The following is a 230,686-nucleotide window of genomic DNA, read 5'->3' as shown; positions in this document are numbered from 1 at the left end:
GCCAGACGTCGTCGATCTCGTAGTCCGAACGCGGAATGAGGAAGCTGCCGAAGTCGACCGGCTTGCCGTCCTTGATCACCGGACCGCCGACGAACGTCCACGTGGCATGGTCGCAGCCCGAGGACCAGTGCCACGCGCCGTTGACGATGTAGCCGCCGTCGACCACCGTGCCCGCCCCCATCGGCGCGTACGACGAGGAGATCCGCACGGCCGGATCGTCGCCCCAGACCTCCTCCTGCGCCTGTTGGTCGAACAGGGCGAGGTGCCAGTTGTGGACGCCGATGATCGAGCTGACCCATCCGGTCGATCCGCAGGCGCTCGCGATGCGGCGGACGGCCTCGTAAAAGACCGTCGGATCGCACTGCAGGCCGCCCCACTGCTCGGGCTGCAGAAGCTTGAAGAACCCGGCCTCGTTGAGCTCAGCGACGGTCTCGTCGGGCAACCGCCGTAGTTCCTCGGCCGCCTGCGCCCGCTTTGCGATGAGCGGCAGCAGATCGTCGATGCCGGCTAGGACCGACTGCACGTCACGCTGTTCAATATTGTCGATGGATGTCACAGACCGTCGCCTTCCGGAGTATGGGCCTAGATGAAGATTAGAACACGTTACGATTTGTGTCGAGAAGGGCCTTGCTGCGGCGGCTGGACCTGGGGACATGCATTTCTGTAACCTGTTCTAGTTATTGGCCCGTAATATTTCGCGAGGAAGGGTGAACGGTGACGGACGAGCCGCTCGGAAGCCACGTGCTCGAGCTGGAGCTGACCGACGTCGTCGAGGAGACCACCGACGCGCGTTCGCTGGTTTTCAGGGTCCCGGACGGCCCCGACTCAGCAGATGTCCCGGCCGACCGGTTGCGCTACTCGCCGGGTCAATTCCTGACGCTGCGGGTGCCCAGCGAGCGCACCGGCTCGGTGGCGCGCTGCTACTCGCTGTGCAGTTCCCCGTTCACCGACGACCCGCTGACCGTGACCGTCAAGCGCACCGCGGGCGGATACGCGTCGAACTGGCTGTGTGACAACGCGCACGCCGGCATGAAGATGCACGTGCTGGCACCGTCGGGCACCTTCGTACCCAAGACCCTCGACACCGATTTCCTGCTGATGGGTGCCGGCAGCGGCATCACACCGATGATGTCGATCTGCAAGTCGGCCCTCGCCGAGGGCAGCGGCAAGGTCGTGCTCATCTATGCCAACGAGAACGAGAACTCGGTGATCTTCCACGCCGCGCTGCGCGACCTGTCGGCCAAGTACCCCGATCGGCTCACTGTCGTGCACTGGCTCGTCAGCGTGCAGGGATTGCCGAGCGCGGCGGCGTTGGCCGGCCTGGCCGAGCCGTATGCCGGACACGACGCGTACATCTGCGGCCCGGGTCCCTTCATGGTCGCGGCCGAAGAAGCGCTCAAGTCCCTCGGCGCGCAACGCATCCACATCGAGGTGTTCAAGTCACTGGATTCCGACCCGTTCTCCGCGGTGGTCATCGAGGAAGACGACAGCGATGAGGGGCCGGCCACCGCGGTCGTCACGCTCGACGGTGAGAAGCATGAGATCACGTGGCCGCGCAAGGCGAAGCTGCTCGACGTACTGCTTGACAAGGGCCTCGATGCGCCGTTCTCGTGTCGAGAGGGCCACTGCGGCGCGTGCGCGGTACTGAAGAAGAGCGGCGACGTCGAAATGGAAATCAATGACGTGCTCGAGCAGTCCGACCTCGACGAGGGTCTGATCCTGGGCTGCCAAGCGCTGCCGCGATCCGATTCGGTCGAAGTCACTTACGACGAGTAACCCGCAGGCTACGATGCGCGCACCGAAGGGAGCATCTCTGTGATGAAGCGGTTGGCCGGCGCGTTCGTGGCGATCTCGGCGACAGTGCTGACACTGGCGACCATCACACCGACAGCCGTGTCTTCGGCTGCGCTGGACACGGCGGACTCGTCGATTCCCGTCAACCCGGTGGACACGCTGCAGATGCGTGTGACGGCCAATTGCATTGCTGCCGAGGCGAGATGCTTGTTCGACACCGTCGCAAACCTGCGCACACCGAACGGTGTGGTCGGGTTTCCCGGTGATCTGTACGCCCGGCAGAACGTGACGCTGCGCACGATGGACCGCTCCGTCTACATCAATTCGAACGTCGCGACCCCGAACACCCGGATCTTCAAATCGTTGACCGACAACGAGATCTCGACGGTCTACTTCGGCGGCGGACCGCCGGACAGGGTGGCCCTGCACGGCGTCGCATGGCCCATCGACTCCTACACCGGCCGTCCGCGTACCGACGTTCCGCTGATCGTGTGCTCCTACATCCAGGTGGTGTACGCCGGTGTCAACCTGACGTCACCCAACGCCTGTGCGCAGGCCGCGTTCTCTTAGCAACCTAGCGGGGTAGGCCGAGCAGTCTTTCGCCCGCCATGGTGAGCAGAATCTGCTCGGTTCCGCCTGCGATCGTCAGGCAGCGGGTGTTCAAGAAGTCGAAGACGGTCTTGTTGTCGACGACGCCCGCGCCCTCGGACAGTTCCATCCTCAGCTCGGACAGCGCCTGCCGGTAGCGCACGCCGATGAGCTTGCGCGCGCTGGCCTGCGGACCCGGATCTTGGCCCCCCACAGCGAGTTCCGCGATCTTCTGATCCAGCAGCGAGCCGACCTGGGCCGCCAGGATCAGCGAGCCGAGCTGGTGCTGTCCGGTCGAATCGAGATCGAGATCGGCGACCTGACGCAACAACTCCTCCATCGGGTTGCCCAGCGCGGTGCCATGTGCCATCGCCACCCGCTCGTTGGCCAGCGTCGTGCGCGCCAGCCGCCAGCCGTCGTTGACCGGGCCGACCACCATCTCGTCGGGCACGAAGACCTCGTCGAAGAACACTTCGTTGAACAGATTGTCGCCGGTGATCTCTCGCAGCGGACGGATGTCGATGCCCGCCGACTTCATGTCGACGAGGAAATAGGTAATGCCCTTGTGCTTGGGGGCGTCCGGATCGGTACGGGCCAGGCACACACCCCATGCCGCCTTGTGGGCCGCCGACGTCCACACCTTCTGTCCGGTGAGCTTCCAGCCCCCGTCGGCTCGTACTGCCTTGGTCCGCAGCGCTGCCAGATCCGACCCCGCGCCGGGCTCACTGAACAGCTGGCACCACAGGAACTCGCCGCGCAGCGTGGCGGGGACGAACTGCTCGATCTGCTCGGGAGAGCCGTGCTCGAGAATCGTGGGCACCGCCCACCATCCGATCACCAGATCCGGGCGAACCACCTCGGCCTTGGCCAGCTCCTGATCGATCAGCAACTGTTCGGCCGGGCCGGCCTCGCGGCCGTGCGGACGCGGCCAGTGCGGCGCCAGCAGTCCGGAATCGGCCAACGCAACCTGCCGCTTCTCCGCGGGCTGCGCGGCGACTTCGGCTACTGCAGAAGCGATTTCGGGGCGCAGATGCTCCACCGATTCGAGGTCGATCTTCAGATCGCGGCGCACACCCTGCTGAGTGAGTGTCGCGACACGGCGCAGCCACTTGTCTGCGCCACCGAGGAAATGCGCGATGCCGTACGCGCGCCGCAGATACAGATGCGCGTCGTGCTCCCACGTGATCCCGATGCCGCCGAGCACCTGAATGCAGTCCTTGGCGTTGGCTTTCGCGGCGTCGATTCCGGCGGCCGCAGCCACCGCGACGGCGATGGAGAGCTGCTGCTCGTCATCCTCGGCCACCGCCCTGGCCGCGTCCGCCGCGGCCACCGAAGCCTGCTCGGAGCGCAGCAGCATCTCGGCACACATGTGCTTGATGGCCTGGAAACTGCCGATCGGCTTGCCGAACTGCTCGCGCACCTTCGCGTACTCCGTCGCGGTCTGCAGTGCCCAGCGCGCCAGCCCCGCGGCCTCGGCGGCCAGCACCGTGGCAGCCAGATCGGCGAAACGTTGCGGCGACGTCGACAGCTTTACCGCAGGTGCGGCGTCCAGCACGACACGCGCCAGCGGCCGCGAGAAGTCGGTCGGGGTCAGCGGTTCGACGGTGACCCCGTCGGCAGATGCGTCGATCAGCACAACGGAGTCCGCAGCGGGCAGCACCAAAATCCCGGCCGGATCGGCTCCGAGCACGTAATCGGCGGTACCGGATGCGTGCGCGCCGTCGAATTCGATGTTGGCCGTCAGCGTGGCACCCGCAACGCGCTCACCGGCTATCAGCAACTCCAGGATGTCGGCCTGCTCGACCAGCAAAGTGGCCAGTGCCGTAGTCGCGACCGGACCGGGGACCAGGGCTGCGGCGGCCTCGTCGACCATCGCACACAGATCCTCGACGGTGCCGTCGGCGCCGCCTTTCTCCTCGGACAGCGCGACACCGAAGAGGCCGAGTTGGGCCAGTCCGTCGTAGGCTGAACGCCACGCGTCCGGCTGGCCCGCCTCGACCTTCCTGGCCGCCTCGGAGGGGCCTGAAGCAGCTGCCCAGCTACGGACCAGTTCGCGCGCGGCAAACTGCTCGTCGGTCATTGTGGCTGACACCGTCTGCTCCTAGCGTTTGGGTGAGAAGTCCATGCTTCCCACTAGAACGTGTTCTAATAGTGCCAGCGATCGACCGTCAAGTCGACCGCCATAGCAGCAGGACACGTCGGTGCCGCGGCGTTTCTGAAGTGAGAAAATGTAGTTCGGCATGCGTATCGTTTTCGGCGATACCCGTGCGGAGAAGGAGTAGTCGAACAGATGTCCGGCCTGTCACAGCCAAACCAGGGATCGGGGTCGGATTCGCGACCGCCCCAGGTGATGACCGTGGCGGTGTTGGCCGAGTCCGAACTGGGATCCGAAGCCCAGCGGGAGCGCCGCAAGCGAATCCTGGACGCTACCCTGGCCATCGCCTCCAAGGGTGGTTACGAGGCGGTCCAGATGCGCGCGGTCGCGGAACGGGCGGATGTGGCGGTAGGCACGCTGTATCGCTACTTCCCTTCGAAGGTGCACCTGCTCGTCTCGGCGCTGGGCCGGGAATTCGAGCGCATCGACGCCAAGACCGACCGTGCCACCATCGTCGGAGGCACCCCCTACCAGCGACTGAACGTCATGGTCGGCAAGCTCAACCGCTCGATGCAGCGCAATCCGCTGTTGACCGAGGCGATGACACGGGCATTCGTATTCGCCGACGCCTCGGCGGCGGGTGAGGTCGACCACGTCGGCAAGCTGATGGACTCGATGTTCGCCCGCGCCATGAGCGACGGCGAGCCGACCGAGGACCAGTACCACATCGCGCGCGTCATCTCTGACGTCTGGCTTTCGAACCTGCTGGCCTGGCTGACGCGGCGGGCGTCGGCGACCGATGTCGCCAAGCGTCTGGATCTCGCCGTGCGGCTTCTGATCGGCGACGGCGAGCACCCTAAGATCTAGGCGTGCTCCCGGTCGAACTGCAGCGCGCGCTCGATACGGTTTGCCGGGTTCCCCGGTTACTGGTCACCTGTGATTTCGACGGCACCCTCGCACCCATCGTCAGCAACCCGGCCGACGCTCGGATGCTGCCCGATGCGGCCACCGCGTTGACCGCGCTCGCCGAACTGCCCGACACCGACGTGGCCCTGATATCCGGACGGGCGCTCGGCGTGCTGCGATCGTTGTCGAGGATGCCGGCATCCGTTCATCTGGTCGGCAGCCACGGGGCCGAGTTCGACACCGGGTTCGCCCACGACATCGACGAGGCTCTGCTGACGCGAATCATTGCCGAGCTGAACGAGATTGCAGCGGACAAGCCAGGCGTGACTGTGGAGACCAAGCCGGCATCGGTCGCCCTGCACGTCCGCAATGCCAGTCCGGCCGACGGAGAGGCGGCGTTGGAGCAGGCCCGCCTGGCCTCGGAGAGCTGGGACGCGCACGCCACCGCGGGCAAGGCGGTGCTGGAGTTCGCCGTGATCCAGACCGACAAGGGCGAGGCGGTCGACATACTGCGCGACCAGAACTCCTCCACAGCGGTGGTCTTTCTCGGGGACGATGTCACCGACGAGAAGGCGTTCGCGCGGATGCGAGACGGCGACATCGGCGTCAAGGTCGGACCCGGTGACACAGCAGCGGGCTTTCGCATCGGATCGCCTGACGATGTCGCAGAAGCATTGGCGTACCTGCTGAATGCACGTGCTCACCGCTGACGAGCTGAAAGCCCGCACGGCACGAGCGGTTTCGGCCGCGACCGCGGCGGGTCGCGGCCTCGGACTGGAGGTCTCCCAGCCGCGTGTCCTCTATGACGCTTTTTCCGTGATCGTTCATCTTGCTCCGGTACCCGTCGTCGTCCGAGTGCCCACGGTGCTGCCACCGTCCTATTCGGCGACCCCGGAAACCCAGACCGCGCAGCAGCGTCGCGAACTCGCCGTGACGGGTTGGCTGGCCGACCGCGGCCATCCGGTGGTGCCCCCGAGTCCTTTGGTGCCGCGTGAACCCGTTCGGCGCGACGGCTTCTCGATGACCTTCTGGCAGTTGATCGACGAAGTCCCCGACGCGAGCACGAACATCATGCGCCGCATCGAGCAGACCGCACACCTGCACGCCGCATTGCGCTGCTACGACGGCGATCTCGACTTCTGGGCACCGTTCGCAACCTATATCCCCGACGGGCTGGCCGCATTGGAGCGCATGCCCGAGCTGCTGTCCGCCGCCGATCTTGAACGGGCGCAACGGGAATGGGCCGTGATCGCGCCGGTGCTGACGTCACCACACGCATTCGAACAGACTTTTCCCGGGGTCGGCATTCAGCCCATTCACGGTGACGCGCCCCACTACAACATGATCAGCACACAAGACGGGGACCTGTGGTCGGACTTCGAACTCGTCACCCTTGGTGCGATCGAATCAGACCTCGCGATGGTGGGACCCGAAGGAATTTCGGCCTACAACGCGGCCGCCACGGCCGCGGGCCTTCGTCCTGTCGACGAACGGGTGTTGCGGGTCACCGAGGCGGCGGGCCGCCTGGCGGCAGCTGCGGCGCTGGCGATGGTGCCGCAATTGCCGATGCTGGCCGATGGTTTGACGCCGACACTCGACGAGTGGCGCGTCAGCCCGCCGATCACCGAGGTCTAGGCGGGCGGACCCGACGTGCGGCCGCGCACCACCTGGGTCTCGAGCACCTCGATCACCGGCAAGCCGGAGCGCGGCGGGTTGTGCAGCAGCCGGCCCGCGCGTCTGCCCTTTTCCATGCTCGGCTGAACCACCGTCGTCAGGCCGCGCCGCAACGCCTCGGGTACGCCGTCGAAGCCGGTCACCGTCATCTGACCGGGAACGTAGACACCCTTCGCCCGCAAGTGATCCATCGCCGACAGCGCCAGCACGTCGGCCGTGCACATCAGAGCGGTGATGCGTGGGTTCTCGTGGAGTGCCACCTCGGCGGCCGCCCCACCGGACGTCGGCAGGTGTTCATAGCTCTCGACCACGGTCAGCGACGCCGGGTCGAGGCCCGCGGCGGTCATCGCGTCGTATACGCCGTGAATGCGCTCGCGCTGGACGTGGAAATGCGGAGTCTGGACTCGGTCGGGGTCCGCCAATGCCGCCTCCGGTCCCCCATGCGGCCAGTCGCGTCCCAGTCGCATCGTCAGCAGGCCGATCTCCCGGTGGCCAAGGCCCACAACATGTTCGGCGAGTTGGCGCATGCCTTCGCGGTCGTCGATACACACCCGCGAGGTGCCAGGCGCATCCTTAGGCTGGTCGACGACGACGATCGGGAGGTGCCGCTGCTGCACCACCGATAGATAGGGATCGTCGTCGGAAGCCGAGTACACCACGAACCCGTCCACCCCAGCCGCCAGGACGGCGGCCGAACCGTCGTCGAGGCTGCGCTTCGGACCGATCGCCACGAGCAGCAGTCCCTGCCCGGCCTCTTCGCACGACTCCGCGAGGCCGGCGACGAAGTCGAGCGCGGCGGGATCGCTGAACGAGTAGTTGAGGGGTTCGGTGATCATCAACCCGACCGCCCCTGCCTTGCGAGTGCGCAACGACCGGGCCACCGGGTCCGGTCCCGGGTAGCCCAGCTGCTTAGCGGTGGCCAGTACGCGGTCACGCAGATCGGCCGACAGCTGATCCGGCCGGTTGTAGGCGTTGGAGATGGTGGTCCGCGAGACCTTCAGCTCGGCGGCCAACGAGGCCAGAGTCGCCCGGCGCCGGGGCGCTGGACTCCTGGACATGATGTGACGTTAGCCGATGAATTTGCGTTACCCGGGATGCCGTGGGCTAGAGTTATTGGAAACGGTTTTCATTTCTGTTCAGAGGCTTACGGGAGATGCCATGCGTGCCAGCTTTGCGGCGATGACGGCGGTGGTGGTTGCGATCGGCGCCGCCGGATGCAGTCAGCGGGAATCGGTGCAATCCGATGCCGGCACCGCGTCCGTCGTGGCGTCCACCGATGTCTGGGGCAGCGTGGCCAGCGCTGTCACCGGCGACCATGCTTCCGTGACGTCGATCGTGAACGGGACCGTCGCCGATCCGCACTCGTTCGAGGCCAGCCCCGCCGACACCGCGACGCTCACCGACGCCTCGCTGGTCGTCTTCAACGGCGGCGACTACGACCACTGGGTCGAGCACGTGCTCGAAGAACATCCGGACGTGCCGAGCGTCGACGCCTACGCACTGCTACCACCCTCGTCGCAGCCTCCGAACGAGCACGTCTTCTACGACCCGGCCACCGCCAAGGCCGTCGCCGCGCAGATCGCCGAACGACTGTCGACGATCGACTCCGCCAACGCCGACGCCTACCGCGCCAACGCCGCGACGTTCGGCGCCAAGGCCGACGAGATCCTGACGCTCGAGCGCGCAATCGGCCAGGAGCATCCGGGGGCCTCCGTCGTCGCGACCGAGCCCGTCGCACACTACCTGCTGGTCAATGCCGGTATCACCGACAAGACTCCAGAGGGCTTCGCCAACGCGATCGAGGAGGACACCGACCCGTCCCCCGCGGACCTGGCCGCGATGCTCGACATGATCAACGCTCGGCAGGTGTCCGCGTTGCTGTACAACCCGCAGACCGAGACCGCGGTCACCAAGCAGCTTGCCGACGCTGCCAACCGCGCCTCGATACCCGTCGTGAACGTGACGGAGACCCTGCCCGATGGCACCGACTACCTGACCTGGCAGCGCCAAACCGCCGAACAGCTGGCGAGCCAGTTGGATAAGGCGCCACAGGCGAACAGATAATCAATCTGTGCCTGCTGACGTCGTCGCCGAACTGACCGGCGCCCGGCTGGCGTTCGCCGAACGCGTGCTGTGGGACCAACTCGATCTCGCCGTGCGCGCTGGTGAATTCATCGCGGTGCTCGGCCCGAACGGTACCGGCAAGACTTCCCTGCTCAAGGTGCTGCTCGGCCAACTGCAACTCACCGCGGGCAAGGTCACGATCTGCGGGAAGCCGGTCGAAAAGGGCAGCAGGCGAATCGGTTACGTGCCCCAGCACCGTGCGATCGACAGCGGGCTGTCGCTGCGGGCGTGTGATCTCGTCGGTTTGGGGTTCGACGGTCACCGCTGGGGTCTGGCGACCGACCGTTCGGCCAAGCGCACAGCCGTGCAGCGGGCGCTGAACCAGGTCAACGGCAAGACACTCGCGAATATGCCGGTCGGTGTGATGTCGGGCGGCGAGCTCCAGCGGGTGCGGATCGCCCAGGCGCTGACCACGGATCCGGTGCTGCTGCTGTGCGACGAGCCACTGCTCAACCTGGATCCGGCCAACGCACGGCTGGTGTCGACGCTGATCGATGCGCGCCGGCGCGACGCGAACACCGCCGTACTTTTCGTCACCCATGAGGTCAATCCCGTTCTGCCATACATAGACCGGGTGTTGTATTTGGTCGACGGCCGATTCCGGATCGGCACCGTCGAAGAGGTGATGACCTCGGCGACCCTTTCCGAGTTGTATCGCGCCGACATCCAGGTGGTGAAGGTCGGCAGCCGCTACGTCGTGGTCGGCGAGCACGACCACTCGGCACACGCGAGCGGCCACGACCATGAGTGAACGGCTCACCGACCTGCTGGCGCACCTGTTCTCGTTCGACATCACCCTCGACCTCTTGCGCCGCGACTTCGTCCAGCAGGCCCTGCTCGCGGCCGCACTGCTCGCCCTGGTGTCCGGGTTGATCGGACCGTTCATCGTGATGCGGCAGATGTCGTTCGCGGTGCACGGATCCAGCGAATTGTCCCTCACCGGAGCGGCTTTCGCACTGCTCGCCGGTTTCAACGTCGGTATCGGCGCACTGGTCGGATGCGCACTGGCCGCAGTTTTGTTCGGGGTGCTGGGCCAGCGTGCACGTGAACGGGATTCGGCGATCGGTGTGGTGCTGGCGTTCGGGCTCGGCCTTGCAGTGCTGTTCATCCATCTCTATCCCGGTCGCAGCGGGACGAGCTTCGCGCTGCTGACCGGGCAGATCGTCGGCGTCGGCTACTCCGGGCTGGCGTTATTGACCGTCGTGTCGGTGGTCGTCATCGTCGTGCTTGCGGTGTCCTACCGTCCCCTGTTGTTCGCCACCGTCGACCCTGAGGTGGCGGCGGGACGCGGAGTTCCGGTGCGCGCGTTGGGCATTGTCTTCGCCGCGCTGGTCGGGGTCACGGCCGCACAGGGCGTGCAGATCGTCGGGGCGTTGCTGGTGATGTCACTGCTGATCACCCCCGCTGCGGCCGCAGTTCGGGTGTTCTCGTCACCCGGGGCGGCAGTCGCGGCATCGGTGATCTTCGCCGAGGTGTCCGCCGTCGGGGGCATCCTGCTGTCCCTGGCGCCTGGGGTACCGGTTTCGGTGTTCGTCACGACGATCTCGTTCGCGATCTTTTTGGTGTGCTGGCTGATCGGTCGTCGCGGCCGTGCCCGCAGTTAGTCCCGTTCCACCGGACGTGTTGATTCCGAAGACCATTCAGACCATGAGCCCGGATACAGCGCGGCGCCGACTCCGGCCGCGGCGAGCGCAGCGACCACGACCGACGCCGTGACACCCGATCCGCAGTACACGCCCACGGCGCCGCTGGACTCCGGGACATCGGCGACGAAACGCCCGTCGCGGTCCAGCAGGCTCGTGCTCGGGACATTGCGGGCGCCGGGAATGTGGCCCGCGACCGGATCGACGGGTTCGACCTCGCCGCGGAAGCGTTCCGGCGCGCGAGCGTCCAGCAGGGTCAGGTCGGCGGCGGTCACCTGCTCGGCGGTGAGTGTCGGCAACGCACCCGCGTACAGGTCGTGGTGTGACACCGTCACATCACCGGGTTGCGTGCTCGCCGGACCAGTTTCGAGCGGACCGGACCAGGCGGCCAGTCCGCCGTCGAGTATGCGCACATCGGCGATGCCCGCCGCGGTCAGCACCCACCAGGCGCGCGCCGACCCGGCCCGGTTCCAGTCGTCGTACACGACGACCGGCGAACCGTCGCGTACACCCCACCGCCTGGCGGCCGCCTCCAGGTCTCGCCCCGACGGCAGCGGGTGGCGGCCACGCCCGGTGACGGTGTGGTCGGACAACTCGTCCTCCAGCGAGACGTACACCGCGCCCGGGATGTGCCCTCGCTCGAATGCCGCGCGTCCGTCGGGCTCGCTGAGCTGCCAGCGCACGTCCAGGATCGTCGGCCGCTCGCCGGCATCCAGCCGCCGCTTCAGTTCCGCCGCGCTGATCAGTACGAGCTCACGGGTCACCCCGTCGATGGTGCCACCTAAGCTCACGAGCGTGACCGAGCACGCATTCAGTCCCGCTGAGCGAAGCGCGATCTACCGGGTGATCGCCGCACGCCGCGATATGCGCCGCTTCGTCCCCGGATCCGAGATCCCCGAGGACGTCCTGGTTCGATTGCTGCAGGCCGCGCATGCCGCGCCCAGCGTCGGGCTGATGCAGCCGTGGCGATTCATCCGGATCACCGACCTCGCGTTGCGCCGCGACATCCACGCCGTCGTCGACGACGAACGTCAGCGCACGGCCGAGGCGCTCGGGCCGCGCAACGCCGAGTTCCTGGCCCTGAAGGTCGAAGGCATTCTGGACTGTGCCGAGCTCTTGGTCGTCGCGCTCGGCGACGGGAGGCAGGACCACGTGTTCGGCAGGCGCACGCTGCCACAGATGGATCTTGCGTCGGTGTCGTGCGCCATCGAGAACCTGTGGCTGGCCGCACGTGCCGAAGGTCTCGGCATGGGGTGGGTGTCGATATTCGACCCGCGCCGGCTCGGGGAGTTGCTCGGTGTGCCGGAGGACGCCGAGGCTGTCGCGGTGCTGTGTCTTGGTCCGGTGCCGGAGTTTCCCGACCGCCCGCAACTCGAGATCGACGATTGGGCGGTCGGACGACCGCTGAGCGAGTTCGTCGCCGAGAACCGATGGGCCGCGCCCGCGCCGATCGTAGGCTGGTCGACGTGACCGTCGATCTCAACGCCGACCTCGGTGAGAGCTTCGGAGTGTGGAAACTCGGCGACGACGACGCGATGCTCGATGTCGTCACGAGCGCCAACGTCGCATGCGGCTTCCACGCCGGCGACTCTGCACTGTTGCTGCGGACGTGCCGGGCGGCAGCCGAACGCGATGTGCGCATCGGCGCGCAGGTCAGCTATCTCGATCTCGCCGGATTCGGCAGACGCTTCATCGACGCCGATCCAGAAGACCTGAAGGCGGACGTGATCTACCAGATCGGCGCGCTACAGGCGATCGCTCAAGTCGCCGGGTCGACGGTAAGTTACGTCAAACCCCATGGCGCGCTGTACAACACGATCGTCACCAATCATGATCAGGCACGTGCGGTCGCCGAAGCGGTGCATGCGGTCGACCCCGCACTGCCCGTCCTCGGCCTATCGGGATCGGTGTTCTTCGCCGAGGCGCAGGAGCTCGGCCTGCGGACCGTGCCCGAGGCGTTTGCCGACCGTGCGTACCGATCCGACGGGCAGCTGGTGTCGCGGCGGCTGCACAACGCGGTACTTCATGACGTCGAGGAGATCGCAGACCGGGTGTCGTCGATGGTGACGGCGGGTCGAGTTGCCGCAGCAGACGGCTCCACGATTCCGATCACGGTCGAATCTGTTTGTGTGCACGGAGATTCACCGGGGGCGGTGCAGATCGCCCATGCAGTCAGGGCACGGCTGCATTCCGACGGAGTCGAGATCAAGGCCTTCACCTGAACACCGCCCTGACCGAACCGCGCCGGCGGATCGGGTCCATGCACGTGCTGGTCGTCGGCATGGTCGCATTGGCCGTTTTCGGCACTGCGCTGAGGGGATTCGTCGTTGGCTCGGCGGAACTTTCGACCGCCGCAACGGTTTTCAGCGGGATCTTCGTGCAGGCCATTCCGTTCCTGGCCCTCGGAATCGTGATCAGTGGACTTGTCGCGGCGTTCGTGACGCCCGAACGGCTGTCTCGCTGGTTGCCACGCAGACCCGCTGCGGCGATCCTCGCTGCGGGTGTCGGCGGTGCCGCGCTGCCCGGTTGCGAGTGCGGTTCGGTTCCGGTTGCGCGACGCCTGTTCGGTGACGGGGCAGTGGGCGCCGCCGCCTTGACCTTCATGCTCGCCGCCCCAGCCATCAACCCCGTCGTGCTGGTCGCCACGGCTGTCGCATTCCCCGGCCAGCCGCAAATGGTGGCGGCGCGGTGTATCGCGTCGTTGGTGACTGCGCTGATCATGGGAGCCGTGTGGGCGCGGTTCGGCCGAACCGAGTGGATAACCCGGCGCCTGCCGCAACCGCGCGACGGCGAGGGGTCGCGCTGGACGGTGTTCACCGAGGCCGCCCGGCACGACTTCCTGCAAGCGGCCTCGTATCTGGTGATCGGCGCTGCCGCTGCAGCGGCGCTTCGGGTGGTCGTGCCGCCGTGGATGTACGAGAAGCTCGCAGGGCAGATCGTGCTCGGCATCTTGACCATGGCGCTGCTCGCCGTGGTCTTGTCGCTGTGCTCAGAGGCGGACGCGTTCGTCGCCGCCAGCTTGACGATGCTCCCACTGCTGCCGCGCCTGGTGTTTCTCGTCGTCGGTCCGGCCGTCGATCTCAAGCTGTTCGCGATGCAGGCCGGGATGTTCGGTCGCGCTTTCGCTTTGCGGTTCGCGCCGACGACGTTCGTGGTGGCCACACTGGTCGCCTCGGGTGTCGGACTGCTGTTGGTGGGTACGCAATGAGTCGCGAGACCGAGAACGTTCTTCTGTTGCTCGTCGGCATGGCCACGGGAATCATCACCATCACCGGGACCTACACCAGGTACGTCAAGCCTTCGCTGCTGCCGTGGCTGGCGGTGTCGGCGATCCTGCTGATAGTGCTCGCATTGATCTCGATCGTGCGCGACATCCGCCGTGGAGCGGCCGACGCGCCTCACGACGACGGCCATGCGCACCGCGCGTCGGCAGCCTGGCTGCTGGTCGTTCCCATCGCGGTGATCGGTTTCATCGTTCCGCCTGCCATCGCCCCCGAAGCCGCCACCCCGTCGGTGACCGAGGTGTCCTCTGAAGTGCAGCGACGGCCGTTCCCCGCGTTGCCCGCCGAACGTGCACCGGCCATCTCGCTGCCGGAGCTTCTGGTGCGGATAGCGCGGGATTCGGCGAACACCCTTGACGGCAGGCTGATCACGGTAACTGGATTCACGTTCAAGGAGGACGGTCGCACGGATCTGGCGCGCGTGGTGATCATCTGCTGCGCCGCCGATGCCTCGCTGGCGCGGATCCGCGTCAGCGGTCCGGCCGCGCAACAGATCGCCGCCTATCCAGAGAACACCTGGTTGCGGGTCGAGGCTGAAGTCCCATCCGGACAGACCTTTTCACGCAATGGCCCGATCGCCGTCATGGAGGTCTTCTCCGCCACCCGTATCGAACCGCCCGCGAATCTGTACGAGTATTGATTCACAGGCTGAGTCGGCGATAACGCTGCAGGCGGCGAATCGCGCCTGCCGATGCGTTTCCCTCGCATGGGGCGAGGACGGCATCCAGAAGGGCACGCACGTCTTCGGTGTCGAGATCCATTCCGATGGCAACGAGGCTGTTCGGCGTCGCCGACGCGGGAGCGGTGGAGACATGTATGGACGGACCAACCAGATGGACGACATAGGGCCGCACTGCGGAGCGATATCGCACGGCGATCGCGCCCTTGACCCGATAGACCCCAGGCGGCGGATCCTCCAGCAGGTCGAGTAACTTGCCCGGGTCGATACACCCCGAGCTGGTCACCGTGACCGCGTCGGCGTGGGCGTGGTCATCGTCGGCATGGGCATGCGTCTCTTCCGCGGATTCGAAGAGGAGTTCCCTGAACGAGAGCTGGCCCAGCTCGTCATCCGTTCGGGGTAGGTCATACAGCAGCGCGGGATCGATTCGCGCGCCGACCGTCCCGACCACGGGGGCGAGTGGGTTGCGCTCGCGAACACGCTGCTCGATTCGTTCGAGCAGCGGTTGCCGGTCGTCCTCGGGCAGTTGGTCCATCTTGTTGACGACGATCAAGGACGCGGCGCCGTAGCGAGCCGGCGGAGTTCTGTCGCGATCGACGACGTCGAAGTGGGTGGTGGCGTCGATGACGTCGACTATGCCGCCTGGCCGCACGCCGTCAACGCCGCTGAAGCGGATCAGCTGCGCCACGGCGACCGGGTCGGCCAGGCCGCTGGTCTCGACGATGATGGCGTCGAGGTCGAGCCGCGGGTCGGTGAGCTTGGTCAGCGCGTCGTCGAGCCCACCGTTGTCCGGCAGGCAACACACACAACCACCGGTGATCGAACTGGGTTCGTCGATCTGGCCGACGACCAGCCCGGCGTCGACGTTGAGCGCGCCAAAGTCGTTGACGATCACGCCAAGTCGCGCTCTCGGGGTTCGCAGGACATGGTTCAGCAGACTCGTCTTACCTGCGCCCAGATAACCAGTCAACGCGATGACTGGAACGGTTCTCACGCGCGGAGATTACCGCAGGGTGGCGTACGGCAGCAGCGCCATCTCTCGAGCGTTCTTGATCGCGATGGCGACCTGCCGCTGCTGCTGCACCGACAACCCCGTCACACGGCGCGACCGGATCTTGCCGCGTTCGGAGATGAATGTGCGGAGCAGCTGCACGTCCTTGTAGTCGACGTGGGTGATGCCGGCAGCCTTCAGCGGATTTGTCTTATGCCGCTTGGGTTCAGGTGCAGGAGATCGGCGGACCTGCCTCTTCTTGGCCATCAACGCTCCTCACGGAAGTCGACGTGGCGCCGTACCACCGGGTCGTACTTGCGCAGCACGATCCGGTCGGGGTCGTTTCGACGGTTCTTGCGTGTGACGTAGGTATAGCCCGTGCCCGCGGTGGACTTCAGTTTGACGATGGGCCGGATATCGTTGCGCGCCATCAGATGTTCGTCCCTTCACGACGCAGCCGGGCGACGACGGCCTCGATGCCGTCACGGTCGATGACCTTGATTCCCTTGGCGCTCACCCGCAGCGTGACGCGACGGCGCTCCGAGGCCAGGTAGTAGGTCTTGGACTGGATGTTCGGGTTCCACCGCCGACGGGTGCGACGGTGCGAATGCGATACGGAATTGCCGAAGCTCGGCGATCGGCCGGTGACCTGACAGTGCGCGGACACGGCCCTCCCTTCGTTGCGCTAATGTAAATGATAATCGTTTTCAATAGTACAGGAGGTACGCATGCGAACGCCGCTGGTCCTGATCTGCGGTCAGGGCGATACCGATGGCGTCGTCGACGTCGTGGCCAGACAACCTGGCACCGTCGTCGTCGAGCACAGGTTCGACGGTCAGGTGGTGCTACGGCGCGTCGGCGTGGCCGGCGATACGACGGAGTGGCCGCTCGAGCTGAGGAAGGGCTGCGTCACCTGCACCGTGCGCAACGACCTGCTGATCCTGCTCAGACGGCTGCACCGTCGCAGCGACATCGACCGCATCGTCGTGCGCTTGATGCCGTGGCTGGAACCCGAACCCGTCTGCTGGGCGATCAACAACGTCCGGGTGCGCGTGGGGCCCGGCTACCTCGACGGGCCTGCCGCCTGCGACGTCCGTATCGACGCGGTGGTGACGTGCATCGACTCCGCGAACTGGCTCAGCCAATCGCTCGGTGACGACGATCTCGCCGACGGGCGCACCGTCGCGCAGGTGGTGGTGGCCCAGGCCGAGTTCGCGGATGCACTCGTACTCACCGAACCCGACACCCGCACGCTGGCGGTGCTGCGCAGGCTGGCGCCACTCGCACGACTCACCGTCGGAGCCGACCGCGCCGAGACCGCGCTGGCCAATCTCGAGCCCGACAGCCGCCGTGGCCGCAGCGACAATCCACACGATCCCTTGCTCGCCGGCGAACCGTCGCTGTCCGGCGACGGCGACGTCGGGCTCATCCTGTTCTCCGCGCGACGGCCGTTCCATCCCGAACGCCTGCACGATGCGTTGGATCTGCTGTTGGACGGTGTGGTGCGGACCCGGGGCAGGCTGTGGCTGGCGAACCGGTTCGACGACGCGATGTGGATCGAATCCGCCGGCTGTGGGCTGCGGACCGAGTACGCCGGAAAGTGGCTGGCCGCAATGACTTCCAACCAGTTGGCGTACGCGGACCCGCAACGGTGCGCGCTAGCGTCGGCCGACTGGCACGACACCGTCGGTGATCGTCACGTGGCGTTGACGGTGCTCGTCTGCGGCGCCCAACCCGAGGCCATCGCCGACGGACTTCAGGCGGCGCTGCTGACCGACGAGGAAATGGCGCGGCCGCACGAATGGCGCGCGTACGCCGACCCGTTCGGCGATTGGCACCACGACCCATGCGAGGACATGGCCGAGCACGCCAGTGACGTCATCGCGAAGCACGAAGGAGACGAACGGTGAAACCCGACATCCATCCCGACTACCACCCCGTGGTGTTCCAGGATGCGACCACCGGTGACGCATTCCTGACACGATCGACGTTGACGAGCGAGCGCACCGTCGAATGGGAGGACGGCCGCACCTATCCGCTTGTCGTCGTCGACATCAGCGCCTCGTCGCATCCGTTCTGGACAGGCTCGCGCCGCCACATCGACACCGCCGGGCAGGTCGAGAAGTTCCGCAGGCGCTACGGGGACCGCACATAAGGTTGGCGCTATGCGCCTCAAGCTCGGCAGGCCGGACCTGGCCGACTACGCCGGTTACTTCGACGAGCCCGCTGCGACCGAGGGTGCGCCGCTGACCGTCACCTGGGCCGGCGTCACCACGCTGCTCGTCGACGACGGTGAGTCCGCGGTGATGACCGACGGCTTCTTCTCCCGGCCGAGCCTGGCTGAGGTCGGGCTGCGGTCGTTGTCGCCGTCGACGCCGCGGATCGACGGCTCGTTGGCGCGAATGGGGGTGCAGCGCCTTGAGGCAGTGTTGCCGGTGCACACCCATTTCGACCACGCGATGGACAGCGCCGTGGTCGCCCAGCGCACCGGCGCGAAGGTGGTCGGCGGAACGTCGGCGCGACAGGTCGGCCTCGGTCACGGGTTGCCCGACGATCGCCTCGTCGTGGCGACACCGGGCAAAGCCATAACCCTTGGGGCGTATGACGTCACGCTGATCGAGTCCGAACACTGCCCACCCGACCGCTTTCCCGGCGTCATCACCGAACCCGTCGCGCCACCGGTGCGCGCGTCGGCATACAAGTGCGGGGAAGCATGGTCGACGGTCGTGCATCACCGGCCGTCGGACCGGCGGTTGCTGATCGTCGGCAGCGCCGGTTTCCTGCCCGGCGCGCTGGCCACACAGCGGGCCGACGTCGTGTACCTCGGCGTCGGGCAGCTCGGTGTGCAGCCCGAGCAGTACCTGCTCGACTACTGGACAGAAGCTGTGCGCGCGGTGGGTGCGCGCCGCGTCGTCCTGATCCATTGGGACGACTTCTTCCGCCCGCTGCACAAGCCGCTGCGCGCGCTGCCCTACGCGGGTGACGATCTGGACGTCACGATGCAGGTGCTATCCCGGCTGGCGCGCGAGGACGGTGTCGCGCTGCATCTGCCTACGCTCTGGCAGCGCGCAGACCCGTGGGGTTGAGCCTGGCGCTCGTCGCGCTGGTCGTCGTGCTGCTGTTCGCCATAGTGCGCCCGCACGGCTGGCCCGAGGCCATCGTCGCGGTACCGGCGGCCGCCACGCTGATCGTCGCCGGCGTCATCTCGGTGCCGGAGGCGTTGGCCGAAGTGAACCGGCTGCTGCCCGTCGTCGGTTTCCTTGCCGCGATCCTGGTGCTCGCGAAGCTGTGCGACGACGAAGGCCTGTTCCGCGCCGCGGGCGTCGCGATGGCGCGGTTCAGCGCGGGCAACCCCAAACACCTGCTGTCCATGGTGTTCGTCGTCGCGTCGGCAACCACCGCGATCCTGAGCCTTGATGCGACGGTCGTGCTGCTGACACCGGTCGTCCTCGCGACCGCACGTACGCTGGCGGTACCGGCCCGACCACATGCGTACGCCACCGCCCACCTGTCCAACAGCGCTTCGCTGCTGCTGCCGGTGTCCAACCTGACCAACCTGTTGGCGTTCACGGCGGCGGGCCTGACGTTCCTGCATTTCGCCGCGATCATGGCCCTGCCGTGGCTGGCGGCGATCGCCGTCGAGTTCGTCCTTCTACGTTGGCTTTTCAAGCGCGATCTGTCGATCGAGTCGCAGCGGGTGAATACCTCAGAGCCCGTCGACGTGCCGGTGTTCGTGCTGGTGGTACTCGCGCTCACCCTCGTCGGGTTTGCGGTGACTTCGCTCCTTGGACACTCCCCCGCCTGGGCGGCCCTGGCCGGCGCAACCGTCCTGGGCGTGCGCGCACTCGCGCGCCGCGACACCACCGTCACGCGGATCGCGTCCGCTGTCGACGCACCGTTTCTCGCGTTCGTGTTGTGCCTCGGTGTCGTCGTCGACGCGGTGATGCTGCACGGCCTCGACTCCGCGATGCGGCATGTGCTGCCCACCGGGAGCACGATGCTCGCACTGCTCGGAATCGCCGCTATCGCCGCCGTGCTGTCCAATCTCGTGAACAACCTGCCCGCGGTCCTGGTCATGCTTCCGTTGGTCGCGGCGTCGGGCCCGGCCGCCGTGCTCGCCGTACTGATCGGCGTGAACATCGGTCCGAATCTGACGTACGTCGGCTCACTGGCCAACCTGCTGTGGCGTGGTGTCGTACGCCGGGAGATGCCGACCGGGTTCGTCGAGTTCACCCGGATTGGGTTGTGCACCGTGCCGCTCACCCTGCTGGCATCGGTCGCAGCCCTGTGGCTGAGCATCCAATTGATCGGTGTGTAGGCCCGGTTACCTGCGCTCAAACGACAGTGGGACAACGCATGTCGATTGAGCCACCGGCGGCGCTGCGGGGTGCGCGTCGCCGTAGCATCGGCCACATTGGTGCTATGGCTGTGTCCCGATCGTCGGCTCCGCCGACGGTGTTCAGCAGATACGTGGCACTCGGTGACTCGTTCACCGAAGGTATCGGCGACCCCCACCCAGCCCGCCCGAACGGTCTACGTGGCTGGGCGGATCGCGTCGCAGAAGTGCTCGGACAACACAACCCGCACATGCGGTACGCCAATCTGGCGGTGCGCGGGCGCACCATGGACGAGATCCTCACCGAGCAGATCCAGACCGCCGTCATGCTCGAGCCCGATATCGTGACGGTCTACGCCGGGATGAACGATCTGATGTTGGTGCGCAACAACATCGACGCCATGATGGCGCGCTATGCCGATGCGCTGAAGACGCTGCAGCAGACGGGTGCTGTAGTGCTCACGTTCACCGCAGCCGATCTCGGCACCGTGCCGCTGTTCCGCCGGCTGCGCGGCCGCGCCGCGATCTACAACGAGCTGCTGCGCACCGTCGTCGACGATCTCGGTGTACAGCTCGTGGACTTCTGGCGGTTCAACGAATTTCGGGATCCGCGACTGTGGGCGGGCGACCGCGTTCACCTGTCCCCACTCGGGCATGAACGCATGGCCGCCAAAGTCCTCGACACACTCACGGTGCCGCACAGCCTCACGTCGCGCTCAGCCGCCGTGCTGACATCGTCACCTCCGGTACACACCTGGTGGCAGAACCTGCGATGGGCGACGGCATTCGCTGCGCCGTGGGTGGCGCGTCGGCTACGGCGCGTGACGCCAGGTGCCGGTATAGAACCGAAATTGCCTGGGCTGGTCGAGATTCTGCAGCCCGCGTACTAACTGCGACGTTGGCGGGCGATTTCGGCGAGTACCACCCCGGCGGCCACCGATGCGTTCAGCGATTCCGTCGGCCCGGCCATCGGAATCGACACGATCACATCGCAGTTCTCCCTGACCAGCCGCGACAGACCCTTGCCCTCGGATCCGACGACGACCAGGATCGGGCCGGCGCCGTCCAGCTCGTCCACCGTGATGTCACCGTCGGCATCGAGACCCACCACCTGCAGGCCCGCGTTGGCCCAATCCTTCAGCGTGCGATTGAGATTCGTCGCCCGAGCCACCGGAAGCCGGGCGGCCGCACCGGCACTGGTGCGCCATGCGACCGCCGTAACCGACGCCGATCGGCGCTGCGGGATGAGCACACCGTGACCGCCGAATGCGGACACCGACCGCACGATCGCGCCGAGGTTGCGCGGATCGGAAATGTTGTCCAGGGCGACGAGCAGGGCGGGCGACACGTCCGTCGTCGCAGACTTCAGCAGGTCGTCGGGATGTGCGTACTGATACGGCGGCACCTGCAAAGCGATGCCCTGATGCAGCCCGTTGGTGCTCATCCGGTCCAGATCGGTCCGGGGCACCTCGAGGATTGCGATACCGGAATCGGCTGCCCGCGTGACTGATTCGGTCAGACGTTCGTCGGATTCCGCGCCGAGGGCGACGTAGAGCGCGGAGGCAGGCACTCCCGCGCGCAGGCATTCCACAACGGGATTGCGCCCGAGCACCAATTCGACGTCGTCGGTCTTGCGTTGCCGGCCCTGTTGCTTCCTGGCCGCCTTGGCGGCGCGTTTGGCCGCGGGATGATTGACCCGGTCCTTGGCGGCCGGAGTCGCTCCCCTGCCCTCGAGGCCACGGCGGCGCACACCGCCAGAACCGACGGTCGGCCCCTTCTTGGTGCCCGGCTTGCGAATTGCGCCGCGGCGTTTGGAGTTTCCAGCCATTTACTTTGTGTAACCGTCCAGCAGTGTCCATTGCGGTCCGTCACCGGTGTCGGTGACCTCGATTCCGGCCGCTTTGAGACGGTCGCGGATGGCGTCGGCCTCGGCCCAGTCGCGTCTGTCCCGGGCGTCAGCGCGGCGCTGCACCTCGGCCTGCACAAGCACATCGACCGCGGCCAGCGCGGCCGAAGTCTCGTCTTTGGACTCCCAGCGCTCGTCGAGCGGATCGGCGCCCAGGATGCCCATCATCGTTCGGATCGACATCGCCTGTGCCAGCGCTGTCTCGTGGTCGCCGGCGTCCAATGCCCGGTTTCCGTCGGCGCGCGCGGCGTGGATTTCAGCCAGCGCAATCGGCACCGCCAGGTCGTCGTCCAGGGCCGCCGCGAACTTCGGTGTCCACTCGCCCGGCACCACCGCGCCGACCCGGGTGCGCACGCGGTGCAGGAAATCCTCGATCCCGGTGTAGGCCTTCGCCGCGTCCTGCAGCGCCGTCTCGGAGAACTCCAGCATCGACCGGTAGTGCGCGCTGCCCAGGTAGTACCGCAGTTCGGCAGCCCGAACCCGTTGCAGCACAGCCGGTATCGCCAGCACATTGCCCAGCGACTTGCTCATCTTCTCGCCGCCCATGGTCACCCAGCCGTTGTGCAACCAGAACCTGGCGAACGGATCACCGGCGGCTTCGGCCTGCGCGATCTCGTTTTCGTGATGCGGGAACACCAGGTCCATACCGCCGGCATGAATGTCGAATTCGGCGCCAAGGTAGGCCTCGCACATCGCTACGCACTCGGTGTGCCAGCCGGGACGGCCGCGTCCCCACGGCGTCGGCCACGACGGTTCACCCGGTTTCGCGCCCTTCCACAGCGTGAAGTCGCGCTCGTCGCGTTTGCCGGTGGCAACGCCTTCGCCCTGATGCACGTCGTCGATTCGATGGCCCGACAGCTTTCCGTAGTCGGCCAGGCTCAGCACGTTGAAGTAGACGTCTCCACCACCGACGTAGGCGTGGCCACGTTCGATCAGCCGCTCGATCAGCTCGACGATCTGCGTGATGTGCCCGGTGGCCCGCGGCTCAGCCGACGGCGGAAGGACGCCCAGCGCGTCGTAGGCGGCCGAAAACGCGCGCTCGTAGGTGGCGGCCCACTCCCACCACGGCCTGCCCGCATCGGCGGCCTTGTTCAGGATTTTGTCGTCGATGTCGGTGACGTTGCGGATGAACGCGACGTCGTAACCCTTCGCCATCAGCCAGCGCCGCAGGACGTCGAACGCCACACCACTGCGAACGTGCCCGATATGAGGCAGACCCTGCACCGTCGCGCCGCAGAGATAGATCGACACGTGGCCTTCGCGCACCGGCACGAAGTCGCGGACGGCGCCCGTCATCGTGTCGTATAGCCGCAGGTCGGTCACGACGGGCCAGCTTACCGGGCTTATTCGGGCGGAATGACCAGTGCGGTCGCGATCGCGGCCAAACCTTCGCCACGGCCCGTCAGTCCCAGACCGTCTGTCGTGGTCGCCGATACCGACACCGGGGCGTCGAGGAGTTCGGACAGCAACTTCTGCGCCTCGGCCCGGCGCGGACCCACCTTGGGCCGGTTGCCGATGACCTGAACGGCGGCGTTGCCGACGCGGTAGCCCTCGGCCACCAGCAGACCATGTACATGGCGCAACATGTCGGCACCGCTGACGTCGCGCCATTCGGGGCGGCCGGTGCCAAACACCTCTCCGAGATCGCCGAGACCGGCCGCGGAAAGCAGCGCGTCACACAACGCATGAGCGGCCACGTCGCCGTCGGAATGTCCGGCGCAGCCGTCGGCGTCAGCGAACGACAGGCACAGCAGCCAGCACGGCCTACCGCTCTCGATCGGGTGTACGTCGGTACCGAGCCCGACTCTGGGCAGGCTCGTCATGGCCGTCAGGAGGCGGCAGCAAGTGCCTCGTCGAGAATGGTCGCGGCCTTCTCGTCGTCGGTGTTCTCCGCAAGCGCGAGTTCACCGACGAGAATCTGACGCGCCTTGGCCAGCATCCGCTTCTCGCCGGCGGACAGGCCACGCTCCTGATCGCGACGCCACAGGTCGCGAACCACCTCGGCGACCTTGTTCACGTCGCCGGAGGCCAGCTTCTCGAGATTGGCCTTATAGCGGCGCGACCAGTTGGTCGGCTCCTCGGTATGCGGCGCGCGGAGCACCTGGAAAACCTTGTCGAGACCTTCTTGCCCGACGACGTCTCGCACGCCCACGTATTCGGCATTCTCCGCTGGGACTCGAACGGTGAGATCGCCCTGGGCGACCTTCAAGACGAGGTATTCCTTCTGTTCGCCTTTGATGGTCCGGGTTTCGATCGCTTCGATCAGCGCGGCGCCGTGGTGTGGATAGACGACGGTGTCTCCGACCTTGAAAATCATCAGATTAGAGCCCCTTTCACAACCCAATGTTAGCACGGGGTCCAGACAGGCGTGGATCAACGGTGCAGGTCAGGGGCACTCCCGGTCGAGACTAGGGGTTGACAGGCGGATGAATACGTGCAACACGCTGCTGCCATCGAGAAATCTGCGGACCGTCCGTCGGCCCTCAGCTACCGCCCGCCACGCGCACCTACTACAGTCCATAGTCGAATCCAAAGTCCGTCGAGCAGGAGGCACGTGTGGACCGCTTCAAACTGGCCGCCTGTGGACTGGCAGCCACCGTCGTCCTGAGTGCCTGCGGGGCCGGGCAGGTTTCCCAGACGGCCACCCAGGAACCCGCGGTGAACGGCACCAGCGCGAACATCGGCCAGATCGCGGTGCGCAACGCCCACCTGCGGGTCGACCAGACGTCGGATTACGTGCAGCCGGGCAGTGAGGTGGACCTGATTTTCGTCGCTTCCAACAACTCGCCGGACGTCAACGACAAGCTGGTGTCGATCACGTCCGACGTCGGAACGGTCACGCTGAGCGGCGACACCGCCCTGCCCGCGACGGGCAACCTCGTAGTGGGCGCCCCCGACGGGCAAATCACTCCGCTCGAAAGCGTCGAGACGGTCGACGCGGCCGAAGCGAAGGTGGAGCTGACGAAGCCGATCACCAACGGCCTGACGTACAACTTCACGTTCACGTTCGAGAAGGGCGGCGAGGGCACGTTCGCAGTGCCGATTTCCGCCGGTGAGAGCCCGCGGCGCGAAGAGGGCGGCAGCGCAGGCCACTCGGGCGGCGGCTCCGGCGGTCACTGACCGCACAACTCCGCGACACGGCCGCTCACCACGGGATTTCTGTCGGTCCGTGCGGCTACGGTCGCCCCATGCCTAAAAGTGGCGCCAAGCCACGGTCGCAGTACCGCTGCTCCGAATGCCACCACGTCACAGCGAAGTGGGTTGGCCGGTGCGCGGATTGCGGCACCTGGGGCACGGTCGACGAGGTGGCGGTGCTCTCCGCCGTCAACGGGTCATCGATGCGGCGCGCGGTCGCCCCGACCTCGCCCGCGGTACCGATCAGCTCGATCGATCCCGGCCACACCCGGCACATCGGCACCGGAATCACCGAACTCGACCGGGTACTCGGGGGCGGAGTGGTCCCCGGGTCGGTGACGCTGCTGGCCGGTGAACCTGGAGTCGGGAAGTCGACCCTGCTGCTGGAGGCCGCGCACCGGTGGGCCGAGAGCGGAAAGCGCGCGCTCTACCTCTCCGGGGAGGAATCGGCCGGCCAGATCCGGATGCGGGCCGGGCGCACCGGCTGCACGCACGACGAGGTCTTCCTGGCCGCCGAGTCGGATCTGCAGATGGTGCTCGGCCACATCGACGAAGTGAAGCCCAGCCTGGTCATCGTCGACTCGGTGCAGACCATGTCGACGACCGAAGCCGACGGCGTCACCGGTGGCGTCACCCAGGTGCGCGCGGTGACCACGACGCTGACGATGGCCGCCAAAACCTCCGGCGTGGCGCTGATCCTGGTCGGCCACGTCACCAAGGACGGTGCGATCGCGGGGCCCCGCTCACTGGAGCATCTCGTCGACGTCGTCCTGCACTTCGAGGGTGACCGACAGTCGTCGCTGCGCATGGTTCGCGGTGTGAAGAACCGCTTCGGCGCGGCCGACGAGGTCGGCTGTTTTCTGTTGCACGACAAGGGAATCGAATGTGTCTCGGATCCGTCGGCACTGTTCCGCGATCAGCGGCCCCAGCCGGTGTCTGGGACGGCCGTCACGGTCACGCTCGACGGTAAGCGCCCGCTCATCGGCGAGGTACAGGCGCTTATCGGAGCACCGGCGAGCGGGTCGCCGCGGCGAGCGGTCAGCGGTATCGACTCGTCGCGCGCGGCGATGATCACGGCGGTGCTGGAGAAGCGGGCGAAGCTGCCGGTCGGCGCCAACGACATCTACCTGTCGACGGTTGGGGGCATGCGGTTGACTGATCCCTCCGCCGATCTTGCGGTGGCACTGGCGATCGCGTCGTCGTGCATGGACCTGCCGATGCCCGCCTCGGCCGTGGCGATCGGTGAGGTCGGACTCGCCGGTGATCTGCGCCGCGTCAGCGGTATGGATCGCCGGCTGGCCGAGGCCGCACGGCTGGGCTTCACTGTGGCCGTGGTGCCTCCCGGCGTGACGGCGGTGCCCGCCCGACTGCGCGCGATATCGGCCGACAACATCGGCTCGGCATTGCGGGTGCTGCGAGAAATCGCGCAGAATAGCGGCCAGTCGTAGGAGGGGTTCAATGGCTGTCAAGCCTGGTGGGAGGTCCGGCCGCACCGTTGTGCCGCTGGCGAGGCCAACCATGCGCGAGACCATTTCCCGACTGGCCCCGGGGACCGCGCTGCGCGACGGGCTCGAGCGCATCCTGCGCGGCCGCACCGGCGCGCTGATCCTCATCGGCTATGACGACAGCGTCGAGGCGATTTGCGACGGCGGTTTCTCGCTCGACGTCCGCTACGCGCCGACGCGACTGCGCGAGCTGTCCAAGATGGACGGCGCCGTGGTGCTGTCCTCCGACGGCAGCCGGATCCTGCGGGCCAACGTCCAGCTGGTGCCCGATCCGTCGATCCCCACCGAAGAGTCCGGCACTCGGCACCGGTCCGCGGAGCGCACCGCCATCCAGACGGGCTACCCGGTGATCTCGGTGAGCCATTCGATGAGCATCGTGACCGTGTACGTGGCCGGCGAACGCCACGTGATCCCCGACTCGGCGACCATCCTGTCGCGCGCCAACCAGACCATCGACACACTGGAGCGCTACAAGGCCCGCCTCGACGAGGTCAACAGGCAACTGTCGACGGCCGAAATCGAGGACTTCGTCACGCTGCGCGATGTGATGACGCTCGTGCAGCGGCTGGAGATGGTGCGGCGGATCAGCCTGGAAATCGATTCGGACGTGGTCGAACTCGGCACCGACGGACGTCAGCTCAAGCTGCAGCTGGAAGAGCTGGTCGGCGACAACGAGACCGCGCGCGAGCTGATCGTGCGCGACTACCACGCCAACCCGGACCCGCCGACCGCCGCTCAGGTCAGCGCAACGCTGGAGGAGCTGGACCACCTCTCCGACAACGAGCTGCTCGATTTCACCGCGCTGGCACGGGTTTTCGGTTACCCATCGACCGCCGAGGCACAGGATTCGGCGATGAGCTCGCGCGGTTACCGGGCGATGGCGGGCATCCCGCGACTGCAGTTCGCCCACGTCGACCTGCTGGTGCGCTCGTTCGGCTCACTGCAGGGACTGCTAGCCGCGAGCGCGACCGATCTACAGAACGTCGAGGGCATCGGATCGATGTGGGCGCGCCACATCCGAGAAGGGTTGTCGCAGTTGGCCGAATCGACGATCGCCGACCGGCTGGCCTAACCCACCGCGGGCGGTGGCGGCGGCGCCTCACCGGGCGGCGGCGCAGGCGCGGGGGCGGCGAGGCCGAACGGGACCGCCGCCGAGCGCAGGTTGCCCAGCTGGACCACGAGGTTGTACATGCCCGGCCCGATGGGTTGCCGCGGTAGCGGGCAGTTCGGTGCCGAGCCCATCCCGGTCCAGGTCACTTCGGTCGTCACCTGCTCGCCGGGCTGGAATGTCTTGACCAGCGTCTCGTTCGAAGGCGCGCAGTCCAGGTTCGACCACAGCCTGCCGTTCTCCAGCGTGTAGACGTAGGCCGCCAGCACCGCGGCGCCCACGTCGCGCTTGCACGCCACCAGGCCGATGTTCGTGACAACCATCGTGAACTTCGGCTGATCGCCGACGACGTACTGCGGCTGGTTCGTGATGCCCTTGACGGCCAGCGTCGAATCGGGGCAGTCATCGCCCTCGTTGAGCACCGGCGGCGGGGCGACAGCCGCGGTGGGGGTGGGGGTGGGCGGTGGGGCATTCTGCGCCGGCGGTATCACCGGGGTCTTGACCTCGGGGTTCTCCCCCGGCAGTGGCGTCGGCGTGGCGGCGGGGGCGGGCTGTTCGGCGGCGGTGTTCTCGGTGCCGCCCACGGACTTGATGATCACGACAGAGAGGGCTGCGATCACGCCGATGACGATCACCGCAACGCCCAGCGCCAGTGCCCTGCGGCGCCAGTAAATCTGTTGGGGTAGTGGGCCCTGCGGTTCTAGATCCAGCACAATTCACACGGTAAGGCCGGATTATGCCTGTTCGTCCGAGGTCGCCCGGCGTGTCGCGAGTGAGCCTCGACTCAGCTTTCGCCGATGTCGCCGATATGGTCCCGCAAAACCACGCGGCCGTCGGCCAGCTGATAGGTCAGGCCGACGATCGCCAAGCTGCCCGCGTCGATGCGTTCGGCGATGGCGGTCGATCGCGCCATCAGTTGCGCGCCGGTCTCCGTGACGTGCCGGGCCTCGAACTCGTCGACCCGGCTCAGTCCCTCACGACGGCCCGCCAGGATCGACGGCATCACCCGTTCGACGATGTCACGCACGTAACCGCCGGGCACCACACCGTCGTCGAGCGCCGACAGTGTCGCCTTCACCGCACCGCAGCTGTCGTGACCGAGGACGACGATCAGCGGCACATTGAGCACGGTGACCGCGAATTCGATGGAGCCGAGCACCGCCGAATCGATGACATGACCGGCGGTGCGTACGACGAACATGTCCCCGAGGCCCTGGTCGAAGATGATCTCGGCGGCCACCCGGCTGTCGCCGCAGCCGAACAAGGCGGCGATCGGCTTCTGCGCGGCGGTCAGGCTCGCTCGGTATTCGATTCCCTGGCTCGGGTGCTCAGGCTTACCCGCGACGAACCGCTCGTTACCCTCTTTGAGTGCTTTCCACGCGGTCACTGGGCTGGTGTTGGGCATGACCGACATTGTGCCCCAGCTGCTCGATTGGTACCGCACCGAGCAGCGCGATCTGCCGTGGCGGCGATCTGGCGTGTCGCCATGGCAGATTCTGGTCAGCGAATTCATGCTTCAGCAGACGCCGGTCGCGCGGGTCGAGCCGATCTGGCTGGCGTGGATCGAGCGCTGGCCGACCCCGTCTGCGACCGCGGCCGCGAGCGCGGCCGATGTGCTGCGCGCGTGGGGAAAGCTCGGCTATCCGCGCCGCGCCAAGCGGCTGCACGAGTGCGCGACGGTGATCGCCACCGAGCTCGACGACGTCGTGCCGTCGGACATCGAGACGTTGTTGACCCTTCCCGGCGTCGGCACGTACACCGCAAGGGCGATTGCCTGCTTCGCCTACCGCAAGCGGGTGCCCGTCGTGGACACCAACGTGCGCCGGGTGGTGGCCAGGGTGGTGCACGGACGCGCAGACTCCCCGTCTTCGGTTCGCGATCTCGACGACGTCGCGGCGCTGCTGCCCGACAGTGCCGACGCGCCAACGTTTTCGGTGGCCTTGATGGAACTCGGAGCGACGGTGTGCACGGCGCGCGCACCCCGGTGCGGGCTGTGCCCGTTGACTGTCTGCGCGTGGCGCTCGAGAGGTTATCCGGAGGCGGCGGCGCCGGTGCGCCGCGTACAGCGTTACGCCGGAACCGACCGCCAAGTGCGCGGTCGGTTGCTGGATGTGTTGCGCGGCAACGACTCTCCGGTCCCCAGGGCCCAGCTCGACATGGCGTGGCTGACTGACACCGCGCAACGGGATCGCGCACTGGATTCGCTGCTGGTCGACGGGCTGGTCGAGCAGACCGCAGACGGGCGTTTCGCACTTGCCGGGGAAGGCGACTAGTTAGCCTGGTGCTGTGGCTGTGACCGGTTCGGGGGCGCCGCGGACTCGCTACGCATCGCGCGGCGACTTGGACATCGCATACCAGGTACTCGGCGATGGTCCCATCGACGTCGTCGCCATGCCCGGCCCCTTCGTCCCGATCGACTCCATTGACGCCGAACCCTCGATGTACCGCTTTCACCGGCGACTGTCGTCGTTTTGCAGGCTGATCAGGTTCGACCACCGCGGCATGGGCATGTCGTCGCGCATCGGCGCCGACAAGATCACCCCGGCCTGCTGGGCCGAAGACGTCGTCGCCGTCATGGATGCCGTCGGCTCGGAGCAGGCCACGGTGTTCGCGACCGGGTTCTCCGCGATGAGTGCACTTTTTCTGGCCGGTGATCGCCCGGCGCGGGTATCGAAGTTGGTCATCGTCAACGGTTCGGCGAGAGCGCTGTGGGCGCCCGATTACGAGCCGGGATCGCGCGCGACAGCGGCGAGCCCGTTCACCACCGTTGCCGTCGAACCCGATGCCGTCGAGCGGGGATTCGACGTCCTGGCCCTGCTGGCGCCGTCGGTGGCCGACGACATCGCATTCCGGACCTGGTGGGACGCCGCGGGCAACCGGGCGGCGTCACCCAGCATGGCCCGCAGGTCCAGCCAGGCGCTGGCGGAAGGCGACGTGCGGGACAGGCTGCCGCACATCACGGCGCCGACGCTGGTGCTGCATCGCAGGGATACCGCCTTTGTTCCGGTCGGCCACGGCCGATATCTGGCCGAGCACATCGCGGACGCCCGCTATGTCGAGTTGCCGGGCGCGGACTCGCTGTACTGGGTCGGCGACAGCTCGCCGATCCTCGACGAGATCGAAGAGTTCGTCACGGGTTCGCGCCGCGGTGCCGAATTCGAACGCGTCCTGACCACCATCGTGTTCACCGACATCGTCGGGTCGACTCAGCGTGCGGCCGCGCTCGGCGACGACCGGTGGCACGCCCTGCTCGACAACCACGACACCGTCGTCCGTCGTGAGCTCGAGCGGTTCCGGGGCATCGAGGTCAACACCGTCGGCGACGGCTTCGTCGCCATGTTCCCCAGCCCCAGTGCGGCCATCCAGTGCGCGTCCGCGGTTGTCGACGCGGTGCGTCAACTCGGCATCGAGGTGCGGGTGGGCGTCCATGCGGGGGAGGTCGAGGTGCGCGGTGACGACATCGCCGGGATGGCGGTGCACATCGGGGCCCGGGTGTCGGGTCTGGCGGGCGCCAGCGAGGTGCTGGTGTCCTCTACGGTGCGCGAGATCGTGACGGGATCACGGCTGAGTTTCGACGACCGAGGCGAGCATGATCTCAAGGGCGTGCCCGGCCGATGGCGGGTCTACGCGCTGGTGCGCGAATAGCGTCAGGCGGTGGCCGCTTCCTCGTCGTCGGAATCGCTGTCGGTGCAGCAGAACCTGCGCCGGTAGTCCGACGGTGTGACGCCGATGATCCGGCGGAAGTGGTGCCGAAGGAGCGTCGCGGTGCCGAAGCCGGATCGCTCGGCGATCCGGTCGATGTCGAGATCGGACTCTTCGAGCAGTGTGCGGGCGTAGAGCACGCGCTGATCGGTGACCCACTGCATCGGCGTGCGGCCGGTTTCCTCGACGAACCTGCGCGCGAATGTGCGCGCCGACATGTGCGCACGGGCGGCAAGGCTGGCGACCGTGTGCGGCTGGTCGAGGTTGCCCAGGATCCAGTCGAGTTGCGGCGCAAAGCGTTCCGAGCATCGCACCGGGATCGGTTGATCGATGTACTGCCGTTGGCCGCCGTCGCGCTGCGGTGGCACCACCATCCGGCGCGCGATCTTGTTCGTGACCTCGCTGCCGAGTTCGCGGCGAACCAGATGCAGACACGCGTCGATACCCGCCGCTGTCCCCGCGCTGGTGATCAGGTTGCCGTCATCGACGAACAGCACATTGCGATCGACTTTCGCGGTCGGATACTGGCGGGCCAGGTCGTCGGCGTGCATCCAGTGCGTGGTGCAAGGCCGGCCATCGAGCAGCCCCGCGGCGCCCGCGACGAACGCGCCCGAGCACACCGTGAGGATGATCGACCCGGAGTCGGCGGCAGCTTTCACCGCCTCCAGCGCCGCGGGTAGGTAGTCCGATCCGCCGATCGCGGGAATGGCCACCAGGTCCGGTCCGACGAGTTCGTCAAGGCCGTGGTCGGGGGTGATCGTCGCGCCGACCGAGGTCCGCAGCGGCTTGCCGGGTTCCGGCCCGCAGACCTTGAAATCGAAGTTGGGCACGCCGTCCGCCGAGCGGTCGATGCCGAAAACCTCGCAGATGACACCGAACTCAAAAATCGCTAGACGGTCCAGCACCAGCGCCGATACGCTCTTTATTGCCATGGCAGCATTTTATCCTAAGGTGTCCTTCCTGCCACTGTTGGCGGAATATTTGTGAGCGGAGTATTACTGCCATGACCACTGCACTCACCTTCCTCATCCTGATCGCCCCCCTGGCGGTGGCAGTGTCCCTCAGCTGGGCCGCTCATCGCTCCGGATCGCTGCGGCTGCGACTCGACCAGTTCCGGATGGCCGGTCCCATGACGGGTCGGTACTTCAGTCCCGATCTGGCTGACGACCGCGACGCCTTCCGCATCGGCCACGACGCCGATGCCGTGCGCACGCGCTTCGAGCAGCAGCCGTTCTGGCCCTCGTCAGGGTCGCTGAGCCAGGGTCGCTAGAAACGACTCGACCGCGTCTCGATAGATCTGCGGCGCATCGTCGTGGATCAGGTGGCCGGCGCCGGGCACGTGCAGATACGTCGTCCGGTAGCCGGTTTCCGCCATTGTGCGCATCTGGCCCGGCGGCGTGACGGAGTTGCCGGCCTCCAACAGCAGCGAGGGCGCCCGCACCATCGACCACTGCTGCCAGTAGTCGCGGGTGCCCCACTCGGCGGCGATCTCGACCCAGGTCTTCGTGTGCCCGTGCAGCCGCCAACCGGTATCGGTCTTGTCGAACGCCTCGAGGAAGTACTGCCCAGCGACGGTTCCGAACTCGTCGTAAACCCTTTGCGCCGTGTTGAATTCGACCGGCAGCGCATGCAGCCACGGTTCCCACGGGCCAGTCGTGCGGCCCCGGAAGTCCGGAGCCATGTCCTCCACGACGAGCGCACGTACCAATTCGGGCCGGCTCGCCGCCAGACACCACGAGTGCAGCGCGCCCATCGAATGTCCGACCATGACGGCCGGGGCGCCCAGCGTGGCGACGGCGTCACCGAGGTCGGCGACGAACCGCTCGGTGCTGATCGGATACGGATCGTCGACATCACGACCGCGGTGCCACGGCGCGTCGTAGGTGTACACCCGACCCAGCCCGGTCAGCCACGGCAGCTGTCGCGACCACGTGCTGCCCCGGCCCATCAGGCCGTGTACGAGGACCAGCGGCTCGCCGGCTCCTCCTCGGGGCGTCAGCAGGTCGGGGGCCATGGGAGCGCACGGTAACCTGATCGACATGTCCGCCCCAAACACCGTGGTGAAGATCAACGCAATCGAGGTACCACCCGACGCCGGCCCTGAGCTGGAGAAGCGATTCGCGCACCGCGCGCACGCCGTCGACAACCAGCCCGGTTTCCTCGGGTTTCAGCTGCTGCGCCCGATCAAGGGCGAGGACCGCTACTTCGTGGTGACGCAGTGGGAGTCCGAAGAGGCATTTCAGGCGTGGGCGTCGGGCCCGGCCATCGAGGCACACAAGGGACAGGCCGCCAACCCCGTGGCCACCGGCGCTTCGCTGCTGGAGTTCGAGGTTGTCCTGGACGTTGCTGGCAGCAAGTAGAGCGCGCCGCGCGACGGGTCGGCTGTCGGCCGTCGCGCTGGTCGTCACGCTGGCATGCGGCTGTACCAACAGCTCGGCGCCGGTCCCCGCGGCCGACGCGACCTATGGCGTGCCCATCGAGGTCAACACCCCCCAGGGTCTGCGCGCCAAACAGACCATCGACATGCTCAACTCCGAGTGGCCCATCGGCACGGTCGGGGTGCGCACACTGGCTGCCCCTGAACAGGTCAACGGGGTGACATCGGCCATGGGCAACCTGTGGTTGGACCGCCCGATCACCGTCGCGGGGATCGACATCGGCGCTGGGCAGGCAACCCTGCACGTGCTGACGTCATACGGTGTCGCACAAGACATTTCGCTACGCACCAATGATGCAGGACTCGTCGACCGGTTCGAGGTGTCACTCGAAGAACCCCAGATCAACACGTGGCAGGACATCGACACCGAACTGTCGAAGACGGGCGCGCGGTATTCCTACCAGGTCTCGAAGGTCGTCCCGGACGGGACGGTCGGGAGATGCACGACGGTCGCAGGCACGAACGTCGATCTCTCGCTACCGCTGGCGTCGATCTTCAAACTGTATGTCCTGCTTGCGGTTGCGGAAGCCGTCACGGCGGGCACGGTCGAATGGACCGACCCGCTCACCATCACCAAAGAGGCCAAGGCCGTCGGATCCGCAGGGCTTCAGGAGCTCGCACCCGGTGCGCAGGTGTCGGTGCGCAAGGCCGCGCAGGAGATGATCTCGGCGAGTGACAACATGGCGACCGACCTGCTGATCGCGCGCCTCGGCCCCGGTGCTGTCGAGCGCGCGCTCGTCACCGCGGGTCATCACGACCCGGCGAGCATGACACCGTTTCCGACCATGCACGAGCTGTTCTCGATCGGCTGGGGTCAGCCCGACCTTCGCGAGCAATGGAAGCAGGCCTCTCCGCAGGTCCGCGCGCAGCTGCTCGAGCAGACGAATTCCCGCCCGTTCCAACCAGACCCAGTCCGTACCGGCACTCCGGCATCCGAATACGGCGCCGAATGGTACGGCAGCGCGGCCGACATCTGCCGCGTACATGCCGCTCTGCAGACCGCCGCGGTCGGTGAAGCCGCCCCGGTACGGGAGATCCTCTCCGCTGTTCCCGGGATTTCGCTGGACGAGTCGAAGTGGCCCTATATCGGCGCCAAAGGCGGAAACCTGCCCGGCGATCTGACATTCAGCTGGTACGCCGTCGACCGCACCGGCCAGCCCTGGGTGGTCAGCTTCCAGATGAACTGGCCCCGCTTTCGCAGTCAGACCGCCGCGGGCTGGCTGTTGTCGGTCGCGCACAAGACTTTCGACCTGGTCCCGATGAACTAGTTGTTCGACCGCAGGTTCCACGCGTGTCCGCGGAAGTGCAGGACCGTCCGGCTCGCCGGTGCAATGTCGATGCGCCAGAACGACTTCGGCGGCGCGTCCAGAGCGATCACGATGGCTGCGCGGATCACGGATGGATGCGTGACCGCGACCAGCCGGGCCCGATCGGCCGTCAGTGAGTCCATCCAGCCCTTGACGCGGTCGATCAGGTCGACGACGGACTCGCCACCGTGCGGCGCGCGTGTCGGGTCCGTCAGCCAAATCGCGAGATCCGCCGCATCGACCCGGCCGAGGACGTCACCACGCCAGCGCCCGCAGTCCAGATCCGCCAGCCGGGTGTCGATACCCGCCTGCAGGCCAAGCAATTCCGCGGTCTGCCGCGTCCGCTTCTCGGGTCCGCAGTAGGCCCGCTCTGAGACGCCGAGTTCGATCGAGGAGTCGACCTGGCGATGACCGACAGCGTTCAATGGCTCGTCGGTGGCGAACCGCCCGGCTGCCATCGCATCGGTCATGGCGTGCGATACGAGGGTCAGCCGGACGACCTCACTCATGCCTCGGCGCTCACACCGAAACGGTGTCCCGACGCTTGTCGCCGAGCAGCTTCGCCGCCATCGCACCGAAGACCAAACCGATCGTCAAGTAGATGACCAGCTGGTTCCCCAGCGAGAACAACCGGAAGTCGTAGAGCAGGTCGGCGGGGAAGCCTTCATAGACGATGTTGCCCGCGTCGTCGAGCAGCGGTCCGGGGGTCTCGTCGATGGTCGGCAGCACGAGCATCACGATCGCGGACGCCGCGATGTACGAACCGGCGGCCGCCAACGTCGCGTTCCAGGCACCGAGCTTCTCGTTGAGCCGTCGGCCCAGGTATACCGCCGCGACCAGGAGCGCCGCGGACAGCACCACCATCAGCAGGTACAGCAGCGTGCGCTGACGAAGCGTCTCGTCGAGGCTGAGCGCGGGCGGGCTCGGCGGGTATTTCAGCGCGGGCACGATGAAGACGCTCAGCAACATGCCACCCGCGACGTACAGCGACAACAGCCGCGCCGAGATGTTGCCGACCCGGCCGTAGGCGACCGCGAACACGACGGCGAACAAGGCACCGATGGCGACGCTGTAGAGCAGCACTCCCAGTCCCATCCCGATGTTCATCTGCACGGCGCGGGTAAAGCCTTCGAATCCGCCGTCGCCGCCGCCATGGTCATGTCCGCCCGCGGCGCCGCTGAGCGCCTCGTGGGCGGCACCGATGCCGTCCTCGTACCCGATGGCCCGGTCGATCACCGGCTCGATGAAGATCCGGGCGAAGATGAACGACAGCACTCCCGCGGCGGCGCCGGCCAGCAAGCCACGCCAAATGATCTGCTTTTCCATTGCGTGTGGGCTCCTCTGCGCGTCAGTGGCAGGGGAAGCCGAGCAGATGTCGCGCGTCGTGCACGAATTCGTGAACCATGGTGTTGTTTCCGAACACCGATGTGGCGCCCTGGTCCATCCCGATGAAGTAGATGGCCAGCAGCGCGAAAAATGCCGTGAGGGTCAGCCAGACTGCCGCCTTGGTGGCGGAGAAGTCGAGGGGCGTCGCAATACTCTTGCGGGCCTCAGGAGATGTCATGTCAGGTCCTTCCCGGGATTTCGCGTCCCAGCTTCCGCACGGCGAGCCGTGCATGTACAAAAGGTGTTGACGACGGACGTCGGGTCTGACTTCACAGTGGCGCGACCGTTCTGGATTCTCACCAGATTCCTTCGCCCATCGATTACATCAGCATCCTAAGCAAACGGTCCAGCGTTCGGACGTCCGGTCATCCATTCGCAACACAAAGGCCCCGAAACCGCATGGTTTCGGGGCCTTCGTGTCGTTGGCGTTTACTCGACGCTCGTCGCGCCCGCGGCGCCGGCCTGAGCCAGGTCCGGGGTCTCCTCGACCTTCGCCGGCTTCTTGATGCCCTTGAAGGTGAAGACCGCGTCCTCGCCCGCGCCTTCGCCGTCCCAGTTGTCGACGTCGACCATGACGAGCTGGCCGGGACCAACCTCCTCGAAGAGGATCTTCTCGGACAGCTGGTCCTCGATCTCGCGCTGAATGGTTCGGCGCAGCGGCCGCGCGCCGAGCACGGGATCGAACCCGCGCTTGGCCAGCAGCGACTTCGCCTTGTCCGACAGCTCCATGGCCATGTCCTTGCCCTTGAGCTGCTTTTCCACCCGGCCGATCATCAGGTCGACCATCTGGATGATCTCGTCGCGAGTCAACTGGTGGAAGACGATGATGTCGTCGATGCGGTTGAGGAACTCCGGGCGGAAGTGCTTCTTCAGCTCGTCGTTGACCTTCTGCTTCATCCGCTCGTAGTTGTTCTCGCCGCCACCCTGGGTGAAGCCGAGCCCGACGGCCTTGCTGATGTCGGACGTGCCGAGGTTCGAGGTGAAGATCAGCACGGTGTTCTTGAAGTCCACCGTGCGACCCTGACCGTCGGTGAGACGGCCGTCCTCGAGGACCTGCAGGAGGCTGTTGTAGATCTCCTGGTGGGCCTTCTCGATCTCGTCGAACAGCACGACGCTGAACGGCTTGCGGCGCACCTTCTCGGTGAGCTGGCCGCCCTCCTCGTAGCCGACATACCCCGGGGGCGCACCGAACAGCCGCGACGCGGTGAACCGGTCGTGGAACTCACCCATGTCGATCTGGATGAGCGCGTCGTCGTCGCCGAACAGGAAGTTGGCCAGCGCCTTGGACAGCTCGGTCTTACCCACACCGGACGGGCCGGCGAAGATGAACGAGCCCGACGGCCGCTTGGGATCCTTCAGACCCGCGCGGGTACGCCGGATCGCCTTGGAGACAGCCTTGACGGCGTCCTCCTGGCCGATGATCCGCTTGTGCAGCTCCTCTTCCATGCGCAGCAGCCGAGTGGTCTCCTCCTCGGTCAGCTTGAACACGGGGATGCCGGTCCAGTTGCCGAGCACCTCGGCGATCTGCTCGTCGTCGACCTCGGCGACGACATCGAGATCACCTGAGCGCCACTGCTTTTCACGCTCAGCACGCTGTGCGACGAGCTGCTTCTCCTTGTCGCGCAGGCTGGCGGCCTTCTCGAAGTCCTGCGCGTCGATCGCGGACTCCTTCTCGCGACGCGCGTCGGCGATCTTCTCGTCGAACTCGCGAAGGTCCGGCGGAGCGGTCATCCGGCGGATGCGCATGCGCGCGCCTGCCTCGTCGATCAGGTCGATCGCCTTGTCCGGCAGGAACCGGTCGTTGATGTAGCGGTCGGCCAGGGTGGCCGCGGCCACGATCGCGGGGTCGGTGATCGAAACCCGGTGGTGCGCCTCATAGCGATCGCGCAGTCCCTTGAGGATCTCGATGGTGTGCTCGACCGTCGGCTCGCCCACCTGGACCGGCTGGAAGCGGCGCTCCAGGGCGGCGTCCTTCTCGATGTACTTGCGGTACTCGTCGAGGGTGGTGGCGCCGATGGTCTGCAGCTCGCCGCGAGCCAGTTTCGGCTTCAGGATCGATGCGGCGTCGATGGCGCCCTCGGCGGCACCCGCACCCACGAGCGTGTGCAGCTCGTCGATGAACAGGATGATGTCGCCGCGGGTGTTGATCTCCTTGAGCACCTTCTTGAGGCGTTCCTCGAAATCACCGCGGTAGCGGCTGCCTGCGACCAGCGAGCCCAGGTCAAGCGTGTAGAGCTGCTTGTCCTTCAGCGTCTCGGGAACCTCGCCGTGCACGATGGCCTGCGCCAGCCCCTCGACGACGGCGGTCTTGCCGACGCCGGGCTCGCCGATCAACACCGGGTTGTTCTTGGTGCGGCGGCTCAGCACCTGCATGACCCGCTCGATTTCCTTCTCACGGCCGATGACCGGATCGAGCTTGCCTTCCATTGCGGCGGCGGTGAGGTTGCGGCCGAACTGGTCGAGCACCAGCGACGTCGACGGGTTGCCCGCCTCGCCGCCGCGGCCGCCGGTACCGGCTTCCGCGGTCTCCTTGCCCTGGTATCCGCTCAGCAGCTGGATCACCTGCTGGCGTACCCGGGTCAGCTCGGCGCCGAGTTTCACCAGCACCTGGGCGGCGACGCCTTCGCCCTCGCGAATCAGCCCGAGCAGGATGTGCTCGGTGCCGATGTAGTTGTGACCGAGCTGCAACGCCTCGCGCAGCGACAGTTCCAGCACCTTCTTGGCGCGGGGAGTGAACGGAATGTGGCCGGACGGCGCCTGCTGGCCCTGGCCGATGATCTCCTCGACCTGGCTGCGCACGCCCTCGAGCGAAATCCCCAGCGACTCCAGCGACTTGGCGGCTACGCCTTCCCCCTCATGAATGAGCCCAAGGAGGATGTGCTCGGTTCCGATGTAGTTGTGGTTGAGCATCCGGGCCTCTTCTTGAGCCAGGACGACGACCCTGCGGGCGCGGTCGGTGAATCTCTCGAACATCGGTGGTTACCTGCTCTCCATCAATAGACTCGGCGCTCTGCACTTGACGAAGTGCACCGCACCTGCCGTCCACTCTAATGGGCGGCGGACCAGCCCGCCCCGCCTCCCGGTCTGCTCTTAGCGGAACAGGGGCGCCGTCAGTGGGCGAGGCGGCTGATCCGTGGTGCCATTGGTGTCAACGTCCGGGCGGCGTGATTGTTTCCGCAGAACTCTCCTGCGGGGTTCGCGGCCAGCGAACGCGCGAGTATTCGGAGGCGCGAGTTATTTACGTTGCCGCATGGAATGCGTCGATGACGTCGGCTGGAATTCGCCCGCGAGTGGACACATTGTGTCCGTTGCGGCGGGCCCAGTCCCGAATCGCGGCGCTCTGCTCCCGGTCGATCGCCGCCCGGCCGCGGCCCGACCCTGCCGAACGTCCGCGGCGACGGCCGCCGACCCGGCGTCCGGCCTCGACCCATTGCTTGAGGTCATTGCGCAGCTTGGTGGCATTCTTCGAAGAAAGGTCGATCTCGTAGCTGACGCCGTCGAGCCCGAATTCAACTGTCTCATCAGCTCCGCCTTCGCCGTCGAAATCATCGACCAGCGTGACGGTCACTTTTTTCGCCATTTGCCCACTCTGCCCTTCTCGGGAGCAACCTTCATGAATTGATAAGTCTTGATCCCCCGACCCAATGTGCCATATTAAGACACCCCATTCAACAATGTCGGGGAAGATCGGAAATCCGGCAAGTTCGGCTTAGATCACGTGCCTTGACGTCGAACTATCGGGAACAGAACTGTCTCCCGAATCGACAGTCCCGTCAAAGCCATCAACAATCGATCGATGCCCATTCCAGTGCCAGTCGAGGGTGGCATCGCGTACTCCAGGGCCGCCAGGAAATCCTCGTCGAGCGCCATTGCCTCGTCGTCACCGGCGGCGGCTGCACGCGCCTGAGCTTCGAACCTTTCGCGTTGGATGACCGGGTCGATGAGTTCGGAGTAGCCGGTCGCCAGCTCGATGCGCCGCACGTACAGGTCCCATTTCTCGGTGACTCCGTCGATGCTGCGATGCGCGCGCGTCAGCGGCGTCGTCTCGACGGGGAAGTCCCTCACGAAAGTGGGCGCCCACAGGGTGTTTCCTACGGTGTGTTCCCACAACTCCTCGACCAATTTTCCGTGGCCGTAACCACGGTCCCGTGGAATCTCGACATCGAGTCTGTCGGCGATGGCCCATAAGTGTTCGGCAGGTGTATCCGGAGTGATCTCTTCACCAAGTGCTTCCGAGAGCGACGGATACATTTGTATTGACGGCCATTCCCCGTCGAGATCGTAGACACTGCCATCAGGCAATGGGACCTTTCTGGTGCCGATCGCCTCGTCGGCGACCTCTTGAATTATCTCCCTGGTGACGACCGCGGAATCGTCGTACGTGCCGTACGCCTGATATGTCTCGAGCATTGCGAATTCCGGTGAATGCGTCCAATCCGCGCCTTCGTTTCGGAACACGCGATTCAACTCGAAGACCCGCTCGAATCCGCCCACGAGGCAACGCTTCAGGAAAAGCTCCGGTGCGATACGAAGGTAGAGATCCGCATCGAGCGCATTGGAGTGGGTCACGAACGGCCGGGCCGCCGCGCCGCCTGCCAGCGTCTGCAGCATCGGGGTCTCGACCTCGAGAAAACCGCGTCGTTCCAGCGCCGACCGCACCGCTCGGACTACGGCGACTCGCTGGCGTGCGATGGTGCGGGCCTCAGGGCGCACGATCAAATCCACATAGCGCTGCCGCACGCGCGACTCTTCGCTCATCTCTTTGTGCGCAACTGGAAGTGGACGCAATGCCTTGGAGACAATTTGCCAAGAATCGGCGAGCACGGATAGTTCTCCGCGCCGCGAGCTGATCACCTCGCCGTGCGCGAAGACAATGTCGCCCAGGTCGACGTCGGATTTCCACGCGTCCAGCAACTCCTGCCCGACCTTGTCGAGGCTGATCATGACCTGCAGTTGCGTGCCGTCGCCCTCTTGCAACGAGGCGAAACACAGCTTTCCGGAATTGCGGGCGAACATGACCCGGCCCGCGACGCCGACGACGAGGCCGGTCTCGGCGTTGGCCTCCAGGTCGGGATAGGTCTCGCGGATCTCGGCGAGCGTGTGGGTGCGGTGGACCTCGACCGGGTACGGCTCGCGCCCCTCGGCCAGCAGACGCTCCCGCTTGCCCTGGCGGATCCGGTACTGCTCAGGGATGTCGGCTTCGGGCGGATCAGGTGCGGTCACGACTGGCCAGCTTAAATCAACTCATGAGCGCGCCCATCAACGCAGCGGCCGTCGCGGCTCTGGCCCTGGAGCCACTGGACTGGCGGTTCAAGGGCCTGCCTGCGTCGTGGTGGGGTCGCACGCCCGCTGACGTGTGCGCAGCGTCACCTCGTCTGTTCGATGACAGTGGTGGGATCGCCGGCTCGGCCGGCAGTGCCGTCGGCCCGGTCTGTGTGCTGCTCGCGGACGCCCTTTCGGAGAACCTCGTCACGATGGCGCAGTGGTGCAGAAAGCGCGGGGTCGAGCTGGCGCCGCACGGGAAGACGCATATGTCCCCTCAGCTGCTGGCACGCCAGTTCGAGGCGGGTGCGTGCGCGGTCACGGCCGCCACCGTCAGCCAGGTCCGGATCTTCCGTGCGTTCGGCGTGCGCGATGTCGTGCTCGCCAATGAGTTGGTCGACGCGGCTGCGCTGCGATGGCTGGCCGCCGAACTCGACGCCGATGCCGACTTCGGTCTGGTGTGCTGGGTCGACTCGGTCCGCGGCGTGGAGCTGATGACCGCGGCGCTGACGGCGGCGGGCGCGGTACGGCCGGTGGATGTCTGCGTCGAGGTGGGCATGCCGGGCGGACGCACCGGGTGCCGAGTCGCGGACGGCGTCGACGCGGTGGCCCGTGCCGTCGCCGCATCCCCTCGGCTGCGGCTGATCGGCGTGGCCGGCTACGAGGCGGCGCTCGGACATGACGTGACGCCCGCGGCGGTGGCGGCGGTCCGTTCGTATCTGGCCGACGTCCGTGCGGCGGTGCTGCGGCTGGCGCCGATCTTCGAAACCGATCGAATTCTCGCGACGGCGGGCGGCAGCACGTACTTCGACGCGGTCGCCGACGCGCTCACCGAATGGCCCGCCGATGTGAGCGTGCGCACGGTCCTGCGTAGCGGGTGCTATCTGACCCACGACGACGGCCTGTACCGACGCACGTCTCCGCTGCGGGAGGGACTGCGACCGGCGCTGCGGGTGTGGTCGCAGGTGATGTCGCGGCCAGAACCGGACCTGGCGGTGCTGACGATGGGCCGCCGCGACGTGTCCTTCGACCAGGAGCTACCCGTGCCCTACGGTTTGACGACGGCACACGTGACCAAGCTTAACGACCAGCACGCGTACCTGCGACTCGGCGACGACGAGGTGGAGGTCGGCGACTGGGTGGAGTTCGGAATCAGCCATCCCTGCACGGTTTTCGACAAATGGCCGATGATCCCCGTGCTCGACGAGGGCGGTCGCGTCGTCGACCTGATCCGTACGTTCTTCTAAGCGGCTGGCTAGCGCGCCTGCTTGAGCCGGCCCCGCTGACTGTCGCGGTTACGCTCGAACACCAGGCGCAGTCCGTCGAGGGTCAGGTACTGGTCGTAATGCTCGACGGTGTGCAGATCAGGCAGCACCAGGGGTGCTCCGTGCCCGGTGGCCACCACGGTGACGTCGTCGCCGCCGAACCCGTCGACATCGGCGCGGATGCGATTGACCAATCCGTCCACCAGGCCCGCGAATCCGAACACCGCGCCGGCCTGCATGCACTCAACGGTGTTCTTCCCGACGACCGACCGCGGCCGGGTCAGCTCGACGCGCCGAAGCGCCGCCGAGCGTTCCGCCGCCGCATCGGATGACACCTGCACGCCGGGCGCGATGGCGCCGCCGAGGAACTCCCCCTTGGCCGAGACGACGTCCACGCAGATCGAGGAGCCGAAGTCGACGACGATCGACGCGGTGCCGTACTTGTGGAAGGCGGACAGGCAGTTGACGATACGGTCGGCACCGACCTCCTTGGGGTTGTCCACCAACAGCGGGACGCCGGTGCGCACACCCGGCTCGATGAGCACGTGCGGCACCGAGGGCCAGTACTGTTCGAGCATCAGGCGCACCTCGTGCAATACCGATGGCACCGTGGACAATCCGGCGGCGCCGGTGAGCTGCTCGGCGTCGTCGCCGATCAGTCCGTCGATCGTCAGCGCCAGCTCGTCGGCGGTCACCTCGGATTCGGTGCGTATCCGCCAGTGGTGCACCACTTTTGCATGATCGCCAGAACCCGACACCAGTCCGACGACGGTGTGGGTGTTGCGAACGTCGATAGCGAGCAGCACGATTTACTCCACCGATTCTCGGGTCACTTCGTTCCTGCTCACCGTGGCGACATCAGCTCGGCCGCATCGGCCGGCACATAAGCGGCGTCATGACCGAGATCGATCTGCTTGTTGTCGGCGTCGACGAAGACCACCCGCGGCTGATAACGGCGCGCTTCGGCGTCCTCCATCGTGCCGTATGCGATCAGGATCACCAGATCGCCCGGATGCACCAGATGTGCTGCTGCGCCGTTGATCCCGATCACTCCGGTGCCGCGCTCACCCGTGATCGCATAGGTCACCAGACGTGCTCCGTTGTCGATGTCCACGATCGTCACCTGCTCGCCTTCGAGCAGGTCGGCGGCATCCATCAGGTCGGCGTCGATGGTAACCGAGCCGACGTAGTGCAGATCGGCTTGTGTCACGGTCGCCCGGTGGATCTTGGATTTCAGCATTGTTCGTAACATCAATTCCTCCAAGGTAATTCGTGTTCGTCGTACTCGACGCTCGGACCGGGGCCCGATGGCAGTCCGATGTCGATGGCAATGTTGTCCAGAAGTCGGGTTCGTCCGAGCCGGCCCGCGACCAGCATGCGTGCCATACCCACCGACGGTGCCGGCCCCATCATCGGGTCGCGCACCTCCAGGTAGTCCAGGTCGATGGCGGGCACCTCTTCGAGCACGGCGCGGGCCGCGTCCAGTGCGGCGGTCGCCCCCTCACCGGCCGCGTACATGCCGGCGAGCAGCGCCGACGAAAGTGCCCCTGCCTGTTCTCGTTCGACGTCGTCGAGGTAGCGGTTGCGTGACGACATCGCCAGACCGTCGGGTTCGCGAACGATCGGTACACCGACGATTTGTGTGCCGACGTCTAGGTCCATGGCCATCTGGCGGATCAGCGTCAGCTGCTGGTAGTCCTTCTCACCGAAGAAGGCACGGTCCGGGTGGACGATGTTGAGAAGTTTGAGTACGACGGTGAGCACACCGGCGAAATGTGTTGGGCGCGCTGCCCCTTCGAGTTCGGCGCCGAGCGGGCCCGGGTGAACGGTGGTGCGCATACCGTCGGGGTACATGTCTGCCGCCGTGGGCGTGAAGACGATGTCCACGCGTTCGTCGCGCAGCGCGGCGAGGTCGGTTTCGACGGTGCGCGGGTACGCGTCGAGGTCCTCATTCGCGCCGAACTGCAACGGATTCACGAAGATCGACACCACCACGACCGCACCCTGGACTCGTTTGGCAGAGCGGATCAGCGTGAGGTGGCCCTCGTGCAGCGCGCCCATCGTCGGAACCAGCATGATCCTACGGCCGGTCGCTCGAAGTGCCCTGGTGACGTCTGAGACGTCCCGCGGCGATGAGTAGATGTTCAGTTCGCCCGCGTTGAATTGCGGCTTGGGGGTGGTGATCATCGGACATCTCCAAGCACGGCGAACACCTCGTCGGGGGCATGAGCACGCTGCGCGGTACGCAGCGAGTTCGCCCGATATGCCTGTGCGAGTTGAGGATCCACTTCTGTCAGCGCCTCCAGATGACCGGCGACCGCTTCGGCGTCACCACGCGCCACCGGGCCGGTCAGGGCGCCCTGGCCGCGCACCAGCGCGTTCTCCAGCGACGCACGCGCCAGCGGACCGACGACCCGCTCGGCGATACCGCCGGGTGCCTCGCCGACGATCTCCTGCCCGAGCAGTTCCTGGCCCCACAATGCGGAGCGCAGCGCCTCGACCGCGTCGAGCACCACGGTGACAAGGTGATTGCTCGCATGCGCCAGCGCTGCGTGGTACAGCGTCCGGGCGTCTTCACGGATGCGGAACGGTTCGCCGCCGATCTCCAGCACCAGCGACTGGGCGATCGCGTAGCCGATCTCGTCGGCCGCGGTGACCCCGAAGCACGCCTCGGACAGGCGCGCGATGTCCTCGTCACCTCCGGTGAACGTCATGGCCGGGTGAATGGCCAGCGGAATGCAATCCTGTGCGGTCAGCGGCGCCAGCACGCCGATCCCGTTGGCCCCCGACGTGTGCGCGACGATCGTGCCCGGACGTACCGCTCCCGTGGCCGCGAGCCCGGAGATCAGTCCCGGCAGTGCCGCGTCGGGCACCGCCAGCAGAAGGAGTTCGGCCCGGCCGGCGACCTCATCGACCGGCAGCACTGCGGTGTCAGGGAGCCGACGCTGCGCCCGCTCGCGTGACGCGTGCGATATGGCGCTGCACGCGACGACGACATGCTCGGCCCGCTCCAAGGCAACGCCGAGCGCAGTACCCACTCGACCAGCGGAAATGACGCCGATCGTGAGCCGCGCAGGGCGGAATCCGTCAGAGGGGGTCCCCATGAAGTCCATGAAGTCGACCTCGCTGAATGTAGAGAGTTCGTCGTTCCGGTCCTGCCATGCGGGTACCGGACGGTCAAGAAAGCCTAACTCACTCGTCGCGGCGCCGGCGACGGCCGCCCCCGGACGGGGTCGCTTGCAACCGCGCGAGCAGGTCGGCCACCGACTGTCCGCCGGTCGCTTCGTCGTCGGAGCTGCGGTGACGTCGCGACGTCGGCGGCTCGGGCTCGGCCTGGGGCGGCGGCTCAGAGGATTCGGCGGCCAGGGCCGGTGACGGCGCAGGCCTGCCGGGGTCGCCTGCCTCCGGCGGAGCCGAATGCTTGCCGCGCCGCGGCAACTCCGGCGGCGGAGTCGACATTGCGGGCTGCGAATGCGCAGCGTCGGGTGCGGGTGAACGCCGTCGGCCGACGTACTCGCCGGGGGCGCCGTCATCGGGGGGCTGTTGTTCCGCTGGAGGCGGCGTCGCGGTCGGCGGCGGGGGCGTCGGCGGCGGTGGAGGTGTCGGCGACACCCAGTTGCTGCCCGGTGTCCCTGGCGGACTCCACCGTCCCTCGGCGGGCGCGGGCCGCCATCCGGATACGGGCGTGGGTTCGGGGGCCGGCGGCGGTGGTGGCGGCGCCTGGACAGGCTCTGGCGGCTTCGGATGCTCCTGTGCTGTCGGCCAAGTGAATTGGGTGGTGCGTTCGTTGTCCGTGGGCGGCGGCACCGGTGGCATCGGCGCGTACCGGCGGCTCTCCCGGTCAGCTTCCACACCCCGGCGATGCGCTCCACCCGGACTCGCGGGCGGCACCCATTCGTCCTCGGGGGGATGCGGTTCCTCCGGTACGTCGATGATCGGGCTCTCATCGGTGTGGAACTCGGCGTCGTCGCGATCCTCGGTGTCGATGCGGCTGGCGGTGACCCGGCCCGCGGTCTCGGGGGTGGGCGACCAGTCGAAGGACCGGGCGGTGGATCGGTCGTGTTCGAGCGCGGGCCGATGCGACAGGTCGGCGTCGAACAGGATCTCGAGGTTGGCGCGCAACGCGGCCAGTTCAGCCCGAAGACCCGCGACCTCGTCGGCGGCCTGCGCGCGAATTTCGGAGACCAGCTCGCGGCGCAGTTGCGTCTCCACCGAAAGCTCGTACTCTCGGCGCGCGGAGATCTCACGATCGAGCTGCAAGTCGTAGACGAGCTTGAGGTCACGGACCTTGGCCTGGTCGATATCGCTCTGTCTGCGGTAGATGACCGATACGAAGGCCGCCACCACCGCGGCCCAGAGCGCCAGAATGACGGCGAGTTTCAGCAACTCCACCCGATCGGTGAAGACGAGGGCCGAACTGGACCCAATCGCGAGCACCAGCAACACCGTCAGCAGCACCCAACCCGGTCGCCGCGTGCTGCGCCGAGGCCTGGCGCTGCGTGCCGGTTCGGTCATGGGGCGACTGTACCGCCACAGGTCACTCAGCGTGTCGACCTCTCCGGCGATTCGGCGGGTACGCCTCGAAACCGGTTACTCCGTTGCGCCGTCAGGGTTGTCGGGCGGTTCCGGCGGAGACTTGCAGCAATGCTGCAGCCACAGCGCGGCAGCCACCAGCGCCAGGGCACACACAGCGGCGACCACCGCGCCCGCGGTGTCCTCGCCCGCGACTCGCAAAGTCGAGCGCCGTGGCAACAGGTACGCGAGCACGCCCAGCCACCAGCCGAGCACCACCGCGCCCACCCACGCCGAGGCCTTGGCGATGGACACGGATCGGGCGACGGCAAGGGGATGAAGCCAACCGGGGCCGTCTCCGATGTGCCCCTCGTTGATCTTGGACCTCACGTACCAGGCCCAGCCCGCCTCCGCGGCCGCGACCAGCAGCAACGACACCCCGGACAGCAGGGTGATGGGCGGAAAGAACCGGTACAGCAGGAGCACGAGCAGGTAGGCCACCACCGCAGCAATCACGGTCGCGGCGGTGAGGTCGCGCTTGCGGGTGGGGCCCATCAGCTCAGCGCCGAGTCGGTCAACCGCACCCCGTCGCGGTCGGCGGGGTCGAGTTCGGTGATCAGTTTCTCGACGGACCGCCGTTCGCCCGCAACGGTCAGGACGGCTGCGGGATCGACGGCGAGCCACGGTACGAGCACAAACGCTCGCTCGTGCGCCAGCGGGTGCGGCAACGTCAGCTCGTCATCCGCCGACGTGATCTCGCGACCGCCGTCGCTACACATGACCAGGTCGACGTCGAGAGTGCGGGGGCCCCAACGTTCGTCGCGGATCCGGTCGGCGGCGCGTTCGAATTCCTGCGCGCGACGCAACCACGCGCGGGCGTCCAGGGCGGGATCGTCCGCGATCACCACCGCGTTGAGGAACGCTCCCTGTTCGACGCCGCCCCACGGATCGGTTTCGTAAACCGGTGACACCGCGCGCACCGCGCCGTCGAGTCCGTCGACCACCGACTGCAGTCGCGCGAGCCTGTCACCCAGGTTCGACCCGATGGACAACACGACTGAGGTCACGGGTTGCCCCGCTCGCCGCGCCGCGACCGGCGGGCCACCACCGCCACATCGGCGAAGTCCAGCGGGATCGGTGCGGCCGGCTTGTGCACCACCACCTCGACGGCGTGCACCCGTTCGTCGGACATCACGCCATCGGCGATCTCTCCGGCGACGGTCTCGATCAGGTTGCGCGGCGGCCCGGCGACGATGTCGGCGGCGCGCTGCGCCAGCGCCCCGTAATCAAGGGTGTCGGCAAGATCGTCGCTCACCGCCGCGGCAGCGAGGTCCACCCAGACGGTGATGTCGACGACGAAGTCCTGGCCGTCGCGGCGCTCGTGCTCGAACACTCCGTGGTGACCACGAACGGTCAACCCGCGCAGCTCGATTCGATCAGCCATGCCAGGCCTCCAGCACCTTGACCGCGTCGACGGACGCCCGCACGTCGTGCACCCGCACCCCCCATGCGCCGTACAGGCCGGCAAGCGCGGAGATCACCGCCGTCGCGGTTTCCCTGCCGTCGGGTGGGCGTGGCACACCGTCCGGACCGGCGAGCAACGAGCCGAGGAAGCGCTTGCGGGATGCGCCGACCAGCACGGGCACCCCGGTGCCGACGAACTCGGGCAGCGCTCGCAGCAGCGCCCAATTGTGTTCTGCGGTCTTGGCGAAACCGAGTCCGGGATCGATGATCACGTTCGCGGGATCCACCCCTGCGGCCACCGCGGCGTCGACACTGGCCATCAGTTCGTCACGAACCTCGGCGACGACGTCGCCGTAGGCGGGCACGTCATGCGGTCGGGCAGACCCGACCGAGCGCCAATGCATCAGCACCCAGGGCACTTTCGCGTCGGCCAGCAGGGGGGCCATGCCCGGGTCGGCCCGGCCGCCGGACACGTCGTTGACGATCTGCGCGCCGTTCTCCAGTGCGGCCTGCGCCACCGCTGCATGCATCGTGTCGATACTGACGGTAAGACCTTGTCCGGCAAGCTCTTTGATCACAGGCACCACGCGCGCCGTTTCGACCTCCGGATCGATGCGGGTGGCCCCCGGCCGCGTCGACTCACCGCCGACGTCGACGATCGCTGCGCCTTCGGCCGCCAGTGCAAGACCGTGGGCGACGGCCCGGTCCCGGTCGAGGAACAACCCGCCGTCGGAGAAGGAGTCGTCGGTGACGTTCACGACCCCCATGACCCGCACCGGTGGATTCACTTCCGCAGGATGAGATCCAGTGCTTCGGACCTGGATGCGCTGTCGGTCTTGAACTGTCCGCGCACCGCCGACGTGGTGGTGATGGCGCCGGGCTTGCGGACGCCGCGCATCGCCATGCAGAGGTGCTCGGCCTCGACGACGACAATGGCTCCGCGAGGGCTCAGCTTGCGCATCAGCGCGTCGGCGATCTGCGCGGTCAACCGTTCCTGCACCTGCGGCCGCTTGGCGTAGAGATCAACCAGCCGTGCGATTTTCGACAGCCCGGTGACCCGACCGTCCTCGCCGGGAATGTAGCCCACGTGGGCCACGCCGTGAAACGACACCAGATGGTGCTCGCAGGTGGAGTACATCGGTATCTGTTTGACTATCACCAGTTCATCGTGTTGTTCGTCAAAGGTGGTGTCCAGCACCGTGTCCGGGTCAGTGTAGAGACCGGCGAACAACTCCTTGTAAGCGCGCGCCACCCGGGCTGGCGTGTCTTCCAGACCGTGCCGATCAGGGTCTTCGCCCACCGCGATCAGCAACTCACGCACGGCAGCTTCCGCACGTGACTGGTCGAATTCAACCGGTTTGAATTTGACAGAGTTGTTGTGGGACTGCGTCATTGAAGCCTCCTATGAGCCCGTGGGCGCTCAGCCCTGCGGGTTATGCCTGCCGTTCTCCTGCCCCGACTCATCGTTGGGGTTCGGTTGGCTGCCCTGAGGGGGGTGGCCGGGCTGCGGGTAGGGCTGCTGATACGGCGGATAGGGGTTGTGCCAGCCGGACGGATTGGGTGGCGGCGGATACCAGTAACCATGCGGCTGCTGGTGCGGGTGCGGCTGCTGGTTCGGCGGCGGTTGGTTCGGCTGCGGTGGCCAGCCCGGAGCGTGCCATCCCGCAGGGGCACCGTAGTCGGGTTGCGTCGGCGCGCCTGTTCCGTTGGCACCGTTGCCATTCGCGCCGTTGGTCCCCGCTTCGGCGAGTTTGGTGGCTTCGGCGGCCTGGCTCGCCTGAGCGATCGCGGTCTTGAACGCGGGCTCGGGCACCGGCTTCGGCCACGGCTCGCCGCGTTCGATCGCCAACTCGCCCGGCGTCTTGATGGGCGGCTTGTCGGAGGGGACACGGCCACCGAAGTCGTCGAACATGGTCAGGCGCGGGCGCTTCTTGACGTCCTCGAAGATGGCCTGCAGCTCGGCGCGGTGCAATGTCTCCTTCTCGAGCAACTCGCCGGCGAGGATGTCGAGCACGTCACGGTACTCGGTGAGGATCTCCCACGCTTCGGTGTGTGCGGCCTCGATCAGCTTGCGCACCTCGTCGTCGATGATCTGGGCGACCTCGTGGCTGTAGTCGGCCTGGGTGCCCATGGTGCGACCGAGGAACGGGTCGCCGTGTTCGGTGCCGTAGCGGACGGCGCCGAGTTTGGAGCTCATGCCGTACTCGGTGACCATCGCACGGGCGATCTTGGTGGCCTGCTCGATGTCGGACACCGCGCCGGTGGTCGGCTCGCGGAACACCAGCTCCTCCGCGGCGCGGCCGCCCATCGCGAACACCAGTCGGGCGATCATCTCGGAGCGGGTCATCAGGCCCTTGTCGTCCTCGGGCACGGACATCGCGTGACCGCCGGTGCGGCCGCGCGCCAAGATGGTCACCTTGTAGATCGGGTCGATGTCGGGCATCGCCCACGCTGCCAGAGTGTGACCGCCCTCGTGGTAGGCGGTGATCTTCTTCTCGTGCTCGCTGATGATGCGGCTCTTGCGGCGGGGCCCGCCGACAACGCGGTCGACGGCCTCCTCGAGCGCGGGGCCGGTGATGACCGTGCCGTTCTCACGGGCGGTGAGCAGTGCGGCCTCGTTGATGACGTTGGCCAGGTCGGCGCCCGACATACCGACGGTGCGCTTCGCCAGCCCGTCCAGGTCGGCGTCCTCGGCGATCGGCTTGCCCTGCGAGTGCACCTTGAATACGGCGCGACGGCCGGCCAGGTCCGGATTGGACACCGGGATCTGGCGGTCGAAACGGCCGGGACGCAGCAGCGCAGGGTCCAGGATGTCGGGCCGGTTGGTGGCCGCGATCAGGATGACGCCCTGACGCTCGCCGAACCCGTCCATCTCGACGAGCAACTGGTTCAGCGTCTGTTCGCGTTCGTCGTGGCCACCGCCGAGACCCGCGCCGCGCTGGCGTCCGACGGCGTCGATCTCGTCGACGAAGATGATGCACGGGCTGTTCTGTTTGGCCTGCTCGAACAGATCACGCACGCGAGACGCGCCGACCCCGACGAACATCTCGACGAAGTCCGAACCTGAAATCGTGAAGAAGGGAACCCCGGCCTCGCCAGCCACCGCGCGCGCAAGCAGCGTCTTACCGGTGCCCGGTGGGCCGTAGAGCAGCACGCCCTTGGGGATCTTGGCGCCGAGGGCCTGATACCGCGTCGGGTTCTGCAGGAAGTCCTTGATTTCGTAGAGCTCCTCGACGGCCTCGTCGACACCCGCCACGTCGGCGAAGGTGGTCTTGGGCATGTCCTTGGACAGCTGCTTGGCCTTCGACTTGCCGAAGCCGAACCCCATCCGGCCGCCGCTCTGCATGCGGGAGAACATCACGAACAGGCCGACGAGCAGCAGCAGCGGCAGCAGGTAGATCAGTAGCGAGCCGAGCATGCTGCCCTGGTTCACGACCGTGTTGATCTTGGCGTTCTTGGCGCTCAACGCGTCGAACAACTGCACCCCGTAACCGGTGGGGTACTTCGTGATGATCTTGTCGCTGTTCTCGGTGTCGTTGTTCCCGCTCTTCAGCTCCAGCCGAAGCTGCTGCTCACGGTCGTCGATCTGCGCGCTCTTGACGTTGTCACTGCTGATCTGAGACATCGCCACCGAGGTGTCGACGGGCTTGTAGCCGCGAGTGTCGTCACTGAAGTAGTAGAACGACCAACCCAGCAACAGCACCACCGCAATTACGGTGAGCGTGCGGATCACATTCTTGCGATTCATACGTGAGTCCGGTTCATCAAACGTCCGTCGTCGACTTCCTCTAAGCGCAGTCAGAAACCACAAGGCTACCGCTAGACCAACGAACCAAGGTTCCCGCCGGTGTGCTTGGCTGAGGCCGTGCTCACGTCGGCCGAACGGATCGTCGAGATCAACGGGGTGGCGCTTCGCGTCATCGAAGCCGGCGAGCGCGGTGCGCCATTGGTCGTACTGGCTCACGGGTTCCCTGAGCTGGCGTATTCGTGGCGGCATCAGATCCCTGCCCTCGCGCAGGCCGGCTACCACGTGCTGGCACCCGATCAGCGGGGCTACGGAGGCTCGACCAGGCCCGACGCCGTCGAGGACTACGACATCCACGCGCTGACCGGCGACCTGGTCGCCCTGCTGGACTCGGAAGCTGGCGGAGGCGTCGAGCGGGCCGCGTTCATCGGCCACGACTGGGGCGCCATGGTCGTCTGGCACACCGCACTGCTGCATCCCACCCGCGTCGCCGCGGTCGCCGGGCTCAGCGTGCCACCCATCCCCCGCGCCCGGTCCCGCCCGACGCAGCGCTGGCGCGAGAAGTTCGGCGAGGACTTCTACATGCTGCGCTTCCAGGAGCCCGGAGTCGCCGACGCCGAGATGGCGGCCGACGTGGCCGCCACCATGCGGGGAATGTTCGCCGGACTGGTCTCCGGGGACGACGCTGCGCTGCCCGACTGGATCAGCGCCGGCGAGTTCGAGCACTACGTAACCGAGTTCAGCCGGACCGGGTTCACCGGCGCGCTGAACTGGTACCGCAATTACGACCGCAACTGGGAGACGACTGCGCAGCTGGCCGGCGCGCAGACCACCGCGCCCGCGTTGTTCGTCGGCGGTACGGCCGATCCGGTCGGCCCGACCATGAACCCCGCGCGCGCGCGCGAGGTCGTCGCCGGGCCGTACACCGAGGAGTGGATCGAGGGTGCCGGGCATTGGGTTCAGCAGGAGCGGCCCGACGACATCAACCGAATCCTGTTGGCGTTCCTACATGAAGTCGGCGAGCCCTAGGGACGCGGAGCCTGACGGTAGGGTGCCTCTCATGCCGATCGCCGCCAGCGCGAAATTGCCCACCCGACTGCTCGTCCTCGCCGCGGCGGGACTCGTTGTGACACTGGCTGGTTGCGACGCGCAGTCAGGCCCGATCGCCGCGCCGACCGCGGATTCTGAGGTCCGCCAGGTCACCGTCGCGGGGTCCGGCGAAGTCAAGGGCACGCCGGACACCTTGAACGTCAACGCGTCGATCGAGGCCATCGCACCCGACGTCACCGGTGCGATGAACCAGACCAGCGATCGTCAGCAGGCGGTGATCAACGCATTGGTCGACGCGGGGGTCGACCGCAACGACATCAGCACCAGTCAGGTGAGCCTGCAACCACAGTTCGCACCGACCACCGACAGCACCACCATCTCCGGTTACCGGGCGAGCAACACGATCGACGTCAAGATCCGCCAACTCGACGCCGCATCCCAGGCGCTGGCTTTGATCGTCAGCACCGGCGGCAACGCCACCCGGATCAACTCGGTGAACTACTCCATCGACGACGATTCCCAACTGATCCGCGACGCCCGCAGCCGAGCTTTCAATGACGCCAAGGACCGGGCCGAGCAATACGCGCAACTGTCCGGCCTCACCCTGGGCAACGTGATCTCGATTTCGGAGGTCGCGGGCACTGCGCCCCCGGTCCCCATGCCGCGCAACGGCGCCGAGATGGCCATGGCCGCACCCGTTCCGGTCGAGCCGGGTCAGCAGACTGTCGGGTTCAGCGTGACGGTGATCTGGGAGCTCACCTGACCCGCACGAGCTCGCCTAACCCGCAGGAGCTCGCCTAACCCGCAGGAGCGATGTCGACCGGAATCCCGTTCAACACCGCGGTGCCGGACAGCGGGTCGAGCTGGTTGCCCGCGTTGAGCTGATTCACGTTGACGCCGGGGTCGCGGGACGCGACTTTCAGGCCGGTGCCGCCGCGGTCGTGACCCCACCCGTGCGGCAACGACACCACACCGCGCCGCATACCGTCGGTGAGCTCGATCGGAGCCAGCAGTTCACCACCGGGACCCTTCACCACCGCGGTGTCAGTGAGGCCGAGTTCGGCGGCATCGTCGGGATGGATCCGCAGTGTGCACCGATTGCTGCCGCCCGCGAGCGCGGGCACGTTGTGCATCCAGCTGTTGTTGGATCGCAGATGCCGTCGTCCGATGAGCACGAACCGGTCGCCGCGGCGGTCGAGCGCCTCGCGCAGCCGCACCGCCTCCTCGACGAGCAGTGGCGGCGCGAGTTCGATTCTCCCCGTTGGCGTTCGCAGCACCTGGGTCAGACGCGGCTGCAGCGGTCCCAGGTCGATACCGTGCGGGTTCGCCTTGAGCCGCGGAAGCGTCAGACCGTCTGGGTTGGCGCCGAACGCGTCGCCGTAGGCCCCGAGCCGCAGCATCATGTCGAGGCGGCGCTCGTATCCCGGTCCTGGCGCCAGCATCGCGGTCAGTTCAGCCACATCGCGACCGGCGACCGGTGAGGTCGGATCGGCGGTCTCCTTGGCCAATGTCGTTGCGATGACCTGTTCGTCGACGACGCCGGGATCGCCGTCGACGCCTGCGCCGAACAGCGCGAGGGCGATCCGCGACAGGATCTCGGGCTCGTCGGGTCGACCGTCGGCGGGCAGCACGGGCGGTGAGTAGCGCGCGTTGTTGCGGACCGCGAGGTTGTTGAGCGCGAAGTCGAAATGAGCGGTCTGCGACGGCGGCGGTGGCGGCAGGATGACGTCGGCATGGCGCGTCGTCTCGTTGAGGTACGGATCGATGCTCACCATGAAGCCGACGCCGGCCAGCGCGCGGTCGAGGCGATCGCCGTCGGGGGCCGACAGCACCGGGTTGCCCGCGATCGTGATCATCGCCTTGATCTGTCCGTCGCCGGGGGTGTCGATCTCCTCGGCGAGCGCCGCGGCCGGGAACTCGGACAGCGCCTCGGGATAGCCCGACACCCGGCTGTGCCAGCGGCCGATCGCGAAACCGCGGCCGGCCTTCTGCGGGCGCGGCGCGGGCGCGGTCGGACCCAGCGGGAACATCGCCCCGCCGGGACGGTCCAGGTTGCCCGTCAGGACGTTGATGACGTCGACCAGCCAGCTGCCGAGCGTTCCGAATTCGACAGTGGACGTGCCGATACGGCCGTAGACGGCGGCGGTCGGGGCGGCCGCGAGTTCGCGGGCCAGCGCGCGGATCTCGTCCGCGGTGACACCGCAGTATTCGGCGACGGTGTCCGGCGCGAAATCGGCCGCCACGGCGCAGACATCGTCGATGCCGTCGACATGGTCGGCCACCGTGCCGAGATCGACCAGGCCCTCGTCGAACAGCACGTGCACAACGGCGAGCATCAATGCCGGGTCGGTACCGGGGCGGGGCGCGATGTGGTGATCGGCGAGTTCGGCGGTCCGCGTGCGGGCGGGATCGATGACGACGAGCTTGCCGCCACGCTTGCGCAGCGCACGCAACTTTCCGGGGAAATCGGCGGCGGTGGCCAGACTGCCGTTGGACACAAGGGGATTCGCGCCGATGACGACGAGGTAGTCGGTGCGGTCGAGATCGGGAACAGTGAACGCGACCGGGCTGCCGAACATCAGACCGAGGGCGACGTGCTTGGGCATCTGGTCCAGCGTGCTGGCGGAGAACACCTGGCGGGTGCCGAGCGCGCGGATGATCAGCGGCGGGTACAGCGAGCCCGCGATCGTGTGCGCGCTGGGGTTACCGAGGTACACCCCGACCGACGTGCCGCCATGCTCACCGATGACCGCGCTGAGTCCGTCGGCGACCGCGGCGAACGCTTCGTCCCAGGTGGCTTCGGTCAACACGCCGTCGCGCCGGACCAGTGGCCGCACCAAGCGGTCGGGGTCGTTGTCGAGTTCGGCGAAGCTCGCACCTTTGGGGCAGATGAAGCCGTGGCTGAAGACGTCCTCACGGTCACCGCGGGCGCCGACGAGCTTGCCGTCGTCGATCGTGAGAGTCAGGCCGCAGGTGGCCTCACACAAGGGGCAGATCCGAAGGGCTGTCTCGGTCATGCCGATCATCTTGCGCCGACTACAGGTTTTCGTACACCTTGGGGTCCAGCGTGCCGATGTAGGGCAGGTCACGGTAGCGCTCGGCATAGTCGAGGCCGTACCCCACGACGAATTCGTTGGGGATGTCGAAGCCGACGTAGGCGATGTCGACGTCGGCGCGCACGGCGTCGGGCTTGCGCATCAGCGTGCACACCCGCAGCGAACGCGGATGGCGGGTCGCGAGGTTGCGCAGCAGCCAGGACAGTGTAAGACCGGAGTCCACGATGTCCTCGACGATAAGCACGTCGCGGTCGTTGATGTCGCGGTCGAGGTCCTTGAGGATCCGCACCACACCCGACGAGGACGTCGACGACCCGTAGGAACTGACGGCCATGAATTCGAGCTGGGTGGGCAGCGGAATCGCCCTGGCCAGGTCGGTGACGAAGAAGACCGCGCCTTTGAGCACGGTGATGAGCAGAAGATCCTGACCGTTCTCGGCAAGGGTGTCGCGGTAGTCATCGCCGAGTTGCCCGCCGAGCTCAGCGACCTTCGCCTGAATCTCCTCCGACGAGAGCAGCACCGACTTGATGTCGCCCGGGTATGACTCGGTGGTTTCCGGCACGTGCACAGCGTGCCATGTTTCACACGGGCTCGGTGTGCAGGGTCAGCATCCCGTCGCGGCGGCCCGCGATCAGCCGCCTGCTGCGTAACGGTGACCCCACCGCCACGCCGCCCTGGCCGCGCCAAGCCGTGACCAGGGTGTCCACCCCGCGAATCTGCTTGTCGGTCAGACCGCTGGCCCCCCCGGCGAGCAACCAGCCCCGAATCACCCTGCGCCGAACGGCCTCCGGCAGATTCGCCAGACGAGCGGTGTCGAGGCCGCCTGCGGTCGACGACTCGGACAGCTCGCGGTCGGCGAGCGTGTCGAGCGTGTCGCTGTCCTCGCGCAACGCCGCCGCGGTGCGGGCCAGCGCCTGGGCGACGCCACCGCCCAGCACGTCTTCCAGCAACGGGAGCACCTCGGCACGCAGCCGCGCCCGGGTGTACCGCCGATCGGTGTTGTGGGGGTCCTGCCATGGTGTCAGGTTCAGCTCGTCGCACGCCGCGTGCGTCACCTCGCGCCGGATGCCCAGCAGCGGGCGGTACCACGGTGGGTCGTGCGGACGCATACCGGCGATGGAACGGGCACCAGATCCGCGTCCCAGGCCGAGCAGCACGGTCTCGGCTTGATCGTCCAGCGTGTGCGCCAGCAGTACCGGCGCGTCGCCCCGCGCGGCGTCCAACGCCTCATAACGTGCGGTGCGCGCGGCGGCCTCGGGCCCACCGGCCGTCCCGACCTCGACGCAAAGGATCTGTGCGTCAACACATCCCAGCGACAGCGCTTGTTCGCGCGCCTTTGCCGCCACCTCGTCGGAGCCGGGCTGCAGTCGATGATCGACGATGAGCGCCGTCGTCGGCTTGACCGTCGCCGCGGCAGCGGTCAACGCCAGTGAATCGGCGCCCCCGGACAGCGCCACACACCAACTCGGGTCGGCGGTCGCGTAACCGCGGGAGAACGCCGTGACGGCCGCACGCAGCGCGGCTACAGAACTCTGTCGATCCACCGTTGTGGCTTGTCGATTTCCAGAGGCAGCGGCAGGGTTTCAGGACCGGACCAGACGGCGTTGAACCGCGTCATCCCGACCTGGGACACCACATGGTCGACGAACGCCTTACCGCGGGTGTACTGGCTGAGCTTGGCGTCGAATCCGAGCAGCGCCCGCATGATCCGCTGCAGCGGAGGCTGTCTGCGTTGCCGCCGTTCGTCGAAGCGCCGCCGGATCGTCGCCACGGACGGCACCACCTTGGGCCCGACCGCGTCCATCACGTGATCGGCGTGGCCCTCCAGCAGCGTGCCGAGCACCAGCAGTTGGTCCAGCGCTTTGCGCTGCGGTTCGGCCTGCACAGCCCGCATCAGACCGATCATGCCGGACGAATTCGGTTCCGTCTCAGCGTCAATCACATAGTCGCGCCGGCTGCGCAAATAGCCGGCCAGCCTGCCCACCATCTGTCCGATGTCGTCGCCGGCGTCCTGAGTGAGCACCGCCAGCGACTGCGACATATGGTCGGCCAGCCACGGGTTGGCCCGGAACTGCACCCGGTGGGTGACTTCGTGCAGACACACCCACAACCTGAAATCACCTGGATCGACGCGCAATTGGCGTTCGACACCGATCACGTTGGGATACACGAGCAGGAGCTCGCCACCGTCGCTGGCGAACGGGTCGTACTGGCCGAGGATGCCCTGCGACACATAGGCGAGCACCGCCCCGGTCTGCACACCGGTGATCCGGCCGCTGATGAAACTCTTGGGTTCCTCTGTGCCGCCGGTCATCACCCGCATCGACTGCGTTGCCGCCTTGATCCACTGCGGACGGTCGATGATGCGGGCTTCGGGGATCGCGCCGCCCTCGATGAGCCCGGTGACCTCACGCACCGGCAGCTCGGCATTGCGGGACGACTCGGCGAGTTGATCGATGACCTGGCGGCGGGTGTAGTCCGAGGCGTCCGGGCCCGGCCGCACCAGCTTCTGGCCCACGTCGGCGGCGAACTTCCAGTCGACAGCGTGGCCGACGCTGACCGGTGTCGAGGTGCTCATGCGCTGCACCCGCACTTCCGCATGGCCGCGGCCAGCGTGTCCAGGGCGACGCGGCCCGTCGGCCCGGCGTCGTTGGAGATGAAGGCGAAGGTGAGCACCCGCCCGCTGGCGTCGGTGATGATGCCCGCCAACGAGTTGGTGCCCGTCAGCGATCCCGTCTTGGCCCGCAGGTAACCGGCCGAGGATCGGCCCACATCGTCGAGGAAGCGGTTGGACAGTGTGCCGCTACCTCCCGCGATCGGCAGCATCTCGACCAGCGGGCGCAGCCTGGGTTCCGCGCTGCCCGCAGCCGCGTTCACGACCTCGTCGAGCGTCTCCGCGGTCAGCCGGTCGTCGACGGACAAGCCGCTGGAGTCGAAGAGCCTGGCGTTGGTGGTGTCGATCTTGGCGTCGTCGAGTTCACCGAGCACGGCCTGCACCGCACCCGCGAAACTCTGCGGAAGCCCGACCTCGGCGGCAACCTCGCGGCCGATCGACTCGGCCATCACGTTGTCCGACGCGTTCATCATGTCGCGCAGGCGATCGATGAGCGGCGGCGACTGCACCGACCCGATCTCCTGGCCACCGCGCGCGGCGCCCGGCACGACCGTCACCCTCTTGGGATCGACGTCCAGTGCCACCGCCAACGCGCGACCGGCATCCAGCGCCGGCGTCTTGGAACGGGTGGAATCGACGCTCACCGGTTGGGTGCGGCCACCGTCGAGCATCACCGATTCCATCGGCGCGATGTCTCCTCCGTCGATGTCCAATGGATCCCAGCCCGGCGCCATCGTCGGGCCGGTGTAGGCGCTCACGTCCACCTGCACCGAAGTGGGCTCGATTCCGGCGGCTTCCACCTGTTCGGCCAGATCACTGATGCGCGCGGCATCGCGATACCAGGTCTCCTCGTCCGGGGCGGCCGCGGACAGCGTCTGGTCACCGCCGCCTTTCAGGACCACGACGCCGACCTTGTCGGTGCTGAAGACGCGGGTGATCAGCCGGTCGTCGCGGTCGAGAGCGAGCAGCGCCGCCGCGGCCGTCAGCGTCTTGTTGGTCGAGGCGGGCTGCATTGGCACGTCGGCGCCCTGTGCCCACAATTCGGCCCCGGTGATCGCATCGGTGATGCGGCCGGTGAACTTGCCCAGGTTCGGATCGGCCAGCGCGGGCGCGAGCACAGCGGCCAGCCGGTCGGGGGTCGGCTTGGGGGCGGAATCGGCGACGGGCACGATGCCCGGGTTCGCGGTCGCCGCCGGCGGCGTCGGCTTGACGGCCGCCGCGTCGGGTGAACCCCCGCCGCTCAGCAGGGCCGACACCGCGACGACGACGGCGACGGCGACCAGCACCGCGACCGCGATCAGCGCGTGGGTGGATCGCCTCCACGTGGTTGGCCGCATAGCTCAGGGTATCCGCTGGCCCCGATCAAGCCCGCAGGCCGCGGGTGCCGAACGCCATCGTGCCTCCCGAGTAGGTGGCCAGAATCCTGGGCAGATTAGGGTGATGCCGTCCCCAATACCGCAGCACAGGGCAGGAAGGCGCCGCCGTGGAGTTCGACGTAGTCATCGAGATCCCGAAGGGTTCGCGCAACAAGTACGAAGTGGACCACGACTCCGGGCGGGTGAAGCTCGACCGCTACCTCTACACCTCGATGGCCTACCCGGCCGATTACGGCTTCTTCGAGAACACGCTCGGCGAGGACGGCGATCCGCTGGACGCGCTGGTGCTGCTACCGGAGTCGGTGTTTCCCGGCTGCATTGTCGAGGCGCGGCCGGTCGCGATGTTCCAGATGACCGACGAGGCCGGCGGCGACGACAAGCTGCTGTGCGTGCCCGCCGGCGACGGCCGCTGGGACCACATCCAGGATCTCGAAGACGTACCCGCGTACGAACTCGACGCGATCAAGCACTTCTTCGTGCACTACAAGGACCTCGAGCCGGGCAAATTCGTCAAGGCCGCCGACTGGGTGGGACGCGAAAAGGCCGAGGCCGAACTGAAGGCGTCGGTCGAGCGGTTCAAGGCCGCCGGACACTGATTTTTCACCGCCGTAACATGCGGTAACCCGGGCGTACCCTGCGCCTCCGATGATGACGCTGTGTTGATGCATCAGGGGATCGGCCTGGAGGCGTTCAACGCCATGCCGATGCGCCGCGCGGTGCATGCCATCTACGAGTGCTGCTACAGCGTGCCGCTGGCAGCAGATCTGTGCCGTGGTCGGCCATTCGCCAGTCACGACGAACTCTTCCGATCGGCCGACGCGCTGCTGTTCGGACTTTCCGAGGAATCGATCGACACGATCCTGCAGGCCTACCCCGACATCGGGCGCAGGCCAGGCAGCGAGAAGTCAGCCGCCGAGCAGTGCGCCATCTGGTGCGATCAGCCCGAGGTGATGGCCCAGCTCGGACAGGCCTCGGAACGCTATCTGGCGCACTTCGGATTCGGCTTCGTCATGTTCGTCAACGGATACACCGCGCAGGACGTGCTGTCGACGATGTCGGACCGGCTGCACAACGACATCGAGACCGAACGCAAGGTCGTGCGCAACGAGCTTGCCCGCATCAACCGCACCCGTCTCGAGCGCATGCTGGGCCCCGAGGGCGGCTACGACAACTGGTGAGGCTCGAGCTCGCCGAATGCCCGCTCGACAACTCGAAAAGAGTTGCTGGGCAGGACGATTGACGCGGGGAGCTACACCCCCTGCCAGTCCTTGATCGCCGTGTCCTGTTTCTGCCCGAGCTCGGTCACGAAGTCCGGCGGCGCCGGATCGTTTGGTGGACCGTCGAACTCGATGGTGGTGGCGACGTTGCCCTCGGTGAACGACAGCACCGTCACCGACCCCGGCCCGCCCATGGACGTCCCGGAGACCATCGTGCCGCCGGTGCCCACTGGCACAGGTGCCGACACCGGATTCGCCACGTCGGCCGCAGCCCCGGCGAGTGATCCCGTCGCCTCCCCTGCGCTGGGGAAGATCAGGATGGTCGTCGTGATCTGCCGGGTGCCGCCTTCGCGGTGGACGTACCTGGCCGAGACGCCGCGCTGTCCGTTCGGATCGATGTCGAAGGGGTCAGCGCTGTACGCCTGCGAATCCGAGACCAGGTTCGGGTCGACCGGTAGCTGGCTGTAATCATTGGGTTGCGCTGCGGCAGAACCCAATCCGCCGATGGTGGCCGCAACCGCCACAGCAGCGAAAGCTCCCCCGACCTTCGCGCACATGTTCCGTCTCAGCATGGGTAGCACGCCCATCCGCGCCATCCGTCGCGCCAGAACCAGCCGGGCCCGCAACCCATGTTGCCGGTGGTGCCGTAGCAATCCAGCGCCTGGATGCGCGGGCCCGCGGGCACCGCAGGCTGAGTGTGGGTGGTGGTGTTGTCGACTGATGCCGCTCCAGCTACTGGTGTTGCCGTCAGGATCGGCGCTGACGCGAGTGCGGCCACGGCGACCGCCATCGTGAGTCTGTGCATCTCTGCTCCCCTAAACGTTGACACTCGGGTAAGCCGAAGTTACCCCTCCCACGCTGTGGATACTTCGCAATTGCCGGAACAAACCAGGGGCCGACGCCGCATGATGATCCGATGCATGAAGTACTACACGGCCACTGTGATCCGCGTTTCGACAAGGTCGCCGATGCCCTCGCCGACGAGATCCTCAGCGGCGGCGAGGTCGGCGCCGCTATAGCCATCGACATCGACGGTGAGTCCGTGGTCGACATGTGGGGCGGCCATGCCGACGCCGCCAAGACAGTGCCGTGGAAGCAGGACACCATCGTCAACGTCTGGTCGTCGACCAAGACGATAACCGCGCTGGCGGGGCTGATGCTCATCGACCGCGGACTGGTCGAACCCACCGCGCCGGTGTCCGACTACTGGCCCGAATTCGCCGCGAACGGCAAGCAGCACATCGAGTTTCGTCATCTGATGTCACACACGTCCGGGTTGTCCGGATGGGACCAACCGGTCGTCACCGAAGACCTCTTCGACTGGGACAAATCGACCGCCGCACTGGCCGCGCAGGCGCCGTGGTGGGAACCGGGTACGGCGTCGGGCTATCACGCCCTGACCTTCGGCCACCTCATCGGCGAGGTGCTGCGCCGCGTGACCGGTGCGACCCTGAAGGAATTTGTGCGCGACGAGATCGCCGGCCCGCTGGGCGCCGACTTCCAGATCGGTGCGCAACCGGCCGACGCAGACCGGATCGCCGAGATCATCCCGGCGACGGAACCGCTCGACCTACCCCCGATGGATCAGTGGCCCGCACCGATGCTGAAGACGTTCACCGGGCCGGCGCCCGACCCCGCCGTCGCCAACACCGACGGGTGGCGGGCAGCGGACATCGGCGGAGCCAACGGCCACGGCAACGCCCGGTCGCTGACCCGGATCCTGTCCGCGATTTCGTTGGGCGGCACGGTGGACGGTGTCCAGCTGCTGAAACAGGAGACGATCGACAAGATCTTCGAGATCCACTCCGAGGGACCGGATCTCGTCCTGCTCAATCACCCGTTGACATTCGGGCTGGGATTCGGCCTGCCACAACGTGAGTCCATACCGTTCGTCCCCGACGGGCGGATCTGTTTCTGGGGCGGCTGGGGCGGGTCGTGGGAGACGATGAACCCCGACCGTCGAACCACCGTCGCCTACGTGATGAACAAGATGGGCCCCGGTATCGAGGGCTCGCCCCGCACCGACCGCTACTACACGCTGATCTACGAGGCTCTGGCCTGACCTCGGATCGCCAGCCAGTCGAGCACGTCGAGACCCACGGCCCGCAGATCCTGGCGCGGTGACGCCGCGATCAGCGTGACGCCGTCGGCCACCCCGGTCGTTTCGATGTCGGCAATCAGCCCGGCGAGACCGTCGACCGTACCGATGTAGTGCACTCCGTCGGCAGATTCCAGTTCGCCTCGCGCCGACCGGAAGTCGGCCGCCACCGCCACGGTCATGTCGAGGATGACGGCGACCTCCTCGGAACCGGCCCGAATCCGGGTCCTGGCTCGACGCGCCTGTGACAGGTCGTCGGCAGCGACCCGCACGGCGGGCTCGGCGCCGTCGGTCAACTCAATCCAGTGCCCGTCGATGCCGTCTGCCACGAATAGCCGCACGGCGGCGACGTTAGGCGCTGACGCGACCGCCGTCGAGCCTTGCGATCAGTGCGAATCCAACGATTTCTCGGTTGCGTCCGGCGCTGTGCCGTTTCCGGTATCGCCGGTGTCGGCCTCGCCGTCGTTCCCGTTCTTCACGTCGTGCACGCGCGTCTTGTACAGGCTGGCGACGGTCGTGATGAGCAGCGTCACGACGATCACGCCGAGGCTGGCCAGCGTCGGAATCTCGGGCACCGGCACGTGCTCACCACCGTTGATGAACGGCAGCTCGTTCTCGTGCAGCGCGTGCAGGATCAGCTTCACACCGATGAACGCGAGGATGATGGCCAGACCCTGCGACAGGTATACCAGCCGCTTCAACAGGTCGCCGAGTAGGAAGTACAGCTGACGCAGACCCATCAGCGCGAACACGTTCGCCGTGAACACCAGGTACGGCTCGCGCGTCAGGCCGTAGATCGCGGGGATCGAGTCCAGCGCGAAGAGCAGGTCGGTGGTGCCGAGAGCAACGATCACCAGGAACATCGGCGTCATCAATCGCTTGCCGTTGTCCTTGATCCACATCTTCAGGCCGTGCCACTCGTCGGTCAGGCTCAGGTGCTTACGCGCGAAGCGGACAACGAAGTTCTCGGCGTCGTCGTCGTGGTCGGTGTCGCGGACGAGCGTGATCGCGGTGTAGACCAGGAAAGCGCCGAATGCGTAGAAGATCCACGAGAACTGGTTGATGGCCACCGCGCCGAGCGCGATGAAGATGCCGCGGAAGACCAGCGCCAGAATGATGCCGACCAGCAGTGCCTGCTGCTGGTACTTCCTCGGCACGTTGAAGCTCGCCATGATGATCAAGAAGATGAACAGGTTGTCCACCGACAAGCTGTACTCGGTGAGCCAGCCCGTGAAGAACTCCAGGCCGAACTGGCTGCCGTGGAAGAACCACACCCAGATACCGAAGGCCACTGCCAGCGTGATGTAGATGGTGAGGTAAGTCGCGGTTTCGCGCCTCGACGGTTCATGCGGCCGACGCCCGATGACGATGACGTCGAACAGCAGAATCGCGACCGTCACGCCCAGCGTGATGATCCACTCGAGTTGAGAAACGTTCACAAAACCTCCGGTCGCCGCGGCGGGCAACGAATGCAGCCCGAATAACGCCGGAGGTCTCTTCCACCGCAAGTCGTAAGCGGTCCGCAGCACCGGTCGTCCCATTTAGGCCGACGTGATGACGACGCTGCAGCGAAGGAATACTCCCCTCCGTACATGATTCTGCCAGGTAACCGCGATTGACCGAAATCGAGGGAATCAAACGTCGGGCCGGTGGCGCAATTGTGATCGGCCACCGCGTGCGGCGCGCGTGCGCCGACCGCGCCGCTTAGTAGTTTTATAGCCGTGACTGGGGATGTTGGGCCCGAAGTACCTCGGCAGTATTTGCTGTCGCGGCATGCCCCCGAGCCCAGAACGCTCATCGACATTCTCTACGAGACTGCCACCCGTCATCCCGACTCGCCTGCCATCGATGACGGCGAGGTTCAGCTCACCTATGCCGAGCTGATCTCCGACATTGAAGACAGTGTCGAGTGGTTGGCCGCCCGCGGGATCGGGCGCGGTGATCGCGTCGGTATCCGGATGCCGTCGGGCAGCTACGCGCTGTACGTGGCGATCCTCGCGACGCTGGCCAGCGGCGCTGCCTACGTTCCGGTCGACGCCGACGATCCCGACGAACGGGCGGACCTGGTGTTCACCGAGGCCAACGTCGTCGCGATCATCACCGAGGCCGGGCTGATCCGCGCGCAGGGTTCCTCGCGGGGGTGGCGCGCCGCGGCTCCGCTCGGGCGCGACGACGCCTGGATCATCTTCACGTCCGGTTCCACCGGAACCCCCAAGGGCGTGGCCGTCACACACCGAAGCGCGGCCGCGTTCGTCGACGCGGAAGCGCGAATGTTCCTGCAGGACAGCCCACTCGGGCCGAACGATCGGGTGCTCGCCGGGCTGTCGGTGGCCTTCGATGCGTCGTGTGAGGAGATGTGGCTGGCCTGGCGGCACGGGGCATGCCTGGTGCCCGCGCCACGTTCGCTGGTGCGCAGCGGCATGGACCTGGGCCCGTGGCTGGTGTCGCGAGACATCACTGTCGTCTCCACGGTGCCGACGCTGGCGGCTCTGTGGCCCGCCGAGGCGCTCGAGGCGGTGCGCCTGTTGATCTTCGGCGGCGAGGCCTGCCCGCCGGAACTGGCCGAGCGGCTCGCTGTCGAGGGCCGCGAGGTGTGGAACACCTACGGACCCACCGAGGCGACCGTCGTCGCATGCGCGGCGCGGCTGCGCGGTTGGGCACCGGTGAGCATCGGGCGTCCGCTCCCGGGTTGGGACCTGGCGGTGGTCGACAGGTCGGGTGTGCCGGTCGCTCTCGGGGAGGTCGGCGAACTGGTGATAGGCGGCGTCGGGCTGGCCCGATATCTGGACCCGGAGAAGGACGCCGAAAAGTACGCACCGATGCCCACCCTTGGATGGAGCCGCGCGTACCGCAGCGGCGACCTGGTTCGCCTCGAAGACGACGGCCTCTACTTCCAGGGGCGCGCCGACGACCAGGTCAAGGTGGGCGGCCGGCGGATCGAGCTGGGCGAGGTCGACTCTGCGCTCGTCCACCTACCCGGCGTCAGCGGCGGCGCGGCCGCGGTGCGGCGCACGGCCAGCGGTACCCCGCTGTTGGTCGGTTACATCGCCAGCGCCGATCCCGCGTTCGATCTCGCTGCCGCCCGCACAACGCTGGCCGAGACGTTGCCTGCCGCGCTCGTGCCGCGTCTGGTGCTCGTCGACGAACTGCCGACGCGGACGTCCGGCAAGGTCGACCGCGACGCGCTGCCATGGCCGCCACCCGGCGAACCCGAGGACGCGGACACACCCGACCTCGGCGGCACGATGGGCTGGGTGGCCGGTCTGTGGCGCGACGTCCTAGCCGCACCCATCGAGGGGCCCGAGGCGGACTTCTTCGCGCTCGGCGGCGGATCTTTGTCGGCCGCCCAGCTGGTGGCCGCCCTACGGCAGCGCTATCCGCAGGTGACCGTGGCGGACCTCTACGACCATCCGCGCCTCGGATCGCTGACCGGGTACCTCGATGAGTTGAAACCGCCACCGCGGGTAGAGACCCGTGTGGTCAAACCGACGCCGTGGCTCTCACAAGCAGTCCAGGTTGCGCTGACGCTCCCGCTGGCCACGCTGACGGCGCTGCAGTGGGTGGTCTGGCTCGCACTGGCCAACAACATCGCCGCGGAGCTGAACCTGGTGCCGTGGACGGCGCCGATCAGCTGGTGGTGGATCCTCGCGGGCTTCCTGCTTTTCGTCACACCGCTCGGCCGGATGGGCATCGCAGTGCTGTTCGCACGGATGCTGCTGTCGGGGCTGGAACCCGGCACATACCGTCGAGGTGGGCCGGAGCATCTGCGGGTGTGGTTCGCCGAGCGTCTCGCCGAAGCCAGCGGTGCGGAGAACCTGGCAGGCGCGCCGTGGCTGGTGTACTACGCGCGCGCGCTCGGGAACAAGGTCGGCAAGGGGGTCGACCTGCACTCGGCTCCACCGGTCACCGGCATGCTCAAGCTCGGTCACCGCAGTTCGGTCGAACCCGAAGTCGACCTGACGGGTCACTGGATCGACGGCGACCAATTCCACGTCGGACGGATCAGCATCGGCAACGACGCCACGATCGGCGCCCGCACGACGTTGCACCCGGGCGCCGTCGTCGGCAAGAACGCCGATGTCGCACCGGGCTCAGGTGTCGTCGGCAAGGTCAAGAACGGTCAGTACTGGAAGGGCTCACCCGCGGTGAAGTCCGGGAAGGCCCGCCATCCGTGGCCGGATCACCGGCCGCACAGGGCACCGGTGTGGGTCGCGGTCTACGGGGCGACGTCGGTGCTGCTCGGCGCGGTTCCGCTGCTGGCGCTCGGTGTCGGTCTCGCCGTGATCGGCTGGGGTGTCCGCGGCGCCGACACCGTGGCGGCGGCCATCGCCCCCGCTGCAGTGTGGACTCCGGCCGCGACCCTGGCCGCCGTGCTGACCTATGCGCTACTGACCATCGTCGGGGTGCGACTGCTCTCCCTGTGGCTCAGCGAGGGTTATCACCCGGTGCGCAGTCGCGTCGGGTGGCAGATATGGGCCACCGAACGACTGATGGATGCCGCACGCAACTACCTCTTCCCCCTGTATGCCAGCCTGCTGACGCCGTGGTGGCTTCGGTTACTCGGCGCGAAAGTGGGTCGTGGCACCGAGATCTCGACCGCGCTGCTTACCCCGAAGTTCACCGTGGTCGAAGACGGTGCCTTTCTGGCCGACGACACCATGGTCGCCTCGTACGAACTCGGTGGGGGCTGGATACACGTCGCGAAGGCGACGATCGGCAAGCGGGCGTTCCTCGGCAACTCCGGCATCACCCAGCCCGGCCGTAAGGTGCCCGACGACGGGTTGGTCGCGGTGCTGTCCGCCGCACCGCACAAGGCCAAGGCCGGATCGTCGTGGCTGGGCAGTCCGCCGGTTCGGTTGCGGCGCAAGCCGACAGCGGCTGACACGCTGCGCACGTTCCACCCGTCGGTACGGCTGAAGATCCTGCGCTCCCTGGTGGAGACGTGCCGGATCGTTCCGCTGATCGTGACGTTCGCAATCGGCGTCGCCGTCCTGCTGACGCTGCAGTGGCTGGCGGTCACCGTCGGTTGGTGGTGGGCGGCGCTGGCAGGCGGCGTCGTCATGCTGACCGCGGGTGCGATCGCGGGCGGTATTGCCGTAGTCGCGAAATGGGTTGTGGTAGGGCGTATCCGGGCCATCGAACATCCGTTGTGGTCCGCGTTCGTGTGGCGCAACGAGGTATCGGACACCTTCGTCGAGACCGTGGCGGCGCCGTGGTTCGCGCGTGCCGCCACCGGAACGCCGGTGATGAACCTGTGGCTGCGGGCGCTCGGCGCGTCGATCGGGCGCGGCGTGTGGTGCGAGACGTACTGGCTGCCCGAGGCCGATCTGGTCACCCTCGGCGGGGGTTCGACGGTCAACCGCGGCTGCGTGGTCCAGACGCACCTCTTCCACGACCGCATCATGCGGATGGACACCGTTGTGCTGGAGGAGGGTGCGACGCTGGGCCCGCACTGTGTCGCGCTACCCGCCGCGCGGATCGGCGCGGGCGCGACGGTCGGCCCGGCCTCCCTGGTGATGCGCGGCGACGAGGTTCCGCCCTCGACCCGCTGGCTGGGCAATCCGATCGCACCGTGGAACCTGTTCCGTAAGAAGCGCGGCGGCAGCCCTGATCCAGCGCCCGAGAAGCCAGAAGACGCCGCCGCGTGACACGGAGCAAGAAGAAGGGACCCCCACCCGTCATCGATCCATACATTCCGGCCAACGGCAATTTCGGCTACCGGGTATCGCGCTACGAACTCGATCTGGAATACAAGGTGGCGATCAACCGACTGACGGGCACAGCCACCATCACCGCCGTGACGCTGGCCGCGCTGCGCAGTTTCACCCTCGACATGTCGCATGCGCTTTCGGTGACCAAGGTGACCGTGAACGGTCGGCGGCCGGCACAGTTCCGGTCATCTCAGAACAAGCTGCACATCGGGTTGGCGGACGCCGTGCCGGCCGGCGCAGCGATGTCGATCGTGGTGCGATACGGCGGTTCTCCGCGGCCGATCCGCTCCCTTTGGGGCGACGTGGGTTTCGAGGAACTCACCGAGGGCGTGCTGGTGGCCGGTCAACCGAACGGCGCGGCCTCCTGGTTTCCCTGCGACGACCACCCCAGCGCGAAGGCGAGCTTCTCCATCCGGATCAGCACCGAGAGTCCGTACTACGCGCTGGCCAACGGCGAGCTGGTGTCCAAGCGGGCGCGGGCCGGGATGACGACCTGGACCTATGAGCAGGCGGAGCCGACGTCTACGTATCTCATGACGCTGCAGATCGGCGTGTACAACAGACACCGATTGGCCAAGAACGGCGTCCCGATGCACGCCCTCCTGCCGGACCGGTTGCGGCGCAACTTCGATCAGGACTTCGCCGACCAGCCGAAGATGATGAAACTGTTCGTCAAGCTGTTCGGCCCGTACCCCCTTGCGACCGGGTACACCGTGGTCATCACCGATGACGACCTCGAGATACCGCTTGAGGCGCAAGGTATCTCGATCTTCGGCGCCAATCACTGCGACGGCCGGGGCAGCTCCGAACGGCTGATTGCGCACGAACTGGCCCACCAGTGGTTCGGCAATTCGGTCACCGCCCAACGTTGGCGGCACATCTGGCTGCACGAGGGCTTCGCCTGCTACGCGGAGTGGTTGTGGTCAGAACACTCGGGCGGCCGCACCGCCGACGAGTGGGCGCACCACTACTACCAGCGGTTGGCGGATTCGTCGCAGGACCTGCTGCTGGCCGACCCCGGCCCGCGCGACATGTTCGACGATCGGGTGTACAAGCGGGGCGCCATCACACTTCACGTGCTGCGCCGTCAAATCGGCGACGAGAATTTCTTTGCGCTGCTTCGTGATTGGACGCAACGTCACCGGCACAGCACGGCCGTCACCGACGACTTCACCGGGCTCGCCTCGAATTACACCAACGAGTCCCTGCGGCCGTTGTGGGCTACATGGCTCTACTCCACGGAACTGCCTTCCCTGGATTTTTCACCGTGACCGATGCCGGCACACCGGGTCCCGTCGCGCGCGCGAGCGTCGCACGGGTCGGCGTGGCAACGGCGCTGTCCGCGCTGTGCGGCTACACGGTGCTGTATCTGGCCGCCCGCGACCTCGAGCCGGTCGGGTTCTCCGTCTTCGGGGTCTTCTGGGGAGCCTTCGGGCTGGTGACCGGCGCGGCGTTCGGCCTGTTGCAGGAGACGACGAGGGAGGTGCGCTCGGCCGGTTACATCGATATCGCCGATGGACCGCGGACCCACGCGATGAGGGTGGCGGCGATGGTCGGCGTGGCGGCGGCCGCGCTGATCGCGGTGAGTTCGCCGCCGTGGTCGGCCCATGTGTTCGCCGATGAACGATGGCTTTCGGTTGCGCTGCTGGCCGGCGGCCTTGCCGGTTTCTGCCTGCACGCCACGCTGCTCGGCATGCTGGCGGGGCTGAACCGCTGGACGGCATACGGGTCGTTGATGGTGACCGACGCGGTACTGCGGGTGATCGTGGCCGTCGCGACGTTCCTGGTGGGCTGGGCCCTGGTCGGATATCTGTGGGCCACAGTGGCCGGGGCGATCGCCTGGCTGATCATGTTGGTCGTCTCCCCCGCCACGCGCGAGGCGGCCAGGCTGCTGACGCCGGGCGGCACGGTTACGTTCCTGCGCGGCGCCTCGCATTCGATCGCTGCCGCGGGGGCGAGTGCGGTTCTGGTGATGGGCTTTCCGGTGCTGCTCAAGGCGACGTCGGGTGACCTGGGTGCGACGGGTGGCGTCGTCATTCTGGCCGTGACGCTCACCCGCGCACCGCTGTTGGTACCCCTGACCGCAATGCAGGGCAATCTGATCGCACATTTCGTCGACCAGCGCACCGAGCGCATGCAGGCGCTGATGAAACCGGCGGCCGCGGTGATCGGGCTGGGTCTGCTCGGCGTGGTGGCCGCCGGAGTCTTCGGACCGTGGCTGCTGCGCAACGCATTCGGCGCCGAGTACCGCGCCGAGGGCGCGCTGCTGGCGTGGCTCACCGCCGCGGCGATCGCGATCGCACTGTTGACGCTGACCGGTGCCGCGACGGTGGCGGCGGCGCTGCACCGGGCGTACTCACTGGGATGGGTCTCGGCGACGGTCGCATCGACGGCACTGTTGTTGCTGCCGTTGGACATCGAGACGCGCACCGTGAACGCCCTGCTGTGCGGGCCGCTGGTCGGAATCGTGGTGCACCTGAGTGCGCTGGCGCGTGCTCGCGCGTCAGTCCTGCCGGATGGGTGATGCGCCGGTGAGCAGCGTCGTGAGCAGCTCGATACGCTTGTCCTCGAGCTCGGGCTGCGGCAGCACCGCACGCACGATCGCCGCACCGTCGAAAGTGTTGGTGAGAATCGCCGTCAGCGCGGCGAACGTATCCTCGGGAAACTGATCGGCACCGGGCAGTGCCCGCGCGGCCTCGTAGATGTTCGCGGCATACTCGGTCAGCACGTCCTGCAGTGTTTCCCTGAGCTTTTCGTCGGTGCGCGCGGCAACGAGCAGCTCGTACATCACGGTGTTGGTGGCGTTGCCTGTGACGTCGCGCAGGACCGTCAGCGCGGCCTCGAGAGCCGGCTCGGTCGACGGTATCTCGGCGACGCGCTTCGAGAACAGGCCGAGTTGGCGCCGCATCACCTCCCGCGCGGTGGCCGCCATGAAGTCGCCCACGGTGGGAAAGTGCCGGAACAGCGCGCCGTCGGAAACACCGGCGCGCCTGGCGATCACGGCCGCCGACGCCCGCGCGTACCCCACCTCGACGATGGTGTCGATGCTGGCGTCGAGCAGTCGGGCGATGGTTTCCTCCCGACGCTGCTGTTGCGTCCTTGCCATCTCAGACAAGCGCTTTCGCGGGCTCGGCCGCACCGGCCCGCAGGAAGCGCCCGGACTTCACTGTCGTGCCGTAGCCCTCACAGAACTCGCCGTCGCGGAACACGACCGTTCCGTTGACCGCCGTCGCCACCACCGTGGCATCGTTACGGTTCACCATGCGGCTCAGTCCGCCGTAGAACGGGACCGTCGACTCGTGGTACGCGTTCACCGATTCGTCGAGGCGCTCAGGATCGATGATGACGAAGTCGGCACGGTCACCTTCGCGCAGGGTGCCTGCGTCGAGGCCGAACCATTCGGCGACCTCGGCGGTGAGCCGGTGCACCGCCCGCTGCGTGGACAGGAAGGGGCGACCCGCCCGCTCGGCGTCGCGGACCCGCTTGAGCAGCCGCAGCGAGAAGTTGTAGAACGCCATGTTGCGCAGGTGTGCGCCGGCATCGGAGAACCCCATGTGGATGGACGGTTCGGCGGCGAGCCTGTCGAGGTACCTGGGCCGGTGGTTCGCGACGATCGTCGTCCATCGCACGTTGCGTTCGCCGTTCTCGACGAGAACGTCGAGGAAGGCATCGAGCGGATGCAGCCCGCGCTCGTCGGCGATCTGACCGAAGCTCTTGCCGATCAGCGTCTGATCGGGGCACTCGACGATCGTGGCGTCGTGGAAGTCTCGGTGCCACAACGACGGTCCGAGCTTCTTGCGGTCGAACGACTTGCGGAACCGGCGGCGGTAGTCGGTGTCGGCCAGCAGCTCGTTGCGTTCGATCTGGTCCCGCAGATGCAGCGCCGCGGTGCCTGCCCCGAACTCTTCGAAGACCGGCAGGTCGATGCCGTCGGAGTACAACTCGAACGGCACCGGCAGGTGCTGGAACCGCACCAGTGAGTCGAGCACCTTGTTGAGCAGCCTCACGCCGGGCCCGAATACGTGCACCGCGCCGGTGGCGGACTTCGCGTCCGCCGAAACCAGCAGGCTCATCCGGACGCCGGGCCGACGGCCGAACCACTTGCTGCTCGTCAGGAAGAACATCAGCGCCGAGACCGGGCTCTTGGTGTTGGGCGCGCTCTGCAGGATGCGGTTGCGCTTGCGCAGGACCGAGATCAGTTTGCGGCGCTCGTGCCAGGTGGCGAAGGTCGACGGCAGCGCCCGCGAACGGAACCGGTCGCCGTCGAGTTTGTCGATGGGGGCGTCCATGCCGGACAGCCCGAGAAGGCCCGCGTCGAGCGCCTTTTCGAGCATCACCATCATGCGGTCGAGTTCGGCCGGGGTCGGCTTCACGCCCTCGGTCGTCGCGCGGTCCAGGCCGAGCACGCTGGTGCGCAGGTCCGAATGTCCGAGCATCGAGCCGATGTTCGGGCCGAGCGGCAGATCGTCGATGGCACGGACGTAGGAGGCCGGGTCGGACCACGTCTTCTTGGCTTCGAGCGCGCCGTGTACGAAGCTGCGGGGCACCGCTTCGACGCGGCTGAACAGATCGGCGGCGTCGTCGGTGTCGGCGTAGACCGTCGACAGCGAGCAGTTGCCGAGCAGCACCGTGGTGACGCCATGGCGTACCGACTCGCGCAGGCCTGGATCGAGCAACACCTCGGCGTCGTAGTGCGTGTGCACGTCGATGAAGCCGGGAACGATCCACTTGCCCGCGGCGTCGATGACGTCCGGGCAGCCCGTCTCGTCGAGGGGTGTGGCGGACACCGTCGCGACGATCCCGTCGCGGATGCCCAGCGATCGCACCTGCGGGGCCGCCCCGGTCCCGTCGAACCACAGGCCGTTGCGAACGATCACGTCAAAGGTCATGTCGGCGAGCGTACAACAGAAAGTGAGTACTCACAATCTTTTCTTGAAGTCCCGGCGAAGCCAGGGGACAGACTCGGCGACGTATTCGCTCTCTAGACTCGGCTCCAACATGACGTGGATGGTGACGGGCGGGGCGGGCTACATCGGGTCACACGTGGTCCGCGCCCTCCAAGACGCCGATATTCCGGTGGTGGTGCTCGACGACCTGTCCTCCGGGCTGGCGCAGTTCGTGCCCGAATCCGTGCCGTTCGTGCGCGGCACCCTGCTGGACGGTGACCTCGTCACGCGGACGCTGCGAGACCACGGTGTCGAGGGCGTCATCCACATCGCCGGCTACAAGTACGCGGGCGTATCCGTCCGCCGACCGCTGCACACCTATGAGCAGAACGTGTCGGCGATGGTGACGCTGCTCAAGGCGATGGACGCCGAGAGCGTCAACAAGATGGTGTTCTCGTCGAGTGCGGCCACCTTCGGCACGCCGGACGTCGACATCGTCACCGAGGACACCCCGACCCGGCCGGAGTCGCCATACGGCGAGACCAAGCTGATCGGCGAATGGCTCCTGCGCGACGCCGGGCGAGCCTCCGGTCTCGAGCACACGAGCCTGCGTTATTTCAACGTGGTCGGCTCGGGTTCGACCGACCTGTTCGACGTGAGTCCGCACAACCTGTTCCCGTTGGTCTTCAACATGCTCTACCGGGGCGAGACCCCACAGATCAACGGCGACGACTATCCGACGCCGGACGGCACGTGTGTGCGCGACTACATCCATGTCGCCGATCTGGCGCTGGCTCACGTCGCCGCCGCGAAACGGCTGACGGCCGGCCAGCCGGTCGAACCCGTCTACAACCTCGGCAGCGGCGACGGCACATCCGTGCGCGAGATCATGACGGCGATCCGGGAAGCGACCGGAATCGAGTTCGAACCGATCATCAAACCCCGACGCCCCGGCGATCCCGCCCGCATCGTCGCGGCAGGCGATCTGGCCGCCCGGGACCTGGACTGGAAGATGCGGCATTCGCTCGGCGAGATGGTGTCTTCCGCGTGGGCGGCGCGCAGCCAAGCCGGCGACACATATCCGGCGTGAAAAGGATTACCGGGCAAGGCAACTGGGTCGTCCGCGCCGCTGTCACGCTGATCGCGGTGCAACTGGTCGTTCGCGCGGTGCTCGCGTTCAGCGGCTACTTCTACTGGGACGACCTGATCCTCATCGGCCGGGCGGGCACCCAGAATCTCCTCTCGCCGGGCTACCTGTTCGACGACCACGACGGCCATGTCATGCCCGCGGCGTTCCTCGTCGCCGGCGGGATCACTCGCCTGGCGCCGCTGCAATGGTTCCTGCCGGCACTCAGCCTCATTGTGCTGCAGCTGCTGGCGTCGCTCGCGCTGCTACGGGCACTGCACGTGATTCTCGGCTGGCGGCCGGTCCTGTTGGTGCCGTTGACGTTCGCACTGTTCACGCCGATGGCTGTCCCCGGCTTCGCGTGGTGGGCGGCGGCATTGAACTCCCTTCCCATGCTGGCGGCGCTGGCGTGGGTGTGCGGGGACGCCGTGCTGCTGGTGCGCACCGGCAATAAGCGCTATGCCGTGACGGGTCTGCTGGTGTTCGTCGGCGGTCTGCTGTTCTTCGAAAAGGCCGCCGTCATCCCGTTCGTCGCGTTCGCCGTAGCGGCGCTGCTGGCATACGTCACCGGCACGGGATCTCCGATGACGGTGTGGCGCAGCGGTGTTCGGTTGTGGGTCTCGTCGCTGGCGGTGACGGCCGCATGGATCGCGGTGTACCTCGCCGTCGTCGACCAGAAGCGATGGACCCTCGACTGGTCGATGACGTGGGATCTGCTGGCCCGGTCGGTGACGCACGGCATCGTGCCCGGACTCGTTGGTGGACCGTGGGATTGGCAGCGGTGGGCACCTGCATCGCCGTGGGGTACGCCGCCGGTGACCGTGATGGTGCTGGGCTGGGTGGTGCTGGCGGCCGTGGTCGCGCTGACCGTCGTTCGCAAGCGGCGCATCGGTGCGGTGTGGCTGGTGGCGGTCGGGTACGCGGTGGCCTGTCAGATACCTATCTACCTGATGCGGTCGTCGCAGTTCACCGCGCTCGAGTTGGCGCAGACGCTGCGATACCTGCCCGATCTCGTCGTCGTGCTGGCGCTGCTGGCGGCCGTCGGGCTGTGCGCGCCCAACCGCGAGGGAACCGAGTGGCTGGACGCCTCCCGCGCCCGGACGGGCGTGATCGTCGTTGCGGTAACGGCATTCGTGGCCAGCAGCCTGTATTCGACGGCGACGTTCCTGACCAGCTGGCGCGACAACCCGGCACAGCCGTATCTGCAGAACGCCGAGGCGGGCCTGGCCGCGGCCGCGCAAAGGTCCAGCGCGGCGATGCTCGATCAGGAGGTCGACCCGCTGGTGCTGCAGCGGGTGGTCGGACCCGAGAACCTGGCCAGCCACATGTTCGCGCTGCTGCAGGACAGGCCCGAATTCGGATCGGCGACAACCGACTTACGCATGCTGGACAGCTCAGGGCGGCTGGTCGACGCAAAAGTCACGTGGGTGCGCAGCATCGTCGAGGGACCGCAGCCGCAGTGCGGCTATCTCGTTCAGCCGGATTTTCCCGTACGCATGCCGCTGGACGGTCCGTTGCTGCCCGCCGACTGGACCGCCGAGATCAACTACCTGGCCAACAGCGATGGATCGCTGACGATGTCGCTGACCGAAGGGGTCGAGGTGAAGGTGCCGGTGCACCCGGGGCTGAACCGCGTGTTCGTCCGACTGCCCGGCGCGGGTGACGCGATCGACGTGAGCGCCAACACCGCGGCGTTGTCGGTGTGCATCGCGTCGGGACCGGTCGGATTCGTGGCGCCCACGTCTTGACCAACACGAATTGTGCACATTCAGGAGCGCCTACCGCTCGCGATTGTGCACAAATCACACGCGGGGAGTTCTTGAGCCACCTAGGAGAATCGAACTCCTGACCTATTCATTACGAGTGAATCGCTCTACCGACTGAGCTAAGGTGGCGCGCCCCTGGCCGATGAGCGCTTGCGCGAAGAGCATCAACACGGGCGGCACGAGTCTACGACAGGGCGCACCGCGCTCCCAAGTCAGTCGCGCAGTGCCTGCCCCACCGTGGCCACCATCGCGTCGACCGCGAACTTCGGCTTCACGTTCATGTCCAGGGCCTCTCGGCACTCCAGCACCGCCTCGATGCAGCGCAGCAGCTTGTCCGGCGGCGCATGGGCGGCCATCGCGGCCACCCGCTCACCCATGTCGGGGTGGTTCGGTTGAATGGCGCCCGCGCCAGAGGACACCAGCAACGCATCGCGGAAATAGGTGGCCAGGTCGATCAATGCCCGGTCGAGCGCGTCGCGCGACGCCCGCGTCTTACGCGACTTCTGCCGTCGCTCAAGATCTTTGAGCGCACCGGTCGCACCACGCATCGTGCCCGCGGTGCCCTTGCCCGTCCCACCGGCGCCCAAAGCGGTGCGCAGCTCCTCGGCCTCGGTCTCGTTGCGGTCGACGGTCAGCGACACCGCCTCCGCCTCGGCCGCGGCGACCAGTTCCTCAGCCGCGGCATATGCCCGCGACGGCGTCGCGGCGTCGCGGGCCAGCCCCAGCGCCCGCTGACGGCGGTCACGCGCCTCCTGGTCGACGGCCAGCCGCCGCGCCCTGCCGACATGTCCCCCGCTGACCGACGCCGCCCACCGGGCGTCGTCCTCGGCCAGACCATCGTTCTCGATCAGCACCTGCGCGATGGCGTCGACCGGCGGCGTCACCAGTGCCACATGCCTGCACCGGGACCTCAGCGTGATCGCGATGTCCTCGGGGTCCACCGACGGTGCGCAGAGCAGGAACACCGTCGACGGCGGCGGCTCCTCGACGACCTTGAGCAGCGCATTCGCCGCACCCTCGGTCAGCCGGTCGGCATCCTCGATCAGCACCACCTGCCAGCGTCCCGTCCCCGGCCGCCGCGACGCGATCTGCACGATGGCGCGCATCTCGTCCACCCCGATGGACAAGCCCTCGGGCACGATTCGCCGCACATCGGCGTGGGTGCCGGCCATCGCCGTCGTACAGGCGCGGCACTCCCCGCAGCCCGGAACGCCGTCACTGGTGCACTGCAGGGCAGCGGCAAAGCACAACGCGGCGATCGATCGGCCCGACCCGGGCGGCCCGGTGATCAGCCACGCGTGTGTCATGGACCCGGCGGCCGGGTCCGCGCCGGAACCACCACTGTGAGCCGAATCACCGCGCGCGGCCTGCGCGGCGGCGATCAACTCGGCTTCCACGGCGTGCTGACCCACCAGACGCGAAAAGACACCCGTCATCGCGGATAACAGTAGTGCTGCGAAGCGACACGTCCGTCCCACAGGGCTCATTTGCGCCTTTTCCCGTCCCCGTCGACCGATACGGTTGATCAGTGACCACTGGGGCCATACCCGTCAGGCGAATCGGCGCATTCGTCCGCTGGGTCGCGCGCACACCGTGGCCGGTGTTCACCCTCGGGATGCTGCAGGCCGACATCATCGGCGCGCTGCTGGTCCTGAGCTTTCTGCGGTTCGGCTTGCCGCCCGAGGACCGCATCCAGCTACAGGACCTGCCTGCGTTCAACCTGGCGGTGTTCCTGGGCTTTTTGTTCGTCTCGTTCACGACCGCGTCGTACCTGAGCCTGCGGCTCCTCATCCCGGTGATCCGCTGGCAACGCCGGGACACGCTGCTGACCGATAGCGACCCGGCCGTCACCGAGCTGGCCCGTGTTCGCGCGCTGAAGATGCCCTACTACCGCACGATGATCAACGTCGCGAACTGGCTGCTCGGGTCGGTGGTGTTCATCGTCGCCAGCTGGCCGGTGGCCAGCAGGTCGGCGCCGGTCGTGGCCGTCGCCAGCGGCCTCGGCGCCACAGCGACGGCGATCATCGGGTATCTGCAGTCCGAGCGGGTGTTGCGGCCGGTCGCCGTGGCCGCCCTGCGCGGCGGCGTCCCCGAGAACTTTCGCGCGCCCGGCGTGATCCAGCGCCAGGTCATGACGTGGGTGTTGTCGACCGGAGTGCCGATCCTCGCGATCGTGCTGGCTCTGGTGGCCAGCAAGTTCGAGGTGCTCACCGCACCCGCCGACAAGCTGACCACGCCGATCCTGCTGCTGGCCATCGCCGCGCTGATCATCGGCCTGTTCGGCACCGTGCTGGTGGCCATGTCGATCGCCGACCCGCTGCGCCAGCTGCGCTGGGCGCTGGGTGAGGTGCAGCGCGGCAATTACAACGCCCACATGCAGATCTACGACGCCAGCGAGCTGGGCCTGCTGCAGGCGGGGTTCAACGACATGGTCCGTGACCTCGCCGAGCGGCAGCGGCTGCGCGACCTGTTCGGCCGCTACGTCGGCGAGGACGTCGCCCGGCGGGCGCTGGAGCGCGGAACCGAACTCGGCGGCCAGGAACGCGACGTCGCCGTGCTGTTCGTCGACCTCGTCGGCTCGACAGAGCTGGCGGCGACCATGCCCGCAGGCGAAGTCGTCAATCTGCTCAACGACTTCTTCCGGGTGGTCGTCGACACCGTGAACCGCCATGGCGGGTTCGTCAACAAGTTCCAGGGCGACGCGGCCCTCGCGATCTTCGGAGCCCCGATCGAGCACCCCGATGCGTGCGGGGCAGCGTTGGCGGCCTCACGCGAGTTGCACGACGAGGTCATCAAGGTGCTCGACCAAACCGAGTTCGGTATCGGGGTGTCGGCCGGCCGCGCGATCGCCGGGCACATCGGCGCGCAGGCGCGTTTCGAGTACACCGTGATCGGCGATCCGGTCAACGAGGCGGCGCGGCTGACCGAATTGGCCAAGCTGGAGGCGGGTCATGTGCTCGCATCGGCCATCGCGGTCAGCGGTGCTCTCGACGCGGAAGCCCTGTGCTGGGACGTCGGCGAGATCGTCGAACTGCGCGGGCGCGTGGCCCCGACCCAGCTGGCCCGGCCGCTGAACCTGGTGACCCCGGAGGAGGCCGCCGCAGATCGTGAGGCCCTCGTCGAGGAACCCCGGCCCAGTTAGGCCTTCTTGGCCGCCTTCTTGGCGGGAGCTTTTTTCTTCGCGGCCTTCTTGGTCGCTTTCTTCTTGACCGGTCCCCTGGCCCTGCGGTCGGCAAGCAACTCTGCGGCCCGCTCGTCGGTCAGCGACATCACATCGTCACCCTTGCGCAGGCTGGCGTTGGTCTCACCGTCGGTGACGTAAGGCCCAAATCGACCGTCCTTGATCACCATTGGGCTGCCGCTGGCGGGGTCATTGCCGAGCTCGCGCAGCGGCGGCGCCGAAGCCCGTTGTCCACCACGGCGTTTCGGCTCCGAGTAGATCTTCAGCGCCTCATCGAGCGTGATGTCGAACATCTGCTCTTCGGTGGTAAGCGAACGAGAGTCGGTGCCGCGCTTGAGATATGGCCCATAGCGGCCGTTCTGCGCAGTGATCTCCTCGTTGGTGTTCGGGTCCACCCCGACCACGCGCGGCAACGACAACAGCCGCAGCGCGTCCTCCAACGTCACCGTCTCCAGATCCATCGTGCGCAGCAGCGAGCCGGTGCGCGGCTTCGGACCCGTCGGCTTCTTGGTCTTCTTCGCACCCGACCCCGCGCCGTCGTCAGGAGGCTCCGGCGGTGCGGGCAGCACCTCGGTGACGTACGGGCCGTAGCGACCGTCCTTCGCGACGATCTCGTGTCCGGTCGCCGGGTCGACACCCAGAGACCGGCCCTCTTGCGGTGTGGAGAAGAGCTTTTCGGCAAGTTCGAGCGTCAGCTCGTCTGGCGTCAGCTCGTCCTTGAGGTTGGCGCGCTGCGGCTTGAGCTCCCCAGCCTCGCCCTCCTCGTCGGCCACCATGCGCTCGAGATACGGCCCGTTCTTGCCGACCCGGACGTAGATCGGGCGGCCCTGGTCGTCGTCGAATAGCTTGATGGAGTTGACTTCTCGGGCATCGATACCCTCGAGGTTCACGCCCACCAGCTTCTTGAGACCACCCGAGCGTGCGATCGAGTCGGCCACCCCATGCTCGCCGCCGAAGTAGAAGTTCGTCAGCCAGTTGGTCCGCTGCTCGTTGCCCGCGGCGATCTCGTCGAGCTCATCCTCCATGGCCGCGGTGAAGCCGTAGTCGACCAACCGCCCGAAGTGCTGTTCGAGCAGACCGGTGACGGCGAACGCCACCCACGACGGCACCAGGGCGCTGCCCTTCTTGTGCACGTAGCCGCGGTCCTGAATCGTCTTGATGATCGAGGAATACGTCGACGGCCTACCGATACCGAGGTCTTCCAGCGCCTTGATCAGCGACGCCTCGGTGTAGCGAGCGGGCGGCGACGTGGTGTGACCGTCGGCGGTGAGCTCCCTGGCGTCGACGCGCTGGCCTTGCTCTAGATTCGGCAGCCGGCTCTCGGCGTCGTCGGCCTCACCGCCTGCCTGGTCGTCGATGCTCTCGACGTAGGCCTTCAGGAAGCCCGCGAACGTGATGGTGCGGCCGCTGGCGCTGAACACGACCTGGTGTTCGGAAGACTGAGCCCCGCCCAATGTCGCCGCCGGGGCGGCTCCGGCAATGCGCAGCGACAGCGTCGTGCCTCGGGCGTCGGCCATCTGCGACGCGACGGTGCGCTGCCAGATCAGCTCGTAGAGCCGGAACTCATCGGTGTCCAGTTGCGCGTGCAGCTGTCCGGGAGTCTGGAACACGTCGCCCGCGGGACGGATGGCCTCGTGCGCCTCCTGGGCGTTCTTGACCTTGCGGGTGTACTGCCGCGGCGACGGGTGCACGTATTCCTGGCCGTACAGCTGGGTGGCCTGATTCCGTGCGGCATTGATGGCCGACTGCGACAGCGTGGTCGAGTCGGTACGCATATAGGTGATGTAGCCGTTCTCGTAGAGCCGCTGCGCGATGCTCATCGTGCGCTCCGAGGAGAACCGCAGCTTCCGGCCGGCCTCTTGCTGCAGCGTCGACGTCATGAACGGCGCGTAAGGCTTACGGGTGTAAGGCTTCTGCTCGACGGATGACACCTCGAGTTGGGCGCCACGCAGTCCGGTGGCCAGCGCGCCGGCCGCGGACTCGTCGAGCACGAGCACCTCGTCGGGCTTCTTGAGCCCGCCAAGGGAGTCGAAGTCGCGGCCGGTGGCGATGCGACGACCGTCGACGGAGTTCAACTTGGCCGTGAACGTGGGCGGCGACGCCTGCGGGTTGGACACACTGGCGTCGAGCTCGGCCGTCACATCCCAGTAGCCCGCGCTGCGGAACGCCATGCGCTCCCGTTCGCGCGACACGATGATGCGGGTCGCGACGGACTGCACACGACCGGCCGACAGCTTGGGCGCGACCTTCTTCCACAGCACCGGGCTGACTTCATATCCGTACAGCCGGTCCAGGATGCGCCGGGTCTCCTGCGCGTCGACCAGGTCGATGTCCAGGTCGCGGGGGTCCTCGGCCGCGGCGCGGATGGCCGGTTCGGTGATCTCGTGGAACACCATCCGTTTGACCGGGATGCGCGGTTTCAGCGTTTCCAGCAGGTGCCACGCGATGGCCTCGCCCTCGCGATCGCCGTCTGTGGCCAGATAGAGCTCGTCGACGTCCTTGAGAAGGTCTTTCAGCTCCGCGACAGTGCTCTTCTTCTCCGGGCTGATGATGTAGAGCGGCTCGAAGTCGGCGTCGACATTGACTCCGAGGCGGGCCCACGACTCCGACTTGTACTTCGCGGGTACGTCGGCGGCCGCCCTCGGCAGGTCGCGGATGTGCCCCCGCGACGACTCGACGATGTAATTGGAGCCCAGGTAACCGGCTATCTTACGAGCCTTGGTCGGCGACTCGACTATGACGAGTCGCCGCACATTACCGTTGCGGCCGCTACTGCCGTCCCCGTCTGCCACCAGTGCCTTCGCTCCACTCTTTTCTTCGCCTACAACGCCCGATTACGCGCTCAATATGCGTCAAGGCCTCGTCGGCAACTGACAATTTCGCATTCTGCGCGGGCCGACGCAAACTGACCCCCCGGTTCCCCAGCGTCAGATCCTGGGCCACTGGGCGAACGCGTCGACGTTCCCAGGTGGTTCCCCCACATTCTCTACCAGGCGCGATAGTCGGCGGCGGCCGCTGATCCGCAGCGCTGGACGGGACCCTCTGGTTCCGATCAGAGTCGGGGCTATCCCGATTCGCATCATCGCCGACGCGAGTGGTGAATGTGTGTCAGGAGCGTGCGGGTCCAGACCGAGGAGATAGCGGTCGGCCTCTGGGGTGCCTGCCGCGAGCGTCCAGGCCCGCAATTCCCTCGGCCCGGGTAACCACTGCGGCGGCACGGTCTTGACGGCGCCACGTGTCCAATCCGCCGCAATACCGACCAGGCGAGCATCGACGGCGGTGCGCACCAGCGGATTGTTCTCGTCGGTGCGGGCGATCTCGGGCTCCAGGCCGGCCTCGATGATCATCTCGGCCAAGCCCTGGGCGCGCCACACCTGGTCCACCACGACCGACAGGCGCGCGCCCGCTTGTGAGCCCGTACCCACCAGCACCACCTGACCCGGTGCGGCGAGCATCCCGGTCAAGTCGGCCACGGCGGGCGGCACCGACTCGGCAGAGAAGAACGACAGCTGGCTCACGGTTCGACACTAAGCCAGGGACTGCCTCACCGGCGGGTCGCCGGGCCGGGCACCCACAAAACGAAAACACCCCCGCGGTGCTCGTTGACGGAGCCGTGCGGGGGGTTTCCTTAAGTGCGTCGGTTAGACGGCGCGAACGCCTGTGGCCTGCGGGCCCTTGGGGCTCTGGCCAACCTCGAACTCGACCTTCTGGTTCTCCTCAAGGGTGCGGAAGCCGCTTCCTTGAATTTCCGTGTAGTGGACGAACACGTCAGCAGAACCGTCCTCGGGGGCGATGAACCCGAAGCCCTTTTCCGCGTTGAACCACTTCACAGTTCCCTGTGGCATCTCTCGTACTTTCCTTCTCTTCTTACCGGGTGCGGTTCACCATTCCGGTGCCCCGGGCCCGTTCCGACCGCCATACCTTCGTGGAGTGCTCGGAACTCGACCCGACCTACAACCCTCGCAGGAACCGCGATCGCAACGTCGATCCTGCGAGCGAAATCCGAACACAGAAGCTGCGACCGCGATCAGTCAATCACGTTCTGGGCTGCGGCGACAGTGGAGAAGCGATTGATTGGGGAACAATTCACGTAAGGACCGTCTCAGGAGGGCATGTAATGGCAGATTTCGGCCGCGAGCTGCTCGCTTGCGCGGTCGACGGTGCCGTTGCTGGGGCCACTTCCGGCGGGCACAATCCGTTGCGTCATGTCGCCGATCTGCCCCCACGACAGGGCGATCACCACGGCTGGCCGCAGTGGGCCGACCCAGATGTGGTGCAGGCGTTCGTTGATCGCGGTGTCAAGGCGCCGTGGTCGCATCAGCTCACCGCTGCCGACCTCGCGCACACCGGCCGCCACGTCGTGCTCAGCACGGGGACGGCCTCGGGCAAGTCGGTGGCCTACCAACTACCGATATTGACGGCGCTGAAAAGCGATTCGCGCTCCCGAGTGCTGTATCTGTCGCCCACCAAGGCGCTCGGCCACGATCAGTTGCGCGCCGCGGTGGCGCTCACCGAGGCGATACCCGCGCTGCGCGATGTCGCCCCGAGCTCGTACGACGGCGACAGCCCAACCGATGTGCGACGCTTCGCGCGTGAACGGTCGCGGTGGATCTTCTCCAATCCCGACATGATCCACCTTTCGCTGCTGCGCAACCATGCGCGTTGGGCAGTCTTCCTGCGGAACCTGCGTTACGTCGTTGTCGACGAATGTCATTACTACCGTGGTGTTTTCGGCTCCAACGTAGCCATGGTGCTGCGACGACTACTGCGCTTGTGCACCCGCTATTCGGCGACCGGTTCGGGGCCAACGGTGATCTTCGCCAGCGCCACCACCGCCTCCCCCGCCATCACCGCGTCGGAGCTGATCGGCGAGACGGTCGCCGAGGTCACCCAGGACGGTTCTCCGCAGGGCGCGCGCACCGTCGCGCTCTGGGAACCGGCGCTGCTCGACGACCTCGTCGGTGAAAACGGTGCCCCGGTGCGACGTTCGGCAGGTGCGGACGCGGCCCAGGTGATGGGGAATCTGATTGCCGAGGGTGCCCGCACACTGACGTTCGTGCGCTCGCGGCGCGGCGCCGAACTCACCGCACTCGGTGCACGCGCACGGCTGGAAGAACTCGCACCAGACCTCGCCGACCGGGTGGCGTCATACCGGGCGGGCTATCTGGCCGAAGACCGTCGCGCGCTGGAGCGCGCACTCGCCGATGGCGAATTGCGGGGGTTGGCGACCACCAACGCCCTGGAACTCGGCGTCGACATCGCGGGCCTCGACGCCGTCGTGCTGGCCGGATTCCCCGGCACGGTGACGTCCTTCTGGCAGCAGGCCGGCCGCGCGGGCCGCCGGGGTCAGAGTGCCCTGATCGTGCTGATCGCCCGCGACGACCCACTCGACACGTATCTGGTTCATCATCCGGCGGCGCTTTTGGACAAGCCGATCGAGCGGGTGGTCATCGACCCGTCCAACCCGTATGTGCTTGGCCCGCAACTCCTCTGCGCCGCGACCGAACTGCCGCTGACCGAAGCGGAGGTGCGGATGTGGGACGCCGAGGCGGTCGCGGCCGCGCTCGTCGACGACGGCCTGCTGCGCAAGCGGCCCGCCGGCTACTTCGCCACACCCGGTGTCGATCCACACCCGGCCGTCGACATCCGCGGATCGTCGGGCGGCCAGATCGCGATACTGGAGGCCGGCACGGGCCGGATGCTGGGCAGTGCGGGAGCCGGCCAGGCGCCGGCGTCGGTCCATCCGGGGGCCGTCTACCTGCATCAGGGTGAGAGTTACGTCGTCGACTCGCTTGATTTCGAGGACGGCGTCGCGTTCGTCCACGCCGAGGATCCCGGTTACACCACGTTCGCGCGCGAACTGACCGACATCTCCGTCACCGGCGAGGGTGAGCGAAGGGCGTACGGGCCGGTCACGGTCGGGCTGGTCCCGGTGTCGGTGACGAACACCGTCATCGGGTATCTCCGTCGCCGGCTGACCGGTGAAGTCATCGACTTCGTGGAACTCGACATGCCCACGCGTACCCTGGAGACCATGGCGGTGATGTGCACCGTCACGCCTGAGGCGTTGCAGCGCAACGGGATCGAGGCGCTACGGGTGCCCGGCTCGCTGCACGCGGCCGAACACGCGGCGATCGGATTGCTGCCCTTGGTCGCCAGCTGCGATCGCGGCGACATCGGCGGGGTGTCGACCGCGATCGGCCCGGTCGATGGATTGCCGACGATATTCGTCTACGACGGCTACCCCGGCGGCGCGGGATTCGCCGACCGCGGTTTCGAGAAGATGGGTACCTGGTGGGCGGCGACTGCGGCGGCGATCGAGGCCTGCGAGTGCGCAACGGGGTGCCCGTCGTGCGTGCAATCACCGAAATGCGGAAACGGAAACGATCCACTCGACAAACTCGGGGCGATCACCGTGCTGCGGCTGGTACTGGCCGAACTCGGGGGCGGGGGCCGGTGATGCCGCCACAGGGGCGACCGACCCCTCGAACAGTCGCCCCCGCGGTAATGCGGATGGAGCACCTTACGCGTGGAAACGCTGGCATTTCATTTGCGGAGAACAGTCGGACAACGCGATCCGTTCCCTAGTCCGGATAGACCGGGTGCAATCGCAAATTACCTTGTCGGAGCGGGTGTTGCAACTCAATTTGCGGAAATTGGCACCCCGAAAGCCAACGAATTTCCGTGCACAACTGTCACGTTGCCACGGATTTCGTAGGCGGCTGCTGGCTGCTGAGGATCTGGCGCTCGGCCCTAAACTGCCCTAATGAACCACGACTGGCTGCTCGTGGAAACTCTGGGCAGCGAACCCGCCGTGGTTGCCCAGGGTCGCCGGACCAAGAACCTGGTCCCGGTCAGCGCGTTCCTGAGGCGCAATCCGCATTTGATGGCGATCCAGACCGCTATCGGTGAGACCGTGCGGGCGCGACAGGGCTTGAGCAGCATCACGCCCAAAAACGACCGTGTAATCCGCACCGAGGTCGTCCAAATGACCGACGGGCGCATCCACGGGGTGCACGTATGGATCGGCCCGCCCGACATGGAACCGCCCACGCGCCCGGTCCCCGGCCCGCTGGTCTGGGACCTCACCAGCGGCACCGCGACCGACACCACGGAGTCCCTGCACAACAGCGGATGGGCGCCGGATAGCCAGGTGCTGCACGGCAGGGCGTTCGCCGAAGACCTGCCCAAGCGTGACCTCAATCCAAGTGAGGCGAAGGTCCTCTCGATGACGATCACGCGTGAACCGGGCCAGACGATCTGCAACTCCTGGGACGTCACGGACTACCGCGGCGAACCGATCACCATCGGCTTCGTCGCGCGTGTGCTCGCCGAGGAGGAGGACGACGGGAGCACCCGGCTGATCCTCCGGGCGATGAACTGGCGCGGCGAACGCGACAGCGACGCGGCTTCACCCGACCATTTGGCACAGCGCATCCTCAAGGGGCTGGCGCAGCCCGGCGCTCACCGTGCGCTCGTCGACCTGACGAACTGGACGCTGCTGAAGTGGCTCGACGATCCCGCGCCGTTCTTCAACTGGCGGGCGAGCCTGTCGGGTGATCACCTCGTACATCCTGACGACCGCGCCCAGATCGCAAGAATGACAGAGGAATTCGCCAAAGGAAGCACGTCGGCCACACTGCGACTGGCGGCCAACGACGGCGGGTGGACGGCTGTGCACGTGACGATCAACCGTGTCGAGCTCGAGGACGACGTCTTCGCCGGACTGGCGACGCTACGTCAGGCTTGAGTCGACCGGCCCCGCCCGCGCGACCGCACGTGCGGTGCCTACGCCGAACCGGCCCAGCACGGCACCCACTTCGACGGCGACCACGACGTCGAGACCGCTGACAGTGCAGTCCGCGACCGACGAGCCCATCGCCTCGGCCACTGCGGCCGCACGTGCGCACGCCGTCGCGGCGCCGTCTACCAGTCCACCCGCGGCCGCCAGCGCGGCGAGATCGGCCGCGGCCTGTGCACGATGGCGCGCAACGACGGCCGACCCGAGATACACGCAGGCGACGGTGATCGCCAGGAGCACCGCCATCATCGCGACGGCGACCAACGTGACCGACCCCGACTCAGCGCTGACCAGGTTCCACCGCGGCGACGGCGCGGCCCGCGACGATGATCCCCGGCAGGAGAACCGATTGCGCCGAGACGGTCGCGACGACCTGGGCGCCGTCACGACGAAGGTGCACCGAAGCGCCCTCGGGCGCGATGGCTCGGGCGGCATTCGAGCCGTCGTCACCACGCGCTGCCAGGCGTGCTGCCTCTCGGGCCGCATCGACGCACCGGACGTGCATCGACACCGCGGTGAGGCCCGCTGTGCACAGCAGCAGCACCGCGACCAGGCCCGCGATGCCAAGCGCCGCTTCGACCGTGGCACCGCCGACCTCACCGCCTAGACGTTGGTGTTCAGCGCGCGGTTGATGATATTGGTCAACGCGCTGACGATCGAGTCTCCGGTCACGACGGTGTACAGAATCGCGCCGAATGCCGCCGCCGCGATGGTGCCGATCGCGTACTCGACCGTGGACATGCCGCTTTCGTCCACGATCATCACGGTCATTCGCGCCTGCACCGAACGAGCCCATTTGCGTATCAATTGATGTCCTCCCCATCACTCGAAACCCCTTACAACACACCGGAACGCAACACATCCCCTGCCAACCCCGCCACGACGGGCACGATGCCCAGACACAAGAACGCCGGCAGATAGCACAATCCCAGCGGCCCCGCGATGAGCACCGACGCTCGTTCGGCCGCAGCGCGGGCGGCATCGGCGGCATCGTCGCGCGACTGCGAGGCCAATTCGGCGACGCCTTGGGCCAACGCGGTGCCCGAGGCGGCTGACCGACGGGCGAGGCGCACGAACGCGTCGGTCTGACTGTCGGTGTCCGCAGGATCCGACCACGCCGTCGCAGAATCGGCCCCGAGCGCGAGCAGGTCTGCAGCACGATTCAGGATTTGGCCCAGAGGCCGTGGCGCGGACGGTGCGGTCGCCGCTGCGGCAGCCGACACCGCCATTCCCGAACGCAGACACGCGGCCAGCACCTCCAGAGCCGACGCCGTGGCCAGCGGATCGTCATCGGAAGCGGTGGCGCGGCGCTGTGGCCTCTCTGCCCCCAGACCTCGCACCTGGATGCGAGTCCGCGAGCTGTCCCCGCCGAGCAGTATCGCGACGGCCAATAGCACTGCAGCGTAGATCATTTCACCACCGCACCGGTGATCCGGTCGCACCACAGCAGACCGGCGCAGGCGAGCAGCACTCCCAAAACCAACAGCCATTCGCCGAATCCCCCCGCGAGGAGGAAGCTCAGCGGGTCGGCTCCGATCAGCTGTCCGAGTGCGATGCCGACGGCGGGCAGGCCGGCCAGCACGGCGGCCGTGGTCCGCGCTCCCGCCATACCGGCGTCGACGCGGGAGGAGAACCGTTGCCGCTCAACCAGATCCCGCTGCGCGGTCTGCATGAGCGTGCCGATCGCCAGGCCGTGCGCCTGAGCCAGCTGCCAATACACCGCGAGCCGCTCCCAGTGCGCGGGCAGCGACGACCGCCGCGCCACGCTGAGCATGCCCGCGAAGACATCGGCGCCCAAGCGTGCGCGCGCAGCGATCGTCCGCAGCGCTGACGCGACGACGCCCTCGGTGTCATCGGCGGCAACGGTGAAGGCGGCGACGGGGTGGGCGCCGACCCGCAATTCTCCGACGAGGACGTCCAGCGCACCCCTGAGCGCGGCGGCTTCGGCATCGCGGGTCCGGCGCCGCCGCCGGTTCCGCCGCCGCATCTCGACGGTCCCGCCCGCAATGGCCGCGGCGACGACGGCTCCGGTCGACGTGGCCGCACCCAATGCGAGTGTCAGCGCGACACCGCAGGGAACGAGAAGCCACGTTGCCAATCTCGGTTTCTGCGCGCCGGCGGGTAAGCGCGAACGGAGTCGGTGCCGCGCTGGTCCCGGCGCCGTCAGCAGCGCGAGCGCCAGCGCCAGTGCCGCACCGCTCATGCCTGCCGCCGCTCGTGCACAAGCGTTCGCAGCCGCTCGGCGCCACGGTCGAAGCCGATGCCCGTGCGCCAGGCGGTCACTGCACGGACGCGGCCGTCGCCGGCGGGGCTGAGCACCGCGATCTCGCTGAGCCGGCGTCGCCCGTTGCGATCGCGGCTGACGTGGACGAGTACCTGCACGGCCGCCGCGAGCTGACTGTGGAGCGCACCCCGGTCCAGTCCGCCGACCGCGGCAAGCGCTTCGAGTCGCGCGGGCACCTCGGCCGGTCTGTTGGCGTGTACGGTCCCCGCTCCACCGTCGTGACCGGTGTTGAGGGCGGCGAGCAGATCGACCACCTCGGCGCCGCGAACCTCGCCGACGACGATCCGGTCAGGTCTCATCCGCAGGGCCTGCTTGACCAGGTCGCGCACGGTCACTTCACCGACGCCTTCGACGTTGGCCGGTCGCGCGACGAGTTTCACCACATGCGGATGCGCCGGCTCCAGTTCGGCGGCGTCCTCGACGCAGACGACGCGCTCGTGCGCGGGAACCGCGCCGAGGATGGCGGCCAGCATCGTGGTCTTGCCTGCACCCGTGCCCCCGGACACCAGCAGAGCAAGGCGTGCCGCGATCACCTCGTTCAACAGCGCCGCGGCCGACGGCTCGATGGCTCCTGTCCGCGTCAGGGCGGCGAGGTCCTGCGTGGCGGGTCGCAACACCCGCAGGGACAGACACGTGCCCGCGGGGGCGATCGGCGACAGGACCGCGTGCAGACGCACGGTGCACTGCCCGCTGCCCAGTCCGGTCAGCTGGCCGTCCACCCAGGGTTGCGCCTCGTCGAGCCGACGTCCGGCCGACAACGCCAGCCGTTGGGCCAACCGCCGCACGGCATCGTCGTCGGCGAATCGAATCGACGTGCGCCGCAGGCCGTCACCATCGTCGACCCACACCGCGTCGGGCGCGGTGACCAGAACATCGGTGGTCCCCTCTGCACGCAGCAGCGGGTCGAGCACACCGGCCCCGGTGAGTTCGGTCTGCAATACGCGCAGGCCGCTGAGCACCTCGGCGTCCCCGAGCAAGCCACCGGACTCCGCTCGGATGGCGGCTGCGACCGCAGTCGGCCGCAGGGGTCCGGACTCCGCGGCCAGCCGCTCGCGGACGCGCTCAACCAGCGAGGCGCTCATGCCGCGCTCACCACCGGATGCTGGTGCAGTACCGCCATCACCCGGCGCGCGGCACTGGCGAGCGGAGAGCGGCGGCGCAACCGAAGACCACCGTGTTCCAGCGTCTCGGCAATACCGGCTTGCGGTCGCATCGCGGCAAGGAGTGGAAGGCCGACGATCTCGGCCACGTCGGAGGATCGCAGCCCGCCCGGTGCGGGCCCCCGCACGACCAGGCCAGCGTTGGGGTTCACCGTGGAAACCCAGCGTGCGACGCGTTCGGCTGCGGCGCAGGACCGCACATCGGCCGGGGCGAGGACGATGACGAGATCCGCGGATTCGAGTGCGGTCTCGGCCGCCGCGGTCGATCGCCTCGGCACGTCGCAGATCACCGTCGCGCCGCCCCGGCTGCCCGCATCGACGACGGCACCGAGGGGCGCGGCGTCGACGTCGCCGCCTCCGCGACCGCCCGAGAGCACACAAACGCCGCGTTGCCGTGGCAGCGCATCGCGTAGCGATGCGTAGTTCAGCCGTCCCCCCTGCAGCGTCAGATCCGGCCAGCGCAGCCCGGCGTCCGCCTCGATCCCCAGCAGGAGGTCGATGCCGCCGCTCCACGGATCGGTGTCGATGAGCAGCGCGTCGGTCACCTGAGCCGCCGTCTGCGCCAGCGCAGCCGCGAACACCGATGCGCCCGCTCCACCCCGTCCCGCGATGACTGCGACCACCGCGCCGCGCGCGACGTCGGCCACTGAGGCTTCGGCGGCTTCGGACAGCTCGGCCATCAGCTCGCCGTCCTGGACGGGCAAGGCCACGACGCGCTGCGCGCCGACTGCGATGGCGGCCTGGAAGTCGGCGGGGCTGGGCTCCGACCGCGTGATCAGGATGACGCAGCCTCGCCTCGGTAACAGCCGCTGCGCGCAGCGGTGGGCTGCCCCGCGGTCGAGCAGGACGGCCACCGCGCCCGTCCAGACCTTGCGACCGGATGGTTCGCTGGCGTGAACGACTTCGACACCGGCCGCGGCGGCGATGCGATCAACATCGTCGCGAAGCTCAGCGTCGCCCGTCAGAGCGAGAATCCCGGCGGTGGTTCCCATGAGCCCACCATGCGGGCTGTCGCTAACGCCGCGCCACCGTCAACCCGGACTCTGTGGATGAACCGCAAATTGGGGACCACCGGCAAAAATTGACGGCGAAAACGATATTCCGCAACCACGGGCCGTCGGTTCATCTGTCCGAAAGACGAACGTTGCGACAATGAGGATGTTGCCCGCACACGGAGCGAGTTGGCGACGGAGAGAAGACACCCCAGAAAAAGGGACGACCCCCGCCAGGGGGGGAGGAGGCGGAGGTCGTCGTGTATCAGCCCCGGGGGGTCGGGCTGATGCACACCCGGCATAAGCCGAGTAATAATCACTATACACACGGCCACATGGATGGGCGCAAGTGTCGCGCCTGATTAAAAAGCATGGGCGTAGCAGGAAAAATGCAGTCACCGGCACCTGTCGGAGACTGTCATTTCATAGACTTCTTTCCTCCGGCGCAGTGCACGGCCCTATGCTGGATCCGTGGCCGCATCCCGCCCCAGCTTTGAAGGCCCAAATGAGGCGCAAACGATGCACCCGGCTAACGAACCGGTCCGGACCGCCGCCTTCTTCGATCTTGACAAAACGGTCATCGCGAAGTCGAGCACACTAGCGTTCAGCAAACCTTTCTTCGATCAGGGGCTAATCAATCGGCGGACGGTTTTGAAGTCCGCGTACGCCCAGTTTCTCTTCCTGATGTCGGGCGCCGACCACGATCAGATGGACCGGATGCGCTCCTATCTGACCAACATGTGCACCGGGTGGGACGTCGAGCAGGTGAAGTCGATCGTCGGTGAGACACTGCACGAGATCGTCAACCCACTGGTGTTCGCCGAGGCTGCCGAACTCATCGCCGACCACAAGCTGTGCGGTCGTGATGTGGTGGTCGTTTCTGCCTCTGGCGAGGAAATTGTCGCCCCGATCGCCCGCGCGCTCGGGGCCACCCATGCGATGGCGACCCGCATGGTCGTCGAGGACGGCAAGTACACCGGCGACATCGCCTTCTACTGCTTCGGCGAAGGCAAGGTGCAGGCGATCCGCGAGCTAGCGGCCCGCGAGGGATACGCGCTCGAACATTGCTACGCCTACTCCGACTCGGTCACCGATGTGCCGATGCTCGAAACGGTCGGCCACCCCACCGTGGTAAACCCGGACCGCACATTGCGCAAAGAAGCATCGGCGCGTGGCTGGCCGGTGCTGACGTTCTCCAAGCCGGTGTCGCTTCGGGACCGCATCCCAGCACCATCGGGAGCGGCCATGGCAACCACCGCTGCGGTCGGTGTCAGCGCGCTGGCGGCCGGCGCGCTGACGTACTCGTTGTTGCGCCGTTTCGCCTTCTGATCCGGCTCGTCGGCTGCTTCCTGCGTTTTTCGCGGGCACTGCGCGTAACGATCCGGCGACGCGGCCATTTGCCCCTTGATGTGACCGCGGTCACGGAGTACAAAGGAATCACGGAAGCTTGGTGAGGCCAAGGCCGAGTCGGAAGAGAAGGCTCGGATCTCCCGAACCAGGCTACCCAGCACGGATCCCGGCACCCACGCGGAGCACATGCCGCGGAATAGGCAAAAGTGTTGCGGGCCTGCGTAATTGCGATAGCGGACGGTTTCGACGGCCCCTTGGGTGGGGTTGCAGCCGGAGCGCATCGACAAGACGCCGAGGCCACCCACGCAACCGACCAAAGCACGCATGGTAACCGGAGTCCGTGCTAGCGGGCGGCGAGCCGAATCAGTTCGGAACGTCGCCCGCTTTACTTTGCTGGAGGGCCCTCGCCGACGCTGCCCTGCGCGATCGCCAACGCCTCCCGCGCACCGGCATGCAGCGCACGACAACTCATCAGCAGCCAGGCGGTGAGGCCGTCGGGGGTCCCGGACGCGAACCCGCGCGCGGCAGCGCGATAGTCGCCCGACTGGCGCATCCAGTACACCTCGGGCACACCCAGCCCGTGCGGGTCCAGCCCAGTCGAGATCGTCACCAACCGCGAAACGGCCCGCGCCACCACTCCGTCTGCGCTGCCGAACGGGGCCAGCGTCAGCAGTTCACCGTGCGCGACGGCCGCAAGCACCGGCGCGGGCACCCCCCGGCCTCGCGTGGGTCCAGGGATCCCGCCGGTCACGATGGCGGCCAACAGCTCCAGACGACGGCCGACGTCGGTGTCCGAACGCGGGCGACCCAGGTGGTCGTCGTCGGCGATATCGGCGGCCGCCAGTGCATGCAGCCTCGCGATGGCCTGCATCGGGGCGCGCTGCCACACCCCGATCAGGGACGTCGCTCCGCCCTCCAGCGATTCGGATACGCGCAGGGCGCCGGCGAGGATCGGGTCTGGGCCCTCCTCCGACAACTGCAGTGCGCCGCCGTCCAGAACCGACGACGCCCGCGCCGCCCGCAGCCCCGCCTCTGCTGCGTTCGCCGGCCATCCGCGAAGGTTGGCACGGTGCCGGTGCGCTCGCCCCAGAGCGTCGCTGGCTTCGGCACACGCTTCAGCCACGCCTGGCAGCTCTGCCAGGGGAGCCAATGGGTCGGCGGTGGTCACGGCAGCACACGCTAGCCGACCGTTGGGCCCGTCTGTCGCGACGTTCGGCGCTCGCGACGCACCGCCTGCGGAGCGAGCTGTGACTTGCAGACCTGATCATCGGCCTGGGTGACTACGCTCACAGACATGACAGGCACCTCGACGAAGCACACCGACGTTCCGTCTTCCTACGCCCCCTCGGACGAATTCGCCGCACAAGCCAACGCGACCGAGGAGATGTATCGCGAAGCCGAAGCCGACCGTCTCGCGTTCTGGGCCAAACAGGCCGAGCGGCTGGCGTGGGAGACCCCGTTCGATGAGGTACTGGACTGGTCGGAGGCGCCGTTCGCGAAGTGGTTCGTCGGCGGCAAGCTCAACGTCGCCTACAACTGCGTAGACCGCCACGTCGAGGCGGGCAACGGCGACCGGGTGGCGATCCACTGGCAGGGCGAACCAGCCGATGACACCCGCACGATCACGTACGCGCAGTTGCAGTCCGACGTGTGCAAGGCCGCCAATGCGCTCACCGAACTGGGCCTCGTCTCAGGCGACCGAGTCGCCATCTACATGCCCATGCTTCCGGAGGCCATCGTCTCCATGCTGGCGTGCGCGCGACTTGGCGTCATGCACTCCGTCGTCTTCGCCGGCTTCTCGTCGACCGCGCTCGCGGCCCGCATCGAAGACGCCGAGGCCAAGCTCGTCATCACCAGCGACGGGCAATTCCGGCGCGGTCAGGCGGTGTCGCTGAAGGAGTCCGTCGACGAGGCATGCAAGGGTCAGGAGTCCGTCGAGCACGTGCTTGTGGTGCGCCGCACCGGAATCGACGCGCCGTGGACCGAGGGCCGCGACGTCTGGTGGCACGACACCGTCGAGTCGGCATCACCGGAGCACACTCCCGAGGCATTCGATTCCGAACACCCGCTGTTCCTGCTCTACACCTCGGGAACCACCGGCAAGCCCAAGGGCATCATGCACACGACGGGCGGCTATCTGACTCAAACCTCGTACACACACCACTACGTCTTCGACATCAAGCCCGAGACGGATGTGTACTGGTGCACCGCCGACATCGGCTGGGTCACCGGCCACAGCTACATCGTTTATGGTCCCTTGTCGAACGGCGCAACGCAGGTGGTCTACGAGGGCACACCGAACTCGCCGGACGAACACCGGCACTTCGAAATCATCGAGAAGTACGGCGTCACCATCTATTACACGGCGCCCACGCTGGTCCGCATGTTCATGAAGTGGGGTCGCGAATTCCCGGATGCCCACGACCTGTCGAGTCTTCGGTTGCTGGGATCGGTTGGTGAGCCGATCAACCCGGAGGCATGGCGGTGGTATCGGGATGCGTTCGGCGGCAACAAGACTCCGATCGTCGACACCTGGTGGCAGACCGAGACCGGCGCGATCATGATCTCGCCGCTGCCCGGCATCACCGAAACCAAGCCCGGCTCTGCGATGAAGCCGCTGCCCGGCATCTCGGCGATCATCGTCGACGAGGAGGGACGCGAGTTGGTGCCGGGGGCCGACGAGGCCGAGCACGTCACGGGTTACCTCGTGTTGGACAAGCCGTGGCCGGCGATGCTGCGCGGCATCTGGGGCGACCCGGACAGGTACAAGGAGACGTACTGGTCCCGCTACGGAAAGCAGGGCTGGTACTTCGCGGGCGACGGCGCGCGGGTCGACTCCGACGGTTCGATATGGCTGCTGGGCCGCATCGATGACGTGATGAACGTTTCGGGACACCGGATTTCGACCACCGAGGTGGAGTCGGCACTGGTCGGCCACTCCGGGGTGGCCGAGGCGGCCGTGGTCGGTGCCAACGACGAAACAACCGGTCAGGGCATCTGCGCGTTCGTCATCCTCGAGTCGCACGCCAAGCACCGCGACGACGATGACATGGTCCACGAACTTCGTGAGCATGTGGCCAAGGACATCGGCAAGATTGCGAGGCCTCGGGAGATCCACGTCGTACCCGAGCTGCCCAAGACCCGAAGCGGGAAGATCATGCGCCGACTGCTGCGCGATGTCGCCGAAGGACGTGAGCTCGGCGACACCTCGACTCTGGTGGATCCCAACGTGTTCGAGGCGATCCGGGCCAGTAAGGCCGAGACCTAGTCAGTGCACGAGGAGGGCGATGGACACAACCGGATCCGCAGTCCCCGCTGCACTGCGCCGGGCGCATGAGTTGTTCGTCGCAGGTCAGGTCGACGCGTCCTACCTTGCCGCCGCGGCCATTCGACGCGTGGTGGTCGAGAGCTGGCAGCGCAGCATCGCCACCGGTGTGGACCCTGACCTGAGCGGTTCACCAGCGGCGGCAGCGTTGTGCCGCAACGAGACCACCCTCGCCAAGATGCGTGCAGGCCACCCGTTGGCGGCGACGTTACCCATAATCCGTCGGTTGCTCGTCAGCGACGCCGCCGATTCCGGTGTGGTCGTGGCGGTCTCGGCGGCGGATGGCACTCTGCTGTGGGTCGAGGGTGACAGTGCGGCATGCCGCCGGGCCGAATCGATGAACTTCGTTCCCGGTGCCGATTGGAGTGAACGCGGTGCGGGGACCAATGCCCCTGGGACGGCGCTGGCGCTGGACCGCGAAATCCAGATCCGCGAATCTGAGCACTTCTCCCGAATCGTCCAACCCTGGAACTGCACAGCGGTCCCCGTCCATGATCCGGCGACCGGGGCCCTCATCGGCGCCGTGGACCTGACCGGCGACGGCCAGGTCGCCTCGCCCCAGGCGCTGGGGCTGGTTCGCGCAACGGTGGCGGCGGTCGAAAGCCAGTTGGCGCTGATGCATCTGACGGCCTCGAAGACGACGCCCACAACGGCACAGCCACGACTGGCCGTTCTGGGCGGCAATCGTCCGCGCTGGATCGCGCCCGACGACGACGGCCGAGTTCAATCGTTCTCGTTGACCGGCCGGCACGCCGACATCCTTGTTCTGCTGACCCGCCACCCCGAGGGGCTCAGCGCCGACCACCTTGCATTGCTGCTCGACGAGAAGGATCTCGACGTTGTCACCGTGCGCGCGGAAATGTCGCGACTGCGCCGTGTGATCGGTCCACACCACCTGGATTCGCGTCCCTACCGACTGACCGGGTTGGTCAGCAGTGACCTCAGTGAGGTGTTCGACGCACTCGCCGCCGACGATGTCGAGGACGCGCTCCGCTGCTATGCCGGTCCGCTTCTGCCGCAATCGGTGTCACCGGCGATCGCGCGCGTTCGCACCGAACTTTCCATGAGTGTTCGCGGCGCGGTGCTGGCGGCTGGACGGCCCGCACTACTTCGCCGCTGGCTGGAGACGCCGGAAGGCCGCGATGACCGGGACGGATGGCAGATGCTTCACGATGTCGCTGGAACGGGACCAGCGGCGCGTGCACGGGCCAGCGGGCACCTTGCCGGCCTTGATCTCGAACTGGGTTAGTCGCCGCCGCCCAACCGTTGCGAAAGCTTGCAACCGTGGTGCAACCCTTTCTTTCCTACCTTCAGTGACGTGCGCCACAGCTGGTGTCGGCGACACCGGACAGGGAAGGAAGATCCATGACCGTCTATTCAAGACCGGGCAACACGGACGCCGTGATGTCATTCGAGTCGCGGTACGACAACTTCATCGGCGGGCAGTGGGTGCCGCCCGTTGCCGGCCGATATTTCGAGAACCGGTCCCCCATCACGGGAGAAGTGTTCTGCGAGGTCGCCCGCTCAGACGAATCCGACATAGACAAGGCGCTCGACGCCGCCCACGCCGCCGCACCCGGTTGGGGCAAGACCTCGGCGACTGAACGCGCCATCATTCTCAACCGGATCGCCGACCGCATCGAGGAGAACCTCGAATCGATCGCTGTCGCCGAATCGTGGGACAACGGCAAGCCGGTCCGCGAGACCCTGAACGCCGACGTGCCGTTGGCGGTCGATCACTTCCGGTACTACGCGGGCGCGATCCGCGCACAAGAAGGCTCGCTGTCCGAGATCGACGCAGACACCGTGGCCTATCACTTCCATGAACCGCTCGGCGTCGTCGGCCAGATCATCCCGTGGAACTTCCCGATCCTGATGGCGGTGTGGAAGCTGGCTCCCGCGCTGGCGGCGGGAAATACGGTGGTACTCAAGCCTGCCGAGCAGACCCCGGCGTCGATCCTCTACCTGATGTCGTTGATCGGCGACCTGCTACCCGCCGGCGTGGTCAACGTCGTCAACGGCTTCGGCGTCGAGGCGGGTAAGCCGCTCGCATCCAGCAACCGCATCGCCAAGATCGCGTTCACCGGCGAGACCACCACCGGCCGGCTGATCATGCAGTACGCATCGCAGAACCTGATCCCGGTGACGTTGGAGTTGGGCGGCAAGAGCCCGAACATTTTCTTCGCCGATGTCCTCGCGGCCAACGACGACTACCAGGACAAGGCGTTGGAAGGGTTCACGATGTTCGCCCTCAACCAGGGCGAGGTGTGCACCTGCCCGTCGCGCAGCCTGATTCAGGCCGACATCTACGAGGACTTCCTCGCGATGGCGGCCATTCGCACAAAGGCCGTCCGGCAGGGCGATCCACTGGACACCGAGACGATGATCGGCGCACAGGCATCCAACGATCAGCTCGAGAAGATCCTGTCCTACATCGAGATCGGCAAAAGCGAAGGCGCGCATGTCCTTACGGGGGGCGAACGCGCTGACCTCGGCGGTGACCTCAACGGCGGCTACTACGTGCAGCCGACGATCTTCGAGGGCAACAACAAGATGCGAATCTTCCAGGAAGAGATCTTCGGACCCGTCGTCGCGGTCACGTCGTTCAAGGACTACGACGACGCGATCGGCATCGCCAACGACACCCTCTACGGACTCGGCGCGGGCGTGTGGTCGCGCGACGGGAACACCGCGTATCGGGCCGGGCGCGATATCAAGGCCGGCCGGGTGTGGACCAACTGCTACCACCAGTACCCCGCACATGCGGCCTTCGGCGGCTACAAGCAGTCCGGCATCGGCCGGGAAAACCACCTGATGATGCTCGACCACTACCAGCAGACGAAGAACCTGCTCGTGTCCTACAGCGACAAGTCTCTCGGATTCTTCTGATACCCGACTAATCATCGATCAACCCGCCAACCAACAAGGAGTACGAACATGACACAGACACTCGACAACAACGTCGCCGGCAGCACCTCGGTCGCCACGATGCGCGCCGCGGTGGTTACAGAATTCGGTGCGCCACTGGACATCACAGATGTGGAACTACCCGTGCCCGGATACGGCGAAGCCCTCGTCAAGCTGGAGACATCAGGCGTTTGCCACACCGATTTGCATGCGGCGCACGGTGACTGGCCGGTGAAACCGGCTCCTCCTTTCGTTCCCGGGCACGAGGGATACGGCACCGTAGTGGCCCTCGGCGAGGGAGTTCAGGATCTCGCTGTCGGCGACAAGGTCGGCAATGCGTGGCTGTGGTCGGCGTGCGGCAGCTGCGAATTCTGCCGCACCGGCTGGGAGACGCTGTGCGAGGGCCAACGTAACGGCGGCTATTCAGTCGACGGCAGCTTCGGCACGTACATGGTGGTGAACGCCGCCTACGCGGCGCGCATCCCCGAGGGCGCGGATCCGCTCGAGGTTGCTCCGATCCTGTGCGCCGGTGTGACCGTGTACAAGGGGCTCAAGGTCACCGACACCCGACCCGGTCAGTGGGTCGCGATCTCGGGCATCGGCGGTCTCGGTCATATCGCGGTGCAGTATGCCCGAGCGATGGGGCTACGCGTGGTGGCCGTGGACATCGACGACGCGAAGCTGGCACTTGCCGAACGACTCGGCGCCGAGGTCACCGTGAACGCCCAGACCCAGGATGCGATTGCCGAAGTGCTGAAGGCGACGGGCGGCGTGCATGGTGTGCTCGTCACCGCGGTGCATCCACAGGCGTTCGGGCAGGCGATCGGCCTAGCGCGGCGCGGCGGCACCATCGTCTTCAACGGCCTTCCGCCAGGCGACTTTCCAGCACCCATCTTCGACATCGTCCTCAAGGGACTCACCATTCGCGGCTCGATCGTCGGCACCCGCCAGGACATGGCCGAGGCGCTCGACTTCTACGCCCGCGGGCTCATTCACCCCACCGTCACGAGCGCGGGCCTCGACGACGTCAACGAGGTGTTCGAGCGGATGGAGCGTGGCCAGATCGACGGTCGCGTCGTCATCGACTACCGGTAGGCGAGGAGCGAGACCTAGTCAGGCGGCCGGCGCTGCACCGACGGGAACGAATCCGGAGCCGGGCCGATTCTTCGCGACAATGTCGGCCAACTGCGTGTTGAACGACATGTTCACCGCGGGCGTGTGCAGTGGGATGTATTTGATGATGCACGTCGGAAGCTCTTCGGAGAACGCGCCGTGGATCATGCCCACCAGCCGGTTGTTGACGGTCACCGGTGCGCCGGAGTCGCCCGGCTGCCCGCACACCTGGTTGATGAAGGTACCCGGCTCGTCGCCCGGGCCCCAGGTGATGCCGCACGAGTACCCGGTGGTGCGGCCGAGCTTGCAGGCGATGTCGCCGACGACGGGGTCGGGGCCGAGGCCGTCGATCTGGAATCCGTCGATGTTGTTGACCGGACGCACCTTCTGCGGGTCGAACTGGATGACCGCGTAGTCGAGAAGATCGTTGCCCGCCACCATCGTGCCGAGCACGCCGGCATCCTCGTGGCCCTCCGCGGCGACCTGCGCGCCCGGACCACCGCAGTGCGCGGAGGTGAATCCGATAAGGCTGCCCCGGTTGTCGTTACCGATGGCAGTGAGCGTGCAGAACGTCTCGCCGTTGACCACCAGACCCGAGCCACCGCCCAGCGTGACGGGATCCTGGGCGTGCGCGATCGCGGCGGTCGGCACGAATAACGCGATCAGGGTGGCGACAACCATGGGGATCCGCAGGCAGCGGCCGCTGCTCCTCAACTGAAGAACCTCCTCGACTCGCCCGACCTGCGATCCCGTTCGTCGTCCAAGTCTAACGTCGGCCGGAATCGTTTGACCGCGCGCCGCATGGCAACATGAACCGCAGACCGACATGAATGCGGGAGGAATTGTCGTGAGCGATCGCAGGAATGGCGTGCCGACCACCGTGACCTCTATACCACTGGTCGACCCGCACGCTCCCAAGCCCGACCCGTCGATCGGCGACCTCGTCAAAGACGCCACCGCGCAGGTGTCCACGCTGGTACGCGCCGAGGTGGAACTCGCCAAGGCCGAGATCACCCGTGACGTCAAGAAGGGCCTGACCGGCAGCGTCTTCTTCGTCCTCGCGCTCGTGGTGCTTTTCTACTCCACCTTCTTTTTCTTCTTCTTCGCCGCCGAGCTGCTCGACACCTGGCTGTGGCGATGGGCGGCATTCCTGATCGTGTTTGGAGTCATGGTCCTGGTCACCGCGATCTTCGCGCTCCTCGGCTATCTCAAGGTCCGCCGCATCAGGGGACCGCAGAAGACGATCGAGTCGGTCAGGGAATTGCCCGACGCACTGACACCGGGCCATGACAGGACCGGCGCCGTGGCGATCGAGTCGAACGGCGACGGGAAGTCCGGCAAGCCGGCGTCGACCTCTGACCCGTCAGGCTGGTAATGCCACCCGATCCGTCGGTCGTTCGGATCGACGGTCCCTGGAACCATCTCCAGGTGCACGCCAATGGAATTCGCTTCCATGTGGTGGAGGCGCACTCCCAGGACTCATCGTCCATACCTGTCACGGAGCGCCCGCTGGTCATCCTGCTGCATGGGTTCGGCTCGTTCTGGTGGTCATGGCGTCACCAACTCCGCGGGTTGACGGGTGCGCGGGTGGTGGCCGTCGACCTGCGCGGCTACGGCGGCAGTGACAAACCGCCACGCGGTTACGACGGCTGGACGCTGGCCGGCGACACCGCCGGGCTGGTTCGCGCACTCGGCCACAAGGCCGCAACACTGGTCGGTCATGCCGACGGCGGCCTGGTCTGCTGGGCGACCGCGGTGCTGCATCCGCGCATGGTCCGGTCGATCGCCGTTGTCAGTTCGCCACATCCGGTGGCACTGCGCGCGTCGGCGCTGACGCGACGGGACCAGGGGCGGGCGCTGCTGCCGTGGATGCTGCGCTACCAGATTCCGGCATGGCCAGAGCACTCGTTGACCCGCCACAACGGTGCGGAACTCGAGCGGCTGGTCCGCAGCCGCGCAGGCGAGAAATGGCTTGCCTCCGAGGACTTCTCCGAGACGATCTCGCACATGCGGTGCGCGATCCAGATTCCCTCGGCCGCTCATTCGGCGTTGGAATACCAGCGCTGGGCGGTGCGGAGCCAGTTCCGCGGTGAAGGGCGGCGGTTCATGCGGTCGATGCGGCGGCCCATCAACGTACCGGTGCTGCACCTGCGCGGCGACGCCGACTCGTACGTCCTCGCCGACCCGGTGTATCGAACCCAGCGCTACGCACCGCATGGCCGCTACGTATCGATCGGCGGCGCAGGGCATTTCGCTCACGAGGAGGCGCCGGAAGCAGTCAACGATCAGCTGTCGCGCTACGTGGCGCAGGTGTACGGCGCCTGACTAGGTGACGCAGGATCCCGTGGCGACGCGCTGGCTGTTGTTGATCTTGTCGAACTGACGCCCGACCTCTTCGGCGGTCAGCACGAAGCCGGTGTCGGCGTCGTCGACTGCCGCACCGAAGACCACACCGAGCACCTTGCCGGTCCGGTCGATCATCGGTCCACCCGAATTACCTTGTCGCACACTGCCTCTGATGGTGTACACCTGACGCGTGACGGTGGTGTTGCGGTAGATGTCGGGACCGTTGAGCTCGATGGTCTCGCGGATACGGGCAGGCGTCGCGACGAAGTCGCCACCACCCGGATAACCCATCACGACGGCGTCCGTCCCGGTGGCCGCCTCACCCTGGATGAATTCCAGCGGTGTGGCGGTCAGGTCGGGAACGTCGAGGATCGAGATGTCGGCCTGCGGATCGTACGAGACGACGTACGCGTCGTATGTCCGCCCGTCGACCTCGACGGTGGCACTTTCCGCACCGGCGACGACGTGCGCGTTGGACATCACCCGATTCGGAGCGACGACGAATCCGGTGCCCTCGAGCACCTTCTGGCATCCGGGCGCGACACCGCGGATCTTGACCACGCTGGGCCGCGTCGCCGCAACGACGGGGTCGCCCGCAAGCGCGGCGTCAGGAGCGTCGACGGCGACGATCGGCGTGCGCCCGAACGGCTGCAACACGTCGGGCAGACCGGAGGTGTCCAGCAGCGCCGACAGCCGCGTCGGCACGGACCTCAGCCAGCTCGGCGCGACGTCGTCCACTTCCTTGAGCACCACCGAGCCCCGCACGGCGGCGGCCAGGTTCGGCTGGTCGGAGGTTTGCAGCGGGTAGGTGAGCATCCACGCGGCCACCAGCACGGCGACGATTTGCAGCGCCACCCCGATGGTGGAGTCCAGCGTCCGCACCCCCGGGTTGCGAATGGCGCCCCGCACGGCCCGGCCGAGCACCACGCCCGCGATCTCACCGACGACCACCAGTGCGAGGATCAGGAACAGCGTCACGAAAAGCTTGGTGCGAGGACCCTCGAGGTTGGCGACGACGTGCGGGGCCAGCAGGACACCGGCCACCGCGCCGAGCACCACGCCCACGAAGGACAGCAACGATCCGAGCGCGCCGGAACGCCACCCCGAGACGGCGGCGATGAACGCCACCGCGAGGACAGCGAGGTCGAGCCACTGCGACGATGTCATGGTTGCGCCTTACCGTAGCGGGTGTCGATCCCCAAGTCGCTCCGCGACTGCCCGCCGGCGGCGTCTCCTACTTGCGCCATTGCGTCCTCTAGTTCGCGGATGTCGTCGGTGTTCCACGGCCGCGCCCAGCCAGCGACGTCCAGCATCGCCGAGACCACCTGCCCGGTGAATCCCCAGACGAGCATCTCGTTCAGCAGGAAAGCCGGGCCGGCGGAGCGGCGCGTGTTCTCCTTGCGGTAGACCATGATTCGGTTCTCGGGATTGACGAATGCCCGGACCGGGACCCGCGCCACGACCGCCGTTTCGGACTCGTCGATCACCGCCACCGGCCCCGGATCGGGCGAGTAGGCGAGCACCGGCACGACGTGAAAGCCCGACGGCGGGATGAACATCCGCTCGAGGGTGGCCAGCGGCTGCAATCGGGCCTGGTCGATGCCGGTCTCCTCGGTAGCCTCGCGCAGCGCGGTGAACACCGGTCCGGTGTCGCCGGGATCGGCGGCCCCACCTGGGAATGCGGCTTGTCCGGCGTGGTGACGCAGGGTCGACGCACGCACGGTCACCAGCAGTTCGGCATCGTCGGGAAGGCCGCCGGACTGAGAATCGGGCGGACCGGAGAACAGCACCAGCACCGCGGCGTCACGCCGCGCCCCGGTGACCGCGGCCTTGGTGTTCGCGGCGGTGATCATCGCCAGCACCTCGGGAGGCACCCGCCGGCGGTAGGCGTGCTTGATGTCTTTGGCGTTGTCGACCAGCGGTTTGAGCCACGATGGGGCCGCTCCAGCGTTGAGGGGAACGAGTTCGCTCCCGTCGCTGGCCCAACTCACCCCGGCTCTCCTAACTGTGGATCGATGGCGGCCGCAATTTCGTCGGCATCGGCGAAGGACCGCGGCAGGATTTCGGCAACGCTACCGTCCGCACGCAGCACAACCGTCGCGGGCATGACGTTCGGCACCTTCAGCGCGGCCGCGATCCGCCTGCGGCCGTCCTGCAGCGTCGGCAGGTGTACGCCCAGCTCAGCCAGTCGCAGCAGGGCCGCTGTCTCGTTCTCGTCCTGATGCACCGTCAGCACCGTCACCTCCGAACCGACCCGACGCTGGTACTCCGCCATCGCGGGCAGTTCTTGGGCGCACGGCGCGCACCAGTAGGCCCATAGGTTGAGCACGACCGTGCGGCCCGCGACCGCCTTGGCGACGTCGACGCTGGACCCGTCACCGGCGCATTCCAGGATGATGCCGCGCAACGCCTCCGGTCCTTCCCCGGCGCCCGGCGTCGGGCATGGCATCAGGTCGGCGCTGGCGCGTGGTTCGGCCAGCGCCTCCGCGGTGTCGGCGTCGCGCCGGTCGCGGGAGGCGCCCGGACCCGTCGAGCCCGGCTGGGATTCGTCGCCGCCGAGCTGGGTCCACAGCGCGGCACCGAGGGCGACCACCACGACCATCACGGCCACGGTCCAGCGGGTCGAGGTGTTCATTCGATGCGTGGGGACGGCGGCTAGAGACCGGCCAGTGCCAGCAGGTGCTCGGTTTCGGGGCCTTTGACCAGAGGCGCGGCGATCAGCGGGTCGGTGGGACCGGCGCCGAAGGACGGGCAGTCCTTGGCGAGGACACATACGCCGCAGGCGGGCTTGCGGGCGTGGCAGACGCGGCGGCCGTGGAAGATCACGCGGTGGCTCAGGTCGGTCCATTCGCTGCGCTCGATGAGCTCGCCGACCGCATGCTCGACCTTCACCGGATCCTCTTCCGTAGTCCATCCCCAGCGCCTGACGAGCCTGCCGAAATGGGTGTCGACGGTGATGCCGGGAATGCCGAAGGCGTTTCCGAGGATGACGTTGGCGGTCTTGCGACCGATGCCGGGCAGCGTGACGAGCTCTTCGAGCGTCGCGGGCACCTGTCCGTCGAACCGCTCGACGAGTTCTTGGCCCAACCGCATCAAGGAGTTGGCTTTGTTCCGGTAAAACCCGGTGCGCCGGATCAATTCCTCGAGTTCGGTGCGGTCGGCCTGCGCATAATCGAGCGCCGTCCGGTACTTCTTGAACAGTGCGGGGGTCGCAAGGTTGACGCCCTTGTCGGTGCTTTGTGCCGACAGAATCGTGGCGACGGCCAACTCGAGCGGATTGGTGAAGTCCAATTCGCAGTAGACATGTGGAAATGCCTGTGCCAGCACACGATTCATTCGCCGCGCCCGACGGACGAGACCGAGGCGGGTCTCACCGTCTCTTTTGCGGGCGCGCTTGGGCACAGTCACGAAAACAGCCTACTGATCGGCTCTGACAGGCCGTCACGGAACACTGCGCGGACCGGTGACAATTCGTAATCCCGCTGAGACCTTGGGCGTGTTTACTTCTGCCTTGTGTCTTGGTTGCTCGTGGCCCTAATTCCTGGGCTGCTGATGCTGGCAACTTTCGCGCTGGAACGGCTCGAGACGAGCCTGTCCCGCGACACCGTGTCGTCCAGCGACGTGGCGGCGTTTCTCGAACAAGCCGAGGCCGACGACGTCAACACACTTGCGCGAGACGGTATGAGCCGCGCCATCGACCGCCAGCATCGGCGATTGCACGGGCAAGCATCCAAACAGAACGACCGAATACCGGGCGGGGATACTCCGGGTTTGCCGACGCGAGTCCTTGTCCACAGCGCGATCAATCCTGAATTTCAGCGGACTCGGCAACCCAATCGTGTGTAGCGTGGGCTGGTCACTTAGGCGCATACCTCTAGACTGATCGCGCTAACCATTTAGAGGTGGGCCTTCGCATGTCATATCAGCCAACAGCTTAAGAGGGGCAACGTGGACGAGATCCTGGCGAGGGCCGGAATCTTCCAGGGGGTCGAACCCAGCGCCGTTTCAGCGCTGACCAAACAACTGCAGCCCGTCGACTTCCCCCGTGGGCACACCGTGTTCGCCGAGGGGGAACCCGGCGACCGGCTGTACATCATTGTTTCCGGCAAGGTGAAGATCGGCCGCCGCTCTCCCGATGGCCGCGAGAATCTGCTCACGATCATGGGCCCGTCGGACATGTTCGGCGAGCTGTCGATCTTCGACCCCGGCCCCCGGACGTCCAGCGCCACGACGATCACCGACGTGCGCGCCGTCTCGATGGACCGCGACGCCCTGCGTGCGTGGATCGCCGACCGCCCGGAGATCGCCGAGCAGCTGTTGCGCGTGCTGGCCCGCCGGCTGCGCCGCACCAACAACAACCTCGCGGACCTGATCTTCACCGACGTGCCCGGCCGCGTGGCCAAGCAGCTTCTGCAGCTGGCCCAGCGCTTCGGCACCCAGGAGGGCGGCGCGCTGCGCGTCACCCACGACCTGACGCAGGAAGAGATCGCTCAGCTCGTCGGCGCATCGCGCGAGACCGTCAACAAGGCGCTTGCCGACTTCGCCCACCGCGGCTGGATTCGGCTGGAGGGCAAGAGCGTTCTGATCTCTGACAGCGAGCGCCTGGCCCGTCGCGCCCGCTGACTGTCAGCTGCGCAGGTAGTCGACCTGGGCTTGGACGCTCCATTCCGCTGCATCCCACAGTTTTTCGTCGACGTCGGTGTAAACATGCTCGACGATCTGCCGCGCGGTGGCCTCGTCGCCGAGCTCGCGTAGCGCTGCCCGCACCTGCTCGAGTCGCTCTTCGCGATGCGCCAGGTACATATCGCTGACCACTTCCAGGTCGGTGAGCTCAGGGCCGTGGCCCGGCAGGACCGTCCGGTGGCCGATGCCACGCAGCCGCCGAAGCGATTCAAGGTAGTCCCGCAGGCTGCCGTCTTCCTTGTCGATGACGGTCGTGCCGCGGCCCAGGACGGTATCGGCGGTCAGCACCGCGTCGTCGAGCAGGAATGACACTGAATCCGCGGTGTGCCCCGGCGTGGCCACCACTGTGATGCGCAAGCCGGCCGCGTCGATGACCTCACCGTCGGTCAGCGGTCCACCGAGGCCCCGCAGGAAGCCGCTGCCGACGGAGCGCACCACCGCGCCGGTACGGTCGACGATCTTGTCGATCGCACCCGTGTGGTCCTCGTGCTTGTGGCTGATGAGTACCAGTGGGATCTTGCCCAGGCCGACGATCAGCTCGATGTGCTCGTCGTCCTCGGGTCCGGGGTCGACGATGACCATCTCGTCGCTGCCCGGTCCCTGCAGCACCCACGTGTTGGTGCCCTCGAGGGTCAGCAGGCCGGGGTTGTCGCACAACAGCACCGACGCGGTTTCCGTCACCGGACGGAGTTTCTTGTACGCGGGGTGCTCGAGGGTCACGCGCTCACGCGACCTCGAAGATCACTTCGACCTCGACCGGGGCGTCCAGCGGCAGCTCCGAGACGCCGACGGCCGAGCGGGCGTGTGCCCCGGCGTCGCCGAAGACCTCACCGAACAGCTGCGACGCCCCGTTGATGACTCCGGGCTGGCCGTTGAAGCCGGGCGCGGAGGCGACGAAGCCCACGACCTTGACCACGCGGGTGACCGAATCGATGCCGACCAGCGAATGCACCGCGGCCATCGCGTTGAGTGCGCACACCCGCGCCAGCGCCTTGCCGTCCTCCGGTGTGACCTGGGCCCCCACCTTGCCTGCCTGAAGCAGACTTCCCGCCTCCATGGGCAGCTGACCGGCGGTGTAGACCAGATTCCCCGTACGCGCCGCGGGCACATAGGCGGCCAACGGCGGCACCACGTCGGGCAGCGTTATGCCCAGCTCGGCGAGTCTGGCCGACGGGCTCATTTTGGTCGCTTGAGATAGGCGACGTGCTGCTCACCGGTCGGTCCTTGGAGTACCGACACCAGCTCCCAGCCGTCTTCTCCCCACTGATCGAGGATCTGTTTGGTCGCGTGCGTCAGCAGCGGAACGGTGGCGTATTCCCATTTGATCGCTTCGCTCACGTCGCCCACCTGGTTTCTTCGCTCATGTTGCTGAGCTTATCGGGCAGCCAAGTGCACTTGGTTAGCATGCACGGGTGGGCACCACCTCTGAGGATCGCGGCGCGGTCGGCTGGCCGTCGCGCCTGACCAAGGCACGACTGCATTTCGTCACCGGCAAGGGCGGAACCGGCAAGTCGACCATCGCCGCCTCGCTTGCGCTGGCGCTCGCCGCCGGCGGCCGCAAGGTGTTGTTGGTGGAAGTCGAAGGGCGACAAGGCATCGCGCAGCTATTCGACGTGCCACCGCTGCCCTACGAGGAGGTCAAGATCGCCACGGCGGACGGTGGCGGCACGGTCAACGCGCTGGCGATCGACACCGAGGCGGCGTTCCTCGAGTACCTCGACATGTTCTACAACCTGGGCATCGCCGGCCGGGCGATGCGACGAATCGGGGCGGTCGAGTTCGCCACGACCATCGCACCGGGCCTGCGTGACGTGCTGCTCACCGGCAAGATCCGCGAGATCGTCACCCGTGCCGAGAAGGGAAAGCAGCCGGTTTACGACGCCGTCGTCGTCGACTCGCCGCCGACCGGCCGTATCTCCCGCTTCCTCGACGTGACCAAGGCCGTTTCGCAACTGGCCAAGGGTGGCCCCGTGCACTCGCAGGCAGAGAGCGTCGTGAAGGTATTGCACTCCGACCTCACCGCGATCCATCTGGTGACGCTGCTGGAAGCGTTACCCATCCAGGAGACGCTGGAGGCCATCGACGAGCTCAAGGAGTTGGGCCTGCCGATCGGCAGTGTCATCGTCAATCGCAACATCCCCTCCTACCTGTCGCCGGATGACCTGGCCAAGGCCGCCGAGGGGGTGATCGACGCCGACGCCGTGCGGGCAGGACTCACCGATGCGGGAATTACGTTGTCCGACACAGACTTCGCGGGGCTGTTGACCGAGACCATCCAGCACGCCACCCGAATTCAGGCGCGTGCCGAAAGCGCCGAGCAACTCGACGAGCTCGACGTGGCCCGTCTCGAGTTGCCGCAGATTTCCGATGGCGTAGATCTCGGTAGCCTCTACGAACTCGCCGAAGCGCTCGCCCACCAGGGGGTCAGATGAGTACCACACCGCCCGCACTCGACATGGCCTCGATCCTGGCCGACACGTCCAATCGCGTCGTAGTGTGTTGCGGCGCAGGCGGTGTCGGCAAGACCACCACCGCAGCGGCGATGGCGTTGCGCGCCGCCGAGTACGGTCGCACCGTCGTGGTGCTGACCATTGATCCGGCCAAGCGGCTGGCGCAGGCGCTGGGCATCAAGGATCTGGGCAATACGCCGCAGCGGGTGCCATTGGCCCCCGAGGTGTCGGGCGAGCTGTACGCGATGATGCTCGACATGCGTCGCACATTCGACGAAATGGTGATCCAGTACTCCGGAAAAGAACGCGCACAAGAGATTCTGGACAACCAGTTTTATCAAACCGTCGCGACGTCGCTGGCGGGCACGCAGGAATACATGGCGATGGAGAAGCTGGGCCAGCTGCTCTCCGAGGACCGCTGGGACCTCGTCGTCGTCGACACTCCCCCGTCGCGCAACGCGCTCGATTTCCTCGATGCGCCAAAACGGTTGGGCGGCTTCATGGACAGTCGGCTGTGGAAGCTGCTGCTGGGACCGGGCCGCGGTATCGGCAAGTTGGTGACGGGCGCGATGGGGTTGGCAATGCGAGCACTCTCGACGGTGCTCGGCTCTCAGATGCTCGGCGATGCAGCGGCTTTCGTGCAGTCGCTGGACGCCACGTTTGGCGGGTTCCGGGAGAAGGCCGACCGCACCTACGAATTGTTGAAGCGCCGGGGCACCCAGTTCGTCGTGGTCTCCGCCGCCGAACCCGACGCGCTGCGTGAGGCGTCGTTCTTCATCGACCGGCTCTCACAGGAACACATGCCGCTGTCTGGGCTCATCCTCAACCGCACCCACCCGATGTTGTCGTCGTTACACGCCGACAAGGCCGACGAGGCCGCGGATGCCATCGAAGCCGCCGATCCCGACTCAGTGACCGCGGCGGCGCTGCGGATCCACTCCGACCGTGCGGGACGGTCCAAGCGGGAGATCAGGCTGCTGTCGCGGTTCACGGGCGCCAATCCACATGTGGCGATCGTGGGTGTGCCGTCGTTGCCGTTCGACGTCTCCGACCTGGACGCGTTACGGGCGATCGCCGATCAGATCACCGGCGAGACGCCTGCGGCGTGAGCCGCAATCCAGCCGGAGCGGCTTAGACAGCGCTGCGGTGCTTGCGCTGGGCGGCGAAGAACTCGGCCCAGGAAACCACCTCGGGGTGCTGCTTGAGCAGGGCACGGCGCTGGCGTTCGGTCATGCCTCCCCACACACCGAACTCCACCCGGTTGTCGAGCGCATCGGCGCCGCATTCCAGGATCACCGGGCAATGCCGGCAGATCACGGCTGCTTTACGCTGCGCGGCTCCGCGGACGAAAAGCTCATCGGGGTCGGCCTGACGGCAGCGTGCCTGGGAAACCCAGGCGATGCGTGCCTCAGCCTCGGCGCCTTGGACGACACTGGGGGCAGAAATTGTCATGCTTGTCCTCCGCACTGCGGGCCTCGTACCGGACACCAGCGTTCCCCTTCGTTCCGGCCGCCCCCCGACGACGGCTTACTCTCCTGGTGCAGAGCGCGTTAGTGCGTTCTACGTCACGTTGCGACGGTCTAGTGTGACCTGCATCGCACTGTCAGCACAACTTAAGTGGTCAGAACGCTTCTGCGCAATACGTAGAAGGCCACTTTTTTGGGACAACCGTGCCGTCCTTGACGGAAATTGACGCGCGCGCAGGTCGGCGAGCTAACAATGTGAGGCGATAACCGGGGGAAATCTGCGAATTTTGCTGGCGGAATCCGCTAGCTACTCTGTACGCATGCCCGAGACCCCGCCGCCCCCACCGCCGACCGCGGTCGCGGTGATCAAGCTCGCGTGGTGCTGTGTGTTGGCCAGCGTCGTCCTCGCGGCCCTGATGTTTCCCGTGGTCGGAGGGTTCGGACTGGTCTCGAACCGTGCCTCGGACGTGGTGGCCAACGGTTCGGCGCAACTGGTGGAGGGTGAGGTGCCGCAGGTGTCGACGATGGTCGACGCCAAGGGCAACGTCATCGCGTGGCTGTACAGCCAGCGTCGGTTCGAGGTGCAAAGCGACCAGATCGCCAACACCATGAAACTGGCGATCGTGTCCATCGAGGACAAGCGGTTCGCCGAACACAACGGCGTGGATGTACAGGGCACTCTCACCGGTCTTTCCGGTTATCTGTCCGGAAACCTCGACACCCGCGGCGGCTCCACGATCGAGCAGCAGTACGTGAAGAACTATCAGTTGTTGGTGATCGCGCAGACCGACGCGGAGAAGCGGGCGGCCATCGAGACCACACCGGCGCGCAAGCTGCGCGAGATCCGGATGGCGCTGACGCTGGACAAGACCTTCACCAAGCCCGAGATTTTGACCCGCTATCTGAACCTCGTCTCATTCGGCAACGGCGCGTTCGGTGTGCAGGACGCCGCGCAGACGTACTTCGGCATCAACGCCTCCGAGCTGAACTGGGAACAGGCCGCACTGCTGGCCGGCATGGTGCAGTCGACCAGCACCCTCAATCCGTACACGAATCCCGAGGGCGCCCTGGCCCGCCGCAACGTCGTGCTGGACACCATGATCGAAAACATCCCCGAGGAGGCCGCGGCGCTGCGGGCGGCGAAGGACAAGCCCCTGGGCGTTCTGCCGGTGCCCAAGGAGTTGCCGCGCGGCTGTATCGCCGCGGGCGATCGCGCGTTCTTCTGCGATTACGTCCTCGAATACCTCGCGCGCGCCGGGATCAGTAAGGACCAGGTCGCCAGGGGCGGATACCTGATCAAGACCACTCTGGACCCCGACGTACAGATTCCGGTGAAAACGGCGGTCAACAACATCGCAAGTCCCGACCTCGACGGCGTCGCGAGCGTGATGAGCGTGATCAGGCCGGGCAAGGAGTCCCATCCGGTCCTGGCGATGGCGAGCAACCGGACCTACGGCCTGAACCTGGAGGCCGGGGAGACCATGCAACCCCAGCCCTTCTCGCTGGTCGGCGACGGCGCAGGGTCGGTGTTCAAGATCTTCACCACAGCCGCCGCGATGGACATGGGCATGGGCATCAACGCTCAGCTCGACGCGCCCGCCCGGTTCCAGGCCAAGGGTCTGGGCAGCGGTGGTGCCAGGGGCTGCCCACCGGCGACGTGGTGTGTGCAGAACGGCGGCAACTACCGCGGCACCATGAGCGTCACCGATGCGCTGGCCACGTCGCCGAACACGGCCTTCGCCAAGCTGATCTCGCAGGTCGGTGTGCAGCGCACCGTCGATATGGCGGTCAAGCTCGGCCTGCGTTCCTACGCGCTGCCTGGCACCGCCCGTGACTACGACCCGGAGAGCAACGAGAGCCTGGCCGACTTCGTCAAGCGACAGAATCTCGGCTCGTTCACGCTGGGCCCCATCGAGGTCAACGCATTGGAGTTGTCGAACGTCGGGGCCACGCTGGCGTCCGGCGGCATGTGGTGCCCGCCCAATCCCATCGCCGAGGTCATCGACCGCGACGGCAAGCAGGTGTCGGTGACCACCGAGACGTGTGAACAGGTCGTACCCGAGGGGCTGGCCAACACTCTCGCCAACGCGATGAGCAAGGACGACACGGGCGCGGGCACCGCCGCCGGTGCCGCTGGCTCGGTCGGCTGGAATCTGCCGATGTCGGGCAAGACCGGTACCACCGAGGCCAGCCGCTCCGCGGGCTTCCTCGGTTTCACCAACCAGTACGCCGCGGCCAATTACATCTACGACGACTCGACCGCGCCGGGCGCACTGTGCTCCTACCCGCTGCGCCAGTGCGGCGGTGACGGCAACCTGTTCGGCGGTAACGAACCCGCCCGGACGTGGTTCAGCGCGATGATGCCGATCGCCAACAACTTCGGGCCCGTCACGCTGCCGCCGACCGACCCCCGTTACGTCGATGGCGCACCGGGCTCGCGGGTGCCCAGTGTCTCCGGGATGAGCGAGAGCACCGCGCGGCAGCGGCTGCGCGACGCGGGTTTCCAGGTCGCCAACGAGTCGACGCCGGTGAACAGCACCGCGTCGTACGGATCAGTGGTGGGCACGTCACCGGCCGGTCAAACGGTGCCCGGGTCGATCATCACGATCCAGATCTCCAACGGCATCCCGCCGGCACCGCCTCCCCCGCCACCGGGTGCGATACCGGGTCTGCCGCCGCCGGTCGGGCAGACGGTGGTTCAGATCCCGGGACTGCCGCCGATCACGGTGCCGGTGCTGGGTCCGCCACCACCGCCGCCACCACCACCGGGGGCCCCGCCACCACCGCCGTGACAGCCCTGTGGTCTGGCCCACGCTGACCGCGGTGAAATCGCAGTGAACGGTGGGCTGGCAGTAAGCTCTGCTTCATGCCCGCGTCTTCGATTTTGAAGAATTCCGCAGTCGCCGCCGCCGGTTCGCTGGCTGCGGGGATCGGCTATGCGTCGCTCATCGAGCGCAATGCATTCGCCGTGCGTGAAGTGACGATGCCCGTGCTCTCTCCCGGATCGTCACCGCTGAAGGTGCTGCACATCAGCGACATCCACATGCGTCCGCAGCAGCGCCGCAAGCAGGACTGGCTGCGGGAACTGGCGCGGCTGGAGCCGGACCTCATCGTCAACACCGGTGACAACCTCGCCCACCCGAAGGCCGTGCCCGCCGTCGTGCAGGCACTCGGCGACCTGCTCGCCGTGCCCGGGGTTTTCGTGTTCGGCAGCAACGACTACTTCGGTCCGAAGCCGAAGAACCCGCTGAACTACCTGACCAATCCGACTCGCCGCCTGCACGGCGAGCCGCTGCCCTGGCAGGACCTTCGCGCGGCGTTCACCGAGCGCGGCTGGCTGGACATGACGCACACCCGGCGCGAGTTCGAGGTGAGCGGCCTGCTGGTCGCGGCCGCGGGCGTCGACGATCCGCACCTCAAGCGTGACCGCTACGAGACGATCGCCGGACCCGCCAACCCGGCGGTGAACCTGCGACTGGGCCTGACCCATTCGCCGGAGCCGCGGGTGCTCGACCGTTTCGCCGCCGACGGCTATCAGCTGATCATGGCCGGGCACACCCACGGCGGCCAGCTGTGCCTGCCGTTCTACGGCGCGGTCGTCACCAACTGCGATCTCGATCGTTCGCGGGCAAAGGGTGCCTCCCAGTGGGGCGCCCACACGCAGCTGCACGTGTCCGCAGGCATCGGCACTTCACCGTATGCACCGGTGCGGTTCTGCTGCCGCCCCGAGGCCACGTTGCTGACTCTGGTCGCCGCACCAATCGGCGGGTCCTTCACCGGCATCCAAGAGGGCCAGTCCCACCCGAGCGTCTCGGTGCGCTGAGCGCCTTGAGCGCGGCAACGAGCGCCAGCCGGGGCCGGCCACGCAAGTGGGTCGACAATGCGGTTCGGTTGATCGAGGCCGACGCGCGCCGTAGCGCCGACACGCACCTGCTGCGCTATCCGCTGCCGACCGCGTGGTGCGACACGGTTGATGTCGCGCTCTACCTCAAGGACGAGACCACCCACATCACCGGCAGCCTCAAGCACCGGTTGGCGCGGTCGTTGTTCCTGTATGCGCTGTGCAACGGCTGGATCGACGAGAACACCACCGTCATCGAGGCGTCATCGGGTTCGACGGCGGTGTCAGAGGCGTATTTCGCGGCGCTGCTGGGTTTGCCGTTCATCGCGGTGATGCCGAGCTCGACGAGCGCCAGCAAGATCGCCCTGATCGAATCACAAGGCGGCCGTTGCTATTTCGTCGCCGAGTCGTCGCAGGTGTATGCCGAGGCCGAGCGGCTGGCCGCGGAGACCGGTGGCCATTATCTCGACCAGTTCACCAACGCCGAACGCGCCACCGACTGGCGCGGCAACAACAACATCGCCGAGTCGATCTTCGATCAGATGCGCGACGAGGCCCACCCCGTGCCCGACTGGATCGTGGTGGGCGCGGGCACCGGTGGCACCAGTGCGACGATCGGCCGGTTCATCCGGTACCGCCGCTACCAGACGCGCTTGTGTGTGGTCGACCCGGAGAACTCGGCGTTCTTCCCTTCCTATGCGCAGGGGCGCGGCGACGTCGTCACGGGGATGTCGTCGCGGATCGAGGGCATCGGCCGTCCACGCGTGGAGCCGTCGTTTCTGCCCGACGTCGTGGATCGGATGGTCGTCGTGCCCGATGCGGCGTCGGTCGCTGCCGCGCGGCATGCGAGTGCGGTGCTGGGGCGACGGGTGGGTCCGTCCACCGGGACGAACCTGTGGGGCTCCTTCGGGCTACTTGCCGAAATGGTCGCCAACGGACGCAGCGGGTCAGTGGTGACCCTGCTCGCCGACAGCGGCGACCGCTACGCGGACACCTACTTCTGCGACGAGTGGCTTACCAGCCACGGGCTGGACCCCTCGCCGTGGGCCGAGGTCCTGGTCGAATTCGAACGCTCCGGCCGCTGGCCCTGATCCTCGGACCGGCCCATGAGGGGACCGTCGGACGTCAGGAACAGCCACAAGGCGGCCAGGACGAAGAATCCCAGATAGATCGAAGCGCCGAGCCCGGTCATTTCTCGCCTCACTTAGTCGTTTTCTACCGTCAGTTTGCATAACGCCACCGACAACCCAAATGCATCCACCGGCGTGTCGTGACGTGCACCTCAGTGCGGCCAGGCGCGTTTGGTGTCACACCGCGGGGGTGCGATACGCTGTCGTGGCTTCACTCGGGGTGTGGCGCAGCTTGGTAGCGTGCTTCGTTCGGGACGAAGAGGTCGTGGGTTCGAATCCCGCCACCCCGACTGGTGTGTTCGCAGGTAGAGGCCCTGACCGGGAATTCTGGTCGGGGCCTTCTTACTTCCCAGTCCGCAGCTGGTCCGCAGTGGATTCCAAAGACCGCATCCGCGCCGCATCTAGTGCAACCGAAACCTGCTCCAGGTCGTCCGGGAACAAGTCTGCATAGGTGTCCAGGGTCAGGACTGCGGACGCGTGCCCGAGCATCGTCTGGACGGCCTTGACGTTGGCCCCCGCGCTGATCGACAGCGACGCCGCCGTGTGGCGAAGGTCGTGCGGTGTCACGGTGGGGTACGCCGGGTCTGCTGCCTGGAGACGTTGGACGGCCACGTTGAAGACCCGCGGCCGCCACGTCGACACTCGCAGCAGTGCTCCTCCTGGCGATGTGAACACCAAGTCCTCACGCCGCTTACCCATCATGAGCACGGCCAGCGGCTCGGCCAGGAACGCCGGGAACGGCACCGAGCGACGTTCGTGGGATTTCGGCGACGACCACACCACACGTCCCTTCACCTCGGCGACCGCCTCACGGATATTCACCCTGCGACGCAGCATGTCGAATGACTCCACCCGCAGCGCTGCCATCTCGCCCCAGCGCAACCCGGTGTAGGCCAGAAATCGAACAACGATGGCGTACTCGCCGACCTCGCGGGCCAGAAGTTCCACCTGCCGGTGCGTCAGGTAGCCCCGTGCTCGGTGCTGTCGTCGCGGCGACTTCACTCCCATACACGGATTGCGGGGGATCCGTCGATCGTCGACGGCCATCTCCAGAATCTGTCTCAGGACGCTAAGCGCATTCTCGATGGTGGCCGGTTTGGCTCCACCCGCCGCCAATTGCTGCACCCACGCCCTGATATCCGACGATTGCACGTCGGCTACTGCGACCGCGGCCCACCGGCCTTCGACGTAGCCCGACCATGCGAACGCGCGTGTCGCAACCGTCGTCTCCTTCAAATGGCCCTGGGTACCAAGCCACTTGGCGTGCAATTCACGGACGGTAATGCGCCCGGCTTTTGGCGCGACATAGGTTCCTATCGTCTGCGCGGCTGTGATCTCGTTGAGAAAGGCCTGAGCGTCCACCTTGCGGTCGAACGAACGGGTGTTCTCACCGCCTTGATCATCGACATACCGGGCCAACCATCGGCGCCCTTTGCCATTGCGCGCGGCAGGGGTCCCGTCCGATCGACGCCACCTGTCCTCGACGCCGGCGCGGCGGTTTCGTCGCTGCATGTGAGCCACCTCCGTTGGGTGCCAGATTCCCACCGACCACCGACAGCCGACGAAATCGTTCGACTGGAGCCAATTTATAGGCGAAGTTGAGGGTACTGGTGGACAAATGCAGGGCGCCACCACCACCGTTGGATTCGTTGACAGAACCCACTATTGAGGAGCAGCTACATGGATCTACTGAGTGCCAAACAGGTTTCAGACATCATCGGCATTCCCGTTGGAACTCTCCGCTACTGGCGCCACTGCGACATCGGACCGGCCAGTTTCACCTTGGGCCGCCGAGTCGTCTACCGGCGCGACGAAGTGCTGCGATGGATCTCGGAGCAAGAAAGCGCAACCCGGCGCGGAGGCGGAGACGCCGCGTGAACCGCACCCACGAAAAAGACCCCGGGGCCTAGCCGAGGTCTTTGTTCGAACCACCTGATCATCCGACACGGAAGTTCCACATGAGAATAGCTCGTCAACGCAGCCTGCATAAGCACCGTATGCAGGAAATCCTATGAGCGACAACACCGAGACGGACAAGAAGTCGGTAGCCGCACGCTTGGTCAGCATGGCACAGGAACGCTACCTGCTCGGGCTCTCAGAAGAGGGCGAGCCGTTCGGCGCTGACCGCGACCGCCCGCACTTGGTGATGCTGCTCCGCGCCGGCAAGGCCGGTCTACGCGCCGACCTCGCCGCACGGTACTTCGCCGAAACCGGCGCGGTCGCCGGCGGCCAGGCGCTGACTGACGCCACCCTGATCCTCGAAGGTTTGGCTGCCACGAAGCCGCCCGAACGCCTCAACCTCCGCGTCGCTGACGATGACGGCACCATTTACATCGACACCGGACGGCCCGATGTCCAGACGATTCGTATCCGACAGGGCCGGTGGACGCTCACCGAACGGGCACCTGTGCGCTTTCTGCGTACCAAGTTGACCGGGGCGATGCCGCTGCCGGCTCAGGGCGGGAATGTCGAGAAGCTCTGGGATTTCGTCAACGTCGACTTTGAAGACCGACCGGTCCTCCTTGCTGCCCTCGTTGCCGCTCTTGTCCAGACGGACGTCCCCCACCCGATCTTGGCGCTGTTCGCCGAGCAGGGCAGCGCCAAGAGCACAACCACGCGCATGCTGGTCGATCTCATCGACCCGTCACCGGTCCCCCTGCGGCAGGCACCGCGTGACGCCGACTCGTGGGTCACTGCAGCCTCCGGTTCGTGGGTCGTTGCCTTGGACAACCTGTCGACTATCTCGCCGTGGTTGTCGGATTCTCTGTGCCGCGCCGCCACCGGCGACGGCAACGTCAAACGGGCGTTGTACACAGACTCCGATCTCGCAGTCATCAAATTTCGGCGGTGCGTCATCATCAACGGCATCGACGTCGGAGCAGTGCGGCCCGACCTCGCGGAGCGACTGGCGACTGTCGACCTGCGACGCATTGATCGCCACATGCGACAACCGGAAGCCACGATGCGACAACAGTGGCGCACGGCTCTACCAGGGATTTTGGGCGGGCTTCTCGATCTGGCCGCCGTCGTCCATCAACGGCTGGAAACCATTTCGGTCGACGTGTCGCCACGGATGGCGGACTTCAGTCGCACGCTGGCGGCCGTTGACGAGATTCTGTCGACCCATGGCTTCCGGCGTTACCTGTCACGCGCCAATCAACTCTCCGAAGACAGCCTGTCCGCCGACCCGTTCATCGAACAGCTACGGCTGCACATCCGGGAACCGCTCGTCGCAAAGTCCGGAGGCGACCTGCTGGCGACAGTCACGCCAACCGGCGACACCTGGCGCAGGCCGAAGGAGTGGCCCCGGAACGGGCGGGATGTCACGGCCGTCCTACGACGGCACGCACCCGCGCTACGGAGTCTGGGTTGGGCGATCGAAGACGATGGCGCTCGAAATCATCGGAATGTCCTGTTGTGGACCGTCTACCCGCCCTACAAAGATGTGTCGGCCAAACAACACTCGCAATCCTCGCGTCCCTCGCGCATTTCGGCTCCGCGGGAGCAGTCGTCCTCTGTTCAAGAGCTGCCCGCGCACCGCCAGACTGTCCCGAAGGGTCATTCAGCCGACGATCTAGACGTCGAGGCGTCGTGACCGCGCTTGTCGGGCTAGCGGCGTCGGCACCATCGGGCAGAATCTGGACCAGGTCCCTCAACGGGAGGAGTGGTCTTCGTGAGCACGCAATTCGACGCGATCGTCCAGGCGGTCATCCACGACTGGCCTGACTACGGGTGGTCAGGCCAGTTGGAGGCGGCCATCAAGCAGCTGTATCTGTCAGATCTTTCTTATCCAGCAACATGGTCCAGCGAACGCCGCGAGGAGTTCGCAGAGCGCCACGCCGGCGACGATGCGCTTCTTCTCACCACCTCGTTGGACGATCTCATCGATACCGTCACAGATCGCTATGCGCGCGATCACGGAGTTCTCCCCCATCGTGACGATGCGACCCTGCTTCTCGAAGCGGCGCGACGAGACGCAATCGACGAACTGGAGCTCCGCTTCGTGGCTGACCTACCTGCCGAGATCGCCGCGTTGACAGCCCACGGTGTTGGAAGGGCAAATGGCTCTCTGACGGCGTGCGGGCCGGCCCAACGGCGGCAGAGCAGCACACTGCGCCTAAGCCGTCCTTAGGTAGGTTCCGTTTTGCGGCGGCACCATCCGCTTCGAAATGGCCTTTCGCACTCCCGTGTCGACAGACGAGATGCGATCGAGCGGCGCATAGATCCCTTGAAGCCGCGTTCGCTATTTCCGGACCGGGGGCCGCTGCCTCTCCTGCTCCTCATCTCTGACGATAGCGCCTACACTTGTCGGTAGGTGCATCTAAGGTGCATCTCTATGGACAGGACAGTATGACCATCGATCCACACACACTTCGCCCAGCTGAGGACGTTCCATTGGGGGGGCTGCCCTCGGCCGATCCGACCCTGCTCGGAAACGCTCCCCTCGAAGTCGCAGTGATCGAGATCCGGTATACCGCCCGTACCGACGAGATCACACCGGAGGTCGCCGCTGCTTTCCGGGACGACCTTGTGGAGAACACGGGGGTGGACTTCCCGAGCATTCAACCCACCGTCCAACAGCAGATGAGGATCGACTTCGGGGCCAACGGCGTTTCCCAGGTGGCAGCGGAGTCCAGTGGGTGGCAAATTGCTTCCGCGGACGGAGCACACGTCACGCTCATGCCCGACATCCTGATCATGCAGGTCAACCGCTACGAGCGGTGGCGTACCAGCATGAAGGCTCCGCTAACCGTTCTGGTCGAATCTCTCGGACGGTTAGTCAAGCCATCGTTGGTGCACCGCATCGGTCTGCGGTACGTCGACCGCTTCCATGACAGTGGGTTCAACTCTGCAGAGGCTTGGCGTGGCCGGATCGACGACACCCTTCTGGGCCCTGTGCTTAACCCAGTGTTCGGCGGCAGTGTTCGAGGTGCTCAACAGCAGGTGGAGATCCGGCTTGATGATCATCACGGCGCGTTGCTGCGGCATGGACCAGTTCGCGATGATTCGGGCAAGTGCGTGCAGTATCTACTCGATACGGACGTGTTCCGCCACTCCTCATTCACGTTCGACGTGCGAGAGGTCGTCATCTCAGCGGAGCGGCTGAACCGCACTTCGTTGTCACTTTTTCAGGCGTCGGTTACCGATACCTACCTGAAAGAGCTTCGAGAAGGGAGCGCGAAATGACGATCATGGAGCAGCAGCCGACCGGCTCCCGCGTGCTCCGGTCACCTTCCTGGGCCCGAGCACAAAAGGGCCTGTACCCGGCCCCTTGCGAGGACGGACTCTGGTCCAGCACGTTCGTGGAGATGAGTTCATCGCCGGGGTTGCGGGATGTCGTCGCGCATTTCTCTGGAGCCCTCGACCCGTGCGGATGGGATCAGGTTCGCGTCGAAGTTTTCAAGAGTCTCGACGGGCAGATGAACCTTCCGGGCTCGGCGCTGTGGTTGACGATGCCGTATACATTCATCGATACGGTGCTGTCCGACGAGCAACAGGTCGACGAGACGGTCGATGTTCTTGATGCCTTCGAACGAATCCGAGCCGAACTGGGCCTAACGCAGAAGGAGATGTTCAAGGCCACCGGCATCAACAAGCGCACGTTCCACTCGTGGGCGGCAAAGCCCCCCGCCAGCCGGCCCCGTGTAGCCAGCTTGGGTGGACTGTGGGAGTTGGCGGACGCCGTCGACGACCTCCGCAGCACACTGGACCAGCCGATGAACAGGTGGCTGCGTGCCGACAAGAAGCGAGCCTCCGCACTACTCGACGGCCGGTTCGACGACCTCGTTGACCTGGCTGTGGATCGGACGCCGTTCCCTCGGCGAGAGATCGGCACTTCGGTATACGAGGGGATCGCCGAACACGTCGAGACACCGATCATTCGAACCGGTGGTCCGGTGGTGACCGAGAACGTCGAGGACGGATTCGCCCGGTGACTATTGATCGACTCCTGCCGGAGCGATGGCCCCCGCACACGCTTCTCGCTCTGGAGCGGTGGCGGCAAGGGCATCTTCTCCCGATGGATCGCGGCGCATGGATCGTCCCAGCGTGGGTAGACGACCCTGTAACCGGAGAACCCGCTGCCGATGGAGCGTTGGGTGAGGTGCGTGCTCGGTCAGCACCATTGAGTGACAGCGGGTATGCCGCGGTGGTGTCACAGACCTGCGACATTGCGGGCGGTCCCGGGATGCGGCATCCGCTGGTGCAGGCATGCCCGGTACGCGACATCTCAGTCTTTTCGACGGAGAAGGTCCAGCAGATCAAAGACCATCAGCTCTCCGACTACGTCTGGCTAAGTGAGCCTCCGGTTCCTGGAGCGGTTTGGGCCGTGGACCTGCGCGCGATCGTTCCGGTCAGCAAGGGTTTGCTCGCTGCGCAGGAACCGGTCGTGGGGTTCGCCTCGATTGAGGACGAGCTCATTCTCGGACAGCGCCTTGCCAGCAAACTTGGCCGGCCTGCTGTGCACGATGCGCTTGCCGGTCCGGTATTCGAAGCTCTGCGCAAACTCATTTCGAAGGCGAAGAAGTCGCAGGACTGGTGCGATGACGTCGAACAGCTTCGTTTGGAGATCGTCGAGGGGACCACACTGTATCCGAAGCGTGTGCGACTACTCGTGCTGACAGACGTCCGCTTCGGACCGTCGGAGAAGAAACCGCTTCGCGACGAATGGAAGTCCCATCGGAAGTCATTGAACGCCGCCGGGATTACTTGGGAACCAATCCATTTCCTCACGGTCGACAAATGCCCCGTGCGACTCTATCGCGCGTCGGTACCCATCGAAGCGCCGACTCTCGAGCGCGGACGGTTTGCATAGACCCACTCGGGGTGTCCGCCTCACCAATCGCACAGCTGATTTCGGACAGGGTGGCCCCACGTACCTATCGAAGCACGCCGCGGTCCGCTCCCGGCCGGATCGCGGAGTCAGAAGGCAGGTTACGAGCGACTGCGCTCACTGGCGACGGATCCGCCCTAGGGCGCTCGGCAACGCCGATGCCGATGTTGCGCAGGACGCACATCGATTGCCTGGCGGGTTATCTGCCACGTGACCCAGGTTACGCAGCGCGCATCACGCGGGCACAACGGGCGTTGACGACCAGATGATCGATACGGTTGCTGAGCCGTTCAGGCGCGATACGGATAAACAGCTTTGGCGAGATCACGCGCCGCCGTCAGAGTCGCTCGGTCGAGGTCCTTGTGCCGTGCCCGTTCCGTGAGCCTCGCTAGCAGCGTGCACAGCGCCCGCTCGTCCCGGGAGGCAATGTCTGCGGCGTCGAGCGCGCTGACAGGGACAGGAGCCGGTGAATCTTCAGGCGTCAGGGCGAGGTCGGTCGCGGAACCGGCCCTCGGCACCTCGACGACGCGGATCGGCGTTCCGTGGCGCTCGGCAGCCATGCGTGCAGCAGATGAGTCGCGCCGACACGTGTCCGAGCAGTAGAGCCGGCAGCGTCCGCGACGTGGCCTGTCTTCAGGATCCATCATCAACACATCGCATCGCACGCACCGCGGCCACTCCGTGTCCACACGAGCGTCGCGCCATGCATCAGCGCGCGCAGCCGGTTGCTTCTTAACGGCTTTCGCCGCCTTGCTGCGCAGCAGCGCGCGTATCTCTCTGACATCAACACCGACCAGCTCGGCGATAGCCGCCAACGTCGCGCCACGTTCCCGCATGTCCTTGATCGATGCACAGGCTTCCGCGTAATAGCGGCTGCGCCTGCGCTGCGCCTCCGCCTCCGCTTGCTGGCGAGACTGCGCGACGCGACGGGCCTGCCATTCGTCCACATCCTGCAGGCGTCCGATCAACGCCCGAACGGCGGTCGCGTCATCGGCGTTGGCACGGTCCTGCTGCGCTCGCACTTCGTTCGCTCGGCGTTGCGCCTCGACGGCGCGACGACGCGCCTCCAGTTTCGACACAGCAGTCATGTCGACAACCTACGAAGCAACACGAGGTTTCGTCCACGACCACAGCCACATTCGTCTCAGTTCCGCGCGTCGCTCAGCGTCACTTCCGATGGCGCGCCCCGGCCGCTGTCGTCACTGCCGAGTAACCCGCCCCGCTTGCCACCAAGCCATCCCTGCCAGCCAGTTCCTCCAATTCCGACACACCTCTTGCACTCTGGGGCCAGCACGATCACTTTTCGTCGGACGATAAACACGCATCGATCCGCAATGCCATTGACGAAAGTGCTACGGGGTCTCAACGCGAGCAACCGCACTGCGAACGCTGAGGCGGTTCACGTCGCCTGGCCCGACATAGTCGTCGTGGGCATGCCTGCGATCTGCGTGCACGGCCCCTAGCGAGTGACGGCGAACATTTCGCCGGTGCCATCGCCGACGTGACTGGAGTGCAGAGGAAAGTTCGAAGACCAGCCAGACTGGGCGCAGTGAAACTCGTTGCCGCTAGAGGGCTATGCGAGCGGTCGCCCTGCATGCAGACTGGCGGCCTTCACGCGCTTGGTCTCGCCATCGTCGCTCTTGCAGTGGGCGGCGAGAAAGCCATCGACGAGGTTCTCGCAGTCGTCGTGAGTGATGCCGCGAATCCCGGTCATCCGGGCAAACGCCAGTGGGCCGACCAGTTGGCACAGCGCCAGTTCTCGGTCGAAGTTCTCCAACTCGGCTTGCGCCGTCGGGCTAGAGAGTATGGCGTCGAACGGTTGCCGGTACTGGTCGACGACTCGGGCCCGCAACGCGCCGGATGTGTGTCGATCATCGGCTTCGTTCGTCGGGCCGGTGGGACCAAGGGACAGCCATGCCAGCGTCGTGACATGCAGTGGCGCGTCGTTGAAAAGAGCGGCTTGGCGGCTTAGCAATTCGATCAACTGGTCACGCAGAGGGCCGCTGGTCGGTACCGGAGTCGCCACCTGGGGAAGCAAGCGTTCGAACGTGGCTGCGAGCAGGTGCGACGAACTTTGGAAATGGCGGTAAAGCGTGGTTCTGGCCACTTTGGACGCTTTGGTGACGGCATCGATCGTGACGGCTTCCACGCCGCCAGTGCTCAGAAGGGTCGCGGCTGCATCCAGCAGTCGATTTCGAGACCGGATTCGCCGCGGGTCCACGTCATCGTCAGGGACCGGCGCTGGCTGACTGTCGCTCACTCATTCACCTCGGCGGTCGATTTCACGCGATGCTGTCCTGGCAGTCTAGCAGTGTGGTACTAACGGTATCGAAGCGAAACCGATAGTATTGGAGCGTGATTGTGCCGGAAAGCGCGTCGCTGCCGAAGCGGTTACCTTCGCACACGACAACGTGCATGGGTTGCGGCCCCGACAATCCCCACGGACTGCAGTTGGTGGTGCACCGCCGCGGCGACGCGGTGTACTCCGACGTGATTTTCGACGAGCGCCACATCGGGGCTCCTGGGCTGGCCCATGGCGGAGCAGTTGCGGCGGCGTGCGATGACGTCTTGGGATTCACATTGTGGATCGCCGGCACACCAGCGGTGACTCGCAGCCTGACAGTGGAGTATCTGCGGCCGGTACCTCTGCATCAACCCCACAGGATCACCGCCCACATCCGGTGCCGCGAAGGACGGGCTCTGCACGTCATGGCGACGGGCACTGATTCCGATGGGGCCAACCGCTTCACCGCCACTGCGGTATTTGTCGCGGTCAGCCAGGATCACTTCGCTGCGCACGGCGACGTCAGTGCTTTTGGCGGCCTTCTCGAACAGTTCTCACGTCACGGCGGCCTCGACGACGGGCGACCATGACGCTCCCCCTTTCTCGCAGCCATGGCAAAACCCGACCGCTGGAGGCAAAATCAGCCGGCGGCCGGACGCGGACCGCTGTAGCGCCCGCCTCGCATTCATCCACCCAGCGCCGGGAAGCGATTCTGGACGCGGCCCTGCTCGTGGCCACGTCAGGTGGCTATGAGGCGGTTCAGATGCGGTCGGTCGCCGAGCGGGCCGGTATCGCCGTCGGCACGCTCTACCGCCACTTCCCGGCGAAGACCAACTTGTTGGTGGCGGCGCTATCGCGCGAGTTTCGCCGACTCGACTCGGCTGACGACTGGGCTAGCGGTGACGGCACGCCATTGGAACGGCTCGAACGTCTCACCACACACCTACATGACCGCTGGCAGCGCGATCCCTGGCTGACATCAGCCATGACACGAGCGTTCGCCGTTGCAGACACCCGGGCAGCCGCAGAACTAGACTGCGCCGCCGCCGAAATTCAGACCCTGCTGGCCCGCACGCTCAGGGGCGGCGAACCGACTCCAGCCGATTTACACATCGCCGCGATCATCTCCGACGTGTGGCTGGCCAACCTCGTGGCCTTTTGTGGCCACCGAGCGTCGGCCGCCGATACTCGCGAACGCATCGACCTGGCCACTCGGCGCGTGGTGACCAGCCGCGCACGACCCGCGGAAACCGCATAACGATACTAGTAGTATCGCAGCGCTACCTGAAGTACCCTTAGGGCGAGGCTCGATGACGCGGCGAAGGAGAGTGCCATGTATACCCAATGGATCGAAAATTGTGTCGTGCAACGCGTCTCCGTGCGCGACGGCCTGGTCCTGGACCTGGACGACTACAACGAGATTGTCATCTCGTGCCCCTTGCTGCTGACACTGCCTGCGGTCGACCCGTATCCCGCAGAAGCGGTACGCATCGATCCACTCAAGATCGCGACTGACGAACGCCCGTTGTTGAACCTCGCCGGCGCGGTGTGCACTCAGGCCTGGTCCGGCGACGATGGAGGGCTACACCTGAGGTTCTCGCGTGGACACAGCATCGACGTCGACCCCGATTCCGAGGAAACGGCATGGGAGTTGTACGGCAAGCGCCACGGCTACATGGCATGCCTACCCCGGGGGCGGGTACGCGTGGTCCGCCACGACCTCCCCGACAGCGACGACGCCAACATCCTCAACAACGCCGCACAACCGTCGGCGGGGTCGGCGCGACAGACGCACTAAATGCGACCGCGGACGGGGACGGGTCAACTTCGGCGGCAATGCGTGGATCAGATTGAACGTGGACCGGACTGCCCTGGCGACATCGAGGCGGGCGAGCATTCCCGAATGATGCTGTCGAGGTTTTGCTGCACGCGCTCGGGAGCGATGCCAACCGATGGTGAATACAGCATGATGTGGTCGAGGACGCCGTCGTAGCGTCTCAGCTGTTCACGGACCTCGTGTGCCGTCCCCGCGACGCCCATGGTGTCGATCATCTCCTCGGACACCGCGGCGAACATCGCCGGGAAATCGCGCTGGGCGAATGCTTCCCGGATGGTTCGGCCTTCGCTGGCGAAGCCGTTCACATCAAGTACCGTCTCGTAGGATTTGACCGAGGAGTAGAACGCAATCTGCTGCGCCAGTTCGCGCCTGGCGACCTCGGCGTCGTCGTGGATGGCGCACATCACCATGGAAATGATTTCCACGTCATTGGGGTCGCGGCCGGTGTGCGCGGCACCCCTGGCGATAGCGGGCCGGACGATCTCCTCGACGTAGGTGGTGGTGAACAGGGGATGTCCGGCCAGCCCGTCGGCCACCCGCCCGGCCGCCTCGCACATCCGAGGCCGGACACCGGCGGTGACGATCGGGATCGGCCGGCTGGAGGGTCCCACGTCGCCGGTCGGCGTGAGATTCATTCTGTAAAAACGACCCTCGTGATGGATCGGGCCTTCATGCAGGTTCCATATCCGGCGCAGCAGCATCACGAGTTCTTCCATCCGCAGCGCGGGCGCGGAGGTGTCGGGCACGCCGTGCCAGTCGCTCATCATCCGCTTGGTGCCGTTGCCGATGCCCAGCACCAGCCGTCCGTTGGAGAGTTCGTCGAGATCACGCGCCTCGGTGGCCAGCACCAGGGGGCTTCGGCCGACGCCGTAGAGAATGGAGGAACCGATCCGGCAGTTCTGTGTGCAGTTGGCCATCGCGGCCATGGAGATCGAACCCGACCGGGAGTAGAACTCCGAGGCCCATACGGCGTCGAACCCGGCCGCATCGGCGGCGTGTGCGGTCTGGGCCAGTGACTTCAAATCCGCGCCGAGAACCGACAGGCCGTAGGTGCTCATGACCGGTCTCCTGTGCGCGGGCGCGGGCCGTCGAATACGACGGCGCTGACCCGTGGCCGCCGTCTGGTGGAGGTGATCCTCGGCGACCAGGTACATGAGTGCGTTGATGATGTTTGCGTCGAGCGGGGTAAGAGACGTGGAACGCGCGCGGCCAGCCGTGCGCCACCTCCAAGGCTGGTGCTCAGCATCTTCCCTCCCTGGGTGACCGCACAATGCAGGGTGTCGAAGTCGCCTTCTGTATGGAACTAGTGAAGTGCGCCATCGTGACGACGACGAATAACCCTGAGGCGGACGCGACTAGCTGACCGGTAGTCTCCTCGCGCAATTCTGTCCGGACTTCGAGTTTCCGGCCGGTCTTGGACACCAGCTCCGCGCTGACCTCGTAGGGGACCCCCAGCAACACCGGCGCGTAGAACTCGGTATCGAACCTGCGGGTGACGGCCATCTCACCGACGACGTACAGCAACATGCCCACCATGTCGTCGAGTACGGTCATGACTGCGCCGCCATGTGCGATACCGGGTGCGCCGCGATGTCTGCCGTCGAAGATATGCCTGGCACCCACCCCGTCGCCATGCCGACGCGCTCGCAGGCGATGACCGTGCGGATTGTCTGTGCCGCAACCAAGGCACCACGGGTGGTGCGCATCAAGGTAGTCGCCGTCGGCGGCGACAGCACGATCCTGAAAGCTATGCCACCATGCGATGGCCGAATCTTCTTCCGCTTGCTCTTCGATGACGAAACCCTCCTAAATAGACCCTCGTAGCGCGTGGTTCACCACACGACTGAAGAATTGCGCCGGCGTCGACTGGGCTGATCGCCGGTAGATATGTATGTAGGACTCGTTAGCCCGCCGAGATCATCGCTGCGACACACCTTCCGATTAGGACACTGTCGGCTATCTGGTCCTGCCCGTAATCCCTTGGACTGCAGTGTATTCATAGCCGGCCAGATCGCGTCACAATGAACTGGCACACAGTCCGCAGCGCCTCACAACTCCTGGGAGAAGGCGTCACGCTGGGCTCCAGCGCCAGCCATGAGCGGGCCGTACCGGTGATGCAACTCTGTAACGATGTCGGTGAAGGGGAGATCGTGGTACCAACCGCGGTCGTTGAGGTACTCCATGTGTTGGCTTCCCCCACCGTCGTAGGCATGGAGGAGCGCATCGGTGTGGCCGTCGAAGTCGATCGGAGGTACACCGAATCGCGCGCAGAGCTCGGCATTGAACGCCGGAGTGGCCTTCACCCAGCGGTTGTTGAGTTGTAATTCGCTATATCCGTGGTAGACGAACACGTCGGTACCTCCCATCCGGGCACGCAATGTGGTGGTCTGCAGATGGTTGCGCACGTCCGCGAATCCGAGCCGGGCCGGAATGCCCGCCGCACGAGCTGCCGCGGTCAGCAGCACCGCCTTCGGTATGCAATACGCCCTCGACGCTGTCGCTACATAGCTCGCCCGATAATGCTCGGGATCGTCGTCGGTGCTATAGGGATCGTACCAAATCCTGTCCCGCACAGCGGTGAAGATCAACCTCGCCTTCTGCACAGGGTCACGAACGTCACCGACCGCGTCCTCGGTGAAGCGCTGTACATCGTCGTGCTGCCAATCGAGGAACCCAGTTGTCTCCAGGAAACTCGATTCGTTTGAAGTGTCGCTCACAGATAGCCTTTCAGATAAGCCTCGAGGCCGGTATCGACAGTGCCAACGGATCGACTGGCCGTTTCGAGGGCTTCGACGAGGCGTGTTTCGGAGTCCGGGATCGTCGCGGCGATTTTGGCCGCAGCGAGACTACGACTCCGTAGCGATGTGCCGGCATCGGTGGCTGCGGCCGCAAGCTCAGACCACGCTTGGGAAGCGTGTCGGGCCGCGGCCGCCGCTTCGGCTGCGGCGGCGTCCCCGAGGAGATCGGCGATATTCTGGCAACCTTGTGCTTGCAGCATACGAAAGAGCCCGCCACCGGTTCCGGCTTTCTCGATGAACGCCCCGAGCCCGAACAATGCCGCGGTCAGGGCGTCGTCATCAAACACCGTTGGCCAATGCCGTACGTCATCGGCGAACTCCTGCACACCCTTCAAACCGGAGGCCTCGACTTCAGCTGCCTCGATGCGCAGTAGCGGCGCACCTACGGCACCGCCGCGCATGAAAGCTGCGCTCGCGGCTAATGCAGTGGCGGCAATCGGCCCAAGGTCGGGCACTCGCTCCGGCCAGTCGACGTGATATGTGGTGTGCCGGGTCGGTGTAGGGAACCCTACCGAGGACCGCGCCCGGCGCAGGTCGTCATAAGCCACCGTTTGGGTGGTCTCGCGGTCATTATCGACCACATAGGCAACCCCTTGTTCGTCATCATATCCGGTGATGACGATGTCGTGACGGCTCATGTGCAATCGGACGCGCAGGTAAGGAAGTTCGCCGATGTCAGCCCAGACCATGACGGGTCGGCCCTTGTCGACTTCGTCGGTAACAAATGACCATCCCACGTCTGCGTCATCGGTCGATCGCACTACGCAGTTTGCACCAACTCGGGAGAGGTAGTCTTTTTCCAGGTCGCTTCCTCGTCCTACCAGGTAGATCTGGGGAAACAATTGCGTAGAGCGGACGTACGAGAAGTCCAAGGCTCCGCCGAGGGTGAAGACCAATCCTTCACTGAGTGTTTCTGTCCCCCATCCTAGTTGTGCCCATTCAGTAAGGTCACGCAGCGCACCGGAACCACAGTGCCCTCCTCTCCTGTGGGGATAGGGAATTTCAATCCTCGCCATCGCCGCTTCCTCTCTTGTCCAATAGCACTGTTAAGACTCATCGAAAGCTACGTTCCATCAAGGCGTCGCGGCTGGCGGTAGGTGCCAGAACTGGTCGACCGCAGCCAATCTCACCCGCGCAGCTCGACCGCCTATGACTATGGGAAACATTGCTTTCGATCGCTATCCGCATCAAAGCGTCAACGGTGAGAGCCCCTGACCCGCAGCATCGCCATCGTTGTACTGAGCTCGCTTGGTGCCGTTTTGCGCTTCCCTGCTTTCGGTGCTCTGTCAGAATCGGATGAGTCCTCGGATGTTGCGGCCTGACCGCATGTCGTCGTAGCCCTCATTGATCTCATCGAGGGTGTACTCACGGGTGATCAGCTCGTCGAGTTTGAGTTGTCCGGAGTTGTAGAGTTCGACGAGCCGCGGGATGTCGTGGGCGGCGTTGGACGAGCCGTAGAGGGCACCGCGGATCTGCTTTTCATACAGCGTTAATTCCAGCAGCGAGCCCGACATCGACGTGTCTTCGGGGTGTCCGATCGCGGTAATGACCACACGGCCGCGTTTACCGACCAGTGATAGCGCCTCAGCGGTGTAGGCCCCTTCGGCGACGTCGGTGGTCAAGACGCAGACGTCGGCGAGTTTGCCACGGGTGATGTCGCTGATCAGTGACCAGGCCTCATCGATGGTGGCAACGGCATGCGTCGCGCCGAAACCGCCAGCTTGTTCGCGCTTGAACTCCACTGGGTCGACAGCCACGATGGTCAACGCGCCAGCGATGCGGGCGCCTTGGATCGCATTCATGCCGATGCCGCCGGCGCCGATCACGACCACGGTATCCCCGGCGCGCACGTCACCGGTGCGTACCGCCGAGCCGTAACCGGTCGTGACACCGCAACCGATCAAGGCCGCCTTGTCCAACGGTGTCCCGTGGTCAACCTTGACCAAGGAGGCCTTCGGCACCACGGTGTATTCCGAGAACGTGCCCAGCAAGCACATCTGGCCGACATCCTCGCCGCGGGCATGGAAGCGGTAGGTGCCGTCGATCTGGGGTCCCATCATGATCGCCGCACCCATGTCGCACAGGTTTCCCATCCCGCGCGCGCAGTAAGAGCAGTGCCCGCAAGACGGCAGGAACGTCAGGATGACCGAATCGCCCTCGGCCAGGTCCTCGACACCTGCACCCACCTCGACCACGGTGCCGGCGCCTTCATGACCACCGACGACGGGCAGCGGAAACGGCAGATCACCGGTCACCAGGTGTTCGTCTGAATGGCACAACCCGCTGGCGGTCAACCGGACCAGCACTTCATCCGCACCGGGCGGATCCAGCTCGATCTCATCAACCTCCCACTTCTCTCCCAAGCCCCAGAGCACGGCAGCGCGTGTTTTCATGTGTGTCCTCTCCTCAACGTCGGTGCTTCCGTAGCAGTGGATGGTTCACGCCAGCGTCTCGACGGCGAGCTCACCGTCGGCATGCTGGCGGCGCAGCTTCTTCTTGTCGAACTTGCCAGTAGACGTCAACGGAACGTCGGCGACGAACGCCCACCGTTCCGGTAGCCACCACTTGGCCACCCGTGCACGCAGGAACTCAGTCAACTCCGCAGCGGTGGCGGTGCAGTCAGCGGCCAGGACCACCACTGCCAGCGGCCGTTCCTGCCACTTGTCGTCGGGCACTCCAATCACCGTGGCGGTGCGTACTGCAGGGTGAGCGGCCAACTCGTTCTCCAATTCCACCGAGGAGATCCACTCCCCTCCAGACTTGATCACGTCTTTGGCGCGGTCGGTGAGAGTGATGAACGCATCGGCGCTGATGGTCCCGACATCCCCGGTGCATAACCAACCGTCCGGCGACACCGCCGGACTGTCATGCTCGTAATAGGACTGAGTGATCCACGGGCCGCGGATCTGAATCTCCCCCACCGACAGTCCGTCCCAAGGTTGTTCTGCACCGCTGTCATCAACGATGCGCGCCTGCACACCGGCCACTACCCTGCCTTGGGTTCCCCGCAGGTAAAGGGACCTCTCCGGGGTGTCGGTGTTCCGCGGCAGAGCGACCGCAGCCAGCGGGGAGGTCTCAGTCATCCCCCAGGCCTGCACGATTCGGATGCCCAGTTCGTCATAGGCAGTCATCAACGACCTCGGAACCGCCGAACCACCGCACGCCACCATCTCCAGCGAACTCACGTCGTGGCCGGGATTGTCGCGCAGGTAGTGCAAGACATCGGTCCAGATCGTCGGCACAGCGCCCGCCATCGTGGGCCGGGCCGCCTCGATCATCTCCACCAATGGCCCCGCCTGCAGGAAACGGTCAGGCAGCAGAAGCTGCGCCCCCGCCATCATCGCCGCATACGGCAACCCCCAGGCATTAGCGTGGAACATCGGAACGATCGCCAACACCGTGTCGTCATGACCGATGCCCAAGGCGTTCGAGGTGCACGCCGATTGAGAGTGCAACCACGTCGAACGGTGGCTGTAGACAACGCCTTTCGGGTGCCCGGTAGTACCGCTCGTGTAGCACATCGCTGCGGCCGACTGCTCGTCGACGTCGGGCCAGTCGAACGTGCTCGGCTGGGCTGCCACCACATCGTCGTAGCGAAGGACGTCCTTTCCGCAGCCCTGCACTGCGGTAAGATCACCCGTGCCGGTCACCAGCACCGTGCGCACCGAGGTCATCGACGGCAACGCCGCCGCCAACAGGTTCAGCACCGTACCGTCGACGATGATCACCTGATCTTCGGCATGATTGGCGATCCACGTCAGCTGTTCAGGTGGCAGCCGCAGATTCAACGTATGTAGCACCGCACCCATCGACGGCACCGCCGCGTAACAGTCCAGGTGCTCCTGGTTGCTCCACTGCAGCGTCGCGACACGCTCGTCTCCACAAATGCCTATCTCGCGCAACGCATTCGCCAACCGCGCCGCACGCTGCCCCAACTCATGATACGACACCCCAGAGATCTGTTGGGGTCCGCGTGCGGTCAACACCTCGCGATCGCCATGGACTGCCGCAGCATGGGCCACGATCGCGGGCACCGTCAACGCAACGTCCTGCATCGTGCTCCTCATCGAGAGCCCGCCCGACAACCCTTGATGAGGCGACGGTCACGCATCGATGAGGTCCTGCCGATCCTGACTCTGCAGCATCAACCGGTACTCGGGGAACAGATTCTTGGCCTGCGGAATCAACTTGATCAACTTCGGCACCGGGCCCTTTGCGCGCACCGTCCCCTTGGCCATCGCCATCGTCAGGTTCACCTTGCCCAGCCAGAACTTGTTTCCAGTGTCCGCCGACATGAACAACTCCACGTTGGGCACCGCGGTACTGGCCGCTCCGGTCTCCACCACCTTCTTCGGCATGTCCACCGTTACCACCGCGTCCGGATCGGTGTAGTGCACCCGTAACACCACACCCGAATTTGCGAGCTTGTCCGCCAGTCCCTCCTTCTCCAAGCCCCGTTGAAAGATCCCACCCAAGAAGGCATAGACCTCGTCCTCGTCCTTGAATACCGCCACCGTCAATCTCCACCAATCTCGTTGTCAGAACAGAACAGTCGCGAGCATCGACTCAAGACGATGCTCCCCCCGCAAAAATCGTCACGCCTGTTGGCGACCTCCACTAGCTTCTGATGCGCTGCGGTAACACCGCCGAGGTGCCCGGCGGCATCCGCTAGCCAGTCCCCGCGGCCAGCGGAGTTGGATGGCGGTTCTCGCTGACGTTCGTCTCCGACACACGCGTCGCAATCGCAGTCGCCGTCCCATCGCCCATGCAGCCATGACCTCAGACCGAGCCGGCGAGCATGAGTTCGGCCCGTTCGACGGGGACCTGCTGCGTAATGACCCGCTTGCTGAACATGAAGTCGCGGGGGCGATTGATGCAGTCGGCGGCGATGAGCTCGCCGGCACGCAGGTAGAAGCAGGTGAAGTCGCGGTCGCGGGTCGGGTCGCCGCTGAGGACCACCTCGTCGTACCCGGTGTTGAGACCCGCGATCTGGAGCTTGAGGTCGTATTGATCTGACCAAAACCAAGGCAGCGCTGATATCTTCTTGGACTTCCCGCACAAAGTCGCCGCCGCGACTTTGGCCTGCTCGGCCGCACTGGGCACGGACTCCAGACGTATACGGCGGCCGTAACGAGCCATGTCGTGGCTGACGCAGTCCCCGGCGGCCATGATGGCGGAGTCGCTGGTCTGGGCTTGGTCGTCGATCACGACGCCGTTGTCGACGACCAAGCCCGCGGCAGCGGCGAGCTCGGTGTTCGGCTCAACGCCGATGCCGACAATGACGAGGTCGGCGGAAATCGATTCGCCACCGGCCAGGACTACTTCGCCGACTTTGCCGTCGCCAGACAGAGCCTCGACCCGCGCGCCCGTCTGGATGTTGACGCCCGCCTCCCGGTGGATCCGGTCGAAGAACGCCGATACCTCCGGGGCGGTCACCCGTTCGAGGACGCGCTCCGTCGCCTCGAGCACGGTGACCTCTAGACCCAACGCACGCAAGGAGGCAGCCGTCTCCAATCCGATGTAACCGCCGCCGATGATCACGGCTCGACGCCCCGGTCTGGTGGCGTCTCGGATCATCTCGACGTCCGCCGCGGTGCGTAGGTAGAAGACTCCGGCCAGGTCGGCGCCTGGGGTGGAGAGCCGACGGGGGCGCGCGCCCGTGCACAGCGCGAGCCTGTCGTAGGGCAGCACCTCGCCGGTGCTCAGCGAGAGGTGACCCGCTGCGCGATCGATTGCCTCCACCGTCGCATCCAGAACTTCGATTCGCAGCTTTGTGTAAAACTCGGCGCTGCGGATCGCGAGCTTGTCGACTGTGCAGTTCCCGGCCAGATATGCCTTCGACAGCGGAGGGCGTTGGTAGGGCGCTGCCGATTCATTGCCGACGAGGACGATCTCGCCGTCCCATCCTTCTTGACGAAGGCTGGCCGCCAGTTGGGCGCCCGCGTGGCTGGCGCCCACGATGACCGCTCGATGCAAAGTCATGCGCCGGCTTTCGGGGTGAGGCGGACCATCAGCTTGCTGATTCCCCTGACGAAGTTGGATTGCACGTATTCGGGCTCACCAATGACCTCGATCTTCTCGAAACGAGGAAGCAGCTCCTCCCACAGGATCCGCAACTGCATCTCGGCCAACCGGTTGCCCATACAGCGGTGGACGCCGAACCCGAAAGAGATGTGGTTGCGGGCGTTGTCCCGGTCGATGATGAAGTCGTCGGGCCGATCGAATACGCGCTCATCGCGGTTTCCCGATGCGTACCACATCACGACCTTGTCACCCTTGCGAATGAACTGACCATTCAGCATGGTGTCGGCCTTGGCGATCCGGCGCATGTAGGCGAGTGGCGTCTGCCATCGGATAATCTCGGAGTTCATGTTGGGGATCAGGTCGGGATTTGCTTTCAGCTTCTCGAACTGGTCCGGGTAGCGGTTCAACGCGAGAACGCCGCCGCTCATCGAGTTCCGGGTCGTGTCGTTGCCTCCGACGATCAGCAGCAGAAGGTTGCCCAAGAACTCCATCGGCCGGTCGATCAGGTCTTTGGTGCTTTCATTGCTCTGCAGCATGGTGATCAGATCGAACCCAGGCTCTTCTCCGGCACCGGTCCGGGCCGCCTTGTCGTGCCAGTGCCGGCTGAGATCTCGGGCCATGGCGCGCATGCCGACGAACGTCTCGTCAAGGTCCGAGGGACCGCCGTTGGTTTGCTCCATCGAGGTTGCCAGATCCGACCACTCGACAAGCTTGCGACGCTGCTCGTACGGAAAGTCCAGCAGGGTCGCAAGCATTCGAGCGGTCAGCTCGATCGAGACGTCGTGAACCCAGTCGAACGGCTGATCCACGGGGAGGTTATCCAGCACCTCCCTTACGCGCGAGCGAATCAGACCCTCCATTTCCCGTAGGTTCTTGGGTGCGACCACCCCTTGGACAGCCGCCCGCTGCAGGTCGTGGCGTGGTGGATCCATCGCGATGAACATCTTGATATCCAGGAAGCGGGGCGGCACCCCGATGACGATCAATGGCTCAGCGGAGAAGACCTCATGATTCTTGTCGACGGCCACGATGTCGGCATGCCGGGTGACGGACCAAAACGGGCCGAAGGCACTGTGCCGCTGATAATGGACCGGAGCTTCGTTACGCAGGCGCTCGTAGTATGACTGCCAGCGCCCCTGGCGATAGAGAAAAGGATTGCTGAGATCGATGTCGGCGAGTTCGACCTCCTCGGCCGGCGGAATAGGACGCTCTACAAAGAGTTTCTTCCCGTTCGTACCGGTCACCCAACGCCGAGTTTTGTCGTAGGCGTGTGCACCTTGAATCTGCAGGTCGATCGGGATGGTCGCCTGAACTTTCTCGGCGACCTTTTCAGAGATTTTTACCATGTTTGACCACTTCCCTTCGTCGTCACATCTGGAACTCCGGCAGATGGACGATCAAGCCGTCCCATGCCTCGGAGGCCGTCATCTGGCAGGACAGCCGAGAGGTCGGCTGACGCTCGGGGTTCATCGCGAGCATCTCCTCTTCGCCGACGCCGGAGGAGCCGACCTGATCGGACCACTGCGGATCGACGACGACGTGGCAGGTACCGCACGCCGCTTCGCCTCCGCAGTCGCCGTCGATGCCAGGCACTGCATTGTTGGTCGCGACCTGCATGAGTGACTGGCCTTCATCGAGAGGCACCTGGTGCTTGTCGCCGTCGTGGGAGACAAAAGTGACAACGGCCATTACCGACTCCTCTTAAGTTGCCCTGAATGTGAATACTTGTTAACAGGATTGTCCAATCCGAGCGCTTCCGCTATGTTTGCGCGGATCAGGAACTTGTGGATTGGGCTCAGGGGGCACGATCGGTGAAGTTCAGCAACGCCGGTGTGCCTCCGGTCGCGTTCGTGCAAATGCTGGAGAGCCAGGCACTCGACCCGGACGCCGTCGCGCGGCTTCGCACCATCATGGCGCGCGAGGGAACCGACGAGGCGACGCTGATGCAGCACGATGTCCAGGCGCCACTGCGGTGGTTTCGCGATCTGTACCCCGATCTAGACGTCGACCGGGCAACCCTGCTCGGCTTCTCGTTTGCAGGACAGGCACAGTTGACATCTTTCGGCCCGTTGAGCGTCCCGCTGGTCAGCGCAGGCTCGGTAGCCGAGATCGTCGAGCTGCTCACCTAGTCTACCGTTGATCACCACGGCGATCAATGCACAATTCCGTCCAAACGACCAAGGTCTCACCGTCGGGCTCTGGGGGCACACAGGCGATCGGGCCCTGGACTGCTTAGCAGTCACATATACCGGCTCGGCGTTGTTACGACTGCTGGACATGCTCGTCAGTGACGCGCTGACCGTCACGCTCCACTTGAGTTGGTCAGCGCCGGTCTCCCTGAACAAACTCGCGGCAGAGATGGTACTAGCCGGGCGCCTGTTCTTTGACGCACCGATGTCCTACCTTCATGTTCCCGTCAACGCGCTCAATGAAGTGTGCCGGTTCTCCGATCCCCTTGCGTATCGACTCGCCGTCGCCGAGCTGAGGCGGACCCTCGACGAGCAGAGCGGAGCCACGTCCTTCTCCAAGAAGGTGAGACGGTTGTTGGACGAGGATCCCGGACAGCGAAGTTGCCAGCGGGTCGCAGACGAACTCTCGGTATCCACCAGCACACTCAAACGCCGGCTCGCCGAAGAGGGCACCACGTTTCGCGAGTTGCGCCAGTCGTGTCTGCGGGAGAGCGCGATGATGCTGTTAATCACCCGATCAATGTCGGCAAGCCAGATCGCGACCGAGCTCGGATACGGCGATCTTGCTAACTTCTCACACGCCTTCAAGCGATGGACCGGCCGCTCTCCGAGCGAGTACCGACGCTCACAACGCTGAGGATGTCCCCGCACGCCCGGAGATAGCCGGTCATGGGTAGCTTCTTCTTCTGAAAAGAAGTAACCGGTGCTTAAGAATCAGCCACGACGTCACCGAACGGCCGTGGAGGCCGCTGACCGAAGTCGAGTGAGTCATCAGTAGCAGGCCAAACCGTGCCCGACACGGCGACTGAACGGCAGAGCCGGGCGCTGGTGTGAATAGTCATTCGCTATTGTCGATACATGCCAGCGAAGACAGTCCGCACCGAACTCACCTCGGGCGCCATCGAAGGATTCACGCGGGACGGCGTCAATCGCTGGCGTTCCATTCCCTACGCCAAGCCACCAGTCGGCGCGCTGCGGTTCAAGGCTCCCCAGCCGGTCGAAGCGTGGGACGGCGTCCGACCCTGCCACCGATTCCGCTACTGCGCTCCACAGCCCCGCCGATACACCATCGTCGGTCCGGGCAAGTTCCAGCCCATGAGCGAGGACTGCCTCACCCTCAATGTCGTTGCACCCGACGGCGGCTCGGACCGACCTCTGCCCGTGATGTTCTTCATTCACGGCGGGGCGTACTTCCTGGGCAGTTCCGCGACACCGATCTATGATGGCGCGTCGCTTGCCCGCAGCGGTTGCGTGTACGTATCGGCAAACTACCGCCTCGGCGCGCTAGGGGCTGTCGACCTGTCGTCGCTGTCCACCGCAGACATCCATATTGACGACAACCTCTACTTGCGTGACCTCGTGTCGGCGCTCAGGTGGGTACGCGAGAACATCGCGGCATTCGGCGGCGATCCCGATAACGTGACGATCTTCGGAGAGAGCGCGGGCGCGCACGCCGTTACCACTTTGCTGGCCGTGCCAGCGGCGAAAGGGCTTTTCGCACAGGCTATCTCACAAAGTCCGGCCGGCGCGCTATCCCGCTCCCAGGAGCTGGCCGCGGAGTTCGCCGCCAAGTTCGCATCCATTCTCTGCGCCGACGAGCGGGAGCCCGCCCGCCTCCTGTTGGCGGCGCGTCCGGCTCAACTGGTGAATGCATTCGATCGCTTGCTCACCACGAGTGCATCGGACCTTGCTGGCGGTTACCCGGTGGGATGCACATTCGGAACCGACTATCTACCGTCCGAGCCCATTCAAGCGATGCGCGACGGCAAGGCGTACCGTGTGCCGCTGATCGTCGGTACGAACGCCGACGAGGGCCGGTTGTTCACTCGCTTCCTCAAACTCCTCCCGACGAACGAAGCCAAGATCGAAGCGTTACTAGCGGGAGCGGAACCCACCTGTCGCGAGCGAATTACTGCTGCCTATCCCGAATATCCGGCCCCCGATGCCTGTATCCGACTGGGGGCCGACTTCACATTCGGATCGACACTGTGGCAGCTCGCGGATTCCCACAGTCGGCACGCCCCCACATATCTGTACCGCTATGACTTCGCCCCGCGAACTCTGCAATGGGCCGGGCTGGGTGCCACCCATGCGACGGAGCTTCTTGCGGTGTTCGACGCCTACCGCACGCCGCTCGGTCGGCTACTCAGCGCCGGAGCCGATCGCCGCTCGGCCCTACGCGTGAGCGACGACATGCAAGGGCGCTGGGATGCTTTCGCACGCACCGGAGTTCCAGGAGACGGCTGGCCGCGCTACACCAGCGACGCCCGTCCGGTCCTCGTCTTCGATCGCGCTTCGCGAGTGGACAACGACCCCCACGCCGACCGCCGGAAAGCATGGGAAGGTTTTCAAGTCCTCGGACGCTGACGAGCGGTTCCCCGCGGCGACGCATGCGTTCACAGCATTTGGCACCGATTGTTTCTGGGAGCCAAGGGTGAAACGGTGGCAAGGAGCACCTCCGGCGTGCCAATCCCAAAAGGCCGAAGAGGGCCACATTCTTGCCGAGGACTTGACGTACGAATGCAACCCCGTGTTGCGGCCTTGGGATCCGATCTCGTCAATCGCTCGAACCGAATGCGGCCGACGAGGTGGCGAACCCAACATTTACGGAGCTGGCCACGCCGGTCGGGTTGCGCCGCCGGACGCAACGCGTTCGCTCACCAACTGGTCCTCGCGACATTCTGCCGGGTAACGTACTGCGAGTGAACGAGCCCTCACATCGGGAGGGCGGGTGCCGATCAGGACGGGGATTGATGAGCGAGGAAGCGATCACCTACGAGGTCGTCGACGGGGTGGCCTGGTTGACGATCAATCGCCCCGAGGCACGGAACGCGCTCAACGGGGCGGTCCGGCAGGGACTGTTCCACAGCGTTCACCGCTTCAACGCCGACGACTCCGCCAAGGTTCTGGTGCTGACCGGGGCAGGCGATAAGGCGTTCTGCGCCGGAGGGGACCTTAAAGAGATGGCGGAGACGGCGCTCACGGTTCCGCCGCCAGACTTCGCGCCGCAATTCGGGCGCAACATCCAGGTCGCCAAGCCGACCATCGCCGCGGTGAACGGCGTCGCCTTCGCCGGCGGATTCCTACTGGCCCAGCAGTGCGACCTCGTCATCGCAGCCGAGCACGCCAGGTTCGCGGTCAGCGAGGTCAAGGTAGGCCGCGGCTCGCCATGGGCTGTCCCGCTGTCGTGGCTGCTGCCGCCGCGGATTGCGCTGCAGATTTTGATGACCGGCGACCCGATCACTGCCGAGCGCGCCCGCGAGGTAGGCATGGTGAACGAGGTCGTGCCCGCAGCGGAGCTGCGGGTACGAGTTCAGGAGATCGCCCTGCGGATCGCTTCCAACGCACCGCTGTCCGTACTCGCGGCAAAAAAGACCGTATACCTCTCCGCAGCGCACCACCTGACGGAGGCCTACGCCCACGCCGACCAGATATGGGAGCCGGTGTACCTCAGCGCCGACGCGCTAGAGGGTCCCGCCGCGTTCCGCGAGAAGCGCACACCGGTTTGGAAGGGACGTTAGACGTGGCCGTGCCGATGGAGTCCTTGATCACCGACATCGGGGCGGAAACGGCCGAGCTGTGGTCACTGATCGCCGAGCTGCCCGAGGGGCAAGCCGGGTGGGACGCGCCCACCCCCGCGGCAGGCTGGGCGGTCCGCGATCAGATCAGCCATCTTGCGTTCTTCGACGACGCCGCGGTGCGCTCAGCCACCGACCCCGAAGGGTTCACGGCCGAGGTGCTGCCCATGCTCGCCGACGGCCGGATCTCCCCGGACACCATCGCCGAGCGCTACCGGCCGATGCCGACAGCGGAGCTGCTGTCCTGGTTCGACGGCGCGCGCCGCGCCCTCGTCGCTGCCTTCGCAGCGATCGACCCCTCGATGCGGGTGCCGTGGTTCGGCCTCCCCATGAGCGCGGCTTCCTCGCTGACCGCGCGGATCATGGAGACCTGGGCGCACGGTCAGGACATCGCCGACGCGCTGGGAGTGACCCGTGTGCCCTCGGCCCGGTTGCGCCACGTCGCCCACATCGGCGTGGGAGCGCGGGCGTTCAGCTACATGGCCAACGGCCTGGAGGTGCCCGAGGAACCCGTCCGTGTCGAGCTCACCGCACCGGGGGGCACGCTGTGGACCTGGGGCCCCGACGGCGTGCCCAACCGGGTCACCGGCACTGCGCACGACTTCTGCCTGCTCGTCACCCAGCGCAGGCATCGCGACGACACCGCACTGCACGTCACCGGTCCGCTCGCCGACCAGTGGCTCTCCATCGCGCAGGCCTTCGCCGGACCTCCCGGTGGCGGGCGCACCGCAGGACAGTTCGACGGAGGTGTGTCGTGAGGGACCCGGTACGCATCGGAAATTGCTCGGGCTTCTACGGCGACCGGATCGCCGCGGCGCGGGAGATGGTCGAGGGCGGGACGGGCGAGCAGAGCATCGACGTGCTGTGCGGGGACTACCTCGCTGAACTGACGATGCTCATCCTGGCGAAGGCCCAGGCGAAGGATCCGGCGGGCGGTTACGCGCGCACGTTCCTGACCCAGATGGAGCAGGTGTTGGGCACCTGTTCCGACCGCGGTATCAAGATCGTGGCCAACGCCGGTGGGCTCAACCCGGCCGGGCTGGCCGTCAGATTGCGCGAGCTTGCGGACCGGCTCGGTATCACCGTCCGGATCGCCCACATCGAAGGTGACGACTTGCGCGGGAACCTCTCCGCGATCACCCCTGCGGTCGGTGAGGTCAAGCCGGTCTCGGCCAACGCCTACCTCGGGGGTTGGGGTATCGCCGAAGCGCTGGGTGCGGGCGCCGACGTCGTCGTCACCGGACGGGTGACAGACGCCTCGCTGGTCGTCGGCCCGGCCGCCTGGTGGCACGGGTGGGAGCGCACCGACTGGGACCGGCTCGCCGGTGCCGTCGTGGCCGGCCACGTCATCGAATGCGGACCACAGGCCACGGGCGGCAACTACGCCTTCCTCGACGAGATCACCGACCGTCGCTACCCGGGCTTCCCGATCGCGGAGGTGGCGGCCGACGGCTCGTCGGTGATCACCAAGCACGCCGACACCGGGGGGCTGGTGTCGGTCGGTACGGTCACCTCCCAGCTGCTCTACGAGATCGCCGAGCCGGCCTATCTGGGGCCCGACGTGGTGACTCACTTCGACACGATCTCGCTGGCCCAGCAGGCCGAGCACCGGGTGGCGATCACGGGTGTCACCGGCAGCCCGCCACCGGAGACGCTCAAGGTGGCGCTGAACGAGGTCGGGGGCTACCGGAACACCATGACGATGGTGCTCACCGGCTTGGACCTGGAGGCGAAAGCCGCGTTCGCGCAGCAGCAGCTGTTCGACATCCTCGGCGGCCGGGGATCCTTCGCCGAGGTCGACGTCCGGTTTCTGCGTTTCGACACACCGGACGCCCCCACCAACGACCAGGCGTGCGCGCACTTGCGGATCACGGTCAAGGACACCGACCCGCGCAAGGTCGGCCGGGCGTTCTCGAGCGCAATCATGGAGATCGCTCTGGCCGGGTATGCCGGCTTCCACACCACCACGCCACCCACGTCGGAGTCAGTGTTCGGCGTGTATCGCCCAGCGACCGTGCCCCGGTCGAGCGTGACGCAGGTCGTGGTGCTGCCCAACGGTGAGCGCCGGAGGATCGCCGATCCGCCGACCGGTAGCGTGCCGGCCGCGAAGGTCCGGGGCAGCGCGGCAGCCGCGCCGCCGACCGAGCCGACATGCCGCGCGCCGCTGGGCGCGGTTCTGGGCGCGCGGTCCGGCGACAAGGGCGGCAACGCCAATATTGGTCTCTGGGCCCGCGACGACGCCGGCTATGCCTGGGTGCGCGAGCACTTAACCGTCGAGCGACTGCGCGGGCTGCTCGGCCCGGAGGCTGCGCAGCTGCGCATAGAGCGATTCGAGCTGCCCAACCTGCGTGCGCTCAACGTTGTGGTGCACGGGCTGCTGGGGGAAGGCGTGGCATCCTCGACCCGGCCGGATGCCCAGGCGAAGGGCTTGTGCGAGTACCTGCGCTCCCGCATCGTGGACATACCGCAATCCCTTGTCGGCGCGACCTGACAAATCCCGAATTTGGAGTAGCCGGGCCACTCTGTCGACGTATCGCCAATCAAGTCGCCGTCCTCTGCCTGCTGCTTGACGTAGCCCCTTTGCCAAAGCCGTGTTGCCGAACGATGTGATGACGATCGGATGACGCCAACAGCGTCCGGCAGACGGAGAGATGGCTTTGTCCAGTTCCTTGCCGAACTGGACATCCAAAGAGGGCGCAGCGATCTGCCCACGCGGTTGCCGATCTTGGCCAATGAGCGGGCACATCCACGAATGGGGATCACACGCGCAGGCGCCAGCCACCTGCCACTGGGCGTCTACATTTCAACTCAACCTGGGATTGTGAGCAGGTGTTAACGTTCGTAGTGTAGCTCCCGGCGCTGCAGTGCTGCGCGAGCCCTGGTTGCGAGCGAAGGAAGGTAGTAGTGAACAAGGTGGTCGTTGCCGGACGTACCCGGGTCGGCGGCGAACGTCGGGAACGGATTCTCGCCTCTGCCACCGAGTTGATTGCCGAGCGGGGCTACCACGCTGTCTCCATGGCCGACATCGGCGTTGCATCAGGGGTTGTCGGGCCGGCCATCTATCGCCATTTCAACAGTAAGAGCGATCTACTGGCGGCCCTCTTCGAGCGAGTGGTGGACAAACTCCTTAAGCGTGCGACGGCGATCGTCGAGCAGTCCCGCGACGAGGCGGAGGCGCTGACCCTGCTGGTGTCAGACCAAGTCGCCTTGGTAATGGATCAACGCGAGCTGGCAATGGTGTATTACCGCGAAGTGCACAATCTGTCGGATCAGCACCAGAGCCGGTTGCGCCGAAAGCAGCGACTCTATCTAGAAGAGTGGGTACACCTCGTCGGAGAATTGCGGCCCGCGGTCGATGAGATTGAACTTCGGGCGATGGTTCATGGAGCGATCGGAGCCATTCAATCGATCTTGCACTACCGCGGCACTGGCCTGGCTCCCGAACAGACCTCTGCGCTGCTCGTTGCGATGGGTCACGCCGTGCTCGGCGTCCCCGCGTCGAGTCACCAGGTGCGCGGCGTGAACACTGAACCATCCTGTCCGCGTCCCGGTACGCCGCAGCACTAAGCAGGTCCAGGGTGTCAGCAACACACGAAGACGACCTCGCTCAGTATGTCTGCACGACGGTCTTGAGGGCGACAGCCGCCAGGAAAGGACTCATCTAATTGCCTGGCTGCATGCCCAGGGCTTCACGATTGATCAAAGCCGACTGGTGGCCCCAACCCCTCTCCTTCTTCCTACAAGCCGCGTACTGGGTGATGAGGGACGGTACGTCTCTCTGCGCGAGCTGAGCACGGAAACCGGAATCCAGACGAAACAGTCGCCATATTGCGGGCCCTCACGGAAGGCATCGGGCAGGCCACGGAGATGATGCGTGGCTTCGCGCGCTGAACATGTTGAAAGCTTCAGCCCGACGATTTGGAGAGGCTCGCGAATCGACTCGCGACTGCTGCGCGCGAGGCTGCCAACCCACCGGTTGAGATTCGTGAAACCCTCGGGGCGCGGTCATGCTGGTCTCATCACGACCGACGCCGCTGGTGACGACGATGCTGGACCTGATCGACAGCGCGTCAGCAAATGACCTGCCTTCCTTGAGGATTGGCGTGGCGTCCGGGTCAGCGGTCTCGCGCGCGGGCGACTGGTTCGGCAACCCCGTGAACCTGGCCAGCCGAGTGAGCGCGGCGGCGCGGCCAGGCGCAGTGTTGGTGGGACTCCACGCGGGTGATCGTCGACGACGCAGGCCTCCGGTGGTCGTCCGCCGGCGCATATCGTCTGAAGGGCGTCAGCAGCAAGGTCAACCTGTCTCGGGCGCGGCGCGCCCAGGCCGGCCGAGTAAGGCCCCCGTTTGAAGCGAGCTCGCCGGGTATCCGCCTAGTGAACAGTGACCGCCTAATGAACAGTCACCACCGACTTGATAAGCGAACGCCACCTCGCTATCGCGGCCCCTCGTAACCAATCTAGCGGTCGAATTCGATCTAAAGCGACCGAGCAATGATCTCCTTCATAATCTCGTTTGTCCCACCGTAGATCTTCTGAACGCGAGCATCGGCCCACATCCTGCCGATGGGATACTCGGTCATATAGCCGTAGCCGCCGTGGAGCTGCAAGCAGTCATCAAGGGCGACCATCGCACGCTCAGTAGTCCACCATTTCGCCATCGCGACGGTGGGGATGTCGAGTTCACCGCGCAGATGGCGGGCGACGCAGTCGTCGATGAAAACGCGGCTGATGTGGGCGTCGGTGGCGACCTCGGCGAGCTTGAACTTGGTGTTTTGGAAGGCGAAGACGGGCTTGCCGAAGGCATGCCGATCTTTGGTGTATTCCACAGTGAACTCGAGCGCTGTTTCTAGTACTGTCACTGCACCAAGCGCAAGGATCAATCGCTCTTGGGGAAGTTGCTGCATCAACTGAATGAACCCCTGGCCTTCAGTCGTACCCAGGAGGTTCTCAACCGGAATGTGCACATCTTCGAAATAGAGCTCGGAGGTGTCCTGTCCGCGCTGACCGACCTTGTCCAACACCCGACCCCGCCGAAAGCCCGGTCGATCGCCTTCGACCAAAACCAACGAGATTCCGTTCGCTCCGGCACTGGGGTCGGTCTTCGCAACGACGATGATGAGGTCGGCCTGAGCGCCGTTGGTGATGAACGTTTTGGAACCGTTGACAACGTATTCGTCTCCAACGCGCGATGCCTTGGTCGTGACAGATTGGAGATCGGAGCCAGTGCCCGGCTCCGTCATCGCAATCGCGCCAACCATCTCACCAGTTGCCAGTCTGGGAAGAAAGCGTTCCTTCTGCTCATCGGTGCCGTACTCGAGCAGGTAGTGGGCGACGATTCCACTATGAAGCGGCGCGCCCCATGCCGAATCGCCGATGCGGGCCTGTTCCTCAATCAAGACTGCTTCGTGAGCGAACGTTCCCCCACCTCCGCCGTACTGCTCGGGGATTGACATGCACAGCAACCCAAGATCACCCGCCCGGGTCCACAGGTCCCGATCCACGTGGTGCTGCTCGATGAAGCGGGCACTGTGCGGCGCGACCTCCTTCTCACAGAACGTACGTGCCAAATCCCGCAGTGCGTCGAGGTCGTCGTCCATCCAGCTAGAGCGGTTGGCTGCCATTACAAAGTCCTCACTGTGTTTGCTTGCGCACCGATCCCGCAATGGTCTCGCTTCGCCTGTGGGTACATGGTGTACCACGAATCGCACGCCGGGTACAACACGTACCCAGAACTTTCCAGAGCGCGGGGCGTTACGGTGACATCGTGGAGCGACAGCACTGGGTGGACACCACAGCGGTACGCCGCGCGGCCAGTAGGTTGCCGGGCCGTGAACTACGTCGTGAACAGATCATCGAAGCGGCGCTCAGCGCAATCGAAGAGAACGGGCCCCACGCACTCACGGGCCAAATCGCAGACAAGGCCGGTTTGGGACGCACACACTTCTACCGCCACTTCGCAAGTAAAGAAGAACTCGATCTTGCCGTGGCTCGTCACGTCCACCGCGAACTCACTGCGAAGATTCGCCTAACTCTGGATGTCCAGGGATCGCCGCTAGACGTGATACGCGCGCCGGTCACTCAGCACGTCATGTGGGCTGACGAACACCCCAACCTCTATCGGTTCCTGGTGAACCGACACTATCGGCGCAGCACCGAGAAGACCGCGCCCGGCAGCAGCGCATTCGCCTCTGAACTCGCCGTCGCGGGTGCCCGTTACTTTCCTCGCTACGGCGAGGACTCAGAGGCGGCAGACCGCAATGTCGCCGCCATCATGGGCTTGATGGACGCTTCGGTCCTATGGTGGCTGGACCATCGCGACTCCACTCGTGACGAACTCGTCATTCGGTTGACACGGCAAACCTGGTTGATAATCAATGACAGGCTGCAGGAACTGGGATTCCAGCTTGATCCCCACTTACCACTCTGCGAACCGAAAACCTGACCAGGTACAATTCGAGCCTCCCCACGCTAAACCCTCCGTCTTCGACACCGCCATCAACGATGATTGCGTTGGCGCCGCTCACCGACGCCGCGCATCAACGCGAAAGCTTTCAATCCAAGCGACGGCGCAGCATCGCTAGTGCGCGCAACTACGCCACGCCACCGAGGAACTACCCGGAATATCTGGCGACTCTCCAGCAACTCGAGTCCCGCGCGGGCCACGGCCGCAGCATCCATTGGACGCGGTCCGGCGAACAGAAGCGCCGCCCCAGGGTCGGCAACCCGGTCGGTGACCATTTTCGTACTTACCACGTCAGGGCATAGCGCCCGTGCGTGGATTGGCAATCCCGCATGGTCAAGGTCGCCCTGCAGCGATGTGGTGAACGACAATACGGCCGCTTTGGTTGCTGCGTACATCGCTAATCCAGGGATGGGCGCCAGAGCCGAGAGGGACGCGATGTTGAGGATCGCGCCCCCACCCGCGCCCATAGCGACAACTGCCGCGTGTGAGCCGGCAACGACACCTCGTACATTGACATCGAGGATCGACGCAATCTCGGCATCGCTGTGACTCCAGCTGTTACCCGCGAGTAGGATCCCAGCGTTGTTTACCCACACCGCCAGAGGGCCAGCGGCTAAAGCCTGAGCAGCGACTTCCCGATGACCCGACGGATCTCGTACGTCGTGCGTGGCGCTCCAAGCGCCACCGCCGACCTCGGTGGCAGCGCGCTCCGCTGCGTCGCCATCCACATCCGTGAGCAAAACCTTGTGACCGGCAGCGGCGAGTTGTCTCGCGATCTCCAGACCAATCCCTCGACCTGCTCCTGTGACGACGGCTGTTGATGGTTCTAGCATGACCATCCTTTCCGGCAGTTTGCGTAGGTTTGCCGACTACGGTTCGCCGGGGTTTGTTGAGGATCTCCGAGGCCACTTGGAGGACTGCGTCGATTCCGCCGGCGCCCTGTAAGGGCGATGTGCTCGGCTAAGCACTCAAAAGTCTCGTGGAATGACCTAGATATCATCGGCGACACAACGTAATAGGTAGGCCGTCGACAGGGAACAGGCAGGGACGTATTGTCCCACCGAACGCGGTAGCCGTCATCCAGACTCCAGGTGAATTCCCGCAGCATCTCGTGCAGTATTGCCTTCACCTCCAAGGTGCCGAAGTGCATCCCGATGCGCTTGTGCGCGCCTCCTCCGAACGGAAGCCAGGCGAAGCGGTGGGCCTGATCCTCGCGCCGTGGCGGCTCGAGTCGCGTTGGGTCAAACCGGTCCGGCTCGGTCGACACTGTGGGCGCAAAGTGGTTGACCGCAGGCGTGATGACGACGAGCACTCCGGAGGGGACGTAGTAGCCATCAATTAGGGTGTCGGTCACCGTCTTACGCATAACCAACGGTACCGGTGCAACTAGTCTGAGCGACTCCTTGATGACCAAGTCCATCGCCGTAAGCCCCTCCAGGTCCTCAATGTCCGACAGATCGTCGCCTAGACGGTCAGACTCAGCACGAAGTCGATCCTGCCATTCAGGATTCTTCGCCAAGAAGTACGCCACAGCGGCAGTGGTGATCGTTGACGTGTCATGAGCGGCCATCATCAGAAAGATCATTTGATTTATGCTGTCCGCATCAGTGAAGCGTTCGCCGTCCTGGCGCGCGCCTCACATAGCGCGGCGAGTAAATCACCATTCTGCCCCGAGCGTGCCGCCGGTAAGTTCCGGGCGAAGGCCAACGAGAGGCAATCCCTGATCGCCGATAACTGGCTTCAATCCGCTACCGGTCGGCGGCGCGGCAAGTTCGCGAACCGGCCATCGTCGACTCACTCCTGGATAGCGCGCTCGACGCGCTGCGGGAGGGGATTCAGTAGTACCGACAACAGCCGGTCACGGGACTTGCTTGCCGAACCGGACGGCGATTTGGTCATCGAGTGCCCCCTTGATGTTGTTTCTCGCATTATCGGAAGGATTTCACCCATCGTTTACACCGGTGACCACCCTGTCAACGGCGGTCACAGTTGCCGCTCGAATGTCAGCGACTCCCCGCCGTCCTCGGATACCCGTCACTGAACAGAGCCGCCACTAGTCGACGCTATCGGCCCCGCTTGGGGCATAGGGCATGTCGGCCAGATGGGTGTTGGCCGGCTCGGGTGTCCCCCTGCGCGACGAGTTCGCGGGCGCGGGACGCGACAGGACGTAAGCGCGCCGCTTCGGCCTGCGCGCACGAAGGCGATACAAGAAGGTCGGGCTGGGCCAGTTGGTAGAGATCGACCCCCGCGCCGAGCGATACCAGCTCGTGCACATAGTCCACACGGATCTGTCCAGGCGGCGACTCAACCGGTCGTTGAAGCGCTTCTCCACATCGGCACGGACCTCGATAACACTTCCTGGATGGGCACGGAGAACCTTCATCAACCTGACGATGTGTCGGGCCTGCGATTCGAGCATGTAGACGATGGACCCGGATCCCACGTTGGTGTTGGGCCCGTACATCATGAGGAAATTCGGAAACTCTGGCACCGATAGGCCGTAGTAGGCGTGCGCGCCATCCGCCCACACGTCCGACAATTTCCGGTCCGAGCGGCCGTAGACCTCCATCGGGGAAAGAAACTCGGTGGCACTGAAGCCAGTGCCGTAGATGATCACGTCGGCGGCGTGGAAGTCGCCGTTCACCGTGCGGATTCCGCCAGGTTCTACTGCCCGGATATCGTCGGTGACCAATGAAACGTTGGGACGTGCGAGCGCGGGGTAATAGTCGCTGGAGAACAGAATCCTCTTGCACCCGGGCGCATAGTCCGGCGTCAGGTGGGAACGCAGCCGGGCATCCGACACCTGGCGACCTAGGTGCCGGAGGGCGATGACTCCCAAGACTCGCGCTACTGGCTTCGCGTCGACGAGTGCCAACGCCAAGAACTCGAATATCGTCCAAATCATCAGACGTTCGCTGAGCCGCAGAATGGGCAACTTGCGCAGCAGTTGGTGATGCCGCCCACCGTACTGACGGTCGAATTTGGGCAGCACCCATGGGGCTGACCGTTGGAAAACGTCCAAGTGCTCAGCGCCTGCGGCGACCACCGGGACGAACTGCACCGAACTAGCGCCGGTGCCGACGACCGCAAGCCGCTTGCCGCTGAGATTCAGATCGTGGTCCCAATTCGCGGAATGAAACGACGGGCCCGCGAAGCCCGAGATTCCAGGAATATCAGGAACTGAGGGTCGGGACAGCTGGCCCACGGCCGAAATGACGACATCGCACTCCAATTCCTGACTGGTAGTCGTGGTCAGACGCCATGTGTTCGTGCGCTCATCGAAGGCCGCCTTAGCGATTTCGGTTTTGGTCCGAAGGAGGGACAGCAAACCACTTTCGTCGGCGACGCGGCGAAGGTAGGCGAGGATATCGCCTTGTTCTGCGTAACGCCGACCCCACCTGGGATTCGGCGCCGAGGAGATCGAGTACAACTGCGACGGGACGTCACAGGCCGCCCCTGGGTAGGTGTTCTCCCGCCAGACTCCCCCGACACCATCGCCCTTTTCGACAATGAGGACCCTGTCGAACCCTGCGCGTTTGAGGCGAAGTGCAAGGGTAATTCCGGCGAAGCCAGCGCCGATGATGACGATCGAGGGGTTACCAGGGGGATTGTCCTGGGTTGGTTCACGTTTCACGGGTTTCATCGTTAGCTCATACAACCTTCGTGCTGGGGCGCCTCGTGGTCAAGGCGTGCGCAGGGACGCTGTCAACGGACGGTGGCCGAAGTAGCCAAGAACTCGCCACCGAGCCTGAGGGCCTCACGTGCTTCTGGCAGTAGGCGAAACATCGCCTGGAAGACATGGATCTGGCCGCGGAAAACTTGCAACTGCGAGGAGACCCCTGCAGTTTGCAGACGTTTGGCAAAGACTCTGGAGTCGTCGAGCAACATCTCTCGTCCGCCGACCTGAATCAAAGTTGGTGGCATGTCCGTGAGATCAGCATCGAGCACGCTTATCCTCGGGTCGGCTGGATCGGCGCCCGCCACGTACAGACCAATTGTTCTCGACGCAGAGATGGCGGACGCAAAGGGGTCCCGTCTGCGCAGATCACGGTCCATCGCGAGTTGGCATGTCAAATCCAGCACCGGCGACATCAGCAGCATGGCATCCGGCGTCGGCAGTCGATGTTCCCGAGCGCCAAGCGCCGTCGCCGCAGCAAGCTGGCCGCCTGCGGAATCGCCGGCGAGCGCCACCGTGCCAGAAGACGCGGTGATCGCGCTTCCCTCTGTCAACCATCGATAGGCGATCAGTGCATCATCTGCGGCCGCCGGGAAGGGATATTTCGGGACCAATCGATAGCGCACGGCAAATACCGGCCTGCGGGCGGCCGCGGACAGTTCGCTGATGAGGCCACGGTGGGTCTCGGGAGAGCACATAGAAAATGCGCCGCCGTGTATATAAAGAATCGGCGGAGCATCCGAGGCCACGTTGGCCGCCTTGACCCAGTCGCCTCGCACACGTTCACCGGCGAAGGGCGTGTCTACCTTCTCGACACTGATTGCGCGCCTTGGCCGCGACACCACGAGTGTTCCCCGTAGCACGCGGTCCATGACCGCGAAGCCATGGTCGTTGGCCGGAATCACTTGCGTGAGAGGTCGAAGAACGCCTCGCGCCGTTGCCGCGACCAGGTGGCTCGCCATGCTCGGATTCGGCCTGGCAGGTGAACTCATCCGGCGGTGTCCACCTTCTGTGGGGCAGTGTCCGCCTTTTTCGCCGGTCGCCGTTCGAAACGGTAGTCGGCCAAGTCGAATCGTCGACTGCGCCAGATCGACTCGACCGTCGTCGTGGGACGCAGAGGCACGTCCCCATGCTTGTCGAAGTAATAGCTGTTCGCGCCCGCGCAGCTGTCCTGCCAGAAGACCTGCGTATGCCGCCGTGCCAGCATCTCCGCGAAGAAGCGTTGATTCGCCTCCTCGCGTACCTCGACGTAGTTCGAGTCGGCCGTCCTGGCATGCCGGAGGCAACGGAGAATGTGACCCGCCTGTGCCTCGATGAGTGCGAAGTAGGACGACCCGTTGTATCCGTACGGGCCAAACACTGAGAAATGGTTCGGGAATCCTGGCACGCTGACTCCCTCATATGCCTGGAGTCGGTTCTCGTCCCACCACTGTGCCTGGTCTCGGCCGGCGACACCTCTGAGCGAGTAGGTGGGCATGCTGTCCGATTCCATGACCTTGAATCCCGTTGCCAGGACGAGCACGTCGATCTCGTGTCTGACGCCATCGGCCGTAATTACCGCGGTCTCATCCACCCGGGTGATGGGGTTGGTTTCAAGAAGGACGTTCTCGCGGTTGAACGTCTTCAAATATTCGTTGTGAAAGCTTGGTCGCTTGCAGCCCAGCGCGTAACGCGGCGTCAGCTTCTCCCGAACGACCGGGTCGGTGACCTGCCGACGCATATAGCTGATCGCTGCACGCTCGATCGCCGACGCCAGCGGTATGGCGGTATGGAAGTGCGCTGCGACGGGAAAGGTGAGTTCGACAAAGGCCTGGCTGGCTCCCCGCGCGGCGATCTGCGCTCCGGGTGCGAGCCGGAGAAGAGCACTCAGCGGGCGGGGCACCGCGAAGTCGAATTTCGGCAGACACCATATCGGGGTGCGCTGAAAGACGGTGAGTGTGTCCACGTCCTTGGCTATCGAGGGGATCAGTTGCACCGCCGAGGCGCCCGTCCCGATGACGGCGACCCTCTTTCCGGTGAGGGTCTGCTGGTGGTCCCAGCGCGACGTGTGCATCGTGACCCCGCCGAAGTCCCCGACCCCCGGTATGTCCGGCGATTTTGGTCGCGTGAGAACCCCGGAGGCATTGATGACGAACCTCGCTGTCAGTTCCTCGTCCGTCGAGGTAAACAAACGCCACAATGTCGATTCTTCGTCGAACTCAGCCCTCACAACCGTGACTCCGAAGCGGATGCGCGACGCGAGGCCATATTTTTTCACGCAATGCTTCGCGTAGTTCTTCAGTTCGATCCCCGGCGCATAGGTACGGGACCACGACGGGCGTTTCTCAAAGGAGAATTGGTAACTATATGACGGAATGTCTACTGCAATCCCCGGGTAGGTATTCCAGTACCAGGTTCCACCCACCCCTTGGGCCTCATCAACGATGAGGAAGTCCGAGAAACCTTCCTTCAGCAGCTTGATGCCCACTCCGATCCCGGAGAATCCAGCTCCGATGACCAATATCTCGTGGGTGGGGACCTCGTACGTAGGGGCTCCGGAGGTGGGGGCATTCTCGTCGCCCGCAACATGGACACTCAAGCGTCTTTCCTCACTCTCGAGGCTGCGCGCTTAGGCGGTACCTTCCCGACGCCCACGTCCAGGATGTCGGCTTTGACGTCAGACCGCGTTGGCAGGGCGCCTGCGCTTTTTCGGCCCTGGGCTACCTTGGCCTTGCGGCCCTGGGCAACCTTGGCCACATTCGAGCCGTTTTGGGCGTGTTCGGTTGGGTGGTGCTCAGTTCGTGCGGTTGTCGGGGTCGTTACATAATCACCCATGTCGACCTTGGACAGTGCGCGCTTGAACTGGGTGGCGAAACCGGGGTACATGGTGCCGTTGTATCCGTCATTCGTGAGGTACCAGCTCTTGCAACCCGAATTCCAAGTCGTACTTCCCAACCGCTGCTGTACCTCGCCGTGGTAATTATTTTGCCGATCTTCGCGGACCTCGAGCGTACTGAGATCATTCGCGATGATCGCGCCGATGGCTTTGACGATGTAGTTGATCTCGGCCTCCATGTACACGAGGGCCGAGTTATGGCCGGGCCCTGAATTTGGTCCGAAGGTGAAGAAAAGATTGGGATAGCCTGCGACGGTGACGCTCCGGTACGCATAGGCGCCCTGGGACCACTCGTCGGAGAGCTCACGACCATGCGCGCCTCGGATGGGAAAAGGTGTGCCAGCCTTGCATACATCGAAGCCGGTGGCGAAGACGATGCAGTCCAGTTCGTGTTCGATGCCATCTGCGGTCCGTATGCCATTCGGCGACAGGGTCGCGATCGGCCATGAGACGAGCTTGCAGTTGTCGCGCTGAAGAGCGGGGTAGTAATCGCTGCTCATCAGCATCCGTTTGCAGCCGGCACGGAAGTTCGGCGTCAGCTGGCGCCTGAGCCAAGTATCCGATACCTGCCTCCGCAAATTCGCCTTCGCCAGTAGCTGGATGCCAGTGGTGACCGGGGTATCCCAGACCATGCCGACGGCCATGAGCTCGTGGCCCCAAAACCACGCCTGCCGTCCGACGTTCTGCACGCGAGGCAAGCGACGAAACGCCGTCCGCACCCACTGCGGATGGGAGAAGTCGGGCCGAGGGAGGACCCAGCCGGGGGTGCGTTGGAAGACCTTGACCGACCGCGCAGTCTTCACCAGTTCGGGAATGATCTGAACAGCGCTGGCTCCGGTGCCGATCACGGCGACACGTTTGTCGCTCATGTCGTAGTCGTGATCCCAACGCGCACTGTGGATCTTGTGACCATCGAAGGTGTCCAGTCCGCGGATGTCCGGCAGGCTCGCATTCGCCAGCGGCCCACTGGCCATCACTGCGGTGCGCGCCGTGAACTGCGAGCCGTCAGCTGTCTGCGCCGTCCACAGTGCGCTTTCCTCGTCGAACTCCAGACCGGTGACGTTCACTCCGAACCGGATGAAACGCGACAGCGAGTACTTGTCGACCATCGTCTTGATGTAGCCGAGGATCTCGGCGCTGCCCGAATACGCGCGGGACCAGTCCGGATTTTGCTCGAACCCGTAGGAATAGAGCAGCGACGGGATGTCGCACGCCGCGCCGGGATAGGTGTTGTCCCGCCAGGTACCACCCACCTCGTCGGCACGTTCAAGGACAACGAAATCGTCGATACCCTGTTGTAGCAACCGGATTGCGGTTCCCAGGCCGGCGAAACCCGCACCGACGATCAAGACGGTCGTGGTGTCGCTCATCTGGCCACCGGTTCGTAGGTCAGCTCTTCTGTCCACGTCGGTGACTTACCGAGCACCTCGGTGGGGAAGTGGTCGATCGCGGTACCCAGCCGCTGCGAAATGAAATGCAATGGCTGAGAACGCTTGATGCTGGCGGACATGTGAGCCTTCAAGATGTGGTAGCCCGGAACGCGGCGCGTGAACTCACTACGATCTCCGACGTTCTCGTACCGCATCACCGCGTTGTAGAGCTTCTCCTCCGACAATCCCATGGCGTTGAGATTGGTCAACATCCTGGTGAGCAACGGCACGTAGAGGACGCCGCCGAGAAGGATTCTCGGGTCGATGAGCGCCCCCATCGTCTGAGTCGCATGAATGCGCATGGGGCTGGCGCCGAGGTCGTTCAGAACCTGGAATCCCACTGCCAAGTGCCGCGATTCGTCGTTGTTGACCTTGTTGAAGACCTCGGCGCAGAGCGGATCCTGCACCTCGTCGAGAAGGAACTTGAGCAATGCTCCGTCGAGCGCAGTCTCCAAGGCTGGGATCGCCGCTCCGATCACCGTCAGCGGGAGGGCCTCGGCGTATCGGTCGATCCACTCGATGACCAGTCGAATATTCTTGTTCGGCACCGGGATTTCCCCTTCCTCGAGCATCCCCCACCGCTGCATGAGCGCCAGCTCCGCGTTGGCGTGCCGCTGCTCCTCGGCATGGAAATACCGGTAGATGTCACCTAGAGCCTCGAACGGCGCTTTCGGCGCCATGGCGGCGAACGCGCGTGCACCGACGTGTTCTATCCACACCACGTCAGCCATGAACTGCTTCAGTTCGGGCCGCTGCTCATCAGTGATTTTATCGGCGCCCGGCGCATCCCAATCGATGTCGGCCAGCGCCCACTGCCGATTCTTGATCGTCTCGAGCATATCGCTGTATTTGAATGCCATTGGAGTCTCCTTTGTCTTTGTCTGGAATGACTTAGCGCGCGATTCGCTCAACCAAACCGAGCGCACGGGTATACGTGGCAGGCACTGCCCGCTTAAATAACCAGAGAATCTTCGCGTCGACTTGGGGTAGGACGTGCAACTGACCGCGATCGTTCGCGTCCAACGTTTTGCGCGCCACCGATTCCGCCGACACGCCGGTCCACTTCATCAAATTCGTTGCCAGCTTGGCGGCCGACTCCTCAATACCAGGGTTATCGACGATGTTGGTCTTGACAAATGTCGGGCACAGTACAGTCACCGCCACACCAGTACCACTCAGCTCGGCCGCCAAAGTCTCGGATAGCGAGAGCACGCCGGCCTTGCTGACGTTATAGGCACCCATCCGGGGCGCTGCTCCAAAACTTGCAGCCGATGCGACGTTGATAATTCCCCCGCTGCCCTTCGCACGAAGTCGCGGTACGAAGATCTCGCAGCCGTAAATCACTCCCCACAAGTTGACTGAAAGTGTCGCTTCCCAGTCCCGCTTGGGCGTCGCGCCGATGACATTGCCACCGATTCCGATGCCCGCGTTGTTGATCACCAGGCTGGCTGCCGCGCCGAACCACTTCTCGGCGCTGTCGGCGAGTTCGCGGACCTGCTCTTCGTCCGTGACATCGCATGCGATGTCGAGCCCCTCGCCGCCGGCTTGGACGACGAGCCCGACCGTCTCCTTGGCACGCACCGGGTCGATGTCGGCACACACCACTCGTCCACCTCTACGGGCGAGCTCCACCGCGAAGGCACGGCCAATTCCGCTGCCCGCTCCCGTTACGACCGCGTTGGCGCGGCGGCTCAGGCGAGGCGGTCTGTCCCACCTCAAGATATCCATCACTACTGAATCCTTTGCAGATTACGGCGACGCCTGACCTGTGAGACAAGCCGGCCTGCAGCCATCTGGTGGCGGCGAACACAATTGTGGTCGCCTGCCACCAGTTTGATGCGGCGCTCCTGCCTTTGTCAAGATGTATTCGTGCGGACAAAGGCAGCAAGGTGGGGCGGGCGTACTGGCGCCGAACGACGGGCTGACCGGCGGCGGCGCCTAGTGAACGCGGCGACGGAGATCTGGACGGAAAGCGGATGGGCTGCCGTGACAATGCGTGGGGTCTGCTCCAGAGCCGCGCTGAACGACCGATATTTCTACGAGGAGTTCAAGACGCGCGATGAGTTGCTCGTAGCAGCGTGGGACAACGTGCGGGACGAGATGCTCGGCGAGGTTTCGGCAACATTTGCCGAACGCGTCGGTCAACCACCGATCGAAACCATTCGCGCCGCAATCTCGATCGTTGTTCTCCGCATCGCGCAGGATGCCGGGCGAGCACAGATCCTGCTGACACAGCACGTCGGCAGTTCAACATTGCAAGATCGCCGAGCGGTGGCCTTGCAGGAAGCAACCCAGCTCGTCATGGCCGCCAGCAAGCCGCATCTGAAGCCTGACGCAGACGAAATGGCTCTGCGTATGGACACGTTTGTAGCGGTCGGCGGCTTCGTCGAACTGATCAGCGCTTGGCACGCAGGACTACTGGTCGATGTAAGTCAGGTCGACATCGTCGAACATACGAGTAGACTTGCTGAGACGCTGGCTCGCCGCTACGTGGTTGATAAGTTTGGCTAGCTGGTACTCCGGAGGCAATTTCCCGGTGGCGGAGGCTGCATTGGCCGCAGGGGTCGTGACACACCGTTGACTTACCTTAGAAACGGTGGAAGGTCCGTCTCGTCGACCTGCCAAGCCGACGCTCCTGCTGTCGAATGGCGGCTTCACTCAGAGGCCAATCTGCTTGGCGATGATCTCCTTCATGATTTCGGTGGTGCCGCCCCCGATACCCAGGATGCGCGAATCGCGATAGTGCCTTTCGACCTCGGTCTCGCGTAGGTAGCCCATGCCACCGTATAGTTGGACGGCCGTGTCAACGGCGAGCGCGCAGGCCTCTACGGCTTGGTTCTTGGCCATCGAGACCATCCGCACGTCGGTGTCTCCGGCGACGATGCGGTCCACAGCGGCACGGGTGTACGTACGGGCGACGTCGACGGCCGTCGCGATATCGACGATCTTGTGCCGCACCACCTGTCGGGTGGATAGCGGTCGACCGAAGGTTTCGCGCTTCTTCACCCAATCCAGCGTCAGGTCGAGGCAGCGCTGGGCCGTGGCGTAGCACTGGACGGCGATGAAAGCACGTTCGACCTGGAACTGTTGCATGATCTGCAGGAATCCGCTGCCTTCGGGGCCAACCAGATTGACCACCGGCACGCGCACGTCGGTGAATCCGAGTTCGGCGGTATCGGAGCACAGCCAGCCCATCTTCTTCAGTGCCCGCGAGACCAAGAAACCCGTGGCGCCACGCTCCACCACGAGCAGAGAAATCCCCGACGGGCCCGGGCCGCCGGTACGCACGGCGGTGGTCACGAAATCGGCGCGGACACCCGAGGTGATGAACAGCTTCGCACCGTTGACCACGTAGTGGTCGCCGTCGCGCCGTGCGGTAGTGCGGATGCCGGCGACGTCAGAACCGGTGTCGGGTTCGGTGATGCCAAGGCTGCCGATCTTCTCCCCGGCCAGGGTCGGCGCCACGAAGCTGCGGATCTGCTCGGGATCGCCCTGCGCGGCCATATGGGGCACTGCGATGTGATGCGTAAGTAGGCTGGCCAGTAAGCCCGACGAGCCGCCGGCCTCCATCACGGCCTCGGTGAGCAGCACCAGGTCGCGCAGGTCACCGCCGGAGCCACCGATCTCTTCGGCGAACCCGATGCCCAGCAACCCCGCTGCGGCTGCGCGGCGGTGGAGTTCTCTAGGGAGCTCTCCGGCGTCCTCCCAGTCTTGCAGGTGAGGAACGATCTCCTTCTGGGTGAACGACATCGCGAGGTTGCGCAACGAGATGCGCTCGGGCGTCATCCACGGGTCGGCTGCGGCCGCCTCCGCTTCCCGCTGATCCGGCTGTTTCATGTGAGTTGCTCCTGCTGTGATCACTCGGGGACGGCACGATTGCCACGTCGACCCCATTGTCGTCGAATGTTAATGACCGATAACGTAGCGTGTCAGGAGATCGACGTTGATGTCACCTGGAGGAAAGTTGATTGACGTCCTGCCCGACCGGGTCGACACCCGCGCGCCGGTATACCTCGAGAATCGCGAGGGACTCATCGCGCAGCTCCATGCGCTCGCCGAACAGCTGGCGCTGGCCAACGGTGGCGGCGGCGAGAAGTACGTCGCCCGGCACCGTAGCCGCGGCAAGATGCTGGCTCGGGAGCGCGTCGAGCTGCTCATCGACCCCGACACGGCCTTCCTGGAACTCTGTCCGTTCGCGGCGTGGGGCACGAAGTTTCCGGTGGGCGGCAGCGTTGTGGTCGGCATCGGCATCGTCGAAGGCGTCGAGTCGATGATCATCGCGCACGACCCGACCGTGCGCGGCGGAGCCTCGAACCCCTACACCTTCCGAAAAGTGTTCCGGGGCATGGCAGTCGCCCGCGAGAACCGGCTGCCCATCATCAACGTCGTCGAGTCGGGCGGGGCGGACCTGCCCACGCAGGCCGAGATCTTCGTGCCCGGGGGCCAGCTATTCAACGACCTCACCCAGCACAGCGCGCAGGGCCTGCCGACACTGGCGCTGGTATTCGGTAACTCGACGGCAGGCGGCGCGTACATCCCCGGCATGTGTGATTACGTGGTGATGGTCCGCAACCGGTCCAAGGTCTTCCTCGGTGGTCCGCCGCTGGTGAAGATGGCGACCGGCGAAGTGTCCGACGACGAGTCGCTCGGCGGCGCCGACATGCACGCCCGCACCTCCGGGCTGGCCGACTACATGGCCGAGGACGAGCAGGACGCCATCCGGATCGGGCGGCGCATCATGGCCAGACTGAACTGGCGCAAGCTCGGGCCCGGCCCGACACAGCCACCGACCCCCCCGCTGCGAGACCCCGACCAACTCCTCGGGATCGCTTCGGTGGACCCGAAGGTTCCCTTCGACCCACGTGATGTCATCGCCCGAATCGTGGACGGGTCCGCCTTCGACGAGTTCAAGCCGCTATACGGCACCTCGCTGGTCACCGGTTGGGCCTCGATCCACGGATACCCGGTAGGGATCCTTGCCAACGCGCGCGGAATCCTGTTCAGCGAGGAGGCGGAGAAGGCCGCCCAGTTTATTCAGCTGGCGAACCAGATCGACACGCCACTGGTGTTTCTGCAGAACACCACCGGCTACATGGTCGGCGCGGAGTACGAGCAGGGTGGCATCATCAAGGACGGCGCGAAGATGATCAACGCCGTCTCCAACAGCGCTGTCCCACACCTGACGATCGTGATGGGCGCGTCCTACGGTGCGGGCAATTACGGGATGTGCGGGCGGTCCTACTTTCCCCGCTTCCTGTTCACCTGGCCCAACTCGCGTTCGGCCGTCATGGGCCCGGCCCAGCTCGCGGGCGTGCTGTCGATCGTGGCCCGCGAGTCGGCCGCCGACCGGGGGCTCCCGTTCGACGAGGAGGCCGACGCCCAGATGCGCGCTGCCGTCGAGGGCCAGATCGAGCGTGAGTCGTTGGCGCTGGCCAACAGCGGCAGGCTCTACGACGACGGGATCATCGACCCGCGCGACACCCGTACCGTTCTCGGGTTCTGCCTTTCCGTGGTCCACAACAGCGAGATCCGTGGCCAGCGTGGCTACGGCGTGTTCCGGATGTGATGGCGATGCCCGTGATCAAGAAGCTGCTGGTGGCCAACCGGGGAGAGATCGCCCGACGCGTGTTTCGCACCTGTCGCGAACTCGGCATCGCGACCGTCGCCGTGTACTCCGACGCCGACGCCGACGCCTGGCACGTGGACGATGCCGACGAGGCCGTCCGGCTACCGGGTTCCTCGCCGGCGGAGACCTACCTCGACGGTGACCGGGTGATCGCCGCCGCCCTCCTCACCGGCGCCGACGCCGTGCATCCCGGCTACGGCTTCATGTCGGAGAACGCCGGCTTCGCGCGGGCCTGCGCCGACGCCGGGCTCGTGTTCGTCGGCCCGCCGCCGGATGCCATCGACGCGATGGGTTCCAAGCTGACGGCCAAGGCGATGATGGCCGATGCGGGCGTGCCGGTTCTCCCGGGCGGCGACGCGACCGGCCTGGACCCCGACAAGCTGCGCAAGCTCGGCGCCGAGATCGGCTACCCGCTGCTGGTCAAGGCGAGCGCGGGTGGCGGCGGGCGCGGCATGCGGGTTGTCGAGTCGGCCGACGACCTCGACGGAGCCGTGGCCTCGGCCTCGCGCGAGGCGATGTCGGCGTTCTCGGACGGCACGGTGTTCCTCGAGCGGTACGTGCAGCGTCCCCGCCACGTTGAGATCCAGCTGTTGGCCGACATGCACGGCACGGTTGTCTCGCTGTTCGAGCGGGAGTGCTCGGTGCAGCGCCGCCACCAAAAGGTCATCGAGGAGGCGCCCTCGCCCGTCGTCGACGACGACCTGCGCGCCCGGATGGGCGCGGCGGCGGTCGCGGCGGCACAGGCCGTGGGTTACGTCGGGGCCGGAACGGTCGAGTTCGTCCTCGACGCGAACGGCGGCGATGACGACGGGACGTTCGCCTTCCTGGAGATGAACACCCGGCTGCAGGTCGAGCACCCGGTCACCGAACTCGTCACCGGGCTCGACCTCGTGCGCCTGCAGTTGCTGGTGGCGATGGGTCGGCCACTGCCTGCCGAGGTGAGCAAGCCGCGGATCACCGGCCACGCGGTCGAGGCCCGGCTCTACGCCGAGGACCCCACGAAGGGCTACCTGCCGCAGACCGGAACGCTGCGCACGATGCAGATCCCCGACCACGTCGGGGTCCGGGTGGACTCCGGCGTGCGCGACGGCTCGGTGGTCAGCCACCACTATGACGCCATGCTGGCCAAGGTGATCGCCTGGGCGCCCACCCGCGCCGAGGCGCTCGGCGCGCTGTCCGCCGCGCTCGCCGGCGCCCGGATCCACGGACTCACCACCAACCGGGATCTGCTGGTTCGCGTTCTGCGCCACGACGAGTTCGCCGGACGCGGCACCGACACCGGGTTCCTCGACCGCCACGACGTGGCCGACCTCGGCGCAGCCCTCATCGACCGCGACGGGGAGGGCTTGCACGCCATCGCGGCCACACTCGCCCAGGTCGCGGGACGCCGCGCGGCGGCCCCCGTCCAGCCGACGCTGCCTGCCGGGTGGCGCAACAACCCGTCCCAACTGCAGTCCACCGGATGGCTGACCGCCGACGGCCGCGAGCGTCGGGTGGGCTATGCGCTGCTCCGCGACGGCGTCGAGGTCGAAGTCGACGGCAAACCGGTCGAGGACGTCAGGGTGCTCGTGCAGCGGCCGGACCGGGTGGTCCTGGAGACCGGCGGGGTACGGCGCGGCTACGACGTCGTCCTCGACGGCGACATCGCCTACGTTGACAGCCCTGCCGGGTCCACTGCGTTCACCCAGGTACCGCGGTTCCTGGACCCCAGCACGCTCAAGCCGGCGGGCTCGCTGACGGCGCCTATGCCGGGTTCGGTGATCCGGCTGCCCGTCGCCGCGGGCGACGTCGTGACGGCCGGGCAGGCCTTGGTCGTGGTGGAGGCGATGAAGATGGAACACACCATCGCCAGCCCGATCGACGGGATCGTCGCCGAACTCTCGGTCGAGGTGGGTCAGCAGGTGTCCACCGGCGATGCCCTCGCGGTGGTCGGAGCGGCCGACAGTGCAGACGAGGATTGAGCACCATCAGACCCGTCACCGGCCCCGGTGGCGGGTGACTTCGAAGTAGGAGAGCGGTATGGAACTGCACGAGACCGAGGAACGGCGAGCGCTGCGCAAGGCCGTGTCCGAGATCGCCAAGGACTTCGGGCACGACTACTACGTGGCCAAGTCGCTCGGCGGGGAGAAGAGTTCGGAACTCTGGCAGGCCGTGGGCAAGCAGGGGTTCCTCGGGGTCAACATCGCCGAGCAGTACGGCGGCGGTGGCGGCGGCATCTACGACATGCAGATCGTCGGTGAGGAACTGGCCGCGGCCGGCTGCCCGCTGCTGATGACGGTGGTCTCCCCCACCATCTGCGGCACGATCATCGAGGCTTTCGGCAGCGACGAGCTAAAGGCGCGCTGGCTGCCGGGCATCGCCAGCGGCGAGATCATCATGGCGTTCGCGATCACCGAGCCGGATGCGGGCTCGAACTCTCACAACATCTCCACCCACGCCAAGCGCGTCGGTGGGGATTGGGTGCTCAACGGCACCAAGTACTACATTTCCGGCGTCGACGAGGCGGAGGCCATCCTGGTCGTCACCCGCACCGCGACCGACGACCGCGGCCGCGGACGGCTGAGCCTGCTGGTGGTCCCGACCGACGCGCCCGGGTTGACCAAGACCCTCATCCCGGTGCAGGCGGTGACACCGGAGAAGCAGTTCACGCTGTTCTTCGACGACGTGCGGGTGCCGGCCGAGAACCTGATCGGCGCGGAAAACGACGGTCTGCGTCAGGTGTTCATGGGCCTCAACCCCGAACGCATCATGGGCGCCGCCCTGGGCAACGGCATCGGCCGCTACGCGCTGGACAAGGCGTCGGCCTACGCGCGCGAGCGCAAGGTCTGGGACGTGCCGATCGGAGCCCACCAGGGCCTGTCCCACCCGCTTGCGCACGCCAAGATCCAGCTGGAGCTGGCCCGGCTGATGACCCAGCGGGCGGCCTCACTGCACGACGCCGGCGACCCCGGTTCCGCGGAGGCGTCGAACATGGCCAAATACGCTGCGGCGGAGGCCGGCATCCTGGCCCTCGACCAGGCGATCCAGACCCACGGCGGCAACGGGTTGGCCACCGAGTACGGGCTGGCCACTCTCTGGGGCCCGGTGCGGCTGATGCGCACCGCGCCGATCAGCCGAGAGATGATCCTCAACTATGTGGCTCAGCACAGCCTGAACCTGCCCCGCTCATACTGAGCATCCTTCATCCGTTCGTGTCCGCTTCGGTCTACAAGACGGACGGTGGTGATCGGTCGCCCGCCGGGGCCGGGTCCTGCCTTACCGAGCATTTGTCAACCAAAACTGCCGAGGAGGCAAATCAACATGGATCGCGGTATCGGTCAGTGGGTCACCAAACGGGCCTTCCTCAACGGGCAGCGCACGGCGTTCGTCTGCGGTGACACCAGCTTCACGTACTCCGACTTCGATCGGCGCACCAACCAGGTCGCTTCGAACCTGTTGCGTCTCGGCGTCCGCAAGGGGGACCGGGTGGCCATACTGCTGGTGAACTCGGTCGAGTTCATGGAGGTCCTCCTCGGCTGCGCGAAGATCGGCGCCATCACCATCCCGATCAACGTCCGACTCGCAGGCCCGGAGATCGGCTACATCCTCGCCGACTCCGGCGCCGACGTGTTCGTGTTCCACGAGCCGCTCGCGGCGGCGGCGGTCAGCGCGCTGGCCGAGCCGGGGGTCCGGGTCCGCCACACGGTCCGGGCCGGGGGCGCCCCGGCCGACGGCGAGATCGCCTACCCAGACCTGCTCTCCGGCGGCGCCCCCGAGCCTCTCGACAGCGACGTCGAGGGCCGCGACGCCGCGTTCATCATGTACACCTCGGGCACCACCGGCCGCCCGAAGGGCGCCATCCTCACCCACGACAACCTACTGTGGAACGCCATCAACGTGCTGGGCGCCGAACAAGGCCTGACCGGCAGCGACGTGACTGTTGCAGTCGCCCCCATGTTCCACATCGGCGGGCTCGGGGTACATACGCTGCCATTGCTCTACGTCGGCGGGACCAGCGTGATCCTCCCGTCGTTCAACCCGGTGAGCACGCTCAAGGCGATGGCCGAAAGCCGCGCCACCGTCCAGTTCATGGTGCCGGCGATGTGGTCGGCGCTGACCCAGGTGCCCGACTTCGACTCCTACGATCTCTCCGCGTTGCGTCTGGCCATGGGCGGCGGCGCACCGATGCCGCTGACTGTCATCGACTTCATGCAGCAACGTGGCGTCCCCTTCACCGAGGGATTTGGGATGACCGAGACTGCACCCATGGTCTCGGTCTTGGACGCCGCCAACATCACGACGCGGGCCGGATCAATCGGCCGGGTCGCCATGCACGTCGATGCCCGCATCGTGGACGCCGACGACCGGGACGTCCCGGCCGACACCGTCGGCGAACTCCTGGTGCGCGGACCCAACGTGTTCGTCGGGTACTGGATGAAGCCGGCGACCACCGCCGAGGCCTTCCGGGGCGGCTGGTTCCACACCGGCGACCTCGGCCGGATCGACGCCGACGGCTACATCACGCTCGTCGACCGCAAGAAGGACATGATCATCTCGGGCGGGGAAAATGTCTACCCCATCGAGGTCGAGCAGGTGCTGTTCCGTCACCCCGGTGTGCTCGACGCCGCGGTGGTCGGCGGTCCGGACGACAAGTGGGGTGAGCGCGTCGTCGCGGTGGTGGTGGCCGACCCAGCCGCCGAGCAGGAACCCAGCGCCGACGAACTGATCGCCTGGTGCCGCGAACGGCTGGCGCATTTCAAGTGCCCCCGCGAAGTGCACCTCCTTCCCGAGCTGCCCCGCAACGCCACCGGCAAGCTCCTCAAGACCGAGCTGCGCAAGCGATTCACCGGCGTCGAGGGCGGCGTCGTCCAGCGCTGAGGCACGACACCGGAGGCGGAGCGCGGGTTTGGGAAGTGTTGTCACGACGAGTAGCCACGGTCGCCGCTGCAAATAGCTGAAGATGTTAATCGTCGCTAACGTCTAGCGCGTGGCAAGACCACGCGCGCCACTTGTCGGATGTTCTTATCCTCGATCCACCGATGAATTGGCTGGTCGTGGGGTGTCGGAATGAGGAAAGTGCCCTCTGAGCTGCGATGATGAGTGTTCTCTACGCACTTATCGGCACAACTCGGAAAGGCACTTCCGGTGCAAGTGTCCCATAGGTTCGCCGCATCGTCGGCGGTCTTCGATGATGAGCGTCTGGTGTCGTGCGCAGGCCTGGTACCGGTGATGGCCCTTGCCGAGCAGACCGGACTGTCATCGTCATTGGCCGACAAAGTTCGGTTCAGCTGCGAGCGGGTCAAGTCCGGTGCGGCCAATCCGTCGCCGAAGCTGACCACGCTGATCGCCGGGATGTGCACCGGCGCGGACAGCATCGACGACCTCGACGTAGTTCGTAGCGGCGGGATGAAGACCCTGTTCGGCGAGGTGTACGCCCCGTCGACCATCGGAACCTTGTTGCGGGAGTTCACCTTCGGCCATGCCCGGCAACTGGAGTCGGTGCTCAGTGAGCACGTGGGCGCTCTGTGCGAGCGTGTCGATCTGTTGCCCGGCGCCGACGGGCGGGTGTTCATCGACATCGACTCACTGCTGCGCCCGGTCTACGGCCAGGCCAAACAAGGTGCGAGCTACGGCCACACCAAAATCGCCGGCAAGCAGATCCTGCGCAAGGGTCTTTCCCCGTTGGTGACCACCATCAGCACCGAACACTGCGCTCCGGTGATCACCGGAGCACGACTGCGGGCGGGCAAGACCAACTCGGGCAAAGGCGCGGCCCGCATGATCGCCCAAGCCGTCGCCACCGCCCGCGGCGCCGGTGTCACCGGGCGCATCCTGGTGCGCGGCGACTCGGCCTACGGCAACAGCAGCGTGGTCACCGCCTGCCGCCGCGCCGGTGCCCGGTTCTCGCTGGTGCTGACCAAGACCGCCGCAGTCGTCGCGGCCATCGCCGACATCAATGACACCGCGTGGATCCCGGTGTGCTATCCCGCCGCGATCCCGACACCGGTGCCTGGATCTCCGATGCCGAAGTCGCCGAAACCACCTGCACCGCTTTCAGTTCCACGAAGACTCCGATCACGGCACGGTTGATCGTGCGCCGGGTCAAAGACGCCCGATACCCCGACGCCCTGTTCCCGGTCTGGCGATATCACCCGTTCTTCACCGACACCGACGAACCCGTCGACGTCGCTGACATCACTCACCGCCGCCACGCGATCATCGAAACCGTGTTCGCCGACCTCATCGACGGACCCCTGGCCCACATGCCCTCGGGACGTTTCGGGGCGAACTCTGCCTGGATACTGTGCGCGGCCATCGCCCACAACCTGCAGCGCGCCGCCGGCATCCTGGCCGGCGGTGCACACGCGGTGGCTCGCGGCGCCACCCTGCGCCGACGCCTCATCACCATCCCGGCCCGACTGGCCCGCCCCCAACGCCGACCCATCCTGCACCTACCAGCCCACTGGCCGTGGGCGACGCACTGGCTCCGATTGTGGCGCAACACCATCGGCCACAGCCCGCCAGCAACCGCCCCCACCTGACCAATCCGCCGAAAGGCCACGACCGGAGCACACAGGAAAAAGCTGGACAGACCAGCCGATACCCCCTGCTCACAGCCAGCAAGCGACCACCAAACCATTCCAGCCTCAGCCACGACAGCTCATCGGTGGATCAAGGCTTATGCCTCCTGGTTGTCTGGGCCGACAAGTCGCAACCTGCGCCACGACTCGCCTGTCGCCTTGCGCGATGGGTGCTTGAGCGTGTCTGACGTCGATGAGCTTCGGTGAATGGGTTGCTTCAGCTCCGTACGGCGGCGATCGACGACTCCACTCGATCAGCCTGCCCGCAGCAGAGCCCCGCGGCAGCGTCGAAACATGAATCGAACTCGGATTATCAGGCCGGGCGGCGCCGGATCGTCGCGCTGACCATCCTCAGATTCGGCGTGTTCGTCAGTAGACGGCACAGTTACGCAGCAAGGGCGTTCGCGGGACACGAACGACTAGGACCGCCCCAAGGCTTGTGTTGGGTTCAGTGCTACTTCGCCGAGCCAATAGCACATCAGTAGGGCGACCTCGACGTCTAATCGTTCCGCGGCGATCGGGCGACCGCGGCGCTCGAGTGCTCGATTTACGCGATACTTGACGGTATTGGCGTGTATCTGCAATTCGTTGGCGGCGGCTTTGAAGCTGGAACCGGCACGCAAGAACACCCTCAACGTGTCTCGTAGACGCTGGTCCGATGCAGTGTTCTGAGCCAACGGGCCCAGCACATCGTAAATCCATTCCTTCAGAGTCGCGTCATCGGTCATCAGCATCGAGGCCAGGGCCACACCGGGATCTCGTGCAGCGACGATCCGGTGCCGTGAGGAGCCGTCGGCTGCCACCGCGACCACACGGGCCTGCTCAGCCTGTCGGTAGGTGCGGCGGAAGCCTTCAATCCCCGGAAGTGGTTCACCGACGGAAAGTCTTGGGCCGTCAGGTTGAGCCCGGACGAAGTCGCGCAGCTGCGATAAATAGTCCGACGGGCGGTGAACCGTCATCCATGCGCATCCGACGAGGCGGTCGATGGAGAAGTAGACCGATTGCTTCGCTCCAGTGGCGGAGACCGCGTGTTGCATGAAGCGCTCCATGGCGATGAACTCGTCGGTGTCGGCGCCCGCATCTCGGTCGAGCCATACCATGAGAGCCACATGCGTTGCGCCCAAGAAGTACCTCATAGCCGACGACGCTTCGGTCAGGTCTACGTCGCGTCCGTTGAGGATGTCTCGAATGGCTTGTGCACGCAAACTTCGTCGGCGCTCGTCCCACTCCGCGCGTTCAGTCTGATATGTCTCCAAGACCTGCTCAGACATCCAGTCGATGTAGCGGAAAGACACACGGGTGATGTGTTCAATGAGCGCCAATTTCTCCTCGGGCGGTAGGTCCGCGCTCCGAAGGCCAGCGATGATGAGGTTCAATCCATACTGGTGCCCGAGCCTGTATGCCCGCAGCAGCGCGTTGACGGGTACCTCGCGTTGCGCCATCCTCCGGGCGTGTTCAAGGGCGGCCGTCGGTGACTCCATGCGGTCGAACGGGATCGAGTGACGGACGACGGAGAACCAAGTGTCTACGTTCGCGGCGACGGTGTCACTCAGTAGCTCTTTGAGCTGTTGATCGGCAGCGAGTTCGGCAACTTGCTCAATCAGAAGGCCATGTATGGACTCGGGCAATTCTCTGACGAGGTCGCCGAGGTCTCGGAATAGGTGATGAACCGCGTGACCGGGGGTGTCTTGAACTTCGGATGAATCAAGCACAGCTGCGACCGTACTCGATTACTTGTCTTTGCGAGACAACAGACGCCCGCAGGTTCGACCCTTCGAGACATACCGATCGCGGATCCGGGTATCTACGCTGTTAAGGAGCGGTGAGCCACGTTTTACCATTTCAGCAGCCGAACGAGGCATTGCTGTGGGCCACGGCGAACGGATGCGCGTGAAGAGGAAGGCGGAGGCATGAGTTGTCTGCTCGCAATAACCTTGTTTGCGGCCTTCGCGGCCGGAGCAGCCCCATTGCGAGGAACGATCAGCACCGCCCTGGCCGCAATAGACGACTTTCTCGATCGTTTCGGCCACGAAGTTTCCGGAACTGCTCATGCGAAGGAACGCCCGCCGCTCTGACGAGGTGGTCGAATCGGGCGCCGGATATGCCCGCCCGCCTCCCGCATACCGAAGCTGAAGCCTGGATAGCAGTAGGCTGTCCTCTGGACTCGCCCCCGGCCGTCGACTGACTCCAAGATCCCAACAGCAGCGCCGATCTGATCCGGGTCGCCCCGGCGGCGGGTGTGTTCGTCAAGGTGTGCGGGCACTGGTTCGGAGAACTCCGACCGCTCGATCCGACCTGGACAGCGCCCACCAGCAAAATGCTTCGGTTCGAATGATAATTCGGCCCAGGCGATGGTCGAACCATACGGTTTGGCATCGCTGCCTTCGGATGCGCCGATACTGCGCCGCCGGGGTTCCGTTCATGGAGGTAGTTCTGACACCTCGACAACGAACCAGAGTGGCCGGGCCGCGGCCATCGCAGGGCCCTGAAAGACGCTCAGTCCGACGAGTCGTTCAGCGTGCGGTCGAGAAAATCTGCGACTGCCGAAGTGAAGGCGTCGTTGTCGTCGCCCGCAACCATGTGGCCCGTGCCCGAAACGTCGACAGCCTCGGCGTGCGGTACGACTTCGAGGAACTCCTCGACCGACTGCTGCGACGTCACGTCGGAGTGAACGCCGCGAATGAGAAGCGTTGGTGCTCGCACGCGGCGGGCCCCTTCGATGAGAAGGTCGCTTATGGCGCCGAATTCTTTGGCACCAGTTGCTGGGTCGCCCTGCAGGAACTCGAAGTTGGAAGCTATGAACGCCGGATCCCATCGCCAGATCCACCGACCGTCGTCGCGCTGCTGCAAGACCTTTCGGAGACCGTCCAAGTTCTTGGGCCGAGCGCGATGCCGGTTGTACTGGGCAATGACGTCCGCGGCCGCGTCGAGCGTATCGAATCCGTCGGGATGGGCGCCCATGAAAGACACGACGCGGCGTGCTCCGTGAAACTCCATTCGCGGAGTTATGTCGACCAGTACGACGGCTCCCCACAGATCGGCAGGCGCCACCAAATGCGTTCCCAACACCGTCATGCCGCCCAAGGATGCGCCAACGACAGCTGGCGGGCGGCCATCGCTGGCATATCGGCGAATCGACAGCAGGTCGGATGCAAGTCGGTCGAGATCGTATCGACCATCGGGGTCCCACTCGCTGTCGCCGTGACCGCGGGCGTCGTAAGCGACGACGGTATACCCGCGCGCGTGTAAGCGGCGCGCGGTAGTCGCCCAGGCATGGCGGTTCTGTCCACCGCCGTGCAGCAGTATGACGACCGCGCGGGCGGATTCGTGTCGGTAGACATCGGCTGCAAGGGCGGTTCCGTCTTCGTTGCGGACGCGCTCGAACGTTGAGGTCATTTGCTGTGTCCTCGATGGTCGCCTTGGGCAGCGTTCTCGTTCCGCGACCGGATCACGAGGCGCTCTGGGCGACGACGGTCACTGTTCCCTGTGCGGCGCATACCGGGCGTCCCGTATTGGTGATGTCGATCCTGGCGACGCCGCTACGCTTCCCCAGCGCGATGATGTCGGCGACCGCAACGCAGACTCCACTGGACACCGGACGTAGGAGGTTCAGTTTGAATTCGGTTGTGGCCACCCATGACCCAGGTGGGATCACCGGATAGAACACCACGCCCAAGCAGTGGTCGACCATCGCTGACAGGCATCCGCCATGCAGAGTGCCGAAAGGAGTCAACAAATCGGCTCGGGCGTCCATTTCCACTACCAGTCTCCCGGCGGAGAACTCGATGTGGCGGAAGTCCAAGTACTTGGCGAGCCCTCCCGAGGTTCCCCCCGCGTGCTGGAGCTCCTCGGCTATTTGCTTGTTGAACTGGGGGAAGTCCATGGTCAGCGCCTCGTTTCGTTCAGCGATACCGATGCCATCGCTGAGACACTACTCCGCAGTTGTCGCAGCAATGCAACTGTGAGTGTCGGCCAGTAGCGCGGGAAGCAGGAATCGGCGCAAGAAAGCATCGATTCCTTCGGGGCTGCGGTGCCGGGGGCCGCGAACCGCGAGCAAGCTGAGGATGATGCGCAAAATCCATTCGGCGGCGTCATCGACCGAAACGCCGGCTTCGAGTTGATGCCAGTGTGCGGCGAACACGGGTCGCAGAAACTCGGCGACGAGTTCGAACAGCGCCACCGACGTTCCCTCGGCCAGTCCCACGCCGGCGAGTTCATCGTCGCTGGCGAAGAGCATGCCGATTATCGGTTCGCGGCGTGCCGCGCGCACCGTGACTGCAACGAAGTCCAATATGGCAGAGCCCAAGTCGGTGTGCGCCAAGATCCGTCCGCTGGTGCGGTGCAGGTAGCGTTCCGCTGCGCGGACGATGACACCGGATACGACGGATTCGCGACTAGCGAAGTAGCGATAGACCGTGGCGCGCGATACGCCCGCATGCCTGGCGATATCCTCCATCGTGGTGCCCGACAGCCCCTTGCCTTGCAGGCACGTTTCGGCGGCGTCGAGTAGGCGATCGCGCGCCATATCGCGGTTTCGCCCAGGAGTCGCGTCGCCCCGCCGCAACGATCTCTTCGTCACGGGTACGAGTATGCCCTGTCAAGGGACCCGCTCTGTCGAACACCCGCGGTTGTCGCATGGAAACGGATGTGACAATATCGCAGTCGTGTCGCATAGAAGACCTCGACGATGAGCGTGATCTGACCGTTGGCCATCCCACCACGCACTCCGGTTGTCGTCGGCGTCGGTGAACTGACACATCGCGGTGAAGGCACCGTCGATCCCATCGATTTGGCCGCCGAGGCCGCGCGTCGAGCGCTGCATGATGCTTCGGCCGCGATCGGGCATCGCATCGATACCGTGGCGACGCCCGGAATCTTGATGATCCCACGCGACAACCCCGCGTCGAGGATTGCCGAAGCGACTGGGCTGACGCCGGATCATCGCATCAGTTGTCCGGTCGGCGGCAACACCCCCCAGTATCTGGTCGAGGTCCTCGGCCGCCGCATTTGGCGCGGCGTCAGCGACGGGGCTCTGATCGTCGGAGCGGAAAGCGGCGCGTCAGCACGCAAAGTCGCATCCGGTAGCGCACTTTTGGAGCCCAAACCCATCGCAGCACAGGACGAGTCACTCGGTGACACCCGCCCGGGACTGAGCGAAGCCGAGGTGGGCGCCGGGTTACATTGGCCGCACGAGGTGTACCCGATCTTCGAATCCGCGATCGCGGCCCGATCAGGCCGCACATTCGACGAACAGCGCCGCTGGCTGGGTGACTTGATGGCTCCGTTCACGGTTGAGGCGTCCCGACATCTCGAGCAGGCCTGGTTTCCGCGTGCCCGTAGCGCAGACGAGCTCAGCACGGTCTCCCCGGCTAACCGGATGGTGTGCGAGCCGTATCCGAAGCTGCTCAACAGCATCATCGCCGTGGATATGGCTGCCGCTTTCGTGATCATGGCCGCCGAAGTCGCCGAGGAACTCGGAGTGCCCAGTGATCGTTGGGTCTTCCCGTGGTCGTCGGCCACATGCAACGACGTGTATTTCCCGGTTCAGCGGCCTGATCTGGGTCGTTCCGCCGGAATAAGGGCCGCCGGCAAGGCGGTATTGGCGGCCAGTGGACTTCACATCGACGACATTAGATGGTTTGATTTCTACTCTTGCTTTCCTTCCGCGGTCGAGGCGGCGATCGACGCCTTGGATCTCGACCCGGCGGATGACCGCGGGTTCACGGTGACCGGCGGACTGCCCTACCACGGAGGGCCGGGTAACAACTATGTCAGCCATTCGATCGTCGAGATGGTGCGACGCTGCAGGAGCGACCCGGACGCCGTCGGGCTCGTGTCCGGACTGGGCTGGTACATCACAAAGCACTCGCTGGGTCTGTGGTCGGCGACTCCACCGCCAACGGGATGGCAGACTCCGGACATGGCCGATGCGCAGTCTGCGATCGACGGCACCTCCCTCCCGGTCGCTTCTCCCGCCGACGCATCCGGAGAGGCGACCATAGATGGATACACGGTCGTGCACGACCGTGACCAAGGCCCCTCCTGGGTGCCGATTTTCGCGCGCATGACCGACGGCCGCCGCGTCGCGGCGCGCAGTGACGATGCCGAGGTGGCGGTGGCAATGTCACGAGACATGTGCGTCGGACACCAAGTCGCCGTGCGGCAGGCGGACGGACACGTCGAATTCGAACTGTCGTGAACGCCGACGCGCTCGTGCTGACCAAGCCGCGCACCCTTGAACGGCGGCATCTTCCGGTGCCGCGCATCGACGACGAGTCCGGTCTCCTGCGGATCGAGGCGTGCGGGCTCTGCGGAACCGACCACGAGCAGTTCAGCGGACACCTGCCGACGGGGTTCGCCTTCATCCCCGGACACGAGATCATCGGCGTCATCGAGGGAATCGGTGACGCCGCGCGCGAGCGTTGGGGCGTCTCGGTGGGTCAGCGAGTCGCCGTCGAGGTGTTCCGATCGTGTCGGGAGTGCGACTCGTGCGGCCGCGGCGAGTATCGCAGGTGCTCGAGCAACGGCCTCGCCACCATGTTCGGCTTCGTCGACGTGAACATCCCGCCCGGCCTGTGGGGAGGCTATGCAACCCACCTGCATCTGCCGTTCGATTCCATGCCGTTGCCGGTCCCGGACGGACTCGACCCGATCGTCGCGACGTTGTTCAATCCGCTTGGGGCAGGGATCAAATGGGCTGCCATGTTGCCCGAGACAAGCCCGGGCGACGTCGTCGCGGTCCTCGGACCAGGGATCCGCGGGATTTGTGCTGCCGTAGCCGCCAAGGAGGCCGGAGCGGCATTCGTCGCGATGACCGGGGTCGGCCCTCGCGACCGAACTCGGCTAGCCGCAGCCCACCAGTTCGGCGTGGACCTGACCATCGACGTCACCGAAGACGACCCGGCGCAGGCCCTGCAAATGGCGACCGGCCGGCTCGCAGATGTCGTCGTCGACGTCACCGCGAAGGCGCCAGCCGCATTCGCGGACGCCGTCGCACTCGCGCAGCCCGGCGGACGCGTGGTGGTCGCGGGCACACGCGGCGGCGGCGGAGCGCCGGGCTTCGAGCCAGACCTGCTCGTATTCAAGGAACTACGCATCTTCGGTTCGTTGGGGGTCGACTACCCCGCCTACCAGAGCGCCATCGAGCTGCTGGTCTCTAGGCGTTGGCCCTTCGAAGAATTGCACCGCGAGATCACCGGTTTCGCCGGCCTGCCCGGGCTGCTCGACCTTCTGGCCGGCAACGAGCCGGACCGGGTCCCCGCTCTGCACAACGTCTTTGTGCCGATCGCCTGACAGCGCCAACTAGCGCCCAACCGGAAGGATCCACCGTGAGCAGCCAAAGCCGGGTTGACATGCTTGCCCTGACAGATGCCCGCGAGCGCGCCGCTCAATGCGGGATTCCGGACGCCATGGCTGAACTGTCTGTTTTCAGGATCGCGCTTCATCAGCCCCCTGTAGCCGTCGCATTGCATGGAATGCTGGAGGCGTTGCTGTGGAAAGGCGCGCTGGATGCGCGGCTACGGGAGCTGATCATCATGCGAATCGGCTGGGTCACTGATTCGGTCTATGAGTGGACGCAACACTGGAGGGTTGCCCGCTTGCTCGATGTGCCCGAACGCGACCTGCTCGGGGTGCGCGACTGGCAGAACGCCGGCCACTTCGGCGAAGCCGAGCGGGCGGTACTGGCGGCGACAGACGAGACGTTGCGTGACGGCACCATCTCGGATGAAACCTGGGCTGAGTGTCAGCGCGCGTTGCACGGGGACCCGGCCGTCCTCGTCGAACTCGTCGCCGCGATCGGGAATTGGAGATTGTTCTCAGCGCTGCTGCGGTCCTTGCACGTGCCGCTAGAAGACGGCCTCGAAGGATGGCCCCCTGACGGAGTTCGACCCTCCGTTGACTGAAGGGTGATCGGCTCGCCATGTCGACTCCGTGCTATGACTCTGCCCCTAGCACCTGTTGGTCGGGATCTGACGATGTCGAACGGTCGGGCGGTTGCATCTGCAGACGGCGATTCCACCACCGAGGATTGCGCCGGGCCTGAAGACTGAGCCGACGGAATTCCATCCGCTGCAGTCGAAGGAGAACTGGAACACCCAGCAGCGGGACGATCGCACCACGGACCGCACCTCGGCGACCATTCTCCAGCAATCCGGCTACAGCACTGAGCCCCGAAATGTAAAGAATACCGTTGTAAGGCACCAGGATTGGGCCGCATAGTCCTTCGCACTCGGACAGGCTTGGCACACCAAATCTCCAGCGCTTCGGCCAGTGTATGAAGTGAGCCAACACGGTCGTCAGGAACAGGCCGTTCACAACACCGAGGACAGCCTCGTGACGCTTATCGGCACGTTCCGCCATGCGAAGTACTACTGCGGTGCTCATGCCCCAACCCGTCGCTGCCGGCACCGGACCAATCACCGACGCGAACGGCATCGCAACTCCGGACAGCAATTCGTAGAAGACATGCGCGCTCGCTGACACGGCGCCAACTTGTGTGCAGATTTGCCGGGACGTCTTCGGACGCTGACGGGACGGCGGTAATGGCCCTTCCGCCCGCATCAGCGGAATGCCTGAACGCGCGATGCGGCCACGGCGCAACGCACTTCTTCGTGAAGAGGTCGTTCCATATGGCGGCTTTCACCACAAAAGTACTTGTCGACCTACACGTTACTCCGTAGCTGTTGGCCGCCATCGGCGTCGAAGAGTTCCTTGGTCCAACGTTCGAGGATTTCTGCGCTATCCCAGTCGTCGGGATGGAACCCGGCGTGGGTGTAGGAACGGAAGCGCTCAATCGCTGCTCGGCTGAACAGCGGGTTATGACGGAAGGCTCGAAGGCTGCGCAGCAACCGCACCGGGTTGTAGGCGGCACGATCGCCGGCCAGAGAGCGGGTGGTCTGGATGACCAACTCGGTGAACAATAGGAGACTGGCGATCCGCATTCCCCAGACCCTGGTGCGTTCGCTTCCACCGACCGTCTCGTAGACATCGAAAGCGACGGCCTTGTGCTCGCATTCCTCCAGTGCGTGCCAAAGCAGAATCGGCCGCACCTCGGTGTAGCCGATCAGTTCTTGAGCTTCGTCGCTGGTGAGAATGATCTCGGCGAATGTCGCCGTGTAGTGCTCGAGGGCTGCCGTCACAGCCAGGCGCATCTTGGGAGAAAAACGCTTCTCGAGTCGGCCAACCAACTTCTTGATATGCCGATCGATCCCCTCGGTGGGATAGCCCATCGCTTGAAGGCGATCGTTGAGCAGCCGATGCTGGTGCCGGTGGGTGGCCTCTTGAGCGATGAATCCCTTGACCGCCTCCTTCAGGTCAGCGTCGCTGATGTGGTCCCGGTACTCGCGGACTGACCGGATGAAGAAGTCTTCGCCTTCGGGGAACGTGGCCGACAAGGTGGACACAAAGTGGCTCATCACCAAGTCGCCATCGACGAAGTGCTGCCGACTGGTCTCAGCAGGCATGTCGAATCGGACACGGCGGGGCTTCGGGACGACCCGCGTGGTGGGCCGTGTGGACGAATCGTCGCTCATGTTGTTCTCCTGTTGTCATGGGCACTGATGATCTGACTTTACGCCTAGTCAGAATTAGATGGCAAGCTATGCGTTGTGCGATCGGTGCGGGTGTACAGCGGGATGTCCGCCGAGGAGCGTCACCGGAACAGGCGCACGCGTCTCATCGAGGCCGCGATGGAGTTGATCGGCACGCACGGCGTTGCCGCCGCCACGGTGACTGCCGTATGCGCTGAGTCCGGCGTGACGTCACGCTACTTCTATCAGCATTTCCCTGACAGAGACGCCCTCTTGCGAGCTGTCTACCAGCAGCTCTACGCAACCTTCCAGGAGGTGATAGTTGACGCGATCCCCGATGCCGGCGCCCCACCCGAGGTGCTCGCGTACGCGCCGATCCGCGGGCTGGTCAGCATGATCAACAATGATCCTCGACTGGGTCGGATCTTGTTCGTGGAATCTGCAACGGAGCCGCTGCTTCGGGAGTTACGCAGCGACATGATGACCGGTTTCACCGACCTCGTATTGCGTGAGGCCAGACTTCACCTTGACATCGCCGACTCCGCAGTGGGCGTTGCCCATTTGGCCTCGACATTGGGTGTGGGTGGGTTATTCGAAGTCTTGCGCCGCTGGCTCGACGGAGAACTCGAGTTCACCACCGATGAACTCGTTCAGCACTGCGCAGGTTTCCTGGGCAGCCTCGGCAGCTATGTGCTGCTGCAGAACGCAGTCGAGTCGGCCACGACCAAAGCCAAACCTCAGAGTTAGCTTCTGGCGCCTCCCGGCCGCGCTTCGCGAATGTCGAGGTGCCTCCGCTTGCTTCATTCCGGACTGAACACATGAACGCCGCTGTACAACATTAGAGGCCAGCGTCGTCGACCAAATAACGTTCGGCGAGCGTCTCGGCAAGCCGACTCGTGTGCTCCACGATCTCCCCCTGGATGACGTCAAGCAAACCTGCATGCCATGCGGTGATCAATTCGACGAAGCCACCAACGGCCACCAGTGTGTCCATCCGAAGGGCGGTTTCATCGGCTTCCGGCCTCAGGTGTGGCTCACTGGCTGCGATCACCAGGTGTGTCGCCTCCTGCAGTGCGACAGCGCGCCGATCCTGAAGCGGGGAACTGCCCACGTGTTGAGCCAGTAGAATCTTCGCCCTGCCCGGATCCTCTGCAATCCGGTCGACCACCGCGGCGATGGTCACGCGGATGGTCTCCATCGGCGGCTGCCCGATGCGTTCTGCGAGCGTCGCAGAAACCTCACCGAGCATCTCGTTGCGCACGCCGTCCCATGCAGCGACAAGTAACTCGTCGCGGGTCTTGAAGTCTTCGTAGAAGTAACGGTCGTTCAGGCCGGTTTTGGCGCACACTCCTCTCATCGTGACTGCTGCCCAACCGCTTTCACTCCAGATTTCCGTCGCGGCATCAATGAGGCGCTGACGGCGCTCCGCCCGGCGTTCAGCACCGGTACGCCCGCCCCATCTCTTCGACCGCGTCCGCACATGTCCATCTTGGCAAGCCACAGTAGGTCGCAACACTTTGGTAGCATCCGCCCCCAATGGGGGCGCGTGCCACCATAGGACTCCGCGGAGGGCAGCGATTGACGATCAGAACGCTCAAACTTCGAGTTCTCAGAGACGTGGCAGCGGCTGTCGTCATTCCCGCCCCCAGCAGTGATCGTGCGGCACTGGCGACGGTGGCGGTAGGAGGCGCCCTGCACGCCGTGCAGGTATTCGCGGCCGACTGGCCCGCCGCAATCCCGTAGGGAGTCGACTCATGACGCTCTTGAGCGAGGCCCCCACCGGTCGCCGTCACCACTTGCACTACGTGCGGTAGCGTACCGATACCGGCAGTATCGCTACCAGTGGAGGCCAAGTGACCGACGGCAGTGCAGATGCCCCAAGCCAGGCCAAGCGGCCTGGTCGGCGCGCCAACGGATCCACCGACCCGGCCGACACTCGCGAGTACAGCGAACGGTTGGCGACCCTGGCCCGGTTCACCCTCCGACACAAAGCGCTCGTCATCGGGGTATGGCTAGGCGCCGCGGTGGTTCTCGCGCTGCTGTTCCCACAGCTGGAAACCGTGGTGCGCCAACAGTCGGTGGACCTCATTCCTCGCGACGCCCCGTCCTTGCAGACGGTTGACCGCATGAGCGCCGCGTTCGGCGAAGAAGGCTCGAAAACCATGGTGTTCGTCGCCATGGAAGACCCCACTGGCTTGACTCCAACTGCACGGCAGCGCTACGGCGAACTCGTGCGCCGGTTGCAGGCCGAGGGCGACCACGTCCTGCTGGTGCAGGACCTGCTGGCCGATCCGATTACCGAAGCTCAGGCAGTCAGCGCCGACCGCAAAGCCTGGTATCTGCCCGTCGGTGTCACCGGCACCCTCGGAGACCCCACGGCAGCCGAATCCTTGAACGCGGTGCGCGACATCGCCGCGGAGGTGTTCACCGGATCGACCACGACCGTCCAAGTGACGGGACCACCGGCGACCTTCAGCGACATGATCGCCTCCGCCGAGCACGACCTGCTGTTGATCTCGATCGCTACCGCCGGCGTGATCGCCCTGATCTTGCTGATCGTCTACCGGTCAGTGTTCACCGCGCTGTTGCCACTGCTGGTAATCGGGTTGAGCCTGGCGGTTGGGCGCGGCGTGCTATCCGCCCTCGGCGAGATGGGCATGCCGGTCTCCCAGTTCACCGTCGCATTCATGACGGCGATCCTGCTCGGCGCCGGAACTGATTACACAGTTTTTCTGATCAGCCGGTACCACGAGCAGCGCCGCGCCCAAGTACCCGCCGATCAGGCGATCATCCACGCCACCGCCAGCATCGGGCGCGTCATCCTGGCGTCCGCCGCCACCGTGGCACTCGCGTTCTTGGCCATGGTCTTCGCGCGGCTCAGCGTCTTCGCCGCCCTGGGCCCCGCGTGTGCCATCGCCGTGCTGTTCGGATTTCTGGCGACCGTCACCCTGCTGCCACCCGTGCTGTCGCTAGCCGCCAAACGCGGCATCGGTGAACCCAAATCCGATCGCACCCGCCGCTACTGGAACAGCGTCGCCGTCGCCGTGGTCCGCCGTCCGGTGCCACTGCTGATCGTCAGCCTGGCCATCCTGCTCGCCCTGTCGGCAGCCGCTGCGACCATCAAAATCAGCTACGACGACCGCAAGGGACAACCAGACACCACGGCCAGCAACCAGGGCTACCAACTTCTGGACCGCCACTTCCGCAAGGACGTCGTCATCAGCGAGTTCCTCGTCGTAGAGAACCCGACCGACATGCGGACCGGGAGGGGGCTGGCCGATCTCGACGAGATGGCCTCTCGCGTCTCCCAGATCCCCGGCGTCACCAGGGTGTCCGGAGTCACCCGCCCCACCGGGGAGCGCCTCGACCAAGCAGAACTGGCCTGGCAGAACGGCCAGATCGGCGAGAAAATGGCCGGCGCGGTCGCCGAGGGCAACTCACGCAAGGACGACCTCGCCAAACTCACCGGCGGCGCCGACCAGCTCGCCGACGGCCTCGCCCAACTCGATGGCACGGTGCGCACCGCCCTCGCGCCACTGGCCGGAATCCTCACCCAAGCTCAATCCGCGGGAACTCAGGTCAACCAGTTCCGCCCACTGCTGCAACAACTTTCCGCCACCGCCCCCGCCGTCGACCAAGCCATCCAATCCGGCCCAGGACTGCGACCGCTGGCCAACCAGGCGCAGAACGCGATCACCCAGCTCGATCCACTCGTGGGCGCGCTCAACACCTCACCGTGGTGTGCCGCCACCCCGCAGTGCGCCCAAATTCGTGACCAGGTGAAGATTTTGGTCAGCCTGCGCGACAGCGGATTCTTCGACCAGATCGCCGACCTCGGGGACCGCTACGATCCCGCGACCAATGCCACCGTTGGTGGCACCCTCTCCAACGTCCAGAACGCAGTCGCCTCGCTGGACAAGGCATTCGGAGCCCTCGGTGACCCCGCCGACCTAGCCACCAATCTCCGCCGATTGCAGGAGGGAATCGGACAGCTCGCCTCCGGCGCTCAAGCACTCGCGACCGGTGTCCGCACCCTCGCCGACAGCAACATCGAAATGCTGTCCGGTATGAGCCAGATCGCCACCCAACTACAGAATTCCTCACGCGCAGCGGCGGACTCCGACTCCTCGAGCGGTTTCTACTTGCCCGCTAATGCATTCGAGAACCGGCAATTCACCGATGTTGCCAAGCAATTCCTCTCACCGGACGGCAAGACCGCGCGGTTCATGATCGAAAGCAGCCACGACCCTTACAGCGTCGAAGCCATGGAGCTCGCCAGCCGCATCACCGACACCGCCAACACCGCACGACCCAACACGTCGCTCGCCGACGCCACCGTATCCGTCGCCGGCTTCCCCGCCGTCAACTCCGATATCCAACGATTCCTATGGGCCGACTTCGCACAACTGGCCGTCGCCACCATAATCATCGTCGGCGTCATCCTGGTCCTACTGCTGCGCGCACTCCTGGCACCGCTCTACCTCTTAGGCACCGTCGTGCTCAACTACCTCGCCTCGCTCGGCATCGGCGTTGTGGTATTCCAATGGGGACTGGGCTACGAAATCGCTTGGCCCGTACCATTACTGGCATTCATCATCCTCGTCGCCGTCGGCGCCGACTACAACATGCTGCTCGTCTCACGGCTCCGCGAAGAATCCGGGACCAACATCCGCGTCGGCGTCCTGCGCACCGTGGCAAACACCGGAGCCGTCATCACCTCAGCTGGTCTGATATTCGCCGCCAGCATGTTCGGCCTCATGGTCGGCTCAGTCGCAATCATGATCCAAGCCGGCCTCATCATCGGCTTCGGATTGCTGCTCGATACCTTCCTCGTGCGCACCCTCACCGTGCCCGCCATCGCCACACTTCTACGCGAAGCCAGCTGGTGGCCTTCCAAAGCAACGCGGACCCCAGTAGCTGACACCGCCACGCAGAAATAAGGAGCAACGCACTACTAGTGGAAGCGAGGAATGCGAGGAACGCGAGGTCCATTCGCAGACGTGATCTTTGGTTGCGGATCCGTCGTGATCTGGTGTTGCAAGCCCGTCGAGTAAGCGTCCAAACTGACATCCTGATTTCAAGGTTCCCGCTCTCGGTAAATCAAAGGCGGCCTTGACCACCAAGGTGTCTCAGTCCGCAGGCAGTCCGCAGTAGATTTTCGCGACTCCTGCGCGCGCCAACCCACCCAATGCAGCTGAGCTGGGAAAACTTACGCGGGCCAACGTACCCAACGTCATCAAAACCCCAGGTGGCGTGGTTCGGGACGAAGAGGTCGTGGGTTCAAATCCCGCCACCCCGACCAAGGAGAAACCCGCCGGCATAGCCGAGCGGGTTTTCTCTTGGGCGGGGGGCGTGATGCTCGGAGTCCGGAGTGCCTGGCGCCACAGCGGCGGTCACGACGGCGGCTCCCGCCACCTCGACTCGTGTGAATTCAGGCAGAGGGCTCTGACTGCTCAATCCGGTCGGGCGCCGGTTCCGTTTCAGTCCGCAGTTGGTCCGTGCCCGAGCATCGTTTGGACGGCTTTCACGTTGCCCCGGCGCTGATGGCGAGGGAGGCGGCGGAATGACTAGGTCGCGGGGAGTGACTGTCGGGAAGTCCGAAATCTTCTTCACAAGTCGCTTGACAGCTGGGTTGGAAAGACGCGCGGTCGCCAGGTCGATACGCGCATTACTGCCCCTTCCGGCGACGTGAACACCAGCGCCTCGCGGAGCTTGCCAATCATGAGCGCGGCCAACGGCTCTGCCAGAAGGCCGGGAAAGGGCATGGAACCAGAAGTCAGTTGCTGCTCGCCTCGTCGGCATGGCACAGCAGAAGTATCCGCTCGGGGTGACCGACGAAGGCGAGTCGTTCGGCGCCGACAAAGTACGACGGCACTTGGCGATGCTCCTTCGTGGGGCCGCGCTGGCACCTCTGCAGCGAGCGCTTTGCTGAGCCATTCGTCGTCGGGGATCGATGTGATGCCTTCGAGGTGGGTACGTGCCGCGCCGGCGTTGTTGACCACGATGTCGACCGCTGCCGAGTTCGTTGAGCGCCGATGCCGCGGTACCCTCCCGTGACGATCGTGCGCTTGCCGGCGAATTCGGTTTTGCCTGGCGGATTCGGGGTTCTGTACATCGGGTTCACGTCCGTCTCGGATCGCTATTCGGTTTGTCGGGCTTTAGGTTTCGATGACGATCTTGCCGATGGAGCGGTGGCTTTCGAGTAGCGTGTGGGCGGTTTTCATGTTGTCTGCGGTCAGCCCGGTGAGCGAGGTTGTGACGATCGGGCGTACCTGGCCGGTGCGGACGTAATCGGCCACTGCTGTGAGGATGTGGCCCTGGCTGCTGGGGTCGGCTCCGCTGGCGACTTGGCTGAACACCATTTCGGTGTGCAGTGAAGCGGACTTCTGCACCAGGGGGGTGAGGTCGAGCGGGGTTCCGATGTCGATGGTCGATACGTGCCCGAACGGGCGCAGCACTGCCGCGATCTGATCGAGGTTGTTCGCGGTGGCGGCGGTGGAGAGCACCATGTCGACATGCTCGATAGAGGCTTGCCGGAGTTGGTCCGCGATATCCGCGGTGTGGTCGATCACCAGATCCGCGCCCATCGTCCGGCACCAATCTTGAGACTCCGGCCGAGAGGCGGTACTGATGGCCAACACCGGGGTCTTGGCCTTGAGCAGCTGCGTCGCCAGCGATCCGACTCCGCCGGCACCGCCAATGATCAAGACCCGTTCCACGCCGAGCGGCAGGGCCGACTGATCGCGGAAGAGGGCTTCCCAGGCCGTCAGCGCACCGATCGGTAGTGACGCGGCGTCGCTGAATGACAGTTCGTCGGGGATCTTAGCGACGATCCGGTGGTCGACGGCCAGCCGTTGCGCCCAGCAACCGTCGCGAGTGGCGTCACCGGTGCCCATCACCCGATCACCCACGCGCAACCCGCCTGCTGCGGCGCCGGTCTCGATGACGATCCCGGCGAATTCCCAACCCAGGATGACCCGCCCGCCCGGCTCGGCGCTGCGTATCGAGCGGATGAATGCTTCGCCGGGATTCACGCCGATCGCGCGGATCTCGATCAACACGTCACCTTCGCGCAGCTCGGGCTCGTCGACCTCGATGAGGTCGATCGCGAAGGCGTCGAGGGAGTGTGCGTGTTGGTAGGCAAGAGCTTTCATGATTTTCCGTTCTGTTCGGTGTTGTGTCGCCTCTGGTGGATGGTGGCCCCGCCACACCAGCGGAGGGGCCTGACGTGTGTGGTGATGTCCGATGGGGAGCGGGATGCAGTCGCAGCTGCATCCCTCGCGCCACGGGTGTTTCCTTCCCTGGTCGGTAAAGCTCCTAGTCCTGTTTGAGCGCATGCAGCGCTGACAGGGGACCGCCACCGACCTGCATCAGCCGGCCGCCGTCTCGCAGGGCCCCGACATCGATCGGGGCGAAACCGAGGCTGTCGGCCAACTGGAGAAAAGTGACCTTGGCTGAGGCGTCGTCGCCGGCGTAGAAAAGCACTTGGCGACCGGCCGGGTGACGCGGGTTGGCGGCGATGTAGCTGGCGTGCAACGTATTGAAGGCTTTGATCACTCGCGCCTTGGGGGCACGGTCAGCTACCCACTCGCTACCGGTTTGGCCCCCGAGGTCGGCCACTTCAATCGGGTCTGCTTGGGCGAATTGGTTGGTGGCGTCGACCAGGATGCGTCCATCCCACGGCGACAGGTCGGCCAGCGCAGCTGGAATGTCCCACCACATGACGGTCAGGAACACCATGTCGGCCTCGGCGGCTTCGGCGACGGTTCCCGCCGACGCCAGCGGGCCCAAGTCGTCGACGATCTCGGCCAATGTCGACGGACCGCGGCTGTTGCTCAGCATCACCGGGTGCCCAGCGCTGACCAAATGACGTGCGATGGCCTGCGCGACGACGCCGGCGCCGATGGTTCCAAACCGCATGCTCAACCTCCCTCACTATTGCTGACGATCATCATTAATAATCGTTACGCTGTCATGCGTCATCATTAGTGTCAAGCCCGCGAAGGACATGGCCAGCGAAACCACTGCATCGTCAGAGAGGGCCGCGGCGACGGGCGGAGAGGTACATTGATGATGGGCACCATCGATGTGGGTATCGCTTGGTAGCGAAGAGTTTGATTGCCCGCAGTGGGAGGAGCATCCGTTGCCTCGAGTGTCACGGCAGCAGAAAGAGTTGAACCGCGGACGCATCGTGTCGGCCGCCGGTCAAGGTTTTCGGGCTCGCGGGATTGACGGTGTTGGCATCGACGAGGTGATGAAGACAGCCGGGATGACCCATGGTGGGTTCTACAACCACTTCACCTCAAAGGAAGACCTCGCGCGGGAAGTACTCCACCAGGGATTCACCGATTCCCTGGCCCATGTCGCCGCCGTGATCGACGACCATCCCCGGTCCAGCCGCGCCGCCCTGCATGCTCTCGTCGATACCTACCTGAGCACCGAGCACCGCGACCATCCCGAACGTGGGTGCGCCTCTGCCGCCCTGGCCGCTGACTCCGGCCGGCACGGCATCACGGCCCAACAGGAGTACCAGCGCGGCCTGGAGGGGTATATCTCGGCCTTCACCGACTTACTGCAAGCCAGCGCCAGACAGACCAACACCAAGCTCGATGTGCGTAGAGCGCGCGAACAGGCCATCGCCCTGTTCAGTCAAATGGTCGGCGCACAGCTGATCGCCCGTGCGGTCGCCGAGGCCGATCCCGAACTCTCCGACGAAGTCTTGGCCTCCAATAGCAGAGCACTCAAGCGCCACTAGAAGTCGCAATCAGAGTCCAGACGTCCGGGACGAAGAGGTCGTGGGTTCACATCCCGCCACCCCGACTCATGGATTTCAGGTAAGACGCCCTGGTTCGGCTCAGCCGGTCAGGGCGTTTCCGTCGCTAGGTGCCGAAGGTGATCGGACTGGCGCTGGCTCCCATTGCTACCTGCTCCTGGTCAGGACCAGCGCCGCCTCGTTGTAGGGGAACAGGCGATAGAAAGTGCGGCCCGGCCCGATGACGAGGGGTGCCGCCTCGGCCTTGCTCATCAGACGCGGATCGGTCAGCGCAACATCCTTGCCACGCTTGTGCAGCACCGCCGTTCCGCGGGCCAAAACGTTCTTCACCCAGTCCGTTTGGGGCCCGTACCCGATGAGAACGACGAACCCGTCCGCGGTCGGAAAAACCAACAGCGGTGTTCGGTACCGCTTACCCGACTTTCGTCCGATGTGCTCGAGCGTGCCTTGACCAGGCAGCCACGGAGTTATCGAACGAGCCGCCGGGTTGGTGACCCGGCGATTGAAGTTTGCGACTGCGCGGGGCACCCGCATCAGACCCCCTCATCGGAAAAACCTGGGCACGGAAGTGGCAACCGACTGTCAGATAGTAACGCCGTCTTATCGAGAAGACCAGGCTGCCGAGGTTTGACCCGCGGCGAGCCGGGAATCACACGGCTGTGACGTTGCCATCGACTCTCGTCGAACCTGCTCTCCCCCGCGCCGCCGGACCCGTGTCTTCGGCAGTCCTGGACATGCTTGCGCGCCAGCGCCCGGCCCTGCCCGTACGCCCGCTCGAGGTTCCGGTCTACGAGGCGGATCCATACGGACTCGACCTGCAACTCGCGCTGTGCGTCTGCTACGAGTTGCACTACCGCGGGTTTCATTCGGTCAACCCACGCTGGGAATGGAATCCCGCTCTGCTGCACTTACGTGGCCGCCTCGAGGAGGCGTTTCTGGAGGCCGTTCGGCGCGATGTCGGGGACATCACAACCGACGACACCGCCGAAGCGGAGATGAATGCGATCTCGCAAGAGCCCGTCGAGGGCCACGGCCCGTCCTATTACCTGCGTGACGAGGGCACCTGGGAACAGATGCAGGAGTACTTCGTGCACCGCTCGATCTATCACCTCAAGGAGGGCGACCCCCACGCGTGGGCGATCCCCCGCCTCACCGGACGAGCGAAAGCGGCCTTCGTCGCAGTCGAATTCGATGAGTACGGCGCCGGCCGCGACGAGCGGGTCCACCAGCATCTGTACGCCGAATTGATGGACGCCGCCGGCCTCGATGCCACCTACCTCGCATATCTCAACAACGTGCCCGCCGAGGCCCTGGCATCGATCAACCTGATGTCGCTGTTCGGGTTGCACCGCCAATTGCGCGGCGCAACGGTCGGGCACTTCGCGTCCACCGAGATCACCTCGTCGCCCGGGTCACGGCGACTGGTCGACGCGCTCCGGCGGATGAACGCACCCGAAGCATGCGTGACGTTCTACTCCGAACACGTGGTGGCCGACGCGGTTCACGAACAAGTGGTGCGTACCGACGTCGTCGGCGGTCTCCTTGCGCGCGAACCGCATCTGGAGGCTGACGTGGTGTTCGGGATCAGAGCGCGCGACCTTGTCGAAGACCGCCTGGCCGACCACCTGATGGAGTGCTGGAAGGCGGGCCGTTCGTCGCTAAGACGTCCCCTGAACTGACCGCTTGCCGGCTCGCGGGCGGCACCGATGGCTGGTGTCGCACATCGGATAGTCCTTGCTACGACGACACGTGCAGATCGCGACCATGAAGCGATCGGACTCCACGACGCTGCCGTCGGGCAACTCGATTCGCACCGGTCCCTCGACCATCACCGGGCCCGAGGGAACGATGCGCACTGTGCGGGTTTCAGTCACGGTTTCTCGGCCCTGATCACCACGAGTTCTTCCTCGCGACGGCCCGGCTCGAGCCTGCCGGTGTCCTCCAGCCACGCGGCACGCGACATCAGCACGGGTCCGAACGGAATCCACTGATAGGCAACGATTTCCGCGTCAAGTCCCGCCGACGCCAGCGCCGCCAGCGTCTGACGCGGGACGGCGAACTCGGATTGCACCAGAAGGAAAGTGCCACCCGGGGCAAGCAGATCCGGCACCGCCTCGCACAGCGGATCGAGAACGAGGCGACCGTCGGGGCCGGCATCCCACGCGCGCGCCGGGCCGGTATCCGGTGGTATCGGCGCGTACGCGACATCGGGATCATGTGGCACATACGGCGGATTACAGACCACCACGTCGAACGGGCCGAACTCCGCGGCGCGCGCCCACGATCCCAGATGAACATCGACATCAACGCCGGCGCTCAACGCATTCACCCGCGCGTGCCGAACGGCACGCGAGCAGACATCGAACGCCATGACCTGCGACGCCCCCTGCTCGCCTGCGGCAATCCCCACCACACCGCTGCCGGTACACAGGTCGGCTACCCGGCGACCGAGCGCGAGGTCAGACTTCTCCATCACGTCGATGAGAAATTGCGAGTCTTCCTGCGGGGCGTAAACGCCCGCCGGCGCGATCAGAGTGTCCGACGATTCGGAATAAGCGGTTGTCACGCAAGGGCCTTTCGAACAGTCTTGGCTGCGGCATCGCAGCAGTGCGCTGGATTAATGCCCGGTATCCGGGCTGTTAAACCGCGTCGCCCGGTTTTGCGGCCCGGCAGTACGGGCACCCCTCAAGCGTGCAAATCTCCGATCTCGCCTCGTTGCCCATCAAGTTCGGTGCCGCCGCTCGGGGTCGGCGCCTGTTCCATCCCGTCGGTGTGCTCGCGGAAGGCATTTTGGAGCGGACGGCCCCCGGCAGTGAGGGACTTCCCATGCGGTCGTGCGACGTCATCGGTCGCGTATCGAAGGGTGTCGGACTGCCAGGAGCGGCGCCCGACATCGCGGGGTTGGCGTTCCGGATTCCGCCGCCGCAGGATCTGCGTTCCTGCGGTCCCTGGGATGTGCTGCTGGCATCGACGGCAGCGGGCAGCCGTTTCGGTCTGGCGCCGGTGACCTCATGGTCGGGTGCCACCTTCTCCAGCCTGATGCCGTTGCGCTACCGCGACCGCGTGTGGTGGTTACGGGCACGGCTGGCCACCGACATCAGCGACCGCGGTCTTGCCCTCAACACGATTGAATCCCAAATCAGTTCGGGCGGCGTCGAGTTCGACATCGAACAGGCTCCCGCAAAGGGTGAGTTCAGCCCGTTGGCGCGGCTCACCTTGCGCTACGTCGACCCGAGTTGTGACGACATCGCGTTCGACCCCGCGTTGCACAGCGACTGCGACGTCGAACTACTGCCCCGCTGGTTGACCAAATTCCGGCGCGCAGCCTATCGCCGCAGCCGCCAGGGACGTGACCCGCAGTAGCTGTCAGGCGGTCGGCTCACCACCGGTATCCGCGACATCGGGCGCTTCCTCCCGGGTAGCCATACCTCCTTGGCCGCCCTCGTCGGTCGGACCCGGGCGTCCGCCCTTCTTCTCCGACTCGTCGACCGTATGGTCCTCGTAAATTCCCTTGCCCTTTGGCATGTTTGCCTTTCAGTTCGATGCGCTTCTGAGTTTTTCCAGCAGAGATCCGGCCGCCTCCTTGAGGAACAGATCCTGGCCCTCGTCACCGATTTGCACGAGGGCGATATCGGTGAAACCCGCCTCCCAGTACTTGCTCACCGCATCGACGATCGCGTCGAGATCCGGTCCGCACGGGATGGATTCGGCGACGTCCTCCGGCCGCACGTACTGGGTGGCGCCGTCGAAACCGGCCGTGGTCGGCAGGTCGGCGTTGACCGCCCAACCGCCCCCGAACCAGCGGAACTGGTCGTGTGCGCGGCGAATTGCCTTGTCGCGGTCCGGATCCCAGCAGATCGGAATCTGGCCGATGACCCGCGCATCTCCGGGCAGCCCGGTGGCGCGCCTGGCGTCATGCCAGGCGTCCACGAAATCCTTGTTCGGTTCGACGGCGATCAGATGGTCGGACAGCGGCGCGAAGGTTTCCACCGATCGTTCACCGGACACCGCTGTAGCGATGGCGACCGGCGTCTCCGGAATGTCCCAGAGTCGCGCGGAATCCACCTCGAAATGCTCGCCTTTCCAGTCGACGAGCTCGCCGGTGAACAACTCGCGGATGATCTGGATGGCCTCGCGCAGCATCTCTTGGCGTCGGGTCACGGTCGGCCACCTCTTGCCAACGACGTGTTCGTTGAGGTTCTCGCCACTGCCCAGGCCGAGGGTGAACCGGCCGTCGGCGAGGATCTGCAACGTGGCGGCTTTCTGTGCGACGACCGCGGGGTGGTAGCGCATCGTCGGGCACGTGACGTAGGTGAACAACTCGACCTGATCGGTCGCATGCGCAACGGCGCCGAGCACCGACCACGCATAGGGGGCGTGCCCCTGTGACGAGAGCCACGGAAAGTAGTGGTCCGAGGAGACCTCGAAGTCGAACCCGACCCGTTCTGCCGAAACGGCATAACGGACAAGATCTTTAGGTCCGCTCTGTTCGGTCATCAGGGTGTAGCCGAAACGCGTCATGGCTTTCGGGTACCCGGGCGGATGACGACGAAACGGCTACAGCCTGGCCTTCACGGCAGCCGAGAGCCGTGAGCCGTCGGCCTTACCCGCGGCGATCGCAGTGGCGGCCTTCATCACCTGGCCCATCTGCCTCATGCCCGGCCGCTCGCCGATCTCCTCGGCGACCTGCGCGATCGCGGTGTCGACCACATCGGCCACTTCCGCGTCGGTCAGCGGAGTGGGCAGGTACTCGTCGATGACGCGCGCTTCGGCATGCTCGTTGGCGGCCAGCTCACCACGGCCGTTCTGGGTGTAGATCTCCGCGGCCTCCGCGCGCTTCTTGGATTCCTTGGACAGCACCTTCAGCACGTCCGCGTCGGACAGTTCGCGCGCATCCTTGCCCGCCACTTCCTCGGTCTGGATTGCCGCGAGCAGCATCCGCAGCGTCGCGGTCCGCAGTTTGTCCTGCGACTTCATCGCCGCGGTGAGGTCTGCACGCAGTTGCTCTTTGAGTTCTGCCATGCCGCAAACCTACGCCGCACCGCCGGCTGCGGGTCCAGTGCCGAACCGCGCACCGTGATCTCGGTCGACATCGGGCCGCGGTGGCCTCGGTCGGCGCGCTGACACGGCGGTCAGAGACGTTTGTCAATTCGCATCATGATCGACAGGATGGTGCCATGAGCACCGAGGCCGGCAATTCGGGGATCGCCGGACAGCCGCCACCGGGCTACGCACCACCGCCGGCCTACGCACCACCGCCGGGGTACGGACCGCCTCCGGGTTACGGACCACCGCCGGGGTACGGACCGCCTCCGGGCTACGCACCACCGCCGGGGTACGGACCGCCTCCGGGCTACGGACCACCGCCGGGCTACGGCCCCCCTCCGGGGTACGGTCCCCCGCCGGGCTACGGACCACCGATGCAGCCCGTCCTCAAACCGGGCGTCATCCCGCTGCGACCGCTGAGCCTGTCCGACATCTTCAACGGCGCGGTCGCCTACATTCGCGCCAATCCGAAGGCGACGCTGGGATTCACCACCATCGTCGTCGTCGCCAGCCAGTTGATGGCGCTCGTGCTCTCCGTGGGACCGCTCGCCGCCGCCGGCCAGCTAGCGGGGTCGTTCAACAGTGACGAGCTGTCCACCGGCGCCCTGCTCGGCACGTCGCTGTCCAGCTTCGCCGGCGCCGCTGCGACCTGGTTGACCGCGATTCTGCTGAGTGGGCTGCTCACCGTCGTCGTCGGCCGGGCCGTCTTCGGGGCCGGCATCACGATCGGTGAAGCGTGGCAACGCCTCAAGGGGCGACTGTTGGCATTGATCGCGTTCACGCTCATCGAAGGGTTGGGCGTCGCGATTCTGGTCGCCATCGTCTTCGGCCTGATCTTCTGGATCGGGATAGCGTCCAGCGTCACCGCCGCGATCATCGTCGGCCTGCCTCTGGGTCTGCTCTTGATCGCAGCGCTGGTCTATATCTGGGTGGTTCTCAGCTTCGCGCCGCCGCTCATCGTGCTGGAACGCATCGGCATCTTCGCCGCCATCGAGCGGTCGTTCAGGTTGGTGAAGAACGACTTCTGGCGGGTGTTCGGTATCCGGTTGCTCGCCACGATCGCGGTGCAGTTCATCGCCGGCGCGGTCACGATCCCGTTCAGCCTGGGCGGTCAGCTCCTTCTGATGGCGGCCGAGTCGACCGCGATGATGATGCTGTCATTCCTCCTGCTGTCGGTGGGCGGCGTCATCGCCCAGATCATCACCGCCCCATTCCTGGCGGGCGTCGTCGTGCTGCTCTACACCGATCGCCGGATCCGCGCCGAAGCGTTCGACCTCGTACTGCGGACCGGCGCGGCCTACGGGCCGTCCTCGCCGTCCGATTCCACTGACCATCTGTGGCTGACCCGCCAAGCCTGACGTGCCGACGATAGACATCGACAGCGATGCCGCCCACGACGCCGCGCAACGCGAACTGCAAAAACCCATCTACCCCAAGCCGGGCCTGACCGAACGTCTCCTCGAGTGGATCAACGAGTTGCTCTACCGGTTGGCCGACTCCGGATCTCGTCTGCCCGGTGGCTGGTTCACGATTTGTGTTCTGCTGATCCTGCTCGTCGTCGGGATCATCGTCGCGATACGGATCGCACGGCGCACCATGCGGACCGACCGTGGCGGTCGCTACGCGCTGTTCGGCGAACAGGAACTCAGCGCTGCCGAGCACCGGGCCACGGCCGAGCAGTGTGCCGCCGTGGGTGACTGGGCGGTGGCCATCCGTCACCGTCTGAGAGCAGTGGCCCGTGAGCTCGAGGACGCCAGGGTGCTGGATGCCATCCCCGGCCGGACGGCCACCGAGCTCGCGCGCGACGCGGGTAAGGCGATGCCGGCGTTGGTCGCTGAATTGACCATGGCTGCAACCGCATTCAACGATGTCACCTACGGGGAGCGTCCGGGTACCGAAGCCCCGTACCGGATGGTCGCCCAACTCGACGATCACGTACGGTTCAAGACTGCGACGAGTTCCGGTGCCGCCCCCGCCGCCACGCCGTCCTCCGGGTGGGCGGAGGTGCGATGACGAACACGGCCGTCGGGCACACGCTGAAGCAGCGCTGGAGCGCCTCCCGATGGATGCTGTTGTCGCTCGTCGTCGTCATCGCAGTCGCCACGTTGATCACCTATCTGACCGCGCCCCGACTCGGCGGCCCGATGGATCCGGAGTCCACGTCACCTGACGGCACCCATGCACTGGTGACCCTGCTGCGCGAGCACGGCGTCGATGTCGTCGAGGCACCGGATGTCTCGGCGGCCGAAAGTGCCGCGCGGCCCGGCACACTCATCGTTGTGCTGCAGACACTGCAGAACCTCGACGACGACGTCCTGTCGCGGCTGAGCAACCTGCCCGGCGACCGGCTCCTGGTGGCTCCGTCGTCGCGTACCCGTGAAGCGCTGGCTCCCCATATAACGCTCGCCGGGTCCGTTCCCTTCGGCGGCTCCGAACCGGGTTGCGACCTGCGGGAGGCGGCCCGAGCCGGCGTGGTTCAGCTCGGCGTGAGCGACGAATACGAAGCGGTGGATGACTTTTCGATCACCCGCTGCTACGACGGTGCTCTGGTCCGTTATGCCGAGGACGGCCGCACCGTCACGGTCGTCGGCAGCGGCGACTTCATGATGAACGGCGGACTGCTGACCGACGGCAACGCCGCCCTCGCGATGAACCTTGCCGGCACCAACCCGCGCGTGATCTGGTACGCACCGCAGAAGCGCCAAGGCGAATCGGATGCGGGCGCGGAAATCTCCGACCTGGTTCCTCCCGCAGTCGGATGGATCGTGATCCAGCTGTGCCTCGCGATCGCGCTGGTCGCGTTGTGGCGGGGCCGGCGCCTCGGTCCGCTTGTCGCAGAACGGATGCCCGTCGTCGTGCGCGCGTCCGAGACGGTCGAAGGCCGCGGCAGGCTCTATCGATCCCGCCGCGCTCGCGACCGCGCAGCGACGGCCCTGCGCACCGCGACCTTGCAACGGATGCTGCCGCGCCTCGGCCTGTCCACCAACGCCGAGCCGCCCGCGGTAGTCCAGGCGGTGGCGCAGCGGTCCGGGCACCACGCACAGACAGTGGCGCACACACTGTTCGGTCCGCCACCGCAGACCGACGACGACTTGGTCCAGCTCGCCCGTGAACTCGACGACATCGAAAGGCAGGTCGCACAATCGTGACTCAGCCACCTCCAGCTCAGAACTCCGGCGCCGCGGGTGATGCGGCGCGAAATGCGCTGCTGGCCTTGCGCACTGAGATCGCCAAGGCAGTCGTCGGCCAGGAGGCGGTCGTCAGCGGCTTGGTGATCGCCCTACTGTGCCGCGGCCATGTGCTGCTGGAGGGAGTGCCGGGCGTAGCCAAGACCCTGCTGGTGCGCACGCTGGCGGCCGCGCTGCAGCTCGAGTTCAAGCGGGTGCAGTTCACGCCCGACCTGATGCCCGGTGATGTCACGGGTTCACTCGTATATGACGCCCGCACCGCCGAATTCGAGTTCCGCGCCGGTCCGGTGTTCACCAACCTGCTGCTGGCCGACGAGATCAACAGGACTCCGCCCAAGACTCAGGCCGCGCTGCTGGAAGCCATGGAGGAGCGCCAGGTCAGCGTCGACGGTGAACCGCGTCCGTTGCCCGACCCGTTCATCGTTGCGGCGACGCAGAACCCCATCGAGTACGAGGGCACCTATCAGCTGCCCGAAGCACAGCTGGACCGGTTCCTCTTGAAGCTCAACGTTCCCCTGCCGCCGCGGGACCAGGAGATCACGGTCCTCGATCGGCATGCGCGCGGCTTCGACCCTCGCGACCTGTCCGCCGTGCGGCCCGTCGCGGGGCCCGCCGAACTGGCGGCCGGGCGCGCCGCTGTACAACAGGTGCTCGTCGCCGACGAGGTGCTCGGCTACATCGTCGATATCGCAGGGGCTACAAGGCATTCCCCGTCACTGCAGCTAGGTGTGTCGCCGCGCGGGGCGACCGCCCTGCTCGGCACGGCCCGTTCCTGGGCATGGCTTTCGGGCCGCAACTACGTCACTCCCGATGACGTCAAGGCGATGGCGCGGCCGACGTTGCGGCATCGTATCCAGTTGCGTCCGGAGGCCGAGCTCGAAGGCGCTCATCCCGACGGTGTGCTGGACGGGATTCTCGCAGCCGTGCCGGTGCCGCGGTAGTGGTTCTGACCGGCCGTGCCGGCTTGGTGGCACTGGTCTGCGTGCTTCCGGTCGCATTGTCACCGTGGCCGGCAACGGCGTTCGCTGTTCTAGCCGGTGCGCTTGCGACGGCGATCGTGCTCGACGTGCTGCTGGCCGCCAGCACTCGCCAGCTGGCCTTCGCGCGATCCGGTGACACCGCGGCGAGACTGGGGCAGCCCGTCGACGCGGTTCTCGAAGTGGAGAACCCCGGTCGACGACGCTTACGCGGACAGGTCCGCGATGCGTGGTCGCCCAGCGCCAGCGCCGAGCCGCGAATGCACGACGTGGATATTGCTCCAGGACAACGAGTTCGGCTCGTCACCACGCTGCGTCCGGTTCGCAGGGGTGACCAGGGATCGGCGTTGGTGACGGCCCGGTCGATCGGGCCGTTGGGGCTGGCCGGCAGGCAGCACTCGCATCGGGTGCCCTGGCAGATCCGGATCCTTCCACCGTTCCTGTCGCGCAAGCACCTGCCCTCGCGGCTGGCCAGACTTCGCGAGCTGGAAGGGAACACCGCGGTCCTGATCCGCGGTCAGGGTACCGAGTTCGATTCGTTGCGTGAGTACGTCATCGGTGACGATGTCAGGTCAATCGACTGGCGCGCCACCGCCCGTCGAGCCGACGTCGTGGTGCGGACGTGGCGACCCGAGCGTGACCGGCGAGTGGTGATCGTGCTGGACACCGGACGCACATCGGCGGGCCGTGTCGGCGTTGACCCCACCGCCGACGACCCCAGTGGCTGGCCGCGATTGGACTGGTCCATGGATGCCGCGCTGCTGCTGGCCGCGCTTGCAGCGCGCGCAGGCGATCACGTCGACTTCCTCGCTCATGATCGCGTCACCCGGGCGGGACTGTTCAACGCCTCGCGCACCGAACTACTCGCGCAACTGGTCACCGCGATGGCGCCACTGGAACCCGCATTGATCGAGTCCGATGCCAGAGCAATGGTGGCCGCGATACAGCGACGCGTTCGGCGCCGAGCGCTGGTCGTGTTGCTCACCGACCTGAACGCCTCCGCGCTCGACGAGGGTCTGATGGGGGTGCTGCCCCAGTTGTCGGCCAAACATCAGGTTCTGCTGGCCGCGGTCGCCGATCCGCGGGTGGACGCGATGGCCGCGGGACGGGCGGATGCCGCCGAGGTGTACGACGCTGCGGCGGCCGAACGTTCGCGCAACGACCGGCGTTCGATGGCGTCGCGACTGCGGGCGGCCGGGGTCGATGTCGTGGACGCACCACCCGACGAACTGGCACCCGCGCTCGCGGACCACTACCTCGCAATGAAGGCCACCGGCAGGCTCTAGCGCGTCGGTACCACGTCCGGTGCGTCGGAGATGTCGCCGCTCTCCCCTGCAGCGACAGCCCGGCGGCCGAAATAGATTATGTAGCACAGGAAAGCGACTTCGGCCGCCACGCCGATGGCGATGCGCACGAACGTCGGCAGCGGCGACGGCGTCACCAACGACTCGATCAGCCCGGCCACCAGCAAGACGACGATCAGGCCGCCGGCGACCGCAACCACCGCCCGGCCCTGCTCCGCCAGCACCTGCGTCCGAGGCCGATCGCCCGGCGACACGACCGACCAACCGAGCCGCATGCCCACGGCCGCGGCGAGGAACACCGCTGTCAGTTCGATGAGCCCGTGCGGGGTCAGCAGGCCGAGGAAGACGTCGCCCTTGTCCGCGTCGAACATGAAGCCGGCGATCACCCCGAGGTTGAGCGCGTTCTGGAACAGGATGTACGGGATGGGGATGCCGAGCAGGATCGCGAACGCGATGCACTGAGCGGCCACCCATGAGTTGTTGATCCACACCTGCAGGCCGAACGATGCGGCGGGGTTCTCGCTGTAGTAGTTGGCGAAATCCTCGTTCACCAATTGCTCGATCTCGCTTGGTGTTTTGAGGGCCGACTGCACCTCCTGGTTGCCCGACACCCACAGCGCGATCAGCGCGGTGACGAAGAAGAACGCGAAGGCCGTTGCGAGCCACCATCGCCATGAGCGATAGGCGACCACCGGGAACGACACCGTCCAGAACCTAGCGAACTCGCGCCACAGCGGCGCGTGCGCACCCGTCACCACCGACCGTGCGCGCGCGACCAACCCCGACAGCCGCCCGATGAGGACCGAGTCGGTGGACGAGCTGCGCACGATCGACAGGTGGGTGGACACCCGCTGGTAAAGATCGACCAGCTCGTCTACTTCGGCGCCGGTGAGCTTCCGCCGACGCTTGGTCAGCTGCTCCAGCCGCTCCCACGTCGGACGATGCGCCACCACGAACGCGTCGACATCCACGCCACGAATCCTAGTAGCGTGATCGGCATGGTCAGCCAGCAAGAACCCGTGGTGACCGGGGACGCGGTGGTCCTGGATGTTCAGATCGCCCAGCTACCGGTCCGCGCGCTGTCGGCGATCATCGACGTCACCGTGGTCTTCATCCTCTACATCACCGGTGTCGTGTTGTGGGCCACCACACTCACCCAATTCGATCCGGCCTTCTCGGCTGCGGTGCTGATCATTTTCACCGTCCTGACAATCGTGGGGTATCCGGCGATATTCGAGACGACAACCCGTGGCCGTTCGTTGGGCAAGCTGGCGATGGGACTGCGGGTGGTGTCCGACGATGGCAGTCCGGAACGTTTTCGGCAGGCCTTGTTTCGTGCGCTGGCCGGCGTGATTGAAATCTGGATGCTCACCGGCGGGCCGGCGGTGATCTGCAGCCTGGCGTCGTCGAAGGGCAAGCGGATCGGCGACATCTTCGCCGGAACCGTGGTCATCAGTGAACGCGCACCGAGAATGTCGCCGCCTCCGCTGATGCCGCCGCAGCTCGCGTGGTGGGCGTCCACGTTGCAGTTGTCCGGGCTGCATCCCGAGCAGGCCGAACTGGCGCGCCAGTTCCTCTCCCGCGTATCGCAATTGGATCCACAGCTGCGCGATCAGATGGCCTACCGGATCACCAGTGACGTCGTCGCCCAGATATCGCCGCCACCGCCGCCCGGTACCCCACCGCAGTACGTGCTGGCCGCAGTCCTGGCCGAACGCCACCGCCGCGAACTCGCGCGGTTGCAGCCCGCGCCTGCTGGGCCTCCGCCACAATGGCCGCCGAGCCCACCCCCCGTCGTCGGGTACCCGGCTCCGCCGCAGCAGGTTCCGCCGCAGCAGGTTCCGCCACCGTCGTCCGGCCCGGGCGGTTTCGCGCCGCCGAGCTAGCGACGACTCGGTGTCCGTGATCGAAAGATAGTCCCCGTCAACGGTATCGAAGCCCGACGAGCAGGCGACGATCGGTGCGGTCGCCCAGCAGGTCGGGTACAGCACCCCGTTCGCGTCGAGCAGTGCGTTCAAGCGGGCCTATGGGGTCAGCCCGAACACCCACCGCTCCACCGCTTCATCGTCGGCGCACGAACTGGGCTCCTCAGCGCTCTAGGGCCATCCGTCGGTCCGCTGTCTCCGAATCACGAGTATGCAGCGCCTCTACCGCATCACTCAACGCTTGCATGGTGGGCTCACCGTCGAGGTACCGGCGGACGCGATTGCGACGACGGTCTCGGGTTGGCTCGCCGAACTCGGAGCCGACAGTCCATTGGTCGGCGATCTTCAAAGGGCCGTGAGCGCGGGGGACTGGCCTGCGGCGCGGGCCATCGGCGAGTACTTGGCGGTCGATGTGTCGGTGTCGCCCTGACCTTGGACGTTGCATCGCGATAGTTTCCGATATATCGTCAACGTATCGGAAGCGCAGATCGTGCTTCCTGTCCGAAAGAAAAAGAAACAGACATGAACACCCCATTCACACCACCTCAAGGCCCGTTCGCGGGCCGCGGATTCGGCTTCGCGCCCGCCGTCAGTCCTGAAGACCGTCGTACGCTGAACGAACAGCGTCGGCAAGCCCGTCGCGGGTTCCGCGAGCACGTCCGTGAACATCGCGGCGACGCAGGATTCGGTCCCGGTTTCGGCGGCTTCGGCCCCGGCAGCTTCGGTCCCGGCTTCGGCTTCGGCCCCGGTCGTGGCGGTCGGCGCGGCGGACCCCGCGGTGGCGGCCGCGGCAGGCGCGGTGACGTGCGCGCCGCAATCCTGAAGCTGCTCACCGATCGCCCGATGCATGGCTACGAGATGATTCAGGAGATCAACGAACGCAGTCAGCAGCTATGGAAGCCCAGCCCCGGGTCGGTGTACCCGACGCTGCAGCTGCTGGTCGACGAGGGCCTGCTCGTCGCGACGGAGACCGAGGGCAGCAAGAAGCTCTTCGAGCTCACCGATCAAGGCCGGGCCGCCGCAGCGAAGATCGAGACGGCTCCGTGGGACGCAATAGCCGAGGGTTGGAAAGAAGAAGCTCCGGGCGCAGTCAGCCTGCGCGCCGCCGTTGGCCAGCTGATGGGAGCGGTCGCGCAGTCGGCGCACGCTGCATCCGCCGAACAGCAGCAGCGCATTGTCGACATCGTCAACAACGCCCGCCGCGAGATCTACGGCATCTTGGGCGAAGCCGACTAGCGATCTGTGCACGTTTGGGAGCGCCCACCGCTCCTAAACGTGCACAACTCGCGTATAGCGTGGCGCCATGGACACCTTCCCGCTGGGCTCTTTCAATGTCGGGCGCGTCGGCTACGGCGCCATGCAACTACCCGGGCCGGGAGTCTTCGGTCCGCCGCGAGACCATGACGAGGCGATCGCGGTCCTGCGCCGCGTCATCGAGTTGGGCATCAACCACATCGATACGTCGCAGTTCTACGGGCCCGATGTGTCCAATCAGCTGATCCGCGAAGCGCTGCACCCCTACCCCGCCGACCTCGCGCTCGTGAGCAAGGTCGGCGCCCGACGCGATGAGACCGGCGCGTGGCTGCCCGCCCAGGAGCCCGATGACCTGCGCGCCGACATCGAGGAGAATCTGCAGACGCTGGGGACCGACCGCCTGGCCGCGGTCAACCTTCGCATTCATGCCGGCGATCCGAGCTCGGTCGGTCTTGTCGATCGCGAGTTGTTCGACCGTCAGCTCACCGCCATGATCAAGGTCCGTGATGAAGGGCTCATCGGAGGCATCGGACTGTCCAGCATCGGTCCCGAGCATCTGCGAATCGCGTTGGACCGCACCGAGATCGTGACAGTCCAGAACGCCTACAACCTCGTTGACCGAACCTCGCAGCCGGTGCTCGAGGCATGTGTCGAGCACGGCATCTCGTTCGTGCCGTTCTTCCCGCTCGGGTCGGCGTTCAGCCCAGACAATCCGGTGCTCGGCCATCCTGCCGTCAAGAGCGAGGCGGAGAAACTGGGCCGCACGCCCGCGCAGATCGCGCTCGCGTGGACGCTGTCCGTCGCGCCGAACGTGCTGCTGATACCGGGCACATCGTCGGTGGCGCATCTCGAGGAGAACACCGCCGTCCGCGACATCACGCTCGACGACGAGACCAAACGACAGCTCGACGCCGCCGCCTGATTGCGATTTCGGTGTCGCCGGTAGCGCATACCGCGACCAACTACACCGAAATCGCTAGTCGACGTCGACCCAATCGAGCGTGCGCTGCACGGCCTTTTGCCAGCCGGCGTACCCGTCGGCGCGCTGCTCGTCGCTCCACGCCGGGGTCCAGCGGCTGCCTTCCTGCCAATTGGCCCGCAGGTCATCGGGATTCTCCCAGAAGCCGACGGCGAGACCGGCCGCGTAGGCGGCACCCAGCGCCGTCGTCTCGGCGACGACGGGCTTGACCACCTCGACGCCGAGGACGTCGGCCTGGATCTGCATGCACAGGTCGTTGGCGGTGATACCGCCGTCGACCTTGAGTACCTCCATGTGCACGCCGGAGTCGGCCTCCATCGCGTCGACGACGTCGCGGCTCTGGTAGCAGATCGCCTCCAGCGTCGCGCGCGCCAGATGTGCGTTGGTGTTGAACCGCGACAGACCGACGATCGCGCCGCGCGCATCCGAACGCCAATACGGCGCAAAGAGTCCCGAGAACGCGGGCACGAAGTAGACGCCGCCGTTGTCCTCTACCTGACGGGCCAGCGACTCGCTCTCCGATGCGCCGCTGATGATGCCGAGCTGGTCGCGCAGCCACTGCACCGCGGAGCCGGTGACGGCGATCGAACCCTCGAGCGCGTAGACGGGTTTCGCGTCCGCGAACTGATAACACACCGTCGTGAGTAATCCGTTCTCCGAGCGGACGATCTTCTCGCCGGTATTGAGCAGCAGGAAATTGCCTGTGCCATAAGTGTTTTTGGCTTCACCCGCGTCGAGGCACACCTGACCTACCATGGCGGCCTGCTGGTCACCCAGGATGCCGGTGATCGGCACTTCGCCGCCGACCGGGCCACCCTCCAGGGTGCTGCCGTAGGAGTCCGGGTAAGACGACGGCTTGATCGCGGGCAGCATCTGACGCGGAATGTCGAAGAACGACAACAGTTCGTCGTCCCAGTCGAGCGTTTCGAGGTTCATCAGCATCGTGCGACTGGCATTGGTCACGTCGATGGCGTGCACACCGCCGCGGGCGCCGCCGGTGAGATTCCACAGCACCCACGAGTCCGTGGTTCCGAAGATCGCGTCGCCGCTCTCGGCGTCGCGGCGCACCCCGTCGACGTTCTCCAGAATCCACTGCAGCTTGCCTCCGGAGAAGTAGGTCGCGGGCGGCAGTCCTGCCTTGCGCCGAATCACGTCGCCGCGCCCGTCGCGGTCCAACGCGGTGGCGATTCGGTCGGTACGGGTGTCTTGCCACACGATCGCGTTGTAGTACGGCCGTCCAGTTTTGCGGTTCCACACCAGCGAGGTCTCCCGCTGATTGGTGATACCCAGTGCCGCCAGGTCGGTGGCCGACAGGTTGGCCTTGTTCAGCGCTGACTGGATGACAGCCCCGGTGCGTTCGGTGATCTCGACGGGGTTGTGCTCGACCCAGCCGGCCTTGGGCAGGATCTGTTCGTGCTCGAGCTGATGACGCCCCACCTCGGCGCCGTCGTGGTCGAAGATCATGCACCGGGTGCTGGTGGTGCCCTGGTCAATGGCGGCGACGAACTCGGCCAACTCAAGCTCCCCTCGTAACGGCGACTCCAATCGACCATCATGGTCTACGTGGCCAAGCCGATCGTCGACATTGACCGCATGCCCCGCGGCGGGCCGGACGCATCGTGCCTGGACCGGCTGCTCGAGACCGACCGGCAGGAGTACCTGGACCGCGATGACGTAGAAGAGGGCGTCAAACGCAGCGTGATCCGCGCGCTGGAGTGGACCGGAGAACGCTTCGGGAACACCGAGAACTTCGCGCGGATCGCGCTGGAGGAAGTCGCTGACGTTGCGGATCCCAAGATCCTCGAGCTCGGCGCCGGCCACGGCGGGCTGTCGCGGAAATTGCTGGATTGGCATCCCACCGCCGAACTCACCGTCACCGACGTCGAGCCCGCGTCCGTCGCGAAAATGGCGGCGAGCGACCTCGGCGACAACCCGCGCGCGACAGTTCGCGAAATGGACGCCACCGCCATCGACGCGCCCGACGGACACTTCGACCTCGCGGTGTTCGCGCTGTCGTTCCACCACCTGCCGCCCTCGGCCGCGTCCCGGGTGTTCGCCGAGGGCACGCGCGCCGCCGACAAACTGGTGATCATCGATCTGCCCCGACCGCCGGCGCCGCTGCACCTGCTCCGGCTCGCCGCGATGTTGCCGTTCGCGCCGTTCATACCGTTCGTTCATGACGGGGTGATCAGCTCACTGCGCACTTACAGTCCGTCGGCGCTGCGGACGCTGGCCGAACATGCCGATCCAGCGATCAGCGTGGAACTGCGCGGCGGGCTGATGAATCCGCAGGTTGTGGTGGCCACCCGCCGATAGGCTCGGATCGTGGGCGAAGAAGTGCAGGACACCGAGTACTCCCTCGCGCACCGCCGCGAGTACCGGCGCAAGGTGCAGCAGTGCCTCGACGTCTTCGAAACCATGCTTAAGGAGTCCAGTTTCGAGTTCGAACGGCCGCTGACCGGCATGGAGATCGAGTGCAACCTCGTCGACTCCGCGTACCAGCCCGCCATGACGAATCACGAAGTGCTGCAGGCGATCGCCGATCCGGCGTATCAGACCGAATTGGGCGCCTACAACATCGAATTCAATGTTCCACCGCGCCGGCTGCCCGGCCGCGCCGCACTCGAGCTCGAAGCCGATGTGCGGGCCAGCCTCAACGCGGCCGAAGCCAAGGCCAATGGGCATGACGCGCACATCGTCATGGTCGGCATCCTGCCGACCCTGATGCCCGAGCACCTCACGGGGCGGTGGATGAGCGAGTCGGTGCGCTACCAGGCGCTCAACGACTCGATCTTCACCGCGCGCGGCGAGGACATCCTGATCGACATCAACGGGCCGGAACGGCTCAGCCTGCAGACCGAGTCGATCGCGCCGGAGTCCGCGTGCACCAGCATGCAACTGCACCTGCAGGTTTCCCCGGCCGACTTCGCGCACAACTGGAACGCGGCGCAGGTGCTGGCCGGTCCGCAGCTGGCGCTGGGCGCCAACTCGCCGTTCTTCTACGGGCACCAGCTGTGGGCCGAGACGCGCATCGAGCTGTTCGCGCAGGCCACCGACACCCGGCCCGACGAGCTCAAGACCCAGGGTGTGCGGCCCCGCGTGTGGTTCGGCGAACGCTGGATCACCTCGATCTTCGACCTGTTCGAGGAGAACGTCCGCTACTTCCCGTCGCTGCTGCCCGAGATGTCCGACGAGGACCCGTCCCACGAGCTGGCCGAGGGCCGCACCCCCAAGCTGGCCGAACTGCGGCTGCACAACGGCACGATCTACCGGTGGAACCGGCCCGTGTACGACGTCGTCGAAGGTAGGCCCCACCTTCGGGTGGAGAACCGGGTGCTGCCCGCCGGGCCGACGGTGGTCGACATGATGGCCAACGCCGCGTTCTACTACGGCGTGCTCCGGACCATGGCCGAGGACGACAGGCCCATCTGGACGAAGATGAGTTTTGCTGCGGCCCAACATAATTTCGTCGAATCCGCGCAGAACGGCATGAACGCGCGGCTGTATTGGCCCGGCCTCGGTGAGGTGACACCCGACGAGCTGGTGCTGCGGCAGCTGCTGCCGATGGCCGACGAGGGGCTGCAACGTTGGGAGGTGTCCGCCGACGTCCGCGACCGCTACCTCGGTGTGATCGAGGGCCGCGCGAAGACCGGTGTCAGCGGGTCCGTTTGGCAGATCGCGACGGTGCACGCGCTGCAGGAGGGTGGGCTGTCGCGGCCGGACGCGCTGGCAGAGATGCTGCGGCTCTACTGCGAACGCATGCACAGCAACGAGCCCGTGCATACGTGGGATGTCCTGTGAAGACGTGGATCGTCGTCGCGACACTGATGCTCGGGCTGACGGGATGCCAGAGCCGCGCCGCGCAGGCCGATCCGATCGAGGCAGGGCTTGATCAGGAGTTCGCGCTGCACGGTGGACGGCAGGTCGCGATCCGCGACGCCGACCTGCGGCTCCGGTTCACCGACGTGCTGGAGGATTCGCGCTGCCCGACCGACGTCGAATGTTTCTGGACGGGGCAGGCGCGCATCACCGTTGACGCTGAACTCGGTCGGGATGCACCGGCGTCCCTGGAGTTCAACACCAATCCCGCCCCCGGGCAGGGGACGCTGACGAACGACGTCGGCGGCTATGTCATCGAGTTGCGCTCGCTCGACCCGTATCCGAAGACACCCGACGATTCGCCGGCCCTTTCGGATTACAGCGCAACGCTGGTGGTGCGAAAGGTCGCGTGAACTACGTTGGATGCCATGGCATCAGACGACGTGATGGAATGGGACGACGCCTACCAGGAAGTGGCCAATTCCAAGGGCCGCCGCCGTGGAACATCGGTGAGCCGCAGCCGGAGCTCGCTGCGTTGATCAGGAGCGGGAAGATCCGCGGCGACGTGCTCGACGCCGGGTGTGGAGTCGCAGAATTGTCGCTGGCGTTGGCCGCCGAGGGTCACACGGTCGTCGGGATCGACCTGACGCCGACGGCCGTCGCGGCTGCCACCAGGGCCGCCGAGGAGCGCGGTTTGACCAGCGCGTCGTTCGTCCAGGGCGACATCACGTCGTTCACCGGATACGACGGACGGTTCAACACGATCGTGGACAGCACCCTGTTTCATTCGCTGCCGGTAGACGGCCGCGACGGGTATCTGCATTCGGCGTACCGGGCGGCAGCCCCGGGGGCGGTGTTCTACATACTCGTGTTCGCCAACGGGGCGTTCCCGCCGGGAGCGGAATTCGGCCCGAACACCGTCAGCGAGGAGGAGCTGCGCCAAGCCGTCTCGAAGTACTGGATCATCGACGAGATCCGGCCCGCGTTCATCCACGCCAACATGTCCTCAGCCATGCCCGCCGACGCCCCGTTCACGTTGCCGCCCTTCGAGAACGACGACAAGGGCAGGCAGAAAATGCCCGCGTTTCTGCTCACCGCGCACAAGGGCGACACCGGAGCCGCGCAGCCGGCGACATCCGCCTAGGTCAAAGCCGCCAGCGCCTTGACGAACTGCTCGAGGTCTTCAGCGGTGACATCGACGTGCGGTGACGCCCGAAGCACGGGCGCCGCCATCTCGAACGGGGCCCGCAGCGTCTCGGCGTAGGTGGTGACGATGCCGTGCTCGGCGATCAGCTGCGCCCGCACCTGCTGCGGGTCGGCCCCGTCGACGGGCTCCAGTGTCGTGATCGCCGTCGGTTCGTCGGCCGCCTCGACCACCCGCCAGCCCCTGACATCGGCAAGGGCCTCGCGCGTCATCGCGCCCACCTCGGCAAGCCGTTCGCCGACCCGTTCGGGTCCGGCCGCCAGGTACTCGCCCAGCGCCACCGAATAGCCAACGCGGGCAGCCACATTGGCTTCACCGTGTTCGAGCCGTTCCATGACGGTGAGCGACATGCCCCACTCCGGCGGGGGCAGCCGAGGTTTGAGTCGCTGCGCCAGATCCGCGCGCACCCCCAAAAATCCGACACCGCGTGGACCGGCCACCCACTTGCGTGACGAACTGTAGATCGCCGAAGGCGCGACGGCGCAGTCGAGATGGCCCAGCGCCTGCGCCGCGTCGATCACCAGCGGAACGTCCAGGTCTCGGCACACGTCCGCCAGCGCCGCCATCGGCTGGGCGGTACCGCGGTGGCTGGCCAAGGCCGTCAGGTGCACCAGCGGTGGCCGGTCGGCCTTCAGTGTCTCGGCGGCGGCCTCGACGTCGAGCCGGCCGTCAGCGTCGACGGGCAGCGGGCGTACGTCAAAACCGTTGGCGGCCATGATCGCCAGGTTCGGTCCGTACTCACCGGGCAGACAGGCCAGGGTGCGCTCACCCGGCCAGCTGGACAGCAGCATGTCGAGCGCGTTGTTGGCGCCGGTGGTGTAGGCGATGTCGGCACCCTCCAGACCGGTCAGCGCGCCGAGCGCTGCACGACCGGCGTCCAGCACCGGGGCGGCGGCCGCGGCGGCGACATATCCGCCGACCTCGGCTTCGTGACGGGCATGCTGCGCCGCGGCGTCGATGACCGCGAACGTCTGCCGCGAGCACGCCGCACTGTCCAGATGCACACCCGCAACGGGCGGCCTGGCCGCGCGCCACTGCTCGGCGAGGCTCTCGGACATCACCGCTCCGACAGTGACAGGCCGAAGTCACCGGCGCTGTCGGTCCACCAATGTGTCCGGCGCAGGCCGGAGTCGGCCAGTTCGGCGGCGACGCCGTCAGGGCGGAACTTGCACGACACCTCGGTGAGCATCTCCTCACCGTCGGCGAACTCGATCGCGAGGTCGAGTGCCTTCACCTGCACCCGCTGGGCGTGGCCGGCGCGCAGCCACATCTCTATGCGCTCCTCGTCGGTGTTCCATTTCGCGATGTGCTCGAACGAGTCGAGGTCGAAGTCCGCGTCCAGCTCACGGTTGACCACGGCCAGCACGTTGCGGTTGAACTGTGCGGTGACGCCTGCGCTGTCGTCGTAAGCGCGCACCAGTCGATCGGCGTCCTTGACCAGATCGGTGCCCAGCAGCAGACTGTCGCCGGGCTGCAGCGTCTCCGCCAACGCGGTGAGGAACTCGGCGCGCGGCCCGGGCGTGAGGTTTCCGATCGTCGACCCGAGGAAGACGACCAGCCGGCGGCCAACCCGGGGGATCTTGCCCAGATGCTCCTCGAAGTCGCCGCACACCGCGTCGATCTCGATGCCCGGGTATTCCTTCTCGATGGCGGATCCGGCGGCCTTGAGTACCGACGCGTCGACGTCGAACGGTATGAACCGCCGCAGGGATCCGTTGTCGCGCAGGGCATCGAGCAGCATACGGGTCTTCTCCGACGTGCCGCTGCCCAGCTCGACGAGCGTGTCCGCCCCCGACGCGGCCACGATCTCGGCCGACCGCTCGCGCAGGATCTGCGCCTCGGTGCGCGTGGGATAGTACTCGGGCAAACGGGTGATCTGGTCGAACAGATCGCTACCCGCGGAGTCATAGAACCACTTGGGCGGCAACGATTTCGGGGTCTGCGTCAAACCGTCGCGCACATCGCGGCGCAGCGCTTGTCCTGCCGAGTCGGCTGACAAGTAGTTCGAGAGGGCGAACGTCATCACGATCCTTTCAGCGGGATCAGTTCGATGTCCCGGCCGAGAACCGAGACCAGGTGGCGATCGGGGATTTCCTGCCAGCCGGGGTTGTCATCGTAGGGCTCGCTGGCCAACACGACGCCGTCGTCACGTCTCAGCGCCGAAAGGGTGTCGCCCCACGTGGTGGCCAGCAGGCGAGAACCGTTGCCCGCCAGTATGTTCAGGCGGGCATTGGGGTCCGCGGCGGCGACCTCGACGATGGTGTCCCCGAGCGCGTCCAGCCCGCGCTCGAAGATCAGCGCCGCCAACACCGCGCTATCGCAGGTCGATTCGGCCTTCGCCGACAACGGCAGGACCGCGCGGTCGACGAGCCCGTTGTGCGACAGCAGCCAGTGACCGTCGGTGAAAGGTGCCGACGCCGACGGCTCGATGGGCATGCCGACGCTCGCAGAGCGTACGGCCGCGACGATGCACCCGCTGCGCAACGCGGGCGCCACCGACGCGAACGATGCGTCTCCCCACAGCGGTGCGGCGCTGCGCCAGCGTCGCGGTGTGTGTTCGTCGAAGAACCCGACCCCCCAGCCGTCGGCGTTCATCAGGCCATGCTTCTGTCGCCGCGGTGAATACGACTGCACCAGAAGGCCGTTCGCCGGCTCCAGCAGCAGTGACGCGACGGACACCGACCTGCCGAGCCAGCCGAGGTGACGGCACATCAGGCTCGATCTTCCTCGACGGACCACGCCAGACGCACACCGGAGAAGATCTGCCTGCGGATCGGATGGTCCCAGTTGCGGAAGCTGGGCCGCAGGATGCTCGGCGCGACCGCCCACGACCCGCCGCGCAGCACCTTGTAGTCGCCATCCCCAGACCCCTCGAAGAACGGGGCGGAGTACTGCTCGTAGAGCATCGGGGTGAAGCCCGGCCACGGCCGCAGCGGCGACGTGGTCCACTCCCACACGTCGCCCAGCATCTGTTCGGCGCCGTACGCCGATGCGCCCGCCGGATACGCGCCCACCGGCGCGGGCCGCAGCGCGTCGCCGCCGAGGTTCGCCAGATGTGCCGTCGGTTCCGACGATCCCCAGGGATAGCGGCGTCGTGCCTGCACCGCGGGATCCCATGCGCAGGCCTTCTCCCACTCCTGCTCGGTGGGTAGCCGCGCACCCGCCCATGCGGCGTATGCCTCGGCTTCGAAGAAGGTGACGTGCTGGACGGGTTCGTCGGCGGGGATGGCCTCGACATGTCCGAAGCGGGTGCGGGTACCGTCCAGGTTCCAGAATTGCGGCGCCCGCAGATCCGAGTCCTGCCGGTGCGCCCAGCCGCGTTCGGACCACCAGTGCCGTTGGTCGTAGCCGCCGTCGTCGACGAAGTCGCGCCACTCGCCGTTGGTGACGGGCACCGTGCCGATGCGGAAGGCGGGCAGGTCGACCACGTGCGCGCAACGCTCGTTGTCCAGCGAGTGCGGCTCGGTGACCGCGTCCACTCCGAGGACGAACTCACCGCCGGGGACGAGCACCGACGTACCCGCGACGCCGGCCCGGCCCGACGGCAGCGGCGTTCCCCGGTTCAGCAGCGCGGGCCCGGTCCGCAGGTTCAGCGCCTGCAGCATGGTCTCGTCGTGCTGGTTCTCATGGCTGACCACCAGACCGAAGACGAACTCCGCCTCAGAATCCGCGCGGCCTTCGGGCAACGCGTCGAGGCGGTCGAGCGCCTTGTTGCGCACGGTCGAGCAGTACGACCTGGCTTCGGCCGGCGACAGCAACGGTAGGTCAACGCGGCTGGCGCGGGAGTTGAGGAACGCGTCGTAGCACCGCTCCACCGCGGGATCGAGGAGTCCTGGCCGGCCGGGGTCGTTGCCCCGCAGCAGCCACAGCTCTTCCTGCCAGCCGATGTGGGCGAGGTCCCACACGAGCGGGCTCATCAACGGGTCGTACTGGCGGTGAAGTTCGGCGTCGTCGAACTCGACCAGCCGCAGAGTCCGGTCGCGGGCCGTCGTGAGTTCGCGGGCGAGTCTCTCGCGTACCGTCACAACTCCCCTTGCGCCAGTTGCGTGACCGCCGGTGCGATCCCGTACTTCACGACCCGGTCGGAGAAATCGTCGGCCGGGCACCGTCCCTGTTCCACCGAACGCACCAACTGCTGCATCGATTCCTCGAGTTCGGCGGGCGCACGTTCGGCGGCCGCCTGCACACATACCGCGGCGGCGTCGGCGAGCCTGCGGTCACCGAGGCCAATCTGCGCGGCGCGGTCCCACGCCGTCGCAACGGATTCGGTGGCCTCCGCGGCGATATCGGCCGCCGCCGGATCGTCGAGCAGCGTGACGAGCGTGAACACCACGGCGGGCCACACTGCGTCCGGGACGCTGTCGAGGTAGCGGATCTCGAGCCAGCGCCGCGGCCGGACGGGCGGGAACAGCGTGGTCAGGTGGTAATCCAAATCGCTGCGCGTCGGCCTGCGGTCGCCGAGCAGCACGCGGCCGTCAGCCCAGTCGGCGAACGGCACCCACGTGGTCAGCGGGATCACCTCGGGACTCTTGACGAGCATGACCGGCGCCTTCAGCGCGTAGCGGGCCCAGTCGCGGGCCGGGTCGTCACCGCTGGCGCCGAGGACGGGTCCGCAGCGCGCCGAGTCCAGCTGACTCCATACGTGTTGGCGTGCCGACCGCCATCCGGCGAACTTGCCACCGAGCAGGGGTGAGTTGGCGGCGATCGCGATCATGGTCGGCCCGAGTGCGTGCGCGAGCCGCACCCGGTCGGCCCAGCCAGCGTGTGGACCCGCGTCGACGTTGATCTGGATCGACGCCGTCGACGTCATCATGGCCGCGCCGGCGGCTCCGGTGTCGCTGGCCTTGAAGAACGTCTCCATCGCCTGGTAGCGAGCTCCGGGGTTGACGCGTTTGGCCGGCCGCAGCGGATCGGCGCCGAGCAGCACCAGCCCCAGACCCGCCTGCGCGAACGTCGCGCGCAGCGCGGCACGGTCGGCCTGCATCGCGGCGATGGCCGGCAGCGGACCGACCATCGGCGGACCCGACAACTCGACGGCACCGCCGGGTTCGACGGTCACCGCACTACCCCCGGGCAACGCCGAAATGCCACCGATGATCTCGGTGATTTCATTCCAGCCAGGCCGGCGCGTGGGCTCCGCCAGGTCGAAGCAATGCGCCTCGACCTCCAGGCCCACCCGGCCTACGGGACCGTCGTTCAGACAGTGGTCACTGATGTGGCGGTGCGCGTCGTTGGCGCTGGTCAGTTCGCCATTCGGGGGTTCGATCGGATGTGCGTCGTCCACCTCGGACGTCATGGCGAAGGTCATGTCTTCCGGCCCCTTCCGGGTAGGGAACGATCGTGTCCTTCAGTAAATCTTCCAGACCGCACCGACAAAGTCCCACGAAATTTTCTGTGACGTCGTTGGTGGGTGTACCCAGATGTTCGCGCGGTTACTGACCCAAGGTGTTCTGCATGGCACCGGCCAGCACGTTCACCGCTGGACCCCCGTTACCGGACTGACAGACTTTCGCCTGTAGCAGAACGTTCTCGCGCTTACGCGTCGTGTTGAAGCAGCGGCGGTCGGTGGCTTGGCCCGGTGTCGCCGGCGGCCCGGCTCCGATCTCCTGCTTGACCCAGTCCGCGTCGGTGGCGCCGGCCGGACCGCCGGTGAAGGTCCACACCTGGGTCGACATGTTGTCCAGGTGCATCGCGGTGGTCTGGCCGTTGCAGCCCAGAGTGCGGTCGACGAGGCGGCGGAAAGCCCGGTCGGCGGCGTCATTGGTGGCGAAGACGCCGACCGCCTGCTTGACGAAATGGGTCTGGTCGCTGGGCCCGGTCTGCGCCACCGCGCCGTTGAACGACGCCAGGTCCGGATCCGCGTAGACGTCGGGCAGACCCACGTCGGCCCAGTTGTTGCACGCGGCGTTGTCGACATAGAACGACTGGAACGGCGCGGTGAACGTCGACTCGAACCGCATCGGCGCCCCGATGATGTTGCCCACCGAACCCTTGGCCAGCACCGCGTAATTCACGACGCCCGGATCGGACGGTCGCGCCGAAGCCTCCCCCGGCGGCGCCGTCAACGACAGGCCGGCGGCAACACCGACGCCGGCGAGGACGGCGAGCCGCCGAGGCATCACGAACTAGACCTTCGCCGACAGCTTGACGTCGATGTTGCCGCGAGTGGCCTTGGAGTACGGGCAGAACTGGTGTGCCTTCTCCATCAGCTCCTCCGCGGCGGCCTGCTCGAAGCCGGGCAGGTAGCCGATCAGGTGGGCGTTGATGGCGAACCCGCCGTCGGGGTCCTTACCGAATCCGACCTGCGCGGTGATCGCGCTGGCATCGTCGACGTCGATCTTCTCCTTGCCCGCGACCGCACGCAGCGCGCCGAGGAAGCACGCGGCGTAGCCAGCCGAGAACAACTCCTCGGGGTTGGTGCCCACGCCGCTGCCACCCATCTCTTTTGGATGGTTGGTGTCCAGGTCGATACGGCCGGTCGAGGACTTCACATGGCCTTCGCGGCCGCCTCCGGTCGCGGTGGATTCTGACGTGAAAACAACTTCGATGCTCATGGCCCTGATCATGCCAGCCCTGCTGCAGACGGCAAGGTGGCCGTCTGCCCGCTAGCCGTCGGCGCCGCCCTGTTTGGCGCGTACGCCTTCCTCGATCTTCTTACCGAGATCGGGGTCGACGTTCGTCCAGTACTGGAAGACACGCGATAGCACCGGCTCGCGAACGCCATCAAGGACGTGCCCGATGATGTTGTGTGCCAATCGATCCCGAGCGGCGTCGTCGAGGACTTCGCGGACCAGTGTGCCCGCCTGTCCCCAGTCGTCGTCCTCGGCGCGCAGTGCATAGGCCGTGCGAACCATGTCCCCATCGGACGCCCAGTGCACCTCGGCAGCGCGCTTCGGGTCGACCTCCGGGCCGCCCATCGAGTTCGGCGTGTAGACGGGATCGGTCGCATTGCGGATTCGCATCGCGCCGTCCTTGGAATACGCGCGCACCTCTGTGTGCGGCTCGTTGACGGGAATCTGCTTGTAGTTGACGCCGAGCCTGGCGCGGTGGGCATCGGAGTAGGAGAACCCGCGGGCCAGCAGCATCTTGTCCGGGCTCAATCCGGTGCCCGGCACGATGTTGTTCGGCTCGAAGGCGGCCTGCTCCATCTGCGCGTGGTAGTCCTCGACGTTGCGGTTCAGGGTCATCTTCCCGACTTCGTGCAGCGGGTAGTCGCCATGCGGCCACACCTTGGTGAGGTCGAAGGGATTGAACCGGTAGGTCTTGGCGTCCTCGAACGGCATGATCTGCACGTGCAAGGTCCAGCTCGGGAAGTTGCCGTCCTCGATCGAGGTGAACAGGTCGCGCTGGTGGTAGTCGCCGTCCTCGCCGGCCAGCCGATCGGCGTCCGCCTGGGTGAGGAAGTCGATGCCCTGGTCGGTCTTGAAGTGGTACTTGACCCAGAACAGCTCGTCGTTGGCGTTGAGCCAGCTGTAGGTGTGGCTGGAGTAGCCATTCATGTGCCGCCACGTCTTGGGGATGCCGCGGTCACCCATCAGCCAGGTGACCTGGTGCGCAGACTCCGGGGATAGCGTCCAGAAGTCCCACTGCATGTGGTGGTCGCGAAGATTGTTGGCGGCCATCCGCTTCTGCGAGCGGATGAAGTTCTGGAATTTCATCGGGTCACGCACGAAGAACACCGGGGTGTTGTTGCCGACCATGTCGAAGTTGCCGTCGGACGTGTAGAACTTCAGCGCGAACCCGCGCGGGTCACGCCAGGTGTCCGGGCTGCCGCGCTCACCGGCGACGGTGGAGAACCTGGCGACCATCTCGGTCTTGGCGCCGGGCTGCAGAAACGCCGCCTTGGTCCACTGGCTGACGTCATGGGTGACCTCGAACTGACCGAACGCACCGCCGCCCTTGGCGTGGGGCTGCCGCTCGGGAATGCGTTCCCGATTGAAGTTGGCCATCTGCTCGATCAGGTAGTGGTCCTGGAGCAGGATCGGGCCGTCGGGGCCGACGGTCAGTGAATGTTCGACGCTGGGGGCCGGGGCCCCGGCATCTGTGGTAGTGAACTTCTCGGTCATCAGGTGTCATCTCCTCGAGGAGGCTGTGGGCTGTGCCTCGTCGTGTTGATTCACCCTGAATGGATCGGTTCCAAACATCGCTGGACATCGAAATCCGCTTTTTGCAGACGGTTACTCGAACTTTCTCTGCAGAAAGCGGATTTCGACGAGGGCTAGGGGCGCGACGGCGGCGTCGCGCCCGGGGATGGCGGCGGCGGCTCGGAACGAGGACCACCGGGGCCGAAACCCGGGCCGGGGCCGAAACCCGGGCCGGGGCCGAACTCGCCGCGCGGCATCATCGGGAACATGCCCGGCGGGGGCGGTCCGCGGTGGATGAACGCCATACCGCCGTCACCCCCTGGGCCACCGTGTCCGCCGCGGTGCCCTGAACTCTGAGCTCCGAGGATGAACCCGGAGAAGAAGATGACCGCGACGATGAACACCACACCCGCGACGATGCCGACCCAGGCGGCGACGAGGGTCGCCTTGGACCGCCGGGGTTCCCCGCGCACCACGGGCTGTGCGGGGGGCGCGGTGACGACGGGGCCGGTCGCGGGTTCCGGGGATGCCGATGTTTCGCTCATGCCCACGATCATGCCCACCGTACTGATGTGCCCGTCATGTATCGCCTATGAATCAGCTGTGTGCGGAATGGGATCGGCTCTGTCAGGGGGTGCGTCATCGCTGAAGAAATGGCCCGAGCATGCCGGGAACAGGTAATCGCCCAAAGGCAGAGTTCGCTTGTGGGAGGGAAGGTTTTGCCATCCGGCAGGCAAGGTTTTCGACGTTTGGCGGCCCCCGGGCCGGGTAGTTCTGGCGCCATGACCTCGCTATGGCTGGCCGACGCGGCCGAATCCGCCGGTACTCCGCGCGACGAGATTCTCCGGGATGCCTCCGACGTGGTGGTCGTCGGCGCGGGGATCACCGGCCTCACCACAGCTGTGCTGCTGGCCAGGGCGGGTAAACGCGTCACCGTCGTCGAAGCCCAGTACGTCGGTGCCGGGGCGACCGGTAACACCACGGGGAAGGTGAGCCTGCTGCAGGGCACCAAGCTCTCACGTATCGCCAAGAAGCACGGGCAAGAGGTGCTGCGGGATTACGTCACCGGAAATACCGAGGGCCGCGAGTGGCTACTTCGCTACTGCGAGGAACACGGTCTCGATGTCCAGCGCGAAGACGACTATGCCTACGCCCAGGCGGCCGACGGCGTGGACACCGCGAGGTCGGTGCTGTCAGCCGCCAGGGCAGCCGGACTCGACAGCGCCGAGTGGGTCGAGCAGGCGGACGTTCCGTTCCCGTTCCGCGGCGGGGTTCGACTGCCGGACCAGGCGCAGATCGATCCCATGCCGTTCCTCAACCGTCTGGTGACCGAGCTCGAAACGCATGGCGGCACGTTGCTGCAGGGTGTTCGAGTCACTTCGATCTCCGGCACGGGTCCACTGCAGGTTTCCGTGCAGCTACCGGAAACCTCAGAGCAGCAACAGGTTTCTCTGACGGCGCAGCAGGTTGTGCTCGCGACCGGCATCCCGATCTTGGACCGAGGCGGATTCTTCGCCAGGGTCAAGCCCCAGCGCTCCTACTGCCTGGCGTTCGACGTACCCGGCGACATCACCCGTTCCATGTTCCTCTCCGTGGACTCGCCTACTCGCTCGGTGCGCTACGCGCCGACTGCCGGGGGAGAAAAGCTCGTCGTCGGCGGCGCTGGGCATACCGTCGGACGCGCCGATTCAGCGGCGGCCGGTATCGAAGAGATGACGAAATGGGCCGTCCTGCACTATCCGGGCGCCGTTCGGACCCACGTCTGGTCCGCCCAGGACTACAAGCCGATCGACGAGCTCCCGTATGTGGGGCCGCTGCTGCCGAAGTTCGACAGAATCTTCGTCGCTACAGGTTTCGACAAGTGGGGGATGTCCAACGGCGTCGCGGCGGCGCTGGCGCTCTCGTCGCAGATGCTCGGCGGCCGGATGGACTGGCGTCGCGCGTTCGCGAGTTGGAGCCCACATGAAGCCGCCGGCCTCGCCACAGCGCTGATGTCGAACCTCGAGGTGGGGTTCAACTTGGCCAAGGGCTGGGTGACGCCGATCGTCGCCTCGACGGCCACGCCGAGCGAAGGCGACGGCGTGGTGACCGGACCTCCTTGGCACCTGCGGGCACAGAGCACGGTCAACGGTGAGACGCACGTTGTCTCTCCCGTGTGTCCGCACCTCGGCGGCATTGTGAGCTGGAACGACGCGGACTGCACCTGGGAGTGCCCGCTGCACGGCTCCCGTTTCGCCCCCGACGGCAGCCTGCTCGAGGGCCCCGCCACCAAGTCTTTGACGGCCTGAGCTCACGCGCGGAGTCACACTTGTTCGGCCTGTCATACGAGGTCAACGGCTGTGACGAACTTCGTTGAATGGATAGCGCCGACCCGGGGTAATCCCCAACCATGCACCGAGAATCCAGCCACGTCTTGGCGCAGACACTGGGAAACCTGGCCGTCGAGATGCAGGGCCAGGCGGACAGCCAAGACACTTTGCAGACCATTGTCGACGCGGCCGCGGAAATCGTGCCTGGGGCGCGGTGGGCCGGCATCTCTCTCATCGACGGCGAACGAGTGGTCGTCAAAGTCCCGACCGATCCGATCGTCGCCAAGCTGGAAGATTTGCAGGTGGAGTTGGGCGACGGCCCCTGCCTCACGGCCCTGAGAGATCAGCAGACCGTGCGCATCGACGATACGAAATTCGATACCAGATGGCCGCAATTCGCAAACCAGGCAGTGGAACTGGGCGTGCGAAGCGTGCTGTCATTTCAGCTGTTCGTGCGGCGCGGCAAGCTCGGCGCCCTCAACGTGTACGGCACTGAGGCCGGTGGGTTCAGCGACGATTCGGTGGAGACCGGAATGATCCTGGCCCGGCACGCTGCTGTCGCGATGGCGGACTCGGCGGCGGCGGTCCAGTTCCAGACGGGACTTGCCAGCCGCGACATCATCGGGCAGGCCAAGGGGTTGCTCATGCAGCGCGACAACCTCACCGGAGTGCAGGCTTTCGCCATGCTGACCCGCGCATCGCAGGAAACCAACATCAAGCTCGTAGACGTGGCCCGCTGGCTGGTCACCGAGCACGAGGAGGGCTTGTCAAGGTCTGATTAGGGTTTGAACGGGTTCACCGCGAATTGGATGACCCGGTACGGCGTCCCGCCGCGGGCGGTGGTGTTCCACTGGCTGACGAACACCCTCAGTTCGTCCAGAGTGGAACCGGGTGAAATGTATCCGCCGTAGGGCTGTGCCAACCGGTTGTTCTCCGCCGGCCCAAGGTGTTCCACGGGATTCGGCCATTCGGTGGCCACGACGACCGTCGTCACCGGGGCTGTCCCCAGACCGGTCGGGTCATGGGCGACTCGCACCTCCATGTTCCCGGTGGTCGCGTTGAAGTACGACAGCACCGTCTTGCCGTCGATCTGGCGGATGCTCATCTCACCGATCATGTCCGGCCACAACGGAGTTGGCGGCTGCCCCCAGCCCAGTTCCGTCGACCAGCCCTGCCAGCTGGAGCGATCGGTGAAGGTCTTGGGCTGCGCGCGATACAACACCAACGGTCCAGTGCGGTCGAAGTTGTTCGCGACGATGTACACCCATCCGCTCTCGGAGTCCGGCCGAGGGATCGGGTCGTAGTAGCCACTGATCTGCGACTGCCAAGAGTTCTCATAGGTCGCGTCGCGGACCGAACCTGGAACTGTCTGCCAGTTACTCTGTGCGGCATCCGCTTTCACCAGTCGCGATGTCAGCGGCTTGAGGTCGCGCACTGTGGTCACCAACAGGTAGTTCTCGCGGTTTATCTGCACCACGCCGGCGGGTAGCTGTGAGGTCCCCGGCTCGGTGGGATCGCCCAGCAGCGGCTTGTCGATACCCCTCACCGCGTCGTAGCGCACACCGTTGGGATCGTCGATCGAATCGGATTCGACGTGCAGCGCGATCGGCGAATACCACCCGCCGAAGCCGACCGCCTGGCCGGCGAAACTGTCACCGCAGACCTGAAGGATGCCGCTGGGAAACTCCATGAACTCGCAGAGGTCGGTGGCACCGATACCGTAATCCCTTGTCGGCGTACCCGTCCCGGCCGTTGGGCCGATTCGGATGACCTGACCGGGCGCGAGCGGATGCAGGACCGGATCAGGGATGGGCGACGGCGGATCCGCGTGGGCCCATGGGGACGACGCCAGCCATAGACCGATGGCTGCGCCTGCGACGGCCCAGCGGGAAGTCACCCGACGTTCAGAGCTCGGCGGCCAGCAGCTCGGCGATCTGAATGGTGTTCAGCGCCGCACCTTTTCGCAGGTTGTCGCCCGACAGGAACAACGCCAACCCGCGGCCCTCCGGCACTCCGGGATCCTGGCGGATACGGCCGACCAACGTCTCGTCGATGCCGGCGGCCGCCAGTGGGGTGGGCACATCCACCAGTTTCACCCCCGGCGCGTCGGCCAGCAGTTCGGTTGCGCGCGCGACGGATAGCGGCTCGGCGAACTCGGCGTTGATCGACAGCGAATGGCCCGTGTACACCGGAACCCGCACGCACGTACCGCTCACCAGAAGGTCCGGGATGCCGAGGATCTTGCGGCTCTCGTTGCGCAGCTTCTGGTCCTCGTCGGTCTCACCGGAACCGTCGTCCACGAGTGCACCCGCGAGCGGCACCACGTTGAAGGCGATCGGCGCGACGTACTTCGCCGGGGCCGGGAAGTCGAGTGCGCTCCCGTCGGCCACCAGGTCCCTGCTGTTGGCGACGACGGCGCTGGCCTGCGCATGCAGCTCCTCCACGCCCGCGATTCCACTGCCCGAGACCGCCTGGTAGGTGGACGCGATCATGCGCACCAGAGACGCCTCGTCGTGCAGCACCTTCAGCACCGGCATCGCGGCCATCGTCGTGCAGTTCGGGTTGGCGATGATGCCCCGCTTGAGAGACCGAGCGCGGTTTCCGATATCGCGTGCGAAGTTGACCTCGCTGACGACCAGCGGGACGTCGGGGTCCTTGCGCCATGCCGAGGAGTTGTCGATGACGACGGCGCCGGCCTCGGCGAACCGGGGAGCCTGCACTTTCGACATCGTCGCGCCCGCCGAGAACAACGCGATGTCCAGCCCTGCCGGATCTGCGGTCTCGGCGTCCTCGACCTCGATCTCCTGGCCGCGGAAGGGCAGCTTCTTGCCCTGGGAACGCGACGACGCGAAGAACCGCACGCTGGTGGCGGGAAAGTCGCGCTCCTCCAGCAGCGTGCGCATGACCTGGCCGACCTGCCCGGTCGCGCCGACTACTCCGATGTTGACCATCTTTGATCCCGTCGCTTCGTCCCCCTACGCTACGCGCGGGAGGTACCCCCACACCTTGGACCTAACGTCCCGTTCCCGCGTACACAACAGCCTCCTCGTCACCGCCGAGGCCGAACGCCTCGTGCAGCGCGACGACGGCCTTGTCCAGCTCAGTGTCCTTGACCAACACCGAGATTCGGATCTCGGAGGTGGAGATGAGGTCGATGTTCACCCCGACCTCGGCGAGCGCCTCACAGAACTTCGCGGTGACGCCGGGGTGGCTGCGCATACCCGCACCGACGAGCGACACCTTGCCGATGTGGTCGTCGTAGAGCACCTTGGAGAAGCCGATCTCGTCCTGCAGGGCGGTCAGCTTCTCCACCGCGCCCGGCCCGCTCTCGCGCGAGCAAGTGAACGTGATGTCGGTCTTACCGTCCTCGACCTTGGAGATGTTCTGCAGCACCATGTCGATGTTCACGTCGGCGTCGGCGACCGCACGGAACACCTTGGCGGCGTAGCCGGGAACGTCGGGCAGGGCCACGACGGTGACCTTGGCCTCGCTGCGGTCATGCGCGACTCCGGTCAGGATGGCGTCTTCCATCGGGATGTCCTCCATCGATCCTTTGACGAGAGTGCCTGGCTTGTCCGTGTACGACGAGCGGACGTGAATCGGAACGTCGTAGCGACGGGCGTATTCCACGCAGCGCAGCATCAGCACCTTGGCCCCGCAGGCGGCCATCTCGAGCATCTCCTCGAAGCTCACGGTGTCGAGGTGCTTGGCGTTGGGCACGATGCGGGGGTCCGCGGTGAAGATGCCGTCGACATCGGTGTAGATCTCGCACACGTCGGCGTTCAGCGCCGCGGCGAGCGCGACGGCGGTGGTATCGGATCCGCCGCGGCCGAGCGTGGTGACGTCCTTGCTGTCCTGGCTGACCCCCTGGAATCCGGCGACCAGGACTATCAGACCCTGGTCGAGCGCTTCCTGGAGACGGCCGGGGGTGACGTCGATGATCTTGGCGTTGCCGTGGGTCCCGGTCGTGATCACGCCGGCCTGCGATCCGGTGAACGACCGCGCCTGCGCACCGAGCGAGTCGATGGCCATCGCGACCAGCGCGTTCGAGATCCGCTCACCCGAGGTCAGCAGCATGTCCATCTCGCGCGCGGGCGGGGCCGGGGAGACCTGCCGGGCCAGATCGAGCAGGTCGTCGGTGGTGTCACCCATCGCCGACACCACGACGACGACGTCGTGACCTGCCTTCTTGGTCTCGACGATGCGCTCGGCGACGCGGCGGATCCGCTCGGCGTCCGATACCGAGGATCCGCCGTACTTCTGCACGACGAGCGCCACTGGGCATGCCTTTCAGGTGGTTGGGACCGCGGTCATGGGTCCGGCACAATCCCAACAAGGATAAGGGTTTGACGCACCCTATTTTGTCCGCCGGTCAGCTGCAGGCGTCCGCCAGCTGGCTGAGTCCGTCCCCGATGCGCTTGTTCAGAAGCGTCATCTCGAAAAACGACGGCGGCGCAGGCGCGCCCGGCGCGTGATTCTCAGACTCGGCCCTCGCCCGCGGAAGCATCGCGACGAATTTGGAGGCCGCATCGGCGACCTGGATGGCGGTGGCCGCGAGGTTGGGGTCGTTGATGTTCTGTGCACGCTGGGCCATACCGTCGGCCCATTGCTGGTACGCGGCGTCCTCGGCCACCGTCGGTACAGCCGGGTCGCTGTCGGATTCCTTAGAGGCGATCAGCTCGCCCTGTGACTTGTTGTAGTCGAGGAAGGCCTGCACGGGCTTGCACTCCTCGGAAGGCCCTTTGAAGACGGTGTTCGACAACACCAACACGACAGCGACGACGACCGCAACGCCGATGGCGAGCCACCACCGTCGATCAAGTCTCATCGCTGAACTCTAGCGACCCGCCGACTATTAACGCGCAGGCAACATCGCGAGGCGATCCACGTAACAGAAACAACGGTTACTGACAGTGAACGGTCCGTGGCGGGCCGCATCACTTCAGGAGACATAAATGGATGTAGATACAGGGACCACAGCGTTCATGCTGTGTTGCATCATCGGCCTCACGCTGATGATCCCCGGGCTCGCTCTCTTCTACGGCGGCATGGTGTCCGTCAAGAGCTCGACCAACATGATGATGATGACCTTCGGCGCGTGCGCGATCGTCGGTGTGCTGTGGGTGCTGTTCGGTTTCTCCTTGACGTTCGGGACCTCCTACGGCGGATTCCTCGGCAGCATCACCGAATTCGCCGGAATGAAGGACCTGCTCGAGTCGAACACCACGATCGCCGGGCTCCCGATAACACTGTTCGCGTTGTTCCAGGCGCTGTTCGCGGCGATCACCGTCGCGCTGATCTCCGGCGCCGTGGCCGACCGGATGAAGTTCGGCGCCTGGATGGTCTTCGCCGCCGTGTGGGCGGTGCTGGTGTACTTCCCCGTGGCGCACTGGGTTTTCGCGTTCGACGGTGTGGTGACCGAGGACTCCGTCGGCGGCTGGATCGCCAACAAGCTCGCCGCCATCGACTTCGCGGGCGGCACCGCGGTGCACATCAACGCCGGCGCGGCAGCGCTGGCCGTCGCGATCGTGCTCGGCAAGTCGGCCGGCTGGGGACAGCTGCGCAAGCCGCACAACGTTCCGCTGACACTGCTCGGCGCCGGCCTGCTGTGGGCGGGGTGGTACGCATTCAACGGCGGGTCGGCACTGGCCGCGGGTAACTCGGCCTCGATCGTCATGGTGACCACGTTCGTGGCGACGTGCGCCGCGACCCTGGCCTGGATCGCGGTCGAGAAGATCAAGGACGGCCACGTCACAGGCGTCGGCGCAGCGTCCGGTGCGATCACCGGACTCGTCGCGATCACCCCCGCTTGCGGTTCGGTGACGCCCGTCGGCGCCATCATCCTCGGGGCCATCGCGGGTGCCGTCTGCGTGTACGCGGTGGGCCTGAAGGAGCGCTTCGGCTACGACGACTCGCTCGACGTGGTCGGTGTTCACCTGGTCGGCGGAGTCGTCGGCACCCTGCTGATCGGATTCCTGGCCAGCGAGTCGATGCCCAACGGCATCAACGGCCTGTTCTACGGAGGCGGGTTCGACCAGCGGTGGCGGCAGGCCGTCGCGGCGGGCGCGGTGATGATCTACTCGTTCGTCGTCGCAGGCATCATCGCCCTCGCCATCAAGATGACGATGGGCATCCGCATCTCCCCCGACGAAGAGGAAAAGGGCATCGACGCGACCTTCCACCGCGAGGCGTCGTACGAACTGCAACCTGCCTGACGCGTAGTCGACCGGCGCGGACCATACCGGCCGCGCCGGTCGACTCATAGGTGTCGTGTTTCCTTACAAGAGACAGGGTTTCCGCACAATGTCCAACGATCTGGCGTCGCTCGCCGAGGCATCCGGGACGAAATTCATTCTCGCGTTGTTCATCGACCTGCGCGGCAAGCCGTGCGCCAAGCTGGTGCCGGTCGAAGCCGTCGACCTGCTCGCCACCGAGGGCGTGGGATTCGCCGGGTACGCCGTCGGCGCCATGGGCCAGGAGCCCAAAGACCCTGACCTGATGGCCATTCCGGATCCCGAATCGTTCACGCCGATCCCGTTCCTCAAGGAGGGACTGGCGATCGTGCACTGCGACCCACATGTCAACGGCGAACCGTGGTCCTTCGCGCCGCGCGTCATTCTCAAGGCGATGATCGCGCAGGCGTCCGACGCAGGCTTCGAGCCGTGGGTCGGCGCGGAAGTCGAATACTTCCTGTTGCGTCGCGACGCCGACGGCGCACTGTCCACCGCCGACACCGCCGACACCGCCGCCCAACCCTGTTACGACGCACGCGGCGTCACCCGGATGTACGACCACCTCACCGCGATCTCGACGGCGATGAACAGCCTCGGCTGGTTCAACTACGCCAACGACCACGAAGACGGCAACGGCCAGTTCGAGCAGAACTTCCAGTTCGCCGACGCGCTGACCACCGCCGACCGTGTCGTCACGCTGCGTTATCTGCTGTCGATGATCGCCGCCGAGCGGGGCATGGTGGCCACCTTCATGCCAAAACCGTTCGCCGACCGCACGGGAAGTGGTCTGCACCTGCATCTTTCGCTGACCACCGGCGGCACTCCGGTATTCCCCGCCGGTGCGGGCATCCCCGACGAGCGGGGGCTCGGCCTGTCGGATACCGCCTACTCGTTCATCGGCGGCATCCTCGAACACGCCTGCGCGCTGCAGGCTGTCGTCGCACCAACAGTCAACTCTTACAAGCGGACCCGGGCGACCTCGACGGCATCCGGAGCCGCGTGGTCACCCAACACCCCCAGCTACGGCGGCAACGACCGCACGCATTACATCCGGGTGCCCGACGACCAGCGTGTCGAGCTGCGCGGTGGCGACGGTTCGGCGAATCCCTACCTGGCGATCGCGGCCGCTCTCGGTGCGGGTATCGACGGCATCAAGCGCAGCACCGATCCCGGTGGTGTTGGCTCCCAAGGTCGTTCGGCGCTGCCGCCCACACTGTTGCACGCTGTCGACGAACTCGAGAGCGACCCGGTGATCACCGGTGTGCTCGACGCTGCCGGCGACGGGGTGGCCTCCTACTTCGCGAGCATCAAGCGTGACGAGTTCTTCGCCTACCACAGCGCCGTGACACCGTGGGAAATCGACCACTACCTCACCGCGTTCTGAGCGAAAGGATTTCCGATGTGCGGCATTGTGGGCCTGCACCTGCGCCACCCCGACCTGCATCCCCAACTCGGCGAACTGGTCACCGGCATGTTGTGCGAGATGGGCGATCGAGGTAGCGACTCTGCCGGCGTTGCGGTGTACGGAGATCCGACGTGGTCACCGCCCGGTCACGGCTGCGTGTCACTGCTCGAGGTCGACGCGAGCCCGGACGAGGTCGCCGAGACGCTCGGCGTTTCGGTCACACAGCTCGACGAGACGTATCTCCTTACCGCACAGACCTCCTCAGAGGACATCTTGGCCGCCGCCAAGTCGGCGTATCCCGACGCTCTGGTCGCCGGATTCGGCGCCGACCTCACGGTGCTCAAAGGCGTCGGCCATCCGCGGGCACTCACCGAACGCTGGGGGCTCGCCAAGGCGCAAGGCTGGCAGGGCGTCGGGCACACCAGGATGGCAACCGAGTCGGCGGTGACACCCGCAGGGTGCCATCCGTACGCGGTGGGCCCCGAACAGTGCATGGTGCACAACGGATCATTCGCCAACCACGCCACCATCCGCCGCGAGTTGCGTTCAGCGGGAGTGTCATTCGACAGCGACAACGACACCGAGGTGGGCGCGCGTTTCATCGCCGATCAGCTGGCCAACGGCCGAGACGTCGAGGGGGCGCTGAAGGAGCTCTGCGCGGTGTTCGACGGCTTCTACACACTGCTGGTGTCCAACAGGGACTCGTTCGCCGTGGTCCGCGACGCCATCGCGTGTAAGCCCGCTGTCATCGCCGAAACCGATGACTGGGTCGCCATGAGCAGCGAATACCGCGCTCTGGCAGGTCTTCCCGGTGTGGAAACGGCCAAGATCTGGGAGCCCGAGCCGGAAGTGGTCTACGCATGGAGACGCTGATCGCATATGACCTGGCCACCACCCCGCTGCGCGAGATCAACGCCGCGCTGCACGCCCCCGGCTTGTCGGGTGACTACGTCATCGCCCATCCCGACGGCGCACACAACGTCGCGGTCGGCCTGGACGCGCCGATACGGGTGCAGATCGAGGGCCACGTCGGCTACTACGCCGCAGGCATGAATCAGCAGGCGCACGTCACGATCGACGGCAACGCGGGCACCGGCGTCGCCGAGAACATGATGAGCGGCACCGTATGGGTCAAGGGCAGCGCATCCCAATCCGCCGGTGCCACCGCACATGGCGGCCTGTTGGTCATCGAGGGCAAAGCCGCTGCCCGGTGCGGTATTTCGATGAAAGGAGTTGACATCGTGGTGGGCGGCGACGTCGGACACATGAGCGCCTTCATGGCGCAGGCGGGCAGGCTCGTCGTCCGCGGAGACGCCGGCGAGGCGCTCGGCGACTCGATCTACGAGGCACGCATCTACGTCCGCGGCGACGTCGCATCGCTGGGCGCCGACTGCGTCGCCAAAGAGATGCGTTCCGAACACCACGCAGAGCTTGAATCTCTCCTGTCAGCGGCGGGCTTCGAAGACGATACCGCCGCCTACACCCGCTACGGTTCGGCGCGCTCGCTGTATCACTTCCACGTCGACAACGCGACGGCCTACTGATGAGCTACACCGCTGACGAGCGCGCCCGACTGGGCCTTCGCGAATCCGCGACGTTCGACAGGTCCACGATCGCCGCCATCCACCGCGCCGCCGAGACCGGCATCTACGACATCCGCGGCTGGGGCGCCAAACGCCCGCTACCGCATTTCGACGACCTGCTGTTCCTCGGCGCGTCGATGTCGCGCTATCCACTGGAGGGCTACCGCGAACGGTGTGACACCGACGTCGTGCTCGGCGACCGCTGCGCCAAGTTCCCACTGCACCTCGACATTCCGATCACCATCGCGGGCATGTCCTTCGGCGCACTGTCCGGTCCGGCGAAGGAGGCGCTCGGGCGCGGCGCCAGCGAGGTCGGCACCTCCACGACGACCGGCGACGGCGGGATGACTCCCGAGGAGCGGACACAGAGCAAATTCCTCGTCTACCAATATCTTCCATCCCGCTACGGCATGAACCCCGACGACCTTCGCAAGGCCGACGCGATCGAGGTCGTTCTCGGGCAGGGCGCCAAGCCCGGCGGCGGCGGCATGCTGCTCGGACAGAAGATCTCGCCGCGCGTCGCGGCCATGCGCACCCTGCCCGAGGGCGTCGACCAACGCTCGGCGTGCCGCCATCCCGATTGGACCGGTCCCGATGATCTGACGATCAAAATCAACGAGCTGCGGGAGATCACCGACTGGGAGAAGCCGATTTATGTGAAGGTCGGTGCCACCCGCACCTATTACGACGTGAAACTCGCGGTGCACGCGGGAGCGGACGTCGTCGTGGTGGACGGCATGCAGGGTGGTACGGCGGCGACTCAGGAAGTCTTCATCGAGCACGTCGGAGTCCCGACGCTGGCGGCGGTCCCGCAAGCGGTGCAGGCGCTGCAGGAGCTCGGGGTTCATCGAAGAGTGCAGTTGATCGTATCGGGCGGCATCCGCACCGGCGCCGACGTGGCCAAAGCACTTGCCCTGGGAGCCGACGCGGTCGCGATCGGCACCGCCGCGTTGATCGCGTTGGGCGACAACCACCCTCGCTACTCCGCCGACTACGAAAAGCTCGGCAGCGCCGCGGGGTTCTTTGACGACTTCCAGGACGGCACCGACCCGGCGGGGATCAGCACCCAGGATCCGGAGCTTGCATCGCGGTTCGACCCCGTCGAGGGTGGTCGGCGCCTGGCCAACTACCTGCGGGTGCTCACCATGGAGGCCCAGACCATTGCGCGTGCATGCGGCAAGTCCCACGTGTGCCATCTGGAACCGGAGGATCTGGTGGCGGTCACGATCGAGGCGGCGGCGATGGCGCGCGTCCCGTTGGCGGGTACCGACTGGATTCCGGGTAAATGAGCACCGCGGATGTGGTGATCGTCGGCGGCGGCATCGAGGGTGCTGCGGCGGCCTGGTCGCTGTCACAACGGGGCATCACCAATGTCGTTGTGGCCGAACGCAGTACCGTCGGCGCCGGGATGACCGGCAAGTCCAGCGGCATTGTGCGCTGCCACTACGGCGTCAGCTCGCTGGCGGCGATGGCCACCGTCGGGCTGGAGGTCTTCGAGAAGTCGGACGAGATCTTCGGCACCGACATCGGATTCCGGCAGACCGGCTACGTCGTCGGAGTCGGCGATCCAGACACCGACTCGCTGCGTAAGAGCCTTGCCGCGCAGCGAGCAGTGGGCGTTCAGACCGAGGAGATCGACGCCGCCGATGTCGCCCGGCTGTGGCCGCACGCGGACCTCACGCCGTTCGGGGCATTCGCGTGGGAGGCACGCGGCGGCTACGGCGACGCGTACCGGACAGCGCAGGCGTTCGCGACGTCGGCGCGCGCGACCGGGGTGCGGATTCTCCAGGGCGCCAACGTCACCGCATTGCTGACCGGCGGCGACAGAGTCGCCGGTGTTCGGTTGGCCGACGGATCGGAGATCTCCGCGGACACCGTCGTGGTGGCCACCGGCGTCTGGACGCCGGCCCTTCTGTCGCCGCACGGCATCGACGTGCCCATTCGCGTCATCCGCGAAGAGCTCGTGACCATCGCGCCCGGTGTCGAGATCGGCAGCGTGCCGGTGTTCTCCGATCTGGTGTCACTGCAGTACATTCGCCCGGAACCCGGCGGTGAGCTGCTGTTCGGCAACAGCGATCTGTCCGACGTCGAGGACGCGAATCCCGACGACTACCTCAACCGCGCCACCGAGGCCTTCGTCGAGGACACCGTCGAGCGCGTTCAAACGAGATTCCCGCGCTTCACCGATGCGGCGATCACCGGCAGCTACGCCGGCTGCTACGACGTGACCCCGGACTGGAACCCGGTCATCAGCAAGACGGGGGTGGACGGGCTCGTCGTCGCCGCCGGCTTCAGCGGTCACGGGTTCAAGATCGCACCAGCGGTGGGACGGTTGATCGCCGATCTCGTCGTTGACGGCCGCAGCGCCGATCCCCGCATCCCCGACAGCGACTTCCGGCTGTCCCGGTTCAGCGAGGGCGACCTACTCACGAGCCCGTATCCGTATTCCGGTGCCGGACAGATGCGTTGACTCCCGGCTGACTCATGTCTGACATCCCGCTGCTCCGCAACAGGTCCGGCACGGCTCGCGACCGCGACCCGCACGCGCCGGTAGCAGAGCTCGAGCTAGAGGCCGCCATCGGGCGCAACGTCCGCCAACTGCGCCTGCAGCAGGGCCTCACGGTGGCCGAAATGGCCACTCAGGTCGGCATTTCGAAGGCGATGATGTCGAAGATCGAGAATGCCCAGACGTCGTGCAGCCTGAGCACGCTGGCGCTGTTGGCCAATGGTTTCGACATACCCGTCACCAGCCTGTTCCGGGGTGCGGACGTCGAGCGTCCTGCCTCATTCGTCAGCGCGGGCACGGGAGCACGCATCGTCCGCAACGGCACCAAGGAAGGCCACGAGTACCAGCTGTTGGGCTCGCTACGCGGTGAACACAAGCGCCTCGAGTGTCTGCACGTCACCCTGTCGGCGAAAAGCCAGACCTATCCCCTGTTCCAGCATCCGGGTACCGAGTTCATCTTCGTGCTCGAAGGGGTGATGGATTACAGCCACAGCCGCACGGTGTACCGGCTGAACCCGGGCGACTCGCTGCAGTTCGACGGCGAAGGTGCGCACGGGCCGGTGGATCTGGTCGAGCTGCCGATCCGCTTCCTCTCGGTGATCGCGTTCCCCGATTCCCAGG

At 65.9% G+C, this 230,686-nt stretch carries 223 protein-coding genes, 2 tRNA genes, 5 pseudogenes and 1 riboswitch (2 of these 231 cut by a window edge); of the genes and pseudogenes, 110 read left to right on the top strand and 120 right to left on the bottom strand.

Annotated features, from left to right (window positions below):
• On the bottom strand, positions 1–547 hold the 5' portion of the coding sequence (gene hsaA / locus M1248_RS07670) for a 3-hydroxy-9,10-secoandrosta-1,3,5(10)-triene-9,17-dione monooxygenase oxygenase subunit (RefSeq protein ID WP_317147972.1). 638 nt of this gene lie to the left of the window's left edge; the window shows 547 of its 1,185 coding nt (coding positions 1–547); it begins with the start codon at positions 545–547; the stop codon falls past the left edge of the window.
• A 167-nt stretch (positions 548–714) separates the two neighbouring features.
• Between hsaA and M1248_RS07665 the strand changes: the two genes are divergently transcribed.
• Positions 715–1,776, top strand: a complete 1,062-nt coding sequence (locus M1248_RS07665; RefSeq protein ID WP_317147958.1) for a ferredoxin--NADP reductase — start codon at positions 715–717, stop codon at positions 1,774–1,776.
• Between the two features lie 42 nt (positions 1,777–1,818).
• The gene (locus M1248_RS07660) at positions 1,819–2,364 is read left to right on the top strand and encodes a hypothetical protein (RefSeq protein ID WP_163731474.1); all 546 of its coding nucleotides are present in this window, start codon (positions 1,819–1,821) and stop codon (positions 2,362–2,364) included.
• 4 nt (positions 2,365–2,368) lie between these two features.
• Here M1248_RS07660 and M1248_RS07655 read toward each other — a convergent pair whose 3' ends face one another.
• Complete coding sequence (locus tag M1248_RS07655; RefSeq protein WP_317147971.1) at positions 2,369–4,462, bottom strand: acyl-CoA dehydrogenase; 2,094 nt, start codon at positions 4,460–4,462, stop codon at positions 2,369–2,371.
• Positions 4,463–4,738: 276 nt separating this feature from the next.
• On the opposite strand from M1248_RS07655, the gene kstR reads away from it, so the two are divergent.
• Genes kstR through M1248_RS07640 form a run of 3 tightly spaced genes read left to right on the top strand, consistent with a single transcriptional unit; the run spans position 4,739 to position 7,018 of the window.
• Positions 4,739–5,344 carry a cholesterol catabolism transcriptional regulator KstR gene (kstR, locus tag M1248_RS07650; RefSeq protein ID WP_163737815.1) on the top strand — a complete coding sequence of 202 codons (606 nt, stop codon included), beginning with the start codon at positions 4,739–4,741 and terminating at the stop codon, positions 5,342–5,344.
• A 2-nt stretch (positions 5,345–5,346) separates the two neighbouring features.
• Positions 5,347–6,093 carry a trehalose-phosphatase gene (gene otsB / locus M1248_RS07645; RefSeq protein WP_163731479.1) on the top strand — a complete coding sequence of 249 codons (747 nt, stop codon included), beginning with the start codon at positions 5,347–5,349 and terminating at the stop codon, positions 6,091–6,093.
• Positions 6,080–7,018, top strand: coding sequence for a phosphotransferase (locus tag M1248_RS07640; protein ID WP_317147970.1), 939 nt, complete (start codon positions 6,080–6,082; stop codon positions 7,016–7,018). Before otsB ends, M1248_RS07640 begins: the two co-directional genes overlap by 14 nt.
• On the opposite strand, the gene M1248_RS07635 is transcribed toward M1248_RS07640, so the two are convergent.
• Positions 7,015–8,115, bottom strand: a complete 1,101-nt coding sequence (locus M1248_RS07635) for a substrate-binding domain-containing protein (RefSeq protein WP_163731485.1) — start codon at positions 8,113–8,115, stop codon at positions 7,015–7,017. The genes M1248_RS07640 and M1248_RS07635 overlap by 4 nt on opposite strands.
• 100 nt (positions 8,116–8,215) lie before the next feature.
• Between M1248_RS07635 and M1248_RS07630 the strand changes: the two genes are divergently transcribed.
• Genes M1248_RS07630 through M1248_RS07620 form a run of 3 tightly spaced genes read left to right on the top strand, consistent with a single transcriptional unit; the run spans position 8,216 to position 10,785 of the window.
• Positions 8,216–9,121, top strand: coding sequence for a metal ABC transporter solute-binding protein, Zn/Mn family (locus M1248_RS07630; protein ID WP_317147957.1), 906 nt, complete (start codon positions 8,216–8,218; stop codon positions 9,119–9,121).
• A 7-nt stretch (positions 9,122–9,128) separates the two neighbouring features.
• Entirely contained in the window at positions 9,129–9,932 is an 804-nt protein-coding gene (locus M1248_RS07625; RefSeq protein WP_163731491.1) for a metal ABC transporter ATP-binding protein, read from the top strand.
• Positions 9,925–10,785: a metal ABC transporter permease gene (locus M1248_RS07620; protein ID WP_197905541.1), complete on the top strand. Its 861-nt coding sequence runs from the start codon at positions 9,925–9,927 to the stop codon at positions 10,783–10,785. Before M1248_RS07625 ends, M1248_RS07620 begins: the two co-directional genes overlap by 8 nt.
• Here M1248_RS07620 and M1248_RS07615 read toward each other — a convergent pair.
• Entirely contained in the window at positions 10,782–11,588 is an 807-nt protein-coding gene (locus tag M1248_RS07615) for a sulfurtransferase (RefSeq protein WP_317147956.1), read from the bottom strand. The genes M1248_RS07620 and M1248_RS07615 overlap by 4 nt on opposite strands.
• A 31-nt stretch (positions 11,589–11,619) precedes the next feature.
• Here M1248_RS07615 and bluB point away from each other — a divergent pair, with 31 nt between their 5' ends.
• Genes bluB through M1248_RS07595 form a run of 4 tightly spaced genes read left to right on the top strand, consistent with a single transcriptional unit; the run spans position 11,620 to position 14,745 of the window.
• Positions 11,620–12,294, top strand: coding sequence for a 5,6-dimethylbenzimidazole synthase (bluB, locus tag M1248_RS07610; protein ID WP_410506637.1), 675 nt, complete (start codon positions 11,620–11,622; stop codon positions 12,292–12,294).
• A complete protein-coding gene (locus M1248_RS07605; RefSeq protein WP_317147955.1) occupies positions 12,255–13,046 on the top strand; it encodes a 5-oxoprolinase subunit PxpA in 792 nt (263 codons plus the stop codon). The genes bluB and M1248_RS07605 overlap by 40 nt, the downstream gene beginning before the upstream one ends.
• A 38-nt stretch (positions 13,047–13,084) precedes the next feature.
• Positions 13,085–14,032, top strand: a complete 948-nt coding sequence (locus tag M1248_RS07600) for a permease (protein ID WP_317147954.1) — start codon at positions 13,085–13,087, stop codon at positions 14,030–14,032.
• Entirely contained in the window at positions 14,029–14,745 is a 717-nt protein-coding gene (locus tag M1248_RS07595; RefSeq protein WP_163731505.1) for a TIGR03943 family putative permease subunit, read from the top strand. Before M1248_RS07600 ends, M1248_RS07595 begins: the two co-directional genes overlap by 4 nt.
• A gap of 1 nt (position 14,746) precedes the next feature.
• On the opposite strand, the gene M1248_RS07590 is transcribed toward M1248_RS07595, so the two are convergent.
• Genes M1248_RS07590 through rpmB form a run of 4 tightly spaced genes read right to left on the bottom strand, consistent with a single transcriptional unit; the run spans position 14,747 to position 16,442 of the window.
• A complete protein-coding gene (locus M1248_RS07590) occupies positions 14,747–15,778 on the bottom strand; it encodes a CobW family GTP-binding protein (protein WP_163731509.1) in 1,032 nt (343 codons plus the stop codon).
• Positions 15,779–15,787: 9 nt separating this feature from the next.
• Positions 15,788–16,042, bottom strand: coding sequence for a 30S ribosomal protein S18 (gene rpsR, locus M1248_RS07585; protein WP_163731512.1), 255 nt, complete (start codon positions 16,040–16,042; stop codon positions 15,788–15,790).
• Entirely contained in the window at positions 16,042–16,206 is a 165-nt protein-coding gene (gene rpmG / locus M1248_RS07580) for a 50S ribosomal protein L33 (protein WP_163731515.1), read from the bottom strand. Before rpmG ends, rpsR begins: the two co-directional genes overlap by 1 nt.
• Entirely contained in the window at positions 16,206–16,442 is a 237-nt protein-coding gene (gene rpmB, locus M1248_RS07575) for a 50S ribosomal protein L28 (RefSeq protein ID WP_317147953.1), read from the bottom strand. The genes rpmG and rpmB overlap by 1 nt, the downstream gene beginning before the upstream one ends.
• Positions 16,443–16,503: 61 nt before the next feature.
• Between rpmB and mrf the strand changes: the two genes are divergently transcribed.
• The 5 genes from mrf to M1248_RS07550 all read left to right on the top strand — a co-directional run bounded on the left by mrf (position 16,504) and on the right by M1248_RS07550 (position 21,001).
• Entirely contained in the window at positions 16,504–17,685 is a 1,182-nt protein-coding gene (gene mrf / locus M1248_RS07570; protein WP_317147952.1) for a ribosome hibernation factor-recruiting GTPase MRF, read from the top strand.
• Positions 17,682–17,930 (top strand): type B 50S ribosomal protein L31, encoded by a 249-nt coding sequence (locus tag M1248_RS07565; protein WP_317147951.1) that lies wholly within the window; start codon positions 17,682–17,684, stop codon positions 17,928–17,930. The genes mrf and M1248_RS07565 overlap by 4 nt, the downstream gene beginning before the upstream one ends.
• A 10-nt stretch (positions 17,931–17,940) precedes the next feature.
• A complete protein-coding gene (locus tag M1248_RS07560) occupies positions 17,941–18,861 on the top strand; it encodes an MBL fold metallo-hydrolase (RefSeq protein ID WP_317147950.1) in 921 nt (306 codons plus the stop codon).
• Positions 18,852–20,093 carry an SLC13 family permease gene (locus M1248_RS07555; protein ID WP_163731530.1) on the top strand — a complete coding sequence of 414 codons (1,242 nt, stop codon included), beginning with the start codon at positions 18,852–18,854 and terminating at the stop codon, positions 20,091–20,093. The genes M1248_RS07560 and M1248_RS07555 overlap by 10 nt, the downstream gene beginning before the upstream one ends.
• A gap of 104 nt (positions 20,094–20,197) precedes the next feature.
• On the top strand, positions 20,198–21,001 hold the full coding sequence (locus M1248_RS07550) for an SGNH/GDSL hydrolase family protein (RefSeq protein WP_232076196.1): 804 nt from the start codon (positions 20,198–20,200) through the stop codon (positions 20,999–21,001).
• On the opposite strand, the gene rlmB is transcribed toward M1248_RS07550, so the two are convergent.
• From rlmB to carD, 4 genes are read right to left on the bottom strand one after another with little or no spacing between them, the layout of a single operon-like run.
• Positions 20,998–21,939, bottom strand: a complete 942-nt coding sequence (rlmB, locus tag M1248_RS07545; RefSeq protein ID WP_163731535.1) for a 23S rRNA (guanosine(2251)-2'-O)-methyltransferase RlmB — start codon at positions 21,937–21,939, stop codon at positions 20,998–21,000. The two genes, M1248_RS07550 and rlmB, sit on opposite strands and share 4 nt — an antisense overlap.
• Positions 21,940–23,340 (bottom strand): cysteine--tRNA ligase, encoded by a 1,401-nt coding sequence (gene cysS / locus M1248_RS07540; protein WP_317147949.1) that lies wholly within the window; start codon positions 23,338–23,340, stop codon positions 21,940–21,942.
• Between the two features lie 20 nt (positions 23,341–23,360).
• A complete protein-coding gene (gene ispF / locus M1248_RS07535) occupies positions 23,361–23,840 on the bottom strand; it encodes a 2-C-methyl-D-erythritol 2,4-cyclodiphosphate synthase (RefSeq protein WP_163731541.1) in 480 nt (159 codons plus the stop codon).
• Between the two features lie 5 nt (positions 23,841–23,845).
• Positions 23,846–24,334: an RNA polymerase-binding transcription factor CarD gene (carD, locus tag M1248_RS07530; protein WP_003888533.1), complete on the bottom strand. Its 489-nt coding sequence runs from the start codon at positions 24,332–24,334 to the stop codon at positions 23,846–23,848.
• Between the two features lie 239 nt (positions 24,335–24,573).
• Here carD and M1248_RS07525 point away from each other — a divergent pair, with 239 nt between their 5' ends.
• The 3 genes from M1248_RS07525 to disA all read left to right on the top strand — a co-directional run bounded on the left by M1248_RS07525 (position 24,574) and on the right by disA (position 27,729).
• Positions 24,574–25,137: a hypothetical protein gene (locus tag M1248_RS07525; protein ID WP_163731544.1), complete on the top strand. Its 564-nt coding sequence runs from the start codon at positions 24,574–24,576 to the stop codon at positions 25,135–25,137.
• A 68-nt stretch (positions 25,138–25,205) separates the two neighbouring features.
• Positions 25,206–26,600, top strand: coding sequence for a DNA repair protein RadA (gene radA, locus M1248_RS07520; RefSeq protein WP_317147948.1), 1,395 nt, complete (start codon positions 25,206–25,208; stop codon positions 26,598–26,600).
• 10 nt (positions 26,601–26,610) lie between these two features.
• A complete protein-coding gene (disA, locus tag M1248_RS07515) occupies positions 26,611–27,729 on the top strand; it encodes a DNA integrity scanning diadenylate cyclase DisA (RefSeq protein ID WP_317147947.1) in 1,119 nt (372 codons plus the stop codon).
• Here the strand turns inward: disA and M1248_RS07510 are convergent.
• Positions 27,726–28,478 carry a hypothetical protein gene (locus tag M1248_RS07510; RefSeq protein WP_163731554.1) on the bottom strand — a complete coding sequence of 251 codons (753 nt, stop codon included), beginning with the start codon at positions 28,476–28,478 and terminating at the stop codon, positions 27,726–27,728. The two genes, disA and M1248_RS07510, sit on opposite strands and share 4 nt — an antisense overlap.
• Positions 28,479–28,549: 71 nt before the next feature.
• Positions 28,550–29,170, bottom strand: a complete 621-nt coding sequence (locus M1248_RS07505; protein ID WP_163731557.1) for a carbonic anhydrase — start codon at positions 29,168–29,170, stop codon at positions 28,550–28,552.
• Between M1248_RS07505 and M1248_RS07500 the strand changes: the two genes are divergently transcribed.
• A complete protein-coding gene (locus M1248_RS07500; protein ID WP_317147946.1) occupies positions 29,169–30,038 on the top strand; it encodes an A/G-specific adenine glycosylase in 870 nt (289 codons plus the stop codon). The genes M1248_RS07505 and M1248_RS07500 overlap by 2 nt on opposite strands.
• Positions 30,039–30,051: 13 nt before the next feature.
• Positions 30,052–31,410 carry an alpha/beta fold hydrolase gene (locus tag M1248_RS07495; RefSeq protein WP_410506636.1) on the top strand — a complete coding sequence of 453 codons (1,359 nt, stop codon included), beginning with the start codon at positions 30,052–30,054 and terminating at the stop codon, positions 31,408–31,410.
• Positions 31,411–31,412: 2 nt separating this feature from the next.
• On the opposite strand, the gene M1248_RS07490 is transcribed toward M1248_RS07495, so the two are convergent.
• Entirely contained in the window at positions 31,413–32,399 is a 987-nt protein-coding gene (locus M1248_RS07490; RefSeq protein ID WP_317147945.1) for a helix-turn-helix domain-containing protein, read from the bottom strand.
• 71 nt (positions 32,400–32,470) lie between these two features.
• Here M1248_RS07490 and M1248_RS07485 point away from each other — a divergent pair, with 71 nt between their 5' ends.
• On the top strand, positions 32,471–32,737 hold the full coding sequence (locus M1248_RS07485; protein ID WP_317147944.1) for a hypothetical protein: 267 nt from the start codon (positions 32,471–32,473) through the stop codon (positions 32,735–32,737).
• Here the strand turns inward: M1248_RS07485 and M1248_RS07480 are convergent.
• Positions 32,711–33,481, bottom strand: a complete 771-nt coding sequence (locus M1248_RS07480; protein ID WP_317147943.1) for an alpha/beta hydrolase — start codon at positions 33,479–33,481, stop codon at positions 32,711–32,713. The two genes, M1248_RS07485 and M1248_RS07480, sit on opposite strands and share 27 nt — an antisense overlap.
• Positions 33,482–33,506: 25 nt before the next feature.
• Between M1248_RS07480 and mhuD the strand changes: the two genes are divergently transcribed.
• On the top strand, positions 33,507–33,827 hold the full coding sequence (gene mhuD, locus M1248_RS07475) for a mycobilin-forming heme oxygenase MhuD (RefSeq protein ID WP_163731576.1): 321 nt from the start codon (positions 33,507–33,509) through the stop codon (positions 33,825–33,827).
• Positions 33,799–35,172, top strand: a complete 1,374-nt coding sequence (locus tag M1248_RS07470) for a serine hydrolase (protein WP_163731580.1) — start codon at positions 33,799–33,801, stop codon at positions 35,170–35,172. The genes mhuD and M1248_RS07470 overlap by 29 nt, the downstream gene beginning before the upstream one ends.
• Here M1248_RS07470 and M1248_RS07465 read toward each other — a convergent pair.
• The 6 genes from M1248_RS07465 to lysS form a co-directional block, all read right to left on the bottom strand.
• Positions 35,169–35,720: a histidine phosphatase family protein gene (locus M1248_RS07465; protein WP_163731583.1), complete on the bottom strand. Its 552-nt coding sequence runs from the start codon at positions 35,718–35,720 to the stop codon at positions 35,169–35,171. The genes M1248_RS07470 and M1248_RS07465 overlap by 4 nt on opposite strands.
• A gap of 10 nt (positions 35,721–35,730) precedes the next feature.
• Positions 35,731–36,537, bottom strand: a complete 807-nt coding sequence (locus M1248_RS07460; protein ID WP_317147942.1) for a CbtA family protein — start codon at positions 36,535–36,537, stop codon at positions 35,731–35,733.
• 22 nt (positions 36,538–36,559) lie between these two features.
• Positions 36,560–36,775: a CbtB domain-containing protein gene (locus M1248_RS07455; RefSeq protein WP_163731589.1), complete on the bottom strand. Its 216-nt coding sequence runs from the start codon at positions 36,773–36,775 to the stop codon at positions 36,560–36,562.
• 60 nt (positions 36,776–36,835) lie between these two features.
• A riboswitch (cobalamin riboswitch) is annotated at positions 36,836–36,939 on the bottom strand.
• 87 nt (positions 36,940–37,026) lie between these two features.
• A complete protein-coding gene (clpC1, locus tag M1248_RS07450) occupies positions 37,027–39,570 on the bottom strand; it encodes an ATP-dependent protease ATP-binding subunit ClpC (protein ID WP_163731591.1) in 2,544 nt (847 codons plus the stop codon).
• A 265-nt stretch (positions 39,571–39,835) separates the two neighbouring features.
• A complete protein-coding gene (gene lsr2 / locus M1248_RS07445; RefSeq protein WP_083126208.1) occupies positions 39,836–40,177 on the bottom strand; it encodes a histone-like nucleoid-structuring protein Lsr2 in 342 nt (113 codons plus the stop codon).
• A gap of 134 nt (positions 40,178–40,311) precedes the next feature.
• On the bottom strand, positions 40,312–41,820 hold the full coding sequence (gene lysS, locus M1248_RS07440) for a lysine--tRNA ligase (RefSeq protein ID WP_317147941.1): 1,509 nt from the start codon (positions 41,818–41,820) through the stop codon (positions 40,312–40,314).
• Positions 41,821–41,843: 23 nt separating this feature from the next.
• Here lysS and M1248_RS07435 point away from each other — a divergent pair, with 23 nt between their 5' ends.
• Entirely contained in the window at positions 41,844–43,106 is a 1,263-nt protein-coding gene (locus M1248_RS07435) for an alanine racemase (protein WP_317147940.1), read from the top strand.
• Positions 43,107–43,114: 8 nt separating this feature from the next.
• Here the strand turns inward: M1248_RS07435 and M1248_RS07430 are convergent, their stop codons facing one another.
• The 11 genes from M1248_RS07430 to ftsH all read right to left on the bottom strand — a co-directional run bounded on the left by M1248_RS07430 (position 43,115) and on the right by ftsH (position 52,848).
• Positions 43,115–43,930, bottom strand: coding sequence for a type III pantothenate kinase (locus tag M1248_RS07430; protein WP_163731599.1), 816 nt, complete (start codon positions 43,928–43,930; stop codon positions 43,115–43,117).
• Positions 43,931–43,968: 38 nt separating this feature from the next.
• Positions 43,969–44,376 (bottom strand): aspartate 1-decarboxylase, encoded by a 408-nt coding sequence (gene panD / locus M1248_RS07425; RefSeq protein WP_163731602.1) that lies wholly within the window; start codon positions 44,374–44,376, stop codon positions 43,969–43,971.
• A complete protein-coding gene (panC, locus tag M1248_RS07420) occupies positions 44,376–45,311 on the bottom strand; it encodes a pantoate--beta-alanine ligase (RefSeq protein ID WP_410506635.1) in 936 nt (311 codons plus the stop codon). The genes panD and panC overlap by 1 nt, the downstream gene beginning before the upstream one ends.
• Positions 45,308–46,228, bottom strand: a complete 921-nt coding sequence (locus M1248_RS07415; RefSeq protein ID WP_163737824.1) for a Rossmann-like and DUF2520 domain-containing protein — start codon at positions 46,226–46,228, stop codon at positions 45,308–45,310. Before M1248_RS07415 ends, panC begins: the two co-directional genes overlap by 4 nt.
• A gap of 88 nt (positions 46,229–46,316) precedes the next feature.
• A complete protein-coding gene (locus M1248_RS07410; RefSeq protein ID WP_317147939.1) occupies positions 46,317–47,639 on the bottom strand; it encodes a DUF6779 domain-containing protein in 1,323 nt (440 codons plus the stop codon).
• 75 nt (positions 47,640–47,714) lie between these two features.
• Positions 47,715–48,191, bottom strand: coding sequence for a DUF3180 domain-containing protein (locus M1248_RS07405; RefSeq protein ID WP_163731608.1), 477 nt, complete (start codon positions 48,189–48,191; stop codon positions 47,715–47,717).
• Positions 48,191–48,703 (bottom strand): 2-amino-4-hydroxy-6-hydroxymethyldihydropteridine diphosphokinase, encoded by a 513-nt coding sequence (folK, locus tag M1248_RS07400; protein WP_163731611.1) that lies wholly within the window; start codon positions 48,701–48,703, stop codon positions 48,191–48,193. Before folK ends, M1248_RS07405 begins: the two co-directional genes overlap by 1 nt.
• Positions 48,700–49,080, bottom strand: a complete 381-nt coding sequence (gene folB, locus M1248_RS07395) for a dihydroneopterin aldolase (protein WP_163731614.1) — start codon at positions 49,078–49,080, stop codon at positions 48,700–48,702. The genes folK and folB overlap by 4 nt, the downstream gene beginning before the upstream one ends.
• Positions 49,073–49,888 (bottom strand): dihydropteroate synthase, encoded by an 816-nt coding sequence (folP, locus tag M1248_RS07390; RefSeq protein WP_317147938.1) that lies wholly within the window; start codon positions 49,886–49,888, stop codon positions 49,073–49,075. Before folP ends, folB begins: the two co-directional genes overlap by 8 nt.
• Positions 49,885–50,493 carry a GTP cyclohydrolase I FolE gene (folE, locus tag M1248_RS07385; protein ID WP_163731619.1) on the bottom strand — a complete coding sequence of 203 codons (609 nt, stop codon included), beginning with the start codon at positions 50,491–50,493 and terminating at the stop codon, positions 49,885–49,887. The genes folP and folE overlap by 4 nt, the downstream gene beginning before the upstream one ends.
• Before the next feature lie 27 nt (positions 50,494–50,520).
• Positions 50,521–52,848 carry an ATP-dependent zinc metalloprotease FtsH gene (gene ftsH / locus M1248_RS07380; RefSeq protein ID WP_163731622.1) on the bottom strand — a complete coding sequence of 776 codons (2,328 nt, stop codon included), beginning with the start codon at positions 52,846–52,848 and terminating at the stop codon, positions 50,521–50,523.
• Between the two features lie 99 nt (positions 52,849–52,947).
• Here ftsH and M1248_RS07375 point away from each other — a divergent pair, with 99 nt between their 5' ends.
• Together M1248_RS07375 and M1248_RS07370 are read left to right on the top strand one after the other, a co-directional pair.
• A complete protein-coding gene (locus M1248_RS07375; protein WP_317147937.1) occupies positions 52,948–53,874 on the top strand; it encodes an alpha/beta hydrolase in 927 nt (308 codons plus the stop codon).
• 31 nt (positions 53,875–53,905) lie between these two features.
• Positions 53,906–54,658 (top strand): SIMPL domain-containing protein, encoded by a 753-nt coding sequence (locus M1248_RS07370; protein ID WP_163731628.1) that lies wholly within the window; start codon positions 53,906–53,908, stop codon positions 54,656–54,658.
• A 34-nt stretch (positions 54,659–54,692) separates the two neighbouring features.
• Here M1248_RS07370 and M1248_RS07365 read toward each other — a convergent pair whose 3' ends face one another.
• Genes M1248_RS07365 through dacB form a run of 5 tightly spaced genes read right to left on the bottom strand, consistent with a single transcriptional unit; the run spans position 54,693 to position 60,902 of the window.
• Positions 54,693–56,912, bottom strand: coding sequence for a molybdopterin-dependent oxidoreductase (locus tag M1248_RS07365; RefSeq protein ID WP_317147936.1), 2,220 nt, complete (start codon positions 56,910–56,912; stop codon positions 54,693–54,695).
• A gap of 19 nt (positions 56,913–56,931) precedes the next feature.
• Entirely contained in the window at positions 56,932–57,519 is a 588-nt protein-coding gene (gene hpt, locus M1248_RS07360; RefSeq protein WP_163731634.1) for a hypoxanthine phosphoribosyltransferase, read from the bottom strand.
• A 13-nt stretch (positions 57,520–57,532) separates the two neighbouring features.
• A complete protein-coding gene (tilS, locus tag M1248_RS07355; RefSeq protein WP_163731637.1) occupies positions 57,533–58,495 on the bottom strand; it encodes a tRNA lysidine(34) synthetase TilS in 963 nt (320 codons plus the stop codon).
• Positions 58,474–59,529 (bottom strand): zinc-dependent metalloprotease, encoded by a 1,056-nt coding sequence (locus M1248_RS07350; RefSeq protein WP_163731639.1) that lies wholly within the window; start codon positions 59,527–59,529, stop codon positions 58,474–58,476. The genes tilS and M1248_RS07350 overlap by 22 nt, the downstream gene beginning before the upstream one ends.
• Entirely contained in the window at positions 59,526–60,902 is a 1,377-nt protein-coding gene (gene dacB / locus M1248_RS07345; RefSeq protein WP_317147935.1) for a D-alanyl-D-alanine carboxypeptidase/D-alanyl-D-alanine-endopeptidase, read from the bottom strand. Before dacB ends, M1248_RS07350 begins: the two co-directional genes overlap by 4 nt.
• A gap of 146 nt (positions 60,903–61,048) precedes the next feature.
• Between dacB and M1248_RS07340 the strand changes: the two genes are divergently transcribed.
• Positions 61,049–61,537: an inorganic diphosphatase gene (locus M1248_RS07340; protein ID WP_163731644.1), complete on the top strand. Its 489-nt coding sequence runs from the start codon at positions 61,049–61,051 to the stop codon at positions 61,535–61,537.
• Between the two features lie 66 nt (positions 61,538–61,603).
• Complete coding sequence (locus M1248_RS07335) at positions 61,604–62,119, top strand: 2-oxo-4-hydroxy-4-carboxy-5-ureidoimidazoline decarboxylase (protein ID WP_317147934.1); 516 nt, start codon at positions 61,604–61,606, stop codon at positions 62,117–62,119.
• A gap of 71 nt (positions 62,120–62,190) precedes the next feature.
• Here the strand turns inward: M1248_RS07335 and M1248_RS07330 are convergent, their stop codons facing one another.
• Both M1248_RS07330 and M1248_RS07325 read right to left on the bottom strand, forming a co-directional pair.
• Positions 62,191–62,745 (bottom strand): hypothetical protein, encoded by a 555-nt coding sequence (locus M1248_RS07330; protein WP_317147933.1) that lies wholly within the window; start codon positions 62,743–62,745, stop codon positions 62,191–62,193.
• Positions 62,724–62,963 (bottom strand): hypothetical protein, encoded by a 240-nt coding sequence (locus M1248_RS07325; protein ID WP_163731652.1) that lies wholly within the window; start codon positions 62,961–62,963, stop codon positions 62,724–62,726. Before M1248_RS07325 ends, M1248_RS07330 begins: the two co-directional genes overlap by 22 nt.
• Positions 62,964–63,074: 111 nt before the next feature.
• Between M1248_RS07325 and M1248_RS07320 the strand changes: the two genes are divergently transcribed.
• Positions 63,075–64,220, top strand: coding sequence for a serine hydrolase domain-containing protein (locus tag M1248_RS07320; RefSeq protein ID WP_163731654.1), 1,146 nt, complete (start codon positions 63,075–63,077; stop codon positions 64,218–64,220).
• Here M1248_RS07320 and M1248_RS07315 read toward each other — a convergent pair.
• Both M1248_RS07315 and M1248_RS07310 read right to left on the bottom strand, forming a co-directional pair.
• Complete coding sequence (locus tag M1248_RS07315; protein ID WP_174262113.1) at positions 64,202–64,597, bottom strand: hypothetical protein; 396 nt, start codon at positions 64,595–64,597, stop codon at positions 64,202–64,204. The genes M1248_RS07320 and M1248_RS07315 overlap by 19 nt on opposite strands.
• A 45-nt stretch (positions 64,598–64,642) precedes the next feature.
• The gene (locus M1248_RS07310) at positions 64,643–65,695 is read right to left on the bottom strand and encodes a TerC family protein (protein WP_163731657.1); all 1,053 of its coding nucleotides are present in this window, start codon (positions 65,693–65,695) and stop codon (positions 64,643–64,645) included.
• 282 nt (positions 65,696–65,977) lie between these two features.
• On the opposite strand from M1248_RS07310, the gene M1248_RS07305 reads away from it, so the two are divergent.
• The 3 genes from M1248_RS07305 to M1248_RS07295 are packed head-to-tail and all read left to right on the top strand — an operon-like array spanning position 65,978 to position 72,491.
• Positions 65,978–69,904, top strand: a complete 3,927-nt coding sequence (locus M1248_RS07305; RefSeq protein ID WP_317147932.1) for a Pls/PosA family non-ribosomal peptide synthetase — start codon at positions 65,978–65,980, stop codon at positions 69,902–69,904.
• The gene (locus M1248_RS07300) at positions 69,901–71,238 is read left to right on the top strand and encodes a M1 family metallopeptidase (RefSeq protein WP_317147931.1); all 1,338 of its coding nucleotides are present in this window, start codon (positions 69,901–69,903) and stop codon (positions 71,236–71,238) included. Before M1248_RS07305 ends, M1248_RS07300 begins: the two co-directional genes overlap by 4 nt.
• Entirely contained in the window at positions 71,193–72,491 is a 1,299-nt protein-coding gene (locus M1248_RS07295) for a hypothetical protein (protein ID WP_410506634.1), read from the top strand. The genes M1248_RS07300 and M1248_RS07295 overlap by 46 nt, the downstream gene beginning before the upstream one ends.
• On the opposite strand, the gene M1248_RS07290 is transcribed toward M1248_RS07295, so the two are convergent.
• Positions 72,471–73,073, bottom strand: a complete 603-nt coding sequence (locus tag M1248_RS07290) for a TetR/AcrR family transcriptional regulator (RefSeq protein ID WP_317147929.1) — start codon at positions 73,071–73,073, stop codon at positions 72,471–72,473. The genes M1248_RS07295 and M1248_RS07290 overlap by 21 nt on opposite strands.
• Before the next feature lies 1 nt (position 73,074).
• A complete protein-coding gene (locus M1248_RS07285) occupies positions 73,075–74,856 on the bottom strand; it encodes an amidohydrolase family protein (RefSeq protein ID WP_317147928.1) in 1,782 nt (593 codons plus the stop codon).
• 109 nt (positions 74,857–74,965) lie between these two features.
• Between M1248_RS07285 and galE the strand changes: the two genes are divergently transcribed.
• Positions 74,966–75,943, top strand: coding sequence for a UDP-glucose 4-epimerase GalE (galE, locus tag M1248_RS07280; RefSeq protein ID WP_163731674.1), 978 nt, complete (start codon positions 74,966–74,968; stop codon positions 75,941–75,943).
• 5 nt (positions 75,944–75,948) lie between these two features.
• The gene (locus M1248_RS07275; protein ID WP_317147968.1) at positions 75,949–77,727 is read left to right on the top strand and encodes a hypothetical protein; all 1,779 of its coding nucleotides are present in this window, start codon (positions 75,949–75,951) and stop codon (positions 77,725–77,727) included.
• Between the two features lie 74 nt (positions 77,728–77,801).
• On the opposite strand, the gene M1248_RS07270 is transcribed toward M1248_RS07275, so the two are convergent.
• Positions 77,802–77,874 (bottom strand) — tRNA-Thr (locus tag M1248_RS07270).
• Between the two features lie 83 nt (positions 77,875–77,957).
• Positions 77,958–79,181, bottom strand: coding sequence for a DNA polymerase III subunit delta' (locus M1248_RS07265; protein ID WP_163731677.1), 1,224 nt, complete (start codon positions 79,179–79,181; stop codon positions 77,958–77,960).
• Positions 79,182–79,273: 92 nt separating this feature from the next.
• Between M1248_RS07265 and M1248_RS07260 the strand changes: the two genes are divergently transcribed.
• Positions 79,274–80,887: an adenylate/guanylate cyclase domain-containing protein gene (locus tag M1248_RS07260; protein ID WP_163731680.1), complete on the top strand. Its 1,614-nt coding sequence runs from the start codon at positions 79,274–79,276 to the stop codon at positions 80,885–80,887.
• Here the strand turns inward: M1248_RS07260 and topA are convergent.
• The 3 genes from topA to M1248_RS07245 all read right to left on the bottom strand — a co-directional run bounded on the left by topA (position 80,884) and on the right by M1248_RS07245 (position 84,771).
• Positions 80,884–83,718 carry a type I DNA topoisomerase gene (topA, locus tag M1248_RS07255; protein ID WP_163731683.1) on the bottom strand — a complete coding sequence of 945 codons (2,835 nt, stop codon included), beginning with the start codon at positions 83,716–83,718 and terminating at the stop codon, positions 80,884–80,886. The two genes, M1248_RS07260 and topA, sit on opposite strands and share 4 nt — an antisense overlap.
• A 135-nt stretch (positions 83,719–83,853) precedes the next feature.
• Complete coding sequence (locus M1248_RS07250; protein WP_163731685.1) at positions 83,854–84,444, bottom strand: hypothetical protein; 591 nt, start codon at positions 84,442–84,444, stop codon at positions 83,854–83,856.
• Between the two features lie 123 nt (positions 84,445–84,567).
• On the bottom strand, positions 84,568–84,771 hold the full coding sequence (locus tag M1248_RS07245) for a cold-shock protein (RefSeq protein WP_006243848.1): 204 nt from the start codon (positions 84,769–84,771) through the stop codon (positions 84,568–84,570).
• A gap of 272 nt (positions 84,772–85,043) precedes the next feature.
• Here M1248_RS07245 and M1248_RS07240 point away from each other — a divergent pair, with 272 nt between their 5' ends.
• Positions 85,044–87,386 (top strand): DEAD/DEAH box helicase, encoded by a 2,343-nt coding sequence (locus M1248_RS07240; RefSeq protein ID WP_317147927.1) that lies wholly within the window; start codon positions 85,044–85,046, stop codon positions 87,384–87,386.
• 306 nt (positions 87,387–87,692) lie between these two features.
• The gene (locus M1248_RS07235; protein WP_317147926.1) at positions 87,693–88,676 is read left to right on the top strand and encodes a PAS domain-containing protein; all 984 of its coding nucleotides are present in this window, start codon (positions 87,693–87,695) and stop codon (positions 88,674–88,676) included.
• Here the strand turns inward: M1248_RS07235 and M1248_RS07230 are convergent.
• From M1248_RS07230 to ssd, 7 genes are all read right to left on the bottom strand, one after another.
• Positions 88,662–88,991 carry an Rv3654c family TadE-like protein gene (locus tag M1248_RS07230; protein ID WP_232076198.1) on the bottom strand — a complete coding sequence of 110 codons (330 nt, stop codon included), beginning with the start codon at positions 88,989–88,991 and terminating at the stop codon, positions 88,662–88,664. The genes M1248_RS07235 and M1248_RS07230 overlap by 15 nt on opposite strands.
• Before the next feature lie 16 nt (positions 88,992–89,007).
• Positions 89,008–89,289, bottom strand: a complete 282-nt coding sequence (locus M1248_RS07225) for a TadE family type IV pilus minor pilin (RefSeq protein WP_232076637.1) — start codon at positions 89,287–89,289, stop codon at positions 89,008–89,010.
• Positions 89,290–89,330: 41 nt separating this feature from the next.
• Positions 89,331–89,498 (bottom strand): DUF4244 domain-containing protein, encoded by a 168-nt coding sequence (locus M1248_RS07220; protein WP_083126245.1) that lies wholly within the window; start codon positions 89,496–89,498, stop codon positions 89,331–89,333.
• Positions 89,499–89,563: 65 nt separating this feature from the next.
• Positions 89,564–90,139, bottom strand: coding sequence for a type II secretion system F family protein (locus M1248_RS07215; RefSeq protein WP_163731728.1), 576 nt, complete (start codon positions 90,137–90,139; stop codon positions 89,564–89,566).
• Entirely contained in the window at positions 90,136–90,930 is a 795-nt protein-coding gene (locus tag M1248_RS07210; RefSeq protein ID WP_163731731.1) for a type II secretion system F family protein, read from the bottom strand. Before M1248_RS07210 ends, M1248_RS07215 begins: the two co-directional genes overlap by 4 nt.
• The gene (locus M1248_RS07205) at positions 90,927–92,093 is read right to left on the bottom strand and encodes a TadA family conjugal transfer-associated ATPase (protein ID WP_163731734.1); all 1,167 of its coding nucleotides are present in this window, start codon (positions 92,091–92,093) and stop codon (positions 90,927–90,929) included. The genes M1248_RS07210 and M1248_RS07205 overlap by 4 nt, the downstream gene beginning before the upstream one ends.
• The gene (gene ssd / locus M1248_RS07200) at positions 92,090–93,163 is read right to left on the bottom strand and encodes a septum site-determining protein Ssd (protein ID WP_317147925.1); all 1,074 of its coding nucleotides are present in this window, start codon (positions 93,161–93,163) and stop codon (positions 92,090–92,092) included. The genes M1248_RS07205 and ssd overlap by 4 nt, the downstream gene beginning before the upstream one ends.
• Before the next feature lie 519 nt (positions 93,164–93,682).
• Between ssd and M1248_RS07195 the strand changes: the two genes are divergently transcribed.
• The gene (locus M1248_RS07195) at positions 93,683–94,492 is read left to right on the top strand and encodes an HAD-IB family hydrolase (RefSeq protein ID WP_163737836.1); all 810 of its coding nucleotides are present in this window, start codon (positions 93,683–93,685) and stop codon (positions 94,490–94,492) included.
• Between the two features lie 406 nt (positions 94,493–94,898).
• Here M1248_RS07195 and M1248_RS07190 read toward each other — a convergent pair whose 3' ends face one another.
• A complete protein-coding gene (locus M1248_RS07190; RefSeq protein WP_163731740.1) occupies positions 94,899–95,681 on the bottom strand; it encodes an oxidoreductase in 783 nt (260 codons plus the stop codon).
• Positions 95,682–95,807: 126 nt separating this feature from the next.
• On the opposite strand from M1248_RS07190, the gene acs reads away from it, so the two are divergent.
• From acs to adhP, 4 genes are all read left to right on the top strand, one after another.
• On the top strand, positions 95,808–97,781 hold the full coding sequence (gene acs / locus M1248_RS07185) for an acetate--CoA ligase (RefSeq protein ID WP_163731743.1): 1,974 nt from the start codon (positions 95,808–95,810) through the stop codon (positions 97,779–97,781).
• Between the two features lie 19 nt (positions 97,782–97,800).
• Positions 97,801–99,087: a helix-turn-helix domain-containing protein gene (locus M1248_RS07180; protein ID WP_163731747.1), complete on the top strand. Its 1,287-nt coding sequence runs from the start codon at positions 97,801–97,803 to the stop codon at positions 99,085–99,087.
• Between the two features lie 116 nt (positions 99,088–99,203).
• A complete protein-coding gene (gene adh, locus M1248_RS07175; protein ID WP_317147924.1) occupies positions 99,204–100,727 on the top strand; it encodes an aldehyde dehydrogenase in 1,524 nt (507 codons plus the stop codon).
• Between the two features lie 48 nt (positions 100,728–100,775).
• A complete protein-coding gene (gene adhP / locus M1248_RS07170) occupies positions 100,776–101,840 on the top strand; it encodes an alcohol dehydrogenase AdhP (RefSeq protein WP_317147923.1) in 1,065 nt (354 codons plus the stop codon).
• Positions 101,841–101,858: 18 nt separating this feature from the next.
• Here the strand turns inward: adhP and M1248_RS07165 are convergent, their stop codons facing one another.
• A complete protein-coding gene (locus M1248_RS07165) occupies positions 101,859–102,539 on the bottom strand; it encodes a S1 family peptidase (protein WP_163731756.1) in 681 nt (226 codons plus the stop codon).
• A gap of 145 nt (positions 102,540–102,684) precedes the next feature.
• On the opposite strand from M1248_RS07165, the gene M1248_RS07160 reads away from it, so the two are divergent.
• Positions 102,685–103,233, top strand: coding sequence for a phage holin family protein (locus M1248_RS07160; protein ID WP_174262114.1), 549 nt, complete (start codon positions 102,685–102,687; stop codon positions 103,231–103,233).
• Complete coding sequence (locus M1248_RS07155) at positions 103,233–104,183, top strand: alpha/beta hydrolase (RefSeq protein ID WP_317147922.1); 951 nt, start codon at positions 103,233–103,235, stop codon at positions 104,181–104,183. Before M1248_RS07160 ends, M1248_RS07155 begins: the two co-directional genes overlap by 1 nt.
• Here M1248_RS07155 and marP read toward each other — a convergent pair whose 3' ends face one another.
• The 4 genes from marP to nth are packed head-to-tail and all read right to left on the bottom strand — an operon-like array spanning position 104,184 to position 107,540.
• Entirely contained in the window at positions 104,184–105,371 is a 1,188-nt protein-coding gene (gene marP / locus M1248_RS07150; RefSeq protein WP_163731765.1) for an acid resistance serine protease MarP, read from the bottom strand.
• Positions 105,368–106,195: a CoA pyrophosphatase gene (locus tag M1248_RS07145; protein ID WP_317147921.1), complete on the bottom strand. Its 828-nt coding sequence runs from the start codon at positions 106,193–106,195 to the stop codon at positions 105,368–105,370. The genes marP and M1248_RS07145 overlap by 4 nt, the downstream gene beginning before the upstream one ends.
• Entirely contained in the window at positions 106,192–106,839 is a 648-nt protein-coding gene (locus M1248_RS07140) for a TlpA disulfide reductase family protein (protein WP_163731771.1), read from the bottom strand. The genes M1248_RS07145 and M1248_RS07140 overlap by 4 nt, the downstream gene beginning before the upstream one ends.
• 20 nt (positions 106,840–106,859) lie before the next feature.
• Positions 106,860–107,540, bottom strand: a complete 681-nt coding sequence (gene nth, locus M1248_RS07135; RefSeq protein WP_163737840.1) for an endonuclease III — start codon at positions 107,538–107,540, stop codon at positions 106,860–106,862.
• Between the two features lie 216 nt (positions 107,541–107,756).
• Between nth and M1248_RS07130 the strand changes: the two genes are divergently transcribed.
• Positions 107,757–108,050 carry a hypothetical protein gene (locus M1248_RS07130; protein ID WP_232076639.1) on the top strand — a complete coding sequence of 98 codons (294 nt, stop codon included), beginning with the start codon at positions 107,757–107,759 and terminating at the stop codon, positions 108,048–108,050.
• 102 nt (positions 108,051–108,152) lie between these two features.
• Positions 108,153–108,827, top strand: a complete 675-nt coding sequence (gene crp / locus M1248_RS07125; RefSeq protein ID WP_014210546.1) for a cAMP-activated global transcriptional regulator CRP — start codon at positions 108,153–108,155, stop codon at positions 108,825–108,827.
• Between the two features lie 3 nt (positions 108,828–108,830).
• Here the strand turns inward: crp and M1248_RS07120 are convergent, their stop codons facing one another.
• The 3 genes from M1248_RS07120 to M1248_RS07110 are packed head-to-tail and all read right to left on the bottom strand — an operon-like array spanning position 108,831 to position 110,225.
• Complete coding sequence (locus tag M1248_RS07120) at positions 108,831–109,607, bottom strand: MBL fold metallo-hydrolase (RefSeq protein WP_163731777.1); 777 nt, start codon at positions 109,605–109,607, stop codon at positions 108,831–108,833.
• Between the two features lie 4 nt (positions 109,608–109,611).
• Positions 109,612–110,067, bottom strand: coding sequence for a RidA family protein (locus M1248_RS07115; protein WP_163731780.1), 456 nt, complete (start codon positions 110,065–110,067; stop codon positions 109,612–109,614).
• Complete coding sequence (locus M1248_RS07110) at positions 110,064–110,225, bottom strand: DUF4177 domain-containing protein (RefSeq protein WP_163731782.1); 162 nt, start codon at positions 110,223–110,225, stop codon at positions 110,064–110,066. The genes M1248_RS07115 and M1248_RS07110 overlap by 4 nt, the downstream gene beginning before the upstream one ends.
• 74 nt (positions 110,226–110,299) lie before the next feature.
• Between M1248_RS07110 and M1248_RS07105 the strand changes: the two genes are divergently transcribed.
• Together M1248_RS07105 and M1248_RS07100 are read left to right on the top strand one after the other, a co-directional pair.
• Positions 110,300–111,319 (top strand): ArsA family ATPase, encoded by a 1,020-nt coding sequence (locus M1248_RS07105; RefSeq protein WP_163731786.1) that lies wholly within the window; start codon positions 110,300–110,302, stop codon positions 111,317–111,319.
• The gene (locus tag M1248_RS07100; protein WP_163731789.1) at positions 111,316–112,446 is read left to right on the top strand and encodes an ArsA family ATPase; all 1,131 of its coding nucleotides are present in this window, start codon (positions 111,316–111,318) and stop codon (positions 112,444–112,446) included. Before M1248_RS07105 ends, M1248_RS07100 begins: the two co-directional genes overlap by 4 nt.
• A 22-nt stretch (positions 112,447–112,468) precedes the next feature.
• Here M1248_RS07100 and M1248_RS07095 read toward each other — a convergent pair whose 3' ends face one another.
• A complete protein-coding gene (locus M1248_RS07095) occupies positions 112,469–112,825 on the bottom strand; it encodes a WhiB family transcriptional regulator (protein ID WP_163731792.1) in 357 nt (118 codons plus the stop codon).
• A 298-nt stretch (positions 112,826–113,123) separates the two neighbouring features.
• Between M1248_RS07095 and ponA2 the strand changes: the two genes are divergently transcribed.
• The 4 genes from ponA2 (at position 113,124) to M1248_RS07075 (ending at position 118,064) form a co-directional block, all read left to right on the top strand.
• Entirely contained in the window at positions 113,124–115,595 is a 2,472-nt protein-coding gene (gene ponA2 / locus M1248_RS07090; RefSeq protein ID WP_163731795.1) for a transglycosylase/D,D-transpeptidase PonA2, read from the top strand.
• A gap of 74 nt (positions 115,596–115,669) precedes the next feature.
• Positions 115,670–116,626 carry a metallophosphoesterase gene (locus M1248_RS07085; RefSeq protein WP_083126271.1) on the top strand — a complete coding sequence of 319 codons (957 nt, stop codon included), beginning with the start codon at positions 115,670–115,672 and terminating at the stop codon, positions 116,624–116,626.
• A 5-nt stretch (positions 116,627–116,631) separates the two neighbouring features.
• Complete coding sequence (locus M1248_RS07080) at positions 116,632–117,735, top strand: PLP-dependent cysteine synthase family protein (protein ID WP_317147920.1); 1,104 nt, start codon at positions 116,632–116,634, stop codon at positions 117,733–117,735.
• A 255-nt stretch (positions 117,736–117,990) separates the two neighbouring features.
• Positions 117,991–118,064, top strand: a tRNA-Pro gene (locus M1248_RS07075).
• 52 nt (positions 118,065–118,116) lie between these two features.
• Here the strand turns inward: M1248_RS07075 and M1248_RS07070 are convergent.
• Entirely contained in the window at positions 118,117–119,286 is a 1,170-nt protein-coding gene (locus M1248_RS07070; RefSeq protein WP_067992226.1) for a tyrosine-type recombinase/integrase, read from the bottom strand.
• Between the two features lie 168 nt (positions 119,287–119,454).
• Between M1248_RS07070 and M1248_RS07065 the strand changes: the two genes are divergently transcribed.
• The 6 genes from M1248_RS07065 to M1248_RS07040 all read left to right on the top strand — a co-directional run bounded on the left by M1248_RS07065 (position 119,455) and on the right by M1248_RS07040 (position 124,588).
• Positions 119,455–119,652, top strand: a complete 198-nt coding sequence (locus M1248_RS07065) for a helix-turn-helix transcriptional regulator (protein ID WP_062657835.1) — start codon at positions 119,455–119,457, stop codon at positions 119,650–119,652.
• Between the two features lie 133 nt (positions 119,653–119,785).
• Positions 119,786–121,369 carry an ATP-binding protein gene (locus M1248_RS07060; RefSeq protein WP_067992223.1) on the top strand — a complete coding sequence of 528 codons (1,584 nt, stop codon included), beginning with the start codon at positions 119,786–119,788 and terminating at the stop codon, positions 121,367–121,369.
• Between the two features lie 78 nt (positions 121,370–121,447).
• Positions 121,448–121,906, top strand: coding sequence for a transposase (locus M1248_RS07055; RefSeq protein WP_131822210.1), 459 nt, complete (start codon positions 121,448–121,450; stop codon positions 121,904–121,906).
• A gap of 218 nt (positions 121,907–122,124) precedes the next feature.
• The gene (locus tag M1248_RS07050; RefSeq protein ID WP_070953156.1) at positions 122,125–122,961 is read left to right on the top strand and encodes a TIGR04255 family protein; all 837 of its coding nucleotides are present in this window, start codon (positions 122,125–122,127) and stop codon (positions 122,959–122,961) included.
• Positions 122,958–123,710, top strand: a complete 753-nt coding sequence (locus M1248_RS07045) for a hypothetical protein (protein ID WP_043985060.1) — start codon at positions 122,958–122,960, stop codon at positions 123,708–123,710. The genes M1248_RS07050 and M1248_RS07045 overlap by 4 nt, the downstream gene beginning before the upstream one ends.
• A gap of 83 nt (positions 123,711–123,793) precedes the next feature.
• Complete coding sequence (locus M1248_RS07040; protein WP_070953155.1) at positions 123,794–124,588, top strand: hypothetical protein; 795 nt, start codon at positions 123,794–123,796, stop codon at positions 124,586–124,588.
• Between the two features lie 308 nt (positions 124,589–124,896).
• Here M1248_RS07040 and M1248_RS07035 read toward each other — a convergent pair whose 3' ends face one another.
• The gene (locus M1248_RS07035; protein ID WP_067992214.1) at positions 124,897–125,694 is read right to left on the bottom strand and encodes a hypothetical protein; all 798 of its coding nucleotides are present in this window, start codon (positions 125,692–125,694) and stop codon (positions 124,897–124,899) included.
• Positions 125,695–126,179: 485 nt separating this feature from the next.
• Entirely contained in the window at positions 126,180–126,866 is a 687-nt protein-coding gene (locus tag M1248_RS07030) for a TetR/AcrR family transcriptional regulator (protein WP_067992211.1), read from the bottom strand.
• Positions 126,867–127,021: 155 nt separating this feature from the next.
• Between M1248_RS07030 and M1248_RS07025 the strand changes: the two genes are divergently transcribed.
• The 3 genes from M1248_RS07025 to M1248_RS07015 all read left to right on the top strand — a co-directional run bounded on the left by M1248_RS07025 (position 127,022) and on the right by M1248_RS07015 (position 128,688).
• Positions 127,022–127,480, top strand: coding sequence for a PaaI family thioesterase (locus M1248_RS07025; RefSeq protein WP_218620378.1), 459 nt, complete (start codon positions 127,022–127,024; stop codon positions 127,478–127,480).
• Positions 127,477–128,148: a TetR family transcriptional regulator gene (locus M1248_RS07020; protein WP_067992207.1), complete on the top strand. Its 672-nt coding sequence runs from the start codon at positions 127,477–127,479 to the stop codon at positions 128,146–128,148. Before M1248_RS07025 ends, M1248_RS07020 begins: the two co-directional genes overlap by 4 nt.
• A 75-nt stretch (positions 128,149–128,223) precedes the next feature.
• Complete coding sequence (locus M1248_RS07015) at positions 128,224–128,688, top strand: DUF6188 family protein (RefSeq protein ID WP_062655118.1); 465 nt, start codon at positions 128,224–128,226, stop codon at positions 128,686–128,688.
• A 47-nt stretch (positions 128,689–128,735) separates the two neighbouring features.
• Here M1248_RS07015 and M1248_RS07010 read toward each other — a convergent pair whose 3' ends face one another.
• Positions 128,736–129,785: an LLM class flavin-dependent oxidoreductase gene (locus M1248_RS07010; RefSeq protein ID WP_062655119.1), complete on the bottom strand. Its 1,050-nt coding sequence runs from the start codon at positions 129,783–129,785 to the stop codon at positions 128,736–128,738.
• Between the two features lie 181 nt (positions 129,786–129,966).
• Positions 129,967–130,350 carry a PaaI family thioesterase gene (locus M1248_RS07005; protein WP_078281697.1) on the bottom strand — a complete coding sequence of 128 codons (384 nt, stop codon included), beginning with the start codon at positions 130,348–130,350 and terminating at the stop codon, positions 129,967–129,969.
• On the opposite strand from M1248_RS07005, the gene M1248_RS07000 reads away from it, so the two are divergent.
• Positions 130,318–130,551, top strand: coding sequence for a hypothetical protein (locus M1248_RS07000; RefSeq protein ID WP_162291742.1), 234 nt, complete (start codon positions 130,318–130,320; stop codon positions 130,549–130,551). The two genes, M1248_RS07005 and M1248_RS07000, sit on opposite strands and share 33 nt — an antisense overlap.
• A gap of 224 nt (positions 130,552–130,775) precedes the next feature.
• Here M1248_RS07000 and M1248_RS06995 read toward each other — a convergent pair whose 3' ends face one another.
• The 8 genes from M1248_RS06995 to M1248_RS06960 all read right to left on the bottom strand — a co-directional run bounded on the left by M1248_RS06995 (position 130,776) and on the right by M1248_RS06960 (position 139,238).
• Positions 130,776–131,444, bottom strand: a complete 669-nt coding sequence (locus tag M1248_RS06995) for a transglutaminase-like domain-containing protein (protein WP_043985051.1) — start codon at positions 131,442–131,444, stop codon at positions 130,776–130,778.
• Positions 131,441–132,541 (bottom strand): BtrH N-terminal domain-containing protein, encoded by a 1,101-nt coding sequence (locus tag M1248_RS06990; protein ID WP_067992202.1) that lies wholly within the window; start codon positions 132,539–132,541, stop codon positions 131,441–131,443. Before M1248_RS06990 ends, M1248_RS06995 begins: the two co-directional genes overlap by 4 nt.
• A gap of 270 nt (positions 132,542–132,811) precedes the next feature.
• Entirely contained in the window at positions 132,812–133,918 is a 1,107-nt protein-coding gene (locus M1248_RS06985) for an NDMA-dependent alcohol dehydrogenase (protein ID WP_067992199.1), read from the bottom strand.
• Between the two features lie 45 nt (positions 133,919–133,963).
• Positions 133,964–135,592, bottom strand: a complete 1,629-nt coding sequence (locus tag M1248_RS06980; protein WP_068001990.1) for a fatty acid--CoA ligase — start codon at positions 135,590–135,592, stop codon at positions 133,964–133,966.
• Positions 135,593–135,628: 36 nt separating this feature from the next.
• A complete protein-coding gene (locus M1248_RS06975) occupies positions 135,629–136,039 on the bottom strand; it encodes an SCP2 sterol-binding domain-containing protein (RefSeq protein ID WP_067992196.1) in 411 nt (136 codons plus the stop codon).
• Between the two features lie 265 nt (positions 136,040–136,304).
• Positions 136,305–137,507, bottom strand: a complete 1,203-nt coding sequence (locus M1248_RS06970; RefSeq protein ID WP_067992193.1) for an NAD(P)/FAD-dependent oxidoreductase — start codon at positions 137,505–137,507, stop codon at positions 136,305–136,307.
• Positions 137,504–138,895 (bottom strand): cytochrome P450, encoded by a 1,392-nt coding sequence (locus M1248_RS06965; protein ID WP_011895434.1) that lies wholly within the window; start codon positions 138,893–138,895, stop codon positions 137,504–137,506. The genes M1248_RS06970 and M1248_RS06965 overlap by 4 nt, the downstream gene beginning before the upstream one ends.
• Positions 138,896–138,917: 22 nt before the next feature.
• On the bottom strand, positions 138,918–139,238 hold the full coding sequence (locus M1248_RS06960; protein ID WP_011895435.1) for a 2Fe-2S iron-sulfur cluster-binding protein: 321 nt from the start codon (positions 139,236–139,238) through the stop codon (positions 138,918–138,920).
• Positions 139,239–139,360: 122 nt separating this feature from the next.
• Between M1248_RS06960 and M1248_RS06955 the strand changes: the two are divergent.
• From M1248_RS06955 to M1248_RS06925, 7 genes and pseudogenes are all read left to right on the top strand, one after another.
• Positions 139,361–140,375, top strand: a pseudogene (locus M1248_RS06955) (helix-turn-helix domain-containing protein).
• Positions 140,376–140,596: 221 nt separating this feature from the next.
• Positions 140,597–142,105, top strand: a complete 1,509-nt coding sequence (locus M1248_RS06950) for a carboxylesterase/lipase family protein (protein WP_067992190.1) — start codon at positions 140,597–140,599, stop codon at positions 142,103–142,105.
• Positions 142,106–142,491: 386 nt separating this feature from the next.
• Positions 142,492–143,259, top strand: coding sequence for an enoyl-CoA hydratase/isomerase family protein (locus tag M1248_RS06945; RefSeq protein ID WP_011895438.1), 768 nt, complete (start codon positions 142,492–142,494; stop codon positions 143,257–143,259).
• A gap of 2 nt (positions 143,260–143,261) precedes the next feature.
• Complete coding sequence (locus tag M1248_RS06940) at positions 143,262–144,074, top strand: TIGR03084 family metal-binding protein (protein ID WP_011895439.1); 813 nt, start codon at positions 143,262–143,264, stop codon at positions 144,072–144,074.
• Positions 144,071–145,807 (top strand): acyclic terpene utilization AtuA family protein, encoded by a 1,737-nt coding sequence (locus M1248_RS06935; RefSeq protein ID WP_067992188.1) that lies wholly within the window; start codon positions 144,071–144,073, stop codon positions 145,805–145,807. The genes M1248_RS06940 and M1248_RS06935 overlap by 4 nt, the downstream gene beginning before the upstream one ends.
• Before the next feature lie 413 nt (positions 145,808–146,220).
• On the top strand, positions 146,221–146,883 hold the full coding sequence (locus M1248_RS06930; protein WP_011895441.1) for a TetR/AcrR family transcriptional regulator: 663 nt from the start codon (positions 146,221–146,223) through the stop codon (positions 146,881–146,883).
• Positions 146,843–147,187, top strand: a complete 345-nt coding sequence (locus M1248_RS06925; RefSeq protein WP_078281695.1) for an adenylate cyclase regulatory domain-containing protein — start codon at positions 146,843–146,845, stop codon at positions 147,185–147,187. Before M1248_RS06930 ends, M1248_RS06925 begins: the two co-directional genes overlap by 41 nt.
• Before the next feature lie 604 nt (positions 147,188–147,791).
• On the opposite strand, the gene M1248_RS06920 is transcribed toward M1248_RS06925, so the two are convergent.
• On the bottom strand, positions 147,792–148,937 hold the full coding sequence (locus tag M1248_RS06920) for an acyl-CoA dehydrogenase family protein (protein WP_011895443.1): 1,146 nt from the start codon (positions 148,935–148,937) through the stop codon (positions 147,792–147,794).
• 143 nt (positions 148,938–149,080) lie between these two features.
• Between M1248_RS06920 and M1248_RS06915 the strand changes: the two genes are divergently transcribed.
• On the top strand, positions 149,081–149,758 hold the full coding sequence (locus tag M1248_RS06915) for a TetR/AcrR family transcriptional regulator (protein WP_225397498.1): 678 nt from the start codon (positions 149,081–149,083) through the stop codon (positions 149,756–149,758).
• A 53-nt stretch (positions 149,759–149,811) separates the two neighbouring features.
• On the opposite strand, the gene M1248_RS06910 is transcribed toward M1248_RS06915, so the two are convergent.
• The 8 genes and pseudogenes from M1248_RS06910 to M1248_RS06875 form a co-directional block, all read right to left on the bottom strand.
• Positions 149,812–150,612, bottom strand: a complete 801-nt coding sequence (locus M1248_RS06910) for an SDR family NAD(P)-dependent oxidoreductase (protein ID WP_109558230.1) — start codon at positions 150,610–150,612, stop codon at positions 149,812–149,814.
• 163 nt (positions 150,613–150,775) lie between these two features.
• Positions 150,776–151,480: pseudogene (locus M1248_RS06905) on the bottom strand (cytochrome P450); the annotation flags it as partial.
• A gap of 352 nt (positions 151,481–151,832) precedes the next feature.
• On the bottom strand, positions 151,833–153,422 hold the full coding sequence (locus tag M1248_RS06900) for a flavin-containing monooxygenase (protein ID WP_068001988.1): 1,590 nt from the start codon (positions 153,420–153,422) through the stop codon (positions 151,833–151,835).
• Between the two features lie 62 nt (positions 153,423–153,484).
• Complete coding sequence (locus M1248_RS06895) at positions 153,485–154,447, bottom strand: alpha/beta hydrolase (protein ID WP_067992185.1); 963 nt, start codon at positions 154,445–154,447, stop codon at positions 153,485–153,487.
• On the bottom strand, positions 154,444–155,958 hold the full coding sequence (locus M1248_RS06890) for a flavin-containing monooxygenase (RefSeq protein ID WP_041800854.1): 1,515 nt from the start codon (positions 155,956–155,958) through the stop codon (positions 154,444–154,446). The genes M1248_RS06895 and M1248_RS06890 overlap by 4 nt, the downstream gene beginning before the upstream one ends.
• A 71-nt stretch (positions 155,959–156,029) precedes the next feature.
• Positions 156,030–157,700: a flavin-containing monooxygenase gene (locus M1248_RS06885; protein WP_011895450.1), complete on the bottom strand. Its 1,671-nt coding sequence runs from the start codon at positions 157,698–157,700 to the stop codon at positions 156,030–156,032.
• Positions 157,697–158,620 (bottom strand): hypothetical protein, encoded by a 924-nt coding sequence (locus M1248_RS06880; RefSeq protein ID WP_011895451.1) that lies wholly within the window; start codon positions 158,618–158,620, stop codon positions 157,697–157,699. The genes M1248_RS06885 and M1248_RS06880 overlap by 4 nt, the downstream gene beginning before the upstream one ends.
• A 31-nt stretch (positions 158,621–158,651) precedes the next feature.
• Positions 158,652–159,488, bottom strand: a complete 837-nt coding sequence (locus M1248_RS06875; protein WP_011895452.1) for an SDR family NAD(P)-dependent oxidoreductase — start codon at positions 159,486–159,488, stop codon at positions 158,652–158,654.
• Between the two features lie 108 nt (positions 159,489–159,596).
• Here M1248_RS06875 and M1248_RS06870 point away from each other — a divergent pair, with 108 nt between their 5' ends.
• Positions 159,597–160,271: a TetR/AcrR family transcriptional regulator gene (locus M1248_RS06870; protein WP_011895453.1), complete on the top strand. Its 675-nt coding sequence runs from the start codon at positions 159,597–159,599 to the stop codon at positions 160,269–160,271.
• Positions 160,272–160,418: 147 nt separating this feature from the next.
• On the opposite strand, the gene M1248_RS06865 is transcribed toward M1248_RS06870, so the two are convergent.
• The gene (locus tag M1248_RS06865; protein ID WP_370492758.1) at positions 160,419–161,618 is read right to left on the bottom strand and encodes an acyl-CoA dehydrogenase family protein; all 1,200 of its coding nucleotides are present in this window, start codon (positions 161,616–161,618) and stop codon (positions 160,419–160,421) included.
• A gap of 106 nt (positions 161,619–161,724) precedes the next feature.
• Here M1248_RS06865 and M1248_RS06860 point away from each other — a divergent pair, with 106 nt between their 5' ends.
• From M1248_RS06860 to M1248_RS06840, 5 genes and pseudogenes are all read left to right on the top strand, one after another.
• A complete protein-coding gene (locus M1248_RS06860) occupies positions 161,725–163,326 on the top strand; it encodes an acyl-CoA carboxylase subunit beta (protein WP_067992181.1) in 1,602 nt (533 codons plus the stop codon).
• 5 nt (positions 163,327–163,331) lie between these two features.
• Positions 163,332–165,347: an acetyl/propionyl/methylcrotonyl-CoA carboxylase subunit alpha gene (locus M1248_RS06855; protein WP_172527842.1), complete on the top strand. Its 2,016-nt coding sequence runs from the start codon at positions 163,332–163,334 to the stop codon at positions 165,345–165,347.
• A 58-nt stretch (positions 165,348–165,405) separates the two neighbouring features.
• The gene (locus M1248_RS06850) at positions 165,406–166,560 is read left to right on the top strand and encodes an acyl-CoA dehydrogenase family protein (RefSeq protein WP_067992172.1); all 1,155 of its coding nucleotides are present in this window, start codon (positions 165,406–165,408) and stop codon (positions 166,558–166,560) included.
• Between the two features lie 126 nt (positions 166,561–166,686).
• Positions 166,687–168,243 carry an acyl-CoA synthetase gene (locus tag M1248_RS06845; protein WP_067992169.1) on the top strand — a complete coding sequence of 519 codons (1,557 nt, stop codon included), beginning with the start codon at positions 166,687–166,689 and terminating at the stop codon, positions 168,241–168,243.
• 267 nt (positions 168,244–168,510) lie between these two features.
• Positions 168,511–169,907 (top strand): annotated as a pseudogene (locus M1248_RS06840) (IS1380 family transposase).
• A 458-nt stretch (positions 169,908–170,365) separates the two neighbouring features.
• On the opposite strand, the gene M1248_RS06835 reads toward M1248_RS06840, so the two are convergent.
• From M1248_RS06835 to M1248_RS06815, 5 genes are all read right to left on the bottom strand, one after another.
• A complete protein-coding gene (locus tag M1248_RS06835; RefSeq protein WP_078290120.1) occupies positions 170,366–171,658 on the bottom strand; it encodes a PucR family transcriptional regulator in 1,293 nt (430 codons plus the stop codon).
• Positions 171,659–171,676: 18 nt separating this feature from the next.
• Positions 171,677–171,976 (bottom strand): hypothetical protein, encoded by a 300-nt coding sequence (locus M1248_RS06830; RefSeq protein WP_131805205.1) that lies wholly within the window; start codon positions 171,974–171,976, stop codon positions 171,677–171,679.
• 466 nt (positions 171,977–172,442) lie between these two features.
• A complete protein-coding gene (locus tag M1248_RS06825; RefSeq protein WP_011895462.1) occupies positions 172,443–173,342 on the bottom strand; it encodes an alpha/beta fold hydrolase in 900 nt (299 codons plus the stop codon).
• A gap of 52 nt (positions 173,343–173,394) precedes the next feature.
• Positions 173,395–173,829: a PaaI family thioesterase gene (locus M1248_RS06820; protein ID WP_011895463.1), complete on the bottom strand. Its 435-nt coding sequence runs from the start codon at positions 173,827–173,829 to the stop codon at positions 173,395–173,397.
• 48 nt (positions 173,830–173,877) lie between these two features.
• Entirely contained in the window at positions 173,878–174,471 is a 594-nt protein-coding gene (locus M1248_RS06815; RefSeq protein ID WP_011895464.1) for a TetR/AcrR family transcriptional regulator, read from the bottom strand.
• A 180-nt stretch (positions 174,472–174,651) separates the two neighbouring features.
• Between M1248_RS06815 and M1248_RS06810 the strand changes: the two genes are divergently transcribed.
• From M1248_RS06810 to M1248_RS06800, 3 genes are read left to right on the top strand one after another with little or no spacing between them, the layout of a single operon-like run.
• Positions 174,652–176,145: an acetyl-CoA acetyltransferase gene (locus tag M1248_RS06810; RefSeq protein ID WP_067992167.1), complete on the top strand. Its 1,494-nt coding sequence runs from the start codon at positions 174,652–174,654 to the stop codon at positions 176,143–176,145.
• A complete protein-coding gene (locus tag M1248_RS06805; RefSeq protein ID WP_043985022.1) occupies positions 176,142–177,239 on the top strand; it encodes a zinc-dependent alcohol dehydrogenase in 1,098 nt (365 codons plus the stop codon). Before M1248_RS06810 ends, M1248_RS06805 begins: the two co-directional genes overlap by 4 nt.
• Before the next feature lie 35 nt (positions 177,240–177,274).
• A complete protein-coding gene (locus tag M1248_RS06800; protein ID WP_041800308.1) occupies positions 177,275–177,850 on the top strand; it encodes a carboxymuconolactone decarboxylase family protein in 576 nt (191 codons plus the stop codon).
• Between the two features lie 31 nt (positions 177,851–177,881).
• Here M1248_RS06800 and M1248_RS06795 read toward each other — a convergent pair whose 3' ends face one another.
• Positions 177,882–178,430, bottom strand: a complete 549-nt coding sequence (locus M1248_RS06795) for a hypothetical protein (protein WP_052537336.1) — start codon at positions 178,428–178,430, stop codon at positions 177,882–177,884.
• 179 nt (positions 178,431–178,609) lie between these two features.
• On the bottom strand, positions 178,610–179,479 hold the full coding sequence (locus M1248_RS06790; protein ID WP_011895469.1) for a metal-dependent hydrolase: 870 nt from the start codon (positions 179,477–179,479) through the stop codon (positions 178,610–178,612).
• 102 nt (positions 179,480–179,581) lie between these two features.
• Between M1248_RS06790 and M1248_RS06785 the strand changes: the two genes are divergently transcribed.
• Positions 179,582–180,223 carry a TetR/AcrR family transcriptional regulator gene (locus M1248_RS06785; RefSeq protein ID WP_011895470.1) on the top strand — a complete coding sequence of 214 codons (642 nt, stop codon included), beginning with the start codon at positions 179,582–179,584 and terminating at the stop codon, positions 180,221–180,223.
• 91 nt (positions 180,224–180,314) lie between these two features.
• Here M1248_RS06785 and M1248_RS06780 read toward each other — a convergent pair whose 3' ends face one another.
• Positions 180,315–180,956, bottom strand: coding sequence for a TetR/AcrR family transcriptional regulator (locus tag M1248_RS06780; RefSeq protein ID WP_085981140.1), 642 nt, complete (start codon positions 180,954–180,956; stop codon positions 180,315–180,317).
• Positions 180,957–181,054: 98 nt separating this feature from the next.
• Between M1248_RS06780 and M1248_RS06775 the strand changes: the two genes are divergently transcribed.
• Positions 181,055–181,219, top strand: coding sequence for a hypothetical protein (locus M1248_RS06775; RefSeq protein ID WP_157901281.1), 165 nt, complete (start codon positions 181,055–181,057; stop codon positions 181,217–181,219).
• 110 nt (positions 181,220–181,329) lie between these two features.
• Entirely contained in the window at positions 181,330–184,416 is a 3,087-nt protein-coding gene (locus M1248_RS06770) for an RND family transporter (RefSeq protein WP_067992162.1), read from the top strand.
• 1,218 nt (positions 184,417–185,634) lie between these two features.
• On the opposite strand, the gene M1248_RS06765 is transcribed toward M1248_RS06770, so the two are convergent.
• The gene (locus tag M1248_RS06765) at positions 185,635–186,630 is read right to left on the bottom strand and encodes a zinc-binding alcohol dehydrogenase family protein (RefSeq protein WP_317147919.1); all 996 of its coding nucleotides are present in this window, start codon (positions 186,628–186,630) and stop codon (positions 185,635–185,637) included.
• Between the two features lie 163 nt (positions 186,631–186,793).
• Positions 186,794–187,396: an NADPH-dependent F420 reductase gene (locus M1248_RS06760; protein ID WP_163731801.1), complete on the bottom strand. Its 603-nt coding sequence runs from the start codon at positions 187,394–187,396 to the stop codon at positions 186,794–186,796.
• A gap of 232 nt (positions 187,397–187,628) precedes the next feature.
• On the opposite strand from M1248_RS06760, the gene M1248_RS06755 reads away from it, so the two are divergent.
• The gene (locus M1248_RS06755; RefSeq protein WP_317147967.1) at positions 187,629–188,231 is read left to right on the top strand and encodes a TetR/AcrR family transcriptional regulator; all 603 of its coding nucleotides are present in this window, start codon (positions 187,629–187,631) and stop codon (positions 188,229–188,231) included.
• Between the two features lie 165 nt (positions 188,232–188,396).
• Here the strand turns inward: M1248_RS06755 and M1248_RS06750 are convergent, their stop codons facing one another.
• Positions 188,397–188,783, bottom strand: coding sequence for a nitroreductase family deazaflavin-dependent oxidoreductase (locus M1248_RS06750; RefSeq protein WP_163731805.1), 387 nt, complete (start codon positions 188,781–188,783; stop codon positions 188,397–188,399).
• A gap of 125 nt (positions 188,784–188,908) precedes the next feature.
• On the opposite strand from M1248_RS06750, the gene M1248_RS06745 reads away from it, so the two are divergent.
• On the top strand, positions 188,909–189,928 hold the full coding sequence (locus tag M1248_RS06745) for an iron-containing redox enzyme family protein (RefSeq protein WP_174262115.1): 1,020 nt from the start codon (positions 188,909–188,911) through the stop codon (positions 189,926–189,928).
• On the opposite strand, the gene M1248_RS06740 is transcribed toward M1248_RS06745, so the two are convergent.
• Positions 189,908–190,123 carry a CDGSH iron-sulfur domain-containing protein gene (locus M1248_RS06740; RefSeq protein ID WP_232076199.1) on the bottom strand — a complete coding sequence of 72 codons (216 nt, stop codon included), beginning with the start codon at positions 190,121–190,123 and terminating at the stop codon, positions 189,908–189,910. The two genes, M1248_RS06745 and M1248_RS06740, sit on opposite strands and share 21 nt — an antisense overlap.
• Positions 190,120–190,815 carry a HemK2/MTQ2 family protein methyltransferase gene (locus tag M1248_RS06735; protein ID WP_163731808.1) on the bottom strand — a complete coding sequence of 232 codons (696 nt, stop codon included), beginning with the start codon at positions 190,813–190,815 and terminating at the stop codon, positions 190,120–190,122. The genes M1248_RS06740 and M1248_RS06735 overlap by 4 nt, the downstream gene beginning before the upstream one ends.
• 125 nt (positions 190,816–190,940) lie before the next feature.
• On the opposite strand from M1248_RS06735, the gene M1248_RS06730 reads away from it, so the two are divergent.
• The gene (locus tag M1248_RS06730) at positions 190,941–191,612 is read left to right on the top strand and encodes a phosphodiesterase (protein ID WP_163731815.1); all 672 of its coding nucleotides are present in this window, start codon (positions 190,941–190,943) and stop codon (positions 191,610–191,612) included.
• Between the two features lie 3 nt (positions 191,613–191,615).
• Here M1248_RS06730 and M1248_RS06725 read toward each other — a convergent pair whose 3' ends face one another.
• The 3 genes from M1248_RS06725 to M1248_RS06715 are packed head-to-tail and all read right to left on the bottom strand — an operon-like array spanning position 191,616 to position 193,271.
• On the bottom strand, positions 191,616–191,774 hold the full coding sequence (locus M1248_RS06725) for a hypothetical protein (protein ID WP_174262116.1): 159 nt from the start codon (positions 191,772–191,774) through the stop codon (positions 191,616–191,618).
• A gap of 9 nt (positions 191,775–191,783) precedes the next feature.
• Positions 191,784–192,770 (bottom strand): LLM class F420-dependent oxidoreductase, encoded by a 987-nt coding sequence (locus tag M1248_RS06720; protein WP_163731819.1) that lies wholly within the window; start codon positions 192,768–192,770, stop codon positions 191,784–191,786.
• Positions 192,771–192,806: 36 nt separating this feature from the next.
• Positions 192,807–193,271 (bottom strand): GatB/YqeY domain-containing protein, encoded by a 465-nt coding sequence (locus M1248_RS06715; RefSeq protein WP_163731822.1) that lies wholly within the window; start codon positions 193,269–193,271, stop codon positions 192,807–192,809.
• Between the two features lie 155 nt (positions 193,272–193,426).
• Between M1248_RS06715 and M1248_RS06710 the strand changes: the two genes are divergently transcribed.
• Genes M1248_RS06710 through M1248_RS06690 form a run of 5 tightly spaced genes read left to right on the top strand, consistent with a single transcriptional unit; the run spans position 193,427 to position 198,746 of the window.
• Complete coding sequence (locus M1248_RS06710) at positions 193,427–194,653, top strand: hypothetical protein (protein ID WP_317147918.1); 1,227 nt, start codon at positions 193,427–193,429, stop codon at positions 194,651–194,653.
• A 1-nt stretch (position 194,654) separates the two neighbouring features.
• Entirely contained in the window at positions 194,655–195,308 is a 654-nt protein-coding gene (locus M1248_RS06705; protein ID WP_317147917.1) for a DUF4129 domain-containing protein, read from the top strand.
• Entirely contained in the window at positions 195,305–196,444 is a 1,140-nt protein-coding gene (locus M1248_RS06700) for a DUF4350 domain-containing protein (RefSeq protein WP_317147916.1), read from the top strand. The genes M1248_RS06705 and M1248_RS06700 overlap by 4 nt, the downstream gene beginning before the upstream one ends.
• Positions 196,441–197,424, top strand: coding sequence for an AAA family ATPase (locus tag M1248_RS06695; RefSeq protein ID WP_163731834.1), 984 nt, complete (start codon positions 196,441–196,443; stop codon positions 197,422–197,424). Before M1248_RS06700 ends, M1248_RS06695 begins: the two co-directional genes overlap by 4 nt.
• Positions 197,424–198,746, top strand: a complete 1,323-nt coding sequence (locus tag M1248_RS06690; RefSeq protein ID WP_317147915.1) for a DUF58 domain-containing protein — start codon at positions 197,424–197,426, stop codon at positions 198,744–198,746. The genes M1248_RS06695 and M1248_RS06690 overlap by 1 nt, the downstream gene beginning before the upstream one ends.
• Here the strand turns inward: M1248_RS06690 and M1248_RS06685 are convergent.
• Positions 198,743–199,735 (bottom strand): stage II sporulation protein M, encoded by a 993-nt coding sequence (locus M1248_RS06685; RefSeq protein WP_317147914.1) that lies wholly within the window; start codon positions 199,733–199,735, stop codon positions 198,743–198,745. The genes M1248_RS06690 and M1248_RS06685 overlap by 4 nt on opposite strands.
• A gap of 27 nt (positions 199,736–199,762) precedes the next feature.
• On the opposite strand from M1248_RS06685, the gene M1248_RS06680 reads away from it, so the two are divergent.
• The 5 genes and pseudogenes from M1248_RS06680 (at position 199,763) to M1248_RS06660 (ending at position 202,865) form a co-directional block, all read left to right on the top strand.
• Positions 199,763–200,650 (top strand): RDD family protein, encoded by an 888-nt coding sequence (locus M1248_RS06680; RefSeq protein ID WP_317147913.1) that lies wholly within the window; start codon positions 199,763–199,765, stop codon positions 200,648–200,650.
• Between the two features lie 61 nt (positions 200,651–200,711).
• Positions 200,712–200,864, top strand: a pseudogene (locus tag M1248_RS06675) (AraC family transcriptional regulator); the annotation flags it as partial.
• Positions 200,865–200,900: 36 nt separating this feature from the next.
• Entirely contained in the window at positions 200,901–201,119 is a 219-nt protein-coding gene (locus tag M1248_RS06670; RefSeq protein WP_163731847.1) for a hypothetical protein, read from the top strand.
• A gap of 92 nt (positions 201,120–201,211) precedes the next feature.
• Positions 201,212–201,925 (top strand): PadR family transcriptional regulator, encoded by a 714-nt coding sequence (locus M1248_RS06665; protein WP_317147912.1) that lies wholly within the window; start codon positions 201,212–201,214, stop codon positions 201,923–201,925.
• A gap of 67 nt (positions 201,926–201,992) precedes the next feature.
• The gene (locus tag M1248_RS06660) at positions 201,993–202,865 is read left to right on the top strand and encodes an oxidoreductase (RefSeq protein WP_317147911.1); all 873 of its coding nucleotides are present in this window, start codon (positions 201,993–201,995) and stop codon (positions 202,863–202,865) included.
• Between the two features lie 54 nt (positions 202,866–202,919).
• On the opposite strand, the gene glpK is transcribed toward M1248_RS06660, so the two are convergent.
• Complete coding sequence (glpK, locus tag M1248_RS06655) at positions 202,920–204,467, bottom strand: glycerol kinase GlpK (protein ID WP_174262117.1); 1,548 nt, start codon at positions 204,465–204,467, stop codon at positions 202,920–202,922.
• Positions 204,468–204,476: 9 nt separating this feature from the next.
• Here glpK and M1248_RS06650 point away from each other — a divergent pair, with 9 nt between their 5' ends.
• The 4 genes and pseudogenes from M1248_RS06650 to M1248_RS06635 all read left to right on the top strand — a co-directional run bounded on the left by M1248_RS06650 (position 204,477) and on the right by M1248_RS06635 (position 207,885).
• On the top strand, positions 204,477–205,238 hold the full coding sequence (locus M1248_RS06650; protein WP_317147910.1) for a class I SAM-dependent methyltransferase: 762 nt from the start codon (positions 204,477–204,479) through the stop codon (positions 205,236–205,238).
• A gap of 9 nt (positions 205,239–205,247) precedes the next feature.
• On the top strand, positions 205,248–206,723 hold the full coding sequence (locus tag M1248_RS06645; protein ID WP_317147909.1) for a glutamate--cysteine ligase: 1,476 nt from the start codon (positions 205,248–205,250) through the stop codon (positions 206,721–206,723).
• Complete coding sequence (locus M1248_RS06640; RefSeq protein WP_232076200.1) at positions 206,720–207,154, top strand: hypothetical protein; 435 nt, start codon at positions 206,720–206,722, stop codon at positions 207,152–207,154. Before M1248_RS06645 ends, M1248_RS06640 begins: the two co-directional genes overlap by 4 nt.
• Positions 207,155–207,169: 15 nt before the next feature.
• Positions 207,170–207,885 (top strand): annotated as a pseudogene (locus tag M1248_RS06635) (methyltransferase domain-containing protein).
• Here M1248_RS06635 and egtE read toward each other — a convergent pair.
• The 9 genes from egtE to M1248_RS06590 form a co-directional block, all read right to left on the bottom strand.
• Positions 207,882–209,003, bottom strand: a complete 1,122-nt coding sequence (egtE, locus tag M1248_RS06630) for an ergothioneine biosynthesis PLP-dependent enzyme EgtE (protein WP_317147908.1) — start codon at positions 209,001–209,003, stop codon at positions 207,882–207,884. The pseudogene M1248_RS06635 and the gene egtE sit on opposite strands and share 4 nt — an antisense overlap.
• Positions 209,003–209,968: an L-histidine N(alpha)-methyltransferase gene (gene egtD, locus M1248_RS06625; protein ID WP_163731868.1), complete on the bottom strand. Its 966-nt coding sequence runs from the start codon at positions 209,966–209,968 to the stop codon at positions 209,003–209,005. Before egtD ends, egtE begins: the two co-directional genes overlap by 1 nt.
• Positions 209,968–210,657, bottom strand: coding sequence for an ergothioneine biosynthesis protein EgtC (gene egtC / locus M1248_RS06620; RefSeq protein ID WP_163731871.1), 690 nt, complete (start codon positions 210,655–210,657; stop codon positions 209,968–209,970). Before egtC ends, egtD begins: the two co-directional genes overlap by 1 nt.
• Positions 210,657–211,970 carry an ergothioneine biosynthesis protein EgtB gene (gene egtB / locus M1248_RS06615; RefSeq protein WP_163731874.1) on the bottom strand — a complete coding sequence of 438 codons (1,314 nt, stop codon included), beginning with the start codon at positions 211,968–211,970 and terminating at the stop codon, positions 210,657–210,659. Before egtB ends, egtC begins: the two co-directional genes overlap by 1 nt.
• Complete coding sequence (gene egtA, locus M1248_RS06610) at positions 211,967–213,253, bottom strand: ergothioneine biosynthesis glutamate--cysteine ligase EgtA (protein ID WP_163731877.1); 1,287 nt, start codon at positions 213,251–213,253, stop codon at positions 211,967–211,969. Before egtA ends, egtB begins: the two co-directional genes overlap by 4 nt.
• A gap of 124 nt (positions 213,254–213,377) precedes the next feature.
• Positions 213,378–214,064, bottom strand: coding sequence for a sensor domain-containing protein (locus M1248_RS06605; protein ID WP_163737860.1), 687 nt, complete (start codon positions 214,062–214,064; stop codon positions 213,378–213,380).
• Between the two features lie 6 nt (positions 214,065–214,070).
• Positions 214,071–214,499 carry an organic hydroperoxide resistance protein gene (locus M1248_RS06600; protein WP_232076201.1) on the bottom strand — a complete coding sequence of 143 codons (429 nt, stop codon included), beginning with the start codon at positions 214,497–214,499 and terminating at the stop codon, positions 214,071–214,073.
• Between the two features lie 51 nt (positions 214,500–214,550).
• A complete protein-coding gene (locus M1248_RS06595) occupies positions 214,551–216,011 on the bottom strand; it encodes a catalase (protein ID WP_317147907.1) in 1,461 nt (486 codons plus the stop codon).
• A gap of 152 nt (positions 216,012–216,163) precedes the next feature.
• Positions 216,164–216,574: a hypothetical protein gene (locus tag M1248_RS06590; RefSeq protein ID WP_317147906.1), complete on the bottom strand. Its 411-nt coding sequence runs from the start codon at positions 216,572–216,574 to the stop codon at positions 216,164–216,166.
• A 237-nt stretch (positions 216,575–216,811) separates the two neighbouring features.
• Between M1248_RS06590 and M1248_RS06585 the strand changes: the two genes are divergently transcribed.
• Positions 216,812–218,317: an FAD-dependent oxidoreductase gene (locus M1248_RS06585; RefSeq protein WP_317147905.1), complete on the top strand. Its 1,506-nt coding sequence runs from the start codon at positions 216,812–216,814 to the stop codon at positions 218,315–218,317.
• A gap of 101 nt (positions 218,318–218,418) precedes the next feature.
• Positions 218,419–219,120, top strand: coding sequence for a GAF and ANTAR domain-containing protein (locus tag M1248_RS06580; RefSeq protein WP_163731890.1), 702 nt, complete (start codon positions 218,419–218,421; stop codon positions 219,118–219,120).
• Here M1248_RS06580 and M1248_RS06575 read toward each other — a convergent pair.
• The 4 genes from M1248_RS06575 to M1248_RS06560 form a co-directional block, all read right to left on the bottom strand.
• Positions 219,117–220,235, bottom strand: coding sequence for a DUF4185 domain-containing protein (locus tag M1248_RS06575; protein ID WP_410506633.1), 1,119 nt, complete (start codon positions 220,233–220,235; stop codon positions 219,117–219,119). The two genes, M1248_RS06580 and M1248_RS06575, sit on opposite strands and share 4 nt — an antisense overlap.
• A gap of 7 nt (positions 220,236–220,242) precedes the next feature.
• On the bottom strand, positions 220,243–221,289 hold the full coding sequence (locus M1248_RS06570) for an aspartate-semialdehyde dehydrogenase (protein WP_163731896.1): 1,047 nt from the start codon (positions 221,287–221,289) through the stop codon (positions 220,243–220,245).
• 61 nt (positions 221,290–221,350) lie between these two features.
• Complete coding sequence (locus M1248_RS06565) at positions 221,351–222,616, bottom strand: aspartate kinase (protein WP_163731899.1); 1,266 nt, start codon at positions 222,614–222,616, stop codon at positions 221,351–221,353.
• 94 nt (positions 222,617–222,710) lie between these two features.
• Positions 222,711–223,166 carry a hypothetical protein gene (locus M1248_RS06560; protein ID WP_317147904.1) on the bottom strand — a complete coding sequence of 152 codons (456 nt, stop codon included), beginning with the start codon at positions 223,164–223,166 and terminating at the stop codon, positions 222,711–222,713.
• A 127-nt stretch (positions 223,167–223,293) separates the two neighbouring features.
• On the opposite strand from M1248_RS06560, the gene M1248_RS06555 reads away from it, so the two are divergent.
• The 7 genes from M1248_RS06555 to M1248_RS06525 all read left to right on the top strand — a co-directional run.
• Positions 223,294–224,553 (top strand): ammonium transporter, encoded by a 1,260-nt coding sequence (locus tag M1248_RS06555; RefSeq protein ID WP_317147903.1) that lies wholly within the window; start codon positions 223,294–223,296, stop codon positions 224,551–224,553.
• An 88-nt stretch (positions 224,554–224,641) separates the two neighbouring features.
• On the top strand, positions 224,642–225,955 hold the full coding sequence (gene glnT, locus M1248_RS06550; RefSeq protein ID WP_317147902.1) for a type III glutamate--ammonia ligase: 1,314 nt from the start codon (positions 224,642–224,644) through the stop codon (positions 225,953–225,955).
• A 15-nt stretch (positions 225,956–225,970) separates the two neighbouring features.
• Positions 225,971–226,849, top strand: a complete 879-nt coding sequence (locus M1248_RS06545; protein ID WP_317147901.1) for a glutamine amidotransferase — start codon at positions 225,971–225,973, stop codon at positions 226,847–226,849.
• A complete protein-coding gene (locus M1248_RS06540; protein WP_317147900.1) occupies positions 226,837–227,520 on the top strand; it encodes a protein glxC in 684 nt (227 codons plus the stop codon). Before M1248_RS06545 ends, M1248_RS06540 begins: the two co-directional genes overlap by 13 nt.
• Complete coding sequence (locus M1248_RS06535) at positions 227,520–228,848, top strand: FMN-binding glutamate synthase family protein (protein ID WP_317147899.1); 1,329 nt, start codon at positions 227,520–227,522, stop codon at positions 228,846–228,848. Before M1248_RS06540 ends, M1248_RS06535 begins: the two co-directional genes overlap by 1 nt.
• Positions 228,845–230,029: an FAD-binding oxidoreductase gene (locus M1248_RS06530; RefSeq protein ID WP_317147898.1), complete on the top strand. Its 1,185-nt coding sequence runs from the start codon at positions 228,845–228,847 to the stop codon at positions 230,027–230,029. Before M1248_RS06535 ends, M1248_RS06530 begins: the two co-directional genes overlap by 4 nt.
• Before the next feature lie 14 nt (positions 230,030–230,043).
• Positions 230,044–230,686, top strand: partial view of a helix-turn-helix domain-containing protein gene (locus M1248_RS06525; RefSeq protein ID WP_083126319.1) — the 5' portion only. The gene runs 5 nt beyond the window's last position; 643 of the gene's 648 nt are visible here — the first part of the coding sequence; the start codon lies at positions 230,044–230,046; its stop codon lies off the right edge, out of view.

Origin of the sequence: Mycobacterium sp. 29Ha (genome assembly GCF_032883055.1) — a bacterium.
Taxonomy (GTDB): domain Bacteria; phylum Actinomycetota; class Actinomycetes; order Mycobacteriales; family Mycobacteriaceae; genus Mycobacterium; species Mycobacterium gallinarum.
The sequence above is the reverse complement of the archived record's forward strand: the minus strand, read 5'-3'. Positions and strand labels throughout refer to the sequence as shown.

Bases quoted from the DNA above. Each gene is read 5' to 3' on its own strand.
- M1248_RS07660 (WP_163731474.1), top strand. From the start codon at position 1,819: ATGAAGCGGTTGGCCGGCGCGTTCGTGGCGATCTCGGCGACAGTGCTG.
- M1248_RS07655 (WP_317147971.1), bottom strand. From the start codon at position 4,462: ATGACCGACGAGCAGTTTGCCGCGCGCGAACTGGTCCGTAGCTGGGCA.
- M1248_RS07635 (WP_163731485.1), bottom strand. From the start codon at position 8,115: ATGTCCAGGAGTCCAGCGCCCCGGCGCCGGGCGACTCTGGCCTCGTTG.
- M1248_RS07630 (WP_317147957.1), top strand. From the start codon at position 8,216: ATGCGTGCCAGCTTTGCGGCGATGACGGCGGTGGTGGTTGCGATCGGC.
- M1248_RS07620 (WP_197905541.1), top strand. From the start codon at position 9,925: ATGAGTGAACGGCTCACCGACCTGCTGGCGCACCTGTTCTCGTTCGAC.
- M1248_RS07605 (WP_317147955.1), top strand. From the start codon at position 12,255: ATGGGCCGCGCCCGCGCCGATCGTAGGCTGGTCGACGTGACCGTCGAT.
- M1248_RS07600 (WP_317147954.1), top strand. From the start codon at position 13,085: ATGCACGTGCTGGTCGTCGGCATGGTCGCATTGGCCGTTTTCGGCACT.
- M1248_RS07595 (WP_163731505.1), top strand. From the start codon at position 14,029: ATGAGTCGCGAGACCGAGAACGTTCTTCTGTTGCTCGTCGGCATGGCC.
- rpsR (WP_163731512.1), bottom strand. From the start codon at position 16,042: ATGGCCAAGAAGAGGCAGGTCCGCCGATCTCCTGCACCTGAACCCAAG.
- rpmG (WP_163731515.1), bottom strand. From the start codon at position 16,206: ATGGCGCGCAACGATATCCGGCCCATCGTCAAACTGAAGTCCACCGCG.
- mrf (WP_317147952.1), top strand. From the start codon at position 16,504: ATGCGAACGCCGCTGGTCCTGATCTGCGGTCAGGGCGATACCGATGGC.
- M1248_RS07560 (WP_317147950.1), top strand. From the start codon at position 17,941: ATGCGCCTCAAGCTCGGCAGGCCGGACCTGGCCGACTACGCCGGTTAC.
- M1248_RS07550 (WP_232076196.1), top strand. From the start codon at position 20,198: ATGGCTGTGTCCCGATCGTCGGCTCCGCCGACGGTGTTCAGCAGATAC.
- rlmB (WP_163731535.1), bottom strand. From the start codon at position 21,939: ATGGCTGGAAACTCCAAACGCCGCGGCGCAATTCGCAAGCCGGGCACC.
- ispF (WP_163731541.1), bottom strand. From the start codon at position 23,840: ATGACGAGCCTGCCCAGAGTCGGGCTCGGTACCGACGTACACCCGATC.
- carD (WP_003888533.1), bottom strand. From the start codon at position 24,334: ATGATTTTCAAGGTCGGAGACACCGTCGTCTATCCACACCACGGCGCC.
- radA (WP_317147948.1), top strand. From the start codon at position 25,206: ATGCCTAAAAGTGGCGCCAAGCCACGGTCGCAGTACCGCTGCTCCGAA.
- disA (WP_317147947.1), top strand. From the start codon at position 26,611: ATGGCTGTCAAGCCTGGTGGGAGGTCCGGCCGCACCGTTGTGCCGCTG.
- M1248_RS07500 (WP_317147946.1), top strand. From the start codon at position 29,169: ATGACCGACATTGTGCCCCAGCTGCTCGATTGGTACCGCACCGAGCAG.
- M1248_RS07505 (WP_163731557.1), bottom strand. From the start codon at position 29,170: ATGCCCAACACCAGCCCAGTGACCGCGTGGAAAGCACTCAAAGAGGGT.
- M1248_RS07490 (WP_317147945.1), bottom strand. From the start codon at position 32,399: ATGGCAATAAAGAGCGTATCGGCGCTGGTGCTGGACCGTCTAGCGATT.
- M1248_RS07485 (WP_317147944.1), top strand. From the start codon at position 32,471: ATGACCACTGCACTCACCTTCCTCATCCTGATCGCCCCCCTGGCGGTG.
- M1248_RS07480 (WP_317147943.1), bottom strand. From the start codon at position 33,481: ATGGCCCCCGACCTGCTGACGCCCCGAGGAGGAGCCGGCGAGCCGCTG.
- mhuD (WP_163731576.1), top strand. From the start codon at position 33,507: ATGTCCGCCCCAAACACCGTGGTGAAGATCAACGCAATCGAGGTACCA.
- M1248_RS07465 (WP_163731583.1), bottom strand. From the start codon at position 35,720: ATGAGTGAGGTCGTCCGGCTGACCCTCGTATCGCACGCCATGACCGAT.
- M1248_RS07460 (WP_317147942.1), bottom strand. From the start codon at position 36,537: ATGGAAAAGCAGATCATTTGGCGTGGCTTGCTGGCCGGCGCCGCCGCG.
- M1248_RS07455 (WP_163731589.1), bottom strand. From the start codon at position 36,775: ATGACATCTCCTGAGGCCCGCAAGAGTATTGCGACGCCCCTCGACTTC.
- clpC1 (WP_163731591.1), bottom strand. From the start codon at position 39,570: ATGTTCGAGAGATTCACCGACCGCGCCCGCAGGGTCGTCGTCCTGGCT.
- lsr2 (WP_083126208.1), bottom strand. From the start codon at position 40,177: ATGGCGAAAAAAGTGACCGTCACGCTGGTCGATGATTTCGACGGCGAA.
- M1248_RS07435 (WP_317147940.1), top strand. From the start codon at position 41,844: ATGAGCGCGCCCATCAACGCAGCGGCCGTCGCGGCTCTGGCCCTGGAG.
- panD (WP_163731602.1), bottom strand. From the start codon at position 44,376: ATGTTACGAACAATGCTGAAATCCAAGATCCACCGGGCGACCGTGACA.
- panC (WP_410506635.1), bottom strand. From the start codon at position 45,311: ATGATCACCACCCCCAAGCCGCAATTCAACGCGGGCGAACTGAACATC.
- M1248_RS07415 (WP_163737824.1), bottom strand. From the start codon at position 46,228: ATGGGGACCCCCTCTGACGGATTCCGCCCTGCGCGGCTCACGATCGGC.
- M1248_RS07410 (WP_317147939.1), bottom strand. From the start codon at position 47,639: ATGACCGAACCGGCACGCAGCGCCAGGCCTCGGCGCAGCACGCGGCGA.
- M1248_RS07405 (WP_163731608.1), bottom strand. From the start codon at position 48,191: ATGGGCCCCACCCGCAAGCGCGACCTCACCGCCGCGACCGTGATTGCT.
- folB (WP_163731614.1), bottom strand. From the start codon at position 49,080: ATGGCTGATCGAATCGAGCTGCGCGGGTTGACCGTTCGTGGTCACCAC.
- folE (WP_163731619.1), bottom strand. From the start codon at position 50,493: ATGACGCAGTCCCACAACAACTCTGTCAAATTCAAACCGGTTGAATTC.
- ftsH (WP_163731622.1), bottom strand. From the start codon at position 52,848: ATGAATCGCAAGAATGTGATCCGCACGCTCACCGTAATTGCGGTGGTG.
- M1248_RS07370 (WP_163731628.1), top strand. From the start codon at position 53,906: ATGCCGATCGCCGCCAGCGCGAAATTGCCCACCCGACTGCTCGTCCTC.
- M1248_RS07365 (WP_317147936.1), bottom strand. From the start codon at position 56,912: ATGACCGAGACAGCCCTTCGGATCTGCCCCTTGTGTGAGGCCACCTGC.
- M1248_RS07350 (WP_163731639.1), bottom strand. From the start codon at position 59,529: ATGAGCACCTCGACACCGGTCAGCGTCGGCCACGCTGTCGACTGGAAG.
- dacB (WP_317147935.1), bottom strand. From the start codon at position 60,902: ATGCGGCCAACCACGTGGAGGCGATCCACCCACGCGCTGATCGCGGTC.
- M1248_RS07335 (WP_317147934.1), top strand. From the start codon at position 61,604: ATGCATCAGGGGATCGGCCTGGAGGCGTTCAACGCCATGCCGATGCGC.
- M1248_RS07330 (WP_317147933.1), bottom strand. From the start codon at position 62,745: ATGGGCGTGCTACCCATGCTGAGACGGAACATGTGCGCGAAGGTCGGG.
- M1248_RS07325 (WP_163731652.1), bottom strand. From the start codon at position 62,963: ATGCACAGACTCACGATGGCGGTCGCCGTGGCCGCACTCGCGTCAGCG.
- M1248_RS07320 (WP_163731654.1), top strand. From the start codon at position 63,075: ATGCATGAAGTACTACACGGCCACTGTGATCCGCGTTTCGACAAGGTC.
- M1248_RS07295 (WP_410506634.1), top strand. From the start codon at position 71,193: ATGGCTCTACTCCACGGAACTGCCTTCCCTGGATTTTTCACCGTGACC.
- M1248_RS07290 (WP_317147929.1), bottom strand. From the start codon at position 73,073: ATGGCAAGGACGCAACAGCAGCGTCGGGAGGAAACCATCGCCCGACTG.
- M1248_RS07285 (WP_317147928.1), bottom strand. From the start codon at position 74,856: ATGACCTTTGACGTGATCGTTCGCAACGGCCTGTGGTTCGACGGGACC.
- galE (WP_163731674.1), top strand. From the start codon at position 74,966: ATGACGTGGATGGTGACGGGCGGGGCGGGCTACATCGGGTCACACGTG.
- M1248_RS07265 (WP_163731677.1), bottom strand. From the start codon at position 79,181: ATGACGGGTGTCTTTTCGCGTCTGGTGGGTCAGCACGCCGTGGAAGCC.
- M1248_RS07245 (WP_006243848.1), bottom strand. From the start codon at position 84,771: ATGCCACAGGGAACTGTGAAGTGGTTCAACGCGGAAAAGGGCTTCGGG.
- M1248_RS07240 (WP_317147927.1), top strand. From the start codon at position 85,044: ATGGCAGATTTCGGCCGCGAGCTGCTCGCTTGCGCGGTCGACGGTGCC.
- M1248_RS07235 (WP_317147926.1), top strand. From the start codon at position 87,693: ATGAACCACGACTGGCTGCTCGTGGAAACTCTGGGCAGCGAACCCGCC.
- M1248_RS07220 (WP_083126245.1), bottom strand. From the start codon at position 89,498: ATGACCGTGATGATCGTGGACGAAAGCGGCATGTCCACGGTCGAGTAC.
- M1248_RS07215 (WP_163731728.1), bottom strand. From the start codon at position 90,139: ATGATCTACGCTGCAGTGCTATTGGCCGTCGCGATACTGCTCGGCGGG.
- M1248_RS07210 (WP_163731731.1), bottom strand. From the start codon at position 90,930: ATGAGCGGTGCGGCACTGGCGCTGGCGCTCGCGCTGCTGACGGCGCCG.
- M1248_RS07205 (WP_163731734.1), bottom strand. From the start codon at position 92,093: ATGAGCGCCTCGCTGGTTGAGCGCGTCCGCGAGCGGCTGGCCGCGGAG.
- ssd (WP_317147925.1), bottom strand. From the start codon at position 93,163: ATGGGAACCACCGCCGGGATTCTCGCTCTGACGGGCGACGCTGAGCTT.
- M1248_RS07195 (WP_163737836.1), top strand. From the start codon at position 93,683: ATGCACCCGGCTAACGAACCGGTCCGGACCGCCGCCTTCTTCGATCTT.
- acs (WP_163731743.1), top strand. From the start codon at position 95,808: ATGACAGGCACCTCGACGAAGCACACCGACGTTCCGTCTTCCTACGCC.
- M1248_RS07180 (WP_163731747.1), top strand. From the start codon at position 97,801: ATGGACACAACCGGATCCGCAGTCCCCGCTGCACTGCGCCGGGCGCAT.
- adh (WP_317147924.1), top strand. From the start codon at position 99,204: ATGACCGTCTATTCAAGACCGGGCAACACGGACGCCGTGATGTCATTC.
- adhP (WP_317147923.1), top strand. From the start codon at position 100,776: ATGACACAGACACTCGACAACAACGTCGCCGGCAGCACCTCGGTCGCC.
- M1248_RS07165 (WP_163731756.1), bottom strand. From the start codon at position 102,539: ATGGTTGTCGCCACCCTGATCGCGTTATTCGTGCCGACCGCCGCGATC.
- M1248_RS07160 (WP_174262114.1), top strand. From the start codon at position 102,685: ATGAATGCGGGAGGAATTGTCGTGAGCGATCGCAGGAATGGCGTGCCG.
- M1248_RS07155 (WP_317147922.1), top strand. From the start codon at position 103,233: ATGCCACCCGATCCGTCGGTCGTTCGGATCGACGGTCCCTGGAACCAT.
- marP (WP_163731765.1), bottom strand. From the start codon at position 105,371: ATGACATCGTCGCAGTGGCTCGACCTCGCTGTCCTCGCGGTGGCGTTC.
- M1248_RS07140 (WP_163731771.1), bottom strand. From the start codon at position 106,839: ATGAACACCTCGACCCGCTGGACCGTGGCCGTGATGGTCGTGGTGGTC.
- nth (WP_163737840.1), bottom strand. From the start codon at position 107,540: ATGAATCGTGTGCTGGCACAGGCATTTCCACATGTCTACTGCGAATTG.
- M1248_RS07130 (WP_232076639.1), top strand. From the start codon at position 107,757: ATGCTGGCAACTTTCGCGCTGGAACGGCTCGAGACGAGCCTGTCCCGC.
- M1248_RS07115 (WP_163731780.1), bottom strand. From the start codon at position 110,067: ATGAGCCCGTCGGCCAGACTCGCCGAGCTGGGCATAACGCTGCCCGAC.
- M1248_RS07100 (WP_163731789.1), top strand. From the start codon at position 111,316: ATGAGTACCACACCGCCCGCACTCGACATGGCCTCGATCCTGGCCGAC.
- ponA2 (WP_163731795.1), top strand. From the start codon at position 113,124: ATGCCCGAGACCCCGCCGCCCCCACCGCCGACCGCGGTCGCGGTGATC.
- M1248_RS07085 (WP_083126271.1), top strand. From the start codon at position 115,670: ATGCCCGCGTCTTCGATTTTGAAGAATTCCGCAGTCGCCGCCGCCGGT.
- M1248_RS07070 (WP_067992226.1), bottom strand. From the start codon at position 119,286: ATGCAGCGACGAAACCGCCGCGCCGGCGTCGAGGACAGGTGGCGTCGA.
- M1248_RS07065 (WP_062657835.1), top strand. From the start codon at position 119,455: ATGGATCTACTGAGTGCCAAACAGGTTTCAGACATCATCGGCATTCCC.
- M1248_RS07060 (WP_067992223.1), top strand. From the start codon at position 119,786: ATGAGCGACAACACCGAGACGGACAAGAAGTCGGTAGCCGCACGCTTG.
- M1248_RS07050 (WP_070953156.1), top strand. From the start codon at position 122,125: ATGACCATCGATCCACACACACTTCGCCCAGCTGAGGACGTTCCATTG.
- M1248_RS07045 (WP_043985060.1), top strand. From the start codon at position 122,958: ATGACGATCATGGAGCAGCAGCCGACCGGCTCCCGCGTGCTCCGGTCA.
- M1248_RS07040 (WP_070953155.1), top strand. From the start codon at position 123,794: ATGGATCGCGGCGCATGGATCGTCCCAGCGTGGGTAGACGACCCTGTA.
- M1248_RS07035 (WP_067992214.1), bottom strand. From the start codon at position 125,694: ATGACTGCTGTGTCGAAACTGGAGGCGCGTCGTCGCGCCGTCGAGGCG.
- M1248_RS07025 (WP_218620378.1), top strand. From the start codon at position 127,022: ATGGGTTGCGGCCCCGACAATCCCCACGGACTGCAGTTGGTGGTGCAC.
- M1248_RS07020 (WP_067992207.1), top strand. From the start codon at position 127,477: ATGACGCTCCCCCTTTCTCGCAGCCATGGCAAAACCCGACCGCTGGAG.
- M1248_RS07015 (WP_062655118.1), top strand. From the start codon at position 128,224: ATGTATACCCAATGGATCGAAAATTGTGTCGTGCAACGCGTCTCCGTG.
- M1248_RS07010 (WP_062655119.1), bottom strand. From the start codon at position 129,785: ATGAGCACCTACGGCCTGTCGGTTCTCGGCGCGGATTTGAAGTCACTG.
- M1248_RS07000 (WP_162291742.1), top strand. From the start codon at position 130,318: ATGTCTGCCGTCGAAGATATGCCTGGCACCCACCCCGTCGCCATGCCG.
- M1248_RS06990 (WP_067992202.1), bottom strand. From the start codon at position 132,541: ATGGCGAGGATTGAAATTCCCTATCCCCACAGGAGAGGAGGGCACTGT.
- M1248_RS06985 (WP_067992199.1), bottom strand. From the start codon at position 133,918: ATGAAAACACGCGCTGCCGTGCTCTGGGGCTTGGGAGAGAAGTGGGAG.
- M1248_RS06980 (WP_068001990.1), bottom strand. From the start codon at position 135,592: ATGAGGAGCACGATGCAGGACGTTGCGTTGACGGTGCCCGCGATCGTG.
- M1248_RS06970 (WP_067992193.1), bottom strand. From the start codon at position 137,507: ATGACTTTGCATCGAGCGGTCATCGTGGGCGCCAGCCACGCGGGCGCC.
- M1248_RS06965 (WP_011895434.1), bottom strand. From the start codon at position 138,895: ATGGTAAAAATCTCTGAAAAGGTCGCCGAGAAAGTTCAGGCGACCATC.
- M1248_RS06960 (WP_011895435.1), bottom strand. From the start codon at position 139,238: ATGGCCGTTGTCACTTTTGTCTCCCACGACGGCGACAAGCACCAGGTG.
- M1248_RS06950 (WP_067992190.1), top strand. From the start codon at position 140,597: ATGCCAGCGAAGACAGTCCGCACCGAACTCACCTCGGGCGCCATCGAA.
- M1248_RS06945 (WP_011895438.1), top strand. From the start codon at position 142,492: ATGAGCGAGGAAGCGATCACCTACGAGGTCGTCGACGGGGTGGCCTGG.
- M1248_RS06920 (WP_011895443.1), bottom strand. From the start codon at position 148,937: ATGGCAGCCAACCGCTCTAGCTGGATGGACGACGACCTCGACGCACTG.
- M1248_RS06910 (WP_109558230.1), bottom strand. From the start codon at position 150,612: ATGCTAGAACCATCAACAGCCGTCGTCACAGGAGCAGGTCGAGGGATT.
- M1248_RS06900 (WP_068001988.1), bottom strand. From the start codon at position 153,422: ATGAAACCCGTGAAACGTGAACCAACCCAGGACAATCCCCCTGGTAAC.
- M1248_RS06895 (WP_067992185.1), bottom strand. From the start codon at position 154,447: ATGAGTTCACCTGCCAGGCCGAATCCGAGCATGGCGAGCCACCTGGTC.
- M1248_RS06885 (WP_011895450.1), bottom strand. From the start codon at position 157,700: ATGAGCGACACCACGACCGTCTTGATCGTCGGTGCGGGTTTCGCCGGC.
- M1248_RS06880 (WP_011895451.1), bottom strand. From the start codon at position 158,620: ATGGCATTCAAATACAGCGATATGCTCGAGACGATCAAGAATCGGCAG.
- M1248_RS06875 (WP_011895452.1), bottom strand. From the start codon at position 159,488: ATGGATATCTTGAGGTGGGACAGACCGCCTCGCCTGAGCCGCCGCGCC.
- M1248_RS06870 (WP_011895453.1), top strand. From the start codon at position 159,597: ATGCGGCGCTCCTGCCTTTGTCAAGATGTATTCGTGCGGACAAAGGCA.
- M1248_RS06855 (WP_172527842.1), top strand. From the start codon at position 163,332: ATGCCCGTGATCAAGAAGCTGCTGGTGGCCAACCGGGGAGAGATCGCC.
- M1248_RS06850 (WP_067992172.1), top strand. From the start codon at position 165,406: ATGGAACTGCACGAGACCGAGGAACGGCGAGCGCTGCGCAAGGCCGTG.
- M1248_RS06845 (WP_067992169.1), top strand. From the start codon at position 166,687: ATGGATCGCGGTATCGGTCAGTGGGTCACCAAACGGGCCTTCCTCAAC.
- M1248_RS06825 (WP_011895462.1), bottom strand. From the start codon at position 173,342: ATGACCTCAACGTTCGAGCGCGTCCGCAACGAAGACGGAACCGCCCTT.
- M1248_RS06820 (WP_011895463.1), bottom strand. From the start codon at position 173,829: ATGGACTTCCCCCAGTTCAACAAGCAAATAGCCGAGGAGCTCCAGCAC.
- M1248_RS06815 (WP_011895464.1), bottom strand. From the start codon at position 174,471: ATGGCGCGCGATCGCCTACTCGACGCCGCCGAAACGTGCCTGCAAGGC.
- M1248_RS06790 (WP_011895469.1), bottom strand. From the start codon at position 179,479: ATGAGCGACGATTCGTCCACACGGCCCACCACGCGGGTCGTCCCGAAG.
- M1248_RS06785 (WP_011895470.1), top strand. From the start codon at position 179,582: ATGTCCGCCGAGGAGCGTCACCGGAACAGGCGCACGCGTCTCATCGAG.
- M1248_RS06765 (WP_317147919.1), bottom strand. From the start codon at position 186,630: ATGAAAGCTCTTGCCTACCAACACGCACACTCCCTCGACGCCTTCGCG.
- M1248_RS06760 (WP_163731801.1), bottom strand. From the start codon at position 187,396: ATGCGGTTTGGAACCATCGGCGCCGGCGTCGTCGCGCAGGCCATCGCA.
- M1248_RS06750 (WP_163731805.1), bottom strand. From the start codon at position 188,783: ATGCGGGTGCCCCGCGCAGTCGCAAACTTCAATCGCCGGGTCACCAAC.
- M1248_RS06725 (WP_174262116.1), bottom strand. From the start codon at position 191,774: ATGCCAAAGGGCAAGGGAATTTACGAGGACCATACGGTCGACGAGTCG.
- M1248_RS06720 (WP_163731819.1), bottom strand. From the start codon at position 192,770: ATGACGCGTTTCGGCTACACCCTGATGACCGAACAGAGCGGACCTAAA.
- M1248_RS06715 (WP_163731822.1), bottom strand. From the start codon at position 193,271: ATGGCAGAACTCAAAGAGCAACTGCGTGCAGACCTCACCGCGGCGATG.
- M1248_RS06710 (WP_317147918.1), top strand. From the start codon at position 193,427: ATGAGCACCGAGGCCGGCAATTCGGGGATCGCCGGACAGCCGCCACCG.
- M1248_RS06700 (WP_317147916.1), top strand. From the start codon at position 195,305: ATGACGAACACGGCCGTCGGGCACACGCTGAAGCAGCGCTGGAGCGCC.
- M1248_RS06680 (WP_317147913.1), top strand. From the start codon at position 199,763: ATGGTCAGCCAGCAAGAACCCGTGGTGACCGGGGACGCGGTGGTCCTG.
- M1248_RS06670 (WP_163731847.1), top strand. From the start codon at position 200,901: ATGCAGCGCCTCTACCGCATCACTCAACGCTTGCATGGTGGGCTCACC.
- M1248_RS06665 (WP_317147912.1), top strand. From the start codon at position 201,212: ATGAACACCCCATTCACACCACCTCAAGGCCCGTTCGCGGGCCGCGGA.
- M1248_RS06660 (WP_317147911.1), top strand. From the start codon at position 201,993: ATGGACACCTTCCCGCTGGGCTCTTTCAATGTCGGGCGCGTCGGCTAC.
- M1248_RS06650 (WP_317147910.1), top strand. From the start codon at position 204,477: ATGGTCTACGTGGCCAAGCCGATCGTCGACATTGACCGCATGCCCCGC.
- egtE (WP_317147908.1), bottom strand. From the start codon at position 209,003: ATGTCCGAGAGCCTCGCCGAGCAGTGGCGCGCGGCCAGGCCGCCCGTT.
- egtD (WP_163731868.1), bottom strand. From the start codon at position 209,968: ATGACGTTCGCCCTCTCGAACTACTTGTCAGCCGACTCGGCAGGACAA.
- egtC (WP_163731871.1), bottom strand. From the start codon at position 210,657: ATGTGCCGTCACCTCGGCTGGCTCGGCAGGTCGGTGTCCGTCGCGTCA.
- egtA (WP_163731877.1), bottom strand. From the start codon at position 213,253: ATGACCTTCGCCATGACGTCCGAGGTGGACGACGCACATCCGATCGAA.
- M1248_RS06605 (WP_163737860.1), bottom strand. From the start codon at position 214,064: ATGCCTCGGCGGCTCGCCGTCCTCGCCGGCGTCGGTGTTGCCGCCGGC.
- M1248_RS06600 (WP_232076201.1), bottom strand. From the start codon at position 214,499: ATGAGCATCGAAGTTGTTTTCACGTCAGAATCCACCGCGACCGGAGGC.
- M1248_RS06595 (WP_317147907.1), bottom strand. From the start codon at position 216,011: ATGACCGAGAAGTTCACTACCACAGATGCCGGGGCCCCGGCCCCCAGC.
- M1248_RS06590 (WP_317147906.1), bottom strand. From the start codon at position 216,574: ATGAGCGAAACATCGGCATCCCCGGAACCCGCGACCGGCCCCGTCGTC.
- M1248_RS06585 (WP_317147905.1), top strand. From the start codon at position 216,812: ATGACCTCGCTATGGCTGGCCGACGCGGCCGAATCCGCCGGTACTCCG.
- M1248_RS06580 (WP_163731890.1), top strand. From the start codon at position 218,419: ATGCACCGAGAATCCAGCCACGTCTTGGCGCAGACACTGGGAAACCTG.
- M1248_RS06570 (WP_163731896.1), bottom strand. From the start codon at position 221,289: ATGGTCAACATCGGAGTAGTCGGCGCGACCGGGCAGGTCGGCCAGGTC.
- M1248_RS06560 (WP_317147904.1), bottom strand. From the start codon at position 223,166: ATGAGACTTGATCGACGGTGGTGGCTCGCCATCGGCGTTGCGGTCGTC.
- M1248_RS06555 (WP_317147903.1), top strand. From the start codon at position 223,294: ATGGATGTAGATACAGGGACCACAGCGTTCATGCTGTGTTGCATCATC.
- glnT (WP_317147902.1), top strand. From the start codon at position 224,642: ATGTCCAACGATCTGGCGTCGCTCGCCGAGGCATCCGGGACGAAATTC.
- M1248_RS06545 (WP_317147901.1), top strand. From the start codon at position 225,971: ATGTGCGGCATTGTGGGCCTGCACCTGCGCCACCCCGACCTGCATCCC.
- M1248_RS06540 (WP_317147900.1), top strand. From the start codon at position 226,837: ATGGAGACGCTGATCGCATATGACCTGGCCACCACCCCGCTGCGCGAG.
- M1248_RS06535 (WP_317147899.1), top strand. From the start codon at position 227,520: ATGAGCTACACCGCTGACGAGCGCGCCCGACTGGGCCTTCGCGAATCC.
- M1248_RS06530 (WP_317147898.1), top strand. From the start codon at position 228,845: ATGAGCACCGCGGATGTGGTGATCGTCGGCGGCGGCATCGAGGGTGCT.